Here is a 230686-nt window from a genome sequence, read left to right as displayed (position 1 = left end):
AGAGCCTTAATAAGCCTGCATTCCAGGTTTCAAAAAGCACCAGCCTGAATCTGCCAAATGGAGCAGATACCAGACAGGTTACCAGAAAATATGATTTTAAAGCAAAGACGCTGGAATTTTTTTATCACGGATGGCCGGTAGGGAAAACCAGGATAAAGGTAGAGCCGGTATTCGTAAAGGAAGAAAAAGGACCTCAGTACAGGACGGAGACGGAAAAGCCGGAATCTCAGTCCGGTCTGGAGGAAAGCGGACAGGCAGCAGATGGAAACACAGACAGGAAGGCGGCTAATATGCTTGACAGGATCAGTCATGTTTTTATATCCACATGGCAGAAATTGGATATATTTATTAAGGATAATACGGTAGAATCGGCTGTGATCGGTGGTATTTTATTAATTATTTTTGTACCGCTTTTAGTAATTGCCATTACCCGTAATCATCGCTATAAAAAAATTCTAAAAGAAAGAATGAAAGAAGATGAGATCAGAAAGCAGTTAGAAGAAGAGATTCAAAGAAAGACACCTCAGGAAATTGAAGCAGAATTAAGGGCAGAGCAGGAAGCCGAATGGCGTTCTGAACAGAGGGCAGAAGAACGAAGGATTGCAGCTGAGAAAGCAGCCAGGGAGCTGGATGCGGCAGAGCGGCTGTTAGAAGAACAGAGGTCACAGGGAGAGACAGGTAATATGGTTGACACTGGAACGCATTTGAAAGAGGAGGAATAAATATGAACTGGGTATCACCAATTAAAGACGACGAGACATTAGAGAAATTTAAAAAAGCATTACGTGAGGTAGATGATAAGTATTATATTTTGTTTGAAATAGGGGTAGGAACAGGTATGCAGCTTCAGGAGATTCTGAAGTTTAAAAATAAAGATATTCGGGATAAGGACAGCATAGAAGCTTCTATTGGTACAAAAAATATAGTGAGAACATTTAATATACCTGCGGATCTTAAGAAAATCATTCATGATTTTACGGAAGGGAAAGATCCGGAAAACTATCTGATTCAGGGACATGCCAGTTCTTCAGCACCTTTATCCAGGGAACAGGCTTACCGGGTATTTAAAAGCGTAGGAAGAAATATGGGCTTAAATTCTATTGGAGCCCAGACAATGAGAAAGACGTTTGCCTGGAGGTATTATAAGGCAACTAATGATATTTACTATCTGCAGAACCTTTTAAACCATGCTTCCCCATCTATTACTTACCGGTATATCGGTGAAAAACCGAATGTAGAAGTAGTCTTAAAAAAGATGACGCCGGAAGAAAATGAAAGAAGCCGTTACATCTTATACAAGGACGGAAGCGGTAAGAAGAGAATCCAGGAAATCCAGGAAATGTTCGCATATATTGAGAGAGAATTAGATAATCCCACAAACAATGATGCATTCTACGGAAGGGTAGATTGTTTATTGGTTGAGGTTGAAGATTTGATCGATAACTTTAAGAATACTAAATAATCAGCCCAAAGGCATAAAAAAACAGGTTCTGGCTATCAATGGTCGGAACCTGTTTTGCTGTGCAGTACTGCACGCGTATTACATAGCTGTGCAATTACCTGTCTGAAATGCATTGCATTAGAACTTTTTAGTAAATACCATGCCTTTTCAGACGCTTTTTTTTGCGCAGCTGTTCCTGTTTTTCTTTTATTGTCTGCGCTTCTTCTTCATCCACCAGTTTTAACGTTTTTACACAGAAAAACCGGTCATCTTCCGTACGTTTCATCCGTATCTTGCCCTTTATCAGACCATGTTCTTCACAGGATGCAAGGCAGTAGTAATTTTTAGTGCCGTTTGAAAACCAACGCACTTTTTTTCTTGCGGCTTTGCCGCAGATATAGCACTTGGTTGCAGTCACTTTCCGGTCTTTCATGGCATCGGTTTTACTTGCAAAGTCTTTGGAGATAAATTTACAGTAAGTCGGATATACAGCATATATCTCTTCCTTGCGGGAACTTGGATGGATGTAACAGTCTATGGAGTAATTAGTCTGTATATCCTCTTCCGTAAGATGCTTCATGACCGCAGCAGTGTAATAGGCATCAGCCAGAGCGCGGTGAAATCCAGCCCTTTTGTTTAATTTGAGAAAATCCACTGCATATTCCAGATTCCTGCGGGTTTTACGGTCCTCGTATACAATGCTGAATATCTTCTGGATATCATAGTACCGCAGAGGATATGGAAGTGTATTTTCCACATTGTGAAAGCGCATATTCCGCTGCAGTTCTACCAGATCACTGGAGCCCCAGATACAGTAGCATGCATCATTCCCGCACCAGTCAAAAAAACTATGTATGACTTCTGGAAATGTGCGTGCATTCTCAAACTCCTCCATTTCCATCTGCAGTATTTCCTTTGTTTTAAAATGAAAGGAATGGTAAACGGTTGGCTTTATAATTTCATGAAAACGTCCGATCTCTTCTTTTTCTTTTGTAAGCTTTACTGCTCCGATTTCGATAATCTCGAAGGGAAGTGCCTTGTTTTCGCGGTCTTTTCCTTTGGGACACTGGTTCCATTCGAGGTCAAATATTATATAATCCATATCATCACCCATCTGTCTGTTATTGGAACGCAGTGACAAAAAAAGCTGTTTCTGCGCCAGACAATTCAATAAAAATAGTGAAAGCTATCTTCTTTCACGCGGTTACATATAGGTAGTATACACAAAGTAAATAAAAAACACAAGGACTTCGTCAAGTTGTATATGAAATTGAAACTACTTTATGCAATTTGTCCTAAAAAAGTTTTGATCAAATTGTGCGTAAGCAGATTTTACAAGGGTAACATAAAATCTTTGTTCAATTATGGTATGGCGGGAAATAGGCTTCTTTAGTATACTGTCAACATAGTTAAGACAGTAAAAAACAATACTCGCGGGGCGAGCGTAAATTTTTAGGAGGATGAAAAAATGGCAAGTTTATCATTACAGCATATTAACAAAGCATATCCAAACGGATTTGAGGCGGTAAAAGATTTTAACTTAGAGATTGAAGATAAAGAATTTATCATCTTTGTAGGACCTTCAGGATGTGGTAAATCTACTACACTCCGTATGATCGCAGGTCTGGAAGAGATTACAGGCGGTACATTAAAAATTGGCGATAAAGTTGTAAATGACGTTGAGCCTAAGGACAGAGATATTGCGATGGTATTCCAGAACTACGCTCTGTACCCACATATGACAGTTTATGATAACATGGCTTTTGGTCTTAAATTAAGAAAAGTTCCAAAAGATCAGATTGACAAAATGGTTAAAGAAGCAGCTAGAATCCTTGACCTTGAAAAATTATTAGACCGTAAACCAAAGGCTTTATCCGGTGGACAGAGACAGCGTGTTGCTATGGGACGTGCTATTGTTCGTGATCCTAAGGTATTCCTTATGGATGAGCCACTTTCAAACCTGGATGCTAAACTGAGAGTTCAGATGCGTATCGAGATCTCTAAGATTCATCAGAGACTGGGCGCTACAATCATCTACGTAACACATGACCAGACAGAGGCTATGACACTTGGTACCAGAATCGTTGTTATGAAAGACGGTATTGTACAGCAGGTTGATACACCTCAGAACTTATATAACTGCCCACAGAACTTATTCGTTGCTGGATTTATCGGATCTCCTCAGATGAACTTTGCAGATGCAACTGTTAACGTAAAAGGTAACGAAGTTGTTCTTAGAGTTGGTGATTTTGATATCAAACTGCCACCTGCAAAAGCTAAGAAGCTGATCGATGGCGGATATGCTGGAAAGACAGTTGTAATGGGTATTCGTCCGGAAGACGTACATGATTCCCAGATGTTCATCGAATCTTCACCGGAAACTGTTGTTGAATCTACAATCAGAGTTTACGAATTACTCGGTGCTGAAGTATTCTTATACTTCGATGTTGAAGGATTCCCAATGACAGCTCGTGTTGATCCTCGTACAACAGCAAGAACAGGCGATAAAGTTAGATTTGCTTTAGATGCCGAAAAGATTCAGGTATTTGATAAAGAAACAGAACTTACAATTACAAACTAATTAAAATATTAAGGGGGATTGCGCAGGCAATCCCCCTTTAAATATCTATTGAAGTTATCTCCGGTGTTTCCTTCAACAGCGTAACCACATCATTAATGTCATAAGATTCCGGAAATCGTACATAAAGTTTTATTTCTAGCTGGTGATTGTCTATCCGGGTTGCCCTAATATTGGATATAACAATCTTCTTAGAGGTAAATGCAGTTTCTAAAATCGTATTTATATCTTTGTCTTCTTCAACCTGAACAGTGATCTGTTCTGTCTTGGGAGCTTTTCTGAACTTCATCTTGTGAAATGCGAATTGCATAATCAGAATAAAAAGCGTCGCGGCAATACCGATTACATACATCCCGGCGCCAAATGCCATTCCGATTCCCACCACCCCCCAGATTCCGGCTGCGGTAGTCAGTCCGCTTACATTCATCTTTCTGGTAAAGATAACGCTTGCTCCTAAAAATCCAATAGCCGTCACAATACCTGCGGCAATACGGGAAGGATCCAGATTAATATTATCGGTGACCAGAACATCATAAAATCCATATTTTGAAATAATCATCATCAGGGCAGAAGTGAGAGACACTATGATATGTGTCCGGATACCTGCCACTTTCAGATGGTTCTCACGTTCATAACCAATGGCTGCACCGCAGAGTGCGGCACCCAGCATTCTTAACAGGTAAGATGACTGCAATAACAGGAATGCTTTCAATACAGACGCCTCCTTTCCATCATGTCACATTTTTAGTTACCTTATTATATGTCAATTAAATAAAAAAATCAAACTTACAATTAAAATAAATTTCTAGCCAAAATAGAAGATTCTAATTCAAGTAATGACCTGTAATATAACTATAATAGTTCAAATTTGCCGAAATAGTGATAAAAGCAGTGCCTGGATTTTTTAATTTATTGGGATTTTGTGAATTCTTCATTGAGGGTGTTTGCAGGACAAAATTAAAAAAATGCAATTTTCTAAAAAAAGTACTACTTTAAATAAAAAAGCGATAAAAAATGAAAATTCTAACGAACATAGTCCTAAAGAAGTGACGGAACTCTGTGCTAAAATGATCTCAGAAAGCTGGAAGAGCTAAGGAAATTAGGGCAATAGGAAAATTGCCCTGCGCAAAGGAAGGAGAAAGCACGGGAATGAAAAAGTGGATTAGGGCAGGAATGGGGCTTTGTACGGCACTGATGTTATTTCAATCGATGCCTGTTCTGGCAGCGGAAGGGACGGCAATTTCTATGGCTGTGCAGGAGTACAGTGAAAGTGACCGAACACTTGACGTAAGCTGCCTGATGGAAAATGGGGAAAATGTAACCAATGGAAAACTCCGAATTTACTATGATGCGGAAAAAGTAGAATTAAAGCCCAGCAAGGCGGGAGAAATCCTGTCAGGAGCGCTGTTTGAAATGAATGACTGCCTTACGGGAAACAAGCCGGAGGGAGAGATTATTGCAGTTTTTGCTTCATCCCAGAATATACCTGCTGACGGAAGCCTGGTTGATCTGGAATTCAAGCTGCAGGACGGTGTGGAAAAAGGAGATGAAATGCTCTTTAAAGTAGAGGTGGATAAGCTGTCAGGAGACAGTGGAGATATAGAAGCAGACGTTTTGGACCTTACCTATGTAGTAGGAGAAAAAGAAAAGCCAAAGGATGATCCGGATGATCAAACGGAGGATGACGATAAAAAGCCGCCTGCAGGGGACGGGCAGAATGGAAACCAGAACGGATCTGGAAATCAGGGTGGATCTGGAAACCAGAGCGGAAATGGAAATCAGGGCGGAACCGGAAACCAGAGTGGAAATGGAAATCAGGGCGGAACCGGAAACCAAAGTGGAAGTGGAAACCGAAGCGGGTCTAACAGTTCTAATAAAAGCGGTGTTAAGACCGGCGATAATACACCTGTTGCAAAATATCTGGTGTTGGGTGCAGGATCCTGCCTTGTAGTTTTAGGACTTGGAGTTGCCCGGCTGAAAAGAAGAAAGAGGTAAGCGGAGCAGTATTTCCCAAAAAAGTCCTATTGGATCAAAACAAAATTCTAAATTGTAAAAAAAGTTCTAAGATAGTAGAAATACCTCAAAATAGTAAAAAAAAGAAAGAATTTATTCCTAAAAGCTTTGTAAGTGTTCGTGATACAATAACCGCGAGTTCATTGAACAGTATCAAATATAAAAAGAGAGGAAGGCATTTATGAAAAAAAGAAGATGTTTCAAAAAAGCAATTGCCGGAATATCCGTGCTGGCAATGGGGGTTTCAACAATTATGCCGGCAATGCCTGCTGTTGCAGCGGAAGAACAAATGGATACCAAAGTACGGCAGGGTGACAACATGCAGCTTACCGCAGAGGAGGCAGAGGGAAATGATTATGTACTCTATACCGTAAACTGTGGAACACCGGACCCGTCAGTAGTACCAAACCAGGACCAGGAACGTATGGGACTGTTTCAGTCAAATGTGGATCAGGCATTTGGAGCCGATACCGGGACTGGTGCGGAATGGGGGAGGAAACCAAATGATGCTTATTCCGCAGCTATTAATAACGGCAGTGATGCAACCGATATTGGAAACAGCTTTATCTATATGTCAGATGGAAGTGACATCACCTTTGACAAATACAAAAGTGCACTTGGGTATAATTTTGAGCTGCCAACAGAAAAGATCGAAGGGTTAGAGGAAAATACATATGAAGTAACCCTGGCATTTAAACATTACTGGGATAACCGTCTGGTGAATATTATGCTGGAGGGTGAGACGGTTGCTACTGATATTTCCGTTAATTATGGTGAGTGGGTAAGCAGAACTTTCACAACGAAAGTTACGGACGGTGAGCTGAACCTTCTTGTGAAGAGTCCCAGAAGGACAAGCGGCAAGGAAGATCCAATTCTGAATTATGTAAAAGTCCGTGCAGTAAAGGAAGAACTGAAAGAAGTGCCAGAGTACAGTTCCTTTACCGGTACGAAGGGAGATACCCTGTACGATACCAATGGCAATCAGATTCAGGCACATGGCGGACAGATACAGCAGCTGACCGTTGATGGGAAAACAAAGTGGTACTGGATTGGTGAGGACAAGACCAATGATTATCGTCCTGTGGGCGGTATCCATATGTATAGCTCTGATGACCTGTATAACTGGAAGGATGAAGGAATTGTACTGAGAACCATGGAAGATCCGGAACAGTTCGAATCAGACGCTTATTTCCGGGAATTATACGGAAATGAGAGCCAGGAGCAAAAGGACGCCGTATTTGTAGATCTTGATAAAAACAATTGTGTTATGGAGCGCCCAAAGATGATTTACAATGATCAGACAAATAAGTATGTTATCTGGTTCCATGCGGACGGACGCTATCCGGGCAGCGATGCTGATTATGGAAAGGCAAAAGCAGGAGTGGCAATCAGCGACAGTCCTAACGGACCGTTCAAGCTTCTGGGAAGTTATAAGTTGAATTCCCACAATGATCCCAATGGAAATCTGGGATATGACGGCTGGGAGGGACGTGGTTCAGTCCGTGACATGAACTTGTTCAAGGATGATGACGGTACTGCTTATGTGATCTATTCCTCCGAGGGAAATCAAACCATGTATGTATCTAAATTAAACGATGACTATACAGGTCTCAAAACAGCACCGGACGTTGCTGTTGAAGGTGTAGATTTTACCCGTAATTTCGAAGGCTGGTCCAGAGAAGCTCCGGCAATGTTCAAATACCGGGATAAATATTATGTGGTAACATCCGGCTGTACAGGATGGAGTCCAAACCAGGCAAAATATGCGGTGGCTGACACACCAATGGGACCATGGACAGAAATTGGTGATCCCTGTACGGATTGGGGAAGCGGAACTACATATGATACGCAGAGTACCTGTGTATTCCCTGTAGATGCAGAGAATGGAAAGTTCATTTATATGGGTGACCGCTGGAATGCAGGGGATTTAAGTGAATCCAGATATGTATGGGTTCCGGTAGAATTTCAGCCGGATAACAAGATTGCGCTAAGGAGATATGAAGATTGGACGCTGGATGATCTCAACGACAAAGGGCTCTTTGATATAATAACAGAACTTCCATCCGTGGTTTCTTCTGTAACTGATATCATGAAACAGCTTCCGTCAGAGGTAACTATTTCTTATGGTACAGATGAGGAGACAACTCCGGTAACCTGGAGCATGGGCGAGTATGATGAAAATAAAATCGGAATCGTGACGATCACAGGAAACCTTACAGAAAAGGGAAGAGAGTTTAGCAGGGATATATATATTGTAAATCCGTCAACACTGTACTTCTTTGACAGCGGGGCAGAAAAATCAGAATATTTTGATGCTGTAAAGAAAGAACTGGGTAATAAAGTTCTAAATACGGTGACAGATCAAAAATACACAGAAGAAAATAAAGCAGGATATACAGGAGTCACCGAGGCAGAGTCACCGGAAAGCTTTGACATAGGTCTGCATGACGGTAAAAGCTTACAGGAAAACGGCTGGTGGGCAGGAGACGGTAAGAATATTGAGTACGCTTTTGATCTGAACCCTGGAACGTATACACTGGCAGCTGGATTCCAGGAGTGGTGGGATACACAGCGTGATATGAAACTCAGCATTAAAATGGGTGATCAGGTTCTGGCTGAGCAGGATTTTACACTTGCTGCAAACGATGGAAATTTACAGGTCAGCCAGTCATTTGAAGTAACAGAAGCTGGAAAAGCAGTTGTGACTGTTAGCAAGAGAGGAAGTGCAAATCCGGTACTCAGCTGGATTGGAGTTCTGGGCAGCGTTGACGAGCCTTCTGTTGGTGTAAACAAAAACAGCCTTCAGCATGCTATTACCATGGCAGAAAAACTGGAAGCAGAGCAGGACGCAAATAACTGTTATACAGAGGAAAGCTGGGCAAAAGTACAAAAAGCACTTGATGATGCAAGAACTGTGATGGCAGATACGGAAGCGTTACAGGAAGATGTTGACTACGCATTCCTGAAACTGATTTCTTCCTGCAACCTCCTAACGGATGGTATACAGAAAATGGGTCTGAATGCAGTGATTGAAGGTACAAAGGCAATATTGGAAAACGAAGAGGAACTGGCTGAATATACGGAAGAAAGCGTTGAGGCAGTTAGAAAAGCATTAGCAGATGCAGAAAAGGTATATGCAGAATCTGGCGCAGATCAGGAGACAGTGAATGCAGCTGCCAGAAAGCTAATGGATGCAGTGACGGGAATGCTGGTGAAAACAGAAGAAACCAGACTTGACATTCTCATCCGAAAAGCAGAAGAACTTCTGAAAAACAAAGACCAGTATACTTCTGCAAGTGCTGCCAATCTGGAGAAAGTCCTTGCAGAGGCAAAAAAAGTAGCAGGAAACAGCCAGGCCAGCGAGGCACAAATCAACGAGAGTTATGCAAATCTGGCTAAGGCAATGACAGATCTGGTAAGAAAAGGTGACAAGGCAGAACTGAAAAATGCTTTGGATAAGGCAAATGAGATTATAGCAAATTCAGGAAAATATCTGGAGGACACAATCTCAGGACTTCAGGCAGTAATTACAGAAGCCCAGACTGTCTATGACAGTGGCGATGCAGACACAGAAAAAGTCGGCGAAGTATTAAAGAAGCTGGTAAATGAAATACTGAAGGCACGGCTGAAAGGTGATGCAGATCTGAACGGCGTGGTAGATACCAGGGATTCAGCTGAAGTGTTAAAATATGATGCCGAGCTGAAGACATTGACAAAAGAGCAGATTAAGGCAGCAGATGTCAATGAAGATGGAGCAGCAAATACCAATGATGCAGTGTCAATACTGAAGTATGCTGCCGGTAAAATTGAAGAGTTTTAAGGATTCTCACTGAACATCTGGAGGTTTCGGAGATAGTCCGGAAATAGATTAGATAAAAACGGAGAGCAGAATCCTGACACAGGTGGTCTGCTCTCTGTTTTTATTGAAAAGAAGTGGACTCAAGATCGGAAAAAGGAGAAAGATATGAGAAATAAAAAAAGATTAAAACAGACAGCAGCTGGAATGTCTGCACTGGTTATGGGGGCATCAGCTATCCTGTCAGCTATGGCGCCAATACCTGTAATGGCTGCAGGAGAATCAAAAGTGGCAGGAGAGATCGCTGTAAATCCGGACATTCATTACCAGACACTGGATGGATGGGGCACATCACTATGCTGGTGGGGAAATATCATCGGCTCCTGGGGAGATGCAGACTGGAATGGAAATGGAAGAGCTGACCGTGAGGAAATCGCGGAAATGGCATTTTCGCCGGAATATTTGAATCTGAATATTGTACGCTACAATGTAGGCGGCGGAGACAAAGCAGATTCTTCCATTAAACGGTGCGAAGGTCTGGTACCCGGCTGGACAAAGGATATGACCGGCACGGAAGATGGAAGCGGAGAATTCAATGGAGATGCTTTTTACGCAAAGTCTACAGAAGAAATGAGCGATGCAGGGCAGTTGTGGATGCTGGAACAGGCGAATCAATACCGTTATGATTATGCCAGGGAAACAGGGGAAGAAAATACAATTATCAACAAAGTATTTTCCAATTCACCGCCTTATTACATGACAAAATCAGGTTCTTCCACAGGAGGCTACTGGGAGGATTCCAACAACCTGAAAGATGATTATTATGATGATTTTGCCATGTATATGGCAAGATCTGCAAATTGGGTAGACCGGAATCTTAAATCAAAATATGGAGTCGGTGTATCTTATATTGAGCCGCTGAATGAGCCGGACACCAATTACTGGCATGATGGAAGCACAAAGCAGGAAGGCTGCATTTTCAATACCGGAGAACTTCAGTCACGTGCATACCGTGAAATGCAGAAAGCTTTAGAAGCTGAGGAGTTCCAGGGGAATCTCAATGAAATGAAGATTACCGGAACAGATGAAACAAATCTGTGGACGTCAATTAATTCCTTTAACAGATTGGATGATGATATAAAAGCCAACATGGATACTATCAGTGCCCATACATACAGCGGAAGTGACAGTGAAAGAAAGGAACTGCGCCAGATTGCAGAAAAGTATGACAAGGAATTGTGGATGTCTGAGGTTACCAAAGGCGGCGGAAGTCACTATGAAGGATGCCACGAATCTATGGATGCCGCTAATACCCGTTCCCAGAGCGAAGGAATTATGGCAGATCTTAAATATATGCAGCCTAGCGCATGGATTGCATGGCTGGTGGCAGACAGTGAGTATGAATGTCTTCAGACCAATTCTAACTGGGGGCTGATTCATGCAGTATTTGAAAAAGATGGACAGCCGGTGCCGGATTACCATACAAATCTGGTGGATGAAAACGGTAACCGGAAAGAAGGCGTGCCGGGTGAAGGATACTGGGCAGTGACAAAACAATTCTATACCATGATGCAGTACAGCAAATACCTGAAAGCCGGATACACTATGATTGATATTCAGGAAGGCAACATGTGTGCAGCTATTTCACCGGAAGGTGACGAGCTGGTTATCGTTGCCCAGAACTTTGATGATGAACGGAACACAACGGTGGATCTAAGTGCATTTCCCGGTGCTGCAGCTGCAGAGCTTTATCGTACTTCTGATTCAGAGAGCTGCCAGCTTACAGAAACGCAGGATGTTACAGATGGTGTGCTGGATATGACACTGCCGTCAAACTCCGTATCTACTTATGTAATAAGAGCAAATGACAAAAGTGCAATCTGCAGTCCCTCCAATTATGCAAAAATCGTGGATGCAGATGTAGAAAAGCCGGAAGAAGAGTGGACCTCAGATATTAATAAGTTTAGCTATGCAGGTTCCTGGGGAGATTCCGCAGATGATTTCGGAGGTGGAAAGTATACCACAGCACAGGATGGTTCGGCTGACTTTACCTTTGAGGGCAGTCAGGCTTTAATTTATGGAACAAAGGCACCGGAAGGGGCACTTGTAAATATAACCGTGGACGGCGGGGAGCCGCAGGAAGTATCCCTGGTTTCCGCAGATAAAGAGGGCAGTACAATTCTCTTTAATACAGGAAGCCTTGGAGAAGGTACACATACCATATCCATATCCAAAGCAGCGGATCAGAATGAAAAGCTGCTGGAGATCAGCTGTGCAAAAGTGGTAAGGGGAACGCTGGAAGAGAAGGTTGAAAAAGTTGAAAAAAGTAAAACAGTGTATACCGTAAGCGGGGTGCAGCCTCTGTTGCCGGCTGCCGTATCTGCCTGGACAAATATGGGCAACAAAGTTGAAAAAAATGTTGTTTGGAAGCTGGAAGGTGTTGATTTTACAGGAAATGTAACACTGGAGGGGACTGTCCCGGAAACATCTGCCAGAGCATCGGTAGAGGTTAAGGTTGTAACAGGAAATGTGCAGTATTTTATTGACTGCAACAATCCGGGTTCACCGGAATATACACGGGTTAACAGCTATGCAAAACTTTTAAATGAGACCCCGGATCAGAAATTAACGAATGGAACCTGGGGATACCTGGAGGAATACGGCGCATACACCGGGGATAAAAACGATAATTATGACACCGGATGGTACGCAGGCCAGGGGCAGTCAATCAGCTATGTGGTTCCGCTTAAAGCCGGTAACTACCGTGTAAACCTGGGATTCAAAGAATGGTGGAACCAGGACCGACCAATGAAGGTATCGGTGACAGCAGGAGATAAGACTACGGAGCTTGGTACGGCAAATACCTGGAAGGGAGGAAATCCATGGAGTGAGGAAGTCTATGAGTTCACCTGCGAGACGGAAGAAAATGTTACATTTTCCGTGGCAGCAGACGGCGGGCCAGATCCGGTACTTTCCTATCTTCGGATTCAAAATATACTGGAAGTACAGGAACTAAAAGAAGCACTTGCCGGGGCAGCAGCAATTGACAGAAGCTTGTATCCCATGGAAAAACTGGCAGTGCTTGATGATTTAGTAAAAGCCGGACACCCCCTTCTTTACCAGGCGGGAACAAGTCAGAAGGATGTTGAACAGGCAGCTTTGCATATCCGTACAGCACTTGCAGATCTGAATGGCAGCGGTGAAACAGAAGAAACGGATCTGACAAGCCTGAGACTGGCAGTTGCAATGGCTGAAAAACTGGAAATACAGCAAAACCAAAACAATTGCTTTACAGAAAGCAGCTGGGCAGCCGCAGAAGAGGCCCTTAACATGGCAAAAGCAGTGCTGGAGAAGCCAGACGTTTCCCAGGAAGAAGTGGACTTGGCATTTTTGAAATTGATTACAGTATGCAACCTTTTGGAGAATGATACCCAGAAAACAGGTCTTCTGGCAACAATTGAAGGAGCTGAGGCGGTTCTGGCAGACGAGGAAAGTCTGGCACAGTATACGGAAGAAAGCGTCCAGGCAGTCAGGAATGCCCTGGCGGAGGCAAAAAGAGTATATACAAACGAGGGTATGAATCAGGAGGAAGTAAATGCGGCTGCCAGTAAGCTGATGGATGCAGTAACAGGTTTACTGTTAAAGAGAGAGGACTCAAGGCTTGGCATACTGATTCAAAAAGCAGAGGCAATGCTGAAAAATGAGGCGCAGTATACACCATCCACTATCGAAAAATTAAAAACAGCACTGGAAGCGGCCAAGGCAGTAGTCAAAAACAGTCAGGCCAGTGAGGCGGAAATCAATAAGGCATACAATGAACTGGCAGCTGCCATGACATCCCTCGTGAGAAAGGGGAACAAAACAGAGCTTAAAAATGCACTGGATATGGCGGATAACATGCTACAGGAACCCGGAAAATATCTGGGCAGCAGTATAGCTGGACTTCAGGGATTGACAGACGAAGCCCGGAAGGTTTATGATGATGTAGAGGCAGATGCAGAGCGTATCGGCGAAGTATTGAAGGGGCTGATCAATGAGATTCTTAAAGCCCGCCTTATGGGAGATACGGACCTGAATGGAGTGGTAGATACAAATGACTCCGCGGAACTGTTAAAGTATAATGCAGAGCTCAGACCATTTACTGAGGAACAGGAACTGGTAGCTGATGTAAACGGGGATGGAACAGCAGACAGTGGTGACGCAGCGGTTATTCTGCAGTATGCGGCGGAAAAAATTGTATCATTTTAGCAGATCCTAGAACCTGTTTTACATGCGCTGAAGCGTATTTAAACAAGGCTCTGATAGGTGAAGCAATAGATCCGGATGTATCTTACTAATTTAGGATATGTCCGGATTTTTTTGCTTATGTTTTACCCGGGGAAAGTGTATGTCAAACAAAGGAGAAAATGGAGAAGGAAAAGAAAATGGAGAGCAGTTGTAAGATAATGATAGTAGATGACGAATTTATCATGCGGCAGGGAATACGATTTATGATGAGATGGGAAGAGGAAGGGTATGAAATAGTAGGGGAGGCATCCAATGGAAAAGAAGCACTGGATTTGATTCCTTCACTGGAACCTCACATTATTCTGTGTGATATTGCTATGCCGGTCATGAGCGGACTGGATTTCATTAAGGTAGTAAGCAGAGAGTATCCGGAAATTAAAACCGTTGTATTGAGCAGCTATGATAATTTTGAATATGTCAGGGAAGCACTGTTAAATGGAGCGGTAGACTATGTTCTGAAGCCTACGCTTAATTCGGAGGAACTGCTGAAGCTGGTAAGAAAAGTATCTCAGAAGATACCGGATCTTCAACTTAAGAAAAAAACGGTTTCCGGCCTGGATAAGATGCTGGAAAGATATCTGGCAGGCTATGAACATGAACTAAAGGGAGCGGATGAGTTTCTGAGAGTGCTGCCCCACAGCTGCTATCGGCTGTTTGTGCTGCCGCTGCGGTGCAGGGACAGCAGCGGCGTTGATATGTCTCCTGTGTTATATGAGAAAACAGAGGAATTTCTGAATAGCATTCCCTACTGCAAATATTTAAGGTTTCTCCTGCGCAGAGAAACTTTATGTGTAATTCTGAATTATGGGGTGAGGGACGAGGACAGGCTGATTGAGGATCTGCATGCATTTATGGAGCAGATAGGACTAATTTCAGAGAGAATTCTGGGAACTCTGGGATTCCAGTATAAGAAACTGGAAGACTTAAAAAAAGATTTCCAGACACCTGGTTTTCTGGAACGGGAAAGTTTCTATTACAAAGGAGTGCATTTGTGCAGCATCCGGGAAATTTCAGAGGAGGAATCACTGGAGAAGTTTGATTTTCGTAAATTTGCATCTGCGGTAGTATCGCATAAATACAATGAGGCAATAGGAATTTTTCGGGTCTATATCGAAAAAGCAGTAAATAGCCAGTTGCCGGAATTTAAGCTGAAAAACCAGACAAAAAATCTTCTGTATAACCTCATAGGAGATTCAGAAGAACGGGTGCAGGAATTGGAGGAAATCAGCCGGGAAGCTTTTGATAAAATTGAGAAATCATCCTGCTGTGAAGAATTCCTGGAGGTTTATGAAGAGATGCTTGATAGGATAGAGACGGTCCTTGAGACCACGGAGGAGGACCAGAATGTATATCTTGGAAAAATACTGGATTATATCCAGAAACATTATACAGAAGAACTGAATCTGCAAAATCTTGCAGAAGAATTTAATTTCAGTTACTCCTATCTTTCCGCCTATTTCAATCAGCATGCCTGCGAGGGATTTAGTGAGTATCTCAATAAAATCCGCATACAGAAAGCCTGTGAGTTTCTGAAAGATTCCAGATATTCTATTGCACAGGTCAGCTCTGTGGTAGGTTATTCCGATCACAGCTATTTTTGCAGGGTATTTAAGAAAATCGCAGGTAAAACACCCAGTGCATACAGAAGGGATAGTCGGTGATCCGGATGAAGAGAAGCATATGGACAGGAAAAAAAGTGCACTCCAACAGCATGGTTACTAAAATTCTTGCAGTTGTGACTGCCGGAATTCTGTGTGCCATTCTTGCAGTTACTGCAGTCATTATCGGTATGTCAAAAAAAATATTTGTAGATACCTATATAAGGTCCCAGGAGAAAGTGTTTTTAAGGATCGAGCATGAACTGAATAATTATCATGAAGATCTGATGAAGCTGTTCAGTGCGTTAAATTCCAGCTGGAATTTAAAATTGTACCTGCATGACGGAGCGCAGAGCCCTCAGTTTACATTTAAGATAACGTATAAGGCTGATCAGGACATGAAGAAAGCAATCCCCTCAAGTATGGACAATATCAGTGCCATGGTAGTCAGCAAGAGCGGAAAGAGTTATCTCAACCGGGAAGAAACAATAATAACGCCTGTCTCAGAAATTATTGGTTCGGAAGAAGCAAAATATGCACTGGAAAATCCTGAGACGGTGCAGTATATATTTAAACAAAACGGCTATACCTCAACGACCAGAAATACGCCGGTGATGATGGCGGTAAAAGCGCTCAGGGCAACCGGAAGTGAAGTCCCATACGGGGTGGCATACATAACACTTAAAGAAAGAGATTTTAAGAGGTATTATGAATATTTTACTTCACAATATGCGGAGTTTTATATGGTGGATCAGACAGGTAAGGTTGTTTCTTCCTCTGATAAGCAGATGGTCTGGAAGCAAATGCCACAAAAGAATCCGGGTATGGTACTGGAAAAAAAACTTGCCTATTATCACTGTACGGCATATGGCATTATCAACACCCAGAAAGCGCTGGGTAACCTGTATAATGAACCGTTGCTCTGGGTTATCTGTGGAGGCATTATGGCGGCGGCAAGCATCATAATATTCTTCATAACCAGACAGACAGCACGCCCCCTGTCCAAACTGGTATATAAAATGTCAAATGCCAGAAAGACCCGGTATGATGAACACATAGAACTTACGGGATCTAGAGAAATTGAGGAATTATCCTGTACATACAATGAGATGCTGGACGAGCTAAACAGATATATCGGTGAGCTTCTGACAATCCAGAAGGAGAAACGCAGGGCGGAGATTGCGGCTTTGCAGATGCAGATAAACCCGCATTATATTTATAATACCCTCGCAAGCATAAAATGGCTTATTTTTCAGGGAGATGTTGAAAAATCAACCAAGACTATAGATGCCTTTATTGCTCTGCTGAGAAGTACAATCAGCAATATGGACGAGTATATTACCATAGAAAGGGAAATAGAAAACCTGAAAAATTATGTGCTGATAAATAATACCAGATACGGTGATAAAATACAGGTGGAATATTTTGTAACCTTCGGATGTGAGGAATGCAAAATACCGAAGATGATACTGCAGCCATTTGTGGAAAATGCATTTTTTCATGCGTTTCCTTATGAGGCAAAGGGAAATATCAAGATTTTGGTTCGTATGCTCAGTGGAAAGCTTCAACTTCAGATTATCGATAATGGTGTGGGGATAGCAGACGAGAACCTGCGAAAATTAACAGGAGAAAATGCCAAAACAGATCATTTCAGCGGAATAGGTATCAACAACGTGTCTGACAGGCTGAAACTGCTGTATGGAAGTGAGTACGGAATCAAAATTGAAAGCAAGGAGAACCGGGGAACAACAGTTACTATCCTGATTCCGGTGAAAAACCAGCGTACCCTCTGGCTTGCATCAGAAGGGGCAGCCACAGTACCGGAGGGAATTCCCCCATGTTAGGTATTGCAATTTAAACTTTATCCGGCAGGTACCCGAACAAAGATTGCAATCAGGTCTGAAATATTGTAATATTATAATAGGAAGAAATCCAAAATGACAGGAGGGCAATAAAATGTTCAGTTTTAATAAAAGTGATGTTTATATAGGTTACTCTCTGGTTGAAATGAACCGTGTCCGTGACATTCTGGACCGGGAAAAGATTAAATACGATTATAAAGTCATCAATCACGGCGGACAATGGATTCCTGGAAGAGGTACGGCAAGAGCAAATTTTGGAAGTGCCGGCGTGGACCCTGCTTACGAACGACAGTATAAGATCTTTGTGGAAAAAAAGGATTATGAAAGGGCAAAATACCTGATTATTCAAGAAAATAATTGACGGCAGTAAATATCTCCTTCATAATAGAACATAATAAGTATAACAATAAGATTTAATAAAAATAATTACCATATGCAGATAAATGAATAAATATGCAGACATATGTAAGGAAATCAGATAGAAATACCGAAGATGATATAAGGAGCCTTTATGGATGAATTAAACAATGCACAAACAGATGTGGAATGGGAAAAAGAATACCGGGGCATTTCGGTTAAATATGAGAAGAGCTGGGTGCGTATTGTATGCGACCAGATTTTGAAAGATTATCTGGATGAGGAAGGCAATGGCTCGCTGGCACTTGCGGACTATGCCCTCGGACGATACAAGGAAAAGTTTGGGTGTGAATTGGAAATTAAGAGGCATTCATTGGCGATAGAAATTCTCGCCCATGTTTACGCCGACAAGTTTGCAGGATCCATGCTGGATGTGAAAAAGGGACTTGCGCCCACGGAATTGAAGGCTATGGAGGCAAAAATGGAAGACATTAAATCCCATACCGGTATCATTGACTGCGGAGAAAAGTCTGTGGATTCGAACCGTGTGGTGTGGGATAATCTGGAACCGCTCCATGGAATTATTTATGGGGTGATGGGGAAACATGCGTAAAACATTTGCTATTTTCCCGAAAATGTTTTATAGTATCTGTATAAATTTACAAAGTGAGGAAGTGAAAGAATGATTTCAAGCCAGGTTTTACAAAATGCTATTGACGAATTACGTGCAATCACCAGGATTGATTTGTGTATCATGGATCTGGAGGGCCGTTTGGTCGTTACGACATTTGCAGACAATGACATCGCAGGTGATACTGTGCAGCTGTTTGCTGATTCTGCAGCTGACAGTCAGGTTATACAGGGATATCATTTCTTTAAGATATTTGATGAGAGAACCGTAGAATACGTGCTGATTGCCAAGGGTTCCAGCGAAGATGCATATATGATAGGAAAAGTTGCAGTCTGTGAAATCCAGAATCTGATTGTAGCTTATAAAGAACGTTTTGATAAGAATAACTTTATCCAGAACTTATTGCTGGACAACCTGTTATTAGTAGATATTTATAACCGCGCAAAGAAGCTTCATATTGAAACGGAAGCAAGACGTGTGGTATTTATGGTAGAAACAAAATATGAGAAGGATAACAATGCACTGGAGACAGTAAAAAGCCTGTTTGCATCAAAACCGAAGGATTATATTACTGCTGTAGATGAAAAAAGTATTATTTTGGTGAAAGAATTAAAGCCGGAGGATACTTATGAGGATATTGATGAGATTGCCAAGATGCTTAGAGACATGTTAAATGCTGAGGCTATGTCCAGTGTCCGTATAGCTTACGGAACGATTGTGGATGAAATTAAATTGGTATCGAAGTCTTATAAAGAAGCGAAGATGGCGCTGGACGTGGGGAAAATCTTCTACGTTGAGAAAAATATTATTGCATACAATACACTGGGTATTGGACGACTCATCTATCAGCTTCCGATTCCGCTGTGTCAGATGTTCATGAAGGAAGTATTCGGAGAAAAAATGCCGGATAGCTTTGATGATGAAACCCTGATGACCATCAATAAATTCTTTGAAAACAATCTGAATGTCTCCGAGACTTCCAGACAGCTTTTCGTTCATCGTAATACGTTAGTTTACCGTCTGGAAAAACTCCAGAAGAGCACCGGTCTTGATATCCGCGTGTTTGATGATGCATTAACGTTCAAGATTGCCCTCATGGTTGTAAATTATATGAAATATATGGAAATACAGGATTTTTAAAATTAAGATAAATCAGAATCTGTCTCAGACAGGTTCTGGGAAACAAAATAGAAAAGGAGTAACTATCAATGGTAAAATTATACGATAATGGCGTATACCTGTTGAACGGGACAGAAATCGTGGAAGATAATGCCGATGCTGCTGCCGTTTTAAAAAGCAAATTAGGCGATAACGTTCCTGCAAAAGCCGAGGCTGCCAAAAATACAATTGCTTATGGTATTTTAGAAAGCCATAATACTTCCGGAAATATGGAAAAGCTGAAGGTTAAATTTGACAAGCTCACATCCCATGATATTACGTTTGTTGGTATTATCCAGACAGCACGTGCATCCGGACTTGAAAAATTTCCGGTACCATACGTTTTGACAAACTGCCATAACAGCTTATGTGCCGTTGGCGGAACGATCAATGAAGACGATCACATGTTCGGACTTACCTGTGCGAAAAAATATGGCGGGGTTTATGTTCCTCCTCATCAGGCAGTTATTCACCAGTTTGCCAGAGAAATGCTGGCAGGCGGAGGAAAAATGATTCTGGGATCTGATTCTCATACCCGCTATGGTGCTTTAGGTACAATGGCAATGGGTGAAGGCGGTCCGGAGCTTGTAAAACAGTTATTGTCAAAAACTTATGATATTAATATGCCCGGAGTAGTAGGTGTTTATCTGGAGGGAGAACCGGTTAAGGGTGTTGGACCTCAGGACGTTGCACTGGCAATTATCGGAGCCGTATTTGCCAATGGGTATGTAAACAATAAAGTAATGGAATTTGTGGGACCGGGAGTTGATAAGTTAACTGCTGATTTCAGAATCGGCATTGATGTTATGACTACGGAGACCACCTGTCTGTCCTCAATCTGGAAGACCGACAGTGAGATTAAGGATTTCTATGACATTCATGGAAGAAGTGAAGAGTATAAGGAACTTGCACCGGGAGCCGTAACTTACTATGACGGTATGGTCTATGTAGATTTAAGCCAGGTAAGACCAATGATCGCAATGCCTTTCCATCCAAGCAATACATATACCATTGAGGAGTTAAATGCAAACTTAATGGATATCCTTGCTGATGTGGAAAAGAAGGCGCTGGTAAGCCTGGACGGAGCTGTAGACTTTACTTTAAAAGATAAAGTACGCGGCGGCAGACTCTATGTAGATCAGGGTATTATTGCAGGATGTGCCGGCGGCGGATTCGAAAATATCTGCGATGCAGCAGACATCTTAAAAGGTGCAAGTATTGGATCTGATGAATTTACCCTTAGCATTTACCCGGCAAGTACGCCGATTTATATGGAGTTAGCTAAAAATGGAAGACTAGCAGAGTTGATGGCAACAGGAGCCATTGTGAAGACGGCATTTTGCGGTCCTTGCTTTGGTGCAGGTGATACACCGGCGAATAATGCATTCAGTATCCGTCATTCCACCAGAAACTTCCCTAACAGAGAAGGAAGTAAGCTTCAGAACGGACAGATTTCTTCTGTAGCACTTATGGATGCCCGTTCCATTGCGGCAACAGCTGCAAACAAAGGATATCTGACAGCGGCAACGGATGTGGATGTAAATTACAGCAAACCAAAATATTTCTTTGATAAGAGTATATATGAAAACCGTGTATTCGACAGCAAGGGGATTGCAGATCCTTCTGTTGAAATTAAATTCGGACCGAACATTAAAGACTGGCCTGCAATGTCTGCACTTACGGACAATATGATCCTCAAGGTAGTATGTGAGATTCATGATCCGGTTACCACAACGGATGAGCTGATTCCTTCCGGAGAGACTTCATCTTACCGTTCCAACCCACTGGGACTGGCTGAATTTACCCTTTCCAGAAAAGACCCGGCTTATGTTGGACGTGCGAAAGAGGTATATGCAGCTGAAAAAGCAAGACTTACCGGCGGTGCACCATACGATGCCCTGGCAGAGTTGGAACCGGTTGTAAATACCATCCATACCTTATACCCGGATGCAAATGAGCAGAATACCGGAATCGGAAGTACCATTTTCGCCGTAAAACCGGGTGATGGTTCTGCACGTGAACAGGCAGCTTCCTGTCAGAAAGTACTTGGAGGATGGGCAAATATCGCAAATGAATATGCGACAAAGCGTTACCGTTCCAATCTGATTAACTGGGGAATGCTTCCATTCCTGGTTGATAAAGGTGATCTTCCGTTTAAAAACGGAGATTATATCTATGTACCGGATGTGCGTAAGGCAATAGAAGACAAAGCAACTGAGATTAAAGCTTATGTAGTGGGTGACACAATGAAAGAGTTCACCCTTAAGATGGGCGAACTGACAGATGATGAAAGAACCATCATCCTGAAAGGTTGTTTAATAAATTACTATAAAGGTTAATAATAGAAAGACAAAGGCATAGTCTTATACAAAGGACAATGCTTTTGTCTTTTGCTTTTAGAGGAAATTCCACAACGTAGATCTGACACAGATTTTACAAAAAACAGACTTGAGTTTTATGATTAACTGCTACAATCAGGAAAAGCGGACTGTGTTCTGCTTACGACAAAATTAAACAGGAGGAATGTTCTATGAATCAAATTTATTCGAAACAATCTTTCAAGGTATACCGTGCAGATGGTGGTTTTGTGGTACATAATACAGATAAGAGATTTGAAGAGGGACATACGCATCTCAGCAGTTTTAAGTCGGCAAAGTATCTGGTGGATCTGGCGCTTCATAAAAGTCTGCCATATCATCTGGATACCTATCGGTTAGTCAGCCTTGCCAGAATCAGTATTGATGAAGAGTACAAGGCAAAAGTTATGGAGCTGGTTTCCAATAAAAGAAAAAAGGATAAGTATGTTAACAGCAGAAGAAAATGCGGTTGATTAGTTGATTAGCCAGAGGTTAAACGTATTCTGGCGCTAATAGAAATAATGGGAGTTGTCACTTAATAGGGAAAAGTGGCAGCTCTTTTTTGGTGTTCACAGAATTTTCAGAGAAAAAACACATTTTAATCTAATAAAAAACACATTTATCTCGTAATTTAGATAAGTAATTAACGGTAATTACGGGTTGCCGGGAAGTTGCCATGTGAATGAAAAAGGAGGAAGAAGTTTGATAGAAGTAAAGAATTTAGTCAAAAGATATGGAGATCATCTTGCTGTAGACGGCCTTAGCTTTTCCGTTGAAAAAGGTCAGATCTACGGTTTTTTAGGCCCGAATGGAGCCGGAAAATCGACTACAATGAATATCATTACCGGCTATATTGCATCAACGGAGGGCAGCGTGAGCATCAATGGGCATGATATCTTAGAGGAGCCGGAAGAGGCTAAAAAATGTATCGGATATCTTCCTGAACAGCCACCTCTTTATTTTGATATGACCGTTTGGGAATATTTAAAATTTGTTGCACAATTAAAGAAAATCCCTAAGGATCAACGTCTGGATATGATAAGCGAAGTCATGGAAATGACAAAGATTACGGATATGAAGAACCGCTTAATTAAGAATTTATCAAAGGGCTACCGCCAGAGAGTGGGGCTGGCACAGGCAATAATGGGATATCCGGAAGTCATAATACTGGATGAGCCTACCGTAGGACTTGATCCAAAGCAGATTATTGAGATTCGTGAATTAATTAAGAGTCTGAGTAAAAAGCATACAGTCATTTTGAGCTCCCATATCCTGTCAGAGGTAAGTGCAGTCTGTGATTATGTTATGATTATCGCACATGGCAAACTGGTTGCAAGTGATACACCCGGGAACCTGAGTAAGCTGATGCAGGGAAGTGAGACCCTGAACCTGAGAGTAAAAGGAACAAAAGTAGAGACGGAGCAGATTCTAAATGAAATTGAGAATATAGACGAGTGGAGTTTCCGGGAGTCTGATGAAGAAAATACGGTGGATATTGAAGTAAGAGCAAAGGATCAGGCAGATGTAAGAGAAGAAATTTTCTATGGAATGGCTCATGCGCAATGTCCGATTCTTATGATGAAGTCCACCAGGGTATCCCTGGAAGATGTATTCCTGGAGCTGACAGCAGATGATAAAAAACTGACAGATGAAGCTGGCGGTGAAGAGGAAGATCAGAATGAATCACAGGGTGAACCGGCATCAGCGGCTGATGAACCAAAAGAAGAGGCCCTGACCGGGCAGGAATATGATTTGCAAGAGGAAAAGAATATGGAAGAGGAGGAGCAGACTCATGACAGCGATTTGTAAAAAAGAGGTGAAATCTTATCTTACTTCTATGACTGGATATGTATTTATCGCATTTATTTTACTACTGGCAGGAGTGTATTTTACTGCTTATAATCTACAGATGGGATATCCGGTATTTGGATATACATTATCTGCAATAACCTTTGTATTCCTTATTATAACGCCAATATTGACCATGCGGGTACTGGCGGAAGAAAAGAAACAGAAGACAGACCAGCTGCTTTTGACATCCCCTCTTTCTGTGAAAGATATTGTACTGGGGAAATTTACGGCATTAATCGTGATCTTCCTGATTCCTATGATCATTCTTTGCATTTATCCGATTATATTAAAAAATTTTGGTTCCGTATCCCTTAAAATGGCTTACGTTGCAGTGATCGGATTTTTCCTTTTGGGATGTGCCAATATCGCAATAGGAATTTTCTTATCATCTATAACTGAGAGCCAGATTATAGCAGCAGTAGTAACCTTTGTGGTGCTGTTTATCTGTTATATGATGAGCGGCATTAAAAGTTTTTTTTCGGAAACGGCAATTACTTCCCTCATTGCATTTACCGCGGTACTTCTTGTTTGCTGCGGAATTATCTACATGGTGATGAAGAATTTATTTACGGTGTGCCTGGTGGCAGTTATAGGAGAGGCGGCACTGCTGGTTCTATATACTGTAAAACAAAGCCTCTTTGAAGGAGCAATACAGAAGGTATTGGGTATATTTGATATCTCCAGTCATTTTGACAATTTTGTCAGTGGAATTCTGGATATCGGAGGAATCATATACTTTTTATCAATCATTGCTGTTTTTCTGTTTTTGACGGTACAGTCGATACAGAAGAGACGCTGGAGCTAGAGGAGGCAGATCATGAAAATAAAAAACATTTTTCCGAAATGGAGTAACAAGAAAGTAAAAAATGGTTCGTACAGCATAGCCATTACGGTGATTGTAATAGCCATTGTAATTGTAATTAACCTGGTGATCGGACAGCTTCCCGGTAAATATACAAAACTGGATTTCAGCGATAATAAACTCTATACGATTGGAGACAAGACGGAGGAAATTATCAAGGGGTTAAAAAGTGATGTAACCCTTTACCTGATTGCACAGAACGGGCAGGAGGATAGTACCTTAAAAGAGGTTCTGGACCGATATAAAGACCTCTCTTCCCATATAAAAGTTGAAATCAAGGATCCGGCGCTGTATCCAAACTTTGCTTCTCAGTATACAGATGAGAAGGTCAGCAGCAACAGTATTATTGTGGTTGGAGAAAAGAGAAACAAGGTTATTAATTACAGTGACATTTATGAAACAAGTGTAGATTACAGCACATATTCTTCCCAGGTTACCGGATTTGACGGAGAGGGCCAGATAACCAGTGCCATCTCTTATGTCACATCGGAAGAACTTCCGGTAATGTATGTACTGGGAGGCCATGATGAGGCATCCGTCAGCACTACGATGAAGTCTGCAATTGAAAAGGAAAATATAGAGATTAAGGATTTGAATCTGGTATCCCAGGAGTCGGTACCGGAAGATGCGGACTGTCTGTTCCTGTTTTCCCCAACCAAGGATATTTCGGCAGATGAGGCATCAAAGATCATTAATTACTTAAAAGCAGGCGGAAAAGCAATGATTGCATCAGACTATACCGGTACGGAAATGCCTAATTTCGAATCCGTATTAAAGGAATACGGTGTAGAGACAATGGGCGGCGTGGTGATTGAAGGAGATGCGAATCATTATGCTTCCGGAAATCCGTTATACCTCCTTCCAAATATCGGAAGCCAGGAAGTAGTAAGCAGCCTGAGCGGCCGTTTTGTTTTAATGCCGGTAGCCCAGGGAATTAAAACACTGGATGATAAAAGAGATACGGTTAACGTCAGCAGCCTCCTTACCACGTCAGATTCCGCGTATATAAAAAAGGATGCAGAAAACATGACTAGCCTGTCCAAAGAAGATGGGGATGAATCAGGCGCATATGATCTGGGTGTTGCAATTACGGAAACGGTCGATGACAAAGAAACAAAACTGGTATACCTGTCAAGCGGTAATATGTTAAATGAACAGATTGACAGTGCGGTATCCGGTGCCAATACGGAGCTTCTGACAAATGCACTCAGCTGGATGTGTGATCAGGAGGCAAGTGTATCCATTCCAAGTAAGAGTACCCAGGTAAGCTATCTGACAATTACTTCAGCAGCCTCTGCATTCTTAAGTTCTCTTGCGATTGTAATCCTGCCGCTGATTTGTCTGCTGACAGGCGGAGTAATCTGGTTTAGAAGGAGAAAACGATAATGAAGAAAAAGAAGAAATTAATAGGGTTACTTACTGCTCTTGTTGTATTAATTCTTCTGACTGCAGCGTATTTCTGCCTGAAAAATTATAATAAAGAGCAGGAGGCAGAATCAGAAACAGAAGATACCAGCGTTGCAGTAACTTCCATTGAGGAATCTGATATAACAGGACTCACATATATCCTTGATAAGGAAAAGCTGGAGTTTAAAAAAGAAAATAACAGCTGGTATTATACAGAAGATAAAAACTTTCCGGTAGATCAGGATAAAGTGAAAACACTTCTGGATAATTTTAAAGATATTAAAGCCGTAAGAGATCTGGGACAGCTTGAGAATCTGGATGATTATGGTCTTAAAGAGCCCAGTAATACCGTTACGGTGATCAGTAATAATGGTGTAGAGACAGTATTTTATATAGGAAATGAAAATGAAACAACTGGTGATTATTATATGTATATGAATAATCCCGAGCATATCTATACCGTAAGCAGTACCTTTGCAAATGCTTTTAACGGAAAACTGTATGATCTGGTTGTAGACAGTTCCTTCCCAAGCATCACCAGTAATACCATCATTAAAGCAGTAGTTGACCAGACAGACAATCAGCTTACACTAGAATCATCCCGAGATGATTCGGCAACGTGGAGTGTAAAAGACAGTAAAAACAAGAAAAAAGAAGCAGATGGAACCAAGTCTAACCAATTACTTTCCAATGTGACCAGCCTGAACTTTAAGGATTATATTGACTATGACTGTAAGAACCTGGATCAGTACGGTCTAAAAGACCCTTCAGCAGTCATTACGCTGGATTACACGGTGACCCATGAGGCTGAGTCTTCATCTGAGCCTGGATCTGAACCTGCATCTGAACCTGGAACTGAGCCTGGATCTGAACCTGCATCTGAGCCTGCATCTGAACCTGGAACTGAGCCTGGATCTGAGACTGCATCTGAGCCTGGATCTGAGTCTGCATCTGAGCCTGGTACTGAGCCTGGAACTAAAACCACGGAAGCGGATGACGTTCAGACAGAAGAGTCTGAGAGCGAAACCCAGAGTACAAAACTGGTAACAGAAGTAAAACAGGTAATACTTCAGATTGGAAATCAAACGGAAGACGGTGATTACTACGTCAAGACATCTGACAATAATGAAGTACACACAATGTCAGCCGATGCATTAAAGCCATGGCTGGAAGCACAGTACAGTGATCTGCGGAAGGCAGAATAGCTGTAAAATAAAATGGGCAGGTTCGGTATTTCCCGTATGGAAAATACCGAACCTGCCTTTTTAACCAGATCATACAAATTATATGAATCCAAACGTAACAGCTGAAAATCTTTCTATTATTCTGAAGTCCCCATGATCTTAATCCTGTGGTTCCTGAATCATCAATTTAATGATTTCCTTATCGGTTTCTTTCATCCCCTCTTTACCCAGTATCCCGATATTGCGGATAGTAGCTTCCACACCCTTTGTAACGATACCATCGCCGCTGTAAAACTGCTTTCCGTTTTTATACATATAATAACCCAGAATGCCGGCATCCACAGAGGCGGCAATTTTGGCGGCACAGGAAGCCTTTGCCCCGTCGCAGATTATGCCGGAGACAATTGCCACGGAATTTACCAGGGTATGGGCAATAACCTTGAAGTCCCCGCCCATAAGATAGGCGATTCCGGTACCGCTTCCGCAGCCGGCACTGACAGCGCCGCAGTATGCTGACAATCTGCCAATCCCGGTCTTCTGATGTATGGTAATCAGGTTCGATACCACCAAAGCACGAAGCAGCCTGTCATGACTTACCCCCAGTTCTTTGCCGTATTCAATTACCGGAAGAGAGGCACACATGCCCTGATTCCCGCTTCCGGAATTGATGATAACAGGAAGCTCACATCCGCTCATTCTGGCATCAGAGCCGGCAGCCGCAGCAGCCTTGGCACGAACTTTAATATCATTGCCGTAGGTAGAGAGAATCACATTTCCAATATTAGCTCCGTAAGTTCCCTTCAAACCTTCTTCGGCAATAGCAGAATTATAAGCAATCTGTCGATCCAGAACCTCTCTGACATCATCGATGTCCACTGAATCTGCGAACTCTACAATACTCTCCACATCCAACAGGCTGCGGTCCGTGAGATGTGTCTCAGCCAGTGCAGTTACGCCAGCTTCATAGAGTATTTTCTGATCTTTTTCAATGTACACAATATTTGTATGGTAATCACTGATGCGCAGGTTTACACAGGATTCCTCAGCAGAGAAAAAGAGTATAATATCAAAAATCCTGTCAGTGACGGCTTCTTTTACCACAACGGGAATATCAGTGAGTGCCTGTTTCATCAGCGCTTTTTCTTCCGGCGTCACCTGGGAGATGACTTCCAGTTTTTTATCAGCATTTCCGGCAATTACCCCTGCGATGACTGCGGCAGAGATGCCCTTTAATCCTCCGGTATTTGGAACAATCACGCTCTTTACATTTTTTATAATATTACCGCTTACCTGTATCTCAATCCTCTGGGGAATACACCCCAGTATCTCCCTGGCTTTTGCAGCTCCGTAGGCAATCGAGATTGGCTCGGTACATCCCATGGCGGGAACTAATTCTTCTTTCAGGATCTGAACATAGGTCTGGTACTTGATATTTGTTTTTTTCATAGGTTACTCCCTTGTCTGATGGTAGTGCCCCAGCGTAAATACGCCACTATATAACACCCCCTATCCCTGCCAGTTGTACGTCTGCGAGTCTAGTCGCAGCCCCGCTGCGCCGTCGGTTCACAGACGCACTCCTAATGCAGATATCAGGCACTATATATCGACGTATTTACGCCGGGAGGCATTAGTTAGTTTAATAACTAATAGTATCATAAACAGTTATATGGGGGAAGTCAAGGGGAGTGTAAAGAGGGAATGGTTACAACATCCCTCATCCTATCTCCCTAAAGCCTTCTCTAATCCCCGATATATATCTTTTGTCTTATTACTATCTTTTGTATTAAAAAATACAATAAACTGTGCTGTCTTAATTTTTATAACAGGTGTATATTCCCGGTAGTAATACATTTTACATTGCCCATATTCCTTGTATTTAAAATTCCCCAAAAAGTATTGCTGCGCGTTCACACCATTATTTTTGTAGTAAGATCCCTGCGGAGCCTGGTCGGTTAACTCTATTTCCTGCACTTCGGATAATGGAAACTGTATATCATATTCCGCAGCCGTAATGAATACAGTTTCTCCCTTAATCTGCAGATCGAAGGGAATAAAATCAAACCGCAGAAATACTATACTCAGCCAGATACAAAGAACTGCAGTGAAAACATAAAGGCCGCCTGTAATAACTTTGGCAGCAGGCCGCGCCATGTTAAACGAAAGATTAGATCCGTAGCGGCAGGGAGCAATCAGGCTGTTGTCGTTGGGATTGTTGTATGACCCCGTTTTCCAGTAGTCATCCTCATCAACCATCAGAGGTTCCTTATCGGAAGAAAGCAGTAAAATTCTCTGTTTACGTACGTAAGATGCACTATACAGCAGGATTAAGATACACAGGGACTGTATCAGGATGTAAGCTGTGAAGAGAAAGGTGCTTTGAAAACGGTCTGACAGGATAATCCAGTCCAGCACCAGGAAAGACAGAGAATCGATGATGGCAATCAGAATCCAGCATATGGACCAGCAGCGTTTTGTCATTTTGTTGCAGGCCATGTTAAGGTCTGAGTCTTTGCTATAGGTGACAGTTCTTCTTTTGGCAAAGGCGTTGTATAAAATAAGAAAAAGAATTTTCAGCAAAAATGGCAGCAGAAAAAGAAAAAAGCCACCGAGACCTGATTGGAAATAGGAAAGTCCTCCGGGATATAAAAGCGGAATCATACAGATGAGAAATGCAGGAACAAACCACCAGGCGGTTACTGGCATTTTGTCTTTTGCTGCACTTACACGGGAGTCAATGACTGCTATATGAAGTTTTTCACCGCTAAACCAATTCTTTTCCTTTTTCATATTATAAAGCTGTAAAAAGTACTTTTTATAGAGGTACATACAGCCGCCCATGTAATAAACACACCACAGTATATACAGAATCAAAAATACCGACATGTAGGAGAACCATAATATAATAAAAATGGGAATATGAAGTAATGCTCCGATCAAGGAATGAAGATTCAGTGCTTTTTTAAAAGCGGATACAATTGCCATAACTTCAACAGACTGCGCTTCGTATGCAGGCAGTGTTACACCCAGCAGCAGATTCCCGTTATATTTTGCAGCAGACTTATAGGTGAAATGGCAGGCAGCCAGAATTGTAATACTGCAAAATAATATAATAATTGTCATCATCATAGTGCGCTCCCTTCACATGCAGTCACATGCATTTCGTCAAACATCCGGCTGCAAATATCCATAAATTCTGCTTTACCATAGCCTTTTAATGCAGCCTGGGCGCTTAGCAGCTCCAGTTCATAAGTCAGTTTTTCTTCAAATTCCTGATTCATATCCAGGCAGGATGACACCTTGGCACCGTGCCTGCGGTCAATTTCAATATAGCCTTCCTGTTTTAATATCTGATACGTTTTATTTACCGTCATAGTGTTGACCCCCGCATCCTGTGCAAGCTGGCGGACAGTGGGAAGGGATTCACCAATTTTAAGGTGTCCTTTCCCGATACCCATTACGATTTGATTGCGCAGCTGGACATAGATGGGGACAGAGCTGGAAAAGTCTAATGTTATAAGCATGTGAACCCTCCTTTGTTATTTTACTCATACGGTTTCTATATACGATTATGTATTATTTGTATTATAATATATAATACAAATAGAATCAAGTATTTGTGTAAGATAATAAAAAGTTCACAGGTTTTACATTGAATTTAGAAAATGCCTGTGTTACAATTCAGTTTAAAATAGTAATAAAATATCAATAATCAGGAGGAATTTAGCATGGGATTTTTTGCAAGAAAAGATGATGACGACGATGAAAACGTAGAACTTGAAGGTGCAGAGGCATTCTCCTATATGCTGGATGATGTGCTGGATAATATAAATGATTTAGATGAAATTACGCTGGATGCAGGAGCGCTGGAGATGATCAGTGAGCGTGCGCATAAAAATTAAATGGAAAGGATGTTATGCAGACTTTTAAACACGCTTTCAGACACGCTATTGTAAATTTAAGCGATATGAATTGCTGTACAAGCCTGTAATACAATTGGATAAAATGATAAAAGAAGTATGTGTGGAAAATTACACGGATATACCAAATGCAATTAAAAATGGAGGTAACCGCATAGAACTCTGTGATAATCTGGCAGAGGGGGGGACCACCGTAAGCCTGGGTGTAATGGAGGCGGCGATAAATCTGGGAAAAGAAAAAAATATTCCTGTTATGTGTATCATCAGACCCAGAAAAGGAAATTTTCACTATAATGACATAGAATTAAAGATGATGTTAAGGGATATAGAAATTGCAAAAGAAGCCGGGGCAGCAGGTATTGTTATTGGTGCGCTGACAGAAGACTGCTGGCTGGATGAAGAAATGCTGGAAGTATTGCTGGCTGAAGCAGAAGGCCTTCTGGTGACCTTCCATATGGCATTTGACCAGATTCCTTATGATCTTCAGCCAAAAGCCATTGACTGGCTTTGCGCACATCATGTGGACAGGATTCTGACCCATGGTGGAAAAGGCGGCACCAAAATCGGGGACAATGTGGATAACTTAAAAAGACTGCTGGATTATGCAGGGGAAAGAATTATTATCATGCCGGGCGGCGGAGTTACCAGCGCAAATGTAGAAGAACTGCATCAGAAGCTGGGATTTAAAGAAATTCATGGAACAAAGATAGTAGATATTATATAAGAAACAGGCATGAAAAATATATGAAAAAGCGGTGGTTTGACTGTTATCAGTGAAACTACCGCTTTTTTGCTGTACAGGATTCTTTATATAAGTAATTATAATAGACGACTATTGGTGCAGGATATGTCATTACCGCTGCTTCTGGCCATGGGGGGTATCGGTCACTTTACATACCTTGCGGTCGTAGGTGAACAATCCGTTGGCCTCTTCTTCTACATCTGAGACCTGTGTATAAACTGCGGCGCAGAGTCCTTCTTTATTGGCTTCTTTGATTTCCTTCATGACGTCATAAAACTTACGGGTAAACTCATGGGTGTCCTTGCATTTTAAATAACCAAATACCTGCTTTGAATAGGAATGTTCCGGTATATGGCAGATATAACCGCCATACTCAGATAATACAAAAGGCCTGCTGTCAAGCGCTGCCTTGATGGGGCGGAAGTAGTTGTGAACGCTTTTGATATCACCACAGTGCTGGTCATACCAGCCGCTTGCATGATCTACCGGACGGGTATTGTCCAGAGAGTGAATAAGATTTGTGACCTTTACGGCATCAAATTGTCCCCATCCTTCGTTAAAAGCAGTCCACAGACCAATACAGGGGCAGTTATAGAGATGCCGGACTGTGGATTTGCATTCCCGCAGCCATAGTTTCTTTCCTTTTGCATCACAGCGTGAAAACAGTTTATAATGGCTGTCTTTAAAATGTGCGGTTACAAAAGGAAGAAGTGTGGGCAGGTAGCACAAAAAAGTGAGATAAGAGCGTCCGCCTCCATTTACGATGTCCTGCCAGACAATCATTCCCAGACGGTCACAGTGGTAGTACCAGCGCAGGGGTTCTATTTTAATATGCTTGCGGATCATATTAAATCCCAGATCCTTCATAGACTGTATGTCGAAGATCATGGCATCGTCAGAAGGGGGCGTGTACAAGCCGTCGGGCCAGTAGCCCTGATCCAGGACCCCGTTTTGAAAATAAGGCTGATTGTTCAGGCAGAGTCTGGGAATTCCCTTAGAATCCGTACGGGCAGAAAATTTGCGCATTGCGAAGTAACTGCATATGCTGTCATTTCCGGCTGTAATTGTAAGATCATATAGGAAAGGTGACTCCGGTGACCATGGACGAAGATCACGGATGGGAATAGAAAGTATGCCTGACTTTGTTTGCCCGGAGTACACTTCTCTGCCATCTGCGTACACTTCAATTTTCTTTTCGCAGGAAGAGTCCTCCTTCATTGTAATTTCCACAATAGCGGAAGATTCATCAAAAAGCGGAGTAATGCTTAACTCTGTTATATAATTTTCGGGCACCCATTCCATCCATACCGTCTGCCAGATTCCGCTCTGCGGAGTATAGAACATACCGCCCGGACGTAAGGTCTGCTTTCCGCGGCTTTGAAAGGAAGTATCCGTTTCATCCTGTACTCTTACCGTAATTGTATTTACACCCTGGCGCAGATAGGGTGTGAGTTCTGCTGAAAATGGCAGATAGCCACCCCGATGGCTGCATACAAATTTTTTATTGCACCAGACAGCACAGGTCTGGTCCACTGCACCAAAATGGAGTATAAGCCGTTTATCCGGATACCGGGAGGGAAAGTCCTCCAAATCAAAACTTTTTTCATACCACAGATATTCATCAGGCAATAGCATATGGTTTACCTGGGAAAGGCTTGCTTCCGGGGAAAAAGGCACCAGAATCTGATCCCCTATGTTCCCGGGATATTTCTTTTCTTTCGTAATCCGGTAATTCCAATAGCCATTCAAATTAATCCAGGCATTCCTCTTAAGCTGTGGACGTGGATATTCCTCCAATACGTGCTCCGGGTCAAGCTGTTCGCCCCAAACGGTAGTTAGTTTTTTTGGTGTTTCTTTTCGTTTAAAAAGCTGCAGAGAAGAAACTGCATCTATCAGATTCATGAAAACATCCCCTTTATTTAGTAAAATGATATGTTAGATTATAGCACAAAAAAGTATGTGCAGACATCTTTTTAAAATTTTGGAAAGAAAGGAGATATATTCACTTTTTTTCAGACCTCCTCCGGACTCAGATCCGTGTATCCCATCTTTCACAAAATACATTTTCGTTGTAACGTCCTTTGAATTCTGATATTCCCATCATTTTTTCTATTGCTGCATTTATGGCTTCATCTGAGTTGAGATAGGCATTGATATATGTTTTTGACATAGGAACGTCAATCAGGTGATTGGTAAAGCCAAGGGATAAAAAGACCGTAGGTATTTCCGAGACATACCAGGGCTGGTCGCAGGGATTAGCCCATTTAATGCGCATGGTATTATACTGTGCAAAACCAACCACATTCATCACAACCAGGCAGGCATCATATTTACTCTTGAAATCTTCCATTTTACCCTTTTGGGGAGGTGTTTCCCCGTCTGCCTCAAAACCTTTGGATTCTAATATCCGGATCAGATTCTTCTTAATCTCATCGCTGTTATCAGCAGTTAATTTCCCGGCAATTACCGTACCTTCACCTGATATAAATACCAGCTTTATCCGCTTGTATTTGTCAGGTGTTACGGGGAGATAGTGCCCGGTATCCTTTACCAGAGTAACAAATTTGTCCGCCGCCAGTACCGCGGCCCTGTGGTGTTCTTCGCTTCCTACAACAGAAATTCCATCTTGTGGAGGTACCAGAGAACCGCAGGCCTGACGTTTGTGCAGTCCCAGTGCGGCCTTAATACCTAAAATGCGGTGGAGTGCGTCGTTCATCCGGTCTTCGGTAATAATGCCTTTGCGGTAACCCTCCAGCATGTAGCCAAAGTCTTCTTCCATATCGTTGAAGAACAGATACATATCACAGCCTGCGGCAATTGCTCCCGGTACCTGTTCCCGGCGGGGCATTGCTGCATACATGCCAATCATGTGTGAGGCATCGGTTACCACAAGCCCGTTAAATCCTAATTTATCTTTTAACAGTCCGTTAATCAGTTCAGGAGCCAGTGTTGCCGGGAGAATATCTTTATCCTGCATGGAGGGACACAGTTTTTTGCTGTAGGCAGGGAGGGCAATATGTCCTGCCATTATGGTCATAACGCCATCATCTATCAATGTTTTATAGACTTTTCCATAAGTCTCATCCCATTCTTCACAGGTCATATTGTTAATGCCCATTAACAGATGCTGGTCATTTTCCTCCGTACCATCGCCTGGAAAATGCTTACAGCAGGTAGCGATATTCTGCGTTCTGGTACCTTTGTGGAACGCTCTGGCATACCGGATGGTGTCATCAGGGCTGTTGTTAAATGCTCGAAGCTGTACAATGGTATTCCTCCAGTTATAGAGAAGATCCACAATGGGCGCAAAATTCCAGTTGCAGCCAATAGCTGTGCTCTCCAGGGCGCCAATCTTTGCCACCTCATAGGCAAGTTCTTCATCATCGGCAGCTGCAACGGCAGCACCGTTTGCAATGGCGGTACCTCCATCAACACCCCCGTTACCGCCGGCCTCGCAGTTGGAGGCAATCAGGAGTGGAATCTTTGTGTTTTCCTGGAGGACTTTATTCTGCTCATAGATTTCTTCTTTTGAAGCATTGTGATACCGGATTGCACCTACATGATAGCGGTTCATAACTTCTTTTAATGCTGACGGATCACGGTCAGTAACCATATTTACAAAAAGTTGTCCGGCTTTTTCTTCATCCGTCATATTTTGTATTGTTTCTTCTACCCAGCGGATGTCTTCTTCGGATAGATAATAAGGCTTTTCTTTTAAGTTTACCATTTGCTCCTCCTATTATTCAGATAGATTATCGTAGAAAGCTTTTAAAAGTGACTGCTGGTATTTTCCCTGATAGGTGCCGTCCAGAAATTTCGGAAGGGCTGTATGAAGGAATGTTTCCCAGGATTTTTGCTCCAGCCGCACCAGAATGGGAAAATACAGAACTCCGTTATCCAGTGCAGCGTCAGCGTCACCGGGGGCATCGCCAATCATAATGATGTTTTCCGGTGAATAGCCTTTTTGGCATAGCTCTTTAATGCAGTGGGTTTTTGTGCCGGCATCCTGTGCCAGAACCAGGTCAGTATGTTCAATCAAATTGTATCTGGACCATTCATCCTCAACGGCTTTTCGGTTTGCAGAAGAGACAACGGCGATATCTGCCCACGGATGGGCAGCTGCCAGAGCCCGGTTAACACCTGCAAAGGGTTTTATCTGCTCCCGTGGCAGTTTGGCAATTGCCTGATTCACGGCGTGTGACCAGGCATATGCTTTTTTTAGTATCGGGCTGTTATTCTCATTTATTGCATTTGCCAGTGAACGGTTGGACAGTTCACTGGCTTCCTCCACCCACCGGACAAGAGCATCTATATTTTCAACCCGGGTATAAGAGGTGTTTACCTCCTGAAGCATTTTGCTAAGACCCTTAAAACGGTTAATGCCTCTTGTCACGGTATAGAGGTTAATCTGATTCCAGCGCCTGAGCAGTTCTGCTCTAAAAGGGGTGAGATTCCACTCGGCTATCATACAGGGACCAAAACATGCGGTATGCTTGATATCCATAGTGTCCATAGCGCATCCGTCAGAATCCACACATACCAGATAGTCCTTGCTTTTTTGAAATCCACTGTTCATTTCTGTATAAACCATGGTAGCTCCTTGTCTGCCTGTAATATCAGGCATTTGTATTTTGAGATCTGCGTTCCTCCAGGATACGGCTGTTTTCCAGCACTTTCTTTTTTGTTAACGGATACCAGAACAGCAGAATCAGTCCCACAATGAGATAGCATACAGCGGGGGCAAGAGTTGCCACGGAATAGATGTTATTAACTACACTGGTGGTTTGAACTACGGTTTCCCCTCCAACAGATGACTGATATCCGATTGCAGCCAGTGTCCATCCGCCCAGTCCGCCGGCAAGCGCCTGCCCTATTTTTCTGGCAAAGGAATATACAGCGTATACGGTTCCGTCATCACGGCTTCCGGACCGGACTTCCTGATAATCAATAATATCGGTGATAAATGCCCAGATCATCAGATTGAATAATCCGGTACCCAGGTTTCCGAGGGCAATGAAGACACAGAAGAACCAGGGATTGGTAAAACGGACAAAGAACATAATAAAATACATTACAGCGGCAAACAATACAGCAATGGAAGAAGCTTCTTTTTTCCCAAAGCGTTTAATGATTTTTGTGGAAAAGGGCGCAAGTACCAAAGTGGCGGCAGCGTTAAAGAAACCTGCAACGGACATGGCTGATTTATTTTTAAAGTAATCCATAAACAGATAAGTGTTCATGCTCTGTGCAAGCAGCATCGAAAGCAGAAGTACAATAGCGGCACCAATAATGGCAAGGAGGCTTTTATTACGAGCTAGTGCAGTGACAGTCTTTGCAAAACCAACCTTTTCCTTTTTCTCAGATGAGATTACAACACGTTCATTGGTCAGTTTATAACAGAGAATATAGCAAATGAGTGCAGCAACAGCGAATACACAGGCAATAATGAAGAAACGCTGCGGTATTACAACCTGGTTCCCGGATGCATCGTACTGGTAAACAATAAGTGGAACGCCAACGCTTACGATAATGTTTGCCAGGGCGGCACCCACACTTCTAAAAGTAGATAAAGCGCTGCGCTCCAGGGGATCAGAAGTAAGTGCGGATGCCATGGAGCCATATGGGATGTTAATGGCGGTATAGCAAATGCTTCCCCATAAAATATAAGTGATGTAGATATAGACCAGACGGGCACCATAGGGAAGTGAAGCAATCCATGGAACAAACAGCAGTGTACCGGCAATTACTACAGGAATACACATTCTCCGTATCCAGGGTCGGAATTTCCCGTCTTTAGCAGGCAGCAGGATATCTACGAGACGTCCCATGCTGATATCAGTAAAAGCATCTATAAAGCGGGCTACCAGGAACAATGTACCAACTGCTCCGGCGCCAATGCCAAGTACCTTGGTGTAGAACACCATCAGAAAACTACTGGCAAATATGAAAAAGAAGTCATTTCCAAAATCTCCGAACATATATCCGATTTTATCTTTTAATCCAAATTTCTGCGTCATATCAAAACCCCCTGTTTCCTTTCTGTTATATAATTTATAAGATACTTTTATAGTTCAGGGGAAGATTCTCCCACCTTTTTTTGAAAACATACGCAACAGCTTTTGGCTGCCGGTTTCTTGTAAAGATACCTTTTTTGTTTCCGTTTACCCTCATAATGCCTTCTGTAGTCTGAAAGTCTGCAAAATTCCAGACCTGCTCGCCCTTTACAAAATCATAAGAATCAAAGACTTCAAACTGCATACGCAGATATTCTTCCTGATATTCTTCACTCCACATTACGCTTGGAAGCTTGTGGATTCCCGCCATTGTATCCGCACCGAATTCTGTAAAGAGGAAGGGTTTGTTTAAACCAAGTTCCTGCCATTGGTCCATTTCCCGGATGAAAGCTTCCTTTGCCTCCATCATTTCGTAACCGCCCCGGTTGTACCAGCCATAATAGCGGTTAAGTGAAAGAATATCGGGGAAGGAATAGCATTTACAGGCATTGGGAGTAGAGTTCATGACCATTGCAAAAGTCCGGGGACGTTTCTGTGGATCCAGTTCTCTTGCCAAGTCGAAGATTTCTTTAAAATAAGGAACGGCAGATTCGCTGGTTGTCTCCGGCTCATTCATCAGACTCCAGGCAATTACACAGGCATGGTTCTTATCACGGGCAATAAGTTCGCTAAGAGCTGCCTTGTGATTTGCTTTTGTCTCGGTCTGCACAATTTCCCGGCTAAAAAACGCTGTCTGTTTTCCGGTGGATGCTTCCATAAAGTTCATCAGGCTTTCAAAGAATCCAACTGCAGCAACTTCATCAATAACCAGAAATCCTTCCCGGTCAGCCATCTGAATAATTTCTTCCGCATAGGGGTAGTGTGAGGTGCGGAATGAATTGGCGCCAATCCACTTCATCAGCTCAAAATCTCTTTTGACTACAGCGAGATTGAATCCCCTGCCATTGATTTCACTGTCTTCGTGTTTCCCAAATCCCTTTAAGTAAACAGGTTTGCTGTTGATCAGAATATCAGTGTCCTTCACCTCTATCGTACGAATACCGATTTCCTCTTCATACTCATCGGCAATCATCTCCTGATCCATTAATAAGATACGGAAAGTATACAGATAAGCATCTCTGACTTCCCAGAGCCGTACATTGGATATTCGAATGACACCTTTATCCCCGGATGCAGTTGCAACCAGTTTCCGGTTTTCGTCATATACCTGAATCAGTATCTCTTTGTCAGAGTCTGCGGTCACCTTATATTCCGTTATGGAGTCAGAACCTTCCAGGCTGTGTTTTACAGAAAAATCAACGATTTCATCTTTGGGTGTTACCACCAGACGTACTGGTCTTTGAAGTCCTGCATAGTTATAGAAGTCAAAAAAAGGCTTCGACATTTTTGTTCCATCTGAGAAAACCTTTGTCGATCCTGCAGGCAGAGTTGTATAGCTTAACTCGTTATTGAGGCAGACAACAACCCGGTTGGGTTCGTTCCACTTAACAACTTTATTTATTCTGGCGGTAAAGGGAAGAAAGCCACCTTCATGAGTTGCGATTTTTTCACCGTTTACAAAAACAACCGCACGATGGGTTGCACAGTCAAAACGGAGGCCGATATTTTTCCCCTCCCACTCTCCGGGAACAAATACCGAAGTTTCATACCAGAAGTCACCCGTATATTCTCTGGAATCTTTGTCTGTAAAAAAATCATTAAAACTTGCGGGTACAGGCATCTCTATGGTGCGTTTGGGATCAAGCCCATTTTTCCAGTTGTTTTTCAGTCCTTCCGATTCAGGATCAAAACAAAACTTCCAAAGGCCGTTCATATCGACGATCCTGCGCGTTCTGCTTGTTTTTGGATATAACATAGAATTCATATATATTTCCTCCTTCATGTGCAAATGTGCTCTGGTTCTTGCATATAAATTACCATAAATTCAGAAATTACCTAAGGATAATTTTTATTGAAATCCGTAAAATTTTTAGGTAAAATAAGTTTAAATATAAATTTGATACTTATATTGGGACAAGTGGTTGAAGGCTGCCGGGAATTTACCCTATAAAAAAGGAGAATCTTATGAACATAAAAGATGTACTGCAGTTTACAAAAAATATGATACGCGCAGCGGCAGGGGTTCCGGCGCAGCTGTTTGATCCCGCAGAGCAGGGCTGGGAAAGCATTGATCTCTCTCTTCGTAAAATGCTGGATCCGGATTTTGACTACGAAGCCTATTTCGGGAGATATACCGTATATATGGAAGAAAAAGTATTCTATTGTCTGTCGGATAACTTTTCGCTTTACTATATATTTATGAAGCTGCCTGAGGGGTCAGACTATCCCTATATAATCATTGGGCCATATCTCACCGAGAATCCGGATGAAGGGTTTTATACAAAAGTTATTGCCCAGAACCAATTGACCGGAAGTACCATGACAGCGCTTAAAAACTTTTATAATGTCCTTCAGATTGCAGATCATGCTAAGGTAATTTCCGCCTTACATATTCTGGCATCTTTTCTGTACCAGGAGGAAGAGGATTGCCGCATAGAATTTCTGGAAGACCAGGAGAAGGGTCAAAACATGGATTCCTTTGTTCCCGGACCGGATATGTATTTTTCCATCCATGTAATAAAAGAGAGGTATGATAAGGAAAATGAATTTTTAAAGGCGGTAAAAAAGGGAAATCAGGAGGAGGCGGTAATTGCCTACCATAATTTTTCCAGTTACCGGATATCCCAGCGCAACAAAGATCCGCTCAGAGACAGAAAAAATCTCTCCTTCGTTTTAAATACCCTCTTGAGGAAAGCATCAGAGACGAGTTACGTCCATCCCGTATATCTGGATGAAATCTCACACCGGTATGCGCTGAAGATAGAATCAGCTATTTCAACGAAGCAGATTGAAAATATAAATCTGGAGATGATCAGAAAATACTGCATTCTGGTCAGAAATCAGTCCCTGAGAAACCATAGCCCGATTATCAGAAAGGCAATTGATTATATTAATCTGAATCTGAGCAGCCCTCTTGGATTAAAAGACATTGCAGTGCTGTTTAATGTCAATCCCAGTTACCTCTCCTCCCTGTTCAAAAAAGAAACGGGAGGAACCCTTACAGATTATGTAAACAAACAGCGCATAGATGCCGCATTAAAGCTGTTAAATACTGGAGACATGCAGGTGCAGGATATCGCATACTACGTAGGAATCTCAGATGTTAATTATTTTTCCAAGCTTTTTAAGAAACAGGTAGGATACACCCCCAGCGGATACCGAAAATCTATACAAAAAACTGACTTTTCAAATTAACAGAAAATTATATATAATATACAAAATTAACAGTGTCAACAAGTATAAATATCATATTAAAAATTTATTAGAATTAATTATGGAAATAGTGTTGACAAATAAAGTCTCGTGTGGTATTATAACCTCATCAACAAAACATGTACTTATAGATAAATCCAAAGGAGACGAGAAATCCTGGAACGATTATTTGAATAAGGCATGTAGTTGTTTTAAATATTAAAACTTGTTGAAATGTTAAGGAAGAGGAGGTCGAGTCCAGTGGACACAGTTTCTATAGTGTCAGTTCAATATGGTTGTGGTATGACAGTTGTTTCCTGCGAGAAAGACCTTTATCACATATAAAAGGATCCAAAGGAATCGGGTATACGTCAGATAATCGGAGAGATTAGAAGTTGGAATTTATGGATAAAGAATATAAATTGTCACCATATTGAAGGATTTACCACATAGTAGTTCAAAGGTTTTTAACAACTGTGTGAAGAAACAGTTATTAAAAAATATCAGTAGTTTATATAATCAACGAAGATATATCAATACTTTAGATTATAAATAAGATATTATTTATAAGAATGTCTATTCTGATAAATCAATCGATTCATAATAAAGGTATTCATATATTTAGAGAACTTGTATAAGCGAACATATAGGAGATCAATATTTGCGAAAGATATAGTCGAAAGCTTTGAGTGAATAATTTCATATATTTAATATTTTTTTAAATATATCTCAAATAGAGATGCAGGAAATAAGAAGATGAACCTCCGATTACATAAAATATAAATTACAATTAAATAATGATAAAAGTTACCAATAGCCGTTATCCGCATGATAGCGGCTATTTTTTGTGAAAATATAATGAAATCATGGTTTTGGTTTTGACAACGAAAATCAGGTATGGTACACTTAAGGCAATTATGTAGAATACTATGCAGACCCAAACTAAGAGGTGAAAAATTTGGATAAATTTGAATATAATGCGAAGCTGGAAGAAATAACCAGACTGGCTGAACAGGAAGAATATGATGAAGCAGCTAAAATAGCAGACTCAATTGAGTGGAAACGTGTCAGAAATGTACGTACCTTATGCATGATTAGCGAAATATATGAAGCAAATGGACAATTGGAAGACAGCAAGCAGATCTTACTGCGTGCATACCGCCGTTCTCCAATGGTCAGAAGTATACTTTACCGTTTAACAGAAGTTGCAATTAAAATGCGGGAGTTTGACGAAGCTGTTGAATTCTATACCGAATTCGTGAATGCAGCACCAAATGATAACAGTAAATATGTTCTGAAATATAAATTATATAAGGGCAGAGGATCGTCTCTGGAGGAACAGATTGAGATCCTGGAAGAATATAAGCATAAGGAATACACGGAACAGTGGGCATATGAACTTGCAAAGTTGTACCACAAGGCCGGCTTTGTTGAAAAATGTATTGAAGAGTGTGATGATATTACGCTTTGGTTCCACAATGGAAAATATGTGGTAAAGGCATTAGAGCTTAAGAGAAATTATGTTCCGCTGACTCCGGAACAGCAGACAATCTATGATAATCCCAGTGGAATTGTTGATATAAAGACGAAAGAAGAAACAGTGACAAAAGCAGTTCCTAAGTTAGAAAAGGAAATTCTGAAAGGGATGCCGGAGACACAAGAGGAAGCGTTGGCGGCTAATATAATTGCAGCTACGGAGCGGGAGATTGCAGCGTCTGTAGCAATGCATAAGCAAGAGTCAGACAACTATGGCAGACAAGATAATTATGCGGATGAAGAAGAGATGATTCGTCAGTATACACCTGTGAAAGAGGCACTTCAGGAAGAAAATAAAGGAAAACCAGAGTCAATTCAGGTACTTCCGGCATATAATACAGCAGATTTGCAAATGGAGCTGGCTAAAAATATGCGTGAAATTTTATCAGGAATTAAGAAGCCTAAAGAGGAAGACGAAGTGAATCCTGCTACCGTTATAGGAGATACCGCTGATGAAGAAGTTTCCGAAATGGAAGCGGAAGCACAGGAAGCTGTTTATTCGGAGGATCAGGAATTCAGAGGAATTTCTATCGATGATGTACTTACTTCTATGAGTGGTGTGGAAGACGACGAAGTATCGGATGAGGAAGATGCCGGGGACGAAGAGGCATATGATGAAGAAGATACGGAGGATCTGGATGACCTGGATGATATTGATTCGGAAGAATATTTTGATGAAGAACCGGAAGATGATTCAGCAGAAGAATTAGATGACGAAGAAGATCTGGATGACGGCATGGAAGATGAAGAGGATTTTGACGGGGAACTGGATGCAGAGGATATGGATGCAGACGAAGAACCGTTAGATGAAGAATCGTTAGATGAAGAACTGCCGGAATATGATGCAGATTTGGAATATGATCCGGAAGAAGAAGGTTCTGAGGAGCTGGATGAAGATGCAGAAGAATATGAGTATGAAGAGGAAGCGGAAGCAGACGCTGAATACGAATATGAGGAAGAACCGGAAGATGTAGTCGAATATGAATATGATGAAGGTGCGGACGAAGGCATTGAATATCAGGATATAGAAGCAGCAGAAGCGCAAGAGCCTGTTTTGCCGGAAGTAGAGATGCCGGAAGAGATACAGATGCCGGATGAAATTCAAATACCGGAAGAGATACAGATGCCGGATGAAATTCAAATGCCGGATGAGATAGAAATGCCGGATGAGATAGAAATGCCGGAAACAGATGATCCCGGTGCTACGATTGATCTGTCAGCAGCCATTGAGGCGGCGGCAAATACGGCTCATCTTCATTCCGATATGACGAAGAAAGATCAGATGTTATCTGATGTGGAAGAAAGCGTACATAGAGTTGCATCAGATCCGATGTATCATCCCGCACCGGAACTGAATGCCCATGTACCTATGACGCTTACACAGTCACAAAAGACGACGCTTGGATTCTTTGCATGGATAAAAGGGCTGGATGCTCAGCTTGCCCATGCTATCTCCAAAATCAGAGAAGGTAATTTCGGATCCGGTAATTCAAAGGTCGGAAATGTGGTGATAACAGGAGATGCAGGAAGCGGGAGAACGACTCTTGGCATTAACCTTGCGAAGGTAATCAGCCAGGAGAAACACCAGAGCTCAGCGAAGGTGGCTAAGATCTATGCGGAAGATTTTAATAAAAAGGATATACCGGCTACTATAGCGAAGATTGCAGGCGGCACGCTGATTATTGAGGAAGCCGGGGACCTGGATGAAAATGCAGTTGAGATGCTTGCTAAGGCTATGGAATTTAAGACAGACGGCCTCTTAGTTATTCTGGAAGACGAGAAGAGCTATGTGAGAGACCTGCTTGCACGTTATCCGGATCTGGCTTGTAAGTTTAATGTAAATATCACGATACCGATATTTACCAACGACGAGCTGGTATATTTTGGAAAGACTTATGCCAATGACAAGGATTATCATATTGAAGAACCTGCTGTGGGACTTCTCTATGACCGGATCGGGGAAATTCAGTCACCGGATCATGCGGTCACGGTAGCGGATGTCAAGGATATTGTAGACAAGGCGATTAAACGAGTTGACCGTATTGGTATGAGAAAATTATTCTCAAGCCTGTCAGGCAAACGGTTTGACGAGGAAGACAGAGTATTGCTTTGTGAGAAAGATTTTAGATAAATTTAAAAGTAAACAGATGAATTACCTGCGGGAAGGAGTTTCTGAAGAGAAGCTCCTTTTTGTTGACATTTTATATACCGAACGGTATAATAATAACATAAGGAGAATTGCAATGGATAATAAACAGTTGATTATGGAAGCTGCATTGGAGTTGTTTTACCACAAGGGCTATGATGCGGTGGGAATACAGGAGATTGTAGAAAAGGCAGGAATTACGAAACCTACGTTATATTATTATTTTGGAAGTAAATACGGGCTCCTGGAAAACTTGCTGAATACACAGTTTGAGGAATTCCGGGCACGTCTGGTGAAGGCGGCTGTATATAAAGGTGATCTTCCCATGACCCTTTATCATCTGGCTTCTGCATTTATTGATTATGCAATATCTCATAAGAAGACCTATATGCTGATGATGGCGCTGTTTTATTCTGCAAAGGACAACGACGCTTATCGCGCGGTTCAGCCGCTGCTGAGTGAGTTTTACCACATCATCGTGGATGTGTTTGAGCAGGCGGAAGGGCAGCTGGGAAATATGAGGGGGCGCCAACGGCAGTTTGCCATTGGATTTATTGGAATATTAAGCCATTATATTTTAGTGGTATGTGATCAGACAGAAATGGAAATCATTGTTAGTGACGACACCAAGCGAAGCCTGGTGCATCAGTTTATGTATGGAATATATTCGTAAAGGAGATTGACGGAAATGAGTAAATGGTATGAAGAGGCAGTATTTTATCATATGTATCCCCTGGGAATGACAGGAGCACCGAAAGAAAACAAAGAAAATGAAATAATTCACCGATTTGAGGAATTATTTGCCTGGTTGGCGCATATAAAAGAAATTGGGTGTACTGCAATTTATATAGGGCCGTTATTTGAATCTACCACACATGGTTATGATACAAAGGATTATAAAGTAGTCGACAGGCGCCTTGGTGACAACGAAGATTTTAAGAAATTTGTGGAGATGGCCCATGGAGAAGGAATCAAGGTGATTGTCGACGGGGTGTTCAACCATACGGGAAGGGAATTCTTTGCATTTCAGGATATTAAGCAGAACAGGGAGAATTCACCTTACCGGAACTGGTATAAGGGTATTAACTTTGGATGGAATACGCCATATAATGACGGTTTCGGATATGAAGCATGGAGAAACTGTTTTGAATTGGTGAATCTGAATCTGTGTGAAGGCGCGGTGCGGGATTATCTGCTGGACGTAATTCGTTTTTGGATTGAGGAATTTGATATTGACGGTATCCGTCTGGACTGTGCAGACTGTCTGGATTTTGACTTTATGAAAGAGATGCGCAGGGTTACGGCAGCTGAGAAAAAAGATTTCTGGCTGATGGGTGAAGTCATCCACGGAGATTACGGTAAATGGGCAAATGATGAAGTCTTACACGCTACTACCAATTATGAACTTCACAAGGGTTTGTATTCCGGGCATAATGATCATAATTATTTTGAAATTGCCCATACGGTCAAGCGTGAGTTCGATGAAAATGGCGGGATCTATAAGGGAAGAACACTGTATTCTTTTGTAGATAATCATGATGTGGACCGCATTATGAGCAAGCTGACGAATAAGGAACACATTAATCCGGTATATACGCTGCTCTATACGCTGCCGGGAATTCCCTCCATCTATTATGGATCTGAATGGGGAATTGAAGGTAAGAAAGAGGGCGGAAATGATGATCCGCTGAGACCGCATCTGGTACTGGAAGAATGTGAGAAGAATAATCAGCATCCTGAAATTATCAGGCATTTAAAAGAGCTTGGTGAAATCCGTAAAGGGAACCAGGCGCTTGCAGGCGGAAAATACAGGGAGCTGGCATTGACTAACCGCCAGTATGCTTTTGCCAGGATCTGGGAGAAGGAAGCGGTTATTGTTGCAGTTAATAATGATGAGAATGCAGCTGTGATGACTATATCATTGCCGGTGGAAGCAAAAAGCTGCATGGATGCTGTTACCGGAGAAGCAGTTGCGGCAGATGGCGGTAAGATTACGGTAGAATTAAAAGCGTGTGGAAGCGTAATTATAAAAATAAACCAGGGGTGAGAAGATGGCAGAGAAAAAGCAGGCCAAAGGAACAGCAAAGAAGGCTGAGAACAAAGGGCTTTTGTTTGGCGATTTAGACCAGTATCTGTTTGGTCAGGGAACACATTATGATATTTATAAAAAATTAGGAGCTCATCCACAGAAAATAGAGGGAAAAGACGGCGTTTATTTCGCCGTCTGGGCACCAAATGCCGCTGATGTGAGTGTTATCGGTGAATTTAACGGGTGGAGTGAAAAAGCACATCCTATGAAGCGTATAGACCCCATAGGAGTGTATGAGGCTTTCATACCTGAGGCGAATGTGGGCAATTTATATAAATATTATATTACTGCCAAAGATGGACGGGGATTATACAAAGCAGACCCATATGGAAATCAGGCGGAAGTGAGACCGGGAACGGCGTCCAGAATTGCGGAAATCAACAATTTCAAGTGGGGAGACTCGGGCTGGATTACAAAACGTGCACAGACGAATCAGGACGAGCAGCCGGTTTCCATTTATGAAGTGCATCCGGGATCCTGGAAAAAGCATCCCCTTCATGACGGAGATGAAGATGGATTTTATAATTATAAGGAGCTTGCCCATGCTCTGGTGGATTATATAAAAGAAATGGGATATACCCATGTAGAGCTCATGGGAATTGCAGAGCATCCGTTTGACGGCTCCTGGGGGTATCAGGTCACCGGCTATTATGCACCCACTTCCCGGTATGGAACGCCTGCAGATTTTATGTATTTTGTGAATTACATGCATAAAAATAAAATTGGTGTCATTCTGGACTGGGTTCCTGCACATTTTCCAAAGGATGCCCATGGACTTGCAGAGTTTGACGGAACCAGTACATACGAATATGCAGATCCCAAAAAAGGAGAACATCCGGATTGGGGAACGAAAGTCTTTGATTTTGGTAAAAGTGAAGTTAAAAATTTCCTGATTGCAAATGCACTTTTCTGGGTGGAGCAGTATCATGTTGACGGATTGCGGGTGGATGCAGTGGCATCGATTTTGTATCTGGACTATGGAAGAGAAAATGGTCAGTGGCTGCCAAATAAATTCGGTGGGAATAAAAACCTGGAGGCAATTGAGTTTTTTAAACATTTGAATACAGTTGTTCTGGGGCGTAATCATGGGACGCTTATGATTGCGGAGGAGTCGACGGCATGGCCGAAAGTAACCGGAAAAGCGGAAGAAGATGGACTGGCTTTTTCGATGAAATGGAATATGGGATGGATGAATGACTTCCTGGAATATATGAAGCTGGATCCTTATTTCAGACAGTATAATCATCATAAGATGACGTTTTCCATGACCTATGCCTATGCTGAGAAATATGTGCTGGTGCTGTCCCACGACGAGGTGGTACATTTAAAATGCTCTATGATCAGCAAAATGCCGGGACAGTATGATGATAAGTTTGCAAATTTGAAAGCAGCTTATTCGTTTATGATCGGGCATCCGGGTAAGAAGCTTTTGTTTATGGGTCAGGAATTTGCACAGTTCCAGGAATGGAGTGAGGCAAGAGAACTGGATTGGTACCTGCTAGGTGAAGAGAGACATGCCCAGATGCAGCATTTTGTAAAAACGCTGCTCCATCTCTATAAAAAGACGCCTGCGCTGTATGACCATGATTATGACCCGAATGGTTTTGAGTGGGTGAATGCAAATGATAATGAAAGAAGTATCTTTAGTTTTATCCGGCACTCACAAAATGGAAAAAGCAATCTGTTGTTTGTAATTAATTTCACACCGGTGGAGAGAAAAGATTACCGGGTGGGAGTGCCCAGAAGAAAACAGTATAAGCTGATTCTGGACAGCAATGCCAAGGAGTTTGGCGGAACCGGTAAAATTCAGCCCGAGACCTTTAAGGCGGTTAAGAAAGAATGTGACGGTATGCCGTATTCCTTTGGATATGAACTGCCGGCCTATGGGGTGGCGGTGTTTAAATTCTAAAGGGAAGTAATCGGTTCCTGGTGAAAAGGCTTGTATATTAAAAAATAAGGGGTGAAATCCATACGAAAGGATTTCACCCCTGATTTTTGTGTGAAGGGATAAAACACATAATAGATTCAATTCATTTAATAAGCAATGGTGCTATTATACGATATCAATTTTAAATTGTATAAAATAGATAAAAAAGTAAGATAGAAATTGTGTAATATGTAGAAATATCCCCGCAGGGAGCTTGTAGCAGTTTTTTTCTAATGGTAGAATCTTCAGGAATAAGAGAGGGAGATAACACTATATGAAGAAAAAGAATTTATGGATTACATCTTTGATTTTGGCGGGGATAATGGTGTTTGGAACATCCCTTGGAGCCTGCGGCAATCACACTACAGCAGGAAAAGCGGAGCAGGAACAGAGTGGGGAAGAAAAAAACGCACAGTTGGTGATTGCTACGGCAAATGATATAGGAGATTTGAATGCTCAGGGATATTGCCCTATGTATGCCCAGGATTTCGTATATGAAGGGCTGACTTCCTTTGAAAAGGGAGAAGTAAAGCCTTGTCTGGCTGAGAACTGGAGTATTTCAGAAGATGGAAAGGTGTATACTTTTCATTTAAGAGAGGATGTTAAATTTACTGACGGATCTGCTTTTAATGCACAGGTTGTGAAGAAAAATCTGGATGCAGTTTTAAAAAACAAGGAAGAACACAGCTTTCTAGAGTCTATTAATTTGATGAAAGAGATTGTTGTTATGGATGAGTACACTGTAAAAATAATTTATGAAGAACCTTATTATCCAATTCTTCAGGAACTTTCCCTTGCACGGCCGGTTCGATTTATGGCAGAGGCATCTTTTTTGGATGATGGAGATACTGCAAAAGGCATAAAGGAGCCTATTGGAACCGGTATGTGGAAGCTTAAGGAGCATGTTGAGAACCAGTATGCAGTATTTGAAAGAAATGAAGATTACTGGGGGAAAAAACCTAAAATGAAAGAGTTGAAGGTTGTTGTAACACCAGATGGAGATACCTCGGTAAACGCATTAAAAGCCGGTGAAGTTGATATGATCTTTGATATTGAAAGCCGTTTGAGCCCGGATTCTTTTAAGGAGTTAGAAGCGGGCGGATATGCTGCTTACGTATCTCAGCCGCTTAGCACAGTTTCCCTAATATTAAACAGTAACTTTGGACCAACCCGGGATTTAAAAGTAAGGCAGGCTTTAAATTATGGCGTTGATAAAGAGCTTATTTCGGAAAATGTATTTTATGGACTTCAAAAGCCGGCAGATACTTTTTTTGATAAATCGGTACCATATTGTGATGTAAATCTAGACGTCTATGAATACGATGCAGAAAAAGCAAAGCAGCTTTTAGACGAAGCAGGATGGAAAAATACAGATGATTCAAAATACCGTATGAAAGAGGGAAAAGAACTGGAAATAGGGTTTTACTACGATGGTGATAATGTCATCTATAAAACTCTTGGAGAAGTGCTGCAGAGTGAGTGGGAAAAGTTGGGTGTTAAACTGAACCTGGAAGCTTTGGAAAGACAGGCTTTAATTGATTTTCAGAAAAAAGGAGATTTTGAAATTACCATTACAGAGACATGGGGAGACCCCTATGATCCACACACGCTGGTAGCGTATATGGCAAATCCGGAGTATGCGGATTATCAGGCACAAAAAGGGATTCCGATGAAAGATGAGCTGGATGAAAAAATTCATCAGGTTATTGTGGAGACGGATGAGCAGAAAAGACAGGATCTGTATAATTTTATATTGTATACCATTCAGGATCAGGCAGCTTATCTGCCTATATCAGGTACCACCCGACTGGTTGCCTGCGATAAAGCTCTTACGGGGGTTAAGTTTGACAGTCTGTATTATATGCCGGTTGAAGATGTGGAAAGAAAATAATGAAGTCTATATAGCAGGGCGTTTTATGGCGGCCTGCTATATTTGAGGAAAATAACTTATGAAAAAATATTTTATAAAAAGGTTACTGGCAATTATTCCAATTATGTTCTGTGTAACAATTGTGACTTTTTTAATTGTCAGAGCAATGCCGGGAGATGCGTCAACTGCGTATCTGATGGCCAAAAGAGTGCCGGTTACCAGGGAGAATCTGGAGATGGCGATGCATACACTGGGGTTGGACAGACCGTTATATGAACAATACTTTGCATGGCTCAATCAAATATTGCATTTAGATTTGGGAGTTTCTTATATGACGAAGATGCCGGTTGCGATGGAGTTGGCAAAAGCCTTTACATACACCGTGAAATTGGCAGCGCTGGCACTTCTCTGGCTGTTTGTGTTCTGTGTACCTATGGGCATCTTATCAGCAGCCAAACCGGACAGTGTGATAGACCGTGTAACAAGGGTAACGGGATTTTTAGGTTCTTCCATTCCTTCTTTTTGGCTGGGGTTTTTACTGGTGCAGATCTTTGCTGTCTGGCTCCGGTGGCTTCCTGTTTCTTTGGCTGGTGGATTTGAAAATATGATATTACCTTCCGCAACGATTGCCACAGGATATATTCCCATGTATACCAGGATACTGCGAAACAGCATTTTAGAAAATGCAAAATTACCATATGTGGTATATGCAAGGGCAAGAGGAATTGACGGCAGAAAGATATTTCTTACGCATATTTTGAAAAATTCTCTGATTCCGCTGGTCACTTCTCTGGGAATGAATCTGGGAGGTCTGCTTTGCGGCAGTGTAATTGTGGAAAATGTGTTTTCTTTTCCCGGGCTTGGAAGATTGATTGTTGAGGGGATAGGAGGTCGTGACTATCCTGTTATTCAGGGCTACATTCTGTTATTGGCCCTTATTTTTATATTTACAAACCTTTTGTCCGATTTGATCTGTGCAGGGTTGAATCCACGCATGCAGTCGGAGGTGTAAATATGGAAAGAAAAGATTTTTTTAAAAAGAGAACGGTTTGTATTTGTATGATTATATTAGGAGTCATTATACTTGCCGGTATTTTTGCAATGGTCATAGCGCCTCATAATCCTGCGGAGGCAGATTTGACCAGAAAATTTTTACGTCCTTCTGTGGCATTTCCAATGGGAACAGATCATATGGGACGCTGCATTTTTTCGAGAATTATTTATGGAATCCGTCCAACGATTGGATTTGCCATTCTGGCAAGCGCGATTTCATCTGTATTTGGTATTTTTATTGGGATTTTATCCGGGTATATAGGGGGGATTCCTGACAGTGTGCTGATGAGGATTTGTGATGTGCTTTATGCATTTCCGTCTTTGGTTCTTACACTGGTTATTGTAAGTGTATTGGGGGCTGGTATACAGAATATCGTGCTTTCATTGATCTTAGTGCAGTGGGTGTGGTTTGCAAGAGTAGCGCGTAATCTGACAAAAAATGAGAAAGAAAAAGCTTATATAGCCGCCAGTAAGCTTTCTGCATCTTCGGTATTTCTAATCATGAGAAAAGGAATTTTCCCCAATATTATCCCCCAGATGATTGCAATTATTACCATTGATTTCGGACAGACTATTCTTGCGATCTCGGGGTTTTCATTCTTGGGGCTGGGGGTGAAAGCGCCAAACCCGGAGTGGGGTATGATGATTAATGACGGAAGGGCTTATATGCACAGTAATCCCATGCTTATGTTCTGGCCGGGAATGATGATTCTGATTGTAGTGCTGTGTTCAAATATTTTGGGAGATTCCCTGAGAGACTATTTAGAGGAAAAAAGCATATAATGGAGTGCAGAATATGGACGAGAATAATATATTATCTGTAAAAGATTTAAATGTATTTTTAAAAAGAGGTAAAGAAAAAATACCTGTAGTAGAGGATATGGATTTTCAGATACAAAAAGGAAAAACACTTGGAATTATAGGTGAGAGCGGAAGCGGTAAGTCAGTGACCTGTTCTTCTGTTTTGGGAATTCTGGACCGGGAAAAGTGGGAGAGTACAGGGCGGGTTTTATTTGAGGGAAGCCAAATGCCGTATCAGGATATAAAAGCCTTAAACCGGATACTGGGTAAAAAAATTTCCTGGATTACGCAGAATCCAATGAGTGCATTTGACCCGTTATTTTCCATCGAATATCATTTTCAGGAAACGGTAAAGGCACATGAAAACAAAGAGCCAGGAGAAATACATGAAAATGCAGCAGAAATTTTAAAAAGATTACATATCCACGATCCGGAAAGGGTTTTGGAAAGCTATTCTTTTCAACTGAGCGGAGGTATGCTGCAGCGTGTTATGATAGCCATTGCTTTGATTCAGAAGCCTGCATTATTAATCGCAGACGAACCTACAACGGCTTTGGATTTGACGGTGCAGCATGACATTTTAAAGCTACTGAAGGAGATGCAGGAAGAACTCCAAATGGCAATTCTTCTGGTTTCCCATGACTTAGGGGTTATCTCAAAAATTGCAGACGATATTATGGTCATGTATGCCGGTAAAAATATTGAGCACAGCCCACGCAGCGTAATTTTAAAAGACCCGGTTCATCCATATACAAAAGGCTTATTTCGTTCGCGACCGGTATTTTCAAAAGAAAGGCTGCCGGTTCTCAAAGGGCAGGCTTCCGGCCTCCTGAATCGCGGGAAAGGGTGTATGTTTTATGATCGGTGTCCTATTGCAGGGAATAGCTGCAAAGTAAAGGAAATACCAATTGTGATGGCTGCGGATAAACATATGGTTAGGTGTCTGGAGGCAATAGAAAATAGTGAAAAATAAGGATACCATTCTGGAAGTAAACGATGTAGTAAAAGTATATAAGGGAAAAAGAAAAACAAAAGTCCTGGCAGTAAACGGGGTGTCATTTACTGTGGAACACGGAAGATGCATAGGACTGGCAGGGGAGAGCGGATGTGGTAAAAGCACTTTGGCAAGAATGATTGCAGGGCTGGAAACACCTGCACATGGGGATATTCTGTGGAAGGGATTTCCGGTAAGAGATATTACAAGAAAAAATCCGATGCGTAAAGAGATACAGATGGTGTTCCAGAATAGTCTGGATGCAGTAAACCGAAGAACTACGGCAAGAGAAATTATTGCAGAACCGCTGCGGAATTTTTATCATTTATCCGGTGCTAAGCTGGATGAACGGATTGACACACTGCTTTTGCAGGTTGGAATGGAAAACAGTGAAAAAACAAAATATCCCAACCAGTTTTCAGGAGGTCAGTTACAGAGAATCTGTATTGCAAGGATGCTGGCATCTAATCCGGATTTATTAATTTTAGATGAACCTCTCAGCAGCCTGGATGTGTCTGTACAGGCACAAATATTAAATTTGTTTGCTGATCTAAAGAAAGAACTGGATATGACTTATCTTTTAATATCCCATGATTTGGAGGCTGTTTATTATCTGGCGGATGAAATCATTATTATGTACAGAGGAAAAATAATGGAACAGATAAAGGATATAAAGGATTTTGCAAATCTCAGGCATCCGTATACAAAACGTTTATTAATGTCTTCTTTTTCTTATAGGGGCAAAGAGGTACCGGAGTGCTATCGGGAAGAGGTTTCGGAAACCGGATGTTTATATTATGCAAGATGCCCTTACGCAGATAAAGTTTGCGGGGAATATGCGCCGCTTCTGAAAGAGATAGGTGAGGGACATTTCTGTGCATGCAATAGGAACTGCCAATAGAGTAAATCCCTTTGATTTAGGTGTAACGTTTTATCACTTGAATTTAAAGAGTATTTAGTGTTATACTTAAAAGAAGTAGGAGTTTTAGTTAAAAGTTTTACTAAAAGTTTATTCCTAAAATATATCACAGGGGAGGAATATAAAGTTATGGCAACCATTAAAGAAGTGGCAAAAGAATGCGGGGTTTCAATTGCTACGGTTTCTAATATTCTGAATGGGAAGGGACGGGTTGGAGAAGAAACGAAGGAGCGCATTCTAAAGACGGCAAAAGAAATGGGTTATGTGCCAAATATGATGGCGCGGAATCTCAAACAGCGAAACTCCAGAACAATTGGAATCATAACAGAGGATCTGACGGTATTTAACTGTGTGGAGATCGTGGATGGCATTAATGAATATCTGGAAGAGAAGGATTATACGTTTCTTCTCGGGAACTTAAGGCTGTATAAGAAATATGACAATGCTTTTTACCATCATGAGGATTATAAAAAGCAGGTGGAAGAGGAATTCCTGATTATGCAGAGTAAACAAGTGGAGGGGATCATCTATATCGGTGCCCACTGCCGTGAAATTAAAAGTATTCCGGGAGGGCTTAAATGTCCATTGGTTGTGGCATATGGATTTGCAGGTGACCAGCGGATTCCATCTGTTGTATTTGATGATGAGCAGGCAGCGTATGAAGCAACCATGGAACTGATCCGGGGAGGTCATGAACGGATCGGGGTCATATCCGGTGACAAGGACAGTCTTCATACCTTTGGCAGAATGGTTGGACACCAGAAAGCATTGTATGAAAATAAACTTTTATTTAACCCTGGGCTGAATGTAACCGGAAACTGGCTGAGAAGTATGGGATATGAGGCGTGCGGGCAACTGATGAAGGAAAAAGTCACGGCTATTTTTGCCATGAGTGATGTAATGGCATTGGGGGTCTATGATTATGCGAATGATCATGGTTTGGAGATTGGGAAGGATATTGCATTAATTGGGTTCGATGACAGGCAGTTCAGCACCGCATTCAAACCGGCACTTACAACAATGGCTCTGCCGCTTCACGAAATTGGTAAAAAGGCAGCAGAAATTGTGGTGGACGAGGTGGAGGGAACGTTGGATGCAAACCAGAGTTATCCCTACAAGATCAGGTGTAAATTGAAGAGAAGACAGTCTGTGGATAAAATGATCTGTAGATAAAATGATCTGTAGATAAAATGATCTGTAGATAAAATGATCTGTGAATAAAATGATCTGTAGATAAAATGATCTATGGATAAAAAAATCTGTGGATAAAAGGATCTGTAGATATAACAATCAATGGATAAAAAAATCCGAGGATAAAAGGATTATTAGACAAAACTATCTTTAGATAAAACGATTAATCGTAAGGAGAATGATATTTAATAGACATATCAATATATATAATATATAAAATATTCACATATAGACGTTAATATGTACATGTAATTTGGCATGTACATATTTTTTTTGTCATTTTTGTGAAAAAAGGTATTGCATTATTTTGGAAACTGTAGTATAGTATCGATATCAGATAAAACGTTTAATCAAACCCGCAGGACAAAGCGCTGGTATCGATAAGAAACGGACGGAGGCATTTATGGAAAAACTAACCTTAGTTCAACTAAACCGTACGAAGATACGGGATTCCTATTGGGATAGATATATAGACCTGGTAAAAAGTACGATTATCCCATATCAGTGGAATATTCTGAATGATAAAATACCGGGTGCCCAGACAAGCCATGGGTTAATGAATTTTAAAATTGCAGCAAAAAGAGAGACCGGTGAATTCTACGGAGTGGTGTTTCAGGATACCGATGTAGCAAAGTGGTTGGAAGCAGTTGCACTTTCACTGGCATCTCACGCAGATAAAGATCTGGAAAATACAGCAGATGAAGTAATTGATCTGATTGAAGCGGCGCAACAGCCGGATGGCTATATCAATACATATTTTACAATTAAAGAACCGGAAAAACGCTGGAGTAACCTGGAAGAAGGACATGAGTTATATACGGCAGGACATCTGATGGAAGCGGCGGTTGCTTATTACAATGCTACCGGTAAACGAAAGTTTTTAGACTGTATTTGCAAATTTGCTGATCTGATCTGCACAGTGTTTTCTAATGAAAATAACAAAGATGGTTATCCCGGACATCAGGAAGTGGAAATTGGCCTTGTGAAGTTATATGAAGTGACCGGAAATCGAACCTATCTTGCACAGGCGAAAGAATTTCTGGAGCGCAGGGGCAGGGAGCCCAATTATTTCCTGGAGGAAGAAAAAAGACCGGATTATAAGAGGATTTTCCCGGAATTTGAAAATTACCTGCCTCTTTATTCCCAGTCACACAAGCCGGTCCGGGAGCAGGATACAGCAGAGGGGCATGCAGTCCGGGCGGTGTATATGTACTGTGCTATGGCGGATGTGGCGTACGAATATCAGGATAAAGAGCTGCTTCAGGTCTGTGAGAATTTATGGAATGACATTTCTTATAAAAAAATGTATATCACGGGAAGTATAGGAAGTTCCGGGTTACTGGAACGTTTTACCACAGGATATGATCTTCCTAACAACCGCAATTACTCAGAAACATGCGCCTCCATTGGACTGGCACTCTTTGGAAGAAGAATGGCACAGATCACAAGGGATGCAAAATATATGGAAGTGGTGGAACGTGCACTGTATAATACACTTTTATCCGGTGTGGCAATGGATGGACAGAGTTTTTTCTATGTTAATCCGCTGGAGGTATGGCCGGATAATTGTATGCCAAGAACTTCCATGGAGCATGTAAAGCCGGTTCGTCAAAAATGGTTTGGCGTTGCATGCTGTCCGCCAAATATAGCCAGAACCTTGGCATCCATTGGAGAATACATTTATTTTTATGATAAATCTTCTATCTGGATCAACCTGTTTATCTCAAGTGAGACAGTGGTTGAGATAGAAGGACACCCGGTTCACCTGAGTCAGAAGACAGCATTTCCCAATGATGGAAAGATAGAAATTACGATTGAGAATGAAGATGAAGCGGAATTTGAGTTGGCTATTCGGATACCTGAATACGTGAAAGAGTATGGTCTTATACTGGATGGAAAGGCAATTTATCCGGAAGTTCAGAAAGGTTATGCAAAAGTAATGATTTCAGGAAAAAATCCTTCGCTGGTTTATAAATTTGCACTAGTTCCCAGAATATTGCGTGCCAATCCCCTGGTTAAAGAAGATGTGGGCAAAGTTGCAATCATGAAGGGTCCGGTTGTGTATTGCCTGGAAGAAGTGGATAATGGTAAGAATCTTCCGGCAATATTTTTGGATCCGGAGCAGGAACTGCAGGAGAGTTATGAAGAAAATTTATTAGGAGGAACTACCGTAATCCGGACAGCAGGGAAAAAAGTGATGACAGATGGGTGGCATAGTAACGAACTATATAAGGAATCTGATCTCACAATGGAAAGTATACCGTTAATGTTTGTACCCTATCCATACTGGGGGAACCGCCAGACAGGCGAAATGTTAGTATGGGTGAAAGAGTTTATCTAAGGAGGAAAAAAAATGAGAAAACGTAGTAGAGTATTAGGGGTGTTATTAGCAACAGCAATGGCGGCTGCAAGTCTTGCAGGATGCGGAGGCAGTACAGGAACTACAGAAGCAGCAAAAGATAACACAGCAGAGACAACGGCAGCGGGCACAGAAGCAGCAGAGACAGCTGCAACGGATAAAGCAGCGGATAAGGCAGCGGCTGAAACAGAAGCGGCAGATTCCGAAAAAGCAACGACAGCTGCAAGCGCAGATGCAACAGAACTGGAAATGTGGACTTTCGTGGAACTCCACGGAAATCATTTTCAGGATATGGCTGAAAAATGGAATGAAGCAAATCCGGACCGCCAGGTCAGCTTAAATGTAAATGTTCTTCCATATGAAGACATGCATAATAAACTTCAGATTGCACTTCAGTCCGGGGAAGGTGCACCGGATATCGTGGATATCGAACTTGGCAAATTTGCAAACTTCTTAAAGGGAGAACCCCAGTTAGAAGCATTAAATGATGCGATTGACCCATACAGAGAGGATATTGTAGCTTCCAGAATTGAGCTTTACAGCAAGGACGGAAAAAATTATGGTATTCCAAGCCACGTTGGTGCAACTGTTGCTTTCTATAACACAGAGATGTTAGAAGCCGCAGATATTGATTATACAACTATTAAAACCTATGCTGATTTAAAAGAAGCAGGGCTTAAGTTAAAAGAAGCAACCGGTAAATACATTATATCAGCAGATACCAGTGCACTATGGCAGTTAAATGATTTGATTGCACAGCAGAAAAAAGACTGGGTTGATGACGCAGGCAATGTAAATGTAAACATTCCGGAAGCACAAAAAGGTCTGGAAACTTTAAAAGATCTTCAGACGGCAGGTGTTGCTACAACTATTCCGGGCGGAAATCCGGATACGGAAGAAGCATACGCTTATTATAATGCAGGTGAAGTTGCTTGTGCGATTATGCCAATGTGGCAGATGTCCAGATATACAAGCTATATGACAGACTTAAAGGGTAAAATTGCAATTGCTCCTGCTCCGGTACTGGAAGAAGGAATGCCATCCTCTGTGGGCGGCGGCGGAACAGGTACTTGTGTAACCAATCAGTGCAGCGATGTTCAGCTGGCAAAGGATTTCCTTGCTTATGCAAAACTCAGTGTAGATGGAAATATTGGTTTATGGAACAATCTTGGATTTGATCCCTGCAACATGGATGTATGGTCTATGGAAGAGGTAACACATAATCCGGATAACGAATTTGTACAGTATTTTAAAAATAACCCATTTGATGTATTAAATGAAATTAAAGATCAGATCGGTCTGATCAAATCTACAGAGGCCTATCCGGCAATCAACAGTACATTCAGTGCAACTACTTTGAATGCAATCTTTGACAGCGATCAGGATATTGCTGCGGCTCTGGAAGAAGCACAGTCTCAGATTGAGAATGAATTACAGTAGGTGTCAGAAAAGACACTGGAAAGAACACATATATTTGCAATAGCCCTGAAGCATGTCTGAAAATGCTTGTCTTCGCTTTGTGGGATGTGACAGCCAAATTTAGGGGGCGTAGCAGGCTACGTTCCCTTTATTTGTATGAAAACAGGATAATTCAAATATGTGGTAGGGAATGTAAATTCCCGGGCTGACAAAAGCAAATGTTGAAAGGGGTAAAAAAATGAGTGGCAGGAAGACGGTACAGGTACAGCAGCAGGAAGAAAAGAAGTTTAATTTTCGGAAATTACTATATTCTCAGAAAATAGCACCATATGTGTTCATACTTCCGTTTGTCTTAACGTTTTTAATATTTTGGCTGTTTCCGTTGGCGAAGGCCGGAGTTATGAGTTTCCAGGAGGTTTTGCCGGGACAGACATCCTTTGTTGGAATAAAAAACTATAGTAAATTAGCAGGCGACAATATCTTTAAGATTGCTCTATGGAACAGTCTGAAATATATGATTGGAACACTGATTCTTTTGATTCCAATTCCAATGCTGCTTGCGTACATGATTAACAGCAAACTAATGTCGGCAAAAGAGATGTTCAAATCTGTATTTTTTGTTCCGATTCTTACTTCTATCGTAGTAGCGGGTACCATTTTCCGTCTGATGTTTGGTGAAATGGACTCCGCGTTTATGAACAGTATTATGAATGCGCTGGGATTAGAGCCGGTAAAATGGCTGAAAAACAGTTTTACGGCTTATGTGGCATTGCTGTTTCTTGCCTGCTGGAGGTGGATGGGTGTTAATATGCTGTATTTTATTTCCGGATTAAACGGCATTCCTACAGAACTTTATGAGTCGGCATCCATTGACGGTGCTTCATCCTTTAAGAAGTTTATTTATGTGACACTGCCAATGTTAAAACCTACGATTACCTATGTTCTTACCATTAGTATCTATGGCGGTCTGGCGATGTTTACAGAGAGCTATATGCTATGGGCGGGAAAGGACTCCCCTCAGAATATCGGTCTTACCATTGTCGGCTACCTGTATCGGCAGGGAATCCAGAAAAATGAAATGGGCTATGCGGCAGCCGTAGGTGTGATTCTGCTGGCGATCACCATGATTATCAATATTGCACAGCTGACGCTTTCAGGCATGTTTAAGAAGGAGGACTAATGAGATGGCACGGCAAAATGTGGGTGGAAAAACAAAAATAATATGGATGAAAATCTTCTTATTAGTATTCTTTACGCTGTTGGCAATAGTAATTCTGGTACCATTTGCAGCAATGGTCATCGCCAGTTTTAAAGATGGAAAAGAACTGATCCAGTATGGACTTAACTTAAAGATTGAACCGGATAAAATGGGCCTTAAGAATTATGTTTATCTGTTTACCGGAGAGCACAGCTATTTTACCTGGTTTATCAACAGTGTATTCCTGACCGTGGTGCAGGTGGTATTAACTTTGCTGGTGAGTGCCTGTGTGGGTTACGGATTTGCTGCTTATAATTTTAAAGGAAAAAATTTCTTCTTTGTCTGTGTACTTCTGATCTTAATGGTACCATTTGAAATACTGATGCTGCCTTTGTATAACCAGATGATCGGCATGAAGCTTAGTAATACTTATACAGGAATTGTATTGCCGTTTATGGCAAATGCTTCAACGATATTCTTCTTCCGCCAATATCTTGAGGGAATCCCCAAAGAGCTGATTTCGGCGGGACGTGTAGATGGAGCTACGGAATACGGCATATTTGTAAAATTGATTTTCCCAATTATGAAACCGGCAATGGCTTCTATGGCGATATTAAACGGTATGACTTACTGGAATAACTTTCTCTGGCCGCTGTTGATTTTAAGGGATGATAAGAAATATACCCTGCCAATCGGTCTGAATACTTTACTGACACCTTATGGAAATAACTATGATCTGCTGATTGTGGGTTCCTGCTTCTCGGTAATTCCTATATTAATTCTGTTTCTTTGTTTTCAGAAGTATTTTATAGAAGGAATGGTAGCCGGAGCGGTGAAGGGATAATGCGCGTCCAGAAAAGGATTACGACACCGCCTAATGGTGCAGTATTGTAAGTGCCAGCGGCATACTTACAGGTAATGTTGAAAAAATATGAAATAGAAAGGCAGTGTTGCAGGCAGGCTATTTGCAGCAGATATAAAGTGCCGGCATGCCAGCAATATGCAGTGGATATCAATATGAATAAAAATGCAAATATGATAATCGATAAAAGTTTCCGGATTGCAGAAATAGATAAGAGAATTTATGGTTCTTTTATTGAGCATCTGGGAAGGGCTGTTTATAACGGAATTTATCAGCCGGGACACCCAACCGCAGATGAAGACGGATTTCGCAGAGATGTTCTGGATCTGGTAAAAGAGTTAAAGGTTCCCCTGATCCGGTACCCGGGCGGAAATTTCGTGTCCAATTATTTCTGGGAAGATGGCGTAGGCCCTGTGGAACAGCGTAAGAAACGTCTGGAACTGGCATGGCGGAGCCTGGAAACAAACAAAGTGGGGCTAAATGAGTTTGCAAAGTGGGCAAAGAAGGTTGAGGCGGATATCATGATGGCTGTGAATCTGGGAACCAGAGGCATTGCCGATGCATGTAACCTGCTGGAGTATTGCAATCATCCCTCCGGAACATATTACAGTGACTTAAGAAGAAGCCATGGAGTGGAAGAGGCATATGGAATTAAGACCTGGTGCCTGGGAAATGAGATGGATGGAGAATGGCAGATCGGACATAAGACGGCGGATGAGTATGGACGCCTGGCTGCAGAAACGGCCAAGGCAATGAAACTGATTGATTCGTCTATAGAAATGGTTAGCTGCGGAAGTTCCTTTGCGGCGATGCCGACATTTCCGGAGTGGGAAGCGGCAACACTGAATCATACTTACGATTTCGTGGACTATATATCTCTGCATCAATACTATGGAAATACCATGAATGATACGGCAGATTATCTGGCACTGACCATGGATATGGAACATTTTATACATACGGTAGTGTCGGCCTGTGACTATATTAAGGCAAAGAAGAGAAGTAAAAAGGTAATGAATTTAAGCTTTGATGAATGGAATGTATGGTTTCACTCATCGGAAGCAGATGACGATACCATGAAGAACCGCCCATGGCAGAAAGCGCCTCATTTACTGGAGGATATCTATACATTTGAAGATGCGCTGATGGTGGGATTAATGCTGATTATGCTGTTAAAACACGCAGACCGTGTCAAAGTGGCATGTCTGGCTCAATTAGTAAATGTTATTGCACCGATTATGACGGAAGATGACGGGGGAGTGTGGAAGCAGACGATTTTCTATCCATTTCTTCATGCGTCTCTGTATGGAAGGGGAACTGCACTTTTGCCGGTTCTGGATACGCCAAAGCACGATACCATCGGTCATTGCGATGTTACGGATATTGAATCGGTTGCGGTTTACCGGGAAGAAAAAGAAGAGGTTACCATATTTGCGGTGAACCGGAATATACACGAAGATATCACCCTGAGCTGTGATGTAAGAAGCTTTGCGGGATACGATATTTTAGAACATATTATTATGGAAGAGGGTGACTTAAAGACGGTAAATGCTTATGGAAGGGAACGTGTTCTGCCGAAGAACAGCAAGGAATCGGAAATGGACGAGGGAATTCTGACCGCAAAATTACATAAGGCTTCATGGAATGTAATCCGGTTGGGGAAACAGGGAAGGTAAACGAAAGAGGAACGAGGAGGTTCGCGAATGAAAAAGAAACGATTGGTGAATGGGGCTGTTAAGGTAACTGCATCGGCATTGGCAATGGCGATGATGATAACATCTGTACCTCTGCCGGGTCTGACAGGGACAGGTACGGTATATGCAGCAGAGAAAGCCGCAGAAACAGATGAATTTTTTATAGCACCGGATGGGGAAAGACCTAATAATGTAGCAGGGAGCGCAGATGTTTCCACCAGTTATGTATCAGGCTGGGAAACCCTTACTGCTGTAAATGACGGAAAAGTATCAAAGACTTCCGGGACAGGAAAAGAAGAAACCGGTGCATGTTATGGTTCCTGGGGGAATCCGGCTAAACCAGCCAGTGAAACATTGACATATACCTGGGAAAATGAAGTGGAACTAAACAGCAGCGGAATTTATTTCTGGTATGACGGGGACAAACCTGATTCCGGTGGTATTAAAATTCCGAAATCCTGTAAATATGAATACATGGATGCGGATGGTAACTTTGTAGAAGTTGGAAACGCAAAGGGTCTTGGCTGCAGGGCGGATGGGTTCAATATTACAACATTTGATACAGTGAAGACAAAAGGTCTGAGAGTGACCATAGAAAAACAGAAAGCTGATGAAAATGGAGTCGGCGTTATTGAGTGGGAAGCATATGGTAAGGTGATGCCATTTAATATTGCGCCAAGAGCAGAGGCATCTGCAAGCATTAACCATCCAGAGGATTTGGGCGGCGTAGATGCTCTGAATGATGAAGCAGAACCGGCAGCATCTGCAGGTGCGGGAGACGGGCTGGTCTGGCACAGCTGGACAAATGAAGGACAGATGGCATATGTGCAGTACACCTGGCAGAAAGAAGCTGTGATTGACAGCACCGAAATATACTATTTTACAGATAATGGAGGAATCCTTGCGCCGGAGAAGACGGTAGTGGAATACTGGGATGCCGCAGCTGGAGATTGGGCAGAAGCAGCCGTTGTCACTGAAAATAAACTGGATGCGTATAACGTAGTCACCTTTGACCAGCCGATTAAGACGAATCAGCTGAAACTGACTATGACGCCGCAGGGATACGGAACACCCGAAAACCATGCCGTTGGAATCAAGGAGTGGAAGGTTTTGGGAAATGCAGAAAAGCCAAGCGGTGAAGTAGAGCTTTCCAATGACTATTTTTATCTGAAGATCGGTAAATACGGACACATTGATGAGCTTAAAATTCAGGGAGACCTATATGATACCAACTATGTATTAAATGCAGAATATGCACCAACCCAGGGAGCCTCCAAAGAACATCAGTGGATGGGCGAATTAATGTTCCAGACCAAATGGGAGGGTGAGGATACCTGGACAGAATCTATGACCAGTGCCTCGGATAATGGCAGCAAAACGAGAAAGATTGAGTTAAAAGGAAATAAAGTAGAAGTTACCTATGAAGATGCTAAAGAAGATAAGGGCATTAAGGACTTCAAGCTGGTTGAGACTTATGAATTAGTGGATAATCAGATCGTATGGTCCATGACAGTCACCAATACCAAAGATAAGAATCTGATCATCGGCGACTTCGGCGTGCCAATGCCATTCAGTGAGTTCTGGCCGGGAGGAACGCAGGTTTATGAAACTTCAGTAGTGGATCATTCTTTTGTAGGACAGGATTCCAGCTATATCTATGCAAGCAGGCCAAGCGGTCAGGGTAAGTTCCTGTTATTTACACCGGATACTTCTACCGGGGCAGGATTTGAGTATCAGGATCACTGGAGAATCAACAATGGACATGCAGGCTCTGTCTGGGCACAGGACCAGGGCGGCTGGGCAAATGGATTGAATGTATTCTATATTCATTCTGATGTTATCAAGTCTACAGGAAGCAGTTATCTGGAAAACACGTCTCTGACGCTGGCACCCGGAGAGAGTAAAACATATACGTTTAAATTTACAGGTGTAGATGATGAGCAGGATATGAAAACAAAGCTTTATGAGGAAGGCATTATTGATGCGGTAGCAGTTCCAAGTATGGCATTTTCCGTTAATATGCCCGCTAAATTCTATCTGCATACTTCCTATGGAAAAGATCAGATTCAGGACATTCAGGTAAATTGTTCTCATGATACCGGTCTTTATGAAGGGCTTCAGAAATCAGTTTCCAATAAGCAGGAATGTACCAAAGAAGAGGGAACAAAAGTAGAATATCTGGAAACCGTTACACAGGATGGAGAGCAGTATCACATTTACAACTTGCAGCTTTCCTGCCTTGGTGCAAACCATGTTGAGATCACATATGATGATGGTAAGCAGACAACCCTGCAGTTCTATGCGATGGACAGCGTGGAGGATGCACTGGAACTGCATGCTGATTTTGTAACAGAGAAAACTCAGGTCAACGCACCTGGTGAAATCTATGACAAGATATTTGATGACTGGATGATGGATACAAAGTCTGTCCGCGGTGTATACGAAGGATACTTTGGCTGGGGCGATGACTGGGGATTCACCCATGGTGAATATCTGGCGGAAAAGAATGTTTACCAGCCGGTTAAAGAACAGATTACGGCAGTGGATGAGTATCTGGATACCTTTATCTGGAATGGGCTGATGAAAGAGCACCAGGAAGATTACATGGTAAATGACTGGCTGGATAATGAACCAAATAATACCGGACAGGGAATATACCGTGGTTATGCGTATCCTCATGTATACAATACATATTTCTCTATGTATAAGATCGCAGAGAAATATCCCGATATGATTGATTATGCGGAAGATAAGGGGACGTATCTGCTGCGCGCCGCAAATATATTAAAGGCGTTATATAGTAAAGGAGTATCTTATAATTGGGATACCGGACTGATGGGTGAATCCACAACACCCGATATTATTGCAGCATTAGAATCAGAGGGGTATTATGACGAGGCTGCACAAGTGACCGAAATCATGGATGAAAAGTACAGCAACTTCAAAGGAAATAAATATCCATACGGTTCCGAGTATGCGTATGATAATACCGGTGAAGAAGCGGTATATACCCTTGCGAAATTAAATGACAATACGGATATGATGGGCAAGATTGACTTGAAGACCAGGGCTTGCCGCGGACTGCAGCCTATCTGGTACCACTATGGAAATCCTACTACTATCTGCGGTGAGAACTGGTGGAACTTCCAGTATACGGCATCATTAGCCGGCTATTGTATGGATGACTGGCTGAGACTTCAGGACAACGGCCTGACAGAAACTGAGATGGCAGATGCAGCCCGTGTGAACTATGCAGGAAAACTTGCAAACCTTACCTGTATAAATTCAGGACAGATCGATGCAGACCCGGAAAATATCGGCACCGTATCATGGACATACCAGTCTGAACTTGGCAATTCCGGCGGACAGGGAACAGGCGGCGGAAGTATTCATAACGGATGGCGTCAGATGTCCGGAGAAGCAGACACAGGATTGTTTGGTGCACTGCGTATTCTGTCTTCTGATGTTTCAACGGACAATATCTTTGGATTATTCGGATATGGCTGCGAAGTAAGTGAAGAGGGCGGTTTCTATCAGGTGACACCGTTAGACGGAGTTTATACCAGACTGAACTTTATCAACCAGAAACTCTCTATTGAGCTTGACAGAGATCAGTATACCCGGGCCAAGGTAAGTAAGGACAGTAATTACGTTGAATTAAATGTCAGAAACCTGGAAGTTTCCGAGCATAAATCTGACATTGAATTTACGGGATTAAAACCGGGATCTTATCAGATTAAGGTAAATGGCAATGTAACAGGCAGTTTCCAGTATATTGGAGAGGAAACAACTGTTGTATCCGTTCCGCTTCCGGCGGCAGAGACAGCAAGCGTTGTGATTAAAGAAGGAGAACCGTTGGAAAATACAGCTCCGGCTGTGGATGCAGGGAAAGACTTAAATGTGTATTTATCAGATACTTACCGATTGGAAGGCGCTGCAAAGGATGACGGATATCCAAACATGACGCTCACCAGCTTATGGGAAGTAACCTCGAAACCGGAAGGGGCTAACGTTACCATTGCAAACCCCGATAAGTTAATTTCCGGCATTTCCGTAGATAAAGCAGGAACATATCAGTTGAAGTTATCAGTAAGTGACGGTGCTTTAAGTGCAGAAGATACTTTAACCCTCGTTGTAAAAGAGGATGAAAAGTTACCGGAAGTTCTGGCTAATTATGAATTTGAAGAAGTGGATGTATTAAAAAGAGTAGTAAAAGATTCTTCGTCAGCAGGAAATGATGCGGCAGCGGTCAGCAAGCCGGCAGTGGCAGAAGGCAAAGAAGGAAATGCTGTTAACTTTACCGGTACCTACTGCGGATATGTGAAGATGCCGTCTTCTTTAACAAAGAATGTGACGGACTGCACAATTCTGGCAGACGTCAAGCTAAATGCGGTACAGGGAAGCGGTGCGCGAATATTCCATTTTGGAGATACTGACGGAAAACGTATGTATGTTTCCTTTGAAGGCAAGAATGAATTAGTATTAGGTATCACGGATACTAAGACAAATAAAACGGCAGAATACAAGACTGGAATCAAACTGGGTACAGGATTCTGGAAGAATATTGCATTGACAATGGAGAATCAGACACTTATCTTATATGTAGATGGTGAAGCGGTATATACATTAGAAGACTGTGGATTCACCCTGGCTGATCTGGGTGATGTGCAGATGAACTATATTGGAAGATCCGAGAATAAACAGTCGGCATTCTTAAATGGTCTTGTAGATAACTTTACAGTAAAATCTGCAGCTATGACAGCAGAAGAATTAGCGGATGCATATGCACCGGAGGAAGATGCAAAACCGGTTTCCGCAGAAGTGGGAAGCTACGTAACAGTTGTGGGAAAAGCACCGGAATTACCGGAAACATTGCGTGTGCTGTATGACAATGGAATCTATAAAGATTCTAAAGTAATATGGGAAGCCGTTTCCGAAGATAAATATGGAAAAGCTGGCAGCTTTAAAGTAAACGGAACGGTAGAAGGCATGGACCACCCTGTTCAGGCATCGGTATTTGTTATGGATGGAGAAGAAACCAATCTGGCATCCCTGGCAAAACCAACGGCGATTATTAACTCCGTAAATGATCTGGGCGGCGTGGCCGGATTAAATGATGGATTTGAACCTTCCTCTTCAATGGATACCAGCCATGGAGTTTGGCATAACTGGTTAGGCAACCAGGGCGGGGAGGCCTGGGTACAGTATACCTGGGAGAAAGAAATCATGATTACGGCATCAGATGCCTATTACTTCAAAGACGGCGGCGGCAACTTCTGTCCGGTAAGCGTAAAATACGAGTATCTGGGAAGCGGCGGAGACTGGCAGGCATTTACCGGTACAGACGGTCTGGGCGTGGCAACTAATAAATACAATAAGACAACCTTTGATCCGGTAATGACAAAAGCAATCCGAATGACTATGACGCCGGAGAAACTGGGATGTGGTGTGATTGAGTGGAAGGTTTACGGATATCAGGTTGATACGGAACCCGCTGTAGATATGACAGAGTTAAAGAAAGCCGTTGAACTGGCTGAAACAAAAGCAGCTTATTACTATACGGCAGAGACGTGGAGCACATTTGCGGATGTTCTGGAAGAAGCAGAAAATATGCTGTCAGATGAAACGGCCGTACAGAATGATGTGGACGCAATGTTAACAAAACTCCAGGAAGCAAAGGATGCTTTAGAGATTATGCCGGGAGCAGTAAGTGCTAATCTCGCACCGCAGGCAGAAGTTTCTGCAAGTGTAAATAAAGCACAGGCTGTAAAAGATGGTATTAATCCGGTAAATTCCTCAGATTCTTCAAATGGCGTATGGGACAGCACGGGAGAAGAAGGCAGGGAAGCCTGGGTTCAGTATGATTTTGAAGAGCTGGTAAGGATTGACAGTACAGACATTTATTATTATCAGGACGGCGGAAAGGTTAAGCTGCCAAAAGAAGCTCTGGTAGAGTATCTGAATGATGAAGGAGTCTGGACTGAGGCAGAAAAAATAACTGAAATGAAAGAGAACCAGTATAATACGATCACATTGAATAAACCGGTTCTGGCAGCAGCAATTAGGGTGACCTTACAGCCACAGGATGAAAATTCGGCAATTGGTATCATCGAATGGAAGGTTTCCGGTGAACTGGTAAGTTCTCAGGGAGTCAACAAGAAAAACCTTAGAAACATCCTGGATATCGCCAATACAAAAGCAAAAGGCAGATACACAGCAGAAAGCTGGGCAGTATTTGCGGAAGCGCTTGCAAATGCACAGAATTTGGTCAACCAGGGAGGTCTGACACAGGAAGAAATCAATGCAGCCTTTGACGCACTTTATAATGCAGTTAATGAATTGCAGGCAGCAGAACAGACACAGGAAATTATGAATATCGCACCGGAGGCTGCCGTGTCCGCCAATATCAACAGCCCGAATGATTTAGGCGGTGCAGACACAATGAAAGATGGTTATGATCCTGCTTCATCCATGGATAAATCAAATGGGACATGGCATAACTGGGGTCAGGAAGGCAAAGAAGCCTGGGTACAGTATGACTGGGATACAGCGCAGGAAATTCACAGCATTGATGTATATTATTTTACAGACGGAGGCGGAATTCTTCTTCCGGCAGAGTCCAGATTTGAGTATCTGGGAGAAGACGGTCAGTGGTACGAAATGAATACGGTTTCTGAAAATATACCGGATGCATACAACACCCTGAATCTGGAAACTCCGGTAATGGCTAAGGCATTAAAGATTACAATGCAGCCGGTAGTGGAAGCAGGAGGACTGCATGGAGTTGGCATCATTGAATGGCGGGTAATGGCCATGACAGGTGCAGCAGACAGCGTTATTACTTCCGAACTGGAAGGGTTGATTGCAGCAGCTCAGAAAAAGTCCGAAGCAGATTATACAGAACTAGGATGGAGTCAGTTACAGACAGCGCTTGGACAGGCAGATAATGCGCTGGGCAAAGGAGATGTAACACAGGAAGAGATTGATGCGGCAGCAAAAGCATTGCAGGAAGCAATGATTATCAGGGAAGATCCGGTAGTTCCAGCAGATAAGAAAGAACTCATAAACCTGATTACCCTTGCGGAAAGCAAACTGTCCGGTAAATATACGACAGAAAGCCTGGATGCCCTGAAGAAAGCATTACAAAATGCAAAGAAGACAGCGGCAGACGAAAAAGCAGTTCAGGAAGAGGTAGATCAGGCTAAAACAGCACTGGAAGCTGCAATTGCAGGCTTAAAAGTAAAAGAGGATCCAAAGCCGATAGTAAATAAGGCAGAATTACAGAAGCTGATTAACTCATATGCAGGCCTTAAGTCATCCAATTATACTGCAGTAAGCTGGTCTGCATACTTGAAAGTATTAAATAACGCAAAGATGGTGAACCTGAATGCTAATGCAGCACAAAAGGACGTGGATGCTGCGTTGTCCATGCTGCAGCAGGCATACAAAGCCCTTGTGAAAGCACCCGTTGTTAAACCGGTTCCGAAAAAGAATGCAGTAGTAACAATTGGTAATGCGAAATACAAGGTTACAAAATCATCGAGCAAAAATGGAACCGTAATGTATGTAAAACCTACGAAAAAGACTTTTAAGAAGGTTACGATACCCGCAGCGGTTAAGATTAACGGTTATACATTCAAAGTAACCCAGATTGCAAAGAAGGCATTTTACAAGAATACAAAACTGCAGAGTGTCACCATTGGAAAATATGTGACCAATATTGGACCAAGTGCATTCCGGGATTGTAAGAAGCTGAAATCTGTGGTGATCGGATCAAGCGTAAAGCGTATTGAAAAGTATGCATTTATGAATGATAAGAATCTAAAAAAGATTACGATTAAGAGTAAGAATCTGAAAACCATTCAAAAGAAGGCGTTTACAAATATTTATAGTAAGGCAGAGTTTAAGGTACCTGCGAAGAAGTTGAAGAATTATAAGAAACATTTGTTAGATCGTGGGGTAAAAACAACTGCTAAGTTTAAAAAGTTATAATCAGCTGAGATAGTATTTAAATTGTAGAATGAATGGTTTGGAAGTGTCAGGAGCTTTCCTTTTGGGAGGAGTCTGGCACTTCTTTCTTTTATTAGAGTTTCCTATTTTATTATGCAGGTAGAAACCCAATAAAAACAAAAGGTCTCATAATTATTATGGCGTACTATAAATAAAAAATATTGCAACTTAATGTTGACAAATGCAACAACGTAATATATAATGAAATCACTTCTTACAGAATTTTAACTTCATCTTAATTTTAAAGGGATGATTTCTTCTTAAGAATTCTATTTTTCATAGTCAGATCGACTATATTTCCTTTGTGTTTTTTGTAACAGGTTTTAATTATTTCAAATTAGAAGTAGATAAATAAAGGGGGTGCTTTGCGATGGTGGCGGTATTCTGACATTGGCTTGAAGGAGCGCACACAATTTAATATACAGAACCAATGAACAAATTGAAATGTTTTATGAGGTGAGAAATGAAAGAAATGGAGTTTCTGTGCATTTTATGTCTGGTCTTATTGGCGGTTATTCTGGATTTTTGGAAGGGGAAAATACCAAACTTACTTACTTTCACAGGGATGGCAGCAGGAGGAGTGTTCCAAGCCTTAAATACAGGATATATGGGAATACTTTTATTTTTGGGAGGTGTAGGAACTCCGCTCCTGGTTTTGGGGGCGCTATACTATTTTAGAATGATTGGAGCAGGAGACATTAAGTTATTCTGCGCATTGGGAAGCTTTTTAGGAACAACGAAGATCATAACCTGTATCTTTATTGCTTTTCTGGCAGGGGCAGGTATTTCAGTGATACTGATTCTATGGCGGCGCAATTTGTGGCACCGTCTTGCATATTTCTATGCGTATATCAGCAATTATTTTTATATAAAAAAGTGGGAGCCATATCGGAGGGATGAAGATGTGGACAGCCATATGCATTTTTCAGTACCTATATTAATCAGCATTATATTATACGCGGGAGGTTTTTATTGAAGAAAAATATTTTTGCAGTATGTGATTTGGAAGCAGCGTATGCTTATAACTTAATGGAATACATGAATATCAAGCAAAACACACCATTCGAGGTGCAGGCATTTACCAATGTTAAAAGTCTCAGTATTTATGCAAAAGAGCATGATATTGAAATGCTTTTAATTTCGGCACAGGCTATGTGTGAGGAAGTGAAGACGCTTAATATTGGAAGGATTATGATTCTGTCTGAAGGGGAACTGATACAGGAATTAGCGGAATACCCTGCTGTCTACAAATACCAGTCTTCTGACAATTTAATTGCAGAGGTTATGGGGTACTATGCAAATCAGAATGTAATGGTAAACCCGATGGCGTTATTGAAAAAGGATGTTGAGCTCATAGGGATTTATTCACCGGTTAAGAGAACGCTTAAGACTTCATTTGCTTTGACTCTGGGTCAGATTTTATCTAAAAAAAGAGCTGTATTATATTTAAATCTGGAGGACTATGCCGGATTTGAAACACTTATGGGAAAGGAGTTTGCAGCAGACATAGCGGATCTTATGTTTTTTGTAAGGCAGGGGAGCGGCAATATTATATACAAGTTAGACAGTATGGTACAGAGTATTCATAATCTGGATTATATCCCGCCTGCTTTTTCACCTATGGATCTTAGAAATGTGAAGTATGAGGAGTGGATGAAGCTATTGGGAGATATTATAAATTTTAGTTCCTATGATACCATCATTCTGGATATCGGGGAACAGATAGATGATGTCTTCCGATTATTGAAGCAATGCAGAAAAATCTACATGCCGGTAAGAGAGGACAGTGTATCGCTGGCGAAATTGGATCACTTTGAAAAAGTACTGAAAATGTGGGACTGCGAAGATATACTGGAACGTACGAGAAAGCTGAAACTGCCTTTTCACAGCAGTTTCGGTCCCAGGGATCATTATGTGGAACAGCTTATGTGGGGGGAACTGGGCGACTATGTTAGAAAGTTAATTGATGAGGAAGAAAACGATGAAAGAGGCACAAGAACAGTTCCGGATCCTTCGTAAGCGGCTGCTTGAAAAACTGGAGAACGCAGGAAGCCTTAGTGATGAAGAAATCAAAGGGACAATTAATGAAATGCTCATAGAAGCGGGCAGAGAATTTTACTTAAGCCTGAAAAGAAAGGAAGAACTGCAAAAGGAACTGTTTAATTCCATCCGGAAGCTGGATATTCTACAGGAGCTGATCGATGATGATACGATTACAGAGGTTATGGTAAATGGAACAGATGGTATTTTTATTGAGAAAAACGGCAGAATTTCCAAATGGGATAAGAATTTTTATTCTAAAGGAAAGATTGAGGATCTGGTTCAGTCAATAGCGGCAAATAGCAACCGTATTGTGAATGAAACTGTTCCAATCGTAGATGCCAGATTAGAAAACGGTGCCAGAGTTAATATTGTTTTACCGCCGGCAGCGATTAATGGTCCGATTATTACCATCCGGCAGTTTCCAGCCAGTCCTATCCGGATTGGGGAATTAATGGCCTGGAAGGCAGTTACAAAAGAGGCGGCTGAATTTCTAAGGAAGCTGGTAATTGCCGGATACAACATCTTTATCAGTGGCGGAACCGGGTCCGGTAAGACCACATTTCTAAATGCATTATCTGATTTTATACCCAAAGAAGAAAGAATTATTACCATTGAGGACAATGCGGAACTCCAGATACAGGGAGTTAAGAATCTGGTAAGGCTGGAGGCGCGAAAAGGAAATACCCAGGGGGAGCACGAAATAACCATTAGGGATCTGATTAAATCGAGCCTTCGCATGCGGCCGGATCGGATTATCGTAGGTGAGGTACGTGGAGAAGAGGCGCTTGATATGCTGCAGGCGCTCAATACCGGACATGATGGCTCGCTCAGCACCGGACATGGGAACAGCCCCAGGGATATGCTGGCAAGATTAGAAACAATGGTTTTGCTGGGGATTGAGCTTCCGGTGTCGGCAATCCGCAGGCAGATTGCATCCGGAATTGATATTATGGTACACCTGGGGAGAATGCGGGATAGAAGCAGAAAAGTGTTAGAGATCATTGAAATTATGGGTTATCGCTATGAGACGGAGGAAATTATGACAAAAGTACTGTATGAATTTGAAGAGACCGGAACAGAAAAGGGTAAGATTACAGGTCAGCTTGTAAAAAAGGCTGCGTTAACAGATACCAGAAAATTACTACAGCGGGGAGTCTACACTGGAGAAAAGATTTGAAGTATTGGAAAAAATTAGCTGCCTGGCGGTTTTATGCAGGAGATAAAAGGAGGATGAGAAATGGACTATAACCAGTATAATTTTACGGGTAAGCAGTGGATTTACCAGGTGCTGCTCTATGGGGTAATAGATGGAGCTGTCAGTATATTGTTTTACCGTTCCTTTCTTGCATTTATGGTTTTACTGCCTGGGTTCTTTTTTTTTCAGAAGCAAAGGAAAGGGGACTATATTCTGGCAGGAAAAAAAGAACTCAGCAAACAATTTCTGACTGGGATACAGGCCGTCTCTGCTGCGTTGTCTGCGGGATATTCCGTTGAGAATGCTTTTGAAGAAGCTTTGGGAGATATGGAGCGGGTGTATGAAAATGACGATATGATTATGAAGGAATTCACGCATATCAGAAATCAGCTGAAGCTGAATCATACTTTAGAAAATCTCTTGCTGGATCTTGCCAAAAGAAGCAGGATTGAGGAAATTGAGAATTTTGCTGAGGTATTCAGTGCGGCAAAAAGAACCGGCGGTGATCTGATAACAATTATTCGAAATACTATTTTATGTATCAGCCAAAAAGAAGAAACAAAAATGGAGATTGAAACCTGTCTGTCCGCCAAGCGTCTGGAACAGAAAATAATGAGTGGTGTTCCTTTTATGATACTAATTTATGTAGGGATTGCATCTCCGGGTTTCTTAGATGTAATGTATCACAATCCTGCCGGGATCTGTATTATGAGTCTTTGCTTGATAACCTATGGAGCTGCCTATATGTGGGGGAAGAAAATCGTGGATATTGAGGTGTAGCGTATGATGTTATGTTGGGGGTTACTGGCGGTATTTGGCGTTTTATTTGCAGTGGCATCTGCGGTTAAAGTTCCGGAAAGCTTCTATATTAAAAAGCTCATGATACCGTTTTATAAAATAAGTATTTTTATATTCGGAATGTTTCCAAAAAAAAGACGGTTTTACGTTCAAAAGAGAGTGGAAAAAGATCTGGAGGCTGTTAGCTGCGGGAAAAAGGCTGACATTCAAAATTATTATATGGAAAAGCTGGCACTGGGGCTTTGTATTGTTTTTATAGGAACAGGGTGTTCTCTGGGAATACAGATTTTAACGGAATCGGATCAGATATTAAAAGAAGGCAATATACTGGAGCGTCCGGGATATGGAGAAGGAGATCTGGAAACAAGCCTTCAGGCAAAAATTGAGGGATTAGAGGATACATCCGATATATCTTTTGATCTGGGAGCACAGCAGTACCGTTTGGAACAAAAACAGGAATTAATAACCCAGGCAATTGGGAAGCTGGAGAAATTAATATTAGGGGAAAATAATACTATGGACGAAGTAAGGAAAAAAATGTATCTTCCCCAAACAATTCTGGAAGGAAAGGTTCAGGCAGAATGGATTTCTGAGCCACTTGAGATAATCGATGAAGAGGGATTTATTATCGGTGATATTCCGGAAGAAGGGATTCTGGTAAAGTTAACCGCAAGCCTGGAATGCTTTGGTGAAAAAGGAGAATTCTGCACTTATGCCCGGGTGCTGCCGCCTGTTTACACAAAAGAAGAAGAATTATATGTTCAGTTAAAGAAGGAAATTGAACAGGCAAATAAAGAAGGGGCAGCAGAGAAGGAGATGGAACTCCCGGATCGAGTTGATGGTAAGAAAGTCAAATGGTCTAAAAGTCCATCAGAGATTGCAGGAATTTTATGTGTGGCAGCTATTTTGGCCGGAATCTGCGTCTATATAGGAAAGGATGCCGAACTACATAAATTGGCGGAAGAGAGAAGCCGGCAAATGACAATGGATTATCCTGACATATTGTTTAAACTGTCCATGCTTCTGGGTGCCGGTTTAACATTAAAGGCAGCATTTTCTAAAGTTGCAGCAGAATATGAAAAAAGTAAGGATTTCAGACATAAACGGTATGCTTATGAAGAAATGGCAGCCGCCTGTCATAAAATGCAGTTGGGTATGTCGGAAGCTGCAGCGTATGAAGACTTCGGAAACAGATGTCAGGAGATCAGATATGTAAAACTGGGCTCACTGCTTGCTCAGAATTTGAGAAAAGGTTCTAACGGACTTATGGAAATCTTACAGAACGAAGCACTTGCCTCCATGGATGAGCGAAAACAGATGGCAAAGCGGTTTGGTGAGGCAGCCGGAACGAAAATGCTTCTTCCTATGGGAATGATGTTAGTGATTGTATTGGTTATTTTAATGGTACCTGCGGTTATGTCTTTTTGACGTCATAACTTAGATTTAACCTTTGCGTTGCATGAGGGAAAGGAGGTGAGCAGCATGAGTCATGTCAGAGATTTTATCCGGGAAGAAGACGGCATAGGGGTTGTAGAAATTATTTTAATATTAGTGGTCTTAATCGGTCTCGTTATTATCTTTAAAAAACAACTAACCAGTCTGGTTAAAAGTATTTTCAGCAAAATAACAAGCCAAAGCAATGGAATCTAAAACGTGTTTAAAGCGTAATTATGATTTCGGTTGAAAAGAAGTTTTATGTTCAGATTATAAGATGAAAGGGGAGTATAAAATGGGGTGGTACAGACCAAAGGGAGCAATCACCGTATTCTTAAGTTTAGTTAGTGTACTGTTCTTATCTCTGATCTGTACAATGGCTGAATCGGCAAGGGTGCAGGGTGCAAGAGCGAAAGCAGAAGCAGTTTTGAACATGGGACTATTTTCTGTGTTTGGAGAATATGAGAAAAAGCTTCTGAATCAATATGATATTTTATTTTTGGACGGAGCTTATGGGAGCGGTACATATCATTCGGATAAAGTCAGACTCCGCATGGAGGATTTCATGTCCTATAATATCAATCCAGGTAAAGGATTGTCAGGCAATACTTTTGATCCGCTGAAGATGCAATTAGAGGATTGTAATATTAAGGGGATTTCATTGGCAACGGATGAGAAGGGAGAACCGTTTTACCAGCAGGCAGTTACATTTATGAAGGATAACCTGGGGACAGAAGTCCTGAACAAATTATTAAAGGATTCGGATAAAGCAAAGGAACAGGAGGAAGCTCAAAAGCTTTATGAAGAAAGTGATGAAAATAATGGAAAGCAGCTGGAAGAGCTTAAAAGGCAGGAAGAAGATAGAATGGAGCAGGAAAGGCAGGAGGCAGAAAATAATAGTGGAGAAGAGGAGTTAGAACTGCCGGCGGAACCGGAAGAAGTACCGGAACCGGTTGAGAATCCACTGGAAATCATTAAGAAAATAAAGGAAATGGGAGTATTGGCTCTGGTTCTTAAAGATCCGGATGCTTTATCTCAGAAAGCATTGAATATAGCAGAAATACCGTCCGGACGAGAGCTTGAAGAAGGAAACCTTCCTATTATAAAGAGGCATGATGGATTGAGCGGAGATGTTCTGTTTCAAGAATATCTGTTGGATCATTTTCCTGATATGACCTCCAACAAGAAGGAAGGGGCGCTGGATTATCAAATAGAGTATATTTTATGCGGGAAAGAGAGTGATCAGGAGAACTTAAAAGGTGTTGTGAACCGACTGCTTTTACTGCGGGAAGGGAGTAATTTTTTATATGCGTTGTCAAATCAGGAAATGCAGACCCAGGCGGGAGCATTGGCAGCTGCAATTGTAGGTGTATTGGCAGTGCCGGGACTTGTGACAGTGACAAAAATGGCGCTATTACTGGCATGGGCATATGGGGAGAGTCTTTTGGATGTGCGCACCTTGCTTTCAGGGGGCAGGATAGCATTGGAAAAGACAGCGGCTACATGGAAACTTTCTTTGGAAAACCTGGGAAAGATAACAGAGCTTTTGCAGGAGGATGGAAGTTCGGACCAAAAGGGGTTAACTTATCGGGAGTATTTAAGAATGCTGCTGTTTACGGGGAAGAAGGCGCAGTATCCTATGAGGGGACTTGATTTAATAGAAGCGAATTTAAGAATGGAGGATAGTACCAAATACTTCAGGACAGATGCCTGTATCGAACAGATAAAAGCAGATACAAAATGGCAGGTCAATCCGTTGTTTATGAGAGTATCCGGAGCATTTTTGGGAATTGGAGAAGAAACCATAAAGTTTGAAGCAGAGGGTGTTTTTTCCTATTAAGTCAGGATGAACAATAAAAATCAGGTGAAGGTGAGGTGGATAAGGATGTTCTTTCGTTGTATCAGATTCCATAAAAACAAAAATAAATACATAATTAAGAACCAAAATAAAAACCAAAACAAAAACCAAAATATTAAAAGAAAGGTAAAGAACTCTCTCCCGGCAATGATTCATAAAATGATCCATGACAACGGAAGAATATCCTTATCTGCCTTACGGCAGGCAAGTCTGACTATAGAAGCGGCAGTGGCATTACCATTATTTCTGTTCGCCATGATTTCTGTCTTATACTTTATACAGATAGTAGATTTATCAGTACGGCTGACCGGGGCGGTATGTGAGACCAGCAGTGAAATGGCTGTATATGCATATGTAAAAAATGCGGGGAATCTGCAGGAGGGAGGCATATCGGATATTATTACCGGTGGACTGTCTGCCGCTTATGCTAAGAACAAGGTGAAAATCAGGGGGAGATTGCAGGAAAACCGGGGCATCCTCAGCCTGTTAAGGTCATCGTTCCTGAAAAAAAGTCAAATAATCGATTTGGCAGGAACGTATCAGGTGAAGTATCCGGTGACCTTATTCCCCATGAAACAAATAAAAATAGCTACAAGAGGAAGAGTAAGAGCGTGGACCGGCAGAGATGGTGTCAATGGCGATGGCAGCACTGAGGGTGAAGGAGCATTGGTTTTGATAACGGTAAACGGTAAGGTTTACCACAAAGATCCGGAATGCTCCCACATAAAATTATCCATTAAGCCGGTTAACAAAGATGCTGTGGAACACCTCAGAAACGAATCCGGAGGTAAATATTATCCTTGCGGACAGTGCCAGGGTGGAAGCAATACGGTATATATAACGGATACCGGAGACAAATATCATTCTTCGCTGGGGTGCAGCGGGTTAAAGAGAGGAATATTACTGGTTCCCATGTCTGAGGTACCAGACTGGCAGCCCTGTTCCAGGTGCGGGCAGTAAGAAGTGATTTAGACCCAGGCTTAAAGGTACACGTAAAAAAGTTCTGGTTAGAGTTTCACGTAATAAACGTAAAAAGTTGATGAAAAAGATTCACATTCAAGAAAGGTATGCAATGAATAAAGCAGGTTTATTATTATTTCTGATTATCAGTGCGGGATTAGATATTAAACGAAAAGAAGTGTCAATGGTATTAACTGGTCTTTTTGCAGCAGCAGCTGTTATCTGTAATCTCGCCTATCAGCAAATTCCGGTTTTTATCTGGGTCTGCGGTATTTTACCGGGTATATTCTTTTTGGCTGTAGGATGGGCGACAAGGGGAGCTGTTGGAAGCGGTGATGGATTTGTTATTGCAGTGTGCGGATTATTTTTGGGAATTTGGGGGAATATCCAATTGCTGCTGATTGCGCTCTTTCTTTCTGCCCTGTACAGCATGGTTTTAATCGTGGTTAAGAAGGTAAAGAGGAGCCATACCATTGCATTTATACCATTTTTATTATTAGGCTATGTCATTATGCTGACATTTGCCGGAGGTGAGGTGTATTAAATTGTGGAAAAGGAAGAAAGGAAGCTATACAGTGGAAGCCGCCATGCTGATGAGTATCTTAATACCCGTTTTTATTGGAATCATTTATCTGGGTTTTTTTCTTCATGATAAAGCATTGCTTGAAGGAGCTGCATTGGAAACGGCACTCTATGCCAGCCTTCATAATGTAGATAATAAGAATAACAATGAAGTGGAAGCACGGGCAGGAGCATTGGTTAAGGAAAGGCTTTTGGGAACCAGAAAGTTAAAAAGTTCCGTGTCAATGGGGAAAGAAAATATTACGGTAAATTATAGCGGACGATTTCCGGTTCCGGGGTTTGTAGTCTCATACTTTATGGGAAATGAACTGAGAATCGGTGTTAATAAAGAATATACGTTAAAGCGTCCGGGTGATACCATACGCAAAGTAAAAGGTTTGCAGCGGCTTTTGGATAAGGGGGAAAAATAATGCAGGTAAGCTATAAAAGAGATATGAATCATAATTATCTGATTCTGGATCCGGAAGAACAGATATATGGGAGCGAATATCAGATCCGAATGCTATCCATGAATGATATACGGGGGCTGTTAAAATGCAATATGAAAAAAATGGACGGAAAAGTTTATTTTTACTATGAAGTTACATCAAAGCAGTCGTTGGAGCGGATCTTTGAAAAGAGTACTATGACCATGGATGACATTAAAACGCTTCTCCTTGGAGTTAAATCTTCCATTGAGAATGTTGCGGCTTACCTGCTGGAACCGGATCATGTATTATTAGACCCTTCTTATATTTATATGGATATTGAAACGAAAGAGCCCTGCCTTTGTTATCTGCCTTCTTATAAAGGCTCTATTACAAGCTCATTCAAAGAACTTGCGGAGTTTATACTTAAGAGATTAGATCATAACGATCATGGAGCGGTATCTCTGGGATATGATATCTACAGGCAGACAACAGAAGAAAATTTTAGTATAGAACAGATTATACAGAGTGTTTACAGGGTGCAGACATCCTCTGATTTAAGGTTATCCCGTAAATCCGGTCAGCCAGGTGAGCCTGATGTAAATGCTGAGCTTACATCAAAGACTTCTAAGTCCGTTAAAGCTGAAATGAACCAAAAGGAGGAACTTGAGGAAAGTCCGTTTATAGATACCACAGATGCGGAATTAAAGAGACAAATCTTAGGTGAAAAGGAAGACGGAAAAGTAAAAGAAGAGTCGGGGCAAAAAAGAGACAAAAATAAAGAAATAAAAAATAAAGATATAAAGGTTAAAGAACGTAAAGTTAAAGAAGTTAAAAAAAATAATGAAGTTAAGGGGAAGCATGATAAAAGTTCCTATTATAATAGGAAGGAAGAAGGCAAAAATAAACCCGGGAGGGAAATTCGAGGCAGTCATAAAATTTGGGACAAGGTGAATTTTAAATTAAATTTTTTTATAATTACTGTGACAGCTGCGATCATAGGAGGGATATTTGCGGCAGGAAGTTATTTGGAAGCAGACATGACCCTGTTGGGAGGCATTGTCTTTTCTGTGTTAGGGGGAGCGGGATATTTCATCTCCTTTATTAATAGGAAGAAACTCAACAAAAATGAAAAACAAAACAAAGGAAACTCGGATATAGATAACATAGCAGAATTTCTGGAAGAAGATGAGAATGATATAGAGGCAGGGGTAATTAGCGGCATGGAAGCGGCATTTAGGCCAAATATGCAATTAAGGAACCAAACTAAAATAGAGGAGGGGTATCAGGCAGAGAAGGAAGAACAAATTGGACAAACTACAATTCTCTGCGGAGATGAAGAACTTAAAAAATTATGTTTTATCAGTATGGAACCTCATTTAAGAGGGAATATTCTTTTATATGATAAAACACTGTATATAGGAAAGATGAAGTCTAAGGTGGATGTACGGATAGATCTTCCGGTAGTAAGCAGGGTTCATGCTAAAATCTGGCAGGAAGAAGGTTCATTCTATGTTATGGATTTAAACTCCATGAATGGAACGTTCCTTAATGGAGAGAGGCTGGAAGCTAATGAAAAACGTGAAATCAGGCCTTCGGATGAAGTGGCTTTTGCCAGCGCTTCCTATTATATAGGAAGGTAAGCGTTCATATGAAACTTAAAATAGGGGTGTAAGCGTTAAATATAGCAGAACTTATCCCTGATTGGTTGCAGAACCGGGTGCGTTATGATAAGATAACTTCAGAAAACAGGTGAAGTTAATGGAGGAAAATAGATGAATATCATAGGAATTATTGGAGCGATGGATGTAGAAGTAGACGCACTGAAGAAGGAAATGGAAAATAAAACAGTTACGGTTAAGGCTGGTATGGAATTTTGCCAGGGTATCTTAAAAGGACAAAACGTTGTTATTGTAAGAAGTGGAATAGGAAAGGTAAATGCGGCGGTTTGCACACAGATCTTAGTGGATGTCTTCCATATAACCAGAGTAATAAATACTGGTATAGCAGGATCACTGAATGCAGGGATTGAGATCGGTGATGTGGTTATTGCTACAGATCTTGTACATCATGATATGGATGCTACAAATTTTGGATATCCATTGGGACAGATCCCTCAGCTGGATGTATTTGCTTTTGCAGCAGATAAAGAGATTTCCGAAATCGCAGCAAAAGCCTGCCAGGAAGCAAATCCTGATATTCAGGTATTTCGGGGAAGAATAGTAAGTGGCGATCAGTTTATCAGTAATAAAGAAGTGAAGAATAAGATTACGGATAACTTTCAGGCCTATTGTACAGAGATGGAAGGGGCAGCAATTGCCCAGACCGCATATCTTAATAAGATACCATTTGCAGTTGTCAGAGCAATTTCCGATAAATCTGATGATAGCGCAACAATGGATTATCCTACTTTTGAGGCAAAAGCTGCACAGCACAGTGTAAATCTTGTGAAAAAGCTGATGGAGGTATTAGGCTAATTCGGATTTTTGGTGGGGAGAGGACATGCTCTCCCCCAAATCAAAAGCAATGCAAGTAAATTTTTATTATATTTTTTACCGAATCAAAATTTTTTTGAAAATATCTTGGCAAATCTGCAGAAAGCATTTCAAATATTTTTTAAACATTTCTGAAGCATTCCCCAAACTGCCTTCGAACCGCTAAAATAAATGGATTTCAGGAAATTGACTTATGAAAAAATGAGTTATTTCACAGTGAAATTGAAGGGGCTAACTTGAACCCCAAAACTCCAAAAACCCCCGTAAATAAGCCGTTTCCGAGGTTTTTTTGTCGAACGATTCTACTTTACAAATTATTTTTTGTGGGATATGATGGCGGTACAAATCAGAAAGGTGAAGGGGGATCACAATGATAAGGTCTATCTTACAACAAAACATGTTATTTTACGCAATGGCAGCAATCTGTATTTTGGGGGTAATCAGTCAACTAGTATTAAATATTCTATATGACAGACTGATACGGGATGCAGAAAACTACACAGAAGCGAAAGGAAAGTTTATGAAGCGGTTACGACAGCAATACGTCGCGAGTAAACGGTTAAATGAGGGGTTAACCAATACATCAGTTTTTGTAAAGAAAAGCATTTATCAGTATCATTGCCTTGGCATGAATCTACACCAATGGCGCCGTATGGGAGGAACAGCACTTGTTCTATGTTTAGGAATAGCCGGAGCAGGATATCTGCTGGCAGGTGCACAAAACTTCGCAGTAAATATTGTACAGAATTATCTATGGGCCGGTGGAGCGGCGCTGCTGCTGCTACTAGGAACCCAGGCGGTGATTGATGTTGGATATAAAAACAGGTATTTGCAGGTACAGTTGGAAGATTACCTGGCAAATTCCGGAATAGGACATGCTTATAAGGAGGTGGACCTATCATCACTATCGGAGAGTGAGAAAAAGCAGGAGCCGGTATCAGAGGCAGAGTCAGTAAAAGAGAAAGAAAAGACGCCGATTTCACTAGGGGTGAAAAAGCGGCAGGTCAGGCCGCTGGAAAGTAAGGCGCAAAAAGATAAGCGTGAGTTAAAACAGAATCTGGCAAGAATAAAGGAGGGGTTAGATGAGACTGCGGCAGATCGTGAGCATAGCAAGGAGCGGAACACGGAAATCCTAAAACAAATGGATCCTGCGGAGCAGGAACGAGTCATAAGGGAGGTGCTAAAGGAATTTTTGTCTTGATTAAGTGTAGTACATTTGGTAGAATGATGGATAAGAACATATAAAACACGCATAGAAGGAGTGAATATCATGGGAAATAAAGTAACGTTTGATTATTCAAAAGCAGCTGGATTTATTGGTGAAAACGAAGTAGAAGCAATGAAAAATATAGTTGCTGCTGCTAAGGACACGCTGGTATCAAAGACAGGTGCTGGGAATGATTTCCTGGGATGGATTGATTTACCTGTAGATTATGACAAGGAAGAGTTTGGAAGAATTGAGAAGTCAGCGGAAAAAATTCAGGGAGACAGTGAGGTGCTGCTGGTCATTGGTATCGGCGGATCCTATCTTGGTGCCAGAGCGGCAATAGAATTTTTACGCCACAGCTTTTATAATATGGTTTCAAAGGAAATCCGTAAGACACCGGAGATTTATTATGTAGGAAACAGCATCAGCAGCACCTATTTAAAGCATTTAATCGATGTTATCGGGGACAGAGATTTTTCTGTAAACATTATATCAAAATCAGGTACCACTACTGAACCAGCAATTGCTTTTCGTATTTTCAAAGAAATGCTGGAAACAAAATATGGCAAGGCAGAAGCAGCCAAGAGAATCTATGCTACAACGGACAAGGCCAGAGGGGCCCTTAAAAACCTGGCTACCGAAGAAGGTTATGAAAGCTTCGTAGTTCCGGATGATGTAGGCGGACGTTTCTCCGTATTAACCGCAGTAGGACTGCTTCCTATCGCAGTAAGTGGAGCAGATATTAAGAAGTTGATGGAGGGCGCTGCGTCCGGAAGACAGCGCGCTCTGGAAGCTGATTTTGAAGAAAATGATGCATTACAGTATGCAGCAATCCGTAATATCCTGTTAAGAAAAGGCAAATCAGTAGAGATATTAGCCAACTATGAACCAAGCTTACACTACGTATCTGAATGGTGGAAACAATTATATGGCGAGAGTGAAGGAAAAGACCAAAAGGGAATATTCCCTGCAAGCGTAGATCTGACTACAGATCTCCATTCTATGGGTCAGTTTATCCAGGACGGAAGCCGTATTATGTTCGAAACAGTATTGAATGTAGAAGAGTCTCAGTGTGAGTTAAAAATCGGGGAAGAGCCGGTAGATTTAGATGGCCTCAATTATCTGGCAGGACAAACTGTGGATTTTGTAAATAAAAGTGCTATGAATGGAACGATCCTTGCTCATACGGATGGAAATGTGCCAAATCTGATGGTAACCATTCCGAAGCAGGATGAGTTTTCCTTAGGTGAGCTGTTCTATTTCTTCGAATTTGCATGTGGTGTCAGCGGCTATACATTGGGAGTAAATCCTTTCAATCAGCCGGGTGTCGAAAGCTACAAGAAGAATATGTTTGCGTTACTTGGAAAACCAGGATTTGAAAAAGAAAGAGAAGAATTGTTAAAACGTTTATAGAAGTGATTTTTATCGAGGTATTAAGAAAGGTATTTAGCCGCAGTCTGCGGCAGATGATGTTAAAATAGATCGAAGCAGCTATTTTGTAACAATTAGTATTTTTAAGATAGAAGTTCATAGATATAGGTTTTAATTAGTGCGATTCCAGGGATAAGTGGGCCTAATTCTAGATATGGTTCACAAAATCAGGAAAACTGCATAAATTCATATAGAAGGGGGCTGCCTTGTGTTATATAAGGTGGCCTTTTTCCGATGGATTTTATATGGATTCAGGTAAACGCCTAAACGCAGGTAGTATGAGATGTCGGAAAGGAAAGCCGTAATGATGAAGATCGTGATATTAGAAGGAAAAACAATAGGAAATGATATGGATTTGTCTTGTTTTAAAGAACTTGGGCAAGTGGCTGTCTATGATACGACCCAGGAACATGAGGTAGCGCAAAGGGTAAAAGATGCAGACATTGTGATCATGAATAAAGTTCCTATGAATAGGGAGAATCTTGTGAATGCCACAAATCTGAAAATGATTGCAGTAACGGCGACCGGTTATAATGTGCTGGATAAGGAGTATCTGGATTCCAGAAATATAACAGTTGCCAATGTGGCAGGGTATTCCACAAATGCAGTTGCACAACATACAATTTCCATGGCGCTGTTTTTGTTACATAAATTAAGTTATTATGATAATTATGTAAAAAGCGGGGAATATGTAAAAAGCGAGCTATTTACTCATTTTGGCGAGCAAATTTTTGAACTGGAAGGTAAGAACTGGGGGATTATCGGATTAGGGGCAATCGGCAGGCGTACTGCCAGGATTGCAGAGGCTCTTGGCTGCCATATAATTTATTATTCTACTTCTGGAAGAAATAAAGATGCGGTTTATGAGCAGGTTGATTTTGATTCTCTGCTGCATCGGTCTGATATTATCTCGGTACATGCCCCGCTTAATTCGGATACCGAGAATCTGTTGAATTTACAGGCTTTTGAAAAAATGAAAAATACAGCAATTTTGTTAAACGTAGCAAGAGGTCCTATTGTAAATGAAAGAGATTTAGCAGAAGCATTAAAAGAGGGGATGATTGGAGGTGCCGGATTGGATGTCCTGACAGAAGAGCCCATGAAAAAGGACAATCCGCTGTTGGAAATCCAGGATAGCAGGAAATTACTCATTACCCCTCATATTGGATGGATCAGCAGGGAAGCCAGAGAGAGGCTGATGAAAGAAGTATATTTAAATATTCAAGCATTTCAAAACGGAGAAAAGCGAAATGTAGTTTGATATATTGCTGTTTGAGAGAGAATGCAGCTTTTTGCCTGTTTGTTTCTTTAAGTTTTGGCAAATATTTGTTACAATGCCCGTGAACTATGATAAAATAAATGAAAGAAGAGGTAGAGATGAGATTCCATGAATTGTGGAATGGAATTCATTTTTCGTTATACATTTTCGTGGGGATACAGGGAATAAGATGAAAACTGATGAATAAGATTCAGTAAATAGTTATTTCCGAGAAAGGGATGTATGACTGCATTGGTGCTTAACCGGACAAAGATCTAAGCAATGCAGCATACCAGGGATGATATGGAACTTCAGGTAAAAATGAGCCAACAGATGAATATGTCTCAGAGAATGATTCAATCAATACAAATATTACAGATGACGGGGCAGGAACTGGAGACTTATGTAAAGGATCTGGCAATGGAAAATCCTATGATTGATCTGGAGAATATGTTCCCCCCTGCCACCCGGGAGGACGATATTCGCAGGAAACTGGAATGGTTGGAACAAATGAATGAGGAAAACCGGGTCTACTATAATCAGGAATATGAAGAAAATGTAGAAACGGATATCTTGTCATCTATTGGAAAAGATGAGGACGAGGATCTGCAGGAATACCTGCTGTCCCAGCTTTTAATTTATGACCTGGATTTGCTGGAACATACAGTCATTACATACATGATCGAGTGTATTGATCAAAAGGGATATTTTACATTGCCGCTGGATGAAGTTTGCCAGCATTTTCAAATAGAAAAAAAGTTAGCGGAGAAATTGCTTCATATCATACAAGGAATGGAACCTGCTGGAATTGCCAGGGATTTAAGAGAATGCCTGCTGCTTCAGCTTGACCGCAGGCAGATGGATGAACCAGAAGCCAGGCTGATTATCCATCAGTATCTGGATTTGCTGGGGAAGAACCAGATGGATAAGATAGCGAAAAAGCTTGGTATATCGTTGGAAGAGGTTATCAAGGCGTATGAATTAATCCAGTCATTGAACCCAAAGCCTGGGAACAGCTTCTATACCAGAGAAACGCTGTCCTATATTATTCCTGATATAACGATAGTTAAACTGAGCGGATATTACGAAATCCTGCCAAACGAATATATGTATTCCAGAGTTAACATCAATATGCCCTATTGCGATTTGCTGAAAAAAGAGACAGATCAGGAAACAAAGGATTATGTTCAGTCAAAACTTAAGCAGGCACAATGGGTAAGAGATTGTATCTCACAACGATATACAACCATGATTCGGGTGGTAAAGTGTATCGTTGATCTTCAGGAGGAATTTTTTGCCTGTGGTAAAGGTCTGAGGCTCATGTGCCTGTCAGATGTGGCAGACCGACTTGACGTTCATGCGTCTACTGTAAGCCGTGCAGTCCAGGGGAAGTATCTGCAGTGTACCTGGGGCGTTTATCCGCTAAACTATTTTTTTACCAAAGGAGTAGAATCCAGTGAAGATAATGGGCAGGTAGCCGCTGTGGGAGTGCAGGCTCGTATAAAGGAAATTGTGGCGGCGGAAGACAAGAAGAAGCCCCTTAGGGATCAGAAGATTACGGAAAAGCTGATGGCAGAGGGGATAAAAATCTCCCGGAGAACAGTAGCGAAGTACCGGGATGCCTGCGGGATACGGGATGCTGGTGGGAGAAAGAAGTTTGGTTAGAATTTATATTGATTAATGAATGATTCTAAAAACTAGGGAGAAGAGATTATGAAAAAACATATGGTATTTTTATGGTTGCTTATAGCATATTTTTTTATATGTGGATTGACTGTATCAGCACAAGAAGATACAGATAATAATTGGATTTATAATTTAAATTACGATTATGATTCCGGAAAGACAATAATTGAAAATCTTGATTGGAAAAATGCAGATATAATATCTGCAAATGTTTATGTTCCAAAAAGTATAGATGGATATGAGGTAAAATCTTTAAGCAATTTATTTTATAAAAAGATATCTGATAAGGTTCAAAGCATAAAAATTGATGCTGATATTAGTATACTTCCAGTAGATGCTTTTAAAGATAGGAAAAATCTGATGTCTGTTAAGCTTCCTGATACAATTACTGTTATAGAAAGTGGAACTTTTGATAATTGTCAAAGTCTTGTTACAATAGATATGCCCAATAGATTAAGCTCTTTAGGGATGTATGCTTTTAGAAATTGTATAAAACTAAGAAATATAAAAATACCTGTTGGTGTTCAGTCGATTCTAGGATATACATTTGAAAATTGTAAATCTCTTACAGCGGTCGATTTGTCAAGTGTTACGAATATTGAAGATGCTGCTTTTGCAGGATGTGAATCGCTGACAGAAATAACATTTCCTGTTACCGTTAGAACAATAAAAGATTACGCTTTTGCTGATTGTATAAAATTGAAGAAGGTAACTACTAATGAGGATATAATTGTAGGAAAATCGTTTCTACGCTGCGCACCTGATTTGGTTATTTACGGTAAAACTGGTGGTAATATGGAAATGTATTGTAAAGCTAACAGCATTAAATTTATATCTAATGGTTTGAAGAAATTTAAAGTTCAGTTTTTTAATGAATATGATTTAGTTGGTACGCAATTTGTAGAATACGGGAAGAATGCTACACCACCAGTAATAAAAAAGAATGGATATATAAGTGTATGGGGGAATGAAGTAAACGATATAGAAAATGATTGCTCCATTTATGTAAAGTGGGTCAACACATTTATATACGGTAACTATCGTTATAAAATAAATCAAGGGAAAGGCAATGAAGTAACTTTAGTAGGGGCTGTAAACACTAAGATCTCAAAGGTAATTATTCCAGATCAGGTTCAATATAATAATACGAATTTTTTAGTAATAAGAATTAAAAATAAAGTATTCAAAAATAATGAATATATAAAAACGCTTAAAATTGGCAATAATGTCAAGCAGATAGATTGGGAAGCATTTTATATGTGTAAAAAATTATCAAGTATTAAATTTGGAAATAATATAGAATCAATTAGTAAATCAGCTTTTGAAGGATGCATAAATATAAAGTCACTAAAGTTTCCAAAATCTCTTAAATCAGTAGGAGACAACGCATTTGCAGGAAATAAAAGATTAAAAGCAGTTTATTTGAATGACAATTTATTTGCTGTAGGAAACTATACGTTTAGAGATTGTACAGCACTTGAAAAGGTTACTACTGGTAAAAAATTAAAGGCAATATATCCAGGGGCATTTTTGAATTGTAAGAAATTAAAAAGTATAACGATTCCGTCTTATGTGTACATAATCTCAGATAAGGCATTTAAAAATTGTAAGAGCTTAAAAAAGATATTGATCAAAACTAAAAGATTGGATAAGGTTGGTGTAGATGCTTTAAAAAATATAAATACACAAGCGCTCATTACTGTTCCCAAAAATAAATTAAAGGCATATAAGGAACTATTCAAATATAAGGGTCAACGAGCCTCTGTTAGAATTAGACATTAATTGATTTGAAACTTAAAACGGGAACCCAAAAAAGGTTCCCATTTTAAGATGATAAATATTATTGTTATAAATTTGTAATTAACCAGATCTTAAAATTATGTCAATATTTTATTCCTCAATAACATGTATCTCCAAATAATCAAAATCAATCGATTCAATAAAATTATCCTGATTAAAACGTGCTTTATCATGGCGTTTGAACTCAGCCACTGTTGCATCCAGCCACAGTGGCTTACCCAGATCAAATTCATAACAGGCGGCATCCAGGGCATTAAAAATTTTATGGGTTCTGGTTTCACCGGTGTCATCACAGATCACGGTATCCCGCAGCATTTTATTATCTTTAAATATCTTAAACCATATTCGCATCATATTAATGTGTTTCCTTTCTTGCTGTTCGTCTATTCAAGATTTCAAACTGCCGCTTATTCATTAAAGTAGTCATAGATCAGTGAGGATAAACTGTTGATGTGATTTACTGCTGAATTGGTGGCAGCCAGGTCTGTGGACATAATGCATAGTATGTAATCACAGGCGTTGGAATATACAATAGCAGCATCATTTTCGGAGTTGCTGACCTCACCTGTTTTATTTGCACTTGTCACGCTTTCCGGAAGTCCGGCTGGAATCTTATAAGTGATTTTCTGATTTAAAAGGAGATCTTCCATGCTTCTTGAAGCAAGGTGCGAAACAAGTTTTCCTTTATATATTTTTTCCAAAAGTTTTCCGCAGTCAGCGGGGGAAGTCTGGTTTACTGCATTTTCTACCCAGAGGCTGGGATCAGCCAGTCCGTTTACCTGCTTGGTGTTTTTAAAGCCGTTCTTCTGGACAAATTCATTTACCATCTTCATGCCTTCACTGTGGTCTTTGGTCGGTGACAGGGATCGCACCAGTTCATTGGAAGACTCATTGTCACTTACGGTGATCATATCATTTAACAGTCGGTCAATGGTTTCGGTTTTTTCAAGAGTTCCATCTGCAATATGCTGGTACACGGTTCCCATGATGTAAAGCTTAATCAGACTGGCTGATTCCATGGGATGTTCATTGATGCTGATCACGTCTCCTGTTTTTAAATTTTTCAGGTAAAGCCCCCAATCGCCCGCGAAGCTGTCAAGCATATTGGTAAGTGTACCTTCAAACTCTTCCCAGGTCTGCTTGATGGGAAGCTTTTTGTGTAGATATAATGGTGTCAGTCCCGCTTCTTTTCCTACCCTCAGGTCAAAAGTCTGGGGAATGGATTTCTTTGAAGGTTCTTCACTATATCGGAGAAGATAACTTTCAGGGGAAGCCATGATTGATTCAATTTCCGTAGTGGATGGTTCGGTTTCCGGTGAGGAGTTGATAACTGCGGTATCTTTTTTGTTATAAATCTGATATTTGGAATCTGTATCGGATTCTTCTGATGAAATTTTATAGTATCCCGATTCGGATTCAGCTTTTTCTGTGACAGTAGTACTGCTGGAATATTCGGCAGTGGTTTCTTTTTCTGTAAAATCATACTCATTCAGTTCTGAGTTGTAGGGATCGTCGTCTGTATCATTCATTTCGTTGGAATCATTGCCTGAGTTTTCTTCCAGACTTATGCGCAGTTCCTGAAGCTCGGTGAGTTTTTCTGTAATCTGGTCATATATATGAAGTTCTAATGTACCTGTTTTCTCAGCTTCACTGTTGGATGTCCCCGATGAGTCGGATGAACTGTTGGTTTTCAGGGACAGTGAGTCCGATTCCTGTCCGGATGCAACGGTATAGACTGTTTTTTCCGAATATGCGGCAGAACCGAGCAAGAAGGCGAGAACAATAACGGCCAAACATTGAAGCGATTTAAAAAGTAGTGCTTCTTTATCTTTTATCATTTTGTATCAACCTTTCGACAGTATATTCTATGTTACATCATACAATAAACCAAATTTATTGTAAATAGGAAATGTAGGGATTATTGGTTGCCCTCTGCCATGTTTCCATAGTATAATCATACCAAATACAAAAATCCCGGAGGCGTTTACATTTATGGAAACATTAGAAAGACGAGAACAAATCATTAAAATCCTGGAACAGAGCCAGGTTCCTGTGTCTGGGACAGAACTGGCGAAAAGACTGTCTGTCAGCCGTCAGGTTATTGTCCAGGATATTGCACTTTTACGAGCGGTTAATAAAAATATACTGTCTACCAATAAGGGCTATATACTCTACCATACATCAGTTCCGGCAAGGGCAAGGCGGTCGGTTCGGGTAAAACACCGTGCAGACCAGACCCGGGAAGAGTTGTACTGTGTCGTTGACCTGGGCGGGAAAATGCTGGATGTGGTTGTAGAGCATGAAATATATGGGCAGATTATGGTAGACCTGATTATCTCAAACAGAAGAGATGCAGATGAATTTGTAAATAAGGTGGAGCATTATAAGACCCGCCCGCTCAATGCGTTGACGGATGGGGTACATTATCATACAATCGAGGCGGATTCCGAAGAAATTCTGGATGAGATTGAAAATGAGCTAAAAGAAAAAAGAATACTTGATTAATGATCAAAAATATGGTACATTTTCCCCAGTGACAAGACAGCTGTCAAGAACTTATAATACTGTATAAAGACTATTTTATAGGGTAAAGTCTTAATTGATGGCTAATACGATCCGGGAGGGAAAGATGAATTTAATTAAAAGGTATTTAAACAGAGTTTTCATTGATGGTCTAAGCGGCATGGCTCTGGGCCTGTTTGCTACATTGATTGTTGGAACCATCATTCAACAGATTGCAAATCTGATCGGGGGCGATATTGGAGCGCTGCTATTCCAGGTGGGCAAGGTGGCGGCAGCCATGACCAGTGCAGGTATTGGTGTGGGTGTTGCCTATAAGTTCAAAGAAAGTCCGCTGGTAGTACTTTCTGCGGCAACGGCCGGTATGATTGGCGGCTTTGCAGGCAAGATTCTGGCAGGCACCGTTCTGGTGGACGGGGCGATTGTTCTGGCTGGACCGGGTGAACCCCTGGGAGCTTTTATCGCCGCATATGTAGCAATTGAAGTGGGACATCTGGTATCCGGGAAAACGAAAATCGATATTCTGGTAACACCGATTGCAACAATTGCATCCGGTGCAGCGGTAGGCCTTCTGGTTGGACCGCCCATTTCCAGATTTATGGAAGGACTTGGAGCAATTATTAACTGGGGTACAGAGCAGCAGCCATTCCTGATGGGGATTATCGTATCTGTAATCATGGGTATGGTTTTAACACTTCCCATCAGCTCGGCTGCACTGGGCGTAATCCTCAATCTTTCCGGTCTGGCAGCAGGAGCGGCTACCATAGGGTGCTGCTGCAACATGGTAGGATTTGCAGTAGCCAGTTACCGGGAAAATAAAGTGGCGGGGCTTCTTGCCCAGGGTATAGGAACCTCTATGCTCCAGGTACCCAATATCGTACGAAAGCCGGTTATATGGATTCCCGCAATTTTATCCAGTGCCATATTAGGACCTGTTGGTACGATGATCTTAAAAATGACCAGTAATGCAACTGGTTCCGGTATGGGAACCGCAGGACTGGTAGGCCAGATCATGACGTATCAGACTATGGCGCCTGTGGAGGGATCTACCGTAGTTTTAATCAAAATAGCGGTGATACAGATCTTACTTCCTGCAATTGTAACGCTGATTGTATCGGAATTTATGAGAAAGAGAAACTGGATAAAACCAGGTGATATGAAGTTGGATTTATAATATAGCCTCAGAAAGAGCAGGGATAATTGCCAGGTGAGTTCTGGCATCTGATTCCTGCTCTTTTGTTTTCCCATTTTATCTGTTTTTCTATAAACACTTATGGTAAAATAAATAATCATAACACGTTGGAATCGTTTGTACATCATTGCCCACATAAAATGCTGCACGAACATATATTAAAATAAATCAGGAGGTTTGGAAATGTTAAAAGGAACAGGTTTGGTTCATATTTATTATGGTGATGGAAAAGGAAAAACTACAACCGGTATGGGGCTGACGATCAGGGCAGCAGGATTCGGGTACAAGGTTCTGGTTTACCAGTTTATGAAGAACAATAAGACCAGTGAACGTAAGATTTTGGAAAAGGTAGACAATATCCGCATCATAGATGGGCTGGAGGAAGAAAAATTTAGTTTTCAAATGACACAGGAGGAAAAGGCAGAGCGCAGGGAGTTTTACAAACAGCAGTTTTTAAAAGTGACACAGATTGCCAAAGAAGAAGGATATGATGTGCTATTTATGGATGAAACAATTTATACCATCAGCGCAGGACTGCTGGATGAAAAGGTAGTTTTAGATTTCCTCAAAGATAAGCCGGAAAATCTTGAGGTCATCATAACGGGAAACACCCCTAGCCAGGAACTGATAGATGCTGCCGACTATGTATCTGAGATAAGAAAGATTAAACATCCCTTCAACCAGGGACAGGCGGCACGTGACGGTATTGAGCGGTAAGTAAAAATGATATATTTTTGTAGTAAAAAGTTGATTTTTTTACTACTATTTTTCATTTTGTAAAATTCCTCCCACATGGGTCAAAAAAGTAAATTTTTGTGACAAGTAATCGTATGTACTTTGTTATTTGTAATCATTATACTGATGATAAAGATATGCGAAAGGGAGGAAAAAAGATGAAATGGAGAGGAAAAAAACTGACAGCTTTATTGGCTGCAACGTGCTTATGCCTCAGTACTCCGCTCACTGCAGCGGCTGAATTGAGAGATCAGAGTTCTGTCATAGAACATGTTGAGACAGAAGCAGAAAATCCAGTACAAACAGAAGACGGCAGCACACAGGAAGGCAGAACAGAGGCCGGGAGCGAAACAGAGACGGACCAGGTGCTTATGGATGAGAACCAGGCAAAAGAGGCTTCCGCAGACTGGGTTGAGATTGACAACAAATCAGACCTGGTAAAATACTCCGGTAAATGGGAAGTGGAAACGGGCGACTCCCATATTGGAGGAGATGCCAGGCAGTCCAATGCACCGGGGGCATGGGCAGAGGTTACATTCACCGGAACCGGTATCCGTTGGATCGGACAAAAAGATACCAATTATGGGGAAGCCAGGATTTACCTGGATGGAGAAGAAATAGACAGGGTAAATGTTGCAGGGACAGCAGTAATGCAGGAAGACCTCTATACGCTGGTTGGAATTCCCTTTGGTGAGCATACCCTCCGCGTTGAAGCGGTAGGACCTGAGATACAGTATCAGAACTATATTGAGGTGGATGCGTTTGAATATACTGGGGATACCAGTGAAGTAAAGGCGGATACCTTAAGTGTAAACCCGGACACAATATCCTTAAAGGTTGGAAAAACTACCAGCCTGAGTGTTGATGTACTAATGGGAACTGCACATGTGTATAATCAGGAAGTGGAAGTGGTCAGCAGCAATGAGGAGATCGTAAAAGTCAGCGATGGATTAACTGTTGCGGGAATTGGAATCGGATCGGCTGTACTTACCGTTACCAGCAAAAACCTGGAAAAGGAAATACCGGTTGATGTAATGGGAAAAGCAGCCCTTAGAATGACAATAGACAATGAGAATCCATTGATCATTCATCACATGGCAAGGGAAATGAATCCCTCAGAAGCTACCCCGGGACCAATTCAGGGCGGACATGATATCGTTACGTTCTGGAATCAGCTTCCGGAGAACCAGAAGCCATACTCTGCAATTGTCATCCATCCTGGGTATTACCTGAATGTAGATTATCCGGGGCATATGGAATTTTTAGATGAACAGACCAGACTTGCAGAGGAAAACCATATCCCGTTTTTCGTTATGGTTGGTAATTCATTTACGAGTAATTATCTGTCAAATGCCAAGGTGGCAGAGTATTACCAGAACTTTGAATATTTTATGGGAACTGCATATTCCGAGCTTCACAGTGCAGGGAATCGTACAAGGCTCAGCAACGAAATAGCGGATAAAATTGAATTGGCCGCTCAGTATGGCGGGTATGTCTGGGTTGCAGATATGAACGATGAGGGCGATTCTGTTGAGACAATTATCAATAATGAACGGTTTTACAATACGGCAAAAGAAAACAAAGAGAATCTTATTCTGATGTCGAAAACAACAAGTGCATGGAGCACAAACGTAAGCTATAATTCCTTTGAAAGCGTCACCTATGGTGCCTGGCTTTCCGATATGTGCGATAATTACGGTTCCCTGATCGATTCCTGGATGTGGTTTATCGAGGGTTACTGGAAGCTCTATGAAAATCCGGACGGAAGTATTGGAAGCCATGGACCGGAAGAGTGCAGAGGTGCATTTGCATTTCCGGAACTGCTCTATCCCATGCGTATGATCCAGGAGTCTATGAGTGGTGCTACGGTGTATTCCTTTGAACATCCGTTTAATTCAACCGGTATCCGTAACCAGATAGGACCCGTATATAATCATGCGATCAGTAAAGCAGTTGATTATATGCTGAATGAAAAAATACCGGATAAGGAAGAAATGCTGACGAAAACTAAAATCGCCTATGACAGCACAGATGGATCTCTCAATAACTTTGCAGGCTCCATGGGATGGAATGTGGTAGGCACCCTGTACGGAGATGGGGGGAAACAGGGAGATGAAAAAACCTTCATGACCCAGACTACAGGAAGGTACGGCATATTGCCATCCATTATTCCAAGAGCGATACAAGATTTTAAGGAGAAGAACGGAAATATTCTGACACTGACAAAATCCGATATCAGGAATTCCTATAATTCACCTGAAAAACTGAAAGCGCTGTTTGATGAAGCTTATCCCCAGACTTATACCGGTACCGGATATGCGTACAAACTGGATAATACCTGGTATACATACAACAGCAAATGGCAGCAGGAGATGAGACAGGAAGTAACTCTTCCCACCAATGACAGCAACACCGATATTCATGTGGAATATGATAACTACACCTATCTTCTGTTAAAAGAGGAAGACAATGCTTATAAGGTAAACCTGAATAACTTCCTTGTTGATAAGGATGATATCTGGGAAGGATATATTGCTACCGGGCCGGGAGAGACACAGCATTGGGATTCGGATAATAACGACCTGTGGCCTAAGTATCTGCTGAACAATTATATGCCGGATGGGGCAAGGAGAGATGAGCAGTTCCGCAATACTGTAATTACCCTGACGAATCAGGAAGAGGAGCCGGTAATTGAAGTGATAGACGGAATGTATGATTCCGGTAATAACCACAATCAGTACAGCACTCCAAAGGTCACCTATGACCCGGCAACAAAGGAAGCCAAAATATCCATAGACAGCAATGGCTGGGTTAATTTTGTGGTTCATAAAGTAATAAAAGCGGATAAGCAGCAATTACTGAGTAAGTTAAAAGAAGCAAAAGGGATAAATGCATCCTTATATACAGCGGATACTTATAAAGTGCTGGCAGATGCCATTCAATCAGCTCAGACAGTGGCAGATAATGAAAAAGCGGATCAGCAGCAGGTTGATGCAAGTACAGCCGCTTTGGTGAAAGCAATTGCCGGGTTGAAGAAGCTGCCTGCTCAGGCAGAATTGGATGCCCGCGCGGCAGAGCCTGTGATAAACCAGATCAACGGGATCAAAACGGTAACTCTGAACAGTGAAGCGCTTATAAAAGAAGCGCGTAATGCATATAACAAACTGACTCCTGCACAGAAAAACCTGGTTAAAAATTATTCGGTTTTAACTGCAGCAGAAACCCGCCTGGCACAATTACAATTTCAGTCTGTCCGGTTAACATTAAAGGCTGTACCTTATCAGTCTAAGAATATTAAGCTTAGCTGGAAAAAAGCAGCGGATGCGGACGGCTACGTTATTCAGGTCAAAAATAAAGGCAAATGGTCAACCGTAAAGAATATAAAAGGAAATGCAACGGTTTCTTATATTTATAAAAAGACCACTCCGGGAAGCAAGTACCAATTTTCCGTAAAAGCCTATAAAGTAATTGATCACAAAACAGTTTACAGCCAGAATCGGACAATTACCAAAAAAGCCGTTCCGGCAGCACCTGTTGCCAAGAGCAAAGTTTTACGGGGATCTGTGACTATATCCTGGAAAAAGGTAAGCGGAGCTTCCGGCTATGTGGTAATGAAAAAGACAGGAAAGACCTGGAGAAAGGCAGCGGAACTAAAGGCCGGTAAATTATCTTATAAAGATAAAGATGTGAAAAAGAATAAGAAATATACTTATAAAGTAAAGGCTTACAAAAAATCTGGCAAAAAAAATATTGCAGGCAGTTACAGTGCAGATATCAGCGTAAAAGCAAAATAGAAATAGTCAAATGAATTAAATACACAGCCGGACTTGAATAGTAGAAAAGCTATCTGGTCCGGCTGTAGCTGAATCGTGTCTGAATATCAGAAAGGAAAAGTACGATGAAGAATAAAACTTTTGCAATGCTGGGAGCACTTCTAATGCTTGCAGGTACATTGGGCGGGAACGGATTAGAGGTGAAAGCCTCGCCAAGGGAGGTGGCACAAATAACCGGAAACGGGGTATCGGTGACGTTTTTTCAGGAAGATGGCACGGTGCAGTTATCCTGTATAGAGGATGATGGCAATACTGCTTTTATGACCAGGAACTCGCAGGTCTCTTATCCAGTGGTGGGTGGGGAGGAAGTAACAGACTTTTCAGACTTTCAATGTGAAGTACAGGAAAATGTAACCGGAGCTGCGGGAGCCGGCAGCCGGATGACAATCACCTCCATTTCCAGCGGCAGGGGGATTCAGCGGTCGGTAGTCATTGAGACGGTAGATGAGGTAAAAGGCCTGCTCCATATCAGCACTTCTTATAGGGCAGAAGAAGAGGTAGATGCAGACGAATTTATAGACAGCAGATTCAGCCTGGATAATCCCTCAGATACAGTCTGGAGTTACAATGGCGGCGGTGAGGGGGCCCAGAGCCGATACGATACTTTACAGAAAATAGATCTGTCGGATGGTGAAAGCTTCTATAGGGAAAACTTACAGGATCAAACTGCGGCAGGTATTCCGGTGGCGGATATCTACGGGGAAGACGGGGGTATTACGGTGGGTGATGCCAGTGTGACCCGGCGACAGCTTTCTACGCCGGTAAACGAGAGGAATGGTACCGCTTATGTGTCCGTGAAACATCCAGGTGCAGTTATTACCCAAAGGGAAACAGAAATCAGCCAGAGCTTTGTCAATGTACACAGAGGCGACTATTATTCGGGGCTGCGGGGTTACGCCGATGGTATGAAGCAGATAGGATTTACCACACTCTCCCGGGAACAGATTCCTGAAAGCAGCTATGATCTCCGCTGGGAGAGCTGGGGATGGGAATTTGACTGGACAGTGGAACTGATTATCAATAAGCTGGACGAGTTAAAAGAGATGGGAATCAAACAGATTACCCTGGATGATGGCTGGTATAATGCCGCAGGAGAATGGGGGCTGAACAACTGGAAGCTTCCTAATGGTTCTTCGGACATGCGGCGTCTGACTGATGCAATTCATGAAAGGGGGATGACTGCAGTACTGTGGTGGCGTCCCTGTGACGGTGGAAGGGAAGACAGCGCATTATTTAAAGAGCATCCGGAGTATTTTATAAAAAACCAGGACGGAAGCTTTGGGAAGCTGGCAGGACCGGGACAGTGGAACAGTTTTCTGGGAAGCTGCGGTTATGCGCTGTGTCCTTTGTCAGAAGGGGCAGTACAGAGCCAGGTTGATTTTATTAACCGTGCTATGAATGAATGGGGATTTGATGGATTTAAAAGTGATTATGTATGGAGCCTTCCAAAGTGCTACAGTCAGGACCATCACCATGCATACCCGGAAGAATCCACAGAACAGCAGGCTGTGTTCTACCGGGCAGTTTATGAGGCTATGACAGCAAATGACCCGGATGCATTTCACCTTCTATGCAACTGCGGAACGCCACAGGATTATTATTCCCTGCCCTATGTAACCCAGGTGCCTACTGCCGATCCCACTTCTGTGGATCAGACAAGGAGAAGGGTAAAGGCATATAAAGCACTATGCGGTGATTATTTCCCTGTTACGACAGATCATAATGAAGTCTGGTATCCTTCAACCATAGGAACGGGAGCCATACTGATTGAAAAACGTGACTTGTCAGGCTGGGAAGAGGAGGAGTATGCAAAATGGCTTAAAATTGCTCAGAAAAACCAATTGCATAAAGGGACATTTATTGGGGACTTATACAGTTACGGATATGACCCTTATGAAACCTATACGGTGGATAAAGACGGAGTCATGTATTATGCATTCTATAAAGACGGAAATCGGTACCGTCCGTCCGGTAACCCGGATATCGAATTAAAAGGGCTGGAAGACGGAAAGCTGTACCGCATCGTAGATTATGTAAATGATCTGGTAGTTGCCACAAATGTAACCAGTAGCAATGCTGTATTTTCTTACCCTTTCAGCGATTATTTGCTGGTAAAAGCAGTAGAAATCAGCGAACCGGATACGGATGGACCTGGACCTGTACCGGATCCTGAGGGGACGGTAACAGTAGAGGAAGATGATCCTGAACTGGTATATACAGGAGATTGGGTAAGGGAAGAAAATGACGGATACCATGGAGGAGGAGCCCGTTATACGAAAGAAGCAGAAGCTTCTGTAGAATTGGCATTCTATGGAACAGGTGCTGCCTGGTATGGACAGCACGACGTTAACTTTGGTAATGCACGGATATATATTGACGGAACCTATGTCAAGACCGTATCATGCATGGGAGAACCTGGAATAAATATTAAATTGTTTGAAATCAGCGGCTTGGACTTAGCTTCCCACAGGATTAAAATAGAATGTGAGACACCGGTAATTGATATTGACAGGCTGACTTACATCAAAGGAGAAGAAGTTCCTGCTAAAGTAATGACGGCGGACCTCCGGGCTTTGACTGATATAGCAAACCAATACGATATGAACAGTTTTGCAGATGGCAATTACAAAGACCAGCTGGGGGTATCCTTAGTTCGTGCCAACCAGCTTCTGGTAGCGGATGATGTAACCCAGGGGGCTGTAAATGAAGAACAGAAATACCTTCTGAATGCCATGCTGAAAATAAGAAAAAAAGTTGATAAGAGTTGGATCGGGCTTCCCGGACCAATCCCGCAGGATATACAGACAGAAAATATCAGCAGAGATAACCTTGCTAAAGTAATATCTTATACTGGGCAATTGGACAGAGATGAGATTATTCCTGCCATAAAAGAACAGCTGAACGATTCTTATGATAAGGCTGTCTCCATAGCAGAACGCCAGGATGCATCCCAGCCGGAAATAGACAGAGCGTGGGCAGAGTTAATGAATGCAGTGCAATATAGCAGCTATATCAGGGGATCAAAAGAGGAACTGTCATCACTTCTGGATGAATACGGAAAGGTAGATACCACCGTTTATAAAGACGCTGCTTTATTTATAGAATCCTTAGAAGCCGCTAAAAAGGTGTATCAGGATGAAAATGCAATGGATGGGGAGATCAGTGATTGTATCAAACAATTGCGAGATGCAAAAGATCAGCTACAACTAAAGGATCCGGTAGATCCGCCGAAACCCGATCCGGACCCAGATCCAAAGCCTGATCCAACACCAGACCCGGGACCAGATCCAAAGCCCGATCCAACACCTGACCCGACGCCAGACCCAAAGCCCAATCCAACACCGACGCCCAATCCAACACCAGAGCCAGCTCTAAAAAAGCCAGAACAGGTATCCGGTGTAAAGGCAAAAGCGGAGACTGATTATCTGACGGTTTCCTGGAAGAAATTGAATAATGCTGAATCTTATAAGGCGTATATTTATAAAAGCGGCAAATGGCGTCTGGCTGGAAAAACTACAAAGACATCCATAAAGATAAAAAAACTGGTTTCGGGAACGAAATACACCGTAAAAGTTGCTGCAGTCAATAAAGCAGGGCAGGGAAAATATTCATCACAGGTGTATACGGCAGCAAAGCCCAAAAAAGTCAAATTAAAATCCGTCAGCAGGTACCGCACATCAAAAGTAAAGTTAAACTATGGAAAAGTAAAAGCAGGCGGATATGAAATATGGATGAAGAATGGAAAGGGTCCTTATAAGAAGGCAGCCACCAGTACGAAGACAACAGCCATAAAAAGCGGATTAAAAAAAGGAAAAACATATTACTTTAAAGTCAGGGCTTATGTTAAAAATAAAAATCAGGTGATTTACGGCAGCTTTTCCAATATAAAGAAATACAAAATGGTATTATGAAATTATAAAAAGCGGCATGCGGGGGAAACTAATTCCTTGCACGCCGCTTTTTGTAATTTGTAATCAGATAAGAATAGTTAGGTAAACAACCTGATCAACGATCTAGTCACAATGAAATCGATAGTTGAAGCTATTGTGAAAGCTATAGTGATAGCATAGTCAGATCAATCGACTACCTTAATACTCTCAATAGTTGGCTGGTCTTCCGGAGATACCGTTCCGTTACTGTCCTGAACCTTCGTATCTTCACAGATCTTATCTACGATCTCCATTCCCTCGGTTACATAACCGAATACAGCATAATCGCCATCCAGGAAGTCACTGTCCTCGTGAACAATAAAGAACTGGGAGCTGGCACTGTCCATATCCTGGGAGCGCGCCATGGAAATGGCACCTCTTGTATGCTTCAGGGGATTTTCAACGCCATTATTGGAAAATTCGCCTTTTATTGTCTCATCGGAACCGCCCATTCCGTTTCCCTCAGGGTCACCGCCCTGAATCATAAATCCGCTGATAATGCGGTGGAAGGTAAGATTGTCATAAAATCCTTTCTTTGCCAGATTGACAAAATTAGTTACAGAGATAGGAGCATTATCTGCATCCAGTTCTACTTTAATGGTACCATAATCTTTCACCGTGATTTCTACATGATGCTTGCCTGAGAGTAAGGTTGAGTCAGCGGCAGCATCAGCCTCTGTGGTTTTTGTGGTGTCAGCGGTAGCGGTTTCTGCAGTTGTGTCAGTTTCGCCGGCTTCTTTTGTTGCGGCAGTTTCACTGGACTTAACTGTTTCCGTTTGTGCCGTAGTATTACTTTGCGTATCAGATGTTGATCCCTTTTGCCCGCATCCGGTGAAAACAGCGGCAGCCAGTAAAAGAGCGCCCAGCATAATAAATGGTTTTCTCATAATATTAACTTGTCCTTTCTCTAATTGATTGTACGCGTAATATTATAGTACATAAAGCTATATAAAGTAAATAGAAAACAGGAATTTAAAAACACGCGCTAATATTACAGCGAACAATTTCATCTTATATTTGGGTTTAGCTGAGTAATGACGCTTTGTAGATGTAGGTAGTGTACGGAAAGAGAAGGGGACGGACCAGGACATTGGTTTGGAAGGCTTACCGCAGAACTGGCATTTTCTAACCTTCCCGGAGCACTTTTTGGCGGCACGCGGGCATTCGCTGCGAAATCCTGATGCATTTCGCAGCTCACTGCCCGCTTACAATCCGATGGGAGAAGTACTGCATTTTGCAATGCAGTACTGGTCGAATTGTATCCGCCAAAAAGCACTCCGGGAAGGTAAGTAAATGCTCAGCTCTGCTATACGCCTTCCAAACCAATGTCCTGGTCCGCCCCCTTCTCTTTCCGAGATAGCATTCGTTGATACAAAGCTGGTTTTCTCAGCACGATAGGACCCCGGGGTTGTGGCATGCCGGACGCGATTGGCATAAAGCAACTGATCTTGAGAACGAAATTTGTTTTTCATTCTGTAACCAGAAAAAGGAACAAACTTTCATCTTCTCTTACACAAACAGCCGAAACATACTGCGCAGCATCCAATAAAGAACAGCCTGTCACAGCCCAGGGTCTCCACCCTGCTGAGAAAACCAGCTTTGTATCAACGAATGCTATCTCGGAAAGATGGGTGTGGGAAACTGGTATGGGTGGAGGAAGCGTAGAGCAGAGCTGAGTATTTACTTACCTTTTCGAAGTGTTTTTTGGTGGATAGTATTCGACTGGCTCCCATCGGATACTAAGCGGGCAGTGAGCTGCGAAATGCATCAGGATTTCGGAGCGAATGCCCGCGTGCCGCCAAAAAGCGCTTCGGAAAGGTTAGAAAATACCAGTTCTGCGGCCAGCTGACGGAGCCCATGCCAGTTTCCCACACCCATCTTTCCGTACACTACCTACATCTACAAAGCGTCATTACTCAACTAAACCCCAATTTAAGAAACTGTTCGCTGTAGTACTAAAGTATGCGGGAGGCAAGTGTGAAATAAAAGACGCTGCCGCCGCCCGGATTATCTTCCACCCATATTTTACCCTGGTGGAGACGGATGATTTCACTGGCGATACAAAGTCCAAGACCAAAATGCTCCCGGTCTTTGCGTGCCGGATCAGCACGGAAAAACCGCAGAAAAATCTTTTGCTTCAATTCATCCGGTATTCCGTAACCTTTATCGGCAACCCATAGTTTCAGTTTGTTATCGGTCTGACAAATGCCAAGCGTTATGGAACTGCCCCCGGGAGAATAACTAATTGCGTTATTCAGAAGAATGGAAAGAACCTGTTCGATACGCTGCTTGTCGCAAATGCATTGGGGGACCGGTCCATCCGGCAGTGTGATATGCAGAGTCATCCGGCGGCTCCTTGCAACGGGGCTGTATTTCTCATAGACATCCAGTAACAGGGTATCCAGCTGTGTATCTTCAAAATGGACAGACCAGGATTGGTTATCGGCATTGGCCAGAGTCAGCATATCATCGATCAGACGCTTCATACGTCCGCCCTCACTCTCGATTGCTTCATAGAAGACTGCACGGTCTTCCTCATCGGCGGCTTTTAATGCAGTGACGCTGGCGAGCATAACCGAAAGGGGAGAACGAAGCTCATGAGAGGCAGAGGCTACAAAGTGCACCTGTTGTTTTCTGTTTTCTTCGATTGGAGACAGCATCTGCCTGGTAAATCTCCTGGCAAAGAGATACAGCAGTAAAATCGCAGTTACGTCAATGCAGAGAAATGTCAGGCGCAGCTGAAAGATCTGGGAGAACAGCTGGGAGCGGTCGAACAGGATAACAGCGCATAATACACCTGTGGAATTCGGCAGGGAAGCAACGGAAACATAATATTTTTTATTTTGTGAAGACATCCCGAAGTCCAGATATTTAACCATTCTTTTGGAGACAGGGGGATTTGCAATATCGAACTGGTAATCCTTTTTTGCGGTCTGGTATGCAGTGTCTATGAGGTCTTTCTGCATGGAATCCTGCCTGCTTTGATTTTGAAAAAGCAGCCTGCCCTTTTCCAAAAGTACAATTGTATAATACCGGTTATCAGCCAGGCGAAGAAGCTTCTCATGGTCAATGATATTCTGTCCGTCCAGATAAGTCAGGATCGCATTTTGATTTTTGTCAAAGACCGCAGATTCATTTTTTGTTAAGAGGCCTTCAAACACAAAAAGCCCGGCAAGGGACATAACAATCAGGATTGCACTGGTGGCAAGGGTATTAAAAAGAGTCATTTTTATATGAATTTTATGAAACATTCAGACCTCCAGCCGATATCCGATCCCCCGGATCGTTTTAATGGTAAGGCTGCTGTTTACCGTTCCCAGGCGTCTTCTTAAAAAATGAATGTAATTATCCAGATTGCCATCCTCGATTTCGGCATCCGGTCCCCATACCTTTACCAGCAGCAGCATTCGGGGGAGTACCCGGTTTGGGTTTCTTAGAAATACTTCCATCAGTTCCCCTTCTTTTTTAGACAGGGAACAGGAGAGACTGTCTCTGTATAATACTTTTTCCAACGTGTGGAAGGTCACATCCCCACAGGTTATATGCTGCATAATTTCTATTTTTCTTGGACGCCGGCTGATACAGCGGATTCTGGCCATGAGTTCTTCATAAGCAATGGGCTTAACCAAGTAATCATCCGCACCTGTGTCCAACCCCTGCACCCGGTCGTTAATTTCGCCAAGAGCGGTAACCAATATGACGGGGGTGGTACTGCCGGATTCTCTTAATTTGGATAGAAGCATGGTTCCGCTCATGGACGGAAGCATTCGGTCCAGAAGAATCAGGTCATGGGCATTCTGGAAAGCCAGATAAAGCCCGTCTTCCCCGTTATGGCATATATCCACAGAAAAGCCTTCTTTTTTTAATTTATAGGAAAGAGACTGGCACAGTTTGACATCATCATCAATAATTAAAATTCTCATATTTTAAAGCTCCTTTGTATAGAATCCAATCCGGTTTATTAGGTATTAACAACTGCAAAAGCTAAAATGCAGAAGTCCAGAATCTTTTGAATATTATAGCATATCAATAACTCCTTTTGGTTGTTTCGGGAAAATTAGAGATAAATTAGAGATAAGATAAAGGTTTCTTAGAGGCAGCAAAAAAAGGTCTGTGTTATAATGAGATCACAGACAGGAATTATTTAAGAATGCCCGGGCTAATTTCCTGTGAGGTGGGGTGTGCAAATGGTGGGAAGGAATAATCAGGTACGCTCCAGGAAAGGATTTGCAATGAACAGACAAAAAAGAATAGTTTTATCGGTTTTATTAATGATGGTAATGATTATTCTGGGCGGGTGTAAACAACATGAAACTGCACCAGAAGACAAAAAAGGAGAACAGGAGAATGCAAGTCTGGAGACAACAGGCAATCAATCGCTTGGAAGATTTATAGAACAGGATTTGAATTTACCCCAGGGAGATCTTTCCACACTAGTCAAAACGCTTTCTGACAAAACCCTTAGGGCGTTTACCGAAAAAGGGGTTTATGAATCCCGGGATAGCGGTGACACATGGGTTGCCTGGGAGAAGCAGCCTAAAGAGCTGACGGATGATATGCAGGATAAGGGGGATACGGAAACGGCTTCCGGCAAATCTTCCACGTCATTTGTTCTAGAGAGCGGAGGCGTTCTACCTATAGCAATTGGATATGATGGCAGTTTATTTTACAAAACAAAAAAGGGTGAGGATAGAATATACAAATATATAGATAAAGATGGTAATGGAAGGGAAATCAATATATCCTTATCCGGAGACTTGAATGAAATTGCAGCAGCCGAATTCACCGAAGAGGGGGAATTAATATGCTGTGATATGGAGGGGAATATTTTTCAGATCAATTGCAGCACAGGAGAAATAGTGCATACTTATAATATGGCATCCAATGGAGAAAATTTCACATCTCCGGATCTGATTCCCATAGGCGGTAAGCTTTTTGTGGCTTACAGCAAGTTTAATGACAGTTGGGAGGCGGCAGATATAGAGGTGGATACATATGACCTGACATCCCATAAGGCAGAGGAAAAAAACCAGGTACTCAATGAATTTTTTTCCAGTAAGGAAAAGGTGGCTAATCAGACGAACATGCCCAAATTTATGACAGATCCTGTAAATAAAAATATCTATATAGCAGATATTACCGGTGTCTATAAATATACCCTGGACAGTTCCGTTGTAGAAAAGATTTTCAACGGAGCATTGGGGAAAATGTACAACCCTGCTGCTTATCTTGTGGGGGGAACGGTTATAAATGAGGACTCGTTTATATTAAATTACTATGTTGCAGACAGTATGTCACTGGTACGATACCAATATGATCCGAATGTGACAGCTGTGCCTGAGAAGGAGCTTACGATCTATTCGCTGTATGACAATTCCCTTGTCCGGCAGGCAGTTACTGTATTTCAGAAAAATAATCCGGATGTATTTGTGAATTTCGATATAGGTCTTACCGGCGAGGATGCCATAACTGTAAGCGATGCCATAAAAACCCTGAATACCAATATCATGTCCGGACAGGGTCCCGATATTCTGCTTTTAAATGGAATGCCCACGGAATCCTATATGGAAAAAGGCTTATTAGCGGATATCAGTGATGTAATAGCAGAAGTTTCAGATACAGATGGTATTTTTGAAAACATTGCCTCATCTTACAAAAAAGAAGATAAAATTTTAGCAGTACCAATGCGGTTTTCAGTTCCGGTGGTTATGGGTAAAACAGAACTGGTATCCCGGTATCAGGATTTAAATTCTCTGGCGGAGCTGGCAGAACAGCTGAGAAATGAAAATCCCGGGGCGCAGAGCATTTTGGGAAGTATGCCGGCTGATGTATTAATCCGACTATTCATGGCAAACTCAGCGCCATTCTGGATCTCAGAGGATGGAACTTTAGATGAAAATAGTCTGACAGCATTTTTTAGTTCTCTGAGTAAAATCCAGGATGCACAACTGGGAACAACAGGGAACGCAGATGATGGAGAATTTCAGGGGGAAACCCTGTCAGACACTCAGATGCTGGAAATGGTAAGTTTTATGACAACCAGTACTTATCTGTTGGGTATGATGGGGTATGAGGATACTAAAATTAATGTTTCTAATGCAGCCAATGCAGAAGATCTATGCTGGATATTGTCCATGAGGAGCAGATTGGGTGATGCAGAATATAAAACGGCACCCGGTGAGGTATATATCCCTATTGATCCAATGGGAATCAGTTCCAGAAGTGAAAATACAGATCTGGCAAAACGCTTTATGACAATGATGCTTCAGTCGGATATGCAATCGATCTCGGTCTTAGGTTATCCTCTAAATCAAAAGGTATTTGATAAAAATATGGAAAAGCCGGCGGAATTCAAAGACAGTTATGATCTGGTAGACGATACTGGAAGAGGTGAGTTTCATCTGGATCGGATCTGGCCTTCAACTAGTGATGTTAATGATTTTAAGCAGAAAATCGAAAGTTTAAAAACTCCGGCTCTATTGGACGATATGATTAATAAGACGGTGATGGAAGAAGGAAAGAAGTGTCTGATCACAGGGGAGTCGGTAGAAGACGCGGTAAAAAATGTCATGAAGAAGATCAGTATCTATCTGGCTGAGTGACGGGGACAGAGTGTTTGAAAATATAGATAAAATGCAGGGAAGAAATCAAATATTTTGGTTTCTTCCCTCCTTTTTATGCAAAATAAGATGTTTTTAACAGAATACAATGATTTTAATAGACCAAAAAATTGAATAAACAATAGGATTTTGCTATAATTTTACTATTCTGTTGAGATATTATGTAACCTGAGGGAAAGTATACGGGAGGGCGCAAAACGTGGAGAAGATGGGGTTCTGTAAGAGGCTGAAAAGAAGCGGAAGGTTAAAATACAAAATGCGGATTTTGCTGGCATTTTTTGCCGTGGCTGTGCTGGCCATCGGGTTTACAGATGTTGCAGTATTTCGCGGGCTGTCTGCAAATATCAGGGAAGATACGGATAAGGAAACCAGGGAAATGCTGCGTAATCTGAATAACTCTTATGAGAATCAGGTTATGCAGTATCAGGATCAGGCACAACTCCTGTATCGGAATCTGAATGTGAAGGCTTTCCTGGTATCCGGAGGGCGGGAAGATTCCCATATCGATACGATCTATGAATCCATGAAAGCTATGGCTGGAAATATGACCGGCATCTCTTCCGTTATCTTATTCTATAAAGAGGATATTCTGGCAAGCTACGATACGGGAATGGTAACCGTGGCTGCAAAAGAAGAGATAGTGAAAGCAGCCTCAGATACGGTGTCGGATAAAGATATCTTCTACGTGTGGCCCAATGACCGCAAATATCAAAAACATATGGTTATTCTGTGGAGTGACCGGGATTATCCAAATGCGCCCAGTAACTATGGCGTGGCGCTGGCGATTAATATGGATGCTGTGCAGGAAAAAGTCATACCATGGAACCAAAAGGCAGTAAATCCCATCTACATATTCCATAAGAGCGGAGAACTGGTTGCTGCCCAGAGAAATGAATACAAGGAAGAAGCCCAGAAAATGTTTCAGGAAATTTGTACAAAGGAAATTGACGAAGGCTCCTTTAATGAGTCCGTAGACGGGAAAAAACGGGCAATTTCTTATGTAAGGGAAGGGGATGGAAGGTTTTTATCCCTGCGGATACAGGATATGTCGGGAAGCCAGATACAGATAAACAGGGCGCTTCAGACTATATTATTTGCCACTGTTTTGGGGATGCTGGTTATTGCAGGGGCAGTGTGGGTGCTGTCTGGCTGGGTATACCGTCCTGTGGGCGCTATTTTCCGCAATATACTGCAACTGGCACAGAGCGGGGAAGAAACGGTAAAAGGAAAAGATGAATTGATTCTGGCAACAGATGCGCTGGAAGATGTAAACCAGAATATGAACCTGCTGAAGAGCCAGATCCGTAATAATGCAGCCGTGCGTTTTTTGCGGTATGGCAGGAGTGGGGATGTGGTTGATCAGAAAATGTTTGAGTTTGGAGACTGTGAACCGGATAATTTTACGGTAATTGTACTGCGGTATTTTCTGGAGGACTGGTCTAAAAATGAAGCACTGTTTGCATATGTAAAGGAAATTCGCTGGGTGAAGAGAGAAAATAGAAAAGGCGGTATGCACTGTTACCGTGCTTCTCAGGGAGAGATTATATTTTTAGATTATAGTATGAGAGAAGAGGGAGGCCCCCATGCGGTGTGCTATGACAGCCATGGGATGACGGAGGAAAGGTCAGACAGTATCCCCCTTGAAGAAGAGGCGGGAAAACTTCTGGAGGAATTAAAAACCCTATATGGAATGAAAGGCTGTATGGGAATTGCCCATTGCAGCAGGCCGGACAGGCTTCCCAAAGCATATCACTGTGCAGAACTGCTGACGGAGTATTATATACTGGCAAAAGATATGCAGGTGACGGACGAATCTGTATTGAAGGCAAAACGGCAGGGAACGGTACAGGAACCCGAACGGGACCACATTTTAAGGTTTGTTAAGAATGATACAGAGGAAGACCTGAATGCATGTATGCAAAGGCTTCTTAAGAATCTTACCTCCTACCATATCCTGGAGGCACAGAAGTATCTGAAAGAGCTCATAGCGGATGTGATTCGGCTTTCAGAAAGCATTTCCGGGGAAAAGAGTGAACAGTATGAGATGTATCTGGAGGATTTTCTCACCAATCAGATTTTTATCGGGCAGGCGGACATAGAGGAGTGGCTCTGCCAGCTGTTCTTACAAGTCAGGGCCCAGCTAAAAAGCAGCCGGCAGCCTAATGCGGTATATATTATGGGAGAAGTAGAGGTCTATGTGGGGGAGAATTACCGTGACTGCGGGTTATCAGTAGAGGCAGTTGCTGAGCACTATGGACTGAGCGTTTCTTATTTCAGTAAGCTTTTTAACCAGCATACAGGAAAAACATTCCCTGATTATATCAGTCAGCTGCGGCTTAAAAAAGCACGGGAAATGCTTTTGGAAAAGCAAAACATGACAATACAGGAAATTGCAAAGGAAGTTGGTTTTAACAGTTCCTCTTATTTTTCGGCAGCATTCCGAAAATTTTACGGAGTATCTCCGTCCCAGATACGGAGGGTTAAGACTAAGGATTAAGATAAGAACAGAACCAGAGCGTGTGCCAAACGCAGATTCCCTTATAACTAAGAATTAATATAAGATCAGAAGCAGGAGGCGGGCGAAAAGCCTGATATCCTGCTTGTTTTTTGTATCTGGACCAGAGTAATAATGCACAAAATAATTTCCTGTAATAACAAGAAAAGCACAAAATAAACAATTAAAGATGAAATTAATATTATAAAAACAGTATTATATTAGATGATATTATATAAAATGCGTATTTTTATGATTGATAATAAGTCAAAATGACGATAAGATGCATCCATAACACAAGTACGTACAGTGGAAATAAAAAGAAAGAGGGAGGCTATGAAACGAAAACACACATTTAAAAAGGATTTGCCGCTCTATCTGATGGCGTTTCCGGGAGTTGTGGTATTGCTTGCTTTTGCCTATGTTCCTATGGCGGGCCTGATACTGGTCTTTAAAGATTACCATTTTAAAGGGGGGATCTTCGGAAGCGAATGGGCTGATCCATTGTTTAAGAACTTTAGTTTCTTTTTCAATAATATGGATACGGCACTTAGAGCCACAAGAAATACGATTGGATTGAATATTCTGTTCTTTGTATTTGGGACGATTTTTGCGGTGGCAATAGCCATCATGCTCAGTGAAATAAAAAGTAAGAAGTTTATAAAGGGAAGCCAGAGCGTTATGTTCTTTCCTTATTTTATCTCCTGGATGGTTATGGGCGCCATACTAAACGCTTTGTTAAGCTCTGAAGTGGGAGTTATCAGCGGATTGTTAAAAGGAGCAGGGATTCATTTTGACTTTTACTCCAGTCCTGCTGCCTGGGTCATCATTTTAGTTTTAGTCGTGATCTGGCAGAGTACCGGATATAATTCTGTTATTTATTACGGTGTATTATCAGGCTTTGATACTTCTATATATGAAGCAGCACAGGTGGATGGGGCAAGTAAATGGCAGCAGATCCGCAAGATAACACTTCCGCTGTTAAGGCCGACTATTATCATTATGTTTCTCCTTTCCGTAGGAAATATGCTGAAAGGAAATCTGAACATGATGATCGGACTTACAAATCTAAATCCAATGCTTCTTCCAGTAACGGATGTAATTGATGTATTTGTTTACCGCAGCGGTGTAAAGAATGGAGACATGGCATTTGCGTCAGCAGTTTCCCTTTACCAGTCTATATTCGGATTCCTTTTAGTTATAATCTCCAATAAGATAGCGAAAAAATTCGATAAAGACACTTCATTATTTTAGAGAGGAAATTAGAAATGAGAAAAAGGACTTTAAAATCGGATCGTATTTTATTGGGCGGCTTCTATGTACTTTTGGGAATATTTTCCCTGATCTGCCTGCTTCCCATCGTTTTGGCAATCTCCGGATCGTTCTCAAATGAAGTTGAAATTGCCACAAAAGGATTTTCCCTGGTACCAAGAGGCTTTTCCCTGGATACCTATAAATATGTTTTCCAAAGCCAGGGAGATACGCTGCTGGGTGCATATGGGGTAACTCTGGCGACTACGATACTGGGAACCATCTTATCCGTAATTATTACAACTTGCTTTGCCTATGTTATTTCGGTTAAAGATTTCCGTCATGCGAACAAACTGGCGTTTTTTGCTTACTTTACCATGCTGTTCAGCGGGGGGATGCTTCCCTGGTATCTGGTTTGCACAAAGTATTACCATCTGGGAAATTCCTTGTGGGGGCTGATTCTGCCTTACAGTATGAATGTTTTCTATATGTATCTGATCAGAAACTTTATCAAGGGGCTGCCCTATGAACTGACGGAGAGTGCTAAAATTGATGGAGCCGGATATTTTCAGATTTTCTGGAAAGTAGTCCTGCCCCTGTCAAAAGCAGGAATTGTAACCATTGTTTTATTTTATGCATTGACCTACTGGAATGACTTTTATCTTCCGCTAATGCTGGTTAACAAAGATGAGTACTATTCCATGCAGTATATATTGTACATAATGAATGCCAATATCCAGTATCTGGCGACGAATCCAAATGGTATGGGAGCAGGGCATATTGTTTTGCCCACGCAGACAATCAAAATGGCAATTACCTGTATTGCCATCGGACCAATCGTACTGGTCTATCCGTTTGTACAAAAATATTTTGTAAAGGGTGTAACTGTAGGTGCTTTAAAAGGGTAGTGTGACATGAGGTCGCACAGAAAAGGGTAAGTGTGACACGAGGTCGCACAGAAAAAGGTAAGTGCGACACGAGGTCGCACAGAAAGGGGGAAGTGTGACACGAGGTCACACAGAAAAGGGGAAGTGTGACACGAGGTCGCGCAGAAAAGGGTAGTGTGACACGAGATCGCACAGAAAAAGGTAAGTGTGACACGAGGTCACACAGAAAAGGAGAAAAGGTATGAGAATGAAGAGTTTAAAAAAGGTAACAGCATTATTAGCGGCAGGGGCTATGGTAACAGCCATGTTTACAGGATGTGCTTCCTCAGAGGAAAAGAAGACAGCAGGTACAAATGCAGAAGCTTCCGATACTGCCTCTCAGGATGCCGATCCTGTGAAACTGGTGATGTTCGGGGAAGAATCTCCCCGCATGAAAGAGCTGATGGCCAATGAAATCCATCAAAAAGTATTGGATGAGATCAATGTGGACCTGGAAATCCAGTATCTTCCCTGGACGGAATATGCAGGGGGGAAATCGGAATTGATGTTTTCCGCAGGTGAAAAATTCATGTGCTACACCAATACGGAAGTCACTGCAAAAATGGTTGGAAAGGGTTATTATGCGGATGTTACAGAGCTGCTGAAGGATAATGCCCCGGAACTGTATCAATACTGTGACGAAGAAAATGCTGCAAAAGCATTTACCATTGGTGGCAAAATATATTCCATACCGGTTGGATATAAGCCAAATGCCGGTGAAGATTATCTCATGATGGTGAGAAAAGATTTGATGGATGAGGCAGGAGTATCAGAAATTAAAAGCATAGAGGATTTAGAGAATTTCTATACGCTATGCAAAGAAAAACATCCCGACTATATTGGCCTGGGGCGCGGTTTGAATCCTAAGGTGTTAAATGGAGCCATAGCATCTGACATCAATATGAACTTTATCAACAATTTTGCCATGACGGATGCTAATGCCCCGGATGATCCTAAAGTCTACAGCTACTATGAGTCCGAAGAGTATAAGCAGGTAAGTGAGATTGCAAAGCGCTGGAACCAGATGGGAATCATTCCATCCTACCAGCTGTCAAACGGAGAGCAGTCCAGCAGTGAATTTGCCGCCGGAAGAGCCATGTTTGCTGTAAGCTCCAATGACCGTATCTTCGAGATGATGGAAAGCGTCCGTTCCTCTGCACCAAATGCAGTATTTGAAAATGTATATCTGGGTGATACAGCCAAAAAGCCTCTGATGAGCTGGGGAACCTACGTTACCGCCTTTGGGATCAGTGCAGGAGTAGAGGACCCGGATGAGCTGGCAGCATATATCAAGGTCATTAACCTGTTCCAGAAGAACCAGGAATGGGTGGATCTGTGGATATACGGAATTGAAGGAACCGATTATAAGCTGACTGAAAATGGTCGTGTGGAAAGGATCTGTACGGACGAAATCATTCATAACTGGATGCCGGTTAATACGGAATTCCGCCGTTATCCAAGCTATATTACAGATGAACAGATTGAAACTTTTAACAAACAGGCAGAGGGAAGTATTACCATGAAGTCCACCAATTTCATTTTTGACACGGAGCCTGTAAAATCGGAGTATGCGCAGCTGCAGGCTGTAGAATCCGAGTACCTGAATCCCATCTCCAATGGATTCAAAGATTACGATGAAAATATTGATAAGGCAATTGAGAAACTAAAAGCAGCAGGACTGGATAAATTTATGGAAGAGCTGCAAAAGCAGTTTGATGCATTTATGAATGAAAAAGGGAATCAAAAATGAAAAAATGGTTTGGTCCGATTGAATGGCGGACGCTAGATGAAAGATATGCTTATGAGTATCAGTTGATACGGATGGGAATCTTAAAAACACCTGTGATTTGCCTCGTGTAAGATGCAAACCCTTATTTCCCCCATAAAATGAGGAGTGCCCCGGTGTCTGGTACACCGAGGCTATTATGAAAAAATTTATCTATATGTGTAATGAAAACATTACGCTATAAACCGGAAGTTATCTCTTTTGAAGATGTTTAAAGTATAACAATCAATTGTGAACGAAGTATGAACTCTAAGTGAATTTATTGTAAAAAATAACGAAAAACAGGTTCGTCAAGAACCTGTTTTAGTGAATTACGACAAAGTACCGCGTTAAATTGATGTAATATAAAAGTCAAAATGACAGATAGTTTGCCGATTATAATTTAATTTTAGCGAAAAGAGATCCCAGATTAGTTGAAACACTTTCTGTTTCAGGGAGATCGAACGTTTCTTCTGTCACTTCTTCCGCAGCAACATCGTTCAGTGCTTTCATACTAAGGCTGAGTTTTCCGTCCTTAATATTAATAACTTTTACCTTTACCTGATCTCCTACTGTAAGAACTGCTGCTGGAGTTTTAATTCTCTTTTCACAGATCTGTGAAATATGTACAAGTCCGGACAGACCGTTTCCGATATTAATAAATGCACCGTAAGGCTGAATAGACTCAACGGTACCTTCCGTTACAAGGCCTACTTCAACATTTGACACTTTTGCTTTTCTGTCTTCATTCGCTTTTTCTCTTAAGATTTCTTTTGCGGATAATACAAGCTTATTGTCTTCTTCATCAACAGTAATGACACGAACCTGGATTTCCTGTCCCAGCCACTCGTTCAAGTCTTCCACGTAATTTAAAGAAAGCTTGGATGCCGGAATAAATCCGCGGATGCCTTCTACATATGCAATGACACCGGCATTAACAACGCCGCCTATTTTTACGGTAAGGTTTGTCTGATTTTCTTTCAGCTCTTTTAATTTATCCCATGCCAGCACTTCATTAGCTTCTTTGCTGGAGAGCATGATTTGACCTTGTCCGCCATCTCTTCTGACAACGGTTGCGGAGATTTCGTCGCCAATATGAACAGATTCTTTCAGACAGCAGCTCGGGTCTGCACTATAATCTTCCAGACGGATCACACCTTCGGTGTAATATTTAAGGTCTAAAGTGATCTCTGTTTCCGTAACCCCGATTACGGTACCTGTAATGATATCACCTTCATGGATTTGTTTCAGAGAAGCGGTTAGCTCTTTTTCGTAATCAGCCATGCTTTCCGCTGCAGTCTCTTCAGGTACAGCAGTTTCAGCTTCTGGTGTGATGCCGGCAGCAGTTTCTGTTTCTGTTACGGCTTCAGCGGTTTCCGGTGTGGCAGTTGTTTCGTTGATTAATTCTTCTGACATATGATCCTCCTTATTTCCCACTATAGAATGATAAAACTATAACATTTTTGTATAAAAAAAGCAACAGAAATGGCTTAAAATGGGCAGAATAGGCAATACAGTGTTTGAAAAGCAAAAAGAAGTATGATATGATGAAAGTCGGATAATGACAAAGAATTATGTGAAAAATATAGTATGTGTACAGGATTGCAGAGGAATTCATCAGAATGATGAATAGAATCAAAGATGGCGGTGCACTGATAGAACATGAGGATATGAAAAAATTTAGTAAAAGAGGTAATTGAGAATTGAGTACATTAATCGGAAAGGATAACGATGAAATGCAGGAGACAATGAAGAAAAAAGTATATATCATCGGACACAAGAACCCGGATACAGACTCTATTTGCTCCGCTATCGCTTACGCAGATGTAAAGAATAAGATAGGTGATGCAATCTATGTCCCGAAAAGAGCCGGACAGGTCAGCGAGGAGACGCAGTTTGTTCTGGACCGGTTTGGAATAAAACCTCCGGGCTATGTTCCAAATGTGGGAACCAGAGTAAAGGATATGGATATCCGAAGAATACCGGGTGTCAGCCACAGCATTTCCCTGAAAAAGGCATGGACGCTTATGAAAGATGAAAATGTAAATACACTGCCGATTACAAAGGATAATAATATTCTGGAGGGACTTATTACTATCAGCGATATTGCACAGTCTTATATGGATATATTAGACAATGAAATTTTGTCTACGGCAAGAACCCAATACAGCAATATACTGGAGACCCTGGAAGGGAATATGGTGGTTGGAAATGAACATGCCTATTTTGTGAAAGGAAAAGTGGTTGTTGCAGCTGCAAACCCTGATCTGATGGAAAACTATATTGGAGAGGATGATCTGGTCATCCTGGGAAACCGGTATGAATCCCAGTTATGTGCCATCGAAATGAATGCCAGCTGTATTATTGTATGTGAGGGCGCTCCGGTATCCAGAACCATTCAGCATCTGGCTCATGAAAAGGACTGTGCGATTATCAGCACACCCCATGACACCTACACCGTAGCAAGACTTATAAACCAAAGTATGCCGGTCAAATTCTTTATGAAGAAAAATGACCTTCTGACTTTTGAGCTGGATGATTTTACGGATAATATTAAGGATACCATGGCGAAGAAGAGATACCGTGATTTCCCGGTACTGGACAAGCACGGCTGCTATGTGGGTATGATTTCCAGACGTAACTTACTGGGTATGAAGCGGAACAGACTGATTCTGGTAGATCATAATGAAGCTTCTCAGGCAGTGGACAACATTGAAAGTGCAGAGATACTGGAGATTATTGACCATCACAGACTTGGCTCGCTGGAAACCATGGCGCCGGTATTTTTCAGGAATCAGCCGGTTGGATGTACGGCGACAATTATTTATCAGATCTATCAGGAAAAGGGAATTGAGATACCGCCCAATATAGCAGGGCTGCTGTGTTCCGCAATTATTTCGGATACTCTGATGTTCCGCTCCCCAACCTGTACGGCAGTGGACAGAGACGCGGCACAGAGACTTGCACAGATTGCGGGAATTGAAATTGAAACCTTTGCATCTGAAATGTTTGCAGCTGGAAGTAATTTAAAGAAAAAGGCCCCGGAAGAAATCTTTTATCAGGATTTTAAAAAGTTTGAACTTAACCAGGCAAATTTTGGAGTTGGGCAGATCAATTCTATGAATGCTTCGGAATTAAAGGATATTAAGGGTAGGCTGATTCCTTATCTGGAAAAGGCACTGGGGCAGCATGGAGAGTCGATGTTGTTTTTCATGCTTACGGATATTATGAATGAATCCACGGAGCTGCTATGCTTTGGCGGAGATTCGGAAGACCTGGTAAGAGAAGCTTTTCATCAGCAGCCAGAGGATCATTCGGTATATCTGCCAGGGATAGTTTCCAGGAAGAAACAGCTGATTCCTGCATTTATGAATGCATTACAGCAATAACGAAAAAAGGGAGGTTGTGCTATGGGTAAACAGACCTGGAAGCCGGGCAATATGATATATCCGCTGCCGGCAGTGATGGTAAGTTGTGCCAGGGAGGGCGAAAAGCCGAATATTATTACGGTAGCGTGGACAGGCACGATTTGTACCAATCCTCCCATGGTTTATATATCGGTGAAGCCGGAACGGTATTCATATGATATGATTCGGGAAACAGGGGAATTTGTGATTAATCTTACGACCCAGAAACTGGCGAAGGCGACAGACTACTGCGGTGTCCGGTCCGGCAGGGATGTAGACAAGTTTCAGGAGCTTCATCTGACGCCTGAGGCAGCAGAGCAGGTCAAAGTTCCCATGATTGGTGAGTGTCCGGTTAACATTGAATGCCGGGTAAAAGAAATAAAAAAACTGGGCTCACACCATATGTTTATTGCGGATGTACTTGCAGTTCATGTAGACGAGGCTTACATGAATGAAAATGGTAAATTTGAACTGAATAAGACCGGACTTCTGGCTTATTCCCATGGTGAATATCTGGGACTTGGAGAACATCTGGGGACATTTGGGTACTCTGTTAAGAAGAAAAAGAGAAAACGCAGGTAATACAGAAACACGAATAGGCAGAATAATCATTTTTATAGAATACACTCTGAGGCAAGGGCAATAACCCGTTTGACGGTTATTGTCCTTATTTTGCGTGTAAGAATACTGTTCAAGATTATCCACATAAGAGTCTCACATTGTGCATTTCCAACCACGATGCCATCGGCTATAATGAACTCAACAATTCAAGTTAAAGGAGGAAACAAACATGAAAAAGAGAAAAATGCAGTTATTAGCAGGTGGAATGTGCCTGACATTAGCAATTGGATCCCTGGCAGGATGTGGGAATCAGAATACGAAAGATACGGCGGATACAACAGCAAAGACTGACGGGACGCAGACAGAAGCGGCAAAGACAGAGGATGGAAAATCAGAGGAATCAAAAGCTGAGACAACGGCTGGGGATAATGATGAAGGAAGTGGTGAGAAAGTTACTTTAAATTTTGCGGCATCACAAAACTGGATCGAAGATGTGGATAAGGAACTGGCAAAAGAGTTTGAGGAAAAGACCGGTATTGCAATCAATTTCCAGTTAAGTCCGGATGACCAGTATCAGACCATTGTGAAATCGAAATTGAATACAGGTGAAGGACCAGATATCTTCATGTCCTATTCCGGAACGAAATTAAAGGATTTTAATCCTGAAAAAAATATGGTTGATCTGTCAGGGGAATCCTGGGTAAGTGAATTAGAGCAGTGGGCAATCGACGGATGCTCTTACAAAGGCAGGCTTTATGCACAGAATACGGCTGGGGTGGATGACACCAACGGAGTTCTTTATAAGCCGGCAGTGTTTGAAGAACTTGGAATCAAAGTACCCACCAATTACGCTGAGTTTAAAGAAGCATGTGATAAATTACAGGCAGGTGGCATTACCCCGGTCTATGAATTTGTAAAAGATCTGTGGCATACCCATTACTGGATGGAAGGTGCAAGTGCCCTTGCGGCAGCAAACCATCCCGGACTTTATGATGACCTGAATACCAATAAAATCGGATTTGCAGATGTACCTGAATTTGTTACCGCATTGACACAGCTCAAGGAAATGGCGGACAGCGGATATTTTGGTGAAAACCATATGTCTAATATTTACGATAATTCTTATGATGCAATTGCAAGCGGCAAATATGGAATGATTATCATTCACGGATCTTATCCAAACGAAATGGTCAATAATATCGATGGCGTTAATCCGGAGGAATACAGCATGTTCCCAAGCCCGCTGGCAGATAACCAGTATGCGACCCTGACCGCTGGAGGAACTACAAAATGCATTAGTGCCGGCAGCAAACACATTGAAGAAGCAAAACAATATTTTAATTTCCTGGCAGAGAAACAGAACCTGGAAAAACTGTATAAAGAAAAAACAGTTTACGTTTCCTCCTCCGTAAAAGGGATTGAAGCAAGCCCTACAAAGGCATATAAAGACCTGATGAATATTGTCGGTGACAAACAGCTTCAGGGTGCAGAAGCAAGTGTATATTTCTATGACGGCGGCAAGATCAGCGAACTCTGCCAGGAAATGTTCACCGGTTCCCTGACACCGGAACAGGTATTAGAAGAGTATGACAATACCAGAAGAGCTCTTGCAAAAGATTCCGGTCAGGAAGGATTCTAAATAAAATAAGCCTGGTTTTCCGGCCGGTGTCTGGTACACCGGCTGTGTGAAAAACCGGAGCGGAGAAAGAAGGGAAGCTCAATGAATCATAAAAAAATATACCCGTCCTATTTTATTCTGCTTCCTTTGGTGTTATATCTGGTATTTTTCATAGTGCCAAGCGCCATGGGGCTGGCTCTGTCATTTACAGACTGGAATGCAATGAATGACGAGATCCATTTTGTAGGACTGTCACATTTTAAAGAAATATTTACGAACCAGAGATACCTGCTGGTTATCTTTACTACTATTGTTTTTGCCCTGGTCACCACCATCTTTAAGAATGCAATCGGGCTGGGAATGGCATTGGCTCTGAATAAAGGATTTAAAACCAGAAATTTTCTAAGAACAATCTTCTTTTTCCCGGTTATGCTCTCACCACTGATTATCGGTCTGGTGTTCAAATCCATTTTTAATCCGGAATATGGTGTAATTAATGGATTCCTGGGTTTCATAAGTCTGGACTTTTTACAGAGAGACTGGCTGGGGGATGTGAACACCGCTTTGGGAGCGGTAATCTGTGTGGAGATCTGGCGCCTGGTGGGACAGAACATGGTCATTTATATAGCGGGACTGCAGGCTATCTCCGAAGACTATCTGGAAGCGGCTTCTATTGATGGGGCAAACGGATTCCAAAAATTAATCTATGTCATAATTCCCCAGCTGATGCCGTCCATTACCATAAATCTGGTGCTCAATCTGATCGCAGGACTAAAAGTGTTTGATCTGGTATTTGTGCTGACCAACGGTGGTCCGGCCAGAAAGACAGAGGTTTTAAATACGGTTATTTATAAGGAATACAGTTCCGGAAGGTATGGATTTTCTACGGCGCTGGGAATGATTCTCTTTATTTTTACCTGTATTGTGGCATTTTCTGTTTTAAAAGGCATGACCAGGGAGGAGGATTGAAATGACAAGAAAAAACCAAATCGGGAGAATTGTAAAATGTATCGTTCTCTGGGGCTTCTCCATCCTTGTTTTTGTGCCGCTGATTATTATTCTGCTGAATTCCTTTAAGGCACAGGGTGACGCGGTAAATATGAGTTTTTCACTGCCAAAGCAATGGATTTTTACCAATTATCAGGAGGTTGTGAGCCAGGTGGATGTGTTTGGCGCTTTCCGCAACAGCCTGGTTGTATCTGTCTGTACCGTCATTATAGCCACAACCGGTGCAGCACTTTGTTCTTTTGTACTGTCAAGGAGGAGAACAAAGCTCCACCGTTTTATGTACCTGTTCTTTTTACTGGGACTGGTAGCCCCTTTGAATATGGTACCTGCCATTCTGGTTCTGCAGAGGCTGGGACTGATGGATACGCTGGCTGGGCTGATACTGCTGTATTCGGCATTGGTAACACCGTTTACCATATTTCTCTATTATGGGTTTATCGGATCGGTGCCCAGGGAAATCGATGAGGCTGCAATTATTGACGGATGCGGCTGTATGGGGCTTTTCTGGAAAGTAGTATTTCCACTGTTAAAGCCGGTAACCGTAACGGTAATCATTTTAAACTTCATGAATGCATGGAATGATTTTATCACTCCGTTCTATGTAATGAACAGTTCATCAAAGATGCCCCTTACCACAATGGTGTACAGTTTCTTCGGGCAATTCCAGAGAAGCTGGAACCTGGTCTGCGTCATCATGGTCTTAATTCTCGTGCCGATCATTGGTGTATATGCTTTCGGACAGAAATATATCATAGCAGGTATGACTGCAGGCGCGGTAAAGGGCTGATTCAAAAAGAAAAAAGGCTTATGTATCACAATGGTGCAAAATAATTATTTGCGAATAAAAAAGTACGAATAGACAGGGCGGTATGCCGGAGAGGAATGAAGCTTTTATGAAACAGATAAAGTTAGGATTAATTGGTGCCGGGGAAAGAGGGGCGAACTGTTATGCGCCCTATGCGCTTAAGTTCCCCTCAGAGGTAAAGTTTGTCTGTGTGGCAGAACCGTTGGCAGACAGGCGCAATACATTTGGGAAGATGCACCGCATTGCGGATGAGGACAGATACGAAGACTGGAAGGACATGATTGAGAAAGGATATGAACTGGATGGCGTTATTATTGCAACCCAGGACAGACAGCACTATGAGCCTGCGATGGCTGCGATACAGGCAGGATTAAATGTGCTGCTGGAAAAACCCATGGCGGAAACAGCGGAAAAAACAAAGGCAATCGTGGAGGCAGCAAAAGAAAAGGGCGTATTGCTGATGGTATGCCATGTACTGCGGCATACACCATTCTTCCAGTCAGTAAAAGAGACACTGGACAGAGGTGTGATTGGAGAAGTAAAGTCCATACATCACATTGAAAATATCGGGTACTGGCATTTTGCCCACAGCTATGTCAGGGGAAACTGGCGTAATACAGAAGAAACAACGCCAATGATCGTGGCAAAATGCTCTCATGATACGGATATCTTTAATTTCCTGCTGGGAGGGAAAAAATGTGAACGAATCTCATCGTTTGGTTCCTTGTCTTATTTCACCAGGGCAAATATGCCGGAACATGCTACAAAAAACTGTATGGATGGATGTCCCCACAATAAGACCTGTCTGTACTCTGCCTACAATTATCTGGATGACCGGGAAATGAGGCAGAACTTCAGGGATATTGTAATGCGGACAGATGACAGGGAAGCCTTTCTTACCCATTTAAAAGAGTCTCCATACAGCAGATGCGTCTATCAATGTGATAATGATGCGGCAGATCATCAGGTGGTGAGCATGGTCTATGAAGACGGGGTGACAGTGTCCTGGCAGGCATCGGCATTTACGATGGATATCAAACGCCAGACAAAGATTATGGGAACGAAAGGGGAACTGGAGGGAAGCATTGATGAAGACCAGTATGTGGTCAGGGACTTTGCCACAGGAAATGAGACAACCATAAAAATACATACACCCAGGACGTTACATTCCGGTGGGGATGAATGTATTATACGTAATTTTACCCAGGCACTGTTAAATCCGGATAAAGAAAGCAGGAGATTTGGTGCGGAATTATCGCTGCAGGGGCATGTTATGGCTTTCGCAGCAGAGTATTCCAGAAAACATGACGGGGAAGTTGTGGTATTATAACATAAAAAAATATGGATATTGCAAGAGGTTATCGAAAAATAGGAATAATCTAAAAATCATGGGGGAGCCATAAAAAGAGCGGCTTCTCCATGATTTATTTTTGATAAGATTTAAGTAAAATGCATTAGATATTTTACGCCTCAGCTTACAGACATCTCCGTTATCAGACATCTCCGTTATCAGACATCTCCGTTATCAGACATCTCCGTTATCAGACATCTCCATTATCAGACATCCTCCGGGTCATCCTTAGGCGGCAGCATACTTGCACGGGTGATGGCAGTATTACCAAACTTCAGCCGGATGGAATCCAATGCCTGATCCAGCTTTTTCTGTTTTGCGTTATCAGAGGCTGGTAAATCAAAGAGGCTTAGCTGCACCGGCGTATCGTCAGATACAAGTTTTGAGCAGCGGATTCCAAGAAGGCGTATGGGCGTTTGATCCCATAACGCATCAAATAGCTGGCAGGAGGCACGGTAGACTGCTTTTTCCGTATTGGATGGAGACAGTAGCTGCATCTGGTGGGATGATACGTTAAAGGTACTGTATTTTATTTCCACGCAGACATTTCCTGCAAGCTGCCCGGCTTTTCTAAGACGGCCGGATACACTTGCAGCCAGTTTCAGCAGAACAGCTTTTGCATCTCTGGCAGAGGTTACATCCATGGACAGAGTAGTGGAATTCCCGATTCCCTTAGCTTTTTCGGGAGTAGAGACCAGAGGGGTGCTGTCTATGCCGTTTGCGTATTCCCAGAGCATCTTTCCATGACTTTTTAAATGAGGCGTGAGCAGTGCCGGATCTGTTGCCGCCAGATCCCCAATTGTGTAAATACCAAGTTTATTCAGTGTTGCTACGGATGCTTTACCGGCCATATACAGTTCAGCAGCAGGCAGAGGCCACATCTTGGTCTGGATTTCAGAGGGAAACAGGGTATGAACCTTCCCGGGCTTTTCGAAGTCAGAAGCCATCTTAGCCAGCAGTTTATTTGATGATATTCCAATGTTAACAGTGAAGCCGAATTTATCATAAATGCTGTTTTTGATCTGTGTGGCTGCACTTACCGGGGAATCATACAGATGGGAAATCCCGGAAAACTCCATATAACATTCATCCACGCTCACCTGTTCCACATCCGGAGTAATCCCCTTTAGAAAATCCATAAGGCGGTGGCTGTATTCAGAGTAAAGGTTGTGGTTTGGGGGATAGATTAATAAATCCGGGCATTTTTTTAATGCAGCAGCAATGGGCTCACCTGTGTGTATATGATATGCTTTGGCTGGGATTGATTTTGCAAGTACAACCCCATGCCGGCTTGAACGGTCGCCTCCGATAATCGAAGGAATTAAACGAAGGTCAATCCCTTGCGGATTCTTTAAATTTTCCACAGAAGTCCAGCTTAAGTATGCGGAATTAACGTCTATATGGAAGATAATGCGCTTCATATGCTCACGGCCTTTCAAATAAAATATAATTTAGACAGGTTATCTATATCATATTATACAAGAACGTCCGTTCCTTCGCAAGGAAAGATTCGGCAGGCGCATCTGTTTATCGTTTACTATACTTTTCGTAGAATTCCTGATACCACAGACAGGCTTCTACAGGTGTATTTGGCGGTATATGGTTGCCTACTGCAAGAAAATAGCCCGGACAGCCGCGTCCCAGACCGATGCAGCGTTTTACTTCATTTTCGATGTATTCCCTATCCTTATATAATAGTGCGCGGGTATCCGCATTACCAATGATTACATGGCTTTTTCCGTACTTTTCACAGATATAGGACATATCGGTACAGGGCTCCATCACAAACCCATGGATTCCAAGGTCTGCAATGTCATCAATAAACTGTGTAAAGTTTCCATCCGAGGTAAAAAGGACTTTTTTGCCGCTTTCCAATAAAGGAGCCAGCAGTCTTTTGTGATTTGGGAAAATATAGGTGCGGTAAAAATCCGGAGATAAGAAGGCACCCGAACCCCAGACGATATCATCGTGAACCATGATTACGTCCGACTTACATTTCGCAAGTGCCTCAAAGTACTGCAGGTTCCAGGTTACATACCGGTTTATAAATTCTCCGAATTCTCTGGAGTCTATACCTGCAGCCAGCAGCAGCATATCCCAGCCCAGTATTTCGATGATGCCGGACATACAGGTCGTATACATACCGGTCATATTTACCGTATCGGGGTGTTCCAGGCACATTTTATCATAATCAGACTGAAAACCCTGAATCAGATCCTGGCTGTTTCTTCTGCCATAGACCTGATCAAAATCAAAATCAAATACATCTTCGGGTTCTTCTATAAAACTTTTTACTTCATTAGAGTAATCTACGGCATCAGCCTGATAAGAGGCATGCCCCATTTTCGTTTTCTTTTCTCCAAAAATTGAGTCAAAGGGGAGAATATTCCAGAAGAGACCATAATCCCATGCTTTTATAAATTCACGGGATGCGTTTGTCTGTTCTTCTGCGGTGCTCTTTGAAGAAACCGGAATACCTGTAATTTTTTGTACCAGGTCCCAGTGGAAATGTGCGGAATACTCTGTGCGGGGAATCCTGTCAGGCATTTCCAAATTAAGTGCGCTTAAACCATTTTGCAGTGACATATGGCAGTTTCCTTTCTATTTCTAAGATTATATGTTATGATCATTATATAAAAAGGTATCTGGAATGTACATGAAGATAACAGGAAGAAAGATGGATATTTTTGCTATGGAAGATAAAAAGTTTCGTATGATAGATGAAGATTTCAATGGTCTGCAGATAAAAATAATTGAACACGGACTTCTGTACGGGGATACAGACTGGAATCACAAAGAGGTAGTATCTCCTTTTAACCGTCTGTATTTTGTAATAAAAGGAGAAGGATGTATTGAAAATGGGGAATATCACCATAATTTAATCCCTGGAAATGTATATTTGATTCCGGCAGGGACAAAGTATAATTACATAGGAATGAGTGCGTTTATAAAGTTATATTTTCATTTTGAATTGCAGCGGCTTCCGGGAATTGATGTGTTTCAGAGTCTGGGCAGGGCAATGTCCATGCCATATGATACAGAGAAAACAAAAAGACTAATAGATCTCCTGGAGGGCGGGACGCTGGGTGACCAAATGTTTTTTAAAGGGGCATTAAATGAAATTCTTGGACGCTTCTATATAAAAATGAAGGAAGACGGTATAGCACAGATGGATTTAAGCGGATACTACAGACAGAAGGAAAGTCTGTATTATATAGAAAAGAATCTTTCGGCTCAGCTTAAAATAGAAAATATGGCGAAAGATATGCATGTGTCTTATTATTCACTGTCCCGGAATTTTAAGCGGGATACCGGAATTGGAATTAAAGAATATCTGGAAGTAATGCTTTTAAAGAAAGCAAAACACCTTTTGCTTACAACAGATCTTCAGCTTCAGGAGATTGCCAATGAGCTTCAGTTTTGTGATCCGTTTTACTTTTCCAGGTTTTTTCGCAAATACGAGAAGGTGCCTCCCAGGGAATACCGCAAAAAGAGATTGAATGGATAGAGAAGGAAATGTGAGAGAAAAATAGTGTTAGTGGCTTGCACACCAGCCAGGAATAGGCTATACTAGAAAAATAGTGAGAAAGAATAAAGAACAAAGGAGTTCGAACAATGGAATTGGTAACAGTTAGAGAGATTTATAAAGAAAGAGAAAAATATTTAGATCAGGAAATCCGCGTTGGCGGCTGGATCAGAAGCATTCGTGATTCAAAGACATTTGGTTTTATCGTTCTGCATGACGGAACTTTCTTTGAGACACTTCAGATTGTATATCATGATAAAATGGATAACTTTCAGGAAATCTCCAGATTAAATGTGGGAGCAGCCATTATTGTAAAAGGAACTTTGGTTGCCACACCTCAGGCAAAACAGCCGTTTGAAATCCAGGCAGCCGAGATTGAAGTGGAAGGAAACTCCACACCGGATTATCCTCTTCAAAAGAAGAGACACAGTTTTGAGTATTTGAGGACCATTTCTCATTTAAGACCCAGAACAAATGCATTTCAGGCAGTGTTCCGCGTGCGTTCCATGATCGCATATGCAATCCATCAGTTTTTCCAGGAGAGAGATTTTGTATATGTTCATACACCACTGATTACCGGAAGTGACTGTGAAGGCGCGGGTGAAATGTTCCGTGTTACCACGCTGGATCTGGATAATATTCCGAAAACAGAAGATGGAGCAATCGATTACAGCCAGGATTTCTTCGGAAAAGAGACAAGTCTGACAGTCAGCGGACAGCTTAACGGTGAGACTTATGCGCAGGCATTCCGTAACATTTATACATTTGGTCCGACTTTCCGGGCAGAAAACTCCAATACGACCAGACATGCAGCAGAGTTCTGGATGATAGAGCCTGAAATCGCATTTGCAGATCTGCAGGATAATATGATGCTTGCAGAGTCCATGTTAAAATATGTGATTAATTATGTACTGGAACATGCACCGGAAGAAATGGAATTCTTTAATTCATTTGTGGACAAGGGTCTGTTAGAACGTTTAAAAAGCGTGGCGGCTTCTGATTTTGCTCATGTTACTTATACGGAAGCAGTTGAGATTCTGGAAAAGAATAATGACAAATTTGATTATAAAGTATTCTGGGGATGTGACCTTCAGACAGAACATGAACGCTATCTGACGGAAGAGATCTATAAGCGTCCGGTATTTGTAACGGATTATCCAAAAGAGATCAAAGCATTCTATATGAAATTAAACGAAGACGGCAAAACAGTTGCCGCTATGGACTGTCTGGTGCCTGGAATCGGAGAAATTATCGGTGGAAGCCAGAGGGAAGATGACTATGATAAACTGCTGAACCGCATGAATGAACTGGGATTAAAAGAGGAAGATTACGGATTCTATATGGATCTTCGTAAATACGGTTCTACAAGACATGCAGGATTCGGACTTGGATTTGAACGCTGCGTAATGTACCTGACTGGAATGTCAAATATCCGTGACGTAGTTCCGTTCCCAAGAACAGTAGGTAACTGCGACTTATAGGAGGAATATAGATGGGGAGTAAGATATTAATCGTCGATGACGAAAGGGAGATTGCAGATGTAGTGGAGCTATATCTGAAAAATGAAAATTATGATGTTGTAAAATGTTATAATGGGACTGATGCGCTGGAATGTATTAAAAATGAAAAGCTGGATATGGCACTTTTAGATGTCATGCTTCCGGATATAGATGGATTTACAATTTTGCAGAGAATAAGGGAAGAGCATACGTTTCCGGTTATCATGCTGACAGCCAAGACGGAATATATGGATAAAATCAACGGGCTTACGTTAGGTGCAGATGATTATATTGCAAAGCCGTTTAATCCGCTGGAGTTAATTGCAAGAGTAAAAGCGCAGCTTCGCCGGTTTACCAAGTATAATGAGGGAAGCAAGTCCCAGGAAGACATTATTGATTTTGCTGGATTAGTGCTTAACAGAAGCACCCATGAATGTACTTATAATGAACGGGAGCTGACACTCACGCCGATCGAATTTGATATTCTTTGGATTTTATGCGAAAACAGAGGACAGGTAATTAGTTCGGAACAGCTTTTTGAGCAGGTCTGGAAAGAAAAGTATTACAAGAACAGTAATAATACCGTAATGGTTCATATTCGTCATTTGCGTGAGAAAATGAGCGGACCTACCGGCAAGACGGAATTTATAAAAACCGTTTGGGGAGTTGGTTATAAAGTTGAAAAATAATTATGGCAAACTAAAGAGAACAATATTGCTGAGGGCAGTCCTGGTTGCTGCCCTGGCTTTAGTGGTTGGAATTGTGATTGTGAAATTCCTGATAGACGGGGTATTTCAAAGCAGCTTTGCCAGCCTGTTTATCAGCTTCATGATGAAATTCAATATGGATTATGATACAGCCAATGAAATGTATGGGAAAATCTTTATGGATAATAAAGAAATTTTTCTGACTACGGGCTTTATCATTTTATTTCTTGTGTTCTTCTATATGGCGGTTTCTAAACTTACCGGTTATATGGATGATATCGGCAGGGAAATCGATATGATTCTGACTGATGAAGATGCGCCGATTAATCTGGTTCCGGAACTGGGCCCGATCTCGGAGAAACTTAACACTTTGAAAATGACTTTGAAAAAAAGAGAGTATGCGGCAATTGAAAGTGAACAGCGTAAGAACGACCTTGTGGTATATCTTGCCCATGATCTGAAAACGCCGCTGACCTCCATTATTGCATATTTAACAATGCTGGATGAACAGCCGAACATGCCGGAAGAGGAGCGTTTAAAATATACGCATATCACACTTGAAAAGGCTACAAGGCTGGGTGAATTAATCAGCGAGTTTTTTGAAATTACACGCTTTAACCTGCAGGACATAGTCCTGGAGAAGGAAAAATTGAATTTGTCTATGATGTTAGAGCAGCTTGCAGATGAAAGTTATGGCGTATTAGCGGATAAGGATTTAACTTGTTCTATCAGGACGGATGAAGAGCTGGTAGTGGACGGGGATCCGGACAAACTGGCAAGAGTATTTGATAATCTTTTAAGAAATGCTATCGCATATAGTTATCCCCGTACGGATATTAATATAGAAGCATTTCTCCAGAATGAAAACATTATCATTAACTTTCGGAATCAGGGTCCCCAGATTCCGCCTCAGAAGTTAAAGTCCATCTTTGAAAAATTTTACCGGGTAGACAATGCACGTTCCAGCCAGACAGGCGGAGCGGGGCTTGGGCTGTCCATTGCAAAGGAAATTGTAGAATTGCATGGCGGCACCATAGAGGCATTCAGTGATGCGCATTATACAACGTTTATTGTGCATCTGCCGGTTTACCGTGATCGAATGGCAAAGAGACGCCGTGTGCGCGGGAAGGCAGGAACAAAAAATATATGACAGAAAACAGAGATAGAAGACCGAAAAAGAGAAAACGGACAGCGGGAGATGTGTTCCGTATTATTGCACTGCTGATCGCAATTGGAGTATTTGTATATTCCGGCTTTCGTCTTTTGACAATATACCTTGAGTATAAAGCAGGAACTGATGAGTATTCTTCCCTGGAAGGGTTTGCCAATATATCCGGTAGTACTGGCAGTGAGTCTGAAGGATCAGATGTCAGGGTTGAAACCAATGAGCAGGGTGAAACAGAACGTTATATGGAAAGTCCGGTTGATTTCGCCGGTCTAAAAGCGATTAATAAAGATGTAATCGGCTGGATAAATGTAGAAGCACTTGATATCAGCTATCCAATGGTACGTGGAACAGATAATGACTACTATCTGCACCGGACATTTAAGAAGGAAGATAATTTTGCAGGCTCTATTTTCATGGATTATCTGAATAATCCAAACCTTAAGGATCAAAATACGATCATCTATGGGCACAATATGAAAAATGGATCCATGTTTGGAACGCTGAAGCAGTTTCATGAAGAAGAAGTGTTTGAAAAAAGCCATTATTTCTGGATTTATACGCCAAAGATGAATTATAAATATGAGATCTTTTCCTGCCATGAAGTAGGAGCAGTGAGCAATACCTATCAGATATCTTTTGCTAAAGATAAAGATTTCCAGGATTATCTGGATGAAGCTGTGGAGCATTCCGTAGTGAAAAGCACAGCAAAGGTTACAGCAAAAGACCATATAGTAACTCTTTCAACCTGTACCGGAAATGAAGCAACCAGGTTTGTGGTGCAAGGGGTACTTGTGGATTCTATTAAAGTGAAATAATTTAACAATCAAAGTTATCGTTATTCAAAGATATGGAAACAATAAGTGAAGGAGGAATGGAAATGGATAAAACAGAGCAATTAAAACAAATGATTGCAGAAAGCCGGAATGTTGTGTTTTTCGGAGGAGCGGGAGTCTCTACAGAAAGTGGGATTCCGGATTTTAGAAGTGTAGACGGCCTGTATAATCAGCAATATGACTATCCGCCGGAAACGATATTAAGCCATACCTTCTTTATGAGGGATCCAAAAGAGTTCTATCGTTTTTACCAGAATAAGATGCTTTGTCTGGATGCGAAGCCTAACACTGCCCACCGGAAACTGGCACAGTGGGAAGAAGAAGGAAAGCTAAAGGCAGTCATTACCCAGAACATTGACGGTCTGCATCAGAAAGCCGGAAGCAAAGAAGTTCTGGAGCTGCATGGCAGTGTCCATAGGAATTACTGTATGAAATGCAAAAAACCTTATGATGCCGGGTATATGCTGGAATCCAAAGGGATACCTTCCTGTGAATGCGGCGGTATTATAAAACCGGATGTGGTGTTGTACGAAGAGGGACTGGATGAGCAGATAATGTCCAGGGCAATATCCTATATTGCCAAGGCGGATGTGCTCATTGTAGGCGGTACGTCTCTGGCAGTGTATCCCGCAGCAGGTCTGATTGATTATTACAGAGGGAATAAACTGGTTTTAGTGAATAAAACAACAACTCCAATGGATCATAATGCGGACTTACTTGTGCAGGGAAGCATCGGGGAAATATTTGCAGCGATATAAGGAGGCAAAAATATGGTTTATGAAGTTGGCGATATTGTAAAATTAAAAAAGCAGCATCCATGTGGCAGCAATGATTGGGAAATCCTTAGGGTAGGCGCTGATTTTCGTCTGAAATGCATGGGGTGCGGACATCAGATCATGATTGCCAGGAAGCTGGTTGAGAAGAATACTAAGGGACTTCAGAAGAAAATGTAAGGTTGAAAATGAAATACAAAGTTATCTGATATTCAAAATCAAAAAACAGGAATGAGCCAAATTTATTCAGTGAGTTCGCTGAATAAATTTGACACATTCCTACCATAAGCTGGAACGCATATCTTAATATAGAAATCCTCAGAAAAACACATCTTAAAAACTTCCTTTATGAAACACAGTACAATAGTTTCCTTCCCTGGTCCTGCATTTCGAACAGTGCAGACATCTGGCAGGAGTCATATCTCCGTCTTTCCAACGTTTTATCAGGTTAGGCTCGGTAAGCAGTGCCCGGCAAAAACCAAAACCGGCAATACGGCTGTTCTGGAGCCAGTCCAATGTTTTGTCAAAATGAGAAACACCTCCCGTTACCAATACGGGAATGTTAACTTCTTCTGCAATTACTTTAGCGTATTCTATAAAATATCCGCCTCTTGTCAGAGGATAGCCGTCGAAGATTTGACCGGACATACTGTTCGCTTTCCCATGTATATTTCCGGATACTTCAATGGCATCAAATCCCATGTCCTCCAGTTCCCTGCAGATTGGAAGAACTTCTTTAAATGTCAGTCCGCCTTCAAAGAAATCAGAGCAGGTAATTTTAATTAAGATCGGAAAATCTTCTCCGGCTGCCTGACGGATTCCAGTATATATTTCACGTATAATACGTATTTGGTTTGTAATACTGCCGCCATATTCATCCGATCGGTTATTGTAATAAGGGCTTAAGAATTGATTTAACAGGTAAGAGTGTCCACCGTGTATCTGGACAGCATCAAAACCGCTTTCCTTAACCCGCAGAGCGGCTTGTACATATGCCTCTGTTACATAGTGAATATCTTCTTTTGTCATTGGAATCCCAATGGTACCGGTGGATTTCTCAGCGATATCGCCTGGAGCAAAAATCCTTCGGCTGTTTGTCTGATAGGTGGTTTTTGTGCCGCCATATGCCAGCTGCATCATAATTTTGGCACCATACTTATGTACGGATTTCGTTAAAGCCTGATACTCAGGAATAAAGCTGTCATTGTAAATCCCCATCATTCTTTCATTTGGCTGTTCTTCTTCCAAAATGCGGGCATATCCGGTGCAAATTAACCCAACTTCATTTTTGGCCAGTTCCGTATATATTTTCTTTTGTTTATTAGTGATGTGTCCTTGGTCGTCAGATAGAGCCTCCCAAGTAGCACTGCGCAGAAAACGGTTCCTGCACACCATAGAATTTATCTTAAGAGGTTCAAATAGCTGTTTCATGTTATCAACTCCTATCAACATAAAAATATATTACATTTAAATTGTAGACCCAAAAGGCTAAAAAAGCAAGAATTCATTCTGAAAAAGTACACGGACCTGTATTCATGAGTGTTGTATCTTTAACTCTGATCGTATCAGGCGGACTATAGTCAGATAAAAGAAAAATAGTAAAAGTATCACGGCTGCAAAGCAAAGGGTAAATTGTAAAACAAAGATATCCATTTCAGCCAAAATACCTTTTATCAGGCTTATGGGCTGTAAGATATCCCAGCTGTTAAAGCGGAGAAATCTTCCCAGATAGACACCGAATCCGCTCAGAAGAGAAACGGCTGCTATGCAGATCCAGGATATAAAATGTGAAGTAAATGATGCCGTCATATTTAAAAACAGACGAAGAGATTCCAATCCAAGAATAACTCCGTAGATACATCCAATCCCTATAGTAAACATTTTAAACCAAGCAAAAATATCCGTATTATATACGGTTCTACCTTTCTCTGACAGTTCTCCTGCTTTTTCTATCCATACCAGGCTGTCATTAGAAATATGGATAAAATCGGTAATGATATAGATAGAATTTGGGAAAAATAACAGCCAGGATAAAGAGAAAAGAGCAGCCCATAACTTCATTTTCCTGTTATAAAAATATATAGAAATTCCAATAAAAAACAGCGGCAAGGCAGCCAGTAAAACATTCCAGCCCAGCATTAAATATAATGTATGTGGGAATTTCAGGTACATCAATAAGCAGATGCACCAGTACAGGATCACAGGGTAGATGATAATATGATAGTTTTTTAAAGTTTTTAGCATGATCCATTCCTCCTTTCAGACAAGCTCTAGTACTACAGCGAACAATTTTATCTTATATTTGGGTTTTGTTGAGTAATGACGCTTTGTAGATGTAGGTAGTGTAAGGAAAGATGGGTGTGGGAAACTGGCATGGGCTCTGTCAGCTGGCCGCAGAACTGGTATTTTCTAACCTTTCCGAAGCGCTTTTTGGCGGCACGCGGGCATTCGCTGCGAAATCCTGATGCATTTCGCAGCTCACTGCCCGCTTAGTATCCGATGGGAGCCAGTCGAATACTATCCGCCAAAAAACACTTCGAAAAGGTAAGTAAATGAACTGTACCCTTTGTCAAGGACATTTTAAAAAGTGGGGCACTTTTTTCGCACCTTTACTTCCAAAGTATCCTGCATACAGGTACACCTCTTTAAATGTCATGGTATTCTATGAAATTTTTTAACTATCCGTATTTTTCTGATATAATTGGCATCCAAGTTCTTCCGGTTTTTTGGCTATGACCGGATGCGCAGGTATTTTGGGAACATCCAGTGGATATTCTCCAGTGATGACAAATTTATAAAACTCATTGGGTGCAAGCTTCGCCAGATGCCATTGGTACCGCTGATTATTATAATAAGCCATGTAGTCATCAATGACAGACTGTACCTCTGCAAAGCTTACGCATTCAGCCAGTTTTGCCTTGATATGGTCCTTCATATGCCCAAAGAAACTCTCCTGGGGCGCATTGTCCCAGCAGTTGCCACGCCGGGACATGGACTGGCGCAGCTTCTTGTTATAAAGTATATGAAGAAAACTTTGGCTGGTGTAATGGCACCCCTGATCACTGTGGATGATTGTTTCTGCTTGAAGTGAGATCCCATGACCGGCCACCAGTTTATTGACCGTTTCAAGAACAAAATCCACTTCCAGGGAGTCACTGAGCACATAAGAAAGTATCTGCCTGGTAAAGGCATCCAGGATGGTTGACAGGTAGGCAAAGGATCCGCTATAGGACAGATAAGTGATATCCGTCAACAAGACTATTCTTGGTCCATAACATTCGAACTCACGGTTTAGCAGGTTGTCCGCTACATTGCTGGTCCTTAGTGCCTTTGCCATTCTTTTATATGGATTTGGGCCTCGGTATGGACAGGAGAGGTGGAACTTTTCCATCAGCCTGCGGATTTTTTTCAGGTTCATGATCACCGGCGGGTTCATATGGAGCAGTTCCATATAGATGCCCCTGGCCCCTTTGGCATAACCATGCAGCCTGTAAGCGGCCAGAACCAGATCAAAATCCTCACGGTCCTTCTGTTCCTGAAGCGAACGGACAGGAGCTGCCTTTATCCAGGCGTAATAACCGCTTCTGGAAACACCGGCTATGGAACAGAGTTCTTTGGCAGAAAGGGAATTCTCGCTTTGCCGGATCGTTTGCTGGATAATCTCAAATATACAGGAAGAGTCGTTCATAAGCAGAGCACCTACTTCCTTGTAGTCCTGAGTGAGGAAATTTTTTTTAAGAACTCAACTTCCTGTTTCAGATAATCAACCTCATGCCGAAGCAGTTTTAATTCATCCTTTTCGGATGGCGGCAGATCAGCAGCCGGGGAGACGGAGCTTTGCATCCTGTGAGGGGAATGTCCTTGGTGAAACCCGCCATATTTATCGTACTGTTCCCGAATGTGTCTGGCAATGCTCCATACCCTGCGGTCCCCAAGGACGGCAGGATCATAGCCATGATCTGCGAGGATCTGCCGCGGAATCTCCCCTAACTGGTATTCCGAGTAAAAGATCTCCTTGAACTCCCTGGTAAAGGTTAATTGGAATTTGGACACCTTGTAGGTGTAAGGATTTTGACGAAGCAGCAGCATTTGTTCATTGGTAAAAGGGTTTTTGGTCATGGTATTCCTCCTGTTCTTAGATAAGAATACCATAAGCCAAGAGAGGTGTCTAAGCCAAAAGAGGCCTCAGCAATCATCCAAGCCAGTTGTCCCAGAAGCAGGGTATACCAGCAAGGCATGTCCACAATTGGGGTTCTGAAAGGTGAGGGGGTGTCCATTTATATGGAACTAATGGGAAGGGATGTCTAAAAAAATGGGAGCCCCGCTAAATAATGTGTCCACACTTATGGGTACATTATAAAATACTCAGCTCTGCTCTACGCTTCCTCCGCCCATACCAGTTTCCCACGCCCATCTTTCCGAGATCCAGGTTGTCGCCACAAAGCTGGTTTTCTCAGCCGAGTGGAGACCCCGGGGCTGTGACCAGCTGTTCGTTGTTGGATTCAGCAGAGTGTGTTTCGGCAGTTTAGTATGAATTGGGAGAAAGTTTAATTTTACTTGCTTACCTATCACAGAAGTAACTGGATGTAAGTACTATAACCATAAATATCTGCATTAGAATGAAGAATCCCACTACAGTGATAAGATCAAGCTGCTTTTAGCCAATAGCGTCCAGCATGTCACAACCCCGGGGGCCCATCATGCTGAGAAAACCAGCTTTGTTTCAACGAATGCTATCTCGGAAAGAGAAGGGGGCGAGCCAGGACATTGATTTGGAAGGCGTATAGCAGAGCTGAGTATTTACTTACCTTCCCAGAGGCCTTTTTGGCGGATACAATTCGACTGGCTCCCATCGGATTGTAAGCGGGCAGTGAGCTGCGAAATGCATCAGGATTTCGGAGCGAATGCCCGCGTGCCGCCAAAAAGGGCTCTGGGAAGGTTAGAAAATGCCAGTTCTGCGGTAAGCCTTCCAAACCAATGTCCTGGTCCGCCCCCTTCTCTTTCCGTACACTACCTACACCTACAAAGCGTCCCTTTCTTAGCTAAACCCCAATTTAAGAAACTGTTCGCTGTAGCTCTAGGCTTATTCTAACACAGGAAAGGTCTAAAAACTATTAAAATAAGTAAGAGCTGCAGATATACGCGAAAATTGGAAAAAAGTACTTGAAAAATTGCCAGCCTTATGATATGATTTTAACTTGTGATATATTATTTATTAATTTCCTTGCTCCCCACATAGATAGGGGGCCAGAGACCATAAGGAGGTGCCAAGAGCATGAACAAATATGAATTAGCCGTTGTTGTCAACGCAAAAATCGAAGAAGATGTAAGAGTAGCAACTATCGAAAAGGTAAAAGAATACATTACCCGTTTTGGTGGAACAATCACAGACGTTGATGAATGGGGGAAGAAAAGATTAGCTTACGAAATTCAGAAAATGAAAGAAGGATTTTACTACTTCATCCATTTCGAATCTGATTCAACATGCCCAGCGGAAGTTGAAAGACGTATCCGTATCATGGAAAATGTTATCAGATATTTATGCGTAAGACAGGATGCATAGATAGAAAAGAGGAGAAAGTATGAACAAAGTCATTTTAATGGGGCGTTTAACCAGAGATCCTGAGGTTCGTTATTCATCAGGAGAAAATTCCATGGCAGTAGCAAGATACACATTAGCAGTAGACCGCAGATTCAAACGTGACGGAGAAGCAACCGCTGACTTTATCGGCTGTGTTGGATTCGGAAGACAGGCTGAGTTTGCAGAAAAGTATCTTCGTCAGGGTATGAAGATTGCTGTTACTGGACGTATTCAGACAGGAAGTTATACAAACAAAGACGGACAGAAAGTCTACACTACGGATATTGTTGTTGAAGATCACGAATTCTGTGAGAGCAAGAACGCATCTATGGCTGGCGGCGAAGGGGGCATGCAGTCAGCTGCACCATCATCCAGACCGACACCAAGTGCGGCATCAGGAGACGGATTCATGAACATCCCGGATGGCATTGATGAGGAATTACCATTTAATTAAAACTAAAATGAGAAGCAGATCTCATACATTATATGAATTCGAAATTTGTAAAAGGAGGTAACAAACATGGCTTATAATAGAAATGATAGAGGCGGCGATTCTCCGATGAAGAGAAGAGGCGGACGTAGAAGAAAAAAAGTTTGCGTATTCTGTGGTAAAGAGAATACCGAAATCGATTACAAGGATGTTAATAAATTAAAAAGATATGTATCTGAGAGAGGAAAAATTCTTCCTAGAAGAATCACAGGAAACTGTGCAAAACATCAGAGAGCTCTTACAGTTGCAATTAAGAGATCACGTCATATCGCTTTAATGCCATACGTAATGGATTAATCATTAAAATTGATAGCTAAACCGCCATTGTTTGAAACAATGGTGGTTTTTTTGTCTGTAATAGCCAGATGATCGAGCGAGAAAACATCATACTTGACACCCTGGTAAATTCTGTATATAATACTACATGTTAATAGTTAGAATTCTAAGTATTAGAATACAAATAAAAAAGGAGACTCCAATCAATGGATTTTCACATATTATTAATGGTAAATCAGGCAGTGTTCCAAAGAAAGTTTTTTGCAAAAATTGCAGAGACAGGTCTGACTTCAGGGCAGCCAAAAGTATTAGATTACTTAAAGGATCATGACGGCAGTGTACAAAAGGATATTGCATCAGCTTGTCAGATTGACCCGGCTACCGTTACCAGTCTCTTACTCCGTATGGAGGAAGCAGGCTTGGTACAACGGAGAAACCAACCGGGAAATAGAAGATCACTTCATGTGTTTTTAACAGATAAGGGAAAGAGGGAGATCGTAAAAATTCAAAAAGCCTTTTTAGAACTGGAAGAGGAGGTATTTAAAGGATTTTCTGCGGAGGAAAGAACGGGTTTTATGGAAATGTTCATGAAAATAAATCAAAATATTTCCGATGAGAAATAGAGCAGGTATAAAACCGTATCTCACTTCTAAATATAAAAAATTTAAGACATACTTTGGAAAGAAGGAATATAAAGTGGAGAAATTAAAACGTTATGGAGTATTTATGGCAGGCTTATTTGTCAGTTCCCTGGGGGTGAGTTTTGTTACAAAGGCGGATCTTGGAACCTCTCCTATTTCATCCATCCCCTATACGCTGAGTCTGAAATACGATATGACTCTGGGGGAATTTACAATTGCATTCAGCCTGCTTCTTATATTGTTTCAAATAGCAATACTCCGTAAAAGGTTTCGAAAAGAATCTTTGCTTCAAATTCCAGTTTCTGTTTTGTTTGGATATTTTATTGATCTCACCATGCTCTTGATCAATTGGGTGAATCCAGGAGCATACATTATGAAAATTATCATGTTGCTTGCCGGATGTATAATTTTGGGATTTGGAGTATATCTGGAAGTACTGGCAAATGTGGTGATGCTTCCGGGAGAAGCTTTTGTCCAGGCAGTTACGCTTACGTGGAAAAAGGATTTTGGACCAACAAAGGTGGTATTTGACGCTTCTATGACAATTATGGCAGGAATTATTTCTTTTGTAATATTTCAGGAGATACAAGGAGTTAGGGAAGGAACTGTGGTTGCAGCTTTGGTGGTAGGATTTGTTGCAAAGTTCTTCGGCAAAAGGCTGGGATTTATGGAAAAAATATTGTTTACTACGGCCACGGAAAAAGAACATGACAAACTGATAGAGAATGTGTAACCCCGATAATATGAGGACTGTCTGGACCACACCCTGAGGAAGAAAACAGATAACAAAGCAGTTGCAGTATATATGGAAAAAGCATATAATTAGTGGCAGAAAATGTAACATAGGAGGAAATTATGGCGGTTACATTACAGCAAATAGCTGATAAAGCAGGGGTATCGAGAGGTACTGTGGACCGGGCATTGAATAACCGGGGGCGGATTAATCCGGAAGTAGAGGAACGGATTAAGCGGATTGCCAAAGAAATGGGATATCAGCCTAACAGAGCAGGCAGAGCATTGGCGATGTCCAGGCATTCTATCAGGATTGGTGTTATTTTACAGTCGATAGATACCCCTTTTATGCAGCAGGTAAAAGAGGGCGTTGAAGCTGCAAAGGAAGAGGTCCAGCGCATGGGGGCCGAGGTGGAAATAAAAGAAATCGGGGGTATTGATGCTTCCGCTGCGATTGCTTATATGGAAGAAATGAGGGAGAGCGGATGCAATGCGATTGCGCTTGTACCAAGTGAAGATGAGTTTTTAAAGACTACGGTAGATACATTTGTGCAGGATTATCAGATTCCTGTTGTTACCTTTAATTCTGATATAGCAGGATCTAAACGTCTGTGCTTTATAGGGCAGGATACTTTACAAAGCGGGAAAGCAGCGGCAGGATTAATGAGTGAAATTGTCTGTACTCATGGTAAAGTGCTGGTCATATCTGGATATCCGACGAATCAGGGTCATAAGAACAGAGCAAAAGGTTTCGTGGAAGAGCTGAAGGCTTGCAGACCGGATGTGGAACTTCTGGATATGAAATATGCATATGACGATGATTGGGCAGCTGAGAAGATAGTGGAAGAGGCATTGCATAATACAGAGGAATTAGCGGGCATATACCTGACTGCATCAGGTGTGGAAGGTGTATGCAAAGTAATCGAACATTATGGAATGGCGGGCAGGGTAAAGGTTATTTCCAATGACTTAACAGGTAAGAACGAAGAATATTTAAAAAAAAGAACCATTCAGTTTTTGCTGGGGCAGGATCCTTTTGCTCAGGGGAATAACTCTGTAATGATTTTATTTCATAAACTTTTTGACGGTATTGAGCCGGATAAGGAATATAATTATACTGAAATTGTTATAAAAAATAGATATAATATATAAAGTTGATCAAGAGTGAAAAATGAAGTAACAAAGATATGATCAAAGAAAAATAATGTTTTATGTAAATTGGTAAAAATAACCAAAATATGTGCAAGATGTGCTGATGATAAAGACAATCATCAATCATGTTGCACATATTTTTTGTTTATCATTTAACAAATAGCAAAATGTTCCAAAAATACCGTTGGCAAATTGTATAAAAAAGCAATTGTGTTCACGCGCACGCAATGATATTATAGCCGTATCAGAAAGATAGTTTAGTTAAAAAAACCTTATGTAAGAAGTAAATCAGTTAACCAAAATGATAATAAGAAAGGTGGAAAAATGATGTTAAGAGTTGGAGTTATTGGATGCGGTGGAATGGGCAAGGATCATATTAAGAGAATTACAGACAAGATTCAGGGGGCAGAAGTTACAGCAGTTTCAGATGTATTTGAAGAAGGGGCTAAAGCAGCGGCGGCTATCTGCCAGGCGAAGGTTTATCACAATAGTCAGGAGCTGATTCTTGATCCTGAAGTAGATGCAGTTGTCATTACATCCCCTGGTTTTGCACATGCGGAATCTATTTTAGAGGCAATTAAGGCAGGAAAGCCGGTATTTAGTGAGAAACCCCTGGCAACAACAGCAGATGACTGTCTCAGGATTGTAAAAGCAGAGCTGGAATCCGGAAAACATCTGGTTCAGGTAGGTTTTATGCGCCGTTACGACAAGGGGTACAATCAGGTGAAGGAAGCTTTGGATTCCGGAGAGTACGGTGCGCCATTAATGCTCCATTGCACCCATAGGAACCCCGAGGTAGGCACAAATTATACCACACCCATGGCAGTGCATGACACGGCAATCCATGAGATAGATGTATTGCACTGGCTGATTGATGATGAGTATGAGTCAGCACAGGTTATTATGCCAGGCTGTACAAAATATTCACATTCTAAGTTAAAAGATCCTCAGATTATGCTTCTTAGGACAAAAAAGGGCATCTGTATTGATGTAGAGGTCTTTGTAAATTGTAAATTTGGTTATGACATTAATTGTGAGGTTGTTTGTGAAGATGGCGTTGTGAAGATGCCCGCTCCGGCATATCCTGTTATCCGGAGAAATGCTGCATTATCAACGACAATTGATACGGACTGTTTTGTTCGTTTCCGTGATTCCTATGATACGGAAATGCAGAACTGGGTTGAAAATGCAAAAAAAGGAGTTGTCACAGGACCTACCGCATGGGATGGGTATCTGGCAGCAGTTACCGCAGATGCACTTGTAAAGGCTCAGGAAACCGGTAACGTCGAACTTATAAAAACCGATATGGAAAAACCAGAATTTTATCAATAGAAATATGAAAATGGAGGAATTGATATGAAGATTGGATTTAATGAAGCAACGGCACTGGAATGCAAAGGTCAGTCCTTAATGGCGGACTTGGAAGCATGTGAGAAGTATGGATTTGATTATATTGAGATTCGTTTTGATTGCGTAAAGGATTATCTGAAAGATCATACATTAGAGGAACTTGCAGAATGGTTTCAAAACCATCACTTAAAACCATGGGCTTATAATACGCTGATTTTTTTCAATCAGAGAGATGAAGCCGGAGTGAAAGAAATTGATGCGGAGACAGAATTCATCATAAAGGTCTGCAAGGCAATTGATATGAAAATGCTCATTGCAGTTCCATCTTTTGACGTAAAGGATATATCAGTCACTGACATTAAAGAAGAAGCAGTGGACAGACTGCGTTATCTATCCGATAAAGTAGGAAGCGGGATTAAGATTTCCCTGGAATTCTGTGGTGCTCCAAACTGTTCCATTAATCAGTTTGGAACGGCATACGATGTAGTGAAAGCGGTAAACCGTGAAAACGTGGGAGTTACTTTGGATACGTTTCACTTTCATGAAATGTGCTCGAAACTGGAAGATCTTCGAAATGCCGATGGCAAGAAGATTTTCGCGTATCATTTAAATGATTGTGAAGATCTTCCACTGGGTTCTTGTGGAGATGACAAACGTCTATGGCCTGGAGAGGGAGTTGTTGATCATTCCGGTATAGCTAAAGCGCTAAAGGAAATTGGATTTGACGGTGTATGTACAATTGAAGAATTCCGTCCGGAATATTATGAGATGACTCATGATGAAAATGTAAAAAAGGCGGCAGAGGTAACCAGGAGTTTTGTTGCAAAGTATTTTGAATAGCTGCATCTATGATATGGTGCCGCATTACCAGAAGCCCCAGGTTGTGATCTGAGATCACAGTCCGGATCATATCACAAAAAGGAGAATGCAAATCATGAAAATAGCATTTGATGTGGATGTTTTAGCAAAACAAATGAGTATTAATGATATGGTGCATCAGGTGGCCGACTGGGGATACAAGTACATAGAACAGTCCCCTCACCCACGTATTAATCCATTTTACAAGCACCCGCTTTTTTCGGCTGAATGTGAAATGGAATACCGGAAAGCATTAAAGGAAACCGGTGTTGAGATATCATCTTTTATAGTTGTTTACCGATGGTCTGGGCCAACGGAAGAGCAGCGAAATATAGCAGTAGCAAACTGGAAGAAAATTGTGGAAATTGCAGTGAATATGGGGGTACAGGTTATCAATACGGAGCTTTCGGGAGATCCGAACCAGCAGGAAATCTGCAATGGGATGTGGTTTCGCTCTATGGATGAACTGCTGCCGCTATTCGAAAAAGAAGGAATCCGGGTTGAGATACAGTCTCATCCCTGGGATTTCTGCGAACTGAACAATGAAACCTGCGATATGGTAAAGAGTTACCGATCCGAGAATCTGAAATATGTGTATTCTGCACCTCATGGATTTTTCTATGATCAGGGAAAAGGGGATGTCCGTTCCATGCTCGGATATGCAGGGGATGATTTAAGCCATGTATTGTTTGCAGATACGTTCAATCAGGTAAAAGACTGCAGATATATTCTGAATCCGCCTTGGCTGAACCGCATGGGAAAAGAAGATGTGGCCGTTCACCAGCATAATCCTATGGGAGAAGGTGATGTGGACTTTTCCGGTATCTTTGCAAAATTGCGTGAAATGGACTTTGCAAACAGAACTTTTCCGGTCGGAGGAGATGCTATCTCCTGTGTATCTATTTTTGGCTATCCGGAACGAATGGATATAGAAGCGCCGCGTGCAAGGGAAATGATAGAAAATGAGCTCTTGGGAAAATAAAGCCGGAGGATAATGTATGGGGAGAATACCAGAGTTATTAAATTTTAAGCAAAAAGGAAAAGACATGAATGAGTTTGCCAAAGTTCCTGCTAAAGAGAAGCTGGCATATTGCTTTGGTGATCCGGCACTTACTTTGATGTACACCATGACAACTACTCTGTTGATTTATTTCTACACAAATGTAGTGGGAATATCAGCCGGTTCAGTAGGTATGATTATGCTGGTATCCAGGGTATTCGACGGTGTCTCGGATGTGATCATGGGGACAATCATTGACCGGACACATTCCAAATACGGAAAGGCAAGGATTTGGATTCTGCGTCTGGCGGTGCCCTATGCTTTGGCTGCGGTTTTTCTTTTTACAATGCCGGGAATGGGTGATATGGGAAAAGTTATTTATGCCTTTGTCACTTATAATATCATGAATACCGTGGTTTATACGGCAATCAGCCAGCCGTTTCATGCGCTGGGTTCCTTAATGAGCAGGGACCGCAGAGAGAGGGATGTTATCTGCAATATTCGTATGATACTTTCCATTACGGCAAGTATGGTTATTACGGCATTTACGCTGCCCATTATTAACAAGCTTGCAGGGGTGATCCGGAATGAACAGGCTGCATGGATTATTGTTACGGCGGTATATGCAGTAATCTCTGTATTCGTACTGATCAATACTTATATGACCTGTACCGAACGTGTATGTACGGCACAGAAGGTGAAAGAGAATATTCCATTTTTTAAAGCCTTAAAGGCAACTGTTACGAACCCATATTTTTTGATAGCACTGGGGTTAATGCTTTTCTATACGGTTTACCAGATCATCATCGGGACAGATTTAACCTATTACTGCCAGTATGTTTTAAATGATGTGGACCTGGTCATGCCATTATCTGCGGCAGAAAAAATAGCTACCATTGCCGGTATTGCGCTGCTGCCCAGAATACTTCCCAGGTTCGGGAAACGCAGCCTCATCTGTGCAGGATGTTTAGTGGGAATTGCAGGGCAGCTCATATTTCTTCTTAACATAACAAGCGTTCCTTTGGGCATCCTGACCTGTATCATGCGTGGGATAGGCATAGCACCATTTTATGGAGTACAATATTCTCTCCCAAGTGATGCGATAGAATACGGCCACTGGAAGACCGGAATACGCATAGAAGGGTTGATGTTCTCATCCATGAGTATGGGGCAAAAAGCCGGATCGGGATTCACATCGGCAATTATGGGGGCAATTTTATCCATGGCTGCATTTGATGGTTTAAAAGCAACTGCCGCTGAACAGGCACCGGCGGCAATTGAGGCAATAAAATCGTTTTATCTCTATGTTCCCATAGGAATCTGGCTTATCATGTTTCTCATAGCTGCCTGTTATCGGCTGGACAGAAAGTATGACCGCATGATGGGGGAATTGATGGAAAGGGAGCAAGAGGTTTAGATTATTAAAAACAATTAGATGAAAAAATGGTATGAGCAGATGCAGAATTTGATAAATTTTGTATCTGCTCATTTTATTGTTGTAAGAAACGATGTAACGATAAAAGTTAAAATTATCTGTACCCGGCTATATACAACATAATGTTTATAAAAATTAGAATAAATAGAAATAAATCACTATTAGACTATAGACAAGGGATAGGTTATGAATTATAATATATATGCTGTCGACTCTTTCCAGCAGGAAGGAGGTGCATCTATGGAATACATAGTTGCTTTTATAATATCAGTAACAGCTAGCATAGCTGGATATTATGTTTGCAGATGGATAGAAAAGGACAACAAAGACAGCTAAAGAAAAATCCCCACGGAAATAGGCTCCGTGGGGATTCGTGCATCTAGAATACATAGTTGCTTTGCATGCTTTTATAATATAACACTTTGCAATAAATGTCAATTCTTTTTTTATTTCTAATGCCTTTCCGGCATCCTTCTTTCTATCAGAAGTATAGTGGATTTTCCGTCTACAGCGTCAAATATATTAAAATAATACTATAAGATAGTACACCTTCCTTAAGATAATGCAATTTTTGAAAGCAATTGATAACGCTATAATGAGATTGTAACAAAATAAGCACGGAAAAGGAGAATGTTATGGGGAAGAAAAGAAAACGGAAATTGGCGACGAAGGCATTGGCAGTTGCAGTAGCGGTTTCTATGCTGCCAGGCAGTGCGATCACAGCGTTTGCTGAAACAGGTACCGGAACAGAACCGGGAGCATTGGCAATTGGACATCCGACATTTAAGAACACGGAAAGCTTGGCGGATGTATACGATTTGGGAGGCGTAACGTATGATTCAAAAGAAATGATGAAAGCGCTCTATCAGCAGGATCTGGATAACGGTGGAGATTCCTTTTATATGGACCGTATTCTGGCGCGTTATGGAGTGGCAAATGGCAACGCGGGCAATAATGGAAATGACGATGGCAATACATTTATGACCAGAGGACGGGCACTTTACATGTATACCAGTAATCCGGGTATCATTGGTTTTGGCGGAAAAACCAGCTATGGATGCAGTTCATCCGGAAGTTCTCTTGGCGGAGACATGTATGCAATTAATTTTTCAGACGATTCCGGTGCATTAAGCACTAAGGAAGTAACAAGCAAACGTGTAAACTATCCAAGTAACTGGGTAAGCCAGTATCAGGTTGGATCCCTGACAGCAGATGTGGAGAAATTCATCAGCAATGAAAATGTTGCTGTTACTACAGTTAAACTGACCAATACAGAGGGAGCTGACAAAACCATTGCGGTTAATGTAAATTCAAACTTTGTAAGCAGCCGCGATGAAGTGACGGTGGGAGGCGAAACCCAGCAGGAGCTTACCGGTTCTATGAATTCAACAGCTGATTTAACAAAGATCACTACCCGCCTATCGGGAAATGGATTTGAGTATGCAGAAGGATCCAATAAATCCATGGTAAAAACAGTCACCATCCCGGCTGGACAAACAGTAGAAGTAAAAGTTGTTATGGCTTTTACCACAGAAGAACTTCCACAGTCCACAGCAGATTATGTACGTTTTCTGGAACTGGATGGTACAAGTGCTTTAAAAGCTCAGAAGGCAGAGTACAATGAGTACTGGGCGGAAAACCTTCCATACATAGACGTACCAAACAAAGCAGTTCAGAAGGCAATTGACTATCGTTGGTGGCTGGAAAGGTTTAATACAATGGATGCCAATATCCCAGGATATGATTTCCAGTATCCCGTTACGGTAGAAGGCGTATTGGGTTATAATAATGCAATTGCATTAACACAGCCAATGCATTTACAGGATACAAAGTGGTTAAGAAATGCTTATCTGCCTCTCGGACAGTTATTATCCGTAGGAAACAGTTCCCAGAGCAGTGCATTCTTAGACAACCCGGGAAACCGTTCAAACTGGAATAACCACTACGGCCAGTATATTGCAGACGCAGGTTTAGAAGCATTTAATGTTATTGGCGGCGGTGCAGAGCTGGCTGAAAATCTGGCATATTATTTTGAACATGACGCCAAAGGACAGCTTGACCACTACGGCAACCATACAAGTGCAACGACTCCTGAAAATTATCTGATTGATTACCAGAATAATTATATGACAGGAAATGATGCAGATACGATTTCCATGCATGTAAAAGGAATCGGAAACTGGAAGACACATGGAGAAAATGCATACGTATATGCAGCTGCTCAATCTGCTTCTGACCTCTATGTAATGTTAGGAAATATTGAAAAATCAGAGGAAATGAAAACTCTGGCTGATAATATTCAAAGTGATATTCTGGAGTACCTGTGGTGTGACCAGTGTCAGAAATTTGAGACACGTGCCGTAAATCCTACCGGCTCTTTTGTTTCCCATAATCCGGACAAACCAAATCTGGTAGAATTGACAGAATCCAATAACTACAATTATTTCTCTGTTGGAGCAGTTCCCACAGACGAAGCATCCATTGCAAAATATAAAGAAGCACTTAAGACCTTTACCAATGGAGACGATTTCCCGATCTTCCCGTATTATACGGCAAATCAGGTACACAATAAGCAGCTTCCGGGATCCAATAACTTCTCGAATATTAACTTTACTGTTCAGGCAAGAGCATATGAAGCAGCACTGCGTACCTATGACGTAGAGCAGGAATATGTAACGGATGATATGCTTGCCCTCATGGTTGAGTGGTGCGCATGGAATATGTATCCCAATGGCGGAGACATCCGTTATCCAAATAATAACGAATTCTTCAATATTGATGATAAGACATTAGAGACCTACTACCGTTCCTGGATTTACCACAATATCCTTGGTAACTATACCTATCTCTTTATTGAAGATATGGCAGGCGTACAGCCCCGTTCCGATGAAAAACTGGAACTGGATCCAATCGATTTCAGCTATGACCATTTCATGGTAAATAATATTCGTTATCATGGCAAGGACATAACAATCAGCTGGGATAAACCGGACGGAAATAAATATTACGGTGACAATGTACCGGAAGGTTTTGCAGTATGGATCGACGGCGAATCTGCATTTGTATTAAATGATCTGGTTCACGTTGTATATGACGCTAAGACAGGCGAACTGGAATTCCCGGAAAATGAAAAAACTACAGTACTTTCAAAAGCTTCTGTTTCTGAGATACCGGCAGCAATGGATGTTGCTATTACAGACAGAAATGCCGTTGAATTGCTGAAAAAATCCGGAATCAATGGTTTGACAAATGAAGCAGAAGGTGCAGCTGTAACCGCATCTTATACTCCGGCTAAAGCAAGAGCTGCAACATGGGCAGAGAAGCATCGCGCAGATGGAAGTGACGCTACCTCAAAGGCAGTAAACGAGACAGCTCCGGACCCACAGGCTGTAACCGATGGAATGACCGTTAATATGCCATTCTGGGGCAATGACCAGAGTACCAATGCAGCAGATTCCCTGGTAATTGATTTAGGCGGACAGAAGAATATCGATATGATGGATATTTATTTCTACAATGACCGTCAAAGCGGAGGTTATGCAGAACCGACGAAATACACGTTGGAATACTGGGACGGCAGTGCATGGAAGCATGCAGAAAACCAGAACAGGACTCCTGCAATTCCAAGGGCAAATTACAACGAGGACAAATTTAAAGAAATTACCACAGACAAAGTACGGGTAACCGTAACGAATCAGCCGGGACGATATACGGCAGTTACAGAAGTCCAGCTATTTAAAGAGGGCGGAGACCGTCCGGCAGTAGAAAACCAGGCGCCGGACGTAACAGTAAAAGTAAATACAGAGAAGCTGGAGAATATGAAAGCTTCACTGACCGCACAGTGTACAGATGACGGATTGCCATATGATAAGACACTTACTTATAAATGGGAAGTAACCGAAAAACCATCTGATACGGCATCTGCTTACTTAAGCGATGAAAAAGCCTTAAATACTTCGTTAATCGGTTCCGAAGAAGGAGCTTACAAAGTAAGATTCACAGCAGATGATGGGGAAATACAAACAGTAAAAGAACTTTCCGTAGAGATTAAAAAAGCAGATACACAGGCAGATATAGATGTTGCGCCTTCTGCTGCTGCAAGTTCAGATTATACAGCAAGCTGGGAAAAACTGGACGGAATAAATAATTCTGCATTTGAGCCGACAAAATCTGCTGGCGGTACTGGAAAAGGCTGGGGCAACTGGGGCGTTTCAGGCGGAGCAGGATCTAACCACTGGGTACAGTACACCTGGAAAGAAGCTGTCAATATCTACAAGAATGATATTTACTGGTACGATGATAACGGTGGCACCCGCGTTCCATCCTCCATTCAGATCCAATATAGAAATGATGCAGGCGAATGGGTTGACGCTAATGTAATTACCGATTTCCAGGATGCGAATAAGAAGAACAAATATAATACCATCGATATGATCCCGGTAACCACAACCGCACTGCGCATGAATATGAAGCTTTCCGCAGCAGGAACCGGAATTTACCGCTGGAAAGTATACAGCACACCGGTAGAAGAAATCCTTCCGGTATTCAAAGGAACAAAAACCGGAACCATTCCGGAAATGCCAAAAGATATTATTGCAAAAACTTCTTACAGCGAATTGAGATCCGTAAAAGTACTCTGGGATGCTATCACACAGGATCAGGTAGCTGCAGACGGACAGTTTACAATCAATGGTGTAAATGAAGAAACCGGTAAATTTGTTACGGCGACCATTACAGCAAGGTCTGATATGGATAAAGCAACCATTACAACCGTCGACGACACAACAGTCAACACCCTGGCAGGAAACCTTCCATATATGCCGCAGACCGTTATGGTTCTGTACAACAATGGTGTAAAGGACAATGTCAGTGTCAAGGTAACATGGCCTGAGATTACCGCAGACCAGGTTGCAGCGGAAGGAACATTTACCATTGAAGGAGTTGTTGAAGGTACAACAACAAAAGCCAAAATGACGGTTAATGTAAGAGGAATGTCCGTAGATACCTCCAAATTGTCAGAAGAACTGATTAAGGCAAAAGATTATGCAGCTAAGGATTATACCGCAGAATCATTTAAGAAGTTAACAGATGCAATTACGGCAGCGGAAGAACTCTTAAAGGACAGCAATGTGACACAGGCACAGATTAACAAAGCACTGGATGATCTGAACACTGCAGTTTCCGGATTAGTAGGATTAAAGACAGAACTGCAAAAGACTCTGCAGGAAGCAAAAACATTTGATCCTGCAAAATACACAGAGGAAAGTTATGCAGTACTTAGCAAGGCAATTATCGATGCAGAAGAAATATTAAAGTCGGAAGACGCCGTTGAAGCAGATGTAAATAAAGCAGTAGAAGCATTAAAGGCAGCAATGGGACAACTGGATAAGATTGAAAATGCAGAACTGGTATTACATTATAGCTTTGATAAACAGGATGATCTTACCCAGATCAAGGACAATTCTGCTAGTAATTATACGGTAGCAGTTCCAAAACTGGAAGATATTGATTTTGTAAAAGGCAAGAGCGGCGATGCACTTAAATTTGACGGAGAAGATACCTCATTTGAAATTCCGGCAGGTGCAAACCTGGCTTCCAGGGATATCACAATCTCCTACTGGTTTAAGCGTACAGGAGAATTATCAGGAAATAACTCCCTGTTATGGGCAAAAGATGAATCAGCCTATAATGGAAAAGGATTCTATACAAATTATCCGGTAGGCGATGAATACTCATCCTTCTTCGTAATGGATGGATTCAATGGAATTTATGTAGCACAGAACCCGAATGACTTCCTTCCATTAAATGAATGGACACATATTGCAGTAACCTGGGATTCAGACAGCAAAACGGGTAAGATCTATAAGAATGGACAGGAACAGGAAGTCACAGTACTGGGAGATCCGCAGACAATTACCGGATCAGAGACAGCAGTAAACCGTGTAGGAAAGAACGGTTACAGCAATGACTCACAGTATCCGAACAATCTGGAACTGGATGACCTTAGAATTTACAACGGTGCGGTAAACAGCGAAAAGATTAACGAGCTTTATACAGAGTATGACAACAATGTAGACAAGACTGTTTTACAGACGGCGCTGGAAACAGCAGAAGCTTACATTCCGGATGGATATACAGCAGAGAGTTACGCTGTACTGGAAGCAGCAATTGCTGAAGCAAGGAAAGTTTTCGAAGATGAGAATGCGGATCAGGATGCAGTAGATGAGCAGATTGGCAAGCTTGAAGAAGCAATTGCCCAGCTGGAAAGTATTCTGGCTGATCTGACACAGTTACAGTCCCTGTACAATGCTATTTCACAGATGGATATGAGCATCTACACAGAGGAAAGCGCAGATGTATTGAAAAATGCACAGGAAAATGCAGGCGCAGTAATTCAAAAAGAAAATGCTACAAAAGTGGAAGCAGCAGAAGCAGAATCAGGATTACTGGTAGCCCTTGCAGGACTGGAGAAAAAAGCAGAAGAACCGAAACCGGTAATTGATAAATCATTAGCAAAAGCATTATACAGTGCTTACAAAGACCTGGATCTTTCCGGATATACCCAAGAAAGTGCAGCAGCATTTACACAAGCATTAGGCAGTCTGCAGACGGTAATCGGAAAAGAAAATGCAGCACAGGAAGAAGTTGACAATACCATAGCAAATCTTCTGTCAGCAGCGACTGCACTTGCAGTAATGCCGGAAGATCCGGAAGAACCGGAAGTAGAGGTAGACTTCTCCGTACTGAGCGTACTTTACAATGCATATACAGGCATTGATACCGCTAAGTATACAAAAGAAAGTACCGATGCATTCCTTGCAGCACGTCAAGGTGCACAAGACGTTCTGAATAACCCTGATGCAGATCAGGCAGCAGTTGACCAGGCAGCGTCGGCATTGGCTAAGGCAGCAGCAGAATTGACAGAAGAGCCGGTAAAACCGGAAGAACCAACTGTTACCACAGATACAACAACATTAAAGGTACTATATAATGCCTATGCAGGACTTGATACCGGCAAATATACAGACAGCAGCGCAAAAGCTTTAAAAGATGCAGTGGCAGCGGCAGCAGCAGTTTTAAATAATGCAAATGCAACACAGGATCAGATTGATCTGGCAGCATCAAAACTGATGTCAGCAGCTACAGCACTGGAAATGAAACCTGCAGAGACTCCAAAACCGGTAGTACCTGCACTGAAAAAGGGCCAGATCCTTACTTACAAAGGACTGCGCTACAAAGTTACCAATCCAACAGCAGGAAAAGCAACTGTAATGGTGGTTGGAGCATCCAGCAAGTCCGTTAAGAAGGTAACGGTACCATCTACGGTAACCTTAAAAGGAGTAAAATGCAAGGTAACAAAGATTGGACAAAAATCATTTAAGAATTACAAGAAGCTGCAGCAGATAACAATCGGTGCAAATGTAACAGCGATTGGACAACAGGCATTCTATGGGGACAGCAAGCTTACCAATATCACTGTTAAGTCAAAAGTACTGAAGAATGCATACAGCAATTGTTTGAAGAATATTTCTTCCAAGGCAGTGATTAGAGTTCCGAAGTCTAAAGTGAAGACATATAAAAAAGTATTTAAAAACAGAGGACAGAAGAGCAGCGTAGTAATTAAGTAAAAAGCAGAATCACAAGCCAGCGTTCTTACGCTGGCTTGTGTTGTAGAAAAATAAATAAAATGAACAATACTTATTAGATTATATTTTAAGCAAGCTTGCGATATATATCCGGATAAGTGTAAAATAATGGTATTTGAGTATTGCGGAAAGTGAGCCTGTAAACATGTTGAAAAAAATAATCGTACGATATAATAACTGGACACTTGGAAGAAAATTGTTATTCGGTTTTTTGTTTGGCTCAATTATACCGATTCTGTCTATACAGTTAATAGGATACTATGTAAATAAAAATATAGTAACGGAAAAGGTAGATCAGTTAATGGTTAGTAATCTGACCCAGATATCAGAACGGGTGCACTTAAATATGGAAACCTATTCCAGCCTTTTATACCAGCTGTACACGGATGAACAGCTGACAGAGAGTATAAAAACTCTGATGGATATTACGGACAGCCAGAAAGCATTTGCATACAACAGAGCATACAACTGCCTGAAGCAGTATAACAATGACAATCTGGGTATCCGGTGTATCAGTCTGGTGTGTGCGGACGGCAGTTCAGTGGTAGCTGATTTTCAGACAGATTCTGCAATTGATAATTTATGGAGAGGCTATCCGGATCTGAGAACGACGAAGCCTTACATAGACTGCATTGATGAACCAAGCATGGTCATTACGCCCACTATGAAGTTTCAGGAGAACGGAACGGAAGGGTATTATTTTCATATGTCCAAACGGGTATTTGATTTTGACCATCTGGAACAGGGAAGCATTGCTACCATTATTATGTCTATTGATGAACGTATCCTTGAGGAAATCTGTAATAAGCCAGAGGATAGTGCCAACCAGGAACTGTCCCAGCACAGCCTGAATTTTATTCTGGATGAAAACAGGCAGGTAATTACCTATCCGGATGAGAGTTTTGTGACTCTGAAAATGAATCCCCGGCTAACGGTAGCGGAATTTGTAAAAGTTACAGGATATCTGCGGGATAAAAAAACGGCTATCAACGAATACAGAGACCCTCAGACAGGATGGGTTTTTTACAACGTGTATGATAAAGACTATATGCTGAAGGATCTGGTAAATACCCAGAAGATTTTTCTGCTTGTAGGCGTTGCCGCAGTTATTTTCGTAACGTGCATTATTAGTTATACGGTATATATGTTAAACCGGTCAGTCCGTTCGGTATTAAAAGGAATCGGACAGGTACAGCAGGGGCATCTGGATGTGGTGATTCCGGAAGATACCCAGGATGAAATTGGTCTGATTGCACGAAACTTTAATACCATGACCGTAAAAGTGAAAGAGCTGGTCACTACCGTAAAAGAGGCACAAAACAGTCAGAAAAATGCAGAAATCCGTGCGCTGGAGGCACAGATTAACCCGCATTTCCTATATAATACCCTGGATTCCATTAACTGGATGGCAATTGAAAAGGGAGAGTATGAGATCAGTACCATGCTGAGAAACTTAGGTGTTATACTGCGTTACAGTGTAAATAAGAGTAATCAGAGAGTCAGCATATGGGAAATGTCGGATTGGCTTCATAAATACATCAGTCTCCAGAAAATGAGATTTAATGATGCATTTACGTACAATCTGCAAATAGACAAAAATACAGAAAAGGTGAAAGTATATAAGCTGCTATTGCAGCCATTTGTTGAGAATTCTATTATACATGGGTTTGATGGAATGATGGCGGGGGGCTTATTGAGAATTGAATGTTCACTCTCAGATGACGGGAAGGGGGTTGTATTTATTATAGAGGATAACGGAGTGGGCATGCCGGAAAGTAAGGTACAGGAGTTTAATGACCCGAAAAGGGCGATTATTGATGATGGAAGGAGCATCGGACTAAACAATGCATTCTCAAGGATGTATATGTATTATGGAAATAAAGCCAGCTGGACAATCAGCAGCTTAAAAGGCCTGGGAACGGTCATCACCCTGCGCCTGCCGGTTATTGATGAAATGAGGAAGGAAAATGAGGATATTAATAGTTGAAGATGAGGTAAAGATCAGAGTTGGAATATCAAAACTGATCTCGTCTCAGAGCGGTCACACAATTGTTGGAGAAGCAAAAAACGGAATGGAGGGATATGAGATGGCAATCCGGCTTCGCCCGGAGTTGATCATTACCGACATCCGAATGCCTGTCATGAATGGGCTGGAAATGCTGGCAAAGATTCAGGAGGACAAAGTTGCCTGCCATAGTGTTATTCTCAGTGGATATTCAGAATTTGAATATGCGAAAAAGGCAATAACCCTGGGAGCGGATGACTATCTGTTAAAGCCCATTGCGGCGGAAGACGTAAAAGAGGTACTGGATAGGATTGAAGAAAAACTGGATCTGGAAAAAAGGCAGATTGAAGGAACGCCTCAGGGATATATCAGGGATATTATCCTGGGCAGCCTGGCGGAAACCAGGGAGAATTACCAGCGCCTTGCCGATATCGGCGGATTAGATCTGGAATCACCGTGTTTTCTTTATGCAGGCTATCTTGGAAATGCAGAGCCGGCATATGTTGAATTTTGCAAAAACCAGCTTGAGGAAATGAAAGTGAAATACGGCAAGGACCGCATTTATATGGTATTTATTGAAAGTACGCAGGAATATGTGTGTGTCATTCAGAGCGAAAATCCGATGGAGGGATGGAATAAGAGGATTAGCCACAGAGTATATCTGAAGAATGTAAGAGAGGGGCAGGCAGTGTGGACAGCCGGAAGCATCCTGTCTCTTACAGAGCTGCGCAGCCAGGTAAATGAACTGCGAAAGCTTACTTCTTATGCAATGGCATTGGGATATACACATTTGCTGACGAAAAGGGAAATCAGCCTGTTTACTCCGGAGGAATTTACATATCCGGTATTTTTGGAAAACAGGATCAAAGTATCTGTATGCAAGGGAGATAGTGAGGAGTTAACAAGCTGTGGGGATAAATTCCGGTCATATATGAGGGATCAGAAATGTGAACCTTATCATATCCGTCAGGGGTATATGAAAATGGTAAATTACATTTTAAATATTTCCCAGGAGGTTGCAGAGGAGGGCTATCGGCTGATACAGGAGCAGAATCCTATTAAAACTCTCGGTAATGCCATTACCTTATCGGAACTGGAGACCTGTTTCCAAAAGATTATTCAGATTCTGGCAAAAACGGTAAATAAGAAAGATGATATCCGTAATTATACGGTAAACAGAGCAATCAGCTACATACGGGAACATTATATGGAAGTGATATCCCTGGAAGAAATGGCCAGACGTCTGGACATTACCCCCGAATACCTCAGTACCTTATTTAATAAAGAGGTGGGGATTAATTTTTCAACTTTTCTTAAGAAATTTCGTATCAGCCAGGCGAAACGGCTGCTGAAAGGAAGTGAGCTCAAGATCTATGAAGTGGCAAATGAGGTTGGATATGGTGACCCGAAATATTTTAACAGGGTTTTTCGTGAAGAGGTCGGAGTCTCGCCGGGGGATTACAGGCAGTCATAAAAGAAGACGAAAAGCCTGCAGTTATTTTCTTATTTTACTGATGGCAGTCCAGATGGCAGGCTGCAGGAACCAGGAAAGTGACGGGCAGGAGGAAAGCAAGGCAAGGGAGGAACTGGTTCTTTGGTCCTATTATGAGACCGATGCCCAGAGAAGCGGTCTGGATAACCTTGTAAACGGGTTCAACCAGTCCCAGACCCAGTACCGTGCTTCCTGGAAGTATGTCCCCATGACCGATTTTGACAAACAACTTTCCCGTTCATATACAGAGCAAAGCCTGCCGGATATGGTTCTTATTGATAATCCCGACATGCCGGTATTTATACGCCTGGGTGTATTTGAGGATATTACACAGCAGATAGAATCCTGGAAGCTGGAAGAAGAATATTATAAGGCGGCAGTAGAAACGGTAAGCCTGGATGGAAGATATTATGGTATTCCATTTATCTGCAATAACCTGGGATTGATTTATAATAAGGAGATGTTAAAGGAATCCGGGGTGGAACCGCCGGGTACCTGGGAAGAATTAAAGACTGCGGCGAAAGAGCTCACAGTGGGAGAGCGCAAAGGATTTTTAATGTCCGCGGTTGATTCTGAACAGGGGGCATTCCAGATCCTGCCATGGATTTTATCAGCCGGAGAAAATCCGGATCAAATCGGAGGTGAGAAGACAAAGGAAGCTTTTGTATTTTTAGATAGTATGGTGGAGGATGGAAGCATGTCAAATGAATGCATCAATCTGACACAGATCGATGTTGCCAGAAAATTCATAGCAGGCGAAGCGGCAATGATTGAAAACGGGCCATGGATATTATCGATGCTTCAGGAAGCAGGCATCTCTTATGGAATCACCAAACTGCCGGTGAACCGGGTGAGCAGTATGATTACCGGCGGTGAAAATATTGGTTTTATTAAAGGGAAAAATGTAGAAGGTTCCCTGAAATTTTTCCAGTACTGTATGAACGGGGAAGTTATGGAATCCTTCTGCATAAAGACCGGATCCCTGCCGGCCAAAATCAAAAAGGCAAAAAAGGTGGTTAAGAAAGACGAACAGCTGAGGGTCTTTGAAGAACAGATGGAAAAAGCGGTTGCAAGGACTTCCATACCTTCATGGTCTGCTATCTCAAAGCAGATACCAAAGAGCTTTTATCAGATGGTGTCGAAGGAAAAAACCCCGGAAGAAGCGGTGGATATGCTGCCTGAAAATTAAATCCAAGAATTATCCACCATTATTAAAATATTAGAATTAATCTTTAAAGGAACCTCTCTTATAATGTACTTACCAGGAAAGATACTGGAGTCAAATATAAGGGAGGTTTTTATCATGAAACTAAAGAAACTTACGGCAATGGCTCTTGCGGCAACGATGGTTTGTACAATGGCAGCAGGATGTGGAGGAAGCTCATCCTCCGGAACCACCGAAGCAGCAAAAGGTGAAACAACAGGGACGACTGCAGCTGAGACAGCAGGAACGGATGCACCGAAGGAGACAGCAGCGGCTGAAACCCAGGCAGAGACCCAGGCAGAAACTGCAGCAGCTTCCACCGGTGAAAAGAAAGAGGTTGTGATCTGGGATTATTTTGAGACAGATGCCCAGAAGGAAATGATGCAGACTTTGATAGATGGATTTAATTCATCACAGAGTGAGTTTACGGCTACACATACATATGTGCCGTTTGCGGATTATCAGAAACAGCTTACTTTAGGACTTGCTTCCGGTGAATTACCGGATCTGGTTATCATGGACGGATGCAGTATGGCTTCTTTCATACAATTGGGACTTATGGCGGATGTATCCGATGCATCAATTGCGTGGGATGACTACCTGAAGGGTCCAATGGAGTCCACAATGATGGATGGCAAACATTACGGCATTCCTTTTGCAACAAACTGTACCGCATTATTCTATAATAAAGATTTATTTGATGCAGCAGGCGTAACTTATCCCGATGAAAATACCACATGGGATGATTTCAAGGATATGGCAGCAAAGTTAACAAAAGACGGCGTAACCGGATTTGGTAATGCAGCAGTTGGTACAGATGAAGGTACCTTCCAGTGTCTGCAGTGGCTGTACACAGCAGGCGGCACTTACACCGATATTAAGGGCGGCGTAAAGTCTTACGATTTAATGAAAGAAATGATTGATGCAGGTTCCTGGACAAAAGAATGTGTAAACTGGACACAGTCTGATGTTAATAACAACTTTATGGCCGGAAACATTGCAATGCAGCAGAATGGACCATGGCAGATCCCAGGTATCGAAAAAGATGCTCCGGACTTAAACTATGGCGTAACAGTATTACCGAAATTTGATAAAGATTCCAGTCAGGCAACATCAATCCTCGGCGGTGAGAATATGGGCGTTGTGAAAAAAGACGATACCGCAGGCGCAGTTGCTTTCATGAAATATTATGATCAGAATGAAGTTATGATCGATGCAATGAAGAAATATGGCTCCTTCCCTCCAAAAACGGAAGCAGCACAGGATTCTTACTGGACAGATGATCCGATTCAGGCAGCATTTATTACTCAGCTTGAGACTTCAATCCCAAGAGGACCATCCGCATCCTGGCCATCTTATTCATCTGCAATCCAGAATGGATTCCAGGAAGTTATGACAGGTGCAAAGACGCCTGAGGAGGCAGCAGACAGTACTCAGGCTGCTGTAGACGCAGTAAAATAAAATATTAGGGCGTGTTTAAACACGCTCTAGGGACTGCCTGGTAGACTTGCTTCCGACAGTCCCTTTTTAAAAGATATGAGGAGGGATTAACGTGAGACATGGTAAAAAAAAGACACCGGCTTACCTGGGAGTTATATTTGCACTTCCCGCTTTGATTTATATGATGGTGCTGATAGGGTACCCCATGGTAAAGAACCTGTTATTAAGTTTTAAAAATGTAGATGTTTATACATTTGCAGATACGGCTTCCCAGAGTTTTGTGGGGTTGCAGAATTATGTTGATTTGTTCAGCGGAGCCGATTCTATTTTAATGAAATCAATCGGCAATACATTAATTTTTACACTTGCTTCTATATTTTTTCAGTTTGTAATCGGATTTGGACTTGCATTGTTGTTTAATAAAAAATTTCCAGGCTGCTCCTTTTTCCGTGGGGTGACTATGATATCCTGGCTTTTACCGGTAACGGTAGCGGGACTTTTGTTTAAATTTATGTTCCAGTTAAATGGCGGAATTATTAATCAGTTCCTTACATCCGCAGGTATTCTGGATAAACCCATAGAATGGCTGCTTAATGGAAATACCGCTATGGTGGCAATTGTAGTAGCCAACATCTGGATCGGTATCCCATTTAATATGATGTTAATTCTGACCGGATTAACAACTATTCCAACCGAAATTTACGAGAGTGCCAGTTTGGACGGTGCTTCCAAACGGCAGACCTTATTTCATATAACAGTGCCAATGATCAAACCGGCAATTATGTCGGTGCTGACACTGGGATTTGTATACACCTTCAAGGTATTTGACCTTGTATGGGTAATGACAAAAGGCGGACCGGTAAATGCTACGGAACTGGTTTCCACTTATGCATACCGGCTTTCCTTTGAAGAGTTTCAGTTTAGTAAGGGTGCGGCAGCATCGAATATCCTGTTCTTGATTTTGCTGTTTGTAGGATTTTTCTACATCAGGACTATTGATGATGACGAGGTGATGTAACATGAAAAAAGAGACGAAAAATAAAATTATCTTATTAATAATCGGAGCAATCGTATTTGTTATTTTTATATTTCCACTGTACTGGATGCTGGTTACCACATTAAAATCGCAGGTAGAAATCTTCCAGATACCGACGCCTCTCTGGCCGAAAGAGCTGACATTCGAAGCATTCCAAAAGCAGTTATCCGCTTCCAGTGATACGCTCAGAGGGTTCAAAAACAGTGCAATAATCGGATTTGGGGCAATGGCAATTTCCACCATACTGGCAATTCCGGCAGCATACGGACTGGCAAGGTTTAAATTCAGAGGAAAAAAGATTATAATCCTTCTTTTCTTAATTACACAGATGCTTCCTTCCACGTTAGTATTAACATCCCTGTACATCATGTTCTCAGGCGCAAAACTTTTAAATACATACATGGCGCCGATACTGGCAGATGCAACACTTGGTATTCCATTTTCCGTTATTATCCTAAGAACCTATTTCCTCTCCATACCGAAAGAGCTGGATGAGGCAGCAAAAATAGATGGTTGCGGACATCTTACTGCATTTGTAAAAATCATGCTTCCTATTGCAAAACCGGGCGTAGTGGTAGCTGCCGTATTTTCCTTTGTATATGCATGGGGCGATCTGATCTACGGAATTACCTTTATTACAGACCCGAATAAGAGACCGATTACATCCAGTATTTACAATTATGTACAACAGTATCAGACCTTATGGAACTCCACCATGGCATTTGGTATTATTGCAATTTTCCCGGTTATTTTAATCTTTATCTTTATGCAGAAATATATTGTCAGCGGACTTACGAATGGTGCTGTTAAGGCTTAGAAAATACACGAATAACAAAATACACGAATAACAAGTTACTGATGTTGATAGAAAATTTGATGCAGAAAGGAAGCCACGGTAGTTCTTTCAACCTGTTTTATAGTGGCTGTATTGCAGGAGCACTGCAGTATATTATGGGAAAATGAATGAAACTAAAATCATTGGATTTAAAGAATATTAAAATAAGTGATGAATTCTGGTCCAGACACGTGGACCTGGTGAGAAATGTAATAATCCCTTATCAGTGGGAGATCATGAATGACCGGGTGGCGGATGCCGAGTCCAGCCACTGCCTGGAGAATTTCAAAATAGCAGCAGGGAAAAACAGCGGAGACTTTTACGGCGCGGTATTTCAGGATACGGATATTGCAAAATGGCTGGAAGCAGTAGGATTTTCACTGGCAGGCAATCCAGATGAAAAACTGGAAGCAACTGCAGACGAAGTGATAGATTTGATAGCAGATGCACAGTGTGAAGATGGTTATATCAATACTTATTTTACGATAAAAGAGCCGGACAAACGCTGGAGCAACCTCTGTGAAGGACACGAACTGTATACAGCGGGCCATTTGATGGAGGCGGCTGCAGCTTATTATGAAGGAACGGGAAAGAGGAAGTTTCTGGATTGTATGTGCAAATTTGCAGATTTGATCTGTGAGACATTTGGGGAAGAAGAGGGTAAAATCCATGGGTATCCCGGACATCAGGAAGTGGAAATTGGTCTGATTAAACTGTTTCGTATTACAAAGGAACGCAGATATCTGGATATGGCTAAGTATTTTATCGATATCAGAGGCGTGGGTGAGAACTATTTTCTAAAAGAAATGAAAAAGGACGGACATAAACGGATTTTTCCGGAATTTGCAGATTATGATACAAAGTATTCCCAGTCCCATATTCCGGTGCGTGACCAGAAAACAGCAGAAGGGCATGCCGTTCGTGCCGTATACATGTACTGTGCAATGGCTGATCTGGCTTATGAGTATCAGGATGATTCACTGATGGAAGCCTGTGAGACCCTGTGGAACAATATGGTGAGTAAGCGTATGTACATTACGGGAGGTATTGGCTCATCGGGAATCCTGGAGCGCTTTACGACAGATTATGACCTGCCGAATGAATACAATTATTCTGAGAGCTGCGCATCTATCGGTCTTGCACTCTTTGGGCAGCGTATGAACCAGATCACCAGAGACGGCAAGTATATGGAGGAAGTGGAACGCGCCCTTTATAATACCATATTGGCGGGGATCGCCCTGGATGGCCGCAGTTTCTTTTACGTAAACCCGTTAGAAGTCTGGCCGGATGCTTGTATGCCCAGAACTTCCAAGGAACATGTAAAGCCGGTAAGGCAGAAATGGTTTGGAGTAGCATGCTGCCCGCCGAATATTGCCCGGACACTGGTATCCCTGGGACAGTATATCTACAGCACACAGGGGGATACGGTATGGGTGAACCTGTTTGTCACAAGTGAGGTTCAGCAGGAACTGGAGTCTGGCTGTATACAGATGAAACAGGAAACCAGATTCCCAAATGAAGGCAAGACGACTATCCACATAGAAAACCAGGAAAATGTAAAGGTTTCTCTGGCAGTCCGCATTCCGGAATACACAAAAGATGCCGTTTTCTATAGTGGCAGCGAAAAGATCATGCCGGATAAAACAGAAAAGGGATATGCATTTTTCACAGTAGACAGAAAAGAGATGGAACTTACAATGAAATTCTCCATGGAGCCGCGGCTTCTCCATGCAAATCCACTTGTAAAAGCGGATACCGGAAAAGTTGCAGTCATGAAAGGACCTTGCGTGTATTGTCTGGAGGAAACAGACAATGGAAATAATCTGCCAGGCCTGTTCCTGGATTCCGGCATAGCACTTAAGGAACACTTTGAACCGGATCTCCTGGGAGGAGTAACCGTAATAAGAGCACAGGGCAAAAGGCTTGTATCAGATGAGTGGAAAGAGGGAGAGCTGTATAAGGAATGTGCGCCAAAGATGGAAGACGCAGCATTGACTTTTGTACCGTATGCATACTGGGGAAACCGGATTACCGGAGAAATGTTAGTCTGGGTGAGAGAGATTTTATAATTATATACGAAAGTATTAGACATTGAGCTGAGACAAATATTTGACTCAGCTCTTTCAAAATGCGCTTCGAAAGCAATTTTCAAACACGCTCTACAGCGGACAATTTCAATACAGATTTATTTGGAATTACCACTGGCAGGAAGCGTTGTTCTCACGCTTGTTAGCGTCCATCTTCGTCTGGTGTACGGTTCCCCATGGATGCCTGGGAGGTGCATAAACGGATGAAAGCTTTAAAGGACATCTTTCGGGATTCATAATATTGTGCCAGGTTCCGGCAGGAATAAATACAGCATCTCCGGGGCACATTTCATTTTGAAATTCCGGCCGGCCTTTGCAGGAACCCATCATTACAATGGCTTTCCCATGTTCGACTCTTATAATCTGATCCGTATCAGGATGCATTTCCCAGCCAATATCCTCACATGGAGGGATACACATTAATGTCATTTGTACATGGCATCCCGTCCACACTGCGGTACGGAAGTTTTTATTTTGCTCTGCCATTTCCTCAACTCTCAATATACAGGGGTTAGGACCATAATCGGTCTGCCTCATACAGCAATTATTATTCATAAGAAGATTCTCCAATCAGGTTTCTATATTAAAATATGTAATTTCATTGTGAATGTGAATTTATGTTAGAATTGCAGGAAAACTGGTTACATAAACTGGCTACAAAACTGGTTTTTAGTGGGAAAAGAATTGCAATTCAGATTAAAATAAAATATAATAAGCCTATATGCTTTGAGCGAGATTAAATTGCTTTCCGGCAGCTGCACGCTGCGATTTGCGGATTATGAAGGAGGGAGCCCCATGAAAAAGAATATCATCATGTTTATTTTTACACTCTTTTTTCTTGGACTCCTTTTTTACGTGAAGGAAGAAGCCCATCTTGTAACCGGAGCAGGAACCAGTGCGACTGCTGACGCCAGTGGATCCGGTTACACTTATGGCCAGCCCCGCATTTTTGCGAAGCTTACACCGGCAGATGCTCCGGCTGGAATCCAGGAAAAAGTACTGACACAGGGAATTACGAATTTTGTGGAAGAACGGAATAACCAAAGGCAGTTTAACGGAAGCGTACTGGCGGTTTTATTGTATATTGCAACAAATGTCTTATTGGGCAGTGCACGGAGCAGTTTGTTCTGGATACTGTCTATTTGTCTTACATTTTCATGTATTCTGATCAGTCAGGTTCATATCTTACACCAATCCGATGGAAAGAAACGTACTGTTATCTTTTAGTATTTCATTAAAAATTTAAGAAGTGAAATTCACAAAAAGAAGATAATCAGGAGGATCGTACTTTGAAAAATAAAAAAAATCATATTTGGTTTGCGTTAGCCCTTATCGCAGCCTTTCTTTTGCTTACTATTTTTGGAGCGGGCAAGGAAGTAAAAGGGATTCAGGACATGCGTTTTGGAATTGACATCCGGGGCGGTGTTGAGGCAGTATTTGAACCGGTTGGAGTTACCGGTGTTCCCACAGAAAAGCAGATGGAATCGGCACGTAATGTTATTGAAAGCAGATTGGATGCAGAAAATATTACGGACCGTGAAGTTACGGTGGATAAAAGTGAAGGTCATATTATCGTGCGTTTCCCATGGAAATCCGATGAAAAAGACTTTAATCCAGAATCTGCAATCTCTGAATTGGGCGAAACAGCGAAGCTTACCTTCCGGGATCCTGACGGCAATGTACTTGTAGAAGGAGAAAATGTGTCAGACAGCTCCGTAACAAGGGATCAGGAAACAGGAGAATATGTAGTAGAACTGCAGTTTGATAAGACTGGAGCGGAGGCATTTGCCAAGGCAACTCAGGAGCTGGTGGGCAAACAGATGGGCATCTATATGGATGAACAGATGATCTCTAATCCTAAGGTACAGCAGGCAATTACTGGTGGTAAAGCAATTATTAACGGTATGGCGAACAGCGATGAAGCAAAGTCATTATCCGATAAAATAAATTCAGGTGCACTTCCATTTTCCATGAAGACAAGTAACTATAATACCATCAGTCCCTCACTTGGAAGTCAGGCACTGAAGGCAATGGTAACAGCTTCTATAGTAGCCCTGTTATTAGTTATCATATTTATGATCAGTATTTACAGACTGCCCGGATTCATCAGCTGTCTGACCCTTATATTCCAGATGTGCCTGCAGATACTGGCACTTTCATTTCCGCAGTATACGCTGACCCTGCCTGGTATCGCCGGTCTGATCCTTTCTGTTGGTATGGCTGTGGATGCCAACATTATCATCAGTGAACGAATTGGTGAGGAATTGAGAAACGGTACAAGTATCCGTGCGGCTGTTAAAAAAGGTTATCAAAACGCATTCTCGTCGGTATTGGACGGCAATCTGACCACAGCTGCAGTGGCATTAATCTTAATGATGTTTGGTTCCGGTACAATGCTGAGTTTTGGATATACGTTGTTTACAGGTGTGATCATCAACCTGGCAGCAGGTGTGTGGATGTCCAGATTTATGCTGGAATCTGTAATACGCTACGATATATTTGATAAAGTAAAATTGTTCCGTAAGAAAAAAGACCGTAAAATGATCCGTTTTGCAGCAAAGCGAAAATGGGTATTTATATTCACAGCATGTGTATTGATTATTGGAGCTGTGATCACAGGAGTAAATGGAGTAAAACTGGATACACAGTTTACCGGAGGCGTTATATTGAAATATACATATTCCGGTGAAACAGATACAGAAAAGATTGGCAATGCGGTAAACGCTGTTTTGAACAGGCCTGTAAGCGTACAGACCTCCCAGGACTCCGCTACGGGTGACAAAAAGTTAGTGCTGACCCTTGCAGGAAATGAAGGTATCAATCCGGATGATCAGAAGAAAGTCACAGAAGAAATTAACAAACTTGGCGATACATCCTATGAATTATCGGAAACCTTTGCTGTAGAGCCTTATATCGGGGCAAAAGCGTTAAATAATTCAGTAATTGCAATTGTATTATCCGCATTGTTTATTATTGCTTATATATGGGTGCGTTTCAAATCCCTGTCCGGGTTATCGGCTGGTGTATCTGCAGTAATTGCACTTATACATGATGTCATTCTGGTATTCTTCGTTTTTGGAGTATTTAAGATCCCGGTAAATGATGCGTTCGTGGCGGTTACCCTGACCATTATCGGGTATTCCATTAACGACACCATTGTACTCTATGACAGAATCCGGGAAAATATCCGGAATAAGGCGGGCAGCAAAAAAGAAACTTTGTGTGAACTGGTAGACCGAAGCATAACTGAGACTATCGGACGTTCGGTAAAGACAGCATGCACAACCGCTATCTGTGTTGCAATCGTTCTTATATTTGCCCTGATTTACCATATAGAATCTATCCGTGTGTTCTCATTGCCATTGCTGGTAGGTATCATCAGCGGATGTTATTCTTCTGTATGCATTGCAGGACCACTTTGGGTAACCTGGAAAGAGTTCCGTGCAAAGAAGAGTGATAAGATCGAAACGAGCAAGGGAAAAAAGAAATAAAAATCAGATGAGAAAAATTCAAGAATCTAATTGACATTAATTAGAATAATCGGTATAATAAATCCAAATAAACTGAATTTACCGATGGGTTGTTACTGTTAAGCAGGCAAAACCAATTTTAGGAAGAAAATATTCTTCTTAAAATTGGTTTTTTTTGTTTTTATAAGACTAATGAGGTATGTTCTTATGCAGGCGAAAATTCAGAAATAATTATGGTAAAGGGGTGAGGAGCGGTAGCAGGAAGGCATCTGAATGATTCTCAGCATTGGCAGAATGCAAGAGCATAATTTAAATATAACAATGATTCAAGGGGGATCAGGCTGAAAGAAATTAAAAAAAGAAAGGAGCCACAACAGAATTCTTTTAGCTTAGAGCGTGTTAAACACACTCTAGTATATCGTGGCGGTATTGCGGGGCTTTCCTGCAATATGCAAAAGGTATCAGGATGGGGAAAAGACTAAAACTATGGAAAAGAATCTTATCAATCTTCTTAGCGGTCACGCTAAGTCTTAGCAGTTTTATCATTTCGGCAGGTGCAGAAGGAAGATCTTATAATGAAATCCCAGAAAATACAGCAGATGAAGCCAGCGTGGGCAATCCAAATGGAAAAGAGCGGACTCTCATCATAGAGGCAGAAAATGCGCAGTTAAAAGAGCCGGGAGATTTTTCGGATGATAACGACAGCGCATCTCATGGCGGGAAGCATATCAGAACCCAGAAAGCTGGGGCTTCTGTAACCCTTACCTTTACAGGGACAGGCATTCGCTTCTATGCTAAAAAGGGAAGCGGCTCAGGTGTCCTGCGGGTCGACATTGATGGAGAGCTTCATGGGAAAGCAGATGAGTATGTAAGTGGGAGTCCGGAGTTTCAGTCTAAGACATACGAGGCACTAAATTTAAGTGAAAAAAATGCAGAGCATACAATTGTGCTGACGGCTGCAGACGAGAACCCCAATGGAATTAACGGCAGCCCATGGTTTAATTTTGATTATTTTGAAGTAATTCAATGTGAAGAGGAAGAAGCCGGGGACACCATTGTATCACCTGGTGATACGGATTATTATCTGGATTCTGAAGCTGCCCAAAACGGCGACGGATCACAGGAATCGCCTTTTAACTCTCTATTTGAAATTAACCGGAGGGAGTTTGCCCCGGGAGATCATATCTATATCAAACGCGGTTCTGTATTCAAAGGTCTGCTTTACCCAAAGGGTTCCGGTTCGGCGGATAAGCCAATTCTGCTGGATGCATACGGTGAAGGAGAAAAACCATTGATTGATGGCGATGGACGCTATGGCGGCCAGCAGGAGTATGGTGCAGAAGGGCCTTTTGGTGAAGCTGCGGCTGCTGTTTATCTCCACAACAGCCAGTATTGGGAAATTTCTGATTTAAGAGTTACGAACTGGGATGAGGATGCAGCAAACCTTGAAAGGAGCGGCATCCGCGTAGAGGCCAGCGGGGGAGGCGTATTCCGCCATATTTATATTAAGGATTGTGAAATATTTAACGTAAAGGGATACCGGGGGCAGGACAGCATCTGGGATGTGGACCCGGTGGGCGGCGGAACGACCTTTTTTGGTTCCAGGACGACTCACCGTACAGGCGGCATAAATTTCTGCAGTTATACAGGCAGGGAAAATAATGCGTCTGATAAAACAAATCCGGGAAAAATATCAGATAGTGAGCCAACGATATTTGACGACGTCCTGATTGAGGGAAACAATATTGAGAACTGTGACGCCAATGGAATTACTACCACAAATGTGAAAGGTGAAATGGATAACCGGGATTACCGGCATAAAAATGTTGTTATCCGCGGAAACAGCATCACCAATGTACAGAGTCCGGAAAAGCCATAGAAAGCCTGCCGTCCACCGCAAGGGAAGGATATGAATTCCAGGGCTGGTTTACCGCTCAAACCGGAGGTAGAAAGGTAACAGAAGCAACAGTGGTAACCAGCGATATGACGCTGTATGCCCAGTGGAAAAAAATGATGCAGCCACAGCCAAAGCCAGAGGTATCATTTACAGAGACGGAATATTCCTTATACACCACACAGACAATAAAGACCTCTGTAAATGCCAATGCAGCGGCAGGTGCTGTAACAGGATATAAGTCAAGCAATACAAAGGTGGCAGTTGTTACTTCGGCAGGAGTCATTAAAAGAATCCGAAAAGGCTCGGCAACTATTACCGTATCCACGTCAGGAAAAGGGACGGCAACAGTCAATGTAACGGTAAAAACGCCAAAAGTCTCCCTTACTGCAAAAAAGGCTAAGCTTCAGGCAGGAAAATCAACAAAGGCCATAACCGTAAAAGAGAAGCAAAAGATAGAAGTGGTTAGAAAACCGGTCACAGCTGCCGATAAAATTGATTACCGTTCTTCAGACAGTAAGATAGCGAAGGTTGATAAAAAGGCATTATAACCGCAAAGAAAGCCGGAAGCTGTCATATAACCGTGACGTGCAATAAAATTACTAAAAAAATAAGGGTAATTGTGGAAAGGAAATAACCGGCTGTATTTTATTTTAGCCGGTAATCCTTCGGACTTGTCCCATACTTTTCTTTAAAGACCCGGTTAAAGGTACGCTGGCTTTCAAATCCGGCATCCATCCATATCCTGGTAAGTGTGTCGTTGGTAGAACGGGTCAGATACTGAGCGTAATCCAGCCGAATATTATTTAAATATTCGTGAAAGCCCATCTTAAGCTTTTTGGAAAAAATATGGGACAAATAATATTTACTTACGTTCAGTTCCCGTGCCAGCGTATCCAGAGACATTGGTTCTTGAAAATGCAGGGAAATATACTGAACCAGACGATAAGTCAGATCCGTATTATCAGGCCGGGCATTCTTTTCTAAAGTAAATAAAGGCAGTACATGGGCCAGGATGACCTGAATCCAGGCCCCCAGCAGAAATCCGGAGGCGTCTTCTTTTGAAGATGCCTCTAATCTGTCTAAGGCATATAAGATATCCCCGTGGACCTGATGAGATTTTAGATATGGATTCAGAGGATGGCTTCTTTTTAACTGGTTTAGAAACGGACCGAACATATTCTCATCAAAAATAAAGAGAATAACATCGCAGCTTTTTGGCGCCTCGGTTCGGTATGCATGTACGGTTTCCGGGAAGACAACCGCTAGTTCCCCTTTTGCCATTTCCAGAGTATGATCCTGAATGGTAACCTGTATTCTGCCTTTTTTTACATAAATAATTTCTACTGCATCGTGGAGATGAGCCGGGAAATTAAGATTCTGAATATTATTAATATGTGGCTTCTCAAACTTCTTCTCGTAAAATGGATTCATATTTCACCTCTCTCACTTCAGGCATTTATTACAACAACCATTAGCAATTTTTGGCTACAAAATAATGTGATATGACAATCATTATAAATGGATTACTGCTATAATGCAATTAAATTAAAAAGGATTACCGCATAATTCAATTAAATTAAATGGTGAAAAAAAGAGAGGAGATTTAAGATGGAAACAAATAAAAAAGTACTTATTTTTCAAGGCGGCTGGGACGGACACGAGCCGGATAAGGTAGCACGGAGGTTCTCTGATCTATTAGAAAAACATGGGTATACATGTACTGTTTCAGATACCCAGGAGGTTTTAGAAGATCTGGATATGCTGATGGGGCTGGATTTGATTGTTCCTTGCTGGACCATGGGTGAGATCAAACCGGAATACCGCCAGAATATCGTGAAAGCAGTAGGTGCCGGAGTAGGGCTTGCCGGATGCCACGGCGGTATGTGCGATTCCTTTCGAAATGATGTGGAATGGCAATTTATGACTGGCGGACAGTGGGTCAGCCATCCGGGGGGAGACGGTGTGGATTATGAAGTCAACATCAAGTTTGGGTCAAGCCCTATTGTAGAAGGATTATCGGATTTTCATGTCTGCAGTGAGCAGTATTATCTCCATGTAGATCCGGCGGTAGAGGTGCTCGCAACAACACGTTTTCCGGTTGTGGATTATTACCACAGTGCTAATAAATGTGTGGATATGCCGGTAGTCTGGACAAAATTCTGGGGGAATGGAAGAGTATTTTATAATTCCCTGGGGCACCACGATGATGTATTTGAAAAATTCCCCACCGCTCAGATAATCATGGAGCGGGGGCTTCTATGGGCAGCAGAGGGCAGGCAGTATGCCCTGGATCACGGACTTACAACAGAGCGGTTTGAAAGCACCGCAAAAATGTATTAGGAGGGACCGTTATGGAAAAAGTAAAAATCGGAATATTGGGACTGGGTGCCATCAGCGGCATTTATTTAAAAAATCTTAGCAGTGTGTTTCGGAATGTGGAAATTCTGGGGATCTATGATCTGATTGAAGAAAAGGCAGAAAAAGTACAGGAAGAGTACCATATTTCAAAAGTATATAAAAATATGGAAGAAATGCTGGATGACCCCGAAATCGAAATTGTGCTTAATCTAACCAGACCGCTGGAGCATTACCATGTTACAAAATCAGCTCTTCTGGCTGGGAAACATGTATATAGTGAAAAACCGCTGGCAACTACTTTTGAGGAAGGTAAGGAGTTAGTTGCTCTGGCAAAACAACAAAACTTACTGCTTGGAGGTGCACCGGATACATTTCTGGGGGCGGGAATACAGACCTGTAAAAAAATAATAGATTCGGGATTTATCGGCAGGCCCATAGGAGCTGCGGCGTTTATGATCTGTCATGGGCATGAGAGCTGGCATCCGGCTCCGGAGTTCTACTATCAGACCGGAGGAGGACCAATGATGGATATGGGCCCCTATTACCTGACTGCCCTTGTGAATCTTATGGGCAGCGTAAAAGGACTGACCGGAATAGCGAAGAAAAACTTTGAACATCGGGTTATTACCAGTGAACCTTTATATGGAAAGACAATTGATGTAGAGGTACCCACTCATTATAATGGTATTCTTGATTTTGAAAGTGGGGCTACGGCTACGGTTACCACCACTTTCGATGTATATTATACTCAGCAGGCAAGATTTGAGATCTACGGTACAGAAGGAACTTTGATTGTACCCGACCCGAATACCTTTGGTGGACCGGTTAAGCTTTTGAGTGGAAAAGAAAATGAATACAGGGATATGCCGTTATTATTTGACTACAGTGAGAACAGCAGGGGACTAGGATTGTCTAATATGGCTGATGCCTTGAGAGGACTTGATGAATTCAGGGCAAATGGCGATCAGATGCTACATGTATTAGAAATCATGACCGGATTTGAGAAAAGCAGCAACGCAGGCAGCTATTTAGAGCTGGCTACAAGGATATAATAAATTAAATGTGAAAACAGGGGTTATGCTATGAAAATAGAGTAATCTCTGTTTTTTGGCATTTTGTTAAGTGCACTTTGATAGCAATTATATGCGAAACAATATATGGGCTATTTAGACAAGCAAGATGATAATAATACAAATAAAACAAATTATTGTGCAAATCATAAATAAATATAAACAAAAGAAAGAAATTTTTTAGTGAAAGTTCTTAAATTGTTCACAAATTCTTACTATTTTGTCCACGATAGAGGTTTATAATACTATTATAGACTAAGCAGAGAGGAGGAAGACAACATGACAAGAATTCCCGTTCATTTTAACACAGCCAATGATTTATTAAAATTTGTGAATATCGTAAGCCGCTACAATTATGATGTAGAGCTTAAATCCGGTGACTGTGTTCTGGATGCCAAGTCCATTGTCAGTGCAATCGTGTTAAGCCCATCCAGTGATTTAGAGATGCTCGTTAATACAAATGATTGTCAGGATCTGGTAGAAAACGTTTCAGCATATGCATGAAAACCTGAGAATGGAGATAAAGACAATGTATAATGGAATGATATAGCCTGAAGATTGGTGAAAACGTCAATCTTCGGGCTATTTTAATGTCTATAGATAAATTAAAAGCAGGCTTTTGAAAGAATTACAAACTATGCTAAAAAATTACAACAAATTCCATGATATTTTTATAGATATTGGTATTTTTTTCTATTAAAATAAAAATATTATAAAAAAATAATGGAGGCGGGAAGATGAGAAAGGTATTGAAAAAGACGATGTCTGTGGTGTTGGCAGCATCACTTCTGGCAGGATCGGTAGGAGCCGTTGATGCAGCAGAAATGAAAAACAAAAGCGCAAGGCGGGGAAATGCAGATTATGTTTCCAATCAGGGAGAGCTGATTACCACTCCATTTGTACAATTACCGGTGGGGGCGGTGCGTGCAAATGGATGGCTTGAAAACCAGCTGTTATTACAAAAAGTAAATTTAACGGGAAACATGCATCTGTTCAATGATTATAATGAAGCTACCAGTGCATGGCTTGGCGCAGAAAATGGGGAAAGCTGGGAGAGAGGTCCTTATTATATGAGAGGACTTGTTGCGCTGGCATATGTGCTGGATGATGAGGAACTGAAGACAGAGGCTCAGATGTGGGTAGAAGCAATTCTGGCAAGCCAGAAGGAGGACGGATCTTTTGGAGCAGGCAGCAAGACTGACTGGTGGGCGAAAATGCCGGTTCTTATGGCAATGAGGGATTATTATGAAGCAACCGAAGCAGCAGGAAAAACGGATGAGCGGGTAATTCCTTTTATGGAAAGTTATTTCCGGTACCAGGCAGCAGCACTGCCGAACAATCACTTAAGCAACTGGGCGGATGCCCGGGGCGGAGATAATATTGACAGTGTTTACTGGCTGTACAACCGGCTTTATAATGATTCTGATCCTCAGTCATCTGATTGGCTGCTTGACCTGGGTAACATACTGGAAGAGCAGACAACAGACTGGACAGGTCAGTATAATGATACGACTGTCCGCCAGCACGTGGTAAATACCAGCCAGGGCATGAAGACTCCGGCTGTATATTATCAGTATTCAAAAAATGATAGAGATAAGAATGCGCTTCAGAACGGGCTGCTGAATATGTCCATTGACCATGGGCGGGTAGACGGGCTTCCCAATTCGGATGAGGCAGCAAGGGATAACCGAAGTACCAGAGGTACAGAGAACTGTGGTATTGTGGAAGGGCTGCTTTCATCAGAGATCGCAGAGAAAGTGCTGGGAGAAGCATGGATTGGTGACCGAATTGAGAAATTGGCTTATAATGCTCTTCCGGCTGCTTATACACCGGATATGTCCGGACATGTCTACTATGTCCTGCAGAATCAGGTTATGGCAACACTGGGAAATCATGAATTTGACTGCGACCATGGCGACAGCTCGGCATTCGGAGCACCGCTGGGATTTGACTGCTGCTATTCCAACACACATATGGGATGGCCGAAGTTTGTTCAGAATATGTGGATGGCAACTGAGAACAACGGACTTGCGCTGACCGCATACGGACCTAATCAGGTTACAGCGAAGGTGGCAGACGGAAAAACCGCTGAATTTGTTCAGCAGACTGATTATCCGTTTAAAGATGCTATTCACCTGGATTATAAGGGAGATACAGCAGATTTTGAACTTCAGCTTCGAATTCCGGAATGGGCAGTTGAACCGGTTGTTAAAGTAAATGATACAGTAGTTCAGGGCGTTGTGAACGGAGAATACTATAAGGTAGACCGGGAATGGAAAAAAGGAGATACCATTGATCTGGTATTCCCAAGTGAGATTGCAACATCATCCTGGTACAACGACTCTGTGGCAGTAGAAAAAGGACCACTTCTTTACGGGCTTAAGATAGAAGAGGACTGGCGGGTAGAGGAAAGCAATGATGCCAGGGAATTAAAGGTAGAACATCAGGAACAATCTCCGCTTAGAGAAGTATATCCGGCATCCCAGTGGAATTATGGATTGGTTGTAGAAGATGGATTTGAAGTGTCATACGCAGATGAGGTGGCTCTGCAGCCATTCAGCACCCAGACAGCACCGGTTACCATCAAAGCTACCGGACAGTTAATTCCTGAGTGGACCTATGATGGCAATATTGCAGGACCTCAGCCATTTGGGGCAACACCGGCAGATGAAAGCTTACAGACCGATATAGAATTAATCCCTTACGGCAGCGGCAGACTGCGTATATCCCAGTTCCCGGCAATTGGAGAGCCATACACAGATGTTGTGAAGGCAGAGGGTGACAGCAGTAAAATTAAGCATCTGGGTAATATTTATCAGGAGTTTAAAAATATTATTGTACCGGCTGCTCAGAATTATACTTTAACGGTAGAAGGAAGCGGAGAGGGAGAGGTTATTTTAAATAATAAAGGAAAAGTGTCAGTTGATCTTACTTTGGGCTCTGCAACACTGGAGGGTCTGAAAACCTTAATTTCAGACGGTAATTTCAAATTCACCAACGGACATTTTAATAATCTTCGGTTTACTGAAGGGCTTCAGGTAGACAGACTGGTGGTTACACCGGTAAATATGGAAATTACGGATATTAATATTGAAAGCTATAGCCGTACAGATGATTACATTAAGATTAATACCAATTTAAATGCTCAGGAGACACCATATGAACTTCTGTATAAGACAACGGAAGAAGGGGATTTTACCAACAGTATTATCGGATTTGAGTCCCAGACGGCGTATATTACAGGAATTGATCCCACGCTGGACTATTATGTACAGATCGTTGCAAAGGTTCATGGTGAAGATAAAGCAAGCGATGTCATTGTATTAAAGGCTGAGGAAGTCAACGGTGGCGGATTAAAACCAAATCCGGGTGCGCCCAATGCCCAGTATTCCGGATTCACAACCCTGAACTATATGGAGGACGGGTCAGCAGGATGGGTGAAGTATGATCCGGGAAATAATATCAGGTATATACAGGATGAAAATGAAGGCAGAACGGTAGCGAAGATTGGAAAAAATGAAAAGGTTAAGATGACTTATGAGCCGGCGGACGGTTCGGCACAGAACTGGACGGATTATGTAGTTACCGGAACGGTATCTGTTGATGAGATGTCAAATAATAATGCAGGTATTATCTTTCGCGGAAGTAATTTTGGAAATGATCCGGATGCTTATGCAGGATACTTTGCTGGTATTGGAAGAGTTGATTACAATGATGGCAATGTCCATGGCCTGGGACTTATGATTGGCTATGCAGATGGACAATGGCATGACATTAAGGGATTTTCCATGCCGGAACTTCAGACGAACACAAAGTATGATATTAAGGTAGTAGCGTTTGGTGACCAGTTTGCTGTTTATTTAAAAGCTCATGACGATGCAGATTATGAATTTATTGCAAAATTCAGCGATTCCAGATTCACAAAAGGAACAATTGGTTTCCGTTCCTACAATGAGGCATTTACCGCGTATGGGGTAGATGTGAGACCGGTTGTGCAAGAAGACCTTGGGGTATTTGAGGAAACTGAGGAAGAACCGGGAGAACAGCCGAACGAAGTACTTTTCACTGATGATTTTAGTGATGCACAGAAATCCCAGGAGAATTGGCTGAAGGTACCGAATCAGGCAGATATTCAGTTTGTGGATGAAAAAGTGGTACTTGGATCAAGTACAGATATGAAGCTGGTAACAGCAGAGCCATATCAGTGGAAAGATTTTGTATATGAAGCAGATGTAACACTGCGGGGAGAAGGTCAGAATGCAGGTCTTATTTTCCGGTCTTCCAAGGAAGAAAGCGGCGCAGACAGTTACAATGGTTATTATTTTGGAATAGGATATGGCAAGGGTAAGGGAAGCTTTGAAGTTGGAAAAGCAACGGATAAAAAGTGGAACGGAATAAGCGGAACAGTGGAATTGGAACTGGTTAAACCTGACCAGGCACATCATCTTATGGTAATTGCATACGGTTCCAAATTGAATTTCTTTATTGACGGAGCCAAGGTTTATTCTATTGCTGACAGTTCTCACAAGATTGGGCGTGTAGGGCTTCGCGGATATAACAGGCAGTTCGAAGTGGATAATATACAGGTACGCACCCTGACAGAAGAAGAAAAAGAGATCTATTCTAAGATTGAAGTCGAGGAATTCGACATCACAGCAGAATCATTCCAGGATGGATTCCAGATTACATATCCAAAGACAACTGCTGCATCTTACAAGGTACAATATGGCACAGAACCCGGTGTATATACCAACGAGTTTGTGGATGTAAAATTCAACAACTATAAAGGCGGAGGTGTATTTACAAAAGATAAAGTTGCATTTGGAGTACCATTTGATGGTACATATTATTTCCGTCTGGTAGGCTTGTCATCCGGACAGATTGTGGTAGCACAGTCTAATGAATTGATGATGGATACAGGATATCTGGAAGATACTTCAGCAAATGCGCAGAGACTGGATGATACCAAATCACAGGTGTCCGGAACAGATACCTCGAAAGCAAGACCGGCAGATCTCGCGCGCCTGAAAACAGCCATTGCAGATGCAGGAGCCCTTCAGGAAGCCACAGGAAATCAGATGGATTATGATCTGGCATCAAGCCTGCTTACGATTTCAAAATATGCAATAGACAATCGTGTGGCAGAGCCGACGGATCCGGAAGAACCAGATGAAACAGAGAAGCCGCAGGAAACAGACAAGCCGCAGGAGACAGAAAAACCGCAGGAGACAGAAAAGCCACAGGAGACAGAAAAGCCACAGGAGACAGAAAAGCCGCAGGAAACAGAAAAGCCAGTTGGACCTGTAAAACCAGTGGAACCTTCTAAACCGGTGAAAAAGAATCAGACAATCAGTGCTAAGAATATTTCTAAAATATATGGAACAAAGCCTTTCAAATTAAATGTAAAGACAAATGGCGATGGAAAGCTTTCTTACAAGTCTGATAATAAAAAAGTTGTTACCATCAGCTCTTCCGGTAAAGTTACCGTTAAAAATTACGGAAAAGCAAAGATTACGATTAAAGCATCTGCTACTGGCAAATACAATGAGGCTTTTAAGACAATCACATTTGAAGTACGTCCGAAAAAGGCAGTGATTTCAAAAGTATCTGCAGCAGGCAAAGGCAGAATGAAAGTAACCTGGAAGAAAGATTCCAGAGTAACCGGATATCAGATCGTTTATGCAAGGAACAGTAAATTTACAAAAGGAAAGAAATATGTCAGTGTCAAAAATGCAAAAACCATCACAAAGACGGTATCCAAACTGAAAAAAGGAACTAAATATTTTGTGAAGGTAAGGTCTTATAAGACTGTGAAAAACCATAAATATTATAGTAGTTATAGTAAGATGAAAACAGTTAAAATTAATTAAGGTGGAATAGAGGAAGAGCAGGAACAGCCGTTTTAGCGGCGGCCTGCTCTTTCTTTTTGTTTTAAACAAAAGGTTTGTTATCTATCTTTGAGGGCGTGTTCAGGACCCGCTGGAATATATTCCATGAAGGCAGTAATATATTCCATGTTTTCCTGCTGGTGTTCAGGAAACGGATTTTATATAATGAATATAATTGATATTCAGGCATGCCATAGCGGGGGTGGAAAATGGTGAAAAGAATAGGTGCGGTGTTAAAGAAACGAAAAGTAATGTGGGATTTGTACCAAAAGCTGATGATGACTTTCTGTAGTATTTTTTTTCTTTCTGTATTGGCAATTGCAGTTACATCAGGTGAGATTACCAGAGAATACGAATTAAATAACTATAAAAATTATTCAAATCAGGCCATGCTTGATATTAACAGGAATCTGACTTACATAACAGATGATGTGGCAACGCTTTCCAGGTTTTTGATCAGTGATGAAATGGTTCAGAAGCTGATTTCATTAAAAGCCGGAGACGGGGAGTATAATCCAACCCTGCGCTCGGTTAAAGAGACCATGTTAAAATTAATTATTGATAAAGATTATGTGGAATCTGTTTCCATATATAATTTGGCTGGGGACATCGTTACCGTAGGTGCAGCAAATTCCTATCTGACCCAATACTCGGTATTATGTGGGCAGCAATGGTTTGAAGAGATGAAGTCACGTAAAGGAGGGCACATTTGGGTAAACACTCAGTTTAACGGGATTCAGAAGGTAGAAGACAGGATCGTATTCGGACGCATTATCAACAAGTTAGATTCTCAGACAGCTTTGGGAACAATGATTGTGACGTTGAAAAATAATTACCTTGCATCGCTGTTAAATGGAACCGGCAGCCATAATGTGGGTGATGTCTATGCAATAAAAGATGATGGTAAAATATTGTTTGCACCGGCGGACAGCAAACCGGAATATGAGAAGACACTTGAGGAGCAGGGGATGCATGAGGCATATGAGGAGGGATTTTTTGAGGCGGGATCAAACTATCTTACCGTCTGCAGAGTGCAGAGCCTGGGATGGAATCTTATTTGCATTAACAGCAGGATGATCGTAATAGAAAGCCTGCTGGTAACTCTGATGACGTTGGTATTTGTAAGCATATGTGCGTGTGGTTTTGCAGTTATTATTTACAGCCGGTTTGCACGTAGGCTCAATAGAAGTGTTCATGTGATGACGGATGCAATGGACAGAGCGGAAGAGACAAAGTACAAAGAGGAGATGCCTTTGACAGAATTTCACATGAAGGAATTCATACGTCTGGGAGAAACGTATAACCAAATGATACGGAAAATGGGTTTCTTAATTAATGAGGTTATGCAGCAGAAACTAAATATTAAGCAGGCACAGTTAGAGAGCCTTCAGGCGAAGATTAACCCTCATTTCTTATACAATACCCTGGATGTGATCAACTTAAAGGCGATGGAGAATGATCAGGATGAGATATCAGAGATGATTATCAGTTTATCGGAAATGTTTCGGTTTAGTCTTGGCAATGGTGAAAAGGAAGTTCTCCTTAAAAAAGAAATTGAGAGCACCCGCTTCTATCTCCTTTTGCAAAAGAAGCGTATGGGTGACAGACTTAGGTATTTAATAGATATTTCCGAAAATATAAATAATTATTTTGTTATTAAATTCATTCTTCAGCCCCTGGTGGAAAACAGCATCATTCATGGATTAAAAGATAAGGAGGGGCGGGGATATGTAGGAGTGACGGCGGAAGAACAGGAAGACTGGCTGGTATTGAGCGTATTCGATAATGGAAGGGGCATAGTGGAGTCACAGATACAGCAGATTCTGGATGGAAATGCAAGCAGAGCAGACGGAAAAAAACATGGACATGGGATTTACAATGTAAATGAAAGGCTTAGGATACGATATGGAGAAGAGAGCCGGCTTCGTTTTTCTAACCGGAAAAACGGTGGAACACAAGTCACGATACGCATTTCAAAGGAGAAGCTAATACATAAAGAGGGGGACTGCTATCATGTATAAGATGATTCTGGCAGATGATGAACTTGTAATTTTAAAAAGTATGTCTAAAATAATTGAGTGGACCAAGTATGGTTTTATGGTATGTGGAGTAGCAGAAAGCGGGGAAGAAGTGCTGGAAAAGATCCCTTCACTAAACCCTGATCTGATCATAACGGATGTCATGATGCCCAGGCTAAACGGGATAGAACTTGCAAAAAAAATCAGGGATAAGTATCCCAATATTGAAGTGGCAGTATTGAGCGGTTATGATGAATTTGATTACGCACAATCTGCAATCCGGGCAGGAGTGGTGGAATATCTGACTAAACCAATGAAGAAAGAGGAGTTGATTGCCGCACTGGAACGGGTAAAAAATCGTTTAGACCGTAAAAAAATTATGTCCGAAAATATGGAGAATTTAAAAAAGGAAGTACAGAAGCAGATTCCCATTGTAAAAAACCAGTACTTTTGCGGCCTTATAAATGGTGTGAATGAATCCGAAAGCATGATCTTAGGTAAAATCAAAAATTTTGGCTGTAAACTGCAGGGTTATCCGTACTTATTATGTGCTTTTGAACTGGATTACCGGATTGATGAGAGCTATGACGTCTGTAAACATGAAATGCTGTGGGTCAAAATGAATATGATTGTGGAACAGGTCCTTATGAAGGAAATGCAGCGGTGGGAACATTTCAAACAGGGCAATAAGCTGTATTATATCCTGGAACCAAGAAGCGAAAGCGGTTATACAAAAGCGCTGGAGGATATGCTCACAGAGATTATCAGGGAGTTCAAAACCTTATCCGGAGAGAGTATATCAGCCGGAATCAGCAGTCAGTATGAAGAGTACGGAAAACTCTGCCAGGCAGCGAGAGAATGTGGGATCGCTTTAGAAGAACGCTGTAATACGGGGGATAACAGCTGCATTTTTTATGAGGATGTTAAGCTCACTGCCCATAAAAATTACATCTATAACCGTGATATGATGAATACGGTTATTTCTAAGATGCATGCGCTGAACCAAAAAGAAGTAGTCTGCTTAATTAACGGGATGTTTGAAGAACTAAAAAAAGAAAACGCTCTTTATCCGCAGTTTTATGGGCAAACTATTCTGCTGTTAGTTGAGATATACAATTTTGCGGTTGCCAGCAAGCATGAAGTGCAAAAAGAGGTCTGGCACAAGATTGCTGCGTTAGGGGATTATAAGACGGCGGAGTCCTTAAGGAAGCTTGCGATTAAAACGGTGGAGAGCGTGATTCCTGAAGTAAGACAGGAGAAGGAGAGCAAAGGAAGGGAATTAATAACAGCAATTGAAGACTATGTGCAGCAGCATATCGATAAAGAAATCTCTCTTCAGGAGATTGCAGATGCGGTGCATATCAGTAAAAGTTACCTCTGCAGCATTTTTAAAAGAGAATGCGGGGAGACCTTTTTTAACTATCTGACAACGGCCAGGATTAACAAAGCAAAGGAACTGTTAAAGAAAACAGAGCATAAAGTCTATGTAATCGCAGGAATGGTGGGATATCAGGATTATGCATATTTTGCACAGGTCTTTAAAAAATGTGTTGGGATTACGGCAAAAGAATACAGAGAGATTTACTGGGGAGAAATTTGAGAGGCCGGTTAAAGGGGATCTTACGATGCAGCATTTATGGATTTAACTGAATGATATACTACATGAAGATGGAATATATTCTATTTTCTTTATAAAGTATGCCTGATAAGCTATAGATACCAAAATGAAGGAGGGAAAAGATGTGAAAAAAACAAAAATGATTTCCACATTATTTGCAGGGTGTCTGGCATTAGCTATGCTGAGTGGCTGTAATGGCAAAACGGAGGGGGCAGCGGCGGATACTGCCGGTTCGGGGACAGAAGTGCAAAGTGAAGCAAAAAAAGAATCGTCCAGTGAAGAAGTAAAATTAACGGCGCTGGTGCATTTTGATGAGCAAAGCGACAATGTCTGGAAAAAGGATGCTTTTTGGGAAACTGCGGATGCGCTTGGTTATAAGATCGACGTGGAGTTTGTGGATGATGCAACTTACAAGACAAAGATTCGGGTAATGCTGCAGGCAAATGAGCTACCGGATATTTTTTATACCTGGGGAGGCAGCTACAGTACACCGTTTCTGGATGCAGATATGATGTATCCGTTAGAAGATGCACTGGAGTCATCAGGATATGAACTTGCGGAGGTTTATAAACAGCCTGCAGAAGACGGACATCTGTATGCATTGCCCGTGAATGCTTTGGAGGCATATTGTCTGTTTTACAATAAAGATGTATTTCAACAGTTAAATATGAAAATTCCGGAAAACTGGGAAGAATTACTAAAGGTGGTGGATACCTGTAGCGAAAATGGAATCAGTGCTTTCGGGCTTGGGAATAAGGACAGGTGGGAAGGTGACCTTTTCTATAATATGATGGTGGTCAGAGAAGATGCTGACGCTTTTGCAAAAGCGGTAAACGGTGAAGAGGAATTTACCGGAAAGGCATTTGTTGATGCAGCGGGTAAGGTATCTGAGCTGATAGAGAAAAATGCTTTCCACAGCGGGTATATGCAGGCAAGTCCGGATGAATGCATTGAACTGCTGAAAGTGGGCCAGATTGCAATGTATCCTGCTGGTTCCTGGAATCTGGGAACATTTGAAAATGAAGAAAATATCGGATATACGGTATTTACAAAAACAGGGGCAGAAGATCCATACCTGACCTGTTGTGGAAATGCTGCTGATGCGGGAATATGTGTCAGCAAATCAGAGAAGTCGGAAGCGGCAGCGAAATTTGCAGTGGAATATACGAAACGGGTAAATGACCATCTTACCGGTGCGGGAGCCCAGTCTTATTATAAAACAGACATTGTACCGGAAAATATGACGGAGATGCGGAAATCTTATATAGACAATTTCAATAAGCTGGAAAAGACGCAGCTCTGGTGGTATACATATCTGGATACTGATATCGGTGAACCGATGCGTGATCTCTCACAGGAGTTTTTTGCCGGCGGCATTGCAGTTTCGGATTACGTGAATCAGCTGCAAAGCCTGATCAGGGACTGACGGGAGGGCCATATGGTAAAACTTTTGTCAAACAAAAAGGTAATTGCATTGTTTGTATTACCGGGTTTGCTGTTATTTGCAATGGTTTTTGTTTATCCCATTATATATACTATAAATCTTAGCTTTACCTCCTGGCGTGGCGTTGGAGGCAAAGAGTATATCGGGTTTTCCAACTACACAGAGCTTTTTCACGATAAGGTATTTCTTTTGTCTGTTAAGAATACCATGTGTATTCTGGGTATAGCACTGGCTGGACAGCTGATACCGGCATTGTTTTTTGCGATACTGTTGTCTAATTTAAAGAGAGGAACCAGATTCTTTCGGATTGTTTTCTTTATACCGGTATTGTTGTCATCTACGGCAATTGCCCTGATGTGGGGACAGATTTATAATTCCAATTATGGCATGCTCAATGCACTGTTACGGATGATGGGATTGGAAAGTTGGATGAAAGACTGGCTTTCTGACCCGGCAACGTGCCTGACTGCTGTAATTATACCGGTTATTTGGCAGTGGATCGGTTATCATTTAATTATTATGTATTCCGGTCTGAAAGCAATTCCGGATCAATATATCGAAGCAGCAAGATTAGACGGTGCAACCAATTTTCAGGTAGCAGTTCGGATCATCATACCGATGATGCAGGATATTATTAAAGTATGTGTGATCCTTGCGGCGGTGGGAAGTATTAAAATCTTTGACAATATTTATATCATGACTGCCGGAGGTCCGTATAACCTGACTGCCACCATTGCAATCAAGATGTACAATGAAGCATTTTTAAAGATGAACTTTGGATATGGCAGCGCCATAGTCGTAATACTTTGTATCATCTGCATGGCGGTATTCTTGTTTATCAATAAAGTGATGAACCGCGAAGCAATTGAATATTAGGAGGGCTGAAAATGAAAGTCAATATGAAAAAGGTACCGGTTTATATAGTGTTGGGGTTCTTTTCGGCAATCCAGATTTTTCCACTGCTTTGGTTAGTTAATTACTCCTTTAAAAATAATACTGAAATCTTTACCAAAAGCCCTCTGGCGTTTGCGGAACATTTTAATGCAGGAAACTATATCACAGCGTGGGTAAAAGGATCGGTAGGCAAGTATTTTATGAATAGTTTGTTCGTCAGTTTTTTCAGTGTGCTGATTACTTTACTGCTTGGGTGTATGATTGGATATGGCATTACCAGAATGTTTTGGAAAATGAAGAATGCAGTACTGGCATTTATCATGCTGGGCATGATGATTCCCATTCACGCTACGTTAATACCGCTTTTTATCCTGATGCAGAATATGGGAATGCTCAATTCCAGATGGGCAATTATCATTCCATATATAGCAGCGGGAATGCCGCTGGCGGTATTTACCATCAGTAATTTTATGCGCAGTATTCCCAGGGAGTTAGAAGAGGCGGCATTTATTGACGGATGCGGGGTATTTCGGTCATTCGCACAGATTATTATGCCATCCTTAAAGCCAATTATGGCAACGGTGTCTATATTCTGTTTTATGAACAACTGGAATGAATTTATTATGGCAAGTACCTATTTACAAAGCAGCGAACTGTATACTCTGCCAATTGGCCTGCGTGCATTCAAGGGGCAGTATACGGCAGAACTGGGACCGATGGCAGCGTGTATTGTCATTGCAAGTATTCCGTTGCTGATCTTTTACTGCTTTTTCAGTGAACAGGTTGAAAAAAGTTTTGCCGCAGGCAGCGGACTAAAGTAAATTAATACGAGGGAGGAATAAAATGCAGACATCAAGAGAGCTTGTATACCGAGCAATGGAATTTCGTAATCCGGAGAGGATACCCATCTGCCTTTGCTTTGATGAGGATGACCAGAACCGGGAGAATACAAAATCAGTACGGGCAGCTTATGATTCAGATATAGTAATCGTGTCATTTGACGATCCGGAGTTTGAACCTGTGGAAGAAGGATATACCATATGGGGCTATAAGATGGAGAACTTCGGAGAGACCATGGGGGAGGTAAAAGATTACCCAATTAAAACCTGGAATGATTTTGAAAAGTGGCGGCAGGCATTGCCCGATTTTACTGTAGACAGAGGGTACCGGGATGCCAGATCAATGCGGAAGAAGTATCCAGACAGGTTTTTGGCAGGGGGATTGGGGATGATGATGGAAAATATGCTCAATCTGCGTGGCTATGAAGAAGCAATGGTTGATTACTATGAGGAAGAAGATAATTTAAACAGCCTGATAGATGTCTTGTACGACTGCGGCAGAAAGATGGCAGATGGCTATGCCAGAGCAGGCATGGATGCTGTGATTGCCTGGGAAGATTGGGGACTGCAGAATTCCCCGATGATATCCTATGCCCTCTGGAAGGAATTTTACTATGAGCGAATGAAGGCGTTTGTTGATTATATCCACAGCAAAGGCATGAAATATATCCTGCATTCATGCGGCCATATTACGTATCTCTTGGATACTTTTGTGGAAATGGGGGTTGATGTCATTCAGATGGATCAGCAGATGAATATGGGACTGGATACTCTGGAAGCGTGGAAAGGCAAAATTTGTTTTATGTGTCCGGTAGATATTCAGTACAGCAGTTCCATGCAGCGAGAGGAAATGGGCCGTTATATACAGCAGATGTACCAGCATCTGGATACGGGACACGGCGGACTGATCTATAAAAGTTATGCACAGCCTGCAGCCATCCATATGCCGGAGAGGAAGATAATGGACGAGATTGAATTTGTGATGGGAATTAAAATGTAGATGTCTAGCATTAGAATGTAATAATAATGACTTCTTTAAGGTAAGAATTAAGAGTTTCATATTCTTACCTTAAAGGAGTTTTTTTTGACAGGTCAGAGTAATAAGCTGCGTCTGTAATGTCAAACCAGTGATAGTTTTAAGTCAGACCAGTTATAGCAATCTTTTTTAATCACCGTTATAATACAACTATAATCAGTCGTATGACAAAGCAGGAGGAAAATTAATGAAAAAGAGTAAGTGGATCAGCCTTTTATTAGCAGGTATATTAACATTGTCTCTGGCTGGCTGCGGAGGTGGAAATACAGCCGACACAGCCGGTACCGGGAGTGCAGCCAGTGACAGTAAGACGAATGACAAAGGAGAACCCTATACGGTAACCATGGTTCTGCAGGGAAGCCAGCCCCAGGATGAAGAGAGAATTGAAGGAAAGATCAATGAAATTCTGGAAAAAGAATTGAATGCCAAGCTGGATATTGTGATGCTTCCCTGGGCAAGTGCATCCCAGCAGCTGCAGTTAATGCTATCCGGTGATGAGAAAATTGACTGTTTTTACACGAATGCCACAGGGGCAATGAAGTTTATGCATGCAGGCCAGATCATGGATATGTCAGAGCTGGTAGAAAAATATGGGACAAACTTAAAAGAAATTTATGGGGAAGAGGTATTAAAACTGAATTCCATAGATGGATTCCTCTATGGTGTGCCAAACCAAATCGAGAGGGGAAGTATACCGGCAGTTTTCATGCGTAAGGATATGATAGAAAAATATAACATTGACACATCTGCAATTAAGGAACCTAAAGATCTGGAAAAAGTCTTTGAGGCTGTTAAAAAAGGAGAACCGGATATGACCATGCTGTTTTCTATTAACAGTGGGGATACACCTCTGGACAGGTTATTTCCGGGAGATACTTTGTCAGATGCAAATGGCTTAGGCGTACTGATGGATCAGACCGAAAATACGAAGATTGAAAATCTGTTTGCAAGCGACTGGTACATGCAGACTACAAAGATGCTTTATGACTGGTACCAGAAAGGATATATCAGCAAGGATGCAGGTACGGCAACCGAAAACTGGAGAACGGTATGCAAGGCTGGAAATCTGTTCTCACTGTTCTTTGCGTATCATCCGGGTACACCAGTGGAATTTAAAAGTTCTACAGGATACGATTTTGAAATAGTAAAGTTCAGGGATTACCCGATTAAAAACTGTCAGACCTATTCCGGTATTATTTTCTCGCTGGCACAAAACTGTGAAAATCCGGATAAGACAATGCAGGTATTAGATTATATCTATGGTAGTAAGGAAATTATGAATCTGCTGAACTGGGGTGAAGAAGGTACAGACTATGTCATCGAGGATCAGGAAAATGATATTATCAATTATCCGGAAGGAATTACCACGGATAATGTAGGATACAGCCTGAACCTGGGATGGGAATTGCCCAATCAGTTTATTGCCCACAAATGGAATGGAAGTGATCCAAAGCTCTGGCAAAAAATGGAAGAATTTAATAAGAGTGCAAAGGATTCAAAAGCAATGGGATTTTTATTTGACGATTCAGCGGTAGAAAGTGATGTCTCAGCGTTGGCAAATGTGGTGTCACAGTACCGGGGATCTCTAAACAGCGGATCTGTAAATCCGGAAGAATACATTCCTAAATTTCTGAAAGATCTGGAAGCAGCCGGAATCGATCGTGTGATTGAGGCCAAACAGAAACAATTTGATGAATGGCTGAAGCGTGATTAAAATTCTGGCACAGAATAAATAGAAATGGGATGACTGCCGTAAAACAAAAGTTTTACGGCAGTTTTAAAAAGGAGAATGAATGTGAATAAAAAATCAAAGTTGCTGGTTTATAAAAAACATTTCCCGCTGTATCTTATGATTTTGCCGGGAGTACTTTATTTAATTATAAATAATTATATTCCTATGGCAGGAATGATAATTGCATTTAAGAAGGTTAATTTTTCGAAAGGGATTTTAGCCAGTCCATTTTGTGGATTAGATAATTTTAAGTTCTTATTTTCCTCCGATCAGGCATGGATAATAACCAGAAATACAATGTTATACAATCTTGCCTTTATTTTAGTAAACATGGTGATTGGAATTGCAATTGCCATTTTGATTACCCAGGTACGCAGTAAAAAAATGAAAAAATTATACCAGAGTGCGATCCTGCTTCCGTTTTTAATGTCTATGGTAATTCTTAGCTACATTGTTTATGCCATGCTGAGCGCAGAAAATGGAATGGTAAATAACTCCATATTAAAGGCACTTCATATTGATCCGGTACAATGGTATCAGAGACCGGAATACTGGCCCTTTATATTAGTAATCGCAAACTGCTGGAAAGGGGTTGGGTATGGATGCTTAATCTATATTGCGACTTTGATTGGCATAGATCCCACATTTTATGAGGCAGCCAGGCTGGATGGGGCAACGAAATGGCAGGAGATTAAGAAAATTACCCTTCCATGTATGGTTCCTACGATAATTACGCTGCTTCTTTTAAGTATTGGGAGAATCTTCTATTCGGATTTCGGGTTATTCTACCAGGTTCCCATGAACTCCGGTGTCCTTCTTCCTACCACAAATGTAATTGATACATATGTATACCGTGCTTTAATTGAACAGGGAAATATCAGCATGTCTTCGGCGGCAGGCGTTTATCAGTCTCTTGTAGGATTTGCGGTAGTTATGGTCAGTAACTGGGTGGTCAGACGGGCAGATAAAGAAAAAGCACTATTTTAGTAAGAAACTCAGTAAACAGAAAGGAAGCCACCCAAAGATTCTTCTAACAGGATTTAAAAGTGGCAGTATTGCAGTCAGGTCTGCAATATGCAGGGGGTATAAAAATGTATCATTCGAAAAAGAACAAACGTTATCAGTTCATTATTAATCTACTTCTCATAATTGTAACGCTTTCTATTATTTTACCGTTTTTGCTGGTTTTTATCTCATCTATTACAGATGAAAATACACTGATACGGGAGGGGTATTCGTTTTTTCCAAAACAACTCAGCCTATATGCGTATCAGTATATTATTCAGCAGGGCGACAAAATTTTAAGGGCTTATGGAATTACGATTATCGTAACGCTTCTGGGGACGGTGGTAAATATCTCAATGTCTGCCCTTATGGCTTATCCGCTATCGGTGAAAACGCTGCCCCACAGGCGGGCAATTACATTTTTTGTGTTTTTCACAATGCTGTTTAATGGGGGCTTAGTACCATCTTATCTGATGTATGTTAATTATTTTCAGATTAAAAACACACTATTTGCATTGCTGGTTCCAAACCTGCTGCTGAGTGCTAATAATATTCTGTTAATCCGTACATATTTTACAGGAAGTATCCCGGATGCACTATACGAAGCTGCGAAGATCGATGGTGCCACCCATTTTCAGATTTTTGGGAAAATAGTGATACCTCTTGGGAAGCCGATTCTTGTAACTATGGGGCTGTTTTCCGGACTTGCCTATTGGAATGACTGGACGAATGGTTTATACTATTTATCAGGAAATAGTGGTCAGAAGCTATATGGAATACAAAATCTGTTAAACCAGATGATCACGGACATTCAATATCTTGCCAGTGGTAAGGTGGCGGGTAATATAGGGGCTGAAGTGGCGAAGATGCCTACCATTTCAATTCGAATGGCGATAGCATTTATAGCAATGCTGCCGTTGTTTCTGATCTATCCGTTTTTACAGAAATATTTTTCAGAAGGAATAACGCTGGGGGCCGTTAAGGGCTAGTACTACAGCAGTAAGGAGTGGTGATGATTAAAAAGAAGGATGGGCAGCAGAAAAATATTGCACAGCAGATGAAAGGAATTGTAAAGATAATAATTCCGGTTTTGATACTCTATATTTTTCTGGGCGGCGTTATCCTTGAGAATATCCGTAAGCAGGCAATTAGGAATATGAATGAGATGTCAGAACTTTATATGGATGAACTGGATAACCGCTTTTTCCGCATCAGCCGAAGAATCCTGATAAATATCATGGAAGATAATTCAGAGGAATCTGTATTCCGGAAAAATGTTGAGCTAATCTGTGAAGACAGCCAGAATGATATTCAGATCAATTATGCCATCGGGAAGATCCGGGAGGATTTTCTGCAGTTTTCCTGGGAATACGGGGAAGAGTATCACTTTTTCTTATACCTGGAGGAGACCGGCAAATTTATCAATCTGGATCTGGATGCGGATACGGATCTGCTTAGCGACAAGATTAAGCGCTCTCTGATTGAGAAAATCCAGTCTAAGAAAAATACAACTTATTCTATTAAGCAAAAATGGGACAGTCTGTTCCTTAAAGAAGGCAACTATGTTTATAAAGCAGCTCAGATAAAGGGTATTTACCTGGGGTGCTATGTAAATGTAAAAGATATACTGGAGCCCTTTCAGAAGATTACCTCCGGCGGTGACGGCTATGTGCAGATGGTCAGCCATGATGGACAGGTTATAGGAAGAATTACGGATAAGGGAATTGAAGACAACAGCAGGAAGAAGGAAGACAATGAAAATAAAAATACCGGGGAATTGGCAGCCGGAGCATATGGTGCCGGGAAAAAAGAGTGGACGATAATTGTAAAAGAAATGAAACGTGCGCCGTTTTTCTTAGAGCTGCATATATCCGGGGAAAAGATCATTGGTATTCTGGCGGTGGTACTGGCTGCACTGCTGGTTCTGGTGCTGGTGCTTCTGTCAGCAGGGTATGGAATGGTATTTTATCTGAGAAAGTACGTGCTCAGCCCCATTCAGAAATTTACCAATAATCTGCTTCAGTATGATGCAGGGGACTATACTTATAATATAACGGACAGCAATCTGCTGGAGCTGGAGCAGATGGACGGACAGTTCCGCAAAATGATGCATCAGATCCGGAAGTTAAAAATCACCCTGTACGAGCAGGAACTGGAAAAGCAAAAAATAGAAATGGATTTCCTGAAGCTGCAGATCAGACCACACTTTTATTTAAACTGCCTTAATTTTATTTACAGTATGATTGATTTTAAAGAATATCAAAGCGCCAGAAAGATGTCAGCCATTACCGCAGATTATCTGCAGTATGTTTTCAAAAATAATCTGGAAAAAGTAAAAATTGAAGCAGAGCTGAATCATTGCAGAAATTACCTGGACATTCTACTGCTTCGTTACCAGGGTGGATTTGAATATTATATAGAGCAAAACGATGAGGTCATAAATGCGGAGATTTTCCCATTCCTGATTCAGGTATTCGTAGAGAATGCGGCAAAACATGCACTGACCATGGAACGGAAGATTCTGATTTCGGTTACGGTATATCCGGAGGAACGGGAAGAGGGAGAATTCGTAAACATATATATATCAGATACCGGAAAGGGATTTCCGGAAGATGTCCTGGACAGATTAAATCAGGGGCTCCCGTTACCAAATGCCAATGGGCATGGATTTGGAATAGAAAACTGTCTGAAGCGGTTTCGGTATTTTTATGGGGCTCAGGGAGAGATTCATTTTGAAAATAGTCCACTTGGAGGGGCAATTGTGGATATTCATATCCCGGTGGAAGACGCTGCTGGAGAGAATGGGGAAATAAATAATGGAGTAATGCAATGAACATTCTAATCGTAGATGATGAAAATTATGTGATTGACAGCATTAAGAAAAATATTTGTTGGGACAGGTTTCCCGTTACCAATATTTATACGGCAAACAGTATGCAGCAGGCACAGACCATCGTAGAGATGATTCCCATCCGGATCATCATCAGTGATATTATTATGCCCCAGGGTACCGGACTGGATTTTGTAAACTGGGTGAGGGAACAGGCATATCCGATACAGGTTATCTTTCTAACCAGCTATGCGGAATTTGAGTTTGTAAAGAAAGCAATCGCACTGGAATCCGTTGATTACCTGCTCAAACCCATTGATTTTATAAAGTTGTCGGATGTGCTTGTAAAGGCAGTGGAAAAATGTGAGATGCAGCAGAAATTCAAGGAGTACCGGACCGGATGTGAAAAGTGGGATCGGAATAAAAGGCTTGTGCATGAAAATTTTCTAAAAGATGTCATGGAAAATAAGTATACGGTTTTCGATCTTCCAGTATTCGAACATCTGGATTATACAATGGAGGATATATTTATACCGCTGTATCTGCATATTTATGACAGCGGCAGAACTTCAGAAAATTGGGATGAAAGCATATTGGAGTTTATTATCAGAAATGTTTTGGGTGAGCTTGTAAACGATATGGATTTGGAAGTTGAAACTGTATATCCCGAACAGCGTTACCGCTATGCTGCCATATTAAAGAAGCGTGGAAACGGTGGTAAAAAAAGAGAGATCTCAGACAGGCTGCCGGCAGTTATGGAAATGTTTCTGTCCTGGGCAAAAGGAAAACTGAAGAAAAATATCTGGTTCGGTGCAGGAAATCAGGCTTCCTTTAAAGAGCTCTCTGACAGTTTTACAGGTCTTAAGAAAATGAGGGAAGAAAACCTGGCAGTCTGGAACTGTGTGATGTGCGTCGAAAATTATGAGCGAAAAGAGATTGTTTATCAGAATCCCCACTTGCAGATGTGGAAAACACTTTTGGAAGAATACAAAACAGAAGATTTGATTTCCAGTATGTATGCGTATCTGGAGCAAATGGAACGGGATGTGATGATTACCCTGGAGAGTCTGAAAAAGTTCCGTATGGACGTTGTACAGCTGATCTATTCTTATCTGGCGGCTCAGGAGGTCACCGCCCATCTGCTTTTCGGTGCAAAGGAGAGTGAACAGGCTTATCTGATGGCGGTAGACGGCATATGGGGAGCAAAGGAATTTGTCAGCCATTATGTGGCAAAAGCAGTAAATCATATTGGTTTTATCCAGGAGTCAACCTCTGTAGTGGATGAGCTGCGAAGGTATATCGATATGCATTACCAGGAAGATATACGAAGGAGTGATCTGGCGGATCTGGTGTATCTTAATACAGATTATATTTCCAGAATTTTTAAGAAAGAAACAGGATTGTCTATTAGCAATTATCTGATTCAGAAGCGCGTGGAGGTGGCAAAAAGGCTTTTGACTCAGAGTAAGCTTCCTATAAATACTGTTTCTATTCACGTAGGATACAGTAACTTTTCATATTTTACGAAGATGTTTCGGGAGAATACCGGATGTTCACCGCTGGAATATAGAAGAAACTATAGTGAATGATGGCACACAGCAATGACTGTGACCAAACAATAATAGAACTTCAGGTAATTCAATAATAGAATAACAATAGAAAGGTTGCCACAATACGATGGCAGTGTTGCAGGAGCGCCTGCAATATAAAATGGGTACCATAATGAAACAGGCAGAATTAGAACAATTATTGAAAAGCATGTCTTTAGAAGAGAAGATTAACCAGATGCTGCAGGTGACAGGAGATTTTTATCTTGGAAAGACCGTAATCACCGGTCCTATGAGGGAAAACGGTTTTACGGAAGAAAGTGTGGCGCAGGCAGGCTCTGTAATAGGGCTTGCAGGAGCGGATGTGGTTAAGAAGGTACAAAAAGAATATATGGAGAAGCAGCCGCATCATATTCCGCTGCTGTTTATGCTGGACGTTATCAATGGATATAAAACCGTATTCCCTATTCCTCTGGGACAGGGAGCTGCTTTTGAACCGGAAATGTCCAAAAGCTGTGCAAAGGCAGCGGCAAAAGAGGCTGCGGTATCAGGGCTTCACATAACTTTTGCACCAATGGTGGACCTTGTAAGGGATGCCAGGTGGGGAAGAGTCATGGAATCCACAGGAGAGGATACCTATTTAAACTGTTGTTTTTCAAAAGCAATGGTGGAAGGATTTCAGGGCAGCGACTTAAAGGAGCCGTACCGGGTAGCTGCCTGCATCAAACATTTTGCAGGTTATGGGGCACCGGATGCCGGGCGGGATTATAATACGGTGGAGTTGTCCGAACATACTCTGCGGGAATTTTATCTTCCGGCATATCAGGCAGGTATAGAGGCAGGAAGTGCCCTGGTGATGACATCTTTTAATACGATTGACGGCGTCCCGGCAACGGGTAATAAATGGCTGATGCGTGATATTCTTCGCAAGGAAATGGGATTTGACGGTGTCTTGATTTCTGATTGGGCTGCCATGGAAGAGATTATTTATCACGGCTATTGTGAAGACCGCCTTGATGCTGCGAAGAGATCAATTGAAGCCGGTGTGGATATCGATATGATGACCGGTATATATTCCGAGCGTCTGCAGGAACTCATAGAAAATGGTAAGGTAGAGGAACGGCTGATAGATGAAGCAGCCATGCGTATTCTGGAACTGAAAAACAAGCTGGGGCTTTTTGAAAACCCATACAAGGATGCGGATGAGGAAAAAAGCCGGGAGATTATACTCTGCAGAGAACACCGGGAGCTGGCAAGGGAATGCGCGCGTAAGTCGTTTGTTTTGCTGAAAAATGAGGGGGCGCTTCCGGTACAAAAAGAACAAAAAATTGCATTTATAGGTCCATACACAGACAACAGGGAAATACTGGGAGCGTGGTCGTTTATTGGGAAAAGTGAAGATGCAGTTTCTATTAAGGATGCAGCCATGGAGGTGTTGGATCAAAGCAGAACAACATATTGCCAGGGCTGCCCGGTATTAGATGATACGGTGAAATTAGAAGGATTTGCGGCCGGCAATGAAGCGGAAGGGAAATCAAACAATACCGCAAACCCGGAGGATGAAGAACAGAAGCAGGCGGAAATGCTGAATACCGCAATAAAGGCGGCAAAAGAGGCTGACGTTGTAATCATGCCGCTGGGAGAACACCGGCTGCAATCGGGAGAGGCATGCAGCAGGGCAGAGATTGTAATACCGGAAGCGCAGATGGATTTGTTCCGGAAGATCTGCCAGGTACAGCCAAATGTAGTAGTAGTTCTCTTTAATGGACGACCATTGGATATCAGGGAGATTTCCCAAAAGGCTAAGGCTGTTTTGGAAGTCTGGATGCCGGGAACGGAAGGCGGGCATGCCATTATGGATGTACTGACCGGGGAATACAACCCCTCCGGCAAGCTGACTATGAGCTTCCCTTACAGCGTTGGACAGGTACCGGTACACTATAATGAATATTCTACAGGCAGGCCGCATGTACCGGGCAAAGACAAAGACAGGTTTCGCTCAAAATATCTGGATATTCCAAATGCACCCCTCTATCCATTTGGATATGGATTGAGCTATACTGATTTTGAAGTCTCTAAGACAGAACTGGACCATAGGGAAATGCAGCCGGAGGATACTGTAAGGGCTTCAGTCAGCATCAGGAATACAGGAAATATAGCAGGAACACAGGTACTGCAGTTGTATATCAGGGATGTGAAAGCCAGTGTGGTAAGACCGGTGAAAGAATTAAAAGGTTTCCAAAAGGTTCATTTACAACCTGGGGAAGAAAAAACAGTGACTTTTGAGATCAGAGAAGAAATGCTTCGTTTTTATTCGGAGAATAAGGTCTTTGAGAGTGAGGCAGGGGAATTTGAAGTGTATATAGGTGTGGATAGCAGTGTGGAGGAATGTGACAGGTTTTATTTGAAAAAATAAAAGAGTGGATATAGAAGAACAGATGTGGACTTTAGACGGTTTGCAGATCAGTGAGAACTGATTTGCAGGCCGTTTTTGTGCAGGGTGGATTTTTATGAATTTGGGACATGTATACTTCTGTAAATACTCCATGTATTATATGTAAATGCTGAATACTCTTTCTATAAATATTCATTTACAATAGGAAAAACAGGAGGAAAAAACAGGAGGAAGAAACATGCTGGAATATCAATTGAGTATTGAGAATCAAACATCGCCATTAGGACTGGATGTTCCAAAGCCGATGTTGAGCTGGAAAGTAATTACGAAAGAAAAAAACTGGATTCAGGAAGCTTATCAGATAGAAGTATATTTTTGCGGAAATGGAAAAGATCAGGAACAGGTTCTGATCTGGGACAGCGGAAATTGCTGCGGCAGCCAAATGAGCGCTTGCTATCAGGGAACAGAATTGCTATCAGGTATGGAATATTGCTTTCGCGTCCGAAGCTTCGGGAAGGGGCTGGGAGGAACAGAGGTACCATATAGTAAACCGTCATTTTGGCGGATGGGAATATTACGGCAGGAAGAGTGGAAAGCAAAATGGCTGGGAGTATCCGGCGATGTGGTTTCGAATCCGGTATATGAAAAGAAGATAAGTATCAAAAAGCCAGTGAAAAGTGCAATTGTATATGTTTGCGGTTTAGGTCATTACGAGTGGAGTATTGATTGTAAGAAGATTGGAGATGCCGTTCTTCAACCCGGTTGGACGGATTATAGACAGACTTGCTTCTACAATACATACGATGTTACAAAAGAATTGTCAATCCAGTCAGACCATAAAATTAAGATATGCCTGGGAGATGGCATGTACCACACGACGGCTGGGCAAAAGGGCAGATATGTGTATTTTGAACGTTCTTTTGGCAGAATGAAGTTTCTGCTTCAGATGGATATTTTGTATCAGGATGGTGGAAAAGAGCAGATAATCAGTGATGAGAGCTGGATACAAAGACCTGGACCAATTACATTTTCCAGTATTTATGGAGGAGAGGATTACGATGCCGGATTAGAGGGGGAAAACGAAGGGGAAATAAAAAGCTTCCCGGCAGAAGTTTCGGCGGCGCCCCAAGGGAAATTAACGGCTCAAAAAAATCCTCCGCTAAAGGTGATGGAGCGTCTAAAGGCTGTGGATGTAAAAAAAACAGATTCAGGATATCTCTATGATTTCGGACAAAATTTTTCAGGCTTTGTCAGAATGACGGCTTCGGGTGATCCGGGACAGGAGATTATAATGATCCCCGGGGAAATACTAAATGAATATGGAGAACCGGACCAAAGTGTGACAGGAAAAGATTATTATTGGAAATATACCTTTGGAAATAAGCGGGAGGCGGTTTGGGAACCTCGTTTTACCTATTATGGGTTTCGGTATGTACTGGTAAAAGGGGCTGTGCCTATAAATGATATGAAAATACAGGATGGGAGTAATGGGGCTTGTCTATTAGATCTTGAAGGAGAATTTATTTACCCTGATGTAAAACAAACCGGTAATTTTTCGTGTTCAATCCAGTTATTTAATCAAATCCATCATATTATTCGGCAAGCGATGCTGAGTAATATGAAAAGTGTGCTGACAGACTGTCCACACAGAGAAAAATTCGGCTGGCTGGAAGAATCACATCTTATAGGCCCTGCACTGCTGTTTAATTATGACCTGAAAAATTTATATAACAAAATTCTGGGGGATATTCGGGATGCACAGCATGAGAATGGGCTTGTGCCTGACATTGCCCCCGAATATATAACATTTGGGTATCATGAGGGCTATGTGGATTCGCCGGAGTGGGGAAGCGCGGCAATCCTGGTACCCTGGTATCTGTATCATAAATATGGTGAAAAGCGCATATTAGAAGAGAGCTATGATACCGCTGCCCGGTATATCGCATATTTAACTGGCAAGACACATCATGATGTGCTGCATCATGGGCTTGGGGACTGGTGTGACTTGGGCGTCCGGGCTCCCTTTACTCAAAATACACCTGTTCCGGTGACAGCTACCTGTATGTATGGGATAGATCTGCGGATTATGGAACAGATTTCTAAAATACTGGGTAAACAGCAGCAGGAAAAGTATTATGAAAACTTATATAAACAAGTGAAAAAAGAGTTTAATCTGCAGTTTTTTGATAATCAGACAGGCCATTATGCAACGGGAAGCCAGACTGCACAGGCTATGGCATTAATGGCTGGATTTGCGGAGGAATACTATGAAGAAAAAGTCCTGGAAGAGCTGGTATTAAATATACGTGCTAATCAGAATGGAACCACAGCCGGAGATGTGGGACATCCCTATGTACTGGCAGCATTAACCAGATATGGGAGGTCTGATGTGGTATATGATATGATGAGGGTGACAGACCGCCCGGGGTATGGGTATCAGGTTCAATGCGGGGCAACAGCCCTGGCGGAAGAATGGGATGGTCCGGATCCGCAGCATCCCCATGGTTCCCAGAATCACTTTATGCTGGGAAGTGCGGATGAATGGTTCTATACGGGACTTGGCGGAATCGGGCTTGTGCGGGAGGAAACTCAGATCTTCAGGATTAAAATCCAACCTTATTTTCCGAAAGATATGGAGTGGATGCAGGTATGGCATGAGCATCCTTATGGGAAAATCGAAGTATCCTGGAAACGGATAAATACAGAAATAGAGTTGTCTATTACTTTACCGCCCAATACCACAGGTGAAATTAATCTGCCTGTTTTATCTAAGGATCTTATTAACAGAAAAAGTCTGGTAAACGAAGTAAAGTTAGAGGATTATGGGCAAAATTGTAAGATATATGCAGGAAGCGGAACCTGGAGATTTTTCTTTACGAATTAATAATTCGGTAGTTTGCAATATGAATGAAAAGTACATGAATAATCTGTAGATTCTGCATGGGAATATATCAGCAGATCCGCTATACTGGTAAACATCAACGGAACAGCAAACAGAAGAAGGAAGAATAATAGGAGGAAAAGGTATGAAAAGCAGAAAGCTTATGGCTCTTTTATTGGGGGTATCGTTAACCATCGGTACACTTGCAGGCTGCGGAGGCAGTGAGAAAGAAACCGGAAAAACAACAGAGCAGGCAGCAACTAAAGCATCCGATAAAGGTCAGGAGGGATCAGGAGAAACAAAAACCCCGGATGGAACAGAGGAAGTATCTCAGAATTCCGGTCAGGAAGCTGAGGCTCTGGATTATGAAGGTGTTACGCTCAGTGTTGTACTGGCACAGGGCTGGGATACGCCGGGAAGAGAGGCATTGTTCCAGAAATACACGGATAAGACGGGGGTACAGTTTGATGTTCAGATGCTTCCGGATGATATGGCATCCGAGTTAATAAAAACTAAATTTGCTACAGAGGAACTTCCGGATATTATATTAAACTCCGGATCTGTAATAGAACATACTTATATGCTTCCTGAGGAACGCCTGGCAGACCTTACAGGAGAAGCGTGGACAGAACAGCTGATCAGTAAGGATTCCTTTATGGTAGATGGGAAAATCTGGGGAATTCCTCTCGGCGGGCAGGGCTTTTTTGCTTTTGCAGTGAATAAAAAAGTGTTTGCCGATAATGGACTGGACATTCCAACATCCAAAGAAGAGCTGGAACAATGTTTTGAAACGTTAAAGAAAAATGGGGTACAGCCAATGTATCTGGCTTCAAAAGATCCCTGGGTAGTGGGTAATATGACCAGCGGAGGTATTCAGAAAGCATTGGATAAAGATTCCCAGCTCATTGATAAATTAAATAAAAATGAGGTCAAATATCAGGATATACCAGGAATGATAGAGGTGTTTGAAGATTTAAGGAGATGGAATGAAGCCGGATATCTTGGTGACAATACCATGGCAGATTCCTGGGATGGAGAATATCAGGCATTTGGAGAAAATAAATGCGGTGTTACGATTGGACTGACAACATGGGATGTAACCATGGAAGAGAAATATCCGGGTTCTGCAGAAAATATGGAGCTGATCCCATTTTATATCGGTGACTCAGACACTTACTTTGCAGGTACCACAGCGCAGTGGTATATTCCCAAATCCGGGAAACACGTAGATATCGTAAAGGATTTCTTCAATTTTGCCGCAGAGCAGGAAAACCTGAATGCGTTTTACGGGGCCATGGGCGAAGCGTCAACTCCGTGGAAAGATGTAGAGGTAGACTGCCTGGCACCTACCAGACAATTAATAGAGAAATTAAACAGTGGTGAATACAGTTATCATTTTGGACATAATTCACTCGTTCAGGGACAGGACTTTGACGGACTCTGTAAACTCGCCCAGGAGGTGCTTATAGGTAACAAGACTGCGCAAGAGGGAGTAAAGGAGTATGATCAGATGAGATCCCAGATAGCAAAAGCCCTTGGATTGTCAGGATTCTGACAGACTGGGCATGAAGGTTAAGAATTGGAAAGCTGGGGGAAGAGGCGCATTGCTTTTGCCCTCAGTTTTCTTTCAGACAGAAAGGGGTTACATATGAATGCCAAGAAAGTGTATCCGAATTATTTTTGGTTTGTTCCATTGCTGATCTATACAATGATATTTATTATTCCCAGCATTCTGGGGCTTTTATATTCTTTTACAAACTGGACGATTTATTCATCTTCAAAAACCTTTTGCGGACTTGACAACTATAAAAATCTGCTGGGAGACAGCTTGTTCCGCATGGGATTTCGAAATACCATTATATTCACTATTTTTACTACTGCAGCCAAAGCAGTCATCGGATTTGCATTAGCCCTGGCACTGAATGCTAAAATACCGACTAAAAATGCTCTGAGGACTATTTATTATCTGCCTGCTATTTTCAGCAGTTTGATTGTGGGTGTAGTATTCCGTTCCATATTAATGCCAAAAACAGGTCTCTTAAATACGTTTTTAGGGGTGCTAAGCCCTGGGCTGGCAGCCAATGACTGGCTGGGACAACCCTCTACGGCAATGGCTGCGGTTATATTTGTAGAGATCTGGAGAGGAGCAGGCTATTGCATGGTACTTTTTCTGGCCGGTCTGCAGGGAATCTCCAGTGAATATTACGAAGCAGCTACAATTGACGGGGCAGGCGGCGGGCAGAAATTTAAGTCTATTACGGCACCGCTTATGATGCCAACCTTAAATACGGTTATATCCCTGAGTATTATCGGAGGGTTAAAGGTTTTTGATATTGTCATTGCGTTAACAAAAGGCGGACCGGGGCTGTCCACTGAGGTTTTAAGTACCACAGTTTATAAATATCTGGGGAATGGTGCGATGGGAACAGGAAGTGCCGCAAATATGTGTCTGACCGTGTTTGTAGTTATTGTATTTGCTGTGGTTAATTATGGACTGGGAAGAATGGAGGTTGATCAGTAATGAGACGTATGAAGATTAACAGGATGATTCTAACCGCTTTATTGTGGATTTGCAGCCTGTCCATTATATTTCCGCTGCTTCTTGTGGTAATAAATTCTGTAAAAACAGCTGCTGAGTCCGATATAATGAGGCTGACTCTGCCCGAAAGCCTCATATTTGAAAATTTTACCATGGTACTGAGTGAGGGTAGGGTATTCTCATCTTTTTTAAATAGTGTTATCATTACGGTATTAAGCGTAGGACTATCTGCAGTGCTGGGTGTTATGGCAGCGTTTGTTCTGGCTAGAAACCAAAGCAGGCTGAACAGGGCAGTGCGAAAGTATTTTCTTCTGGGTCTGATTATTCCTATGCAGCTAATTTCTTTGATAGAGGTACTAAAAATATATCATCTATATAACAATTATTTGGGTCTGATCCTGGTTTATACAGCCATATTTCTACCAATGACCATTATGCTTTCCTATGGGGCGGCGAAAACCCTGCCGAAAGAGATGGATGAAGCAGCAGTGACTGACGGATGTGGACCGTTAAGGTTGTTTTTCTCTGTTATCATGCCGCTGTTAAAGCCGGTAGTGACTACGGTATGCGTTACTCAGTTTATGTTCATCTGGAATGATTTTCAGTTTCCGCTTTACTTAATCACAGACTCTAATAAATGGACACTGGTTTTAGGCGTTTACGGCTTTTTGGGAAAATTTTCTTCCCAGTGGAATCTGGTTTGTGCCCATATTTTAATTTCCAGCCTGCCGGTTGTGTTTGTATATCTGTTTGGACAGAAATATATTGTAGATGGCATGGTTGCTGGAGCTGTTAAAGGATAATTTATCAGGATGGAGGAAGCCGTTTGTTTCAGAAAATAAGTTACCGGAAAAAAACGTTGTTTATTTACACTGCACTGGTCATTACAATTTTTGTGGTATTCATTGTCATATATGGTTTTGCGCAAACAAAAAATATGAAAGGAATTACCGACAGCACCATTGAACAGCTGTCGGTAAAAGCCGCTTCCCAGTTTGAAAGTATTTTAAATGATATGAGTGATATTACGCTGGGAATAGCTGCCAATGAAACGGTCCATGAAATACTGGAAATGGTAAACCGGGAGAGTGATAAGGCCAACTATTTTCAGAAACGCCCTGAGGAAAAAAGGAAGATACAGCGGGAAATAGCCGGTGTGAGCGGAATGCGGTTTGAACATAAAAGCTTTGACGTTCTGTCTGCAAATTTTGATCTTCTAAGCCTTAATATTTATCCGGAACAGATGCCGGAAAAAAGTCGTATCCGGGAAATACACTGGATAAAATATATGATGGAGAATCGTCAGAGCAAATTAATTGTTCCTGTGGGCAGAGATGAGTATGGACGTACACAGAATGAAGTGTTTTCATTTGTCAGAGTAATTCAGGATGAATTTGAACGGTATGGACTGGTAGATGTACAGTATGAAAAGAAACTGCTGGATGACATTTTCAAGGTAAAACTGCAGGAAAATGAGATGCAGGTAATTGTCCTTCATAATAATGAATTATTTTATGCAACAGAGGATGCGCCATTACAAGGACTGGAAAGTTTATCCCGGGAAAAAAGGGCGGGTGAGGGACAGCCCGGCGATATTTCATTAGACAATACAGCATACACCATGAGCAGCCAGTTCCTGAATAACTATGAAATGAAAATTTTCATGCTGGCAAGAACTTCAGAATATATGAAACCTGTCTATGATACAGTTAGAACAATCGTTGTGTTAGGGATGATTGTATTATGTTTTATTATATTTATTGTTTATATTATTTCTTATAATCTTAATAAACCAATTCGGGAACTGCGTAATTATATAGATCATATGGATTACTTAAGTCTTTCATTGGATTTTAAAGCTGACAGTTCGAATGATGAAATTAAGCTGCTGGCAAATGCTTTTGAAAAAATGTTTGAAGGGATTAAACGTTCAAGGGATGAGTTAATAGAAGCACATACCCGGGAAATAAAGGCAAATTACGATGTCCTTCAGGCACAGATTAATCCTCATTTTATTCATAATATACTGTCGGTAATCGGAATGATAGGCTATGAGAAAAACGCACCTGAGATAATGGATATGTGTGCTGCGCTGACCAGAATGCTTCAATATACTACTCAGACCGGACAGGATACCGTTGCGGTGTGCTTAGAGTTTGAACATGCAAAAACATATCTGCAATTAATGAAATACCGCTATCTGGACATTCTGGAATATCAGATTGAACTGGATGAGGAAATGGAACAGGTTGAGATTCCCAAGTTTGTATTGCAGCCGGTGGTGGAAAATTGTTTTCAGCATAGTTTTGTGAATTTAGATAAACCGGTATATCGTATTCGGGTAAAAGGCGCTATAACAATGAACGGATGGGAAATCTCCGTTGATGATAATGGGGCAGGGTTTACGGCGGAGTCAGTACAGGAACTGAATAGGCAGTTTCAGGAGATCGAGGAGAGAATTAAAAGCGGAAATAAGATTCCTGATATGCAGATAGGAGGATTGGCGCTGAATAATACTTATGCCAGACTTTTTATTTACTCCGGCGGAGAAATAACATTAAGGGTAGGAAGTGGTTTCATGGGAGGTTCCTGTGTGGTAATTGCAAAGTCAGTGAAAGCCCCTCGGTTTGGATCGCTGCCTGCAGGAAGAAATGTTACGGATAGTAGTTTATATAATCCAAAGGATGATGGAGAGAATTACACAGATGATGAAAGTTATAGTGGTAGAAGATGAACCGGCGATTCTTGCGGGAATTGTACGCATGATAGAGAACCTGGAACTGGATATGGAGGTCAGAGGATGTTACCGAAACGGAGAGCAGGCACTGGCAGGAATGGAAATAGATCAGCCGGATATTTTGGTCACCGATATCCGGATGCCGGTTATGAATGGGTTGGAGCTGATAGAAGAAGCGCAAAAAAGATACGAGGGTATAGAGTATGTGGTATTAAGCGGATTCAGTGAATTTGCTTATGCCAAAGAGGCGATCCGATTCGGAGTGGACAGCTATATTCTCAAACCCCCAGTGCAGTGTGAACTGCAGGAAACCTTGAAAAGACTATCTGAAAAAATTGAAAAGAGAAAACAAAAAGAACTTTGTGAGGAATTGCAAAATGCTATCTTTAACGGCATGTATGATAGGACTGTTTTAGAAAAAGGTTTTAAAGATTATAACTGCTGCTATCTCCTGCTGGTATGTGTTGGGGCATTTTCCATGCGTTCAGAAACCTTTATCCGGCCACCGAGTGAAATATGGAATTCCGGGTTCATTCGGGAAAAGCTGAAAGGAAAGGCGGATAAGGACTGGAGATACTACATCTTTGATTCTAAGGCAGGAAATGAGAAGCTGGTCTTTCTGGCATCAAAAGATGATAGTATCGTACCGGTAAAACATCTTGTCAACCAGTTGTCGGGGTATGAAAAGCTCCTTGAGATGCCTGTAAATATTGTACTGAGTGAAGCATTTACTGATACAAAAGAGCTTGGAAAGAAGTATCGTGATATTCGTTTCTGCATGAGCAACCAGGCGCTGATTGGAAGAAGCCATATGACCATTATGGGTGAAGAGGTATTGCCGGAAGCATATATTGCCATTGGAAATCAGGAAAAAAACCGTTTGTCATCACTGCTGGAAAAAGATGATTTTAAAGGCATTATACAATGTTTTGAGCAGCTTTGCAGGCAGTGGAAGAAAAATAAAATTACCCAGATTAACTGTGAATTCAGCATGAAATATTTTATGTCGGAAATTTACCGGAATTATCCGGGGCTGCAGCAGGACTATACAATGGAACAGCTCCTATATGAAGTGGAAGCTATTATAGGGGGGACATTATCCTATGAGGGATTGCAGGATAGTATAAAGTCATTAATAGAAAAGATTGGCGAGAAGGCAAGAAAGTCAATGCAGAATAAGACACTTGAGGATGTTGTGGAGCTGTTGTATGAACATATTTGTACACAGTATGCCCAGGGTCTGACCGTGGAAGAATTTGCTTCTAAATATGGTTATAATGCTACCTATGTAGCAAATCAGTTTACGGCAATCAAGAAGATATCACCGAACAGGCTTGTTACAAATCTTCGTATGAACAAAGCGAAAGAATTGCTCCAAAGCTCTGATTACCGTTTAAAGGATATTGCAGAGATGATCGGGTATCATGATGTATCCTATTTTAGCAGGATATTTAAGGAGTCAGTGGGGATAAGTCCCCGACAATACAGAGATCATGTGGATAAGCAGCAGGTTCTTCACAAAGTGTAGACCTTCGGCTGTTTAAAAGCAATTCAAAAAAGCGCTTAAAGAGCTGTGTGATTATATATATAATGCTGTACAAAAGAGAGGAGATATAGGATGTCTGTTTATTTTGGTGTTGATTATTACCCTGAGCACTGGCCTAAGGAACGCTTGGAGACGGATGCAGTACTGATGAAGAAGCTGGGGATACAGGCAGTGCGTATGGGGGAATTTTCCTGGGCAAAGTTTGAGCCTGAAAAGGGAGAATTCCATTTTGAATGGCTGGATGATGCGGTAAACCTGTTGGCAGAGTATGGAATAAAAAGCGTAATCGGGACACCTACCGCGGCACCGCCTGCCTGGATTATAGAGGATGACCCGCAGATATTGCCGGTAGATGAAGCAGGTGAAGTGAAAGGATTCGGAGGACGGCATCATGACTGTCAGAGCAGCCCGGTATACCGGGAACACATCAGACGGCTGGTAACGGCAATGGCAGAGCACTATAAGAATAACACTAATATAATTGGCTGGCAGATTGATAATGAACTGGGTAATAGTCATGAGAAGCTTTGTATGTGTGATTCCTGTAAGGAGGCCTTTCACAGATTTCTTGAGGATAAGTACGGATCTGTACAGCGGTTGAACCAGGAATGGGGCACTGCATTCTGGAGTCAGGATTACAGCAATTTTGGACAGATTCCGGTGCCCAGGGCAACGCCTACGGTGCACAGCCCGTCGCTTCTGCTGGATTGGAAGCGTTTTTGTTCATATCTGGTAGTTGATTTTCAAAACTTTCAGGTAAACATCATAAAAAAAATTTGCCCACATCACCAGGTTACACATAATCTTATGGGGTTTTATGATAAGACGGATTATTTTGAACTGGCAGAAGAACTGGATTTTGCCTCAAATGACCAATATCCCACGGGTTATTATTTTGATCCGCCAGGCCAGCCTGACTTTGAGATTTCTGCGTGTCTGGACTTTATAAGAAGCGTTAAAAAGAAAAACTTCTGGATGATGGAACTGGAATCCGGTCCTACCGGGGGACAATTGGTTGGAAGGATGCCGAGACCCGGGCAGCTGAAGCTTTGGACCAGCCATTGTGTAGCGCATGGGGCCGATACGATTGTATATTTCAGATGGCGCACCTGCTTGTTTGGTGCCGAGCAGTACTGGCATGGGATACTGCCCCACAACGGAGTTCCGGAGAGAAGATATTTTGAGATTCAGGAGACGATCCGGGGCCTGATTCCGGTGATGAAAGATATCAGTGCTGTTACCGTAAAACCGAAAGCAGCAATTTTATTTTCTTATGAACAGGATTGGGCTTTTCAGATTCAGCCCCATCATCCAGAACTTAATTATATAGACCAGATTAAGAAATATTATAATGCCTTTTACCGAAAAAACGTACCTCTGGACTTTATCAGCGAGAAAGAGAAGCTGGAAGATTATAAGGTTGTAATTGCTCCCTTGCAGCTGCTGATGGATTCAATGCTGGAAGAAAAGTTCAGAGCTTATGTAAAAAATGGAGGGCATCTGGTTTTAACAATGCGTACCGGGGTGAAAAACCGGAACAGTGTATGCGAGGGGACACAGGCACTCCCGGGCAGACTGGCGGATGTTCTGGGAATTACGGTATTGGAGTATGATTGCCTGCTCGGTATGTCGGTGGATATAGAATGGATTTTGGACAAGACATGGGGGCATGCAAAAAAGTGGTGCGACGTGCTGGAAACAAAAGGGGCAGAGCCTCTGGCATTTTACCGGAGTGAGTTTTACCGGGATACTCCGGCGATTACGGTAAATTCCTTTGGTAAAGGAAAAGCATATTATACTGCAACGGAGCCAGATGACATAATTATGAGTAAAGTTGTGGACAGAATCATAAAAGAGTGTGGTCTGGAATCAGCCGGATGCTCACCGGATGGAGTAGAAATGACGGTGCGGAACGGCAGAAAAAAAGATTATTTATTTGTCTTGAACCATACGGATCTATATCAGACCATACAGTTATCAGCAAAATGGATACCTTTTGTTTGGTGCGGCGAATCCCAGTCCGGAAAACTGCCGCCTTATGGAACCGCAATTTATGAAAAATGCTGCATGGACTAAGTTAGGAATGCAGCCTGATATAGGGCATTAGAAAAAGCTTTGGACAATAGTGGAGGTGGAATTATGGACAGATTAGATCAAATCCGGAATCACAAAGAAGGAAATTACATTTATCCATTTCTCTGGATGCATGGAGAGCCGCATAAAATTCTTATCCGGGAGCTGGACAGAATCAGAGAAGCGAATATAGGAGCGGTATGTATAGAAGCCAGGCCGCATCCGGACTTTGGAGGAGAACAGTGGTGGGAAGACATGGATGTGGTTATGGACTATACCAGAGCCCATGGCATGAAGGTCTGGCTTTTGGATGATGACCGGTTCCCCACTGGCCATGCCAATGGAATCTTTACAAAAGGAAACCATGAACTGGCAAATGAATTTCTGACGGTATGGTGTACCGACACATCAGGACCCCTTGCAAATGGTTCCATGTTAATTCAGCCGGTGCTAAGACCCGACAGCAGACTGGTACGGGTAACGGCATGTAAACGAATCAGCAGCGACAGTACCGACATAGAGCCGGAATCGTGGATAGATCTTACCGGACAGGTTAAAAACGGATGGCTGCGGTTTGATGTACCGGATGGATTGTGGAGGATTTTTGTATTTTATACCACCCATCAGGGGGATGGGAAATTGGACTATTTTAACATTATTAATTCTCAGTCAGTGAAACTTCTGATAGACCGTGTTTATCAGCCTCATTTTGATCGCTATGGAGATGATTTCGGAAAGACGTTTACCGGATTCTTTTCCGATGAGCCGGAATTTGCAAACCTGCCCGGATACGATTTCCAGGCTCGGCTTGGTAAGGATATGAAATTTATACCATGGAGTGAGGAACTGGAAAAACGCCTGGAAGACAGATGGGGAGATAATTTCACACGTAATCTGCCTGTTCTCTGGTACAGCTGCGGAGAAATTACCGGACACGTCAGGTATGAATATATGGATGAAGTTACCACTCAGCTAAAGATATCGTTTTCTGATCAGATAGGGCAGTGGTGTAAAGCGCATGGGGTCATGCATGTGGGGCATATCATTGAGGACGATAATTCCCATGGAAGGCTTGGCTGCAGTACCGGACATTATTTTCGAAGTCTGTCCCAGATGGGTATGTCTGGAATTGATGTGGTACTGCTTCAGGTGATGCCTGGAATGAATCAGACGGTTCACCAGTGGGTTGCATCAGACCGTGATGGGGAGTTTTTCCATTACGGCCTTGGAAAAATGGGGAGTTCCCTGGCACATATTGATGAGAATAAAAACGGGAATGCTATGTGTGAAATCTTTGGCGCTTTTGGCTGGCAGGAGGGAATTACGTTGATGAAATGGCTGGCTGACCATATGCTGAGCAGGGGAATTAATCACTTTGTGCCACATGCATTTTCACCCAAAAGTTTTCCGGATTCAGACTGCCCGCCTCATTTTTATGCGGGTGGAAGACAACCCCAATACCATTATTTTGGAGATTTGATGAATTATATGAATCGTTTGTCCCACTTGTTTTCAGAAGGCAGATACATATCCCAGGCTGCGGTTTTATATCATGCGGATGCGGAATGGGCGGGAGAAGCAATGCTGTTTCAGAAGCCGGTCCGGGTATTGCTGGAAAATCAGATTGATTGTGATATCATCAGTGCAGATGCGCTGTTAAAGACAAGTATAATGGCAAAAGACCGGGCTTTTCAGATCGGACCTCAGAGTTATAAAGCTTTGGTAATCCCTTTTAGCCAGTATTTGCCAGCACAGGCGGTGGATATGGTCATTTCCCTATTGAAAGCGGAGATTCCCGTTTATTTTATAGATGGTCTGCCTGAAGGGATTTGCGAAGGACAGGAGCGGGAGATTAGAACCCCGCTATTGGGATCGGAGGTTGTATCGTTGTCCAATCTGGCATCTGCAATAGAAAATAAAATAGGTTTTTCCGTCCGCACGGCGGCAAGCTTACCTGATTTAAGAACGTACCGGTATCAATATGATGGGGGAACGGCACTGTATTGTTTTAATGAGAGCACAGGGGATACAATAGATACTGAAGTAGAAATAAATTTAGAAACCAATCAATTGCAGTATTGTTACCGTTACCATGCATTTGAAAATCAGCTGTATAGAATTCCATCTAAACAGCGAAATGGCATTATAAAGGCGAGACTGCAGCTGGAACCGGGTGAAGCGGCAGTTTACATATTAAAAAAAGAAAAAGATATTCTGCCTTATTATGTTTCATATGAGCAGTCAGGCAGAAAATTAGGGGGCCCATGGAAACTATCGTATGCAAATATAGATGATGATGCTAATTTCAAAGAATTGTATTATGGGGATCAGGTTTTTCGGGATTTGACAGACTGGGCAGCAAAGAATAAGTTTAACGGATATCTGCGATACGAGACAGAGGTGTATTTTGTTAAGGACAAGAGGGAGTGCCTGAGGATAACGGATACTCTAAACGGCATGGAGATTTTTGTAAATGGAGTAGTGTCGGGCAGAAGAATAGGACCGCCCTATTATCTGGAAATTCCGTTTAAGGAGGGCAGAAACCGCATTTGTATTGAAATTGCATCTACTCCCGTATTTGCCGCAGGAGATGACTGGTCGGCGCTTACGGTACTTCCGCCGTTCGGTCTGATAAATGAGCCTGAATTCTGTGAGCCTATATGCGAATAACGAATTAGTGCCAAAACAATACCTGAGCACAAGCTTTAATTAAGAGAATATTAAAAAGAAATTCATCCCGGCTAAATGTTTATTTCTCAAAAGCTGTTATACTGAGAATATGTCTAATTGTGATATAAATGTGTGTCAGTGAGAACAGAATAAAAAAACTAATATTATAGATATATCATAAATTATAATGAGACCCATAATTTCTATCATCAATTGAAGAAATTATGGGTTTTCTAAATAAAAATTCCGGGAGGTACAGCAATGAATATATTAATGATTGAAGACAATGCAGAGATAAGAGAAGGTGTCAGGATACTTTTGGAAGGTGAAGAATACGCGGTGACAGAGGCTGAGAATGGAAGTGAAGGGCTTAAACTCCTGGACAGCGATACGGACCTGGTTATTCTGGATGTTATGATGCCCGGGATCTCAGGCTTTCGAACCTGTGAGGAGATCCGGAAAGTGTCTAATGTGCCGGTTCTTTTTCTGACTGCCAAGTCCCAGGATTCAGATAAGTTAATGGGACTGATGGCTGGGGGAGATGACTATTTATCCAAGCCGTTTTCTTATTCCGAGCTTTTGGCAAGGGTGAAGGCACTGGTGAGAAGATACTGCGTTTATAAGGGAAAAGAAGAGGAGGGAACGGAGGACCGCTATGTTAATGGAATGGGGATCCGGATTAATGAATCTTATAATGAGGTTTGTAAAGGGGATAAAGAGCTGGCTTTAACCGATATTGAATATAAAATATTACTTCTGCTGATGAAACATCCAAAGAGAATCTTTACAATACAGAACATTTACGAAAGCGTCTGGAATGAACCATATTTTTATGTTTCAAATGGAACGGTCATGGTTCATATCCGTAAGCTGCGTCTGAAGATTGAAGACAATCCGCAGGAGCCGAAGTGCATTCGTACAGTTTGGGGCAGGGGGTATCGGTTTGGATAAAAAGAGAAAACTTCAAAAAAGCGGTCTGAGAAGAAAGCTTGTGCGGATTATGGTGATTGCATTTTTAATAAGCGGTGGTCTGTATTATTTTCTGCATAAGGGAGTGGAAGCAAAACTGAACAATTATTTTGAAACTTCAGATTATGTGGAAAAGACCGAGTCAAAGTATGCCCAGAAATTTCAGGATTACGTGCAGAAGAATCATATTTCTACAACAGATACGGATAAGATAACAAAATGGGTCAGGGATCAGGATATTGTACATATCAGCATTTATAAGGATTCTGTGCTGATCTACGACTCGTATTATCCGAATAATGATATCATAGCCGAAAATGATGTGGAAACGGAATACTTTGGGTGGCAGGCATATTATCCTATGAAATTTGCAGATGCGCAGGCGGATGTTTTTCTGGACGGTTTTTATGATTACCGGGTTTTTAACTATGCGATGATAGCAGAAATTCTTCTTTCCTGCCTGGTTTTTATCGGTATTGTGATGGCTGGGATAAAAAGGACAATTGATTATATTGGCATTCTGGAGCAGGAGGTGGAGATCCTGGAAGGAGGGCAGCTGGATTGTCCGATTACATTAAAAGGAAATGACGAGCTCTCTGCTTTAGCCAGAGGGCTGGATGAAATGAGAAAATCCTTTAAGCTTCGCGTGGACCGGGATGAAAAATTGACAAAAGCAAATAAAGATCTGGTTACGGAGATGTCCCATGACCTTCGGACACCGCTTACAACCCTCCTGCTCTACACACAGATATTAAAAAGTAAGAAGTATCATGGTGCGGATCAGATGGAAGATTACATAGATAAGATTGATCAAAAGGCAAACCAGATCAAGAGTCTTTCAGATAATATGTTTGAATTTTTCCTGATTCTGAGGGAAGAAGAAATCGAACTTATGGATCCCCAGTCTTTTAAGGATATATTTTACGATATTATGTCGGAACTTGTATTATCATTGCAGAAACGTGGATTCCAGGTGAACCAGAACATCGAATTTCGTGAAGTTAAAGTTGAGGTCTCCGTGGATTACGTTCTCAGGGTGATGAATAATATTGTATCTAACATAATCAAATATGCGGATTCCAATGAAGATATTGTGATCTCTACAATTTATGGGGAAGAACAGGTATCTATTTTATTTGTAAACCACAAATTAAAAAAGTCGGAAAAAGTAGAGAGCACCGGGATCGGCATCCGAAATATTAAGGGGATGATGGACAAGATGGAAGGGAGCTGCCGGGTGGAGGAAACTCAGGAATTGTACCGGATCAAATTAGAATTTAAAATTGTCGTTTAGATTTCATCATGTTCCTTTAAGGATTGGTTAAGATTTAGGTGATATGATAAATACTGTAGATACAAACAATTAATCCAGGCATGCTCTGGATATGCGCAGGAAAGTGAGGACAACTATATGAAAAAAATACTTATAAAAGGAACAACAATTGCAGTGTTGGGAGCATTATCCATTACCATGACGGCTTGTGGCTCTAATCCCCAGTCAACAGAAAATACCCCCAAAACGGAATCTTCAGCGGTGATCAGAGAAAGTGGGTCCAGGCAAAAGGAGACGCAGGCAATTGAAAATAAGACAGGCGGCAACCAGTCGGAGAAAAAGCAGACCAGCGGGAATCAGCGGAATAAAATAAAGTCTAATAAAAGGCAGACAAATAAAATGCAAAGCGGGTCCGAAGAGAGCGGAATGTCGGAGAGCAAAGAGTCCGGACAAGCGGAGACGCAGACAGAGGGCGGAACCGAAAATACGCAAAACAATGAATTGGCGAAGTAGGAGAATTACTTGTGAGAGAAAAAAACATATTACAGCTTTTTGAAGAGTCTGCGGAGAAATTTTCCGCGAAAGAAGTTTTTGCAGATGAAGATGTGAGTATCTCTTATTGCGAATTAAAAGATCATGCAAGGAGAATAGGGAGCTGCCTTGGCAACTCCCACCTTCGAAATGCACCTGTCGCAATTTATCTGGACAGAAGCGTTAAGAGTATGGAGGCACTTCTGGGAGTTGTGTATAGCGGGAATTTTTATACCATGATTGATATTCAGATGCCAAAAGACAGACTAAAGTCCATATTGGAGAACCTGGAGCCTTTTGCCATATTAACGGACAAAGAGCATGAGGAAGCTGCCAGAGAACTTTTTCCTGAGGGAGCGGTTCTAATCTATGAGACAGCAGTGGAGCAGGAAATAAGCAGCTGGCTGTTAAAAGATATCAGAAGGGCTATGATCGAGACGGATCCGCTGTATGTGCTCTATACCTCAGGGTCTACCGGTGAGCCAAAAGGTGTGGTTGTAAATCATGCCAGCGTGATTGCCTATACAGATTGGGTAACTGAAACTTTCAGGATAAACTGCGACACTGTTTTTGGCAGCCAGACGCCTTTTTATTTTAGTATGTCGGTGCTGGATATTTTCAGTACCATAAGAAGCGGGGCTTCCATGCAGATTATTCCCCGGAAGCTCTTTTCATTTCCGATGCAGCTGCTGGAGTATTTAAGAGACAGAAAGGTAAATACCATTTACTGGGTTCCCTCTGCGCTCTGCCTGGTGGCTAACTGGAAGGCATTGGACTATATGCAGCTGCCGGACTTGAAAAAGGTGCTCTTTGCGGGAGAAGTTATGCCTATGAAGCAATTGAATATCTGGAGATCACACATGCCGGACATATTTTATGCAAACTTGTATGGACCAACGGAAATAACCGATATCTGCACCTATTATATTGTGGACCGGGATTTTGATGACGAGGAAGTACTTCCGATTGGAAAGGCATGCAATAACTGCGATATACTGATCCTGAATGAAGAAGGAGAAAGGGTTCCTTACGGTGAAGAAGGAGAACTTTGTGTCAGGGGACCGTTTCTGGCTAAGGGATATTACCGCAGCCCGGAAAAAACAAACAGAGTGTTTGTCCAGAACCCATGTAATGACAGGTATCCGGAACTGATTTATAAAACCGGTGATATTGTTAAGTATAATGAACTGGGAGAACTGATGTATGTATCCCGCAAAGATTTTCAGATTAAACATATGGGCTGCCGGATTGAACTGGGTGAGATAGAGGCGGCTGCAGGTTCTCTGGAAGATATAGATTATTGTGTATGTGTTTATGATGAAAATGAGAAAAAGATAGTATTGGTCTATAAAGGCAAAAATGTGGATCAGAAAACTATTATAAAAAAAATCAAAAACAAAGTGCCAGCCTATATGTGCCCCGGGCTTTATATTATGACAGAGAAGATGCCGGTAAACACAAATGGAAAAATAGACCGGAAGTGGCTGCAGAGAAATTATAAAAAATTAGGAGGCATATGCAATGGATGAAATATTAAAGATACTGGAAAAGATAAAACCCGGAGTAGATTTCAGCAAAGAGAATAATCTGATTGAGGACCATATTTTGGACTCATTTGAAATGATTCAGCTGGTGTCGGAAATCAGTGACATCTACCAGATCGATATTACCCCGGTAGATATCACCCCGGATAATTTCCGCTCTGCTACCTCCATTTATGCGTTTATTTTAGACCATCAGCCAGCCCGGATATAGCGAGGGGATTGTATGGCTTATAATACCTATACATATGTACTGCTGTTTCTGACAGGCACCGGCATCATTTATTATATCCTTCCCAAAAAAGTCAGATGGATTGCTTTGCTGGCAGCCAGTTACCTGTTTTACTTTCTGTCCAGTGCAAAACTAATGGGATTTTTAATGCTGTCTACGATTGTTGTATATGGTACAGGCATGATTCTGACAACTATGCAGGACGAGTACCGGGACCGTATGGCGGATGCTCCTTTGGCAGAACAGGTGGTTCTGCGCCTGCAGTTAAAGAAATGGAAACGCCTGGCAGCAGCGTGTGCAATTTTGTTCAACCTGGGGATTCTGGCATTTTTAAAATACTATAACTTCTTTGCATTAAATGTCAATCATCTTTTACAGGGTTTACATATAAGCAGCCAAATGAAGGAGCTGAGACTTTTGCTTCCCCTTGGGATTTCCTTTTATACCCTGTCGGCAATCGGATATATCATTGATGTATACCGTGGAAAATACAGAGCGGATAAAAACCTGGGTCATCTGGCACTGTTTCTAAGCTTTTTTGGACAAATTGTGGAAGGGCCTATTGTGCGCTACGATCAAATGTCGGATGAACTTTTAAAGGGGCATTCCTTTCAACCGAAAAACATATCATTTGGTGCACAGCGCATTGTATGGGGGCTATTTAAGAAAATTGTGATTGCGGACCGCTTAAATCTGCTGGTAAACACCGTCTTTACCGCATACCCGGATTATACCGGAATTACAGTTGCGACGGCAGTTTTGTGCTATACGATTCAAATCTATTGTGAATTCTCCGGTTGTATGGATATGGTAATCGGAAGCGCGCAGCTCTTTGGCGTTAGTCTGCCCGAGAATTTTGAAAGACCGTTTTTTTCCAGAAATGTATCCGAGTTCTGGAGGCGCTGGCATATTACACTTGGAGCCTGGTTCCGGGATTATATATTTTATTCGGTATCCTTATCCAAACGGGTAATGCATCTTGGCAAATGGGGCAGGAATCATCTTTCCACGCATCTGGCTAAGCTGCTGCCTTCTGCCTGTGCCCTGTTTCCGGTGTGGCTCTGCAATGGATTATGGCATGGTGCCAGTTGGAAATACGTTTTTTACGGCATGTATTATTTTATGATTGTTATGCTGGGGATGCTGGCTGAGCCTCTGTTTGAGAAGATTTGCAAAAGTCTTCATCTAAACCGTAAAAGCTGGGGATTTCAATTTTGGCAGATTTTAAGAACCTTCTTTTTAGTCAATATCGGTATGCTGTTTTTTCGGGCGGTGAGTCTGAAAGTGGGAATCAAAATGCTGTTCTCCATGTTTGGGGGATTTTCCCTGGCACCTCTCAGAGAAGGTGTTTTATTGAATCTGGGAATGGATAAGATGGACTATGCGGCAGTGGGTTTTGGGATTATAGTGGTATTTGCTGTAAGCTTTGCCCAGGAAATGGGACTAAATCTAAGAGAGTGGATTTCCAACAGGCATATTGCAGTCCGGTTTGCCATTTACTATGCAGCCGCCTTTTCGGTCCTGCTCTTGGGGGCTTACGGAATGGGCTATTCGCCGGTTGACTTTATCTATGCTCAGTTTTGAGTCTGCTTAAAAACCATGCCATAAATCTAAAGAGAAATAGCAGCAGGAGGAAACAAAATGAACTTCAATAAACGGACGATACTGAAAAGTGGATTTCTTTTCCTGTTGAAATTGGCTGTATTTCTGGGAATCGCCCTGGTACTTCTCACCGGCGCATCCCAGGTTTTGAAGCCAAAGGATAATACCCCTGCCAGCGGAATTAAAGAACCGGAGACACGCGCAGTATATACGGAACGGAAAAATTCCCTGGATGTAATAGCAATAGGCAACAGTGATATTTATGCAGCGTATACACCTATGCAGCTGTGGAAGGACTATGGTCTTGCATCTTATGTCTGCGGAGAACCCGGACAGCGTGTGTATGAGGCGTATTATCTGCTGAAATCAATACTGGAGTACCAGTCCCCCAAGGTGGTTATATTTGAAACGGATGAAATTTTTCAGAATGGAACGCCGGCAAAAGAACGGGAAAAAGTGATTTTTGCAGGGCTGGCAGATCAATTTCCGGTGTTTCAATATCATAACCGATGGAAAATTTTAAAACCGGAAGATTTCACGGGAAAAGTGAAGTATACGTTTGATAATTTCTGGAAAGGTTTCCGGTATACAGACCGTGTAGATCCTTATCTTGGCAAACGCTACATGCGTAAGAGAAAGAAAAAGACAAAAATAGACGGGATACCCCGATTTTATCTGGATAAGATTGTTTTTATGTGCAAAGAAAAGGGGATTAAACTTCTGTTTGTGGAAATCCCTTCTGCAAATTCATGGAATTATAAGAGGCATAATTCAGTAGCGGAATATGCAGAACAAAATGAGATTCCATTTCTGGATCTGAATAAGCCGGGGAAAGAGTATAAGGTTGACTGGGTATCCGATACCAGAGACAAAGGAGATCACATGAACTATAACGGCGCCAGGAAGGTGACGGCTTATCTGGGTAAATATCTGAAGGAAAACTATTTTTTGCCGGACAGGCGGGATGACTCTGCCTATTCAGGATGGAATGCAGATCTGCGTAAGTATGAAAAGGCGATACAGAGCGTAGGTATGTATAATATGGTAAACGGAAATAATAATAAAGGAATATAAAGCGGAAATAATAAACTGGATATTTACAAAAAGAGGCTTAAAAAACAGCCATACTTAGAAGATTTTTAACTTTCTGAGTATGGCTGTTTTTATTTAATTCGCTTGCCGCTGCTTTCCCGAATCACCAGTTCAGGAGAAAAGTCAGGCTCTTTGGGAGGTGCAGTGTTCTGTATAAGACTGAGCAATAAAGAAATTACATATCTTCCCAGCCGTTCATTGTGCCGGTTCAGGCTTGTCAGGCGCGGTGTCAGAAAATTTCCGTCATAAAACTGGTCACAGCTGATCAGGGCCATATCATTTGGGACGGTAATACCGCAATCGGCAGCAGCCCGCAGTGCCCCTATGGATACATTATCATTCATTGCAAGTATAGCGGTTACTGTGGGAGCCTTATCAAGCAGCTGCCTGGCTGCATTATATCCATCAGACATATAGTAGTTAGAAGTGGATATAAGGGATGGGTCATCATCCAGACCCAGTGTCCGGACTGTCTCGTGATATACGTTGAGTCTGGATTCCGTGATATGCACACCGCGTTCTCCGCCAACAAATCCAATACGCCGGTGTCCAAGTGAAGCAAGATAGCGAATTGCAATAGATAAGCCTTTATCATTTTCCTTATTTATAAAGGTACAGGGAATCCCGGGGAGGGATCTTCCAATTACGATTACCGGTATGGAAGACGCCAGACGTCTCAGTGCGTCTCTGTAATCTTCACTGATTTCACATAAATCGATCTGCCCGCCGGCAATAATAACCCCATCTACCTTCTTATCCAGAATCATCTGAAAATATTTATCTTCTTTTTCCCGTTCCCCATCCGCATAGGAGGCAGCGGAAAAGGAAGTATTGCAGAGTATAACAGAATAGTTTGACTGATGTGCAGAACGTTCAATTTCGCTGAACAACGTGGAGAAATACGGATTAGTAATATCAGGAACGATAACGCCCAGAGTCTTTGTCTGACGGAGAATGAGTCCCTGTGCCAATGTATTGGGAGAATAGTGGTATTTCTTTATGACCGCTTCCACCCTGGCTTTGGTTTTTGGCGAGACGGGAACAGTGCCGTTTAAAACTCTGGAGACGGTAGCGATAGAGACCCCACTCTCTTCTGCTATCTCAACAATTGTTACATTTTTATCCATAAAAACCTCCATCTATTACTGAAATTATATCATTGGTATATAGTTTAGCATACAGATATTGGTATTTCAATACCGGGTAATGTTTTGGAGATGGAGCAAAGAGCAATAAAGCTTATTTTCAAATAAAGGGATATGGTAGAAAAGATAATTGAATGACTAATTTAAACAAAGAAAGATAAGGCGACAAATAAATATAATAGAATCATATACATTATATACAAAAATAGTATCGTAAATTCTACGAGAATGTATAAAATGGTCTGAGTTAAAAAATAAATGAGATTTTTTGTTGACAAGCTAATAAGAAAAGAGTATATTAAGCTCATCAAATGTAAAGGTTTTCAGAAAACCTTTTCAAAACTAAGGAGGTAGAAAATGAGAAAGGTAAAAAAGGTGACCGCAATAATTTTAGCAGCAGCGATGACGATGTCCATGGCGGCATGTGGGGGTTCAGGGGACTCAAAGGGAGGGGCTGAATCCAATGAAGGAAAGACCAGTATTGAATTCTGGACACTCGCATTAGCACCTACTTATACGGATTTTATACAGGGACTGATTGATAAATATGAGGAAGAGAATCCGACGATAGAAGTGAAATGGCAGGATCTTCCCTACGATGCCATAGAGCAGAAGCTTCTGGCTGCCACAGCAGGAAGTAATCCACCGGATGTAGTAAATATCTGGTCACAGCTGGCACTGACACTGGCTGGAAAAGAGGCTCTGCTGAATTTGGACGAAGCGGCAACAGAGGAGCAAAAATCAATTTACATTGATTCTATGTATGAATCAGCAAAATTGTACGATGGTGTATATGCGTTTCCCTGGTATTCCACACCAAACGTAGTTACATATAATACAGAACTGTTCAAAGAGGCAGGAATTGAAAAAGTTCCCACCACCTGGGATGAAGCATTTGATCTGGCGGCAGACTTTAAAGAAAAAACAGGAGCATGGCTGATTACGCCAAGTTCAATGTACCATATGCTTTGTTATTATGATATTCCAATCCTTTCTGAGGACAAAACAAAGGCGGCATTTAACAGCCCGGAGGCAGTGGAACTGATAAACCGTTTTATAAAATATGCGGATGATGGAGCAATCATGGTAGATCGAACAGATGGTTGGGATAACTGGGACAACGACCGCCAGATGTATGCCAATGGGAATCTGGGAATGCTTTGCGGAGGACCGCAAACGATTGCTCGAATCAGAGATGAGTCCCCGGAAAAATATGAATTGACAGATGTTGCAGAATCTTTATACGGACCAAGCGGTTTCACCGGAGCGGCTGTAATGAACCTGGTAGTACCTGCCAACAGCAAGAAACAGGAAGAAGCGATCAAGTTTGCGAATTATATCTCAAATGATGAAAATCAGCTGGCATTCTGTGAAGCGGCATCCGTATTCCCAACTACAAAGGCAGCTGCTAATGATGACTACTTTAAGTCTGATATGGAGACAGTTGAAGGAAGAACGAATTATTATGCCGCACTGGCTGCAATGAAGAGTACGGATATGACTATGGGAATCCCAAATGATAATGCAGTAAAGCTGGAAATTGATGAGATGATGGCAGCAATTTTTGCAGATAATATGAGTCCGGAGGATGCGCTGAAACAGTGTGAAGACCGTGTCAATAAACTGCTGGCAGAAAATCAGAAATAGTTACGGAAACAATGACAAATAAATCATATGCTGCTGCAAGAGACAGTAAGTTTTTGCGGCAGCGTTTCTATTGGAGAAAAGTGTATGAAAAAATTATTTAAAGCACAGAAAATGAGAACGACCATAATTTCCTACATATTTATGGCTCCGGCTCTGCTTATCCTGGGGATCTTCGTGTTTTATCCCATTGTTTTCAGTATACCGCTGGCATTTACAGACTATTCGGCAGTAGGAGGCACAACAAATTTTATCGGATTAGAAAATTTTAAAAGGCTGGCTGGGGATCCGGATTTCTGGCTGTCGTTAAAAAATTCCTGTCTGTTTGTAATCGTAGTGCCTGTTCTTCAAATACTCGCCATACTGCTGGCTCTGCTGATGAATAATAAATTCCGTGGAAATTCTGCCTTTCGTGTATTGATCTATATGCCGGTAGTTACTTCTATGGTAGCAGTGTCCATCATCTGGAAATTTATATTTGATCCTGATGGAATCATAAACGCACTGCTTTTAAAATGGGATATAATAGCAAAGCCTATTTTATTTCTTTCGGATTCAAAGATTGCGCTGATTGTCCTGATGGCGGTGACAATCTGGCAGGGAATCGGATACTACATGATGATGTATTTATCGGCGCTGCAGTCATTTCCTGAAGAAATTATTGATGCAACTAAAATTGACGGAGCCAATGCATGGCAGACATTCTGGAAAGTAAGGCTGCCGCTTTTAAAAAATCAGATTGGATTTTGTTCCATGATTTCCATTATTGCGGCTGTGGGAGTATTTGATGTGGTATTTACGATGACAAATGGCGGTCCGAATAAAGCAACCTATGTTATTAACTATTATTCCTATAAGATGGCATTTAACAGCTATGATTTTGGATATTCGGCCGCTATTGGATTGGTTAGCGCCGTTATGATCTGCGTATTTACATGCATGCAGTTTGCATTAAGTAAGAAAGGGGAAAAAGAGGCATGACAGGAACAGACAGAAGAAGAAAAAGTAAAGTAAAAAAAATCAGGACAGCTGTCGGACGTTACCTGATACTTCTTATTATAGCATTAATATGTGCGGGACCTTTTTTATGGATGACCAGTTCATCTTTTAAAGTAACAGAGAATATATACACGTTAAACCTGTTTCCCAGGGAGCCGTCCTTTGGCAACTATGAATCGGTATTTTCTCTGCTGAATATAGGGAAGATGCTGTTAAACTCTCTCATTATTACGGTTGGAGGCATTACCCTGGATGTTATCTTTGGCTCCCTGTGTGCCTATCCACTGGCTAAGCTTGATTTCTATGGCAGAAAACTAATTAATACATTACTGCTTGCCACGATGATAATTCCGGCAGCGGCAGGACTTGTTGTCAATTATATAACGATTTCCAAGATGGGATTAAATGATAACTTCTGGGGCGTTATTCTTCCAAACTCGGTGACCGTGTTCAATATCATACTGCTGAAAACGGCATATGCAGATATTTCATCGGAACTGCTTGCAGCAGCCAGAATTGACGGCGCTTCGGAATTGAAAATATGGTGGAAAATTATGCTTCCCCAGATAGTACCAATGATTGCAACAGTGATCATTATGGATTTTATCAATAAGTGGAACAACTTTTTATGGCCGCTGATTGTACTGAATGTAGACAAATATCCTGTGGCTGCAGGATTGAAATATCTGAACGGGCAGTTTAACTATAAATTTGGCAGTGTAGCAGCAGGAACAGTGGTATCCGTAATACCCATCATTATTGTATTTCTGTTCTGCCAGAAGTATTATGTAAATACTACAGCAGGAGCTGTTAAGGGGTGACGAAAGGAGTAAAAAATGAGTATGATTCAAGGTATCGATCATATATCAATGATTGTTCCCGATGTAGATCAGGCAGTGCATTTTTACTGTGATGGTCTGGGACTTCTATTGAAACGCAGAGATGATTATAATGCCATTGTTGCAACACCGGATGGAGTGATTATGGAAATCTGCCCGGAAGGAACGAAAGAGTGGGATAATTCTGGCATTACCCATATTTGCTTAAACACCTTTGATGTAGACCTGACATTCCGGCGGGCATTGGAGTATGGGGCAGTGATTTCCAGACCGGAAGATCCTGAACCATATACTTATCAGGATCTTAGAATGGCATTTGTAAGGACACCCTCGGGTGAGGAAATTGAATTCTGGTACATTCAGAAAAACGGAGTTATGCGTGAGCCGGTGATCAATGGTAATTACATCAAAAATTTTGTGCATGTAGCATTGACGGTACCAGATATGAAGGCATGTATCCGCTTCTATGAAGGATTGGGTGCAAAGCTAAAAGAAGACTGGGAGTGGGGATGTTCCATACAGTTAAATGATATGCGGGAATTAGAGCTATTTACAGGCGGAGAATATGCGGTTCAACCCAATGCGTATACTCACTACAGCCTGCTGACAGAAGATGTGGATGCGGCTGCCCGGAAAGTGGTGGAGCTTGGGGGAAGAATCACCCATGAGCCTTATGACTGGTCGAATCTGAGGATTTGCTTTTGCCAGGGAATTGCAGGTGAAGTGATTGAGTTTTTCCAGATGTATACGGATGGAAGAGCAGCGGATGTATTCGACCGAATCCCTGACCGGTTACCGGATTTGTTTCAATAAAAGAAAGTGAGGGAATTACAGGATGAACCGTTTAGATTATACAGAGCTGCTGAAAGAGATCAGTGATGAAATTTCTGCTCCAAAAGGTACATTTCAGAGTATATTTGGATCCAAGACAGAAAAGGATCTGGAAGAAATCCGTTATATTGCTGCGGTTGCGCTGGTTGCCGCAGACAGATACTATTCCAACCTTACGAAACTGGAATTTGAAATACGGGAAAAAGATGAGAAACTACAGAAAGATGGAGAATAGAAATTATGTTGAAAATCGGATTTGCAGATTATTATCTGGACAACTGGCATGCAAATTATTATCCGGGATTTCTGCGGGAGGCAATTCATCAATATGGATATGACGCATCCCTCACTTGTGCGTATGCACTTCATGACTGTGATCATGGAATGACTACAGAGCAGTGGTGCAGAAAAAACCACGTACACCAGGCTCACAGTATGGAAGAAATGATTGATTCCGTAGATGCAATTATGGTAATTGCCGCAGATAATTCCGCCTGGCATGAGGAAGTATGTAAACTGCCTCTGGCAAGCGGTAAACCGGTATTTGTAGATAAGACCTTCGCTCCGGATCTTAAAACCGGAAAAGAGATGTTCGCCTATGCAAAGGCACATAGGACGCCTGTCTTTTCTACATCAGCACAGCGTTATTGCAAGAGTATTAAGGATTATCTGGAACGGGAAAAGGGAAATACGAAATTTATGTCTACGGTGGGACCGCATGACTTGTCAAATTATGCAGTACACCAGTTTGAGCCCATTGTAACGGTTATGGGAACCGGTGTAAAACGTGTGAAAAGTTTTGCTGTGGGAAGTAAGGTCACTCAGTTGATCCTGGATTATGGAGATGGAAGAATTGCAAGTTTTACACAGACACCAAATCCATGGGCAGAATTTAATTTTATGGTGTCAGACGGTGAAAAGGGAGAACGTCTGGACAGCTCTGATTATTATGTTAATACAATGAAAGCAATTCTGGATTTCTTCGAGACAAAGAAAGTGCCAGTGCGAATGGAAGAAACCCTGGAAGTTTTAGCGCTTATAGATGCAGCAAAGGCTGCCAGACAGAGTCCGGATCTCTGGGTGAAAATGCCGATGACAGAGAGTTGACCGGTTAGAAAGCGGACAGAAGTCTGGAAAAAGGAGATACTTATGCAGAAAATAAAGTTACACTATTTAATTGGAGACGTACATATGGGCGGACATGATGTACATCGTGTAGCTATAAATAATAAAATTATGCTGGATCAAACAGAGGCTTTTGATATTCTCATGGTATGTGATGATCCGGGAATCGGGGATATGGGCTTCGATAAGTATTTTGAGTGTAATCTCATGGAAAACAGTGATGTATTTGTTTTTAACTGTGGGAATTACCGGTTTAATATAAAAGAGGAACAGGAATGCCTGGAAAAAGCAGTATATAGCGGTGCCGGATTTGTATTCCTGCATGGAGACCATCCCTGTTACTGGCCAGCGGTAGGAAATGTAAGATGGGAAGAAGTAGAAAAGATGGCAGGGCTTTTATGGCGGGAAAAAACGTCCCATGGAGATTTTGCTAAAGCTCATATTACCGTAGAAAAGCCGGAACATCCAATAATGCAGGGGATTAAAGATTTTAATACAAAGGATGAGATCTTCTGTAATTGTGAAAATGTGCAGCATGTACCATTTGAAGTACTGGCAAGTGCCTATTCCGATCCGGAAGTGATTTCGCGCCACGGTGTACCGGGTACCGGAAATATGGAACCCATTGCAACTGTCGGCAGTTATGGAAAAGGCCGTACATTTAATCAGCTGTTAGGACATGTATGGCCCTGTTATACAGGACATGGCCTGGGTGAGAATACAATGCTCAGTTTCTGTCCGCGGGAGTTCCGGCAGATGTTTGTGCGTGCATGTGAATGGGCAGCGACAGGTAAGGTAGAGAAAACGCTTACATTTAGTGGAGAAGCGAAACTGAAATAGAGATCCGTTTATATGGGAGGAAAAAATGTTAAAAGACGTAAGAGTGGCATTTACAAAGAAGGAAGAAGCAGCACTTATAGAGGTAGAATTGGATGACAACCTGAAACCGGATGAAATATTAGGAAAAAATGTGCTGTCCCTGATTTCCAGCGGTTCTGAACGGGGAGGATTTACACAGGAGTTTTCGGCTGAAAGCTATCCTATGTTTACCGGATCATCTTCCATAGCACAGGTTGTGAAAGTGGGAGAAGATGTACAGGGGATGAAGGAAGGAGATCTGTTTTATCACAATGAACATCATACCCTTTATGTGAAGATTAAAGCAGAGGACGCTATTTCCGTACCCGAAGAAATAAAGCCGGAACATGCATTATTCGGCAGGTATGCCGCGGTGTCTATGACATCTATTTATCATTCTACAGCGAAACCGGTGGAAAAAGTGGTGGTTACCGGTCTGGGGATGGTTGGTCTGATGTGTGCTCAGATGGCAAATAGCTTTGGATATCAGGTGTATGCAATAGATCCGTCAGAAGAACGGAGAAGTATAGCGAGAAAAACAGGCATAGTTCATGTAGGGGCATCTCTTGAAGAGTGGCCCTGGCTGGAAAAGCAGGTGGCAACTGTTTTTGAGTGTTCAGGCAATGAGAATGCACTGCATTGTGCAATTCCTTATATGCGCAAGCGGGGCGAGATTTTCCAGATTGGTGTGCCCTGGAAAAAAGGTTCTGATTGGGATGCCCATACACTTCTGTATGAGTTATTTTACAGTTTTATCAGTATTCATGGCGGCTGGGAATGGTCTATTCCCAGAAAATCAGATGAATTGCACGTTCACAGCTCCTATGAACATATCCGTTCAGCTATGGAATTTTTGGCGGAAGGAAGAATTAAGGTTGTGGAAGAGATGTTCGAGCTGCGGGATCCGAAGGAGTGTAACCAGGTTTACCACGATATTACACTGCCCAAGATGTATCCTACGAGTATGATGCTGGATTGGAGGAATTTCTAAGATGGAAAATAGGGAAAAGGGAATTCATCATGTTGGCATGATTTCCCATCATTTTGATGATACTATTCGTTTTTACCAGGAAGGTTTGGGCTTTACGATAAAGCATACCTGGGGAAAAAAGGAACGAGTTTATATGATGGATACCGGCGGCGGAAGCTGTATCGAAGTCTTCGACGGCGGTTCAGAGGAAGAGACAATACCTGGGGGGAACTGGATTCATGTAGCCCTGCATACGGATAATATCCATGAGAGCTACAAACGTGCGATAGCAGCAGGCGGCAAGCCAAAACTGGAACCTGCATTTGCTGATATTCTGGAGGCAGCTCCCAAGCCTGTATATATGTGGTTTGCCTATGTAGTTGGCTATGATGGAGAAGAGATTGAGTTTATACAGGAAATTGAGGAGCCGTAATGAGTTTGCTCACAGCGTCAAGGTTAAGAGAGCAGTTTTTTCCGGCGGTTCCCCCGAAAGAAGAACAGATGCGAAGCAGCCGGAATATTCTTTGGGTGCAGGGGGCTATGGCAAGCGTCATGCTGGCATTGAGTACCGGAAACTTCATGGCTGGTTATCTGGCATTTCTTGGGGCAAGTCCCGCAATGGTAGCACGGATTGCAATTATTCCACAATTGGGCTGTGTGCTTCAAATGATTTCACCAATTTTTTTCGAAAGATTAAAATATAGGAAGCTTTCAATTGTGGCAATATGTTTCGGGTTTCGGTTTTCGGTAGGCTTTGCGGTATTTGCCCCAGTATTGTTTGCAACCCGGGACGCAAGACAGAACTTTGTATTTTTGCTTTATTTTATAGCATTCCTGGCAGCCGGATTTGTGACGCCTGCATTAAATCAATGGACAATGCAGATTGCACCACAAAAGAGGCGCGGACGCTATTTTGCCATTAAAGATATTCTGACAATGATTTTGAACTCCGGTATATCATTTTTGATGGGAATGCAGCTGGATTATTTTATAGGGCAGGATCTGGCGTGGACGGGATACATGGTGGTATATGTATTCTGCATCGTATTCTCACTGGTTGATGCTTTTTTGATGTGCAGGATGAAAGAGCCGGAGAACCTGGTTATGAAAGAATACAATCGAAAAGACATATTCAGACCCTTCCAGGATAAAAAATACCGACCGGTTTTAACTTATAATATGCTTTCTTATTTTTCAAATCTATTTGCCATGGGTTTTTTGGCAACTTACCAGCTTCAGGAGCTGCATTTGAATCATACATCCATATTAGGAATGGGGGTAATCAGCTCTGTGGCCGGGATTGGCGGCATCTGGATCTGGGGGAAGGTTGCGGACCACACAAACTGGGCTGTTGTTATTCTGGGAACTCAGACGGTAACAAGCTTTTGCAGTATGGGATGGTTTTTAGTAAAGCCGGATGCCCGGATGACGGCAATGATTTTGATATGCGCCGCTGCTTTGGGTAATGCTTCTTCCGGTATGGCAGGCCTGAATCTTCAGTATGCCAATGCTCCTGCAAAGGGTATGACTACTTACCTGGGGGTAACAGCAGCGGCAGCAAGCCTGGTGGGATATCTGGGAGCAATGGCGGCAGCCTGGATTCAGGAGCAGCTGCAGGTGTATACAGGAACTGGCAGAAGTATTGCAATTTTATTTCTTATCCAGAGTCTGTGCGGAATAGGAACCGTAATGTATGGTTTTATAAGGCTGCCGCGCAGAAAGAATGACAGGGGCTGATTTGTAAATGGTGTGCTGAAAATATACCGGAAAGGATTGATATAACAATGGCAGAAAATAAGAACATGAGGAGGGACAGCGTGTGGAAACATATTTAGGCTTGGACTTTGGCGGCACCAAAATGTTGATTGGAGAACTGGATAAAGACGGAAGAATCCTAAGCAGTAAACGATACGTAACCGGGTTTGACGATCAGGAAAAAGCAACAAAAGCCATTCTGGGAAATCTGGAAGATTATAAGAAAACAATAGGGATTCAGGGAGAAATAAAAGCAGCCGGTCTTGGAATTGTTGGAATTGTAGATAATAAAAAAGGTGAATGGGTAGCAATGAGCCATGAAATAACAGCACCACCGGTACCTATGGCGGCTCTTATGGAAGCAAATCTCCATGTGCCATGTGCAGTGGATAATGATGTAAGAAGTGCAACTACTGCGGAATTAATGCTGGGACAGGGTAAAAGCACCTTGGATTTTATTTATCTGAACGTAGGGACAGGCCTGGCGGCAGGCGTTGTCACAGGCGGTCATATTATACGGGGAGCAAACCACAATGCCGGTGAAATTGGACATATGGTAGTTGATCTTCAAAGTCAGAGAACTTGTGTCTGCGGCAGAAAGGGGTGTGCCGAAAATGTGGTGTCTGGTATTGGATTTACAAGTCAGTTAAAACACTATGGTTTAACTGAACTGCTGAATGAGCAGGACCGGGCAGACGTGGTGCGGCTTTTTGAAAGAGCAGATGCAGGGGATGCTATCTGCTCAAAAATAACCGATTATGCAGCAGACACTCTGGCATGTGTAATTATGAATCTGGTTCGATACAGTGATCCCGATACTGTCATTCTTGGAGGAGGCGTGATTGGTGACGGATGGCTTTTGGAAAAAGTAAAGATGCGTCTGGAGCCTGATACAATGCGGGGAGTGACAAATGGAATTGTCTTCTCAAGTTTCAGCCCTGCCAATGCAGGCCTCATAGGTGCCGCTTCACTTGGAATGCAGTTAACGGATAGGAGAAATCAATATGAAAGATGCGTTTAAGAGAGAAATAGAGGAATCTTTATATATTCATTCCATGCTGCCTCTTCACAGGGAAAGGTCCCTGGAAGCCTCTTTTCCCGAAAAAAAGGTTGTGATGAGAAAAGAGTTGTGGAGTTGTGGTGGACAGACAAGTGCTCCCCTGGCAGGCGAAAAAGGAAAGCTGCGTATCGGTATGGAGGAGAATGAGGAATATGTAAGTATCACTGCACCGGTCCGAAGCGATGCCTGGCCTAAAGGGGCCCCGGCAGACGGGGATTACAGTAATTTTGGTACAGCAGAAGTGCATTTCGAACTGTCAGAGGAGGACTGGAGTGAATATAACCGGCTTCATTTCTGGGTAAAACCCCAGGTGCCGGGGTCAGAAGTAGTGCATCTGAATGTGGGTATTAAAAGTAATGGTACAGTAAAGATACCGGATCGCTTCTGCAGGGAAGGCTTTACGGTATTTGATCTGAATAACAATGAGTGGAATGAGTGCTTCTGGGAATTTTCCATGTTGCCAAGAGACAGGGTAACAGAACTGTATTTTTACACTTTTCTGAACGGCCAGGATACAGCCATGGGACCGGAACTTACTTATAGTTATAAAGATATTGGTGTTGAAAAAGTGGAGAATCCGGAGAAAGAATGGGGATGGGAGTGCGGCAGCAGCCAGATTGTGTTATCGAGTGCCGGATATTTCCTAGAAGGCAGGAAAACAGCTGTAGCTAACATCATGGAGCCGGAATTTACAGTTTGTGATGAGATGACAGGAAAAGCAGTCTATACGGGAACCGTGGAAACAGTATCAAATGAAAGAGGTGATTTTCAGGTACTGGATTTCAGCTCTGTCTATGAGGAGGGAAGCTACTATCTTCAGGCAGGCGGTATAAAGAGTCCTGTATTTGAGATCAGTAAAGATATTGTGGAAGAGAATGTATGGCGTGTAATAAATTTTCTGTACGGTGAAAGATGCGGCATGCCGATTACCGGAAAGCACGGTGCATGTCATTTTGATATTGCAGCGGAGCATAACGGCTTAATAATGCCGTTTGCAGGCGGATGGCATGATGCAGGTGATGCTTCACAGCAGAGTGCGCAGACTGGCGAGATTGTCCATGCACTTCTGGAAGTGGCATCTAAATATAAAAATAAAAGTCCCAGATTATATCAGCGAATTCTGGAAGAAGCACGCTGGGGACTGGATTTCATCTTAAGAACCCGTTTTGGTGACGGATACCGTGCTACAAGTGCAGGATCTACCAGATGGACAAATGGATTGATTGGAGATATGGATGATGTTAAGACCCGTGTTTATAATCATGCCTATGAAAATTTCCTGTTCTCGGGAATAGAAGCATATGCATATCTGCAATTAAAAGAGGAGGACGAACCATTGGCATGGGGCAGTCTGGAAGCCGCAAAAGAAGATTTTTCATTTGCA

General features: G+C 41.9%; 170 protein-coding genes (2 of these 170 cut by a window edge). 144 read left to right on the top strand and 26 right to left on the bottom strand.

Features of this window, described 5'->3' with window-relative positions:
- A protein-coding gene (locus tag CD03_RS36325) for a serine hydrolase (RefSeq protein ID WP_052377904.1) crosses the window boundary here: on the top strand, positions 1-722 show its end. 1114 nt of this gene lie to the left of the window's left edge; 722 of the gene's 1836 nt are visible here — the last part of the coding sequence; the start codon falls outside the window, past its left edge; its stop codon occupies positions 720-722.
- Between the two features lie 2 nt (positions 723-724).
- A complete protein-coding gene (locus CD03_RS0121245) occupies positions 725-1462 on the top strand; it encodes a tyrosine-type recombinase/integrase (protein WP_027295360.1) in 738 nt (245 codons plus the stop codon).
- Between the two features lie 127 nt (positions 1463-1589).
- On the opposite strand, the gene CD03_RS0121240 is transcribed toward CD03_RS0121245, so the two are convergent.
- Positions 1590-2543: a 3'-5' exonuclease gene (locus CD03_RS0121240; protein WP_027295359.1), complete on the bottom strand. Its 954-nt coding sequence runs from the start codon at positions 2541-2543 to the stop codon at positions 1590-1592.
- Between the two features lie 366 nt (positions 2544-2909).
- Between CD03_RS0121240 and CD03_RS0121235 the strand changes: the two genes are divergently transcribed.
- Complete coding sequence (locus tag CD03_RS0121235) at positions 2910-4022, top strand: ABC transporter ATP-binding protein (protein WP_027295358.1); 1113 nt, start codon at positions 2910-2912, stop codon at positions 4020-4022.
- A 37-nt stretch (positions 4023-4059) separates the two neighbouring features.
- Here the strand turns inward: CD03_RS0121235 and CD03_RS0121230 are convergent, their stop codons facing one another.
- Positions 4060-4731, bottom strand: coding sequence for an MgtC/SapB family protein (locus CD03_RS0121230; RefSeq protein ID WP_027295357.1), 672 nt, complete (start codon positions 4729-4731; stop codon positions 4060-4062).
- Between the two features lie 437 nt (positions 4732-5168).
- Between CD03_RS0121230 and CD03_RS0121225 the strand changes: the two genes are divergently transcribed.
- The 14 genes from CD03_RS0121225 (at position 5169) to CD03_RS0121160 (ending at position 27403) form a co-directional block, all read left to right on the top strand.
- Positions 5169-6014, top strand: coding sequence for a hypothetical protein (locus tag CD03_RS0121225; protein WP_027295356.1), 846 nt, complete (start codon positions 5169-5171; stop codon positions 6012-6014).
- A gap of 199 nt (positions 6015-6213) precedes the next feature.
- Positions 6214-9852 carry a family 43 glycosylhydrolase gene (locus CD03_RS0121220; RefSeq protein WP_027295355.1) on the top strand — a complete coding sequence of 1213 codons (3639 nt, stop codon included), beginning with the start codon at positions 6214-6216 and terminating at the stop codon, positions 9850-9852.
- A gap of 144 nt (positions 9853-9996) precedes the next feature.
- On the top strand, positions 9997-14076 hold the full coding sequence (locus tag CD03_RS36320) for a dockerin type I domain-containing protein (RefSeq protein ID WP_052377903.1): 4080 nt from the start codon (positions 9997-9999) through the stop codon (positions 14074-14076).
- A 158-nt stretch (positions 14077-14234) separates the two neighbouring features.
- Positions 14235-15776 (top strand): response regulator transcription factor, encoded by a 1542-nt coding sequence (locus CD03_RS34290; protein WP_081820323.1) that lies wholly within the window; start codon positions 14235-14237, stop codon positions 15774-15776.
- 5 nt (positions 15777-15781) lie between these two features.
- Complete coding sequence (locus tag CD03_RS36315; protein ID WP_152614274.1) at positions 15782-17557, top strand: cache domain-containing sensor histidine kinase; 1776 nt, start codon at positions 15782-15784, stop codon at positions 17555-17557.
- A 112-nt stretch (positions 17558-17669) separates the two neighbouring features.
- A complete protein-coding gene (locus CD03_RS0121200) occupies positions 17670-17936 on the top strand; it encodes a hypothetical protein (protein WP_027295353.1) in 267 nt (88 codons plus the stop codon).
- A 150-nt stretch (positions 17937-18086) separates the two neighbouring features.
- A complete protein-coding gene (locus CD03_RS34280; protein WP_052377902.1) occupies positions 18087-18545 on the top strand; it encodes a hypothetical protein in 459 nt (152 codons plus the stop codon).
- Positions 18546-18614: 69 nt separating this feature from the next.
- A complete protein-coding gene (locus CD03_RS0121190) occupies positions 18615-19703 on the top strand; it encodes a PucR family transcriptional regulator (RefSeq protein WP_027295352.1) in 1089 nt (362 codons plus the stop codon).
- A 68-nt stretch (positions 19704-19771) separates the two neighbouring features.
- Positions 19772-22060, top strand: a complete 2289-nt coding sequence (locus CD03_RS0121185; RefSeq protein WP_027295351.1) for a hydratase — start codon at positions 19772-19774, stop codon at positions 22058-22060.
- A gap of 191 nt (positions 22061-22251) precedes the next feature.
- On the top strand, positions 22252-22551 hold the full coding sequence (locus CD03_RS0121180; protein WP_027295350.1) for a hypothetical protein: 300 nt from the start codon (positions 22252-22254) through the stop codon (positions 22549-22551).
- Positions 22552-22780: 229 nt separating this feature from the next.
- Entirely contained in the window at positions 22781-23887 is a 1107-nt protein-coding gene (locus tag CD03_RS0121175) for an ABC transporter ATP-binding protein (protein WP_027295349.1), read from the top strand.
- The gene (locus CD03_RS0121170; RefSeq protein WP_027295348.1) at positions 23871-24734 is read left to right on the top strand and encodes an ABC transporter permease; all 864 of its coding nucleotides are present in this window, start codon (positions 23871-23873) and stop codon (positions 24732-24734) included. Before CD03_RS0121175 ends, CD03_RS0121170 begins: the two co-directional genes overlap by 17 nt.
- Positions 24735-24746: 12 nt before the next feature.
- Positions 24747-26177 carry a GldG family protein gene (locus CD03_RS0121165; RefSeq protein ID WP_027295347.1) on the top strand — a complete coding sequence of 477 codons (1431 nt, stop codon included), beginning with the start codon at positions 24747-24749 and terminating at the stop codon, positions 26175-26177.
- Positions 26177-27403 carry a DUF4340 domain-containing protein gene (locus tag CD03_RS0121160; protein WP_027295346.1) on the top strand — a complete coding sequence of 409 codons (1227 nt, stop codon included), beginning with the start codon at positions 26177-26179 and terminating at the stop codon, positions 27401-27403. Before CD03_RS0121165 ends, CD03_RS0121160 begins: the two co-directional genes overlap by 1 nt.
- Before the next feature lie 138 nt (positions 27404-27541).
- Here the strand turns inward: CD03_RS0121160 and CD03_RS0121155 are convergent, their stop codons facing one another.
- The 3 genes from CD03_RS0121155 to CD03_RS0121145 all read right to left on the bottom strand — a co-directional run bounded on the left by CD03_RS0121155 (position 27542) and on the right by CD03_RS0121145 (position 30903).
- On the bottom strand, positions 27542-28828 hold the full coding sequence (locus CD03_RS0121155) for an L-cysteine desulfidase family protein (RefSeq protein ID WP_027295345.1): 1287 nt from the start codon (positions 28826-28828) through the stop codon (positions 27542-27544).
- Between the two features lie 273 nt (positions 28829-29101).
- A complete protein-coding gene (locus CD03_RS0121150; protein ID WP_156042982.1) occupies positions 29102-30508 on the bottom strand; it encodes a PH domain-containing protein in 1407 nt (468 codons plus the stop codon).
- On the bottom strand, positions 30505-30903 hold the full coding sequence (locus CD03_RS0121145; RefSeq protein WP_027295343.1) for a GntR family transcriptional regulator: 399 nt from the start codon (positions 30901-30903) through the stop codon (positions 30505-30507). The genes CD03_RS0121150 and CD03_RS0121145 overlap by 4 nt, the downstream gene beginning before the upstream one ends.
- Positions 30904-31107: 204 nt before the next feature.
- Between CD03_RS0121145 and CD03_RS38010 the strand changes: the two genes are divergently transcribed.
- Together CD03_RS38010 and CD03_RS0121135 are read left to right on the top strand one after the other, a co-directional pair.
- Positions 31108-31281, top strand: a complete 174-nt coding sequence (locus CD03_RS38010) for a hypothetical protein (protein WP_156042980.1) — start codon at positions 31108-31110, stop codon at positions 31279-31281.
- Between the two features lie 103 nt (positions 31282-31384).
- Positions 31385-32023: a copper homeostasis protein CutC gene (locus tag CD03_RS0121135; RefSeq protein ID WP_027295342.1), complete on the top strand. Its 639-nt coding sequence runs from the start codon at positions 31385-31387 to the stop codon at positions 32021-32023.
- 129 nt (positions 32024-32152) lie between these two features.
- Here the strand turns inward: CD03_RS0121135 and CD03_RS0121130 are convergent, their stop codons facing one another.
- The 5 genes from CD03_RS0121130 to uidA all read right to left on the bottom strand — a co-directional run bounded on the left by CD03_RS0121130 (position 32153) and on the right by uidA (position 39919).
- On the bottom strand, positions 32153-33943 hold the full coding sequence (locus CD03_RS0121130; protein ID WP_027295341.1) for a glycoside hydrolase family 2 protein: 1791 nt from the start codon (positions 33941-33943) through the stop codon (positions 32153-32155).
- A 127-nt stretch (positions 33944-34070) separates the two neighbouring features.
- Positions 34071-35768 (bottom strand): glycoside hydrolase family 3 protein, encoded by a 1698-nt coding sequence (locus CD03_RS0121125; RefSeq protein WP_027295340.1) that lies wholly within the window; start codon positions 35766-35768, stop codon positions 34071-34073.
- Between the two features lie 12 nt (positions 35769-35780).
- Entirely contained in the window at positions 35781-36632 is an 852-nt protein-coding gene (locus tag CD03_RS0121120; RefSeq protein ID WP_044290193.1) for an HAD family hydrolase, read from the bottom strand.
- Positions 36633-36657: 25 nt separating this feature from the next.
- Entirely contained in the window at positions 36658-38058 is a 1401-nt protein-coding gene (locus CD03_RS0121115; RefSeq protein ID WP_027295338.1) for an MFS transporter, read from the bottom strand.
- Positions 38059-38092: 34 nt separating this feature from the next.
- Entirely contained in the window at positions 38093-39919 is a 1827-nt protein-coding gene (uidA, locus tag CD03_RS0121110) for a beta-glucuronidase (protein ID WP_156042978.1), read from the bottom strand.
- Between the two features lie 200 nt (positions 39920-40119).
- Between uidA and CD03_RS0121105 the strand changes: the two genes are divergently transcribed.
- The 34 genes from CD03_RS0121105 (at position 40120) to CD03_RS0120940 (ending at position 90550) form a co-directional block, all read left to right on the top strand.
- The gene (locus CD03_RS0121105; protein WP_027295336.1) at positions 40120-41349 is read left to right on the top strand and encodes an AraC family transcriptional regulator; all 1230 of its coding nucleotides are present in this window, start codon (positions 40120-40122) and stop codon (positions 41347-41349) included.
- Positions 41350-42304: 955 nt separating this feature from the next.
- Positions 42305-45013 (top strand): hypothetical protein, encoded by a 2709-nt coding sequence (locus CD03_RS0121100; protein WP_027295335.1) that lies wholly within the window; start codon positions 42305-42307, stop codon positions 45011-45013.
- Positions 44994-45701 carry a TetR/AcrR family transcriptional regulator gene (locus CD03_RS0121095; protein ID WP_242849133.1) on the top strand — a complete coding sequence of 236 codons (708 nt, stop codon included), beginning with the start codon at positions 44994-44996 and terminating at the stop codon, positions 45699-45701. Before CD03_RS0121100 ends, CD03_RS0121095 begins: the two co-directional genes overlap by 20 nt.
- 15 nt (positions 45702-45716) lie before the next feature.
- Positions 45717-47075, top strand: coding sequence for an alpha-amylase family glycosyl hydrolase (locus CD03_RS0121090; protein ID WP_027295333.1), 1359 nt, complete (start codon positions 45717-45719; stop codon positions 47073-47075).
- 4 nt (positions 47076-47079) lie between these two features.
- Positions 47080-49026, top strand: coding sequence for a 1,4-alpha-glucan branching protein GlgB (glgB, locus tag CD03_RS0121085; protein ID WP_081820322.1), 1947 nt, complete (start codon positions 47080-47082; stop codon positions 49024-49026).
- Positions 49027-49318: 292 nt separating this feature from the next.
- Positions 49319-50935 (top strand): nickel ABC transporter substrate-binding protein, encoded by a 1617-nt coding sequence (nikA, locus tag CD03_RS0121080; RefSeq protein WP_027295331.1) that lies wholly within the window; start codon positions 49319-49321, stop codon positions 50933-50935.
- 58 nt (positions 50936-50993) lie between these two features.
- Positions 50994-51926, top strand: coding sequence for a nickel ABC transporter permease (gene nikB / locus CD03_RS0121075; protein ID WP_027295330.1), 933 nt, complete (start codon positions 50994-50996; stop codon positions 51924-51926).
- A 2-nt stretch (positions 51927-51928) separates the two neighbouring features.
- Positions 51929-52750, top strand: a complete 822-nt coding sequence (locus tag CD03_RS0121070; protein WP_027295329.1) for an ABC transporter permease — start codon at positions 51929-51931, stop codon at positions 52748-52750.
- 13 nt (positions 52751-52763) lie between these two features.
- Positions 52764-53741 (top strand): ABC transporter ATP-binding protein, encoded by a 978-nt coding sequence (locus CD03_RS0121065; RefSeq protein ID WP_027295328.1) that lies wholly within the window; start codon positions 52764-52766, stop codon positions 53739-53741.
- Positions 53731-54663, top strand: coding sequence for an ATP-binding cassette domain-containing protein (locus CD03_RS0121060; protein ID WP_027295327.1), 933 nt, complete (start codon positions 53731-53733; stop codon positions 54661-54663). The genes CD03_RS0121065 and CD03_RS0121060 overlap by 11 nt, the downstream gene beginning before the upstream one ends.
- A 147-nt stretch (positions 54664-54810) precedes the next feature.
- Complete coding sequence (locus CD03_RS0121055) at positions 54811-55854, top strand: LacI family DNA-binding transcriptional regulator (protein WP_027295326.1); 1044 nt, start codon at positions 54811-54813, stop codon at positions 55852-55854.
- Positions 55855-56275: 421 nt separating this feature from the next.
- Positions 56276-58213 (top strand): glycoside hydrolase family 127 protein, encoded by a 1938-nt coding sequence (locus tag CD03_RS0121050; RefSeq protein ID WP_027295325.1) that lies wholly within the window; start codon positions 56276-56278, stop codon positions 58211-58213.
- 12 nt (positions 58214-58225) lie between these two features.
- A complete protein-coding gene (locus CD03_RS0121045; RefSeq protein ID WP_027295324.1) occupies positions 58226-59671 on the top strand; it encodes an ABC transporter substrate-binding protein in 1446 nt (481 codons plus the stop codon).
- Between the two features lie 217 nt (positions 59672-59888).
- Positions 59889-60830 carry a carbohydrate ABC transporter permease gene (locus CD03_RS0121040; protein WP_044289571.1) on the top strand — a complete coding sequence of 314 codons (942 nt, stop codon included), beginning with the start codon at positions 59889-59891 and terminating at the stop codon, positions 60828-60830.
- 4 nt (positions 60831-60834) lie between these two features.
- Positions 60835-61692, top strand: coding sequence for a carbohydrate ABC transporter permease (locus tag CD03_RS0121035; protein WP_044289569.1), 858 nt, complete (start codon positions 60835-60837; stop codon positions 61690-61692).
- A gap of 173 nt (positions 61693-61865) precedes the next feature.
- Positions 61866-63386: an arabinosylfuranosidase ArfA gene (arfA, locus tag CD03_RS0121030; RefSeq protein WP_027295321.1), complete on the top strand. Its 1521-nt coding sequence runs from the start codon at positions 61866-61868 to the stop codon at positions 63384-63386.
- Positions 63387-63413: 27 nt separating this feature from the next.
- A complete protein-coding gene (locus CD03_RS36310; protein WP_052377901.1) occupies positions 63414-71396 on the top strand; it encodes a DUF5695 domain-containing protein in 7983 nt (2660 codons plus the stop codon).
- Positions 71397-71877: 481 nt separating this feature from the next.
- Positions 71878-72390 carry an A24 family peptidase gene (locus CD03_RS34270; protein ID WP_052377900.1) on the top strand — a complete coding sequence of 171 codons (513 nt, stop codon included), beginning with the start codon at positions 71878-71880 and terminating at the stop codon, positions 72388-72390.
- Entirely contained in the window at positions 72387-73433 is a 1047-nt protein-coding gene (locus CD03_RS34265; protein WP_052377899.1) for a ParA family protein, read from the top strand. The genes CD03_RS34270 and CD03_RS34265 overlap by 4 nt, the downstream gene beginning before the upstream one ends.
- Positions 73396-74634, top strand: a complete 1239-nt coding sequence (locus CD03_RS0121010) for a CpaF family protein (protein ID WP_027295320.1) — start codon at positions 73396-73398, stop codon at positions 74632-74634. The genes CD03_RS34265 and CD03_RS0121010 overlap by 38 nt, the downstream gene beginning before the upstream one ends.
- 60 nt (positions 74635-74694) lie before the next feature.
- The gene (locus tag CD03_RS0121005) at positions 74695-75432 is read left to right on the top strand and encodes a type II secretion system F family protein (protein ID WP_027295319.1); all 738 of its coding nucleotides are present in this window, start codon (positions 74695-74697) and stop codon (positions 75430-75432) included.
- Between the two features lie 3 nt (positions 75433-75435).
- A complete protein-coding gene (locus CD03_RS0121000) occupies positions 75436-76878 on the top strand; it encodes a type II secretion system F family protein (RefSeq protein ID WP_027295318.1) in 1443 nt (480 codons plus the stop codon).
- Between the two features lie 54 nt (positions 76879-76932).
- On the top strand, positions 76933-77100 hold the full coding sequence (locus CD03_RS0120995) for a Flp1 family type IVb pilin (protein WP_027295317.1): 168 nt from the start codon (positions 76933-76935) through the stop codon (positions 77098-77100).
- Positions 77101-77179: 79 nt separating this feature from the next.
- On the top strand, positions 77180-78724 hold the full coding sequence (locus CD03_RS0120990) for a DUF5702 domain-containing protein (protein WP_027295316.1): 1545 nt from the start codon (positions 77180-77182) through the stop codon (positions 78722-78724).
- 165 nt (positions 78725-78889) lie between these two features.
- Positions 78890-79702, top strand: coding sequence for a hypothetical protein (locus CD03_RS36305; RefSeq protein ID WP_138003117.1), 813 nt, complete (start codon positions 78890-78892; stop codon positions 79700-79702).
- A gap of 112 nt (positions 79703-79814) precedes the next feature.
- Positions 79815-80246: a prepilin peptidase gene (locus CD03_RS0120980; RefSeq protein ID WP_027295315.1), complete on the top strand. Its 432-nt coding sequence runs from the start codon at positions 79815-79817 to the stop codon at positions 80244-80246.
- 1 nt (position 80247) lies between these two features.
- Positions 80248-80694: a TadE/TadG family type IV pilus assembly protein gene (locus CD03_RS34255; protein WP_052377897.1), complete on the top strand. Its 447-nt coding sequence runs from the start codon at positions 80248-80250 to the stop codon at positions 80692-80694.
- Entirely contained in the window at positions 80694-82334 is a 1641-nt protein-coding gene (locus tag CD03_RS0120970; protein ID WP_027295314.1) for a DUF6382 domain-containing protein, read from the top strand. The genes CD03_RS34255 and CD03_RS0120970 overlap by 1 nt, the downstream gene beginning before the upstream one ends.
- A gap of 132 nt (positions 82335-82466) precedes the next feature.
- Complete coding sequence (locus CD03_RS0120965; RefSeq protein ID WP_027295313.1) at positions 82467-83168, top strand: 5'-methylthioadenosine/adenosylhomocysteine nucleosidase; 702 nt, start codon at positions 82467-82469, stop codon at positions 83166-83168.
- Positions 83169-83556: 388 nt separating this feature from the next.
- Positions 83557-84387, top strand: coding sequence for a hypothetical protein (locus tag CD03_RS0120960; protein WP_138003120.1), 831 nt, complete (start codon positions 83557-83559; stop codon positions 84385-84387).
- Positions 84388-84456: 69 nt separating this feature from the next.
- Positions 84457-85806 (top strand): glucose-6-phosphate isomerase, encoded by a 1350-nt coding sequence (locus CD03_RS0120955; protein ID WP_027295311.1) that lies wholly within the window; start codon positions 84457-84459, stop codon positions 85804-85806.
- Positions 85807-86131: 325 nt separating this feature from the next.
- Entirely contained in the window at positions 86132-87085 is a 954-nt protein-coding gene (locus CD03_RS0120950; protein WP_027295310.1) for a D-2-hydroxyacid dehydrogenase, read from the top strand.
- A 279-nt stretch (positions 87086-87364) separates the two neighbouring features.
- Positions 87365-88747 carry an RNA polymerase factor sigma-54 gene (gene rpoN, locus CD03_RS0120945; RefSeq protein WP_052377896.1) on the top strand — a complete coding sequence of 461 codons (1383 nt, stop codon included), beginning with the start codon at positions 87365-87367 and terminating at the stop codon, positions 88745-88747.
- Positions 88748-88795: 48 nt separating this feature from the next.
- Positions 88796-90550 (top strand): leucine-rich repeat domain-containing protein, encoded by a 1755-nt coding sequence (locus CD03_RS0120940; protein ID WP_027295308.1) that lies wholly within the window; start codon positions 88796-88798, stop codon positions 90548-90550.
- A 108-nt stretch (positions 90551-90658) separates the two neighbouring features.
- Here CD03_RS0120940 and CD03_RS0120935 read toward each other — a convergent pair whose 3' ends face one another.
- Both CD03_RS0120935 and CD03_RS36300 read right to left on the bottom strand, forming a co-directional pair.
- Positions 90659-90922, bottom strand: coding sequence for a hypothetical protein (locus tag CD03_RS0120935; protein ID WP_027295307.1), 264 nt, complete (start codon positions 90920-90922; stop codon positions 90659-90661).
- Positions 90923-90975: 53 nt separating this feature from the next.
- On the bottom strand, positions 90976-92406 hold the full coding sequence (locus CD03_RS36300; RefSeq protein ID WP_052377895.1) for a serine hydrolase: 1431 nt from the start codon (positions 92404-92406) through the stop codon (positions 90976-90978).
- Between the two features lie 154 nt (positions 92407-92560).
- On the opposite strand from CD03_RS36300, the gene CD03_RS0120925 reads away from it, so the two are divergent.
- The 5 genes from CD03_RS0120925 to CD03_RS38330 all read left to right on the top strand — a co-directional run bounded on the left by CD03_RS0120925 (position 92561) and on the right by CD03_RS38330 (position 102759).
- Positions 92561-93073 carry a transcription repressor NadR gene (locus CD03_RS0120925; protein WP_027295306.1) on the top strand — a complete coding sequence of 171 codons (513 nt, stop codon included), beginning with the start codon at positions 92561-92563 and terminating at the stop codon, positions 93071-93073.
- Between the two features lie 124 nt (positions 93074-93197).
- A complete protein-coding gene (locus CD03_RS0120920; RefSeq protein WP_027295305.1) occupies positions 93198-94262 on the top strand; it encodes a PTS transporter subunit IIC in 1065 nt (354 codons plus the stop codon).
- A 201-nt stretch (positions 94263-94463) separates the two neighbouring features.
- Positions 94464-94997, top strand: a complete 534-nt coding sequence (locus CD03_RS0120915; RefSeq protein ID WP_044289563.1) for a cob(I)yrinic acid a,c-diamide adenosyltransferase — start codon at positions 94464-94466, stop codon at positions 94995-94997.
- Between the two features lie 176 nt (positions 94998-95173).
- Positions 95174-98809: a glycoside hydrolase family 98 domain-containing protein gene (locus CD03_RS0120910; protein WP_027295303.1), complete on the top strand. Its 3636-nt coding sequence runs from the start codon at positions 95174-95176 to the stop codon at positions 98807-98809.
- A 104-nt stretch (positions 98810-98913) separates the two neighbouring features.
- On the top strand, positions 98914-102759 hold the full coding sequence (locus tag CD03_RS38330) for an alpha-galactosidase (protein ID WP_052377894.1): 3846 nt from the start codon (positions 98914-98916) through the stop codon (positions 102757-102759).
- A 164-nt stretch (positions 102760-102923) separates the two neighbouring features.
- Here CD03_RS38330 and CD03_RS0120900 read toward each other — a convergent pair whose 3' ends face one another.
- Entirely contained in the window at positions 102924-103664 is a 741-nt protein-coding gene (locus CD03_RS0120900) for a peptidylprolyl isomerase (RefSeq protein ID WP_027295302.1), read from the bottom strand.
- Positions 103665-103872: 208 nt separating this feature from the next.
- Between CD03_RS0120900 and CD03_RS37990 the strand changes: the two genes are divergently transcribed.
- Together CD03_RS37990 and CD03_RS0120895 are read left to right on the top strand one after the other, a co-directional pair.
- Positions 103873-104070, top strand: coding sequence for a hypothetical protein (locus CD03_RS37990; RefSeq protein ID WP_156042974.1), 198 nt, complete (start codon positions 103873-103875; stop codon positions 104068-104070).
- 155 nt (positions 104071-104225) lie between these two features.
- Complete coding sequence (locus CD03_RS0120895; RefSeq protein ID WP_156042972.1) at positions 104226-104453, top strand: hypothetical protein; 228 nt, start codon at positions 104226-104228, stop codon at positions 104451-104453.
- A gap of 91 nt (positions 104454-104544) precedes the next feature.
- Here CD03_RS0120895 and CD03_RS38990 read toward each other — a convergent pair whose 3' ends face one another.
- The 3 genes from CD03_RS38990 to CD03_RS0120880 form a co-directional block, all read right to left on the bottom strand.
- On the bottom strand, positions 104545-104667 hold the full coding sequence (locus CD03_RS38990) for a hypothetical protein (RefSeq protein ID WP_255348096.1): 123 nt from the start codon (positions 104665-104667) through the stop codon (positions 104545-104547).
- 65 nt (positions 104668-104732) lie between these two features.
- A complete protein-coding gene (locus CD03_RS36290; RefSeq protein ID WP_052377893.1) occupies positions 104733-106028 on the bottom strand; it encodes a sensor histidine kinase in 1296 nt (431 codons plus the stop codon).
- Entirely contained in the window at positions 106029-106700 is a 672-nt protein-coding gene (locus CD03_RS0120880) for a response regulator transcription factor (protein ID WP_027295300.1), read from the bottom strand. It lies immediately after the preceding gene.
- A 309-nt stretch (positions 106701-107009) separates the two neighbouring features.
- Between CD03_RS0120880 and CD03_RS0120875 the strand changes: the two genes are divergently transcribed.
- From CD03_RS0120875 to CD03_RS0120855, 5 genes are all read left to right on the top strand, one after another.
- Positions 107010-109379 (top strand): ABC transporter substrate-binding protein, encoded by a 2370-nt coding sequence (locus CD03_RS0120875; RefSeq protein ID WP_197041685.1) that lies wholly within the window; start codon positions 107010-107012, stop codon positions 109377-109379.
- Between the two features lie 226 nt (positions 109380-109605).
- Positions 109606-111894, top strand: coding sequence for a helix-turn-helix domain-containing protein (locus CD03_RS0120870; RefSeq protein WP_242849191.1), 2289 nt, complete (start codon positions 109606-109608; stop codon positions 111892-111894).
- A 333-nt stretch (positions 111895-112227) separates the two neighbouring features.
- Complete coding sequence (locus CD03_RS0120865) at positions 112228-113145, top strand: ABC transporter permease (protein ID WP_027295297.1); 918 nt, start codon at positions 112228-112230, stop codon at positions 113143-113145.
- 14 nt (positions 113146-113159) lie between these two features.
- On the top strand, positions 113160-114050 hold the full coding sequence (locus CD03_RS0120860; RefSeq protein ID WP_027295296.1) for a carbohydrate ABC transporter permease: 891 nt from the start codon (positions 113160-113162) through the stop codon (positions 114048-114050).
- Positions 114051-114276: 226 nt separating this feature from the next.
- Positions 114277-115818, top strand: coding sequence for an ABC transporter substrate-binding protein (locus CD03_RS0120855; RefSeq protein ID WP_197041684.1), 1542 nt, complete (start codon positions 114277-114279; stop codon positions 115816-115818).
- A 411-nt stretch (positions 115819-116229) separates the two neighbouring features.
- Here the strand turns inward: CD03_RS0120855 and CD03_RS0120850 are convergent, their stop codons facing one another.
- The gene (locus CD03_RS0120850; RefSeq protein ID WP_081820319.1) at positions 116230-117249 is read right to left on the bottom strand and encodes a S1 RNA-binding domain-containing protein; all 1020 of its coding nucleotides are present in this window, start codon (positions 117247-117249) and stop codon (positions 116230-116232) included.
- 320 nt (positions 117250-117569) lie between these two features.
- On the opposite strand from CD03_RS0120850, the gene CD03_RS0120845 reads away from it, so the two are divergent.
- The 6 genes from CD03_RS0120845 (at position 117570) to CD03_RS0120820 (ending at position 124562) form a co-directional block, all read left to right on the top strand.
- Positions 117570-119222: a putative manganese-dependent inorganic diphosphatase gene (locus CD03_RS0120845; RefSeq protein ID WP_027295293.1), complete on the top strand. Its 1653-nt coding sequence runs from the start codon at positions 117570-117572 to the stop codon at positions 119220-119222.
- Positions 119223-119243: 21 nt separating this feature from the next.
- The gene (locus CD03_RS0120840) at positions 119244-119822 is read left to right on the top strand and encodes a flavin reductase family protein (protein WP_027295292.1); all 579 of its coding nucleotides are present in this window, start codon (positions 119244-119246) and stop codon (positions 119820-119822) included.
- 208 nt (positions 119823-120030) lie between these two features.
- Entirely contained in the window at positions 120031-121440 is a 1410-nt protein-coding gene (locus CD03_RS0120835) for an ABC transporter substrate-binding protein (protein ID WP_027295291.1), read from the top strand.
- An 81-nt stretch (positions 121441-121521) separates the two neighbouring features.
- Positions 121522-122388 carry a carbohydrate ABC transporter permease gene (locus tag CD03_RS0120830; protein ID WP_027295290.1) on the top strand — a complete coding sequence of 289 codons (867 nt, stop codon included), beginning with the start codon at positions 121522-121524 and terminating at the stop codon, positions 122386-122388.
- Position 122389: 1 nt separating this feature from the next.
- Complete coding sequence (locus tag CD03_RS0120825; RefSeq protein ID WP_027295289.1) at positions 122390-123214, top strand: carbohydrate ABC transporter permease; 825 nt, start codon at positions 122390-122392, stop codon at positions 123212-123214.
- Between the two features lie 106 nt (positions 123215-123320).
- A complete protein-coding gene (locus tag CD03_RS0120820; RefSeq protein WP_027295288.1) occupies positions 123321-124562 on the top strand; it encodes a Gfo/Idh/MocA family protein in 1242 nt (413 codons plus the stop codon).
- A gap of 227 nt (positions 124563-124789) precedes the next feature.
- On the opposite strand, the gene CD03_RS0120815 is transcribed toward CD03_RS0120820, so the two are convergent.
- Entirely contained in the window at positions 124790-126004 is a 1215-nt protein-coding gene (locus tag CD03_RS0120815) for a DNA polymerase Y family protein (RefSeq protein WP_027295287.1), read from the bottom strand.
- Between the two features lie 106 nt (positions 126005-126110).
- On the bottom strand, positions 126111-127169 hold the full coding sequence (locus CD03_RS0120810) for a uroporphyrinogen decarboxylase family protein (RefSeq protein WP_027295286.1): 1059 nt from the start codon (positions 127167-127169) through the stop codon (positions 126111-126113).
- 64 nt (positions 127170-127233) lie between these two features.
- On the opposite strand from CD03_RS0120810, the gene CD03_RS0120805 reads away from it, so the two are divergent.
- From CD03_RS0120805 to CD03_RS0120775, 7 genes are all read left to right on the top strand, one after another.
- Entirely contained in the window at positions 127234-128091 is an 858-nt protein-coding gene (locus CD03_RS0120805; protein WP_027295285.1) for an AraC family transcriptional regulator, read from the top strand.
- A gap of 107 nt (positions 128092-128198) precedes the next feature.
- Positions 128199-129590 carry an asparagine--tRNA ligase gene (gene asnS / locus CD03_RS0120800; RefSeq protein WP_027295284.1) on the top strand — a complete coding sequence of 464 codons (1392 nt, stop codon included), beginning with the start codon at positions 128199-128201 and terminating at the stop codon, positions 129588-129590.
- An 11-nt stretch (positions 129591-129601) separates the two neighbouring features.
- On the top strand, positions 129602-130297 hold the full coding sequence (gene vanR / locus CD03_RS0120795) for a VanR-ABDEGLN family response regulator transcription factor (RefSeq protein WP_027295283.1): 696 nt from the start codon (positions 129602-129604) through the stop codon (positions 130295-130297).
- Positions 130287-131465, top strand: a complete 1179-nt coding sequence (locus tag CD03_RS34235; RefSeq protein WP_044289560.1) for a sensor histidine kinase — start codon at positions 130287-130289, stop codon at positions 131463-131465. The genes vanR and CD03_RS34235 overlap by 11 nt, the downstream gene beginning before the upstream one ends.
- Positions 131462-132298, top strand: a complete 837-nt coding sequence (gene srtB, locus CD03_RS0120785; protein WP_027295282.1) for a class B sortase — start codon at positions 131462-131464, stop codon at positions 132296-132298. Before CD03_RS34235 ends, srtB begins: the two co-directional genes overlap by 4 nt.
- A 62-nt stretch (positions 132299-132360) precedes the next feature.
- Positions 132361-133074, top strand: a complete 714-nt coding sequence (locus CD03_RS0120780; RefSeq protein WP_027295281.1) for an NAD-dependent protein deacylase — start codon at positions 132361-132363, stop codon at positions 133072-133074.
- Between the two features lie 12 nt (positions 133075-133086).
- Entirely contained in the window at positions 133087-133269 is a 183-nt protein-coding gene (locus CD03_RS0120775) for a DUF951 domain-containing protein (RefSeq protein ID WP_027295280.1), read from the top strand.
- A gap of 153 nt (positions 133270-133422) precedes the next feature.
- On the opposite strand, the gene CD03_RS0120770 is transcribed toward CD03_RS0120775, so the two are convergent.
- From CD03_RS0120770 to CD03_RS0120750, 4 genes are all read right to left on the bottom strand, one after another.
- Positions 133423-134520: an NADH:flavin oxidoreductase gene (locus CD03_RS0120770; protein ID WP_027295279.1), complete on the bottom strand. Its 1098-nt coding sequence runs from the start codon at positions 134518-134520 to the stop codon at positions 133423-133425.
- A gap of 102 nt (positions 134521-134622) precedes the next feature.
- Positions 134623-135333, bottom strand: coding sequence for a DUF1361 domain-containing protein (locus CD03_RS0120765; protein WP_027295278.1), 711 nt, complete (start codon positions 135331-135333; stop codon positions 134623-134625).
- A gap of 430 nt (positions 135334-135763) precedes the next feature.
- On the bottom strand, positions 135764-136777 hold the full coding sequence (locus tag CD03_RS0120755; protein WP_027292091.1) for an IS3 family transposase: 1014 nt from the start codon (positions 136775-136777) through the stop codon (positions 135764-135766).
- 11 nt (positions 136778-136788) lie between these two features.
- Entirely contained in the window at positions 136789-137208 is a 420-nt protein-coding gene (locus tag CD03_RS0120750) for an HTH domain-containing protein (RefSeq protein WP_027292090.1), read from the bottom strand.
- Positions 137209-138364: 1156 nt separating this feature from the next.
- Between CD03_RS0120750 and rpsF the strand changes: the two genes are divergently transcribed.
- The 19 genes from rpsF to CD03_RS0120645 all read left to right on the top strand — a co-directional run bounded on the left by rpsF (position 138365) and on the right by CD03_RS0120645 (position 164331).
- The gene (gene rpsF / locus CD03_RS0120745; RefSeq protein WP_027295277.1) at positions 138365-138652 is read left to right on the top strand and encodes a 30S ribosomal protein S6; all 288 of its coding nucleotides are present in this window, start codon (positions 138365-138367) and stop codon (positions 138650-138652) included.
- Positions 138653-138671: 19 nt separating this feature from the next.
- On the top strand, positions 138672-139124 hold the full coding sequence (locus tag CD03_RS0120740; RefSeq protein WP_027295276.1) for a single-stranded DNA-binding protein: 453 nt from the start codon (positions 138672-138674) through the stop codon (positions 139122-139124).
- A 66-nt stretch (positions 139125-139190) separates the two neighbouring features.
- Positions 139191-139457 carry a 30S ribosomal protein S18 gene (gene rpsR, locus CD03_RS0120735; RefSeq protein WP_027295275.1) on the top strand — a complete coding sequence of 89 codons (267 nt, stop codon included), beginning with the start codon at positions 139191-139193 and terminating at the stop codon, positions 139455-139457.
- A 185-nt stretch (positions 139458-139642) separates the two neighbouring features.
- Complete coding sequence (locus CD03_RS0120730) at positions 139643-140059, top strand: MarR family winged helix-turn-helix transcriptional regulator (RefSeq protein WP_027295274.1); 417 nt, start codon at positions 139643-139645, stop codon at positions 140057-140059.
- 73 nt (positions 140060-140132) lie between these two features.
- A complete protein-coding gene (locus tag CD03_RS34230) occupies positions 140133-140810 on the top strand; it encodes a YczE/YyaS/YitT family protein (protein ID WP_044290175.1) in 678 nt (225 codons plus the stop codon).
- Between the two features lie 122 nt (positions 140811-140932).
- The gene (locus CD03_RS0120720) at positions 140933-141961 is read left to right on the top strand and encodes a LacI family DNA-binding transcriptional regulator (RefSeq protein ID WP_027295273.1); all 1029 of its coding nucleotides are present in this window, start codon (positions 140933-140935) and stop codon (positions 141959-141961) included.
- A gap of 324 nt (positions 141962-142285) precedes the next feature.
- Complete coding sequence (locus CD03_RS0120715; RefSeq protein ID WP_197041683.1) at positions 142286-143293, top strand: Gfo/Idh/MocA family protein; 1008 nt, start codon at positions 142286-142288, stop codon at positions 143291-143293.
- 24 nt (positions 143294-143317) lie between these two features.
- A complete protein-coding gene (locus CD03_RS0120710; RefSeq protein WP_027295271.1) occupies positions 143318-144151 on the top strand; it encodes a sugar phosphate isomerase/epimerase family protein in 834 nt (277 codons plus the stop codon).
- Between the two features lie 94 nt (positions 144152-144245).
- Positions 144246-145151 (top strand): sugar phosphate isomerase/epimerase family protein, encoded by a 906-nt coding sequence (locus tag CD03_RS0120705; RefSeq protein WP_027295270.1) that lies wholly within the window; start codon positions 144246-144248, stop codon positions 145149-145151.
- 16 nt (positions 145152-145167) lie between these two features.
- The gene (locus CD03_RS0120700; RefSeq protein WP_027295269.1) at positions 145168-146586 is read left to right on the top strand and encodes an MFS transporter; all 1419 of its coding nucleotides are present in this window, start codon (positions 145168-145170) and stop codon (positions 146584-146586) included.
- Between the two features lie 18 nt (positions 146587-146604).
- The gene (locus CD03_RS38985; RefSeq protein WP_255348106.1) at positions 146605-146727 is read left to right on the top strand and encodes a hypothetical protein; all 123 of its coding nucleotides are present in this window, start codon (positions 146605-146607) and stop codon (positions 146725-146727) included.
- 512 nt (positions 146728-147239) lie between these two features.
- Positions 147240-154232 carry a LamG-like jellyroll fold domain-containing protein gene (locus CD03_RS0120685; RefSeq protein WP_027295268.1) on the top strand — a complete coding sequence of 2331 codons (6993 nt, stop codon included), beginning with the start codon at positions 147240-147242 and terminating at the stop codon, positions 154230-154232.
- Between the two features lie 163 nt (positions 154233-154395).
- Complete coding sequence (locus tag CD03_RS0120680; RefSeq protein WP_027295267.1) at positions 154396-156237, top strand: sensor histidine kinase; 1842 nt, start codon at positions 154396-154398, stop codon at positions 156235-156237.
- Positions 156218-157729: a response regulator transcription factor gene (locus tag CD03_RS0120675; RefSeq protein ID WP_027295266.1), complete on the top strand. Its 1512-nt coding sequence runs from the start codon at positions 156218-156220 to the stop codon at positions 157727-157729. Before CD03_RS0120680 ends, CD03_RS0120675 begins: the two co-directional genes overlap by 20 nt.
- Positions 157730-157769: 40 nt before the next feature.
- Complete coding sequence (locus CD03_RS0120670; RefSeq protein ID WP_242849132.1) at positions 157770-158936, top strand: sugar ABC transporter substrate-binding protein; 1167 nt, start codon at positions 157770-157772, stop codon at positions 158934-158936.
- Positions 158937-159050: 114 nt separating this feature from the next.
- Positions 159051-160412 (top strand): ABC transporter substrate-binding protein, encoded by a 1362-nt coding sequence (locus CD03_RS0120665; protein WP_027295264.1) that lies wholly within the window; start codon positions 159051-159053, stop codon positions 160410-160412.
- 91 nt (positions 160413-160503) lie between these two features.
- Positions 160504-161409 (top strand): carbohydrate ABC transporter permease, encoded by a 906-nt coding sequence (locus tag CD03_RS0120660; protein ID WP_027295263.1) that lies wholly within the window; start codon positions 160504-160506, stop codon positions 161407-161409.
- 1 nt (position 161410) lies between these two features.
- Complete coding sequence (locus CD03_RS0120655) at positions 161411-162244, top strand: carbohydrate ABC transporter permease (RefSeq protein WP_027295262.1); 834 nt, start codon at positions 161411-161413, stop codon at positions 162242-162244.
- Between the two features lie 146 nt (positions 162245-162390).
- On the top strand, positions 162391-164331 hold the full coding sequence (locus CD03_RS0120645) for a glycoside hydrolase family 127 protein (RefSeq protein ID WP_027295261.1): 1941 nt from the start codon (positions 162391-162393) through the stop codon (positions 164329-164331).
- A gap of 126 nt (positions 164332-164457) precedes the next feature.
- On the opposite strand, the gene CD03_RS0120640 is transcribed toward CD03_RS0120645, so the two are convergent.
- A complete protein-coding gene (locus CD03_RS0120640; protein WP_138001819.1) occupies positions 164458-164904 on the bottom strand; it encodes a cupin domain-containing protein in 447 nt (148 codons plus the stop codon).
- A 240-nt stretch (positions 164905-165144) separates the two neighbouring features.
- Here CD03_RS0120640 and CD03_RS0120635 point away from each other — a divergent pair, with 240 nt between their 5' ends.
- The 4 genes from CD03_RS0120635 to CD03_RS0120620 all read left to right on the top strand — a co-directional run bounded on the left by CD03_RS0120635 (position 165145) and on the right by CD03_RS0120620 (position 170264).
- A complete protein-coding gene (locus CD03_RS0120635) occupies positions 165145-165576 on the top strand; it encodes a hypothetical protein (RefSeq protein ID WP_027295259.1) in 432 nt (143 codons plus the stop codon).
- A gap of 62 nt (positions 165577-165638) precedes the next feature.
- Positions 165639-167840, top strand: coding sequence for a protein translocase subunit SecD (gene secD, locus CD03_RS0120630; protein WP_027295258.1), 2202 nt, complete (start codon positions 165639-165641; stop codon positions 167838-167840).
- Positions 167841-168285: 445 nt separating this feature from the next.
- Complete coding sequence (locus CD03_RS0120625; protein ID WP_027295257.1) at positions 168286-169698, top strand: hypothetical protein; 1413 nt, start codon at positions 168286-168288, stop codon at positions 169696-169698.
- Entirely contained in the window at positions 169695-170264 is a 570-nt protein-coding gene (locus CD03_RS0120620) for an InlB B-repeat-containing protein (RefSeq protein WP_081820317.1), read from the top strand. Before CD03_RS0120625 ends, CD03_RS0120620 begins: the two co-directional genes overlap by 4 nt.
- 97 nt (positions 170265-170361) lie before the next feature.
- Here CD03_RS0120620 and CD03_RS0120615 read toward each other — a convergent pair whose 3' ends face one another.
- Positions 170362-171147 (bottom strand): AraC family transcriptional regulator, encoded by a 786-nt coding sequence (locus CD03_RS0120615; protein ID WP_027295255.1) that lies wholly within the window; start codon positions 171145-171147, stop codon positions 170362-170364.
- A gap of 177 nt (positions 171148-171324) precedes the next feature.
- Here CD03_RS0120615 and CD03_RS0120610 point away from each other — a divergent pair, with 177 nt between their 5' ends.
- From CD03_RS0120610 to CD03_RS34210, 31 genes are all read left to right on the top strand, one after another.
- Positions 171325-172056 carry a ThuA domain-containing protein gene (locus tag CD03_RS0120610; RefSeq protein WP_027295254.1) on the top strand — a complete coding sequence of 244 codons (732 nt, stop codon included), beginning with the start codon at positions 171325-171327 and terminating at the stop codon, positions 172054-172056.
- 11 nt (positions 172057-172067) lie between these two features.
- Positions 172068-173126 carry a Gfo/Idh/MocA family protein gene (locus CD03_RS34225; protein WP_044289557.1) on the top strand — a complete coding sequence of 353 codons (1059 nt, stop codon included), beginning with the start codon at positions 172068-172070 and terminating at the stop codon, positions 173124-173126.
- Between the two features lie 297 nt (positions 173127-173423).
- The gene (locus CD03_RS0120600) at positions 173424-173648 is read left to right on the top strand and encodes an HPr family phosphocarrier protein (RefSeq protein WP_027295253.1); all 225 of its coding nucleotides are present in this window, start codon (positions 173424-173426) and stop codon (positions 173646-173648) included.
- A 233-nt stretch (positions 173649-173881) separates the two neighbouring features.
- Complete coding sequence (locus tag CD03_RS0120595; protein WP_027295252.1) at positions 173882-179014, top strand: family 16 glycoside hydrolase; 5133 nt, start codon at positions 173882-173884, stop codon at positions 179012-179014.
- Positions 179015-179241: 227 nt separating this feature from the next.
- Positions 179242-181053 carry a sensor histidine kinase gene (locus tag CD03_RS0120585; RefSeq protein ID WP_027295251.1) on the top strand — a complete coding sequence of 604 codons (1812 nt, stop codon included), beginning with the start codon at positions 179242-179244 and terminating at the stop codon, positions 181051-181053.
- The gene (locus CD03_RS36285; RefSeq protein ID WP_027295250.1) at positions 181046-182650 is read left to right on the top strand and encodes a response regulator; all 1605 of its coding nucleotides are present in this window, start codon (positions 181046-181048) and stop codon (positions 182648-182650) included. The genes CD03_RS0120585 and CD03_RS36285 overlap by 8 nt, the downstream gene beginning before the upstream one ends.
- A 142-nt stretch (positions 182651-182792) precedes the next feature.
- Complete coding sequence (locus tag CD03_RS0120575) at positions 182793-184094, top strand: ABC transporter substrate-binding protein (RefSeq protein WP_027295249.1); 1302 nt, start codon at positions 182793-182795, stop codon at positions 184092-184094.
- Positions 184095-184106: 12 nt separating this feature from the next.
- Positions 184107-184988: a carbohydrate ABC transporter permease gene (locus tag CD03_RS0120570; protein ID WP_027295248.1), complete on the top strand. Its 882-nt coding sequence runs from the start codon at positions 184107-184109 to the stop codon at positions 184986-184988.
- An 11-nt stretch (positions 184989-184999) separates the two neighbouring features.
- Positions 185000-185827: a carbohydrate ABC transporter permease gene (locus tag CD03_RS0120565; RefSeq protein ID WP_027295247.1), complete on the top strand. Its 828-nt coding sequence runs from the start codon at positions 185000-185002 to the stop codon at positions 185825-185827.
- A 22-nt stretch (positions 185828-185849) separates the two neighbouring features.
- Positions 185850-186845, top strand: coding sequence for a uroporphyrinogen decarboxylase family protein (locus CD03_RS0120560; protein ID WP_027295246.1), 996 nt, complete (start codon positions 185850-185852; stop codon positions 186843-186845).
- Positions 186846-187068: 223 nt separating this feature from the next.
- Positions 187069-188595: an ABC transporter substrate-binding protein gene (locus tag CD03_RS0120555; protein ID WP_027295245.1), complete on the top strand. Its 1527-nt coding sequence runs from the start codon at positions 187069-187071 to the stop codon at positions 188593-188595.
- Between the two features lie 75 nt (positions 188596-188670).
- Positions 188671-189600, top strand: coding sequence for an ABC transporter permease (locus CD03_RS0120550; protein ID WP_044289553.1), 930 nt, complete (start codon positions 188671-188673; stop codon positions 189598-189600).
- 104 nt (positions 189601-189704) lie between these two features.
- A complete protein-coding gene (locus CD03_RS0120545; RefSeq protein ID WP_027295243.1) occupies positions 189705-190607 on the top strand; it encodes a carbohydrate ABC transporter permease in 903 nt (300 codons plus the stop codon).
- A gap of 23 nt (positions 190608-190630) precedes the next feature.
- Positions 190631-192451 (top strand): sensor histidine kinase, encoded by a 1821-nt coding sequence (locus CD03_RS34215; RefSeq protein ID WP_044289552.1) that lies wholly within the window; start codon positions 190631-190633, stop codon positions 192449-192451.
- Complete coding sequence (locus CD03_RS0120535; RefSeq protein ID WP_027295242.1) at positions 192448-194037, top strand: response regulator transcription factor; 1590 nt, start codon at positions 192448-192450, stop codon at positions 194035-194037. The genes CD03_RS34215 and CD03_RS0120535 overlap by 4 nt, the downstream gene beginning before the upstream one ends.
- Before the next feature lie 88 nt (positions 194038-194125).
- The gene (bglX, locus tag CD03_RS0120530) at positions 194126-196411 is read left to right on the top strand and encodes a beta-glucosidase BglX (protein ID WP_330377293.1); all 2286 of its coding nucleotides are present in this window, start codon (positions 194126-194128) and stop codon (positions 196409-196411) included.
- Positions 196412-196628: 217 nt separating this feature from the next.
- Complete coding sequence (locus CD03_RS0120525) at positions 196629-199274, top strand: alpha-L-rhamnosidase (protein ID WP_027295240.1); 2646 nt, start codon at positions 196629-196631, stop codon at positions 199272-199274.
- A 142-nt stretch (positions 199275-199416) separates the two neighbouring features.
- Complete coding sequence (locus tag CD03_RS0120520; RefSeq protein WP_027295239.1) at positions 199417-200826, top strand: ABC transporter substrate-binding protein; 1410 nt, start codon at positions 199417-199419, stop codon at positions 200824-200826.
- A 93-nt stretch (positions 200827-200919) separates the two neighbouring features.
- Complete coding sequence (locus CD03_RS0120515) at positions 200920-201792, top strand: carbohydrate ABC transporter permease (protein WP_027295238.1); 873 nt, start codon at positions 200920-200922, stop codon at positions 201790-201792.
- Positions 201792-202613: a carbohydrate ABC transporter permease gene (locus CD03_RS0120510; RefSeq protein WP_044289550.1), complete on the top strand. Its 822-nt coding sequence runs from the start codon at positions 201792-201794 to the stop codon at positions 202611-202613. The genes CD03_RS0120515 and CD03_RS0120510 overlap by 1 nt, the downstream gene beginning before the upstream one ends.
- Positions 202614-202636: 23 nt before the next feature.
- Positions 202637-204544, top strand: coding sequence for a sensor histidine kinase (locus CD03_RS0120505; protein ID WP_027295236.1), 1908 nt, complete (start codon positions 202637-202639; stop codon positions 204542-204544).
- A complete protein-coding gene (locus CD03_RS0120500) occupies positions 204516-206075 on the top strand; it encodes a response regulator (protein ID WP_027295235.1) in 1560 nt (519 codons plus the stop codon). Before CD03_RS0120505 ends, CD03_RS0120500 begins: the two co-directional genes overlap by 29 nt.
- 90 nt (positions 206076-206165) lie before the next feature.
- Positions 206166-208169, top strand: coding sequence for a beta-galactosidase (locus tag CD03_RS0120495; protein WP_027295234.1), 2004 nt, complete (start codon positions 206166-206168; stop codon positions 208167-208169).
- 63 nt (positions 208170-208232) lie between these two features.
- Positions 208233-210836 (top strand): glycosyl hydrolase, encoded by a 2604-nt coding sequence (locus CD03_RS0120490; RefSeq protein WP_027295233.1) that lies wholly within the window; start codon positions 208233-208235, stop codon positions 210834-210836.
- Between the two features lie 261 nt (positions 210837-211097).
- Positions 211098-211787, top strand: a complete 690-nt coding sequence (locus CD03_RS0120485; protein WP_027295232.1) for a response regulator transcription factor — start codon at positions 211098-211100, stop codon at positions 211785-211787.
- Positions 211780-213099 carry a histidine kinase dimerization/phospho-acceptor domain-containing protein gene (locus CD03_RS0120480; RefSeq protein WP_052377892.1) on the top strand — a complete coding sequence of 440 codons (1320 nt, stop codon included), beginning with the start codon at positions 211780-211782 and terminating at the stop codon, positions 213097-213099. The genes CD03_RS0120485 and CD03_RS0120480 overlap by 8 nt, the downstream gene beginning before the upstream one ends.
- A gap of 117 nt (positions 213100-213216) precedes the next feature.
- Positions 213217-213591 (top strand): hypothetical protein, encoded by a 375-nt coding sequence (locus CD03_RS0120475; RefSeq protein WP_027295230.1) that lies wholly within the window; start codon positions 213217-213219, stop codon positions 213589-213591.
- An 11-nt stretch (positions 213592-213602) separates the two neighbouring features.
- Complete coding sequence (locus CD03_RS0120470) at positions 213603-215138, top strand: amino acid adenylation domain-containing protein (protein WP_044289548.1); 1536 nt, start codon at positions 213603-213605, stop codon at positions 215136-215138.
- Positions 215131-215364 carry an acyl carrier protein gene (locus CD03_RS0120465; RefSeq protein WP_027295228.1) on the top strand — a complete coding sequence of 78 codons (234 nt, stop codon included), beginning with the start codon at positions 215131-215133 and terminating at the stop codon, positions 215362-215364. Before CD03_RS0120470 ends, CD03_RS0120465 begins: the two co-directional genes overlap by 8 nt.
- A 12-nt stretch (positions 215365-215376) precedes the next feature.
- A complete protein-coding gene (locus tag CD03_RS0120460; protein ID WP_027295227.1) occupies positions 215377-216966 on the top strand; it encodes an MBOAT family O-acyltransferase in 1590 nt (529 codons plus the stop codon).
- A 57-nt stretch (positions 216967-217023) separates the two neighbouring features.
- The gene (locus CD03_RS34210) at positions 217024-218058 is read left to right on the top strand and encodes a hypothetical protein (protein ID WP_044289547.1); all 1035 of its coding nucleotides are present in this window, start codon (positions 217024-217026) and stop codon (positions 218056-218058) included.
- A gap of 89 nt (positions 218059-218147) precedes the next feature.
- Here CD03_RS34210 and CD03_RS0120450 read toward each other — a convergent pair whose 3' ends face one another.
- Complete coding sequence (locus CD03_RS0120450; RefSeq protein WP_027295226.1) at positions 218148-219203, bottom strand: LacI family DNA-binding transcriptional regulator; 1056 nt, start codon at positions 219201-219203, stop codon at positions 218148-218150.
- Between the two features lie 375 nt (positions 219204-219578).
- Here CD03_RS0120450 and CD03_RS34205 point away from each other — a divergent pair, with 375 nt between their 5' ends.
- The 12 genes from CD03_RS34205 to CD03_RS0120390 form a co-directional block, all read left to right on the top strand.
- On the top strand, positions 219579-220868 hold the full coding sequence (locus tag CD03_RS34205; protein ID WP_052377891.1) for an ABC transporter substrate-binding protein: 1290 nt from the start codon (positions 219579-219581) through the stop codon (positions 220866-220868).
- A gap of 84 nt (positions 220869-220952) precedes the next feature.
- Positions 220953-221846 carry a carbohydrate ABC transporter permease gene (locus CD03_RS0120440; protein ID WP_027295225.1) on the top strand — a complete coding sequence of 298 codons (894 nt, stop codon included), beginning with the start codon at positions 220953-220955 and terminating at the stop codon, positions 221844-221846.
- On the top strand, positions 221843-222685 hold the full coding sequence (locus CD03_RS0120435) for a carbohydrate ABC transporter permease (RefSeq protein ID WP_027295224.1): 843 nt from the start codon (positions 221843-221845) through the stop codon (positions 222683-222685). Before CD03_RS0120440 ends, CD03_RS0120435 begins: the two co-directional genes overlap by 4 nt.
- 15 nt (positions 222686-222700) lie before the next feature.
- Positions 222701-223516, top strand: coding sequence for a VOC family protein (locus CD03_RS0120430; protein WP_027295223.1), 816 nt, complete (start codon positions 222701-222703; stop codon positions 223514-223516).
- A gap of 22 nt (positions 223517-223538) precedes the next feature.
- On the top strand, positions 223539-223769 hold the full coding sequence (locus tag CD03_RS0120425; RefSeq protein ID WP_027295222.1) for a hypothetical protein: 231 nt from the start codon (positions 223539-223541) through the stop codon (positions 223767-223769).
- 5 nt (positions 223770-223774) lie between these two features.
- Positions 223775-224641: a Gfo/Idh/MocA family protein gene (locus CD03_RS0120420; RefSeq protein WP_027295221.1), complete on the top strand. Its 867-nt coding sequence runs from the start codon at positions 223775-223777 to the stop codon at positions 224639-224641.
- 42 nt (positions 224642-224683) lie between these two features.
- Positions 224684-225499: a ThuA domain-containing protein gene (locus CD03_RS0120415; protein WP_027295220.1), complete on the top strand. Its 816-nt coding sequence runs from the start codon at positions 224684-224686 to the stop codon at positions 225497-225499.
- Between the two features lie 25 nt (positions 225500-225524).
- The gene (locus tag CD03_RS0120410) at positions 225525-226508 is read left to right on the top strand and encodes a zinc-binding dehydrogenase (protein ID WP_027295219.1); all 984 of its coding nucleotides are present in this window, start codon (positions 225525-225527) and stop codon (positions 226506-226508) included.
- A gap of 1 nt (position 226509) precedes the next feature.
- Positions 226510-226920, top strand: a complete 411-nt coding sequence (locus CD03_RS34200; RefSeq protein WP_052377890.1) for a VOC family protein — start codon at positions 226510-226512, stop codon at positions 226918-226920.
- Positions 226920-228224, top strand: coding sequence for an MFS transporter (locus CD03_RS0120400; protein ID WP_027295218.1), 1305 nt, complete (start codon positions 226920-226922; stop codon positions 228222-228224). Before CD03_RS34200 ends, CD03_RS0120400 begins: the two co-directional genes overlap by 1 nt.
- Before the next feature lie 82 nt (positions 228225-228306).
- Positions 228307-229263, top strand: coding sequence for an ROK family protein (locus CD03_RS0120395; protein WP_027295217.1), 957 nt, complete (start codon positions 228307-228309; stop codon positions 229261-229263).
- A protein-coding gene (locus tag CD03_RS0120390; RefSeq protein ID WP_027295216.1) for a glycoside hydrolase family 9 protein crosses the window boundary here: on the top strand, positions 229247-230686 show its 5' portion. It continues 945 nt past the right edge of the window; only the first 1440 of its 2385 coding nucleotides appear in the window; it begins with the start codon at positions 229247-229249; the stop codon falls past the right edge of the window. The genes CD03_RS0120395 and CD03_RS0120390 overlap by 17 nt, the downstream gene beginning before the upstream one ends.

The sequence above is a fragment of the Robinsoniella sp. KNHs210 genome (assembly GCF_000686105.1).
In the GTDB taxonomy this organism is placed as follows: Bacteria; Bacillota; Clostridia; order Lachnospirales; family Lachnospiraceae; genus Robinsoniella; species Robinsoniella peoriensis.
This window is presented reverse-complemented; position numbering and strand designations above follow the sequence as displayed.

Coding starts and splice junctions, on each gene's coding strand:
- CD03_RS0121245 (WP_027295360.1), top strand. CDS start 725: ATGAACTGGGTATCACCAATTAAAGACGACGAGACATTAGAGAAATTT.
- CD03_RS0121240 (WP_027295359.1), bottom strand. CDS start 2,543: ATGGATTATATAATATTTGACCTCGAATGGAACCAGTGTCCCAAAGGA.
- CD03_RS0121235 (WP_027295358.1), top strand. CDS start 2,910: ATGGCAAGTTTATCATTACAGCATATTAACAAAGCATATCCAAACGGA.
- CD03_RS0121225 (WP_027295356.1), top strand. CDS start 5,169: ATGAAAAAGTGGATTAGGGCAGGAATGGGGCTTTGTACGGCACTGATG.
- CD03_RS0121220 (WP_027295355.1), top strand. CDS start 6,214: ATGAAAAAAAGAAGATGTTTCAAAAAAGCAATTGCCGGAATATCCGTG.
- CD03_RS36320 (WP_052377903.1), top strand. CDS start 9,997: ATGAGAAATAAAAAAAGATTAAAACAGACAGCAGCTGGAATGTCTGCA.
- CD03_RS34290 (WP_081820323.1), top strand. CDS start 14,235: ATGGAGAAGGAAAAGAAAATGGAGAGCAGTTGTAAGATAATGATAGTA.
- CD03_RS36315 (WP_152614274.1), top strand. CDS start 15,782: ATGAAGAGAAGCATATGGACAGGAAAAAAAGTGCACTCCAACAGCATG.
- CD03_RS0121200 (WP_027295353.1), top strand. CDS start 17,670: ATGTTCAGTTTTAATAAAAGTGATGTTTATATAGGTTACTCTCTGGTT.
- CD03_RS34280 (WP_052377902.1), top strand. CDS start 18,087: ATGGATGAATTAAACAATGCACAAACAGATGTGGAATGGGAAAAAGAA.
- CD03_RS0121190 (WP_027295352.1), top strand. CDS start 18,615: ATGATTTCAAGCCAGGTTTTACAAAATGCTATTGACGAATTACGTGCA.
- CD03_RS0121185 (WP_027295351.1), top strand. CDS start 19,772: ATGGTAAAATTATACGATAATGGCGTATACCTGTTGAACGGGACAGAA.
- CD03_RS0121180 (WP_027295350.1), top strand. CDS start 22,252: ATGAATCAAATTTATTCGAAACAATCTTTCAAGGTATACCGTGCAGAT.
- CD03_RS0121170 (WP_027295348.1), top strand. CDS start 23,871: ATGACAGCGATTTGTAAAAAAGAGGTGAAATCTTATCTTACTTCTATG.
- CD03_RS0121165 (WP_027295347.1), top strand. CDS start 24,747: ATGAAAATAAAAAACATTTTTCCGAAATGGAGTAACAAGAAAGTAAAA.
- CD03_RS0121160 (WP_027295346.1), top strand. CDS start 26,177: ATGAAGAAAAAGAAGAAATTAATAGGGTTACTTACTGCTCTTGTTGTA.
- CD03_RS0121155 (WP_027295345.1), bottom strand. CDS start 28,828: ATGAAAAAAACAAATATCAAGTACCAGACCTATGTTCAGATCCTGAAA.
- CD03_RS0121150 (WP_156042982.1), bottom strand. CDS start 30,508: ATGATGATGACAATTATTATATTATTTTGCAGTATTACAATTCTGGCT.
- CD03_RS0121145 (WP_027295343.1), bottom strand. CDS start 30,903: ATGCTTATAACATTAGACTTTTCCAGCTCTGTCCCCATCTATGTCCAG.
- CD03_RS38010 (WP_156042980.1), top strand. CDS start 31,108: ATGGGATTTTTTGCAAGAAAAGATGATGACGACGATGAAAACGTAGAA.
- CD03_RS0121135 (WP_027295342.1), top strand. CDS start 31,385: ATGATAAAAGAAGTATGTGTGGAAAATTACACGGATATACCAAATGCA.
- CD03_RS0121130 (WP_027295341.1), bottom strand. CDS start 33,943: ATGAATCTGATAGATGCAGTTTCTTCTCTGCAGCTTTTTAAACGAAAA.
- CD03_RS0121125 (WP_027295340.1), bottom strand. CDS start 35,768: ATGGTAAACTTAAAAGAAAAGCCTTATTATCTATCCGAAGAAGACATC.
- CD03_RS0121120 (WP_044290193.1), bottom strand. CDS start 36,632: ATGGTTTATACAGAAATGAACAGTGGATTTCAAAAAAGCAAGGACTAT.
- CD03_RS0121115 (WP_027295338.1), bottom strand. CDS start 38,058: ATGACGCAGAAATTTGGATTAAAAGATAAAATCGGATATATGTTCGGA.
- uidA (WP_156042978.1), bottom strand. CDS start 39,919: ATGAATTCTATGTTATATCCAAAAACAAGCAGAACGCGCAGGATCGTC.
- CD03_RS0121105 (WP_027295336.1), top strand. CDS start 40,120: ATGAACATAAAAGATGTACTGCAGTTTACAAAAAATATGATACGCGCA.
- CD03_RS0121090 (WP_027295333.1), top strand. CDS start 45,717: ATGAGTAAATGGTATGAAGAGGCAGTATTTTATCATATGTATCCCCTG.
- glgB (WP_081820322.1), top strand. CDS start 47,080: ATGGCAGAGAAAAAGCAGGCCAAAGGAACAGCAAAGAAGGCTGAGAAC.
- nikA (WP_027295331.1), top strand. CDS start 49,319: ATGAAGAAAAAGAATTTATGGATTACATCTTTGATTTTGGCGGGGATA.
- nikB (WP_027295330.1), top strand. CDS start 50,994: ATGAAAAAATATTTTATAAAAAGGTTACTGGCAATTATTCCAATTATG.
- CD03_RS0121070 (WP_027295329.1), top strand. CDS start 51,929: ATGGAAAGAAAAGATTTTTTTAAAAAGAGAACGGTTTGTATTTGTATG.
- CD03_RS0121065 (WP_027295328.1), top strand. CDS start 52,764: ATGGACGAGAATAATATATTATCTGTAAAAGATTTAAATGTATTTTTA.
- CD03_RS0121055 (WP_027295326.1), top strand. CDS start 54,811: ATGGCAACCATTAAAGAAGTGGCAAAAGAATGCGGGGTTTCAATTGCT.
- CD03_RS0121050 (WP_027295325.1), top strand. CDS start 56,276: ATGGAAAAACTAACCTTAGTTCAACTAAACCGTACGAAGATACGGGAT.
- CD03_RS0121045 (WP_027295324.1), top strand. CDS start 58,226: ATGAGAAAACGTAGTAGAGTATTAGGGGTGTTATTAGCAACAGCAATG.
- CD03_RS0121040 (WP_044289571.1), top strand. CDS start 59,889: ATGAGTGGCAGGAAGACGGTACAGGTACAGCAGCAGGAAGAAAAGAAG.
- CD03_RS0121035 (WP_044289569.1), top strand. CDS start 60,835: ATGGCACGGCAAAATGTGGGTGGAAAAACAAAAATAATATGGATGAAA.
- arfA (WP_027295321.1), top strand. CDS start 61,866: ATGAATAAAAATGCAAATATGATAATCGATAAAAGTTTCCGGATTGCA.
- CD03_RS36310 (WP_052377901.1), top strand. CDS start 63,414: ATGAAAAAGAAACGATTGGTGAATGGGGCTGTTAAGGTAACTGCATCG.
- CD03_RS34270 (WP_052377900.1), top strand. CDS start 71,878: ATGAAAGAAATGGAGTTTCTGTGCATTTTATGTCTGGTCTTATTGGCG.
- CD03_RS0121010 (WP_027295320.1), top strand. CDS start 73,396: ATGAAAGAGGCACAAGAACAGTTCCGGATCCTTCGTAAGCGGCTGCTT.
- CD03_RS0121005 (WP_027295319.1), top strand. CDS start 74,695: ATGGACTATAACCAGTATAATTTTACGGGTAAGCAGTGGATTTACCAG.
- CD03_RS0121000 (WP_027295318.1), top strand. CDS start 75,436: ATGATGTTATGTTGGGGGTTACTGGCGGTATTTGGCGTTTTATTTGCA.
- CD03_RS0120995 (WP_027295317.1), top strand. CDS start 76,933: ATGAGTCATGTCAGAGATTTTATCCGGGAAGAAGACGGCATAGGGGTT.
- CD03_RS0120990 (WP_027295316.1), top strand. CDS start 77,180: ATGGGGTGGTACAGACCAAAGGGAGCAATCACCGTATTCTTAAGTTTA.
- CD03_RS36305 (WP_138003117.1), top strand. CDS start 78,890: ATGATTCATAAAATGATCCATGACAACGGAAGAATATCCTTATCTGCC.
- CD03_RS0120980 (WP_027295315.1), top strand. CDS start 79,815: ATGAATAAAGCAGGTTTATTATTATTTCTGATTATCAGTGCGGGATTA.
- CD03_RS0120970 (WP_027295314.1), top strand. CDS start 80,694: ATGCAGGTAAGCTATAAAAGAGATATGAATCATAATTATCTGATTCTG.
- CD03_RS0120965 (WP_027295313.1), top strand. CDS start 82,467: ATGAATATCATAGGAATTATTGGAGCGATGGATGTAGAAGTAGACGCA.
- CD03_RS0120960 (WP_138003120.1), top strand. CDS start 83,557: ATGATAAGGTCTATCTTACAACAAAACATGTTATTTTACGCAATGGCA.
- CD03_RS0120955 (WP_027295311.1), top strand. CDS start 84,457: ATGGGAAATAAAGTAACGTTTGATTATTCAAAAGCAGCTGGATTTATT.
- CD03_RS0120950 (WP_027295310.1), top strand. CDS start 86,132: ATGAAGATCGTGATATTAGAAGGAAAAACAATAGGAAATGATATGGAT.
- rpoN (WP_052377896.1), top strand. CDS start 87,365: ATGCAGCATACCAGGGATGATATGGAACTTCAGGTAAAAATGAGCCAA.
- CD03_RS0120940 (WP_027295308.1), top strand. CDS start 88,796: ATGAAAAAACATATGGTATTTTTATGGTTGCTTATAGCATATTTTTTT.
- CD03_RS0120935 (WP_027295307.1), bottom strand. CDS start 90,922: ATGATGCGAATATGGTTTAAGATATTTAAAGATAATAAAATGCTGCGG.
- CD03_RS36300 (WP_052377895.1), bottom strand. CDS start 92,406: ATGATAAAAGATAAAGAAGCACTACTTTTTAAATCGCTTCAATGTTTG.
- CD03_RS0120925 (WP_027295306.1), top strand. CDS start 92,561: ATGGAAACATTAGAAAGACGAGAACAAATCATTAAAATCCTGGAACAG.
- CD03_RS0120920 (WP_027295305.1), top strand. CDS start 93,198: ATGAATTTAATTAAAAGGTATTTAAACAGAGTTTTCATTGATGGTCTA.
- CD03_RS0120915 (WP_044289563.1), top strand. CDS start 94,464: ATGTTAAAAGGAACAGGTTTGGTTCATATTTATTATGGTGATGGAAAA.
- CD03_RS0120910 (WP_027295303.1), top strand. CDS start 95,174: ATGAAATGGAGAGGAAAAAAACTGACAGCTTTATTGGCTGCAACGTGC.
- CD03_RS38330 (WP_052377894.1), top strand. CDS start 98,914: ATGAAGAATAAAACTTTTGCAATGCTGGGAGCACTTCTAATGCTTGCA.
- CD03_RS0120900 (WP_027295302.1), bottom strand. CDS start 103,664: ATGAGAAAACCATTTATTATGCTGGGCGCTCTTTTACTGGCTGCCGCT.
- CD03_RS36290 (WP_052377893.1), bottom strand. CDS start 106,028: ATGTTTCATAAAATTCATATAAAAATGACTCTTTTTAATACCCTTGCC.
- CD03_RS0120880 (WP_027295300.1), bottom strand. CDS start 106,700: ATGAGAATTTTAATTATTGATGATGATGTCAAACTGTGCCAGTCTCTT.
- CD03_RS0120875 (WP_197041685.1), top strand. CDS start 107,010: ATGAACAGACAAAAAAGAATAGTTTTATCGGTTTTATTAATGATGGTA.
- CD03_RS0120870 (WP_242849191.1), top strand. CDS start 109,606: ATGGGGTTCTGTAAGAGGCTGAAAAGAAGCGGAAGGTTAAAATACAAA.
- CD03_RS0120865 (WP_027295297.1), top strand. CDS start 112,228: ATGAAACGAAAACACACATTTAAAAAGGATTTGCCGCTCTATCTGATG.
- CD03_RS0120860 (WP_027295296.1), top strand. CDS start 113,160: ATGAGAAAAAGGACTTTAAAATCGGATCGTATTTTATTGGGCGGCTTC.
- CD03_RS0120855 (WP_197041684.1), top strand. CDS start 114,277: ATGAAGAGTTTAAAAAAGGTAACAGCATTATTAGCGGCAGGGGCTATG.
- CD03_RS0120850 (WP_081820319.1), bottom strand. CDS start 117,249: ATGTCAGAAGAATTAATCAACGAAACAACTGCCACACCGGAAACCGCT.
- CD03_RS0120845 (WP_027295293.1), top strand. CDS start 117,570: ATGCAGGAGACAATGAAGAAAAAAGTATATATCATCGGACACAAGAAC.
- CD03_RS0120840 (WP_027295292.1), top strand. CDS start 119,244: ATGGGTAAACAGACCTGGAAGCCGGGCAATATGATATATCCGCTGCCG.
- CD03_RS0120835 (WP_027295291.1), top strand. CDS start 120,031: ATGAAAAAGAGAAAAATGCAGTTATTAGCAGGTGGAATGTGCCTGACA.
- CD03_RS0120830 (WP_027295290.1), top strand. CDS start 121,522: ATGAATCATAAAAAAATATACCCGTCCTATTTTATTCTGCTTCCTTTG.
- CD03_RS0120825 (WP_027295289.1), top strand. CDS start 122,390: ATGACAAGAAAAAACCAAATCGGGAGAATTGTAAAATGTATCGTTCTC.
- CD03_RS0120820 (WP_027295288.1), top strand. CDS start 123,321: ATGAAACAGATAAAGTTAGGATTAATTGGTGCCGGGGAAAGAGGGGCG.
- CD03_RS0120815 (WP_027295287.1), bottom strand. CDS start 126,004: ATGAAGCGCATTATCTTCCATATAGACGTTAATTCCGCATACTTAAGC.
- CD03_RS0120810 (WP_027295286.1), bottom strand. CDS start 127,169: ATGTCACTGCAAAATGGTTTAAGCGCACTTAATTTGGAAATGCCTGAC.
- CD03_RS0120805 (WP_027295285.1), top strand. CDS start 127,234: ATGTACATGAAGATAACAGGAAGAAAGATGGATATTTTTGCTATGGAA.
- asnS (WP_027295284.1), top strand. CDS start 128,199: ATGGAATTGGTAACAGTTAGAGAGATTTATAAAGAAAGAGAAAAATAT.
- vanR (WP_027295283.1), top strand. CDS start 129,602: ATGGGGAGTAAGATATTAATCGTCGATGACGAAAGGGAGATTGCAGAT.
- srtB (WP_027295282.1), top strand. CDS start 131,462: ATGACAGAAAACAGAGATAGAAGACCGAAAAAGAGAAAACGGACAGCG.
- CD03_RS0120780 (WP_027295281.1), top strand. CDS start 132,361: ATGGATAAAACAGAGCAATTAAAACAAATGATTGCAGAAAGCCGGAAT.
- CD03_RS0120775 (WP_027295280.1), top strand. CDS start 133,087: ATGGTTTATGAAGTTGGCGATATTGTAAAATTAAAAAAGCAGCATCCA.
- CD03_RS0120770 (WP_027295279.1), bottom strand. CDS start 134,520: ATGAAACAGCTATTTGAACCTCTTAAGATAAATTCTATGGTGTGCAGG.
- CD03_RS0120765 (WP_027295278.1), bottom strand. CDS start 135,333: ATGCTAAAAACTTTAAAAAACTATCATATTATCATCTACCCTGTGATC.
- CD03_RS0120755 (WP_027292091.1), bottom strand. CDS start 136,777: ATGAACGACTCTTCCTGTATATTTGAGATTATCCAGCAAACGATCCGG.
- CD03_RS0120750 (WP_027292090.1), bottom strand. CDS start 137,208: ATGACCAAAAACCCTTTTACCAATGAACAAATGCTGCTGCTTCGTCAA.
- rpsF (WP_027295277.1), top strand. CDS start 138,365: ATGAACAAATATGAATTAGCCGTTGTTGTCAACGCAAAAATCGAAGAA.
- CD03_RS0120740 (WP_027295276.1), top strand. CDS start 138,672: ATGAACAAAGTCATTTTAATGGGGCGTTTAACCAGAGATCCTGAGGTT.
- rpsR (WP_027295275.1), top strand. CDS start 139,191: ATGGCTTATAATAGAAATGATAGAGGCGGCGATTCTCCGATGAAGAGA.
- CD03_RS0120730 (WP_027295274.1), top strand. CDS start 139,643: ATGGATTTTCACATATTATTAATGGTAAATCAGGCAGTGTTCCAAAGA.
- CD03_RS0120720 (WP_027295273.1), top strand. CDS start 140,933: ATGGCGGTTACATTACAGCAAATAGCTGATAAAGCAGGGGTATCGAGA.
- CD03_RS0120715 (WP_197041683.1), top strand. CDS start 142,286: ATGATGTTAAGAGTTGGAGTTATTGGATGCGGTGGAATGGGCAAGGAT.
- CD03_RS0120710 (WP_027295271.1), top strand. CDS start 143,318: ATGAAGATTGGATTTAATGAAGCAACGGCACTGGAATGCAAAGGTCAG.
- CD03_RS0120705 (WP_027295270.1), top strand. CDS start 144,246: ATGAAAATAGCATTTGATGTGGATGTTTTAGCAAAACAAATGAGTATT.
- CD03_RS0120700 (WP_027295269.1), top strand. CDS start 145,168: ATGGGGAGAATACCAGAGTTATTAAATTTTAAGCAAAAAGGAAAAGAC.
- CD03_RS38985 (WP_255348106.1), top strand. CDS start 146,605: ATGAAAAAATGGTATGAGCAGATGCAGAATTTGATAAATTTTGTATCT.
- CD03_RS0120685 (WP_027295268.1), top strand. CDS start 147,240: ATGGGGAAGAAAAGAAAACGGAAATTGGCGACGAAGGCATTGGCAGTT.
- CD03_RS0120680 (WP_027295267.1), top strand. CDS start 154,396: ATGTTGAAAAAAATAATCGTACGATATAATAACTGGACACTTGGAAGA.
- CD03_RS0120675 (WP_027295266.1), top strand. CDS start 156,218: ATGAGGATATTAATAGTTGAAGATGAGGTAAAGATCAGAGTTGGAATA.
- CD03_RS0120670 (WP_242849132.1), top strand. CDS start 157,770: ATGGCAGTCCAGATGGCAGGCTGCAGGAACCAGGAAAGTGACGGGCAG.
- CD03_RS0120665 (WP_027295264.1), top strand. CDS start 159,051: ATGAAACTAAAGAAACTTACGGCAATGGCTCTTGCGGCAACGATGGTT.
- CD03_RS0120655 (WP_027295262.1), top strand. CDS start 161,411: ATGAAAAAAGAGACGAAAAATAAAATTATCTTATTAATAATCGGAGCA.
- CD03_RS0120645 (WP_027295261.1), top strand. CDS start 162,391: ATGAAACTAAAATCATTGGATTTAAAGAATATTAAAATAAGTGATGAA.
- CD03_RS0120640 (WP_138001819.1), bottom strand. CDS start 164,904: ATGAATAATAATTGCTGTATGAGGCAGACCGATTATGGTCCTAACCCC.
- CD03_RS0120635 (WP_027295259.1), top strand. CDS start 165,145: ATGAAAAAGAATATCATCATGTTTATTTTTACACTCTTTTTTCTTGGA.
- CD03_RS0120625 (WP_027295257.1), top strand. CDS start 168,286: ATGGGGAAAAGACTAAAACTATGGAAAAGAATCTTATCAATCTTCTTA.
- CD03_RS0120615 (WP_027295255.1), bottom strand. CDS start 171,147: ATGAATCCATTTTACGAGAAGAAGTTTGAGAAGCCACATATTAATAAT.
- CD03_RS0120610 (WP_027295254.1), top strand. CDS start 171,325: ATGGAAACAAATAAAAAAGTACTTATTTTTCAAGGCGGCTGGGACGGA.
- CD03_RS34225 (WP_044289557.1), top strand. CDS start 172,068: ATGGAAAAAGTAAAAATCGGAATATTGGGACTGGGTGCCATCAGCGGC.
- CD03_RS0120600 (WP_027295253.1), top strand. CDS start 173,424: ATGACAAGAATTCCCGTTCATTTTAACACAGCCAATGATTTATTAAAA.
- CD03_RS0120595 (WP_027295252.1), top strand. CDS start 173,882: ATGAGAAAGGTATTGAAAAAGACGATGTCTGTGGTGTTGGCAGCATCA.
- CD03_RS0120585 (WP_027295251.1), top strand. CDS start 179,242: ATGGTGAAAAGAATAGGTGCGGTGTTAAAGAAACGAAAAGTAATGTGG.
- CD03_RS36285 (WP_027295250.1), top strand. CDS start 181,046: ATGTATAAGATGATTCTGGCAGATGATGAACTTGTAATTTTAAAAAGT.
- CD03_RS0120570 (WP_027295248.1), top strand. CDS start 184,107: ATGGTAAAACTTTTGTCAAACAAAAAGGTAATTGCATTGTTTGTATTA.
- CD03_RS0120565 (WP_027295247.1), top strand. CDS start 185,000: ATGAAAGTCAATATGAAAAAGGTACCGGTTTATATAGTGTTGGGGTTC.
- CD03_RS0120560 (WP_027295246.1), top strand. CDS start 185,850: ATGCAGACATCAAGAGAGCTTGTATACCGAGCAATGGAATTTCGTAAT.
- CD03_RS0120555 (WP_027295245.1), top strand. CDS start 187,069: ATGAAAAAGAGTAAGTGGATCAGCCTTTTATTAGCAGGTATATTAACA.
- CD03_RS0120550 (WP_044289553.1), top strand. CDS start 188,671: ATGAATGTGAATAAAAAATCAAAGTTGCTGGTTTATAAAAAACATTTC.
- CD03_RS0120545 (WP_027295243.1), top strand. CDS start 189,705: ATGTATCATTCGAAAAAGAACAAACGTTATCAGTTCATTATTAATCTA.
- CD03_RS34215 (WP_044289552.1), top strand. CDS start 190,631: ATGATTAAAAAGAAGGATGGGCAGCAGAAAAATATTGCACAGCAGATG.
- CD03_RS0120535 (WP_027295242.1), top strand. CDS start 192,448: ATGAACATTCTAATCGTAGATGATGAAAATTATGTGATTGACAGCATT.
- bglX (WP_330377293.1), top strand. CDS start 194,126: ATGGCAGTGTTGCAGGAGCGCCTGCAATATAAAATGGGTACCATAATG.
- CD03_RS0120525 (WP_027295240.1), top strand. CDS start 196,629: ATGCTGGAATATCAATTGAGTATTGAGAATCAAACATCGCCATTAGGA.
- CD03_RS0120520 (WP_027295239.1), top strand. CDS start 199,417: ATGAAAAGCAGAAAGCTTATGGCTCTTTTATTGGGGGTATCGTTAACC.
- CD03_RS0120515 (WP_027295238.1), top strand. CDS start 200,920: ATGAATGCCAAGAAAGTGTATCCGAATTATTTTTGGTTTGTTCCATTG.
- CD03_RS0120510 (WP_044289550.1), top strand. CDS start 201,792: ATGAGACGTATGAAGATTAACAGGATGATTCTAACCGCTTTATTGTGG.
- CD03_RS0120500 (WP_027295235.1), top strand. CDS start 204,516: ATGATGAAAGTTATAGTGGTAGAAGATGAACCGGCGATTCTTGCGGGA.
- CD03_RS0120495 (WP_027295234.1), top strand. CDS start 206,166: ATGTCTGTTTATTTTGGTGTTGATTATTACCCTGAGCACTGGCCTAAG.
- CD03_RS0120490 (WP_027295233.1), top strand. CDS start 208,233: ATGGACAGATTAGATCAAATCCGGAATCACAAAGAAGGAAATTACATT.
- CD03_RS0120485 (WP_027295232.1), top strand. CDS start 211,098: ATGAATATATTAATGATTGAAGACAATGCAGAGATAAGAGAAGGTGTC.
- CD03_RS0120475 (WP_027295230.1), top strand. CDS start 213,217: ATGAAAAAAATACTTATAAAAGGAACAACAATTGCAGTGTTGGGAGCA.
- CD03_RS0120465 (WP_027295228.1), top strand. CDS start 215,131: ATGGATGAAATATTAAAGATACTGGAAAAGATAAAACCCGGAGTAGAT.
- CD03_RS0120460 (WP_027295227.1), top strand. CDS start 215,377: ATGGCTTATAATACCTATACATATGTACTGCTGTTTCTGACAGGCACC.
- CD03_RS34210 (WP_044289547.1), top strand. CDS start 217,024: ATGAACTTCAATAAACGGACGATACTGAAAAGTGGATTTCTTTTCCTG.
- CD03_RS0120450 (WP_027295226.1), bottom strand. CDS start 219,203: ATGGATAAAAATGTAACAATTGTTGAGATAGCAGAAGAGAGTGGGGTC.
- CD03_RS34205 (WP_052377891.1), top strand. CDS start 219,579: ATGAGAAAGGTAAAAAAGGTGACCGCAATAATTTTAGCAGCAGCGATG.
- CD03_RS0120440 (WP_027295225.1), top strand. CDS start 220,953: ATGAAAAAATTATTTAAAGCACAGAAAATGAGAACGACCATAATTTCC.
- CD03_RS0120435 (WP_027295224.1), top strand. CDS start 221,843: ATGACAGGAACAGACAGAAGAAGAAAAAGTAAAGTAAAAAAAATCAGG.
- CD03_RS0120430 (WP_027295223.1), top strand. CDS start 222,701: ATGAGTATGATTCAAGGTATCGATCATATATCAATGATTGTTCCCGAT.
- CD03_RS0120425 (WP_027295222.1), top strand. CDS start 223,539: ATGAACCGTTTAGATTATACAGAGCTGCTGAAAGAGATCAGTGATGAA.
- CD03_RS0120420 (WP_027295221.1), top strand. CDS start 223,775: ATGTTGAAAATCGGATTTGCAGATTATTATCTGGACAACTGGCATGCA.
- CD03_RS0120415 (WP_027295220.1), top strand. CDS start 224,684: ATGCAGAAAATAAAGTTACACTATTTAATTGGAGACGTACATATGGGC.
- CD03_RS0120410 (WP_027295219.1), top strand. CDS start 225,525: ATGTTAAAAGACGTAAGAGTGGCATTTACAAAGAAGGAAGAAGCAGCA.
- CD03_RS34200 (WP_052377890.1), top strand. CDS start 226,510: ATGGAAAATAGGGAAAAGGGAATTCATCATGTTGGCATGATTTCCCAT.
- CD03_RS0120400 (WP_027295218.1), top strand. CDS start 226,920: ATGAGTTTGCTCACAGCGTCAAGGTTAAGAGAGCAGTTTTTTCCGGCG.